Below are 225,488 nucleotides of genomic sequence, written 5' to 3'. Positions count from 1 at the left end.
CACCCACGACTCGGCCTCGGCCAGGTTGGCGCGCTCGAACTCGTCCTTGCTCCGGCCGAGCAGCTTCACCGCCTGCTCCTCGTTGCCCATCATCGCGTAGGCCCAGGCCTCGTTCGCGCAGAGCACGGAGACCGCCAGCTCGGAGCCGGATTCCTGCGCGGCGATCTGGCCCAGCTGGAACAGCTTCAGCGCGTCGTTCGGGGCGTCCTGGTGCAGGTAGACGCGGCCCATGCGGTACAGCACGTTGGCCACCAGCGGGTGGTTCTCGCCCTGCTTGGCCAGGTCCAGCGCGTTCGCGAAGTGGCCGCGGGCGGAGTCCATCAGACCGGTGTCGAAGGACGTCCAGCCGGCCAGCGAGTGCAGGTCGGCGAGCGCCACGTACAGCCGGTTCTTGACGATGTCCGTGCCGTGCGCCTCGAGCATCTGCTGTCCCCAGGACAGCTGCGCCACCACGGCGTCACGGCAGAAACCGCCGCCGTACTGGTAGTCGAGCGCCCGGAGGGCGCGCGTCGCGGCCTCCACCTGGCGCACGTCGGTCATGCCGATGCGCCCGGGCGCCGGTGTCCTGGCCGGCCCCGCCGACCACGTGCCGGATTCCGGACCGAACACCGCCGCACCCATCGTGACCTGGGCGGCGTGCGCGAGGAACCTCCGTCGCTTCACGGACTCGTCCTCCTCAGCCTGCTGGCCGTCGGCGGAGCCGACGACGCGTATCGCCGTGGCCTCGTCGTAGGCGAGGCCCATGTATCCACGGGGGACACCCAGGCCGTCGGCGATCCGCGTGAGGACGTCGTAGGCCATGACCTGGCGACCCTTGAGGATCTCCGACACCTCGGACTGGGACTGGCCGGTCATCGCGGCGATCTGGCGCTGCGAGACACCGTGCTTGCGCAGGAGCCGGTAGACGGCGCTGATCTCGCGGGACGCGAGAGCCGCTCTCATCTCCGGCTGCTCCCACGCGTCAGCGGGAACTGCGTGGCTCTGCCGGGCTTCGGCACTGCCACCGTTACTGGCGTCCATCGCGCCCCCTCCACTGTCCGGTCGGGCGTCTGTGAAACAGCGTAAGCAAACTGGCGAAACCGTGTGAACAGCCGAACTGGTGCCCTGATCGGTCCGGGCGAAGTCCGTTGACCGCTTACCGTGGAACCCGGTCCGGTCACCGCTATGACGCCATTTCGACCTTCTATCGCAGCCGGTTGCACCTCACTGTAGTTGTCAGATCTCCGTCACCGCCCGGACACCGGTAGCGATCACGGAGAGCTACGAAAACCGCAGGGTTATGACAAGGCGATGTTGCAGAAGGCATCTTCGGAGCCCGAGGGTTCCGAAGGAGGCACGACAGAGCGGAGAAGGGCGTGGAGTTCGTGGACTCGTTCGCAGGGGGACATGCCGGCACGGCGACCCGCGCCGTTCGGCCGGTGGTCTCTCCTCTCTCCGCCGTCCGCCCGGTCACCCCCGCTGCCGCGGTGGACCCCCGCACCGCGAACGTCCGGCACTACGAAGGCGGTCAGCTGGTGTGGCGCGTGCAGTGCGGCGACCTCATCAGCCGCGAGCGCGCGGTGACGGTGTTCGTCGAGGACAACCAGGTGGTACTGGTCTCGCCCCCCGGCGAGACCGCGCGGTTGACGTCCGGCCAGCTCGGACAGCTGCGCGCCGCGCTCAACGAAGCCGCCAAGATGGCGGAAAGGTAACGGTGAGCTGATCATGGATCAGGTACTCGGGCAGGTCCTCCGCAATGCGGTCTGGGAGCGCCTCGACATGCTGACCGACCTGGCGAACCGCGCCGACGCCCAGTCGCTCGTCTCGGTCGCGCGCTCCGAACTCCCCCGCTTGACGGAGGCGTGGCGCGCGATGCTGAAGATGCACGAGCCCGATGAGCGCGGCGACTGCCCGACCTGCTCGACCCGGTGGCACCGCTGCAAGGCGCCGTGCTCGGTCTGGCAGGTCGCGCACGAACACCTGGTGGCGGGCGGCCTGGCGCCGCAGCCGTCCTCGGCGGACAGCCGCCGCCAGAGCAGCCCGGTCCCGGCGCAGGGCCGTCCGGCCCCGGCACCCACCGCGGCCGAGACCACCGGGCGCCACGCGCTGGTGAACCCGCGCCGAGCGGTCACGGCCTGACGGACCCGGGCCGTCGCCACCTCCCGCGGTGGCGGACCCGGACGCCGTTGTGCCACCCCTGATCCGGCGAGCGCGGCCGACCGATCGCCCCATCGGACCCGCGCCTGCTCTCGCCCCGGCCGGGGACTGTTTCGCCCGCACCCCCGAGCAGCGCGAACCAGTCCTCGGCCACCCCACCCGGTCCCCACCGCGATTAATCGAAAAAAATACGCGTTAGGCCTAGCCCAGGCGGTAATCCCCCGCTAGATTGATCATCGAAGAGGCCTGGACCACTGGTTCGCCTCGACGTGACCCGCCTGTGAGCGGCCCCTGAATTCCGCGGGCCGGTGCCGTTGCACTCCCCTCCCCCGACCGGCACCGGCCCGCGGTTCCACTTCTTTTCAGCGAACGGCCTTCACCCGCAAGACGAGCACCGCGGCCAAGAGCGTCGCGACGGCCGAAGCGGCGAAGAGCCCCGAATACCCGCCTAGGTAGGCCAGCACCAGCGGCGTCAGCAGCGGAGCGACCACCTGCGGCAGCGAGTTCGCGATGTTGATGACGCCCAGGTCCTTCGCCCGGTCCTGCGCCGTCGGGAGCACCTGCGTCAGCATCGCCAGCGCGACGGCCATGTACGCACCGAAACCGACCCCGAGCAGCGGGGACGCCGCGAGCGCGACCGGCCAGCTCTGCCAGATCACCAGCAGCAAAGCGGCCAACGCCATCACACCGGACGCCGCAAGGACGTATGGCTTACGCCGTCCGGACTTGTCCGAGAAGTGGCCGGCGAGCACGGCGCCGATGACGAGCGCGACGCCGTAGAGCCCCATCATGATGAGCAGGCCCGTGTCGGGGTCCTCGTAGTGCACCGCGTCCTTGAGGAAGAACAGCAGGTAGAGCGTCCCGAACGCGTTGCCGAGGTTGATCATGAAGTGGCACGACCACGCCCACGCGAAGTCCGGGTGCCGCCGCGGGGAGACCCACAGGTTGCGCAGGACCTCGCCGGCCTGGGACGACGGCCGGTACTCGACCGGCAGGCGCGCGTCCGGGGTCCGCAGCACGAAGAACGCGGCGCCCACGACGACGATCACCGCGCAGACCGCGTACGCCAGCGGAATCCCGGCGATGCCGAGCATCACGACGACCACGACCGCGCCCAGCACCGTGCCGAGCATCTGCGCGATGCCGACGAGCCCGCCGACCTGCGCGCGCTGGCCGACCGGGACGCGGTCGGCGATGGCGGACATGAGCGTGGCGAGCATGCCGTTGAGCCCGGCCTGCACGAGGCACCAGCCGACGATCAGGAGCGCGACGTCCGGCGCGAACGCCAGCACCAGCAGCCCGACGGCCGCGACGGCGGCACCGATGACCGTCCACGGGTGGCGGCGGCCGAAGCGCGAGCACGTCCGGTCGGACAGCAGCCCGACGGCCGGGTTGACGATCAGCGCCACGATCGCGCCGACGCCCATCACCAGCCCGAGCACGAACTCCTTGTTCACCTGGTCGAGCAGCTCGGCCTGCTGCGGCAGCAGCACCTGGATCGGTGCGTAGATCCCCAGCCAGAGCGCGATGTTCGCGAAGAACAGCAAGCTCATCCAGCCGGGCCGCACCCGCACCACGGGTTCGGCGAGGGCTTCCGGCAGACCGGTCGTCTCGGTCGTTTCACTGCTCATCCCGCACCAGCTTCCGGTACCAGTGGAACGAGTCCTTCGGCGTGCGCCGCAGGGTTTCGTAGTCGACGTGCACCAGGCCGAAACGTGGCGCGTAGCCCTTGGACCACTCGAAATTGTCCATCAGGGACCAGCAGAAGTAACCCCGGACGTCGACACCGGCGTCCATCGCCTCGCGCAGCGCGACGAGGTGGCTGTGCAGGAAGTCGATGCGCTCGGGGTCGTGGACGCCGCCGTCCTCGGCGACGACGTCGGCGAAGCTGCAGCCGTTTTCGGTGATCTGGATGGGCGGCAGCTTGTCGCGGTAGCGGCGGTGGAAGTCGAGCAGCAGCTCGCGCAGGGCGTGCGGGACGATCGGCGAGTCGTTGGTCGTCATCGGATACCCCTCGACCGGGCGAAGGTCGAAGGGCAGCGGGTTGCCCGGACTGGGCTTCGCGACCCCCTGCGGCTCGTAGTAGTTGACGCCGTAGAAGTCGAGCGGCTGCGCGATGGTCGGCAGGTCGTCGGCGAACCCGGCGGGCAGGTGCTCGTGGAGCTGTTCGGGATAAGTGCCGAGCAGCACGGGGTCGGCGTAGAGCCGGTTGAGCAGCGCGTCGAGCCACTCCGCGGCTGCTTCGTCTTCGGGAGAGTCGTCGGACGGCCAGATCGGAGAGTGGTTGTTGGCGGTGCCGACCTCGGTCGCGCCGGCCGCGCGGAGGGCCTGGACGGCGAGGCCGTGCGCGAGGTTCTGGTGGTGCGCGGTCGGGATGGCGTCGAGCAGGAGCGTCTGGCCGGGCGCGTACTCGCCGATGCCGTAGCCGAAGATGGACATCACCATCGGCTCGTTGAGCGGAATCCACAGCTTCACCCGGTCGGCGAAGCGATCTCCGAGGATGTGAGCGTATTCGGCGAAGCGCTCAGCGGTCGTGCGGGAGAGCCAGCCGCCGTCGTCTTCGATCGCCTGGGGGGTGTCCCAGTGGTAAAGCGTGACGGCGGGGGCGATCCCGGCTTCGCAGACGGCGTCGATGAGCTTGTCGTAGAAGCCGAGTCCTTCGGGGTTGGGCGCGCCTTTGCCCTCGGGCTGGATGCGGGGCCAGGCGATGGACATCCGGTAGGCGCCGACCCCGAGTTCCGCCATCAGCGCGATGTCTTCGGGGTAGCGGTGGTAGTGGTCGGCGGCTACGTTTGCTTGTTCACCGCGGGCGATCTTGCCCTCGGTCGCGGTGAACGTGTCCCAGATGGACGGTCCGCGCCCACCTTCGCTGGTGGCGCCCTCGATCTGGAACGCCGAAGTCGAGACACCCCAGAGGAAGCCGGGCGGGAAGATCGGGTTCTGCACTGGTGCTGACCCCTTCGTCAGGCCACCCGTCCGGGTGAACATGAAAAGTTCTCATATACTAGGTCTTCACTCGTCCGTGGGGAAGCCCGTCGGCACGATAAAGTCCCAGATCAGACGAGGAGGAGTGCCGTGTCCGACATCCAGGCCGCGAAGGTGCCGGCAGAAGCCACCCCCTTGCGCCGTCAGCCGGTCCAGCAGCGAAGCGCGAAGCGGGTCGAGCAGATGCTCGACGCGAGCGCGGCGCTGATCGACGAGCTCGGCTACGACGCACTGACGACGACCCTGATCGCCAAACGAGCTGGCGTGGCGGTCGGTTCGCTGTACCAGTTCTTCCCGGACAAGCGCGCGGTCGTGCAAGCGCTTACCGCCCGCAACCTGGAGAGGTTCGTCGGCGCGGTGAACGAGCGGCTCAAGCAGCTCGGACCCGAGCACTGGTGGGACGTCGTGGACTCGATCCTCGACATCTACCTGGAGATGCACCGGTCGGTGCCGGGCTTCTCGAAGGTCCACTTCGGCGACATCATCGACCGCCAGCTGCTGGACGAGACGCGCGACAACAACGCGGTGATCGTCGACTCCCTGACGGACCTGGTGTCCACGCAGGTGGACAGGCCGGTGGAGGACCTGCGCTTCGCGATCGGGATCGCCAACGAGGTGGCCGACGCGCTGCTGAAGCTGGCGTTCCGGAAGGAGCCGAGCGGGGACGAGAAGATCGTCGCCGAGGCGAAGTACGTGGTGAAGGGGTATTTGGCGGCCCGGTTCGGGGAGCAGTCGTAGCTGTCCACAGGAGTTGTCCACAGGTATGCACAGCTGTGGACAACTGGGGAGTTTCGGCCGGTTCCGTCAGTGGGCGCCGATAGACTGGAAGCGGGGGTTCCCCCGGGGAGGGTGGGCTGCGTGTGGGCGCCGGGTGGTGGGCGGCCCGCATGGCCTTGACCCCGTGAAGGTGACCCGCTTGGTGCGGCCGGATGCTCGCGAAGCGGATGGTGATGCGCCGGGCTTTGGCTCAGTCGAAGTTCTGGTGCTCGCTGCGGTGGTCGGGACGAACCGCGGCTGGAGCAGGCTGCGGGCGGAGCGGATTGTGCCTGGAGCGGGCCGAGCAGGCTGGGCTGACTGCGACCCGCGACGGAGTGCGGTGCGAGCCCGTTGTGGCTCGAACAGAATGCGGGCGAGGCGGACTGTGCCCGGTGCAGGCCGAGCGGGCTGGGGCTGACTGCGACCCCGGATGGGGGCTGCTGCCGGAGCAAGCTGCGGCCGGAACGGACTGCCCGACCGCCGGCTGCCGCCGGGTGGGCTGGGGCTGAAACAGCCTGTGGCTGGAGCAGGTGGCGTTGCCGCCGGCCGCCGGGGTTCGCCCGTCCGGGGCTGGGACAACGACGAACTTCGCTCAAGGTTCGCCGACGAAGCCGGTGTTCTGCCGCACGGACGCGGTACCCAGGTGCGTGCGGCAGCCAGCGGGGCCGAGGGACGTCAGCCGAAGTTCTGGTGCTCGCCTCGGTACGTCGGGACCGTGCGCTCCACTCGGTCGCCCATCACCAGGTGGTAGTGGGTGAAACGCTCGGCCAGCTCGCCCGCCTTGGCGTGCCGGAGCCATACCCGGTCGCCCAGGCTCAGGGTGCGGGCCGCTCGGCCGGTCACCGGGGTCTGGACCTCGCCCGCTCCCTCGAAGCCGAGGAACTTCAGGCCCGTCGGGAGGTACGGCGTCGGCTGGCGTGATGGACCTGTTGGCCCCGAAGCGATGTAGCCGCCCGAATACAGCGTGGCGATCTTGCGCGTCGGGCGCCGGACCACCGGCAACGCGAACAGCGCTGCCGGGCGGGGCGTGAACTTCGTGTAGCCGTCGAACAACGTCGGGCCGATCAGGCCTGAGCCCGCCGCGATCTCCGTGACCACCGCGTCCGCGCCCGTCGACTCGATGCTGCCCGTGCCTCCGCCGTTCACGAACTCCAGCGGGGTCACCGCCTCGACCGCGCGGACCACTTCGCCACGACGCCGGTTCAGCTCCGCCGCCGACCGGCGCTGCATCCAGCCGATCACCAGCTGGTTCAGGCGCGCGCCCGCCTTGTCGCCGAGGCCGGCGATCTGGCCTTCGTACGCCATGACGCCGACGAGGCGGAATCCCGGTCGCGCCACGATCTGGCGGGCGAACGCCGTTGCCTGCTTCGGCGTGAAAATCGGGGAACGGCGGGTGCCCACGTGGACTCCCGGCAGCGGGCGCCACGACGCGTCCAGCTCCAGGCACACCCGGATCTCCGGGTGACCGTGGCCGAGCGCCGCGTCCACCAGGTCCAGGTGCGCGGCCGAGTCGACCATGATCGTGATCGACGCGCGAGCTCGGTCGGACGCGGCCAGGCGGCGCAGCGCCTCGTGGTCGGCCGTCGGGTAGGCGACGACGACGTCGTCCGTCGTGCCCTGCTCGACGTGCCAGATCGCTTCCGCCAGCGAGTAGCACATCAGGCCCTCGAAGCCCGGCATCGCGAGCACGCGCTCCAGCAACGCCCGGCAGCGCACCGACTTCGAGACGACGCGGATCGGCTTGCCCGCGGCGCGGCGGTGGAGGTCGCCGGCGTTCGCGTCGAAGGCTGCCAAGTCGACCACGGCCAAGGGTGGATCGAGGTCCTTGGTCGCCAAGTCGTACTCCGTCGCACTGGTCACGAGGTCTAAAGTACGACACGAAGGCTTGAAACGCGAATACTGTTCACATACTGTTTCGGGCACTCGAACGATGGAGGGTGCGCGCATGACCCGGTGGACCAACTGGGCGGGCACGGCGTCCGCCTCGCCGCAGCACGTTCACCAGCCGCGCAGTGCGGCGGAGATCGCGGCGACCGTCGCGAGCATCGCCGCGGCCGGCCGGACCGTGCGCCCCTGGGGTAGCGGACACTCGTTCACGGCCATCGCCGTCGCCGACTCCGACGCCCTCGACCTGCGCCACTGGACCGGCATCGAGCGCGTCGACCTCGAAACGCGGCAGGTCACCGTCCGCTCGGGCACCACGATCAAGCAGCTCAACGCCGACCTCGACGTGCTCGGGCTGGCCATGACCAACCTCGGCGACATCGACGCACAGACGATCGCCGGCGCGATCTCCACCGGCACCCACGGCACCGGCGCGCGCCTCGGCGGCATCGCCACCCAGATCGCCGCGCTCGAACTCGTCCTCGCGGACGGCTCGGTCGTCACCTGTTCGGCGGAAGATAAGCCCGACCTCTTCGCCGCCGCCCGCGTCGGCCTCGGCGCGCTCGGAGTGATCACCACGGTGACGCTCAACTGCGAGCCGTCCTTCGTCCTGCGCGCGCAGGAACGGCCCGAGCCGCTGGAGCAGGTCCTCGAGGGCTTCCACGACTTCGCCGACCAGAACGAGCACTTCGAGTTCTACTGGTTCCCCTACGGCAAGAACGCGCTGGTCAAGCGCAACAACCGCTGCGAGACCGCGGAGCCGCTGAGCAAGGTCCGCGAGTTCGTCGACTACCAGATCATGGAGAACGTCGCGTTCGGCGGCCTCTGCCGGACGGGCCGGCTGATGCCGCGGCTCGTGCGCTCGCTGAACAGCTTCGCGTCGAACATGCTCTCGGCGCGCGAGTACAGCGATCTCTCCCACCGCGTCTTCGTCACCGCGCGCAACGTCCGCTTCACCGAAACGGAATACGCTGTTCCACGTGAATCAGTGCTCGACGTGCTCGCCGAGCTACGGGCGGTAGTGCCGACGCTGAAGGATCCGGTGATGTTCCCGGTCGAGGTCCGGGTCGCCGCCGCCGACGACATCTGGCTGTCGACGGCGCAGGGCCGCGACTCCGCCTACATCGCCATCCACCAGTTCACCGGCATGCCGTACCGCGAGTACTTCAGCGCGTTCGAGAAGATCGCCGGCGCGGTCGGCGGCCGCCCGCACTGGGGCAAGATGCACGACCTCGACGCCGGCGTCCTCCGCTCGCGCTACCCGCACTTCGACGACTTCCTGCGCGTGCGCAAGGAAACCGACCCGAACGGCGTCTTCACGAACACCTATCTGGACCGGGTGCTCGGGCCGGCTTAGAAGAGCGCCGACACCGATTCGCCGTTGTGGATCCGGCGGATCGCCTCGGCCATGGCCGGCGCGATCGAGAGGATCTTCAGCTTCTCGGTGCGCTCCTCTTCGGGCACCGGGACCGTGTTGGTGCAGACGATCTCCAGCACCTCCGGCCGGTCGCCGATGCGCTCGATGGCCTTCGACGCGAAGAGACCGTGCGTGCACGCGACGCGGATCGAGCGCGGCTTCAGCTCGGCGAGCCGGTCGAGCAGTTCGAGGACCGTGCTGCCCTTGGCGATCTCGTCGTCGAGGACGATCACGTCGCGGCCGGTGATCTCGCCGATCACCGACGTGATCTGGACGCGGTCGTCCGGGAAGCGCTCCTTCGCCCCGGCCGCGACCTGGACGCCGAGGAGCCGGGCGAAGTGCGAAGCCTCCTTCGCGTTGCCCAGGTCGGGCGAGACGACGGTGGTGCGGGAGAGGTCGTACTGGCGGAAGTGCTTGGCCAGCTCCTGCAGCGCGTGCAGGTGGTCGACCGGAACGCTGAAGAAGCCGTGGACCTGCGGCGAATGCAGGGTCATCGCGAGTACGCGGTTCGCGCCGGCCGCCACCAGCAGGTCGGCGACCAGCCTGCCGCCGATCGAGATCCGCGGCGCGTCCTTCTTGTCCGAGCGCGCGTACGAGTAGTGCGGCATCACGGCGGTGATCCGCGACGCCGACGCGCCGCGCGCCGCGTCGAGCATCAGCAGCAGCTCGACGAGGTGCTCCTGCACCGGGCGCACCAGCGGCTGGATGATGAAGACGTCCCGCTCGCGGCAGTTCGCCTGCAGCTGGACGCCGAGGCAGTCGTTCGCGAACCGCTCGATCTCGACGGGCCGCAGCGGGACTCCGAGGTGCTCGCAGATCTCTTCGGCCAGCTCGGGGTGCGCGCTGCCGCTGAAGACGGCGATCTCTCTGGATTCCTCGTTCACAGTGCGGAAATCGCCTCGTCGATCGTGGTTTCGCCCGAAATCAGCTCCAAAGTGCGTCGCACGCTCGCGGGAGCGTCGAGCAATGCGACGACCACCGCGGCGACGTCGTCACGCGGGACCGAGCCGCGGCCGGTCTTGTCGGCCAGCAGGACCAGGCCGGTGCCGGGGTCGTTGGTCAGCGCGCCCGGCCGGAGGATGGTCCAGTCGAGGTCGCGGGCCTTCAGGTCGTCTTCGGCCGCGCGCTTGGCGCGCAGGTAGACCCGGAAGTCCTCGGTGACGTCGGGGTTCTCCGGGTTGTCGGCGCCCATGGAGCCGATCTGGATGTGCCGCCGCACGCCGGCCTGCACGGCCGCGTCGGCGAACAGGGCCGCGGCGCCGTGGTCCACAGTGGCCTTGCGCGCGGGCCCGCTGCCCGGGCCGGCGCCCGCGGCGAACACCGCGGCGTCGGCACCCTTCAGCACCTCGGCGACGGTGTCCACATCGGATTTCTCCAGGTCGAGCACGACGGCCTGGGCACCGGCGGCTTCGAGGTCCGCCGTGTGGGCGGGATTCCGGATGATCCCGACCCCTTCGTCACCGCGCGCGGCGAGCAGCCGCTCGAGACGCAACGCGATCTGACCGTGTCCACCAGCTATGACGACTCGCATGAGTCCGACCCTAGTGCGGATCGATCGCGACCGTCAGTCGAGCGAAGCGGGGGCTTCGGCGGTGCGCAGCAGGTGGTCGTAGACGAGCTCGTTCACCAGGCGGGAGACCGGGTCCTCGGCCAGCACGACGCGCTCGGTGCGGCCCTCGAGGTCGAGGTCGACGACCGAGTTCGGGTCGGCGGTGACGATCCCGAGGCCGTACGCGCGAGCCCGCGGCAGGCAGTTGCCGACGTAGTCCTCGGTGAGGACGGCCGGCGACGGGAGCACCATCGCGGCCTCGCCGTAGCGGGCGAACGGAACCGCGGAGGCCATCGCGGTGCGCCAGTGGCGCGCGACGGCCAGGACGCCGACGATCTCGGCGGCCGGGGCGGGGGCGGTTCCGGCCAGCTCCGGCCAGGTCCAGGTGTCGACGGTGGCACGGTCGGCCACCGGGCCGGCACCCATCGCGATGCGTTCGGCGTGCACGTCGGTGCGAAGCTTGGCGACCACGCAGACCTTGCGGCCGAGGATCGTGGTCTCGGGGAGGACGATGCCGTTCCAGCCCAGCTGGGCGGCGGCGGCGCGGGCGAGTTCGTCGACGCTCGAGGGGAGCTCGATCGGCGGCACCACCCGGCTCGGCATCGACCGGCTGCGCTTCGCGCCACCGGCGACCGTCGAGCGCTCGGTGTTCTGAGGTGTAGCCGCCACGAGTCCGCCTCCTTCTAACCTGCACCGCTTCGTGACCGGTGAAAACCGGCACTCAATCTGTCTAACAGCGTGGCGGCGCGGCGTCGCCGGGTAGTGCGAGTGGCTGCGATCGGCGGCGCCCAGCGGTCGATGACCGGTCGGTAGGCGGTCATCCGACTTCGGTCGAACGGTGCGGCCAACCGAGTGATCGCGAGGTGAGTGGCACTACCGTCCGCCCGCGCCCGACTACCGGCGGCAGGATTCGCCCACCCCGCCCGACTAGCCCGTTCGGCGCAAACCCGGGAAAATCCACAGTGGACGCAGGCGCCTGAGCTGCGGTTGTCAGGTGTCACCCACACGGCGGTGACTTGCGCCGCAGCGCTGTCGCGCGCCCGCGACTAAAGTTACCCGCCAGTTACTTAGTCGTCGCTGTGGAGGACCGATGCGCTCCCCGAAGGACTTCTTCGCCCCGCTCGCCCTGGGCGCACCCGCCCCCGTGCGGGAGATCCCGGTGACGCCGTCCCGGATGATCCACTTCTTCGACCCGGGCAACGAGAAGATGGCGGCGAAGGTGCCGGACATCGCGAAGAAGGTCGACGTCCTGCTCGGGAACCTCGAGGACGCCGTGCGCGCCGACCGCAAGGAGGCCGCGCGCGCCGGGCTCGTCGCCATCGCCAAGGCGAACGACTTCGGCAAGACGCAGCTGTGGACCCGCGTCAACAGCCTGGATTCGCCGTGGGTGCTCGACGACCTGGTGACGCTCGTCACCGAGATCGGCGACAAGCTCGACGTGATCATGGTGCCGAAGGTCGAGGGCGCGCAGGACATCCACTACGTCGACCGCCTGCTGGCCCAGCTCGAAGCGCGCGCCGGCCTGACGAAGCCGTTGCTGGTGCACGCGATCCTCGAGACGGCGAGCGGGGTGGCCAACGTCGAGGAGATCGCCGGCGCCAGCCCGCGCATGCAGGGCATCTCGCTCGGCCCGGCCGACCTGGCCGCGAGCCGGCGGATGAAGACGACGCGCGTCGGCGGCGGCCACCCCGGCTACCTGGTGCGCACCGACCCGACCGGCGAAGACCTGACCGAAGGCCGGACGACCTACCAGCAGGACCTCTGGCACTACACGGTCGCGCGGATGGTGGACGCCTGCGCGATGCACGGGATCCTGCCGTACTACGGGCCGTTCGGGGACATCCGCGACGTCGTCGCGTGCGAGGACCAGTTCCGCAACGCGTTCCTGCTCGGCTGCGTCGGCGCGTGGAGCCTGCACCCGGTGCAGATCGACATCGCGAAGAAGGTGTTCTCGCCCGCACCGTCCGATGTGGCCTGGGCGCGCAAGGTGATCGCCGAGATGGGCGACGGCACCGGCGCGGTGATGATCGACGGGAAGATGCAGGACGACGCGTCGGTGAAGCAGTGCCGCGTGGTCGCCGAACTGGCCGACGCCCTCGCGGCGGACGACCCCGAACTCGCGGCGGCCTACGACGCCGCCACCAAGGAGGCCCTCGGATGACCGAGCTGAAGCCGAGACGCTCTGTTCTCTACATGCCCGGCGCGAACGAACGCGCGCTGGAGAAGGCCAAGACGATCCCGGCCGACGCGCTGATCCTCGACCTCGAGGACGCCGTCGCGCCGGACGCGAAGGAAGCCGCGCGCGAACGCGTGTGCGCCGCGGTGGGCAACTACGGTTCGCGCGAGGTGACGATCCGCGTCAACGGGCTCGACACCGAGTGGCACGACGCCGACCTGCGCGCGGCCGCGTCGGCCGGACCCGCCGCGGTGGTCGTGCCGAAGGTGAACTCGGCGGCCGAGGTGCACAACATCGAGCGGGCGCTGGAGCTGGGCGGAGCGCCGGCACACACGAAGATCTGGGCGATGGTCGAGACGCCGGTCGCGATGCTGCACGCGGAGGAGATCGCGGCGGCGTCGGAGCGGCTGACCGTGCTGGTGATGGGCACGAACGACCTGGCCAAGGAGCTGCACGCGGAGTTCGTCCCGGGCCGCGGGCCGCTGCTGGGCGGGCTTTCGCTGTGCCTGCTCGCCGCACGCGCGACCGGCAAGGTGATCCTCGACGGCGTCTACAACGACGTGAAGGACCTCGAAGGGTTCGAGGCGGAGTGCCAGCAGGGCCGCCAGTACGGCTTCGACGGCAAGACGCTCATCCACCCCGGCCAGGTCGAGCCGTGCAACCGGGTCTTCGCGCCGTCCGAAGAGGAGATCGACCGGTCGCGGCGGATCATCGAGGCCTTCGAAGCGGCGCAGAAGGAAGGCCGTGGCGTGGTCACTGTGGACGGCCGGATGATCGAAAACCTGCACGTCGACAACGCGCGGCGGGTGCTGGCGCTGGCCGAGGCCGTCAAGAGCTGACGGCCCCGGCCACGCTCACTTCGGCAGGTCGTCCGTCCATTCGCCACTGACCGCGAAGGTGTCGCCGTTCCCGTTCGTGACCGGTTTGCCGTCCGGGCCGATGAACACCGACGACCCGTCCACCTGGCCGGTCTTCGGGTCGACGACGAGGCGGCCGCCACCCGGCAGCCGCACGCTCCGGTCGTCCAGCGGGCGCACGCCCGGGTACGCGGCGATCGCGCGGAAGGCCGCCGCCCGGACCGCCGGGGGCGACGGCACGACGGAGACCAGGTCGATCAGGGACTGGAGCACCGCCATGTCCAGCTGGCCCGCCGGGTAGTGGTTCCGCGTGAGCCCGTCCACGAGCCAGTTCCGCAGGGCCGCCGGGTCCGGGGGCAGCGTCAAGATCGTGCTGAGGGTGACGTCGTCGTCGCCGTTGATCCGGATGGGCCGGGCTTGGGGCAGGAGCCTGAGTTTGCCGTTGTGGTTCTCATCGCGGTACCACTCCTGCCCGTCGGTGGTGGTCCAGTACTCCCACGTCTGCTTGCCCACCTTCGTGGTCGTGTGCCAGTACTTGCCGGTGCCGACCTGGGTTCGCTCGGCGACCGTGGCCGCCGCCAGCAGGACCTGCGGCCCCAGGTAGACCGGTGCCACCGCCTGGGGAGGCGGCGCCTGGGGAGGCGGGCTGCCGGGCAGGGTCGCCACGACGACCGCGACCGCCGCCGCCGCGGCGACGAGCCCGGTGCCGATCACCAGCGGACGCACGCGCTTGCGGCGGCCGCCGAGCAGGTGGTTCTGCAGCCGGTGCCGGCTGCGGTCGACGACGTCCTGAGTGGGTTCGTCCGGCAGGAGGGTCGTGCGCAGGGTTTCGAGGTCATTCATCGGTGGCCTCCGGGGCGAGGACGGGGGCGAGCTTCTTGCGGGCGCGCGTCAGCCGGGAGCCGACCGTGCCCGGGGAGATGCCGAGGGCCTCGGCGACTTCCGCGTAACCGAGGTCGGCGAGGGCCACGAGCAGCAGGACGTCACGTTCGCCCGACGTCAGCCGGGACAACGCTTTTCCCAGCTGCCCGCTCATGACGACGCGGTTTTCGTGCCCCTCGACGGGCCGGGGCACCTCGATCCGCGCGAGCGCGCGGTAGTGGCGGGCTTCCTTGCGGCGGTGGCGCGACACGAGGTTCGTCGCGATGCCGAACAGCCACGCCCGCACCTCGCCGCGGCCGGCGTCGAACGTCTTCCGCCGGTCGTAGGCGACGAGGAACGTCTCGGCGGCGACGTCCTCCGCGGTCTGGGCGCCGAGCCGCCCCGCCACGTACCGGTAGACGGCCGGGAAGTACCGGTCGTGCACCTCGGTGAACGGCTCGACGCCGGTCACCGGGGTTGCCTCTGTCATGCGGTTCCTTCCCTTCGGCGACAGCTTCACCACCACTTCGCCGCAGGACCGGAACTTCTTCCCTATCCGATCGGCCAGGGCCGCTGCGGCTCACGAAGGCCTTCGTACGCGGCGGCCGCGCGCAGGACGCCGACGTCGTCGAAGCGGCGGCCGGTGAGCTGGAGGCCGATCGGACGGCCGTCGTCGGTGTAGCCGCAGTTCACCGACACCGAGGGCTGGCCGGACATGTTGTACGGCACCGTGAACGCGATGTGCTCGAACGGCCTCGCCGGGTCGTTCGTCGGGGACGCCCACTCCGCGGGCGGGGCCGCGACCGGGCACGTCGGCGACAGGACGATGTCGTACGCCGACGTCGCGCGCAGGGCGGCCACGCTGATCGCGTCGATCTGGGCGAAGCCGCGGTAGACGTCCACCCCGGACACTTCCGCGCCGCCCGCGGCCCAGTCGGCGATGTACGGCAGGACCTTCGCGCGCCGCTCCGGCGACAGCGCCGCCATGTCCGACCAAGCGCGCGTGCGCCAGAAGACGTCGAGGCCGCTGAGCATCTCGCGCGTGAGGAACGGCCCGACCGGCTCGACGACCGCGCCCGCGGCTTCGAACGCCCGGGCCGCGGCGGTGACGGCGTCGCGGGTCGACGGGTCGACGGGGAGGCCGACGCCGGGGTCGAGGTGCAGGCCGACGCGCAGGCCCGCCACCGAGGAGTCCAGCGAGGACCAGTCGAAGTCGTGCGGCGGCAGGCTGAGGTGGTCCCGCGCGTCAGGGGCGGACAGCACGCTCATCAGCAACGCCGTGTCGGCGACCGTGCGGGTCATCGGGCCGGCGACACGCCCGAGGAACGGCGGGTCGACCGGCACGCGGCCGAAGCTCGGCTTCAGCCCGACGAGCCCGCACCAGCCCGCGGGCAGCCGGATCGAGCCGCCGATGTCGGTACCGACGTGCAGCGGTCCGTAGCCCGCGGCGCCCGCCGCGCCCGCACCCGCGCTCGACCCGCCCGGCGACGCCGACGTCCGCCACGGGTTCCGCGCCGTCTCGTGGAAGCTCGACAAGCCGGACGTCAGCATCCCGTAGTCCGGCATGGTCGTCTTGGCCAGCAGGACACCGCCGGACTCGCGGACGCGCGCGGCCGCCGGCGCGTCCTCGGCGGCCGGGACCAGCGAGGTGGCCGCCGTGCCCAGCGGTACCGGCGTGCCGCGGGTCGCGATGTTCTCCTTGAGCGTCAGCGGGACGCCGTCGATCGGGCCCAGCGGCTCGTCGGACGCCCAGCGCGCTTCGGACGCCTTCGCGTCTTCGAGAGCGCCCGAAGGGTCGTACGCGTACAACGCGTGCAACTCAGGCTCTCGCGCCTCGATGCGCGCGATGACGGCTTCGGTCACCTCTACCGGCGAGAGCGTCTTCGCGCGGTACTGCGCGACGAGCTCGACGGCGGTCAGGTCGGGCAACTCGGGCATGAACGCTCCTCAGGAGGCGGGCGGTTCGAAGCGGCCGTCGACGGCGGTCCACCCGCCGTCGACCGCGAGCACGGAGCCGGTCACGAACGACGAAGCGTCCGAAGCGAGGTACACGACGGCGCCGGCCAGCTCGTCCGGACGCGCCCAGCGCCCCAGCGCGCCCTTCGTCGCGTACGCGTCGTACCACTCGGGGTTCGCCTTGATCTGCGCGGTCAGCGGGGTTTCGACGACGCCGGGGGCGATCGCGTTGACCCGCACCCCGGCCGGGCCGAACTCCGCCGCGGCCGTCCGGAACAGCTGGACGAGCCCGGCTTTCGTCGCCGCGTACGGGCCCTGACCGGGCTCGACGGTCGTTCCGCGGATCGACGAGAAGCCGATGATGCTCCCTCGCCCCCGCGCGACCATGTCGGCGCCGAAGACGCGGACGACCTCGAAGCTGACGCCGAGGTTCAGCGCGATGACGCGGTCGAACTCTTCCCGCGTGTAGTCCAGCAAACGTTTGCGGACGTTGGTCGCGGCGGTCAGCACGACGATGTCCTGCGGGCCGAGGTCCGTCGCCGCGCGGTCGATCGCGCCGGGCGCCAGGAGGTCGATCTCGTACGCCTCGCCGACGCCGGCCTCGCGCGCGGCCTCGACGTCCCGGTCCGCGCACACGACGTCGGCGCCGTGCGCGGCCAGGGCTCGCGCGGCTTCGCGGCCGATGCCGCCGGCGCCCAGCACGACGGCCCGCCGGCCGTCCAGGCGGAACAGGTTTTCGTAGCTCACGGGCGCAGCACCGCCATCCTCGTCACGGTCAGCTCCTCGACGGCGAACCGCGGCCCCTCCCGGCCGATGCCGGAGTCCTTCACGCCGCCGTACGGCATGGTGTCCGAGCGGAAGCCGGGCACCTCGTTGACGATGACGCCGCCGACCTCCAGCTCGTCCAAAGCGCGGAACGCCGTGTTCAGGGACTTGCTGTAGACGCTGGCGTGGAGGCCGTAGCGGGAGGCGTTCACCGCGGCGAACGCTTCGTCCACATCGGACACCGTGCGCACGCAGACGACCGGGCCGAAGATCTCCTCGTCCCAGGCCTCGACACCGTCCGGGACGTCGAGCAGGACGGTCGGCCGCAGCACGGTGCCGTCGACGCCACCGCCGACCTGGCGAGCGCCGGACTTCTCGATCCACGCCGCGACGCGGTCGGTGGACGCGGGGTCGATCAGCGCGGACACCCGCGTCTTCTCGTCGCGGGGATCGCCGACGACGACCTCGTCGAGGCGGGCCAGCAGCCGTTCGGTGAACGCCGAAGCGACCGATGCGACGACCAGCACCCGCTGCACCGATATGCACGCCTGGCCGGACGCGTAGAAGCCGCCGCGCAGCACGGCGTCGGCCGCGGCGTCCAGGTCGGCATCGTCCGCGACGACCAAAGCCGCGTTCGAACCCAGCTCCAGCAGCGTTTTCGTCGGGGCGGCGTCCCGCGCGATGCGGTGGCCGACCGCGGCCGAGCCGGTGAAGGACACCGCGCCGATCCGGCGGTCGGTCGTCAGCGCCGCGCCGACGGACGCGTCGCCGGTGACCAGCTGGACCATCGCCGGAAGCGGCGCGAGCTGCCGGACCAGGTGCACCAGCCAGAGCGTGGCCAGCGGGGTCTGCGGCGCCGGCTTGACGATCACCGGGCAGCCCGCGGCGATGGCGGGCGCGATCTTGTGCGATGCCAGCAGCAGCGGGTAGTTGAAGCCCGCGATGCCGACGACCACCCCGATCGGCTTGCGCTTCCAGAACCCGACCAGGCCGTCGCCGGAAGGCAGCAGGTCCAGCGGCACGGTCTCGCCGTGCAGCCGGGAGACCTCTTCGGCGGCGGCTTCCCACGTGACGATCGTGCGCGCGACCTCGACGCGGCAGTCGACCAGCGGCTTGCCGGTCTCGAGGACGAGCAGGTTCTCGAACTCCTCACGGCGCTCAGCCAAAGCCGCAGCGACGTCGTTGAGCAGCGTGCGACGAGTCCGCGAAGGCAGCGAAGCCACTTCGCGCGCGACGGCGACAGCCTCGTCGACAGCGCGTCGAGCCAGCTCCGGCGTCCCGACGGGCGCGGTGCCGACGACGCTCCCGTCGTAGGGGAAAACGATTTCTTCGACGTCCACAGTGGACATCCAGCCCGCGCCGACCGGCAGGCCGTCCGGGTACTCAGTCATCTTCACCTCCGCTCAGCCGGGCCAGTTCCGCGCGCAGGTTCGGCGCGGCGGCCAGCAGTTCCCGGGTGTACTCGTGCTGCGGCGCGTCGTAGACCTGCGCCACGTCACCCAGCTCGACGATCTCGCCGCGGCGCATCACCGCGACCCGGTCGCACACGTGCCGGACGACGCCGAGGTCGTGCGACACGAAGATCAGTGTCAGCGCGAACTGCTCCACCAGCGACGCGAGCAGGTCGAGGATCTGGCCGCGCACGGAGACGTCGAGCGCGCTGACCGGCTCGTCGGCGATCAGCACGCTCGGGTTCGGCGCCAGCGCGCGGGCGATCGAAATCCGCTGCCGCTGCCCGCCGGAGAACTGGTGCGGGTAGCGCTGGGCGGCGTCGGCGGGCAGGCCGACCGCCGCGAGCAGCTCGGCCACCCGATCCGGCTCCCGGTGTCCCAGTGGCTCGGAGATGATGTCCCGCACGCGCATCCGCGGGTCGAGCGAACCCATCGGGTCCTGGAAGACGATCTGCAGCTCCGACCGCAGGAAGCCCAGGCGGCGTTCCGCCAGGTTGTCGATCCGGCGACCTTGGAAGGACACCGTGCCGGCGGTCGGCTTGTCGAGCGCGGCCAGCAGCCGGACCAGCGTCGACTTGCCCGAGCCGGACTCGCCGACGATGCCGAACCGCTGCCCGGCTTCGACGTCGAAACTGATTCCCCGCAGCGCGTGGACGTCCCGCCGGGCGTACCGGCGTTCGAGGTCGCGGACTTCGATGATCGTCATCGCCGGGCCTCCAGGTCCGAGGCGTCCAGGAGCTTGCGCGTGTACTCGTGCTTCGGCGATGTCAGTACTTCGCGCGTCGAGCCCGCTTCGACGATCTCGCCGTCCAGCATCACGAGCACGCGCTCGCACACCGACGCGACCACCGCGAGGTCGTGCGTGATGAACAGCAACGCGCTCTCGGCGGGCAACGACGTCTTGATGAGCGACAGGATCTGAGCCTGCACGGTGACGTCGAGAGCGGTCGTCGGCTCGTCGCAGATCAGCAGCGACGGCTCGTTGGCCAGCGCCATCGCGAGGACGACCCGCTGCCGCTGGCCGCCGGACAGCTGGTGCGGGTACGCGCGGGCCGTGCCGGCCAGGCCCACCGAGGCGAGCAGGTCTTCGGCGCGGTGGCGACGGCCGTGGATCCGGCCGGGCTCGGTGACCTGGCGGCCGACGCGCATGGCCGGGTTCAACGCCGTCATCGGCTCCTGGAACACCATGGCCAGCTCGTCGCCGCGCAGCCGGGACAGGTCCTTTTCGGACATTCCGAGCAGCTCGCGGTCGCCGAGCCGGATCGAGCCCGACGGGAGCAGCTCCTCGGGCAGCAAGCCCATGATCGACAACGCCGTCAACGACTTCCCCGACCCGGACTCCCCGATCAGGCCGACACGCTCACCGGCGCCGATCTCGAAGGAGACGTCGCGAACGAGCGAAGAAACGGTGAGACCCGACACCGAGAGCGTCATACCTTCGCCGCCAATCGGGGGTCCAGGCGGTCGCGCAGGCCGTCGCCGAGGAGGTTGAAGCCGAGCACGGCCACCGCGATCGCGATGCCCGGCACCAGGGCCAGCCGCGGCTGGATCGTGAGAAGTTCTTGGGACTCCTGCAGCATCCGGCCCCACGACGGCGTCGGCGGCCGGGTGCCGAAGCCGAGAAACGACAACGCCGCTTCGGCGAGCACGGCGATCGCGAACGACACCGACGCCTGCACGATCAGCAGTCCCGAGATGTTCGGCAGCACGTGCCGCGCGGCGATCGTCAGCCGGGACCGGCCGCCGGCGCGCGCGGCGAGCACGAACTCGGTGCTCATCACCTGCAGCGTCCCGGACCGGGCGATCCGCGCGAACGACGGGATGGTCGCGATGCCGATCGCGACCATCGCGGTCAGCGTGTCCGCCCCGAACACCGCACCGAACATGATCGCCAGCAGCAGCGCCGGAAACGCCAGCACGAGGTCGTTGACGCGCATGACGAACTCGCCGAGCCACCGCGGGGACATTCCCGCGAGGATCCCCAGTGGCGTACCGATGACCGCCGCGATTCCGACGGCGACCACACCGACGTACAACGTGGTCCGCGCGCCGACCATGATCTGGCTGAGCAGGTCCCGCCCGAACTTGTCCGTGCCGAAGAGGTTCGAGCCGCCGAAGCCCAGCAGCCGGTGCGCCGCGTCGACCTTCACCGGGTCGAACGGTGTCCAGAAGAACGACAGCACCGCGGCCAGCACCACCAGGCCGACGAGCACCCCGCCGATGACCAGATTGCGCATCACGAACCTCGCAATCGCGGGTCGAGCACGGTGTAGAGGACGTCGACGAGGAAGTTGACCAGCAGCACGCCGACGACCAGCACGAGCACGATCCCCTGCACGGTCAGCAAGTCACGCGACGAGACGGCGTCCAGCAGCATCGAGCCCAGACCGGGCAGCACGAACACGCGCTCGACGACGACCGCGCCGATCAGCAGCGTCGCCAGCTGGAGGCCGAGCACGGTCACCACGGGCACCGACGCGTTCCGCAAGCCGTGGCGCACCAGCGCCTGCCCGGGCCGGAGCCCCTTCGACCGCGCGGTGCGCAGGTAGTCCTGGCCCAGCGTGTCCAGCACCGCCGACCGCACGTACCGCGTGAGCACCGCGCCCTGCACCAGGCCCAGCGACAACGCCGGGAGGACCAGCCCGCGGAAGAACTCGCCGAAGTCCTGGTTCGGCGGCGTCCACCCGCCCGACGGCAGCCAGCGCAGCTGCACGGCGAAGATCTGCACGAGGATGATCCCGGCCAGGAACGCGGGGATCGCGACGCCGATCTGCGACAGCCCGGAAACGCCCGCGCCGGCCGCTTTCCGGTGCTTCACCGCGGCGAACGTGCCCGCCGGGATCGCGATCACCAGCGCCACCAGCATCCCCGCGCCGACCAGCCAGAGCGTGACGCCGAGACGGTCGAGCAGCTGCGGGCCGATGGAGTCACGGGTGACGTACGAACGGCCGAAGTCGCCGTGCAGCACCCCACCGATCCAGTCGAAGTACTGCGTGACCAGCGGGCGGTCGATGCCGAACTCGGCGCGGGTCTTGGCCAGCAGCTCCGGCGTCGCGTTGACGCCGAGCGCGACCTGCGCCGGATCGCCCGGCAGGACGGCCATGAACAGGAACACGATGATCGACGCGACCAGTACGCTGACCACGAAGATCGCCACCCGGCGCAGTACCCTGGCCGTCATCGCGGTGCCAGTCCGGTGAGGTCGAAGGACTCGCTGACCTGGTTCTGGACGAACCCGCCGACCTTGGCCTTCGCGACGATGACGTTGGGGAAGAGGAACAGCCAGTCCGCGGCGGCGTCGGTGTTGAGCTGCCGCGCCACCTGCTTCATGTCCGCGACCTGCTGCTCCGGCGTCCCGCTGTCGGCCTCGGCGAGCAGCTGCTGGACGCGCTTGCTGTCGTAACCCCAGTAGTACTTCGGCTTCCCGAACGTCGTGATGTCACGGGCCTCGACGTGCTGGATGATCGACAGGTCGTAGTCGTGATCGGTGAACACCTGCTTCAGCCACACCGCCGGGAAGTCGAGCGGCTCGATCGACGTCCGCACGCCGACGTCGGCCAGCTGCGACTGGACGACCTGCGCGGCCGACACCGCGTACGGCAGGTTCGGGATCCGCAGCCGCAGGTTCAGGTTCGTCGCCCCCGCCTCGGTCAGCAGCGCCTTCGCCTTCGCCGGATCGAACGGATAGACCCCGGAAAGGTCCTCGTACCAGGGATCGGTCGGCGGGACCATGCTGCCGATCAACGTCCCGCGGCCCGCCCACGCCGTGTCCAGCAACGCCTTCCGGTCGATCGCGTACGTCAGCGCCTGGCGCACGCGGACATCGTTCAGCGGCGCCCGCGCGTTGTTCATCGCCAGCGTGACCTCGCTGTTCGACGTGCCCTGGACGACCTGGAACCGGTCGTCCGCCTGGAACTGCGGGATCGAGTCCGGCGCGGTGATCGCGGAGATGACGTCGATGCCGTTGCTGTAGAGCGCGTTGTTGAGCGCGGTCGGGTCCTTGATGTACTTGAGGACGACCGTCTTGTACGCCGGTTCCCGGCCCCAGTACGCGGGATTCGCCTTCAGCACCACGGAGTCGCCGCGCTTGCGAGCGGCCACGACGTACGGCCCGGTCCCGACCGGCTTGTTCGCCAGGTCCGCCACGCCCGTCGGGCTGAACATCGCGCCGAGCCGGCTGGTGAGGCTGAACAGCCAGCCGTTGGACGGCTTCGACAGCACGACCCGCGCGTGGTCCGGCGCGACGACGTCGACGTGGTCGACGACGTCCATCGTGGACTTGATCGAGATCGTCCAGGCGGTCTTCACGCGCAGCAGCGAGAACTTGACGTCCTCGGCGGTGAACGGCGCGCCGTTGCTGAATTTCACGCCCGGCTGCAGCTGGAAGTCGTAGGTCTTCCGGTCCGGGCTGATCGTCCACGACTTCGCGAGCAGCGGCACGACCTTGCCCTGCGCGTCGAGCTTCACCAGGCCTTCGTAGACGTTGTAGAGCAACGCCTGCGGGATCGCGGCACCGTCGGTCTTGGTGAAGTCGAAGTTCGCCGGTTCCGCCGTGAAGCCGACGGAAAGTGTGTCCGGACCAGCGGAAACGCTGGCCGACGAGCCGGCCGAGCAGCCGGACACCACGAGCAGCAGCGCCGCTGCCAGCACGTGAAGTCGGGCTTTCATCTGGCCTCCAGGGCTGTAACAACCGGGACTTCGCCCCGGGCCGGGGGCTCCGCCACCCGGACCCCCGAAAAAGTTAGTACACTGGTCTGACCAGTAGCCTGCACGCGACGGACGTCGAGGTCAAGGGATGCGGTTCGAACCGGTGGCTCCGGTCCGCGCGTACGAGCGGGTCGTCGAGCAGATCGAGCAGGCCGTGGTCAGCGGCGCGCTCAAGCCGGGGGAACGCCTGCCGAGCGAGCGCGAGTTGATGATCCAGTTCGGCGTCGGCCGCTCGACGGTCCGGGAAGCCCTGCGCGTTCTGCAGGCCGCCGAAATGATCCGGTCGCGACCCGGCGACCCGCGCGGGCCCGAGGTGCTGGCCGCGTCCCCCGCCGCGTTGCACCGCTCGATGCACCGGCTCGCGCGCGCCGAGCACGTCGGGCTCGCCGAGCTGCTGCAGTTCCGGATGATCCTCGACGGCTCGGCCCACCTGCTCGCCGCCGAGTTGCGCACCGACGACGACCTGGCCGGCCTCGACACGGCGCTGGAAGCGATGCGCGAAGGCGTCTCGCACGGCTATGCCGAGTTCAGCCGCGCCGACGTCGCGTTCCACGAAGTCATCGCGCGGATCTCGCGCAATCCCCTGCTGGTGGTCAGCGAAGAAGTCGTGCGCGGAGTCGTGCTGGAGCTGATCGAGGACAAGCTGGAGCACGCCAGCAACCGGACGTCGCTGATGCGTGCCTGGCTCGCCCACCACGCCGAGGTGCTCGACGCGATCCGCGCGGCCGACGGCGCCGGCGCGGCCCACCTGGCCAAACAGGCGTTGTACGACAACTACGCCGAACACGTGCCTGCCGCACAACGGCCGCTGCTCGCGCCGTTGCTGCGGTCCTAGACTGCGCGGGATGGACACGGCGAAACGAGACGGGGTCGGGCTCGCGCTGTCCGGCGGCGGTTATCGCGCGATGCTCTTCCACGCCGGCGCGCTCTGGCGGCTCAACGAACTCGGCTGGCTGCCCAAGCTGACCACCGTCTCCAGCGTTTCCGGCGGTTCGATCGCGGCCGGGGTGCTCGCGCACGCGTGGCACAAGCTGTACTTCGGCGACGACGGCATCGCGGAGAACTTCGGCAAGGAAGTCGTGCAGCCACTGCGGAAACTGGCGCGCACCAACCTCGACGTCCCGGTGACGCTGAAGGCCATGGTGATGCCGTGGCGCAGTGCCGGCGAAGAACTGGCCCGCCGCTACGCGAAGCACCTCTTCGGCGACTGCTGCCTGGCGGACCTCGACCCGGCCGGCCCGAACTTCGTGTTCACCGCGACCAGCCTGCAGGACGGCTCGCTCTGGTGGTTCTTCCGCCAGCCCGGCCCGCACGGGCAGGTGCCGCTGGCGACGGCGGTGGCCGCGTCGTCGGCCTTCCCGCCGCTGCTTTCGCCGGTCGTGATCCCGGATCCGCACCGGCCGGACCGCAAGATCGTGCTCAGCGACGCCGGCGTGTACGACAACCTCGGCCTCGACCCGATCGAGAACCAGCGCGCGACCGTGCTCGTCAGCGACGCCGGCAAGAAGATGAAGCACGAGGAGCGGCCGAAGCACAACTGGCCGATGCAGCTGTTCCGCGTGCTGACCGTGATGGACAACCAGGTCCGCGAGCTGCGCACCGGGTCGCTGCTGAAGTCCTACGAGGACAAGCAGTTCGCCGGCACGTACTGGGCGACCTACAGCGACATCACGCACTTCGAGCTGCCGGACGCGCTGCCGGCGCCCATCGGACGGACCCGCGAGCTGGCCGAGACGAAGACGCGGCTGACCAGGATGTCCGAGCGGACGCAGGACAACCTGATCAACTGGGGCTACGCCGTCTGCGACGCCGGCATGCGGCGCTGGGTGTGCCCGGACTCGACGTCGGAGCCGGAGTTCCCGTACCCCGGCTCAGGCGTTGGCTAGGTTCGCGTAGACGACGATGTTGTCCTGGTAACTGTGCTCGGCGTGGTCGAACGCGCCACCGCAGGTGATCAGGCGCAGCTCGGGCTTGTCGCTGTTGCCGTAGACGGCGTCCTTCGGGAACGTGTCCTTCGGAACCTGCGTGACGCGGTCGACGACGAACTTCAGCTTCTTGCCGTCGCTGCGGTCGATGTCGACCTCGTCGCCGGGCACGAGGTCCTTGAGCTTGTAGAAGATGCCGGGCTTCTTGTCGCCGTCGACGTGCCCGAGCACGATCGCCGGGCCGACGTCCCCGGGCACCGGCGACAGCTTGTACCAGGCGGCCTGCATCGGCTGGTGCACCGACGGGACGGAGATCGAGCCGTCGGTCTTGACCGCGACCGCGAGCAGGCTGGACTCGGCGCCGATCTTGGGGATCTTCACCGAGGTCGGCCGGAGTCCCTTGAACGGCGCGGTCACCGGCACCGAGGCGGGAACGGGCGCCGGCGCCGCTCGGGGAGGCGCCGGGGTGCTGCACGCGGCCAGTGTCAGGACGAGCGCGACGGCCGCGCCCGCCCGGCGAAGCGTCACCTGGCTGTTCCGCCGAAGCCCGTCTCGACCCCGCCCTTGGGCGCGACCTTGACCTGGGCCTTCGGAGCGGCGTTGCCGGCCGCGGTGGTGGTCGTCGAAGTCGCCGTGGTCACCGGCGCGGTGCTCGAAGCCGGCGCGCTGGTGCTGGTCGGCGCGCTGCTGGTGCTCGTGGCGGTGGTCGTGCTGGTGACCGGCGGCTGCTCCTGCTCGAACTCGACGACGCCGGTGCCTTCGACGCCCGCGCAGGTCCAGCTGAACTTGCCGGTGGTCGTGCCCGCGGGCAGCTCGGTGACGCGGACGGTGTAGTTCCAGGTCCGGCCGTCGGACTCGTCCTGGTCCGGGCCGCCGGTGACGGTCAGGTACTGGGTGGCGAGGTTGCCGGGCGCACCCGCCGCGCAGTTGATGACCAGGACGCCTTCGCCGCCGACGCCGACGAAGCCCGCGCCGGTGTTGTCCTGGAAGGGGTCGTCCTTCGGCGGTTCGCTCGTCGCGGACGTCGAGGTCGTGGTGTCCGGCCTGGTGCCGGTCGTGGTGACGCCGGTCGTCGGGTCCGCCGACGTGGTCGACGTGGTGACCGGGGTCGTGGTCTCGGTCGTGGCCGGGGCCGTGGTGGTCGTCGTCTCCGAAGTGGACACAGTGGACGTCGTGGTCGTCGTGTCGGGAGCCGTCGTGTCGGTCTCCTGCGCCAGCGCGACCGGCGCGGCGGCGAAGGTGGCCAGCGCCGCCGCCGAAACGACACCCGCGACCCGGTTCAGCGTTCTACCCACGATGACTCCCAACGGCGGTTGACCTGCGATGCCGCGACTATCGACGATTTGTCGACCCGCGTTACTCCGCTAACGCGCTGTTCAGGTCCCGCCACAGGTCGTCAGGGTCTTCCAGGCCGACGCTGAACCGGATCAACCCGCCCGGCACGCGCTCCTCGCCCGGGAGCCACGCCCGCCGTTCGACCAGGCTTTCGACGCCACCGAGGCTCGTCGCCGGGACGATCAGCCGGGTCGACGCGCAGAAGCGGTCGGCGGCCTCGGCGCCGTCCAGCTCGAAGGCGACCATCATCCCGAAGCCCGGGTAGCGCACCCGCGTCACCGCGGGGTGCTCATCGAGGCGCGACGCCAGCAGCGCGGCGGTGCGGGACTGCTCGGCCAGCCGGACCGGCATGGTCCGCAGGCCGCGCAGCGCGAGCCAGGCTTCGAGCGCGCCCGGCGTCGAGCCGACGCGGGTCCGCGCGCCCTTCAGCTCGGCAGCGACCTCGGGATCCTTGGCGACGGTGATGCCCAGCAGCAGGTCGCTGTGCCCGCCGATCAGCTTGGTCGCGCTGTGCACCACGACGTCGGCGCCGAGCTCGAGGGGCCGCTGCTGCAACGGCGTCGCGAAGGTGTTGTCCACGACGACCCGGCCGCGCGCGGCGGCGGCGATGGTCTCGATGTCCATCACGTCGAGCGTCGGGTTGGTCGGCGACTCGAGCCAGACCAGGTCGGACGTCGCGGCCTCGGCGACCCAGGCCGCGGTGTCGGTCGGCTCGAGCTCGGTGACGGCGAGCTTGCCGAGCTTCTGCGCGTGCGCGAGCACCCCGCGCGTCACGGCGTAGCTGAACGTCGGCACGACCACCCGCGACCCGACCGGCAGCAGGTCCAGCACGGCGGACAGCGTCGCGACGCCGGACGCGAACGCCGTCGCGTGGCCGCCTTCCAGCGCCCCGATGGTCTCCTCGAGCGCGTGCCAGGTCGGCGTCCCGTCACCGCGCGCGTAGACGGCATCGCCACCGGCCCGGTAGGTGCTCGTGGCGACGAGCGGGGTGTTCAGCGGCTCGCCGGGGCCGTGCGGCCGGCCGGCGGCGATGGCCTTGGTGCGGGGCGTCCAGTCGTCCATGCGATCACGGTAACCGCAGGTCATGCCCCGGTCACTGTGACGAAGACGGCCGGCCCGCCCCCGCGTCCAGGGGCGAGCCGGCCTGGCTCCTTCAGTGGGCGAAGACCTCGAACTCGTAGAGCGAGTACCCGTACTTCGTCCCGCGTTGGACGCCTTGCAGCTTCACGAACCTGGCCTGGGCCGGCGCGAAGGACAAGTTGTCCTGGCCGCCGTCCCCGTCCGTGACGACCGCCGCGTCCGTCCAGTTCACCGCATCCGGTGAGGTCTGGATCTTGTAGCTCTTGCCGTAGGCGGATTCCCAGCTGAGCCCGACCCGAGAGACCTGCTGCACCGAACCGAGGTCGACGGTGATCGCCTGGTCGTCGCTCCAGTCGCTGGCCCAGCGGGTCGAGGCGTTCCCGTCGATCGCGTTCGCCGCCGGCGACGGGTAGAAGCCGGTCTCGGCGCTGGTGGCGCTGACCGTCTTGCCCGGTGCGAGGTTCGCGATGTTGTCGCCGCGGTGCGCGGTGTACTCGACGACCTGCTGGAACGTCGGGCGGTTTTGCCAGCTGATCTTGTCCTGCGTGATGCCGCCCAGCGGGTTGTGCACGATCGTGTCGGCACACCACTGGTCGCCCGCGGAGCAGTTCGCGTCACCGGGGTAGACGGTGTTCGCGGCCTGGCCCGCGGCGGTGGTCAGCGAGTCGACGAGCGCCTGGCGGCACGTCGTGACGTTGCCGCCGCCGCAGAACGTGCTGGCCAGCGGGCCGGCCACCGGCTGGCCGAGCACCTGCCGGATGTCCTTGCTGACGTAACCCCACCAGCCGAACTGGAACGACGAGCCCTTGTGCGGCTGGCCGGTGTGCTGGCCGTTGCCGTTCTGGAAGCCGGACGGGCTTTCGTTGATGCCCAGCACGCCCGTCATCGCGTTGTAGGCGTTGTCGCCCATGCCCGGCTTGAACTCCGCCTGGACCAGCAGCGGCCACCACGCGTCGAAGATCCGGATCGCGTCGGCGTCGGTGTAGGCCTTGCTGCCCGCCGAAGTCTCCTTGCGCTGCTGACCGTGCGTGAGCCACGTCTTGAGCTTCGCCTCGGCGTCGGCCGCCGCACCGGTGGTCGGCGTCTTGTCGAGCACCTGCAGCAGCAGCGGCAGGACGCGCTCGGCACGCAGGTCGGACAGCGCGGCGTCCTCCATCGCCTGGGTCAGGTTGACCCGGGTGACCTTGGTGCCGCTGGAGATCAGCTTCTTGACGCGCGAGTCGAGCAGGTCGACGCGGTGTACGGCGGACTTGTCCGCGCCCGCCGCCGCGTAGCCGTTGGCCTGCGCGTTGTTCCAGCTGACGTAGTAGTCCTGGTTGACCGACTGCGGGTGCTGCGACGCCGGGGTGTAGGTCGCGACGTTGCCGTTCGGGTTCCAGCCGGTCCAGTCGTGCCCCTGGTCACCCCACACCGGCATGTTCGGATCCACATTGGACTGCCGGGCCGGGTTCGCGCCGGAGTTGAAGTACGCGATGTCCTTCGAGTCGGCGTAGAACCAGTTGAACGTGAAGTTGATGTCGGCCGCGGCCTTCTGGAAGTCCGCCGCGGACTTGACGAAGCCCGGGTCGTTCAGCTCCTGGAAGCCGATCAGCGAGTCGGCCTCGTGGAAGAGCGAGGACCGCAGCTGCGCGTACGCCACGGGCTTGCCGCCGACCGTCGCCCGGCTGGCCACCGGGCCGTACTTCGTGCGGTAGGCACGCAGGGTGTACGAGCCGGCCGCGGTGCCGTCGGCCACCGTCGGGCTCCAGGAGTCCTTGACCTCCACGGTGTCCATCGGCACGCACTGGCCCTGGTAGGTGTAGTAGTTCGAGTCCTTCGTCGGTGCCTTGCCGCTCGGGTCGCACAGGGTGAGCGCGTAGGTGTCGATGATGTCCTGCGCCGACGTCGTCGCGCTCCACGAGTAGTCCTGGCCGCGGCCCAGCAGCACGTACATGCTCAGCCCGGCGAAGGCCGCGCCGCGGGCGCTGATGCCCGGGCCCTGCAGCTCCTGCAGCAGGAGCAGCTGCGGGGCGAAGTACCCGGTCTGCGGGCCGAAGACGGCGACCGGGTGGCCGCTGGCGGTCTTCGAGCCGGACACGACCAGCGCGTTCGACATGCCGTGCTTGTCGGTCAGCATGTCGCCCGGCAGCACGCCGTTGTCGAACATGCCGCGGGCGGGCTCCTGCGCGGCCGGGGCCGGGACGTCCACAGTGGACGGCGTCGCGGTCGACGCCGAACCGGTCTGGTCGAACACCAGCTGCTGCGGGGTCACCGACCCCTTGTCCGGCAGGGCCTGCCCGACCGGGTTGGCCGGGGTCTTGCCGTACGGGAACGTCTGCCCGTCGTGCAGCGTCTTGACGGCCTCGGGGTCGTCCTCGGACCGCAGGCTCTGCCAGACCTTCTCGCCCTGCACGGCGCCGTACTGCTCCTGCAGCGCCAGCTTCGCGACGGCGTTCTGCACCTCGCCACCGCCGCCGGCGCCGAACTCGGCCCCGACCAGCGAGGCGAGCGCGACCAGGTCGGTCAGCTTGAACGGGTCGATGGTGCCGGCGTTGGTGATCGCGTCGACGTGCCCGGTGAGGACGTACTCGCCCGGGAAGTAGCGGCCGTTGTGGGAGTCGGTGATGTACTTGTTGATCCCGTCGACGTACGCCTGCGCGTCGGCGAGGCCCTGTGCGCCACGCGGGCCGCTCGCGGCGACGTTGTCGATCTGCTTCTGCAGTTCGGCTTCGGTGTAGGGCGCGTTCGCGAAGAAGCTCTGCTCCAGCTCGCGGTTGGCCTGGGCGCCGCCGGCGAACGACGTCACCTGGCCGCGGGCGGCGTGGCGCAGGACGTCCATCAGCCACAGCCGGTCCTGCCCGGCCGCGTAGCCGGCGCCGAACTCGGTGCCGGCGCGCGTGGTGCCGGTGATGTGCGGGACGCCGAGGGACTTGTCGCGCACGATCGTCACGTCGGAGCGCGGCTGGATCGTGCTGGCGACCTGGTCGGCGGCGACGCCGAACGACGAGTCGTTGAAGTACTGGTTGATCGCCCCGGTGGTCAGCGTCTGGTAGCCGCCGGCCAGCGAGGAGTACTTGCCGAGCTGGTCGGCCGCGTGCGCCGGCCGGGTGCCGAGCACCTTGTGCGCCAGGATCTCGGCGAGGGTGGCACTGCCGTTTTCGCCGGGCGGCAGGATGTCGCTGCACTGCCCGCCGCAGTAGTCGTTGGGCGCGGCGGCCGCTTCGGCGGCCGGAGCGGTGACAGCGACCTGGGTGAGCCCGGCGACCAGGCCCGCCAAAGCCGTCAAGGTCAAGGTGCGGATGCCGCGTCGCATCAGGGCTCCCTCGGTCAAGGAGAGTGACGAAGCGCACGCTACCCACCAGTAGGACAAGTGTGAAGACTTTTCGCGTTTTTCAGCCCTTGGACGTAGTCCGTTCGGCGCAGCCTCGCGCGCGTGGGTACGGTGAGTGCCATGACCTTGGAAAAGCCCCAGATCGACCGCCCCGAGGGCAACCCTCCGGCCGACCTCGAGATCACCGACATCACGGTCGGTGACGGCGCGGAGGCCACGCCCGGCAAGGCCGTCACCGTGCACTACGTCGGCGTCTCGCACTCGACCGGCGAAGAGTTCGACGCGTCCTGGAACCGCGGCGAGCCGCTGCGCTTCGGCCTCGGCGCCGGCCAGGTCATCTCCGGCTGGGACCAGGGCGTCGCGGGCATGAAGATCGGCGGCCGCCGCAAGCTCGTCATCCCGCCCCACCTGGGCTACGGCGACCGCGGCGCGGGCGGCGTCATCAAGCCGGGCGAGACCCTCATCTTCGTCGTCGACCTGGTCGGCGTTAACTGACGCATACCCGGCAAACCGGTCTCGGCGCACCGCGCTGGGGCCGGTTTTTTGCTCCAAGCAGCGCCTTTCCGGCTCGCAGACCGCGGCTACGCTCGAAAGTGATCACCGGCCTTCGACCGCCGGTGCAGGACAAGGGGGATCCACCGATGCGCGTCCGCGCTGTGTTCTCTGCTGCCCTTTTGACGCTGGCCGCCGGTCTCGCCACCGCGGGACCGGCGGCGGCCGTGGCCAACGGCTCCGACGTCCCGGCCGGGACGTTCCAGTTCGCCGCGAAGCTGACGATGACGAACATCCCGAAGCCCGACGGCACGAAGTACAACAGCGCGTGCTCCGGTGCGCTGATCGCCGCGAAGTGGATCATCACCGCGGGCCACTGCTTCCACGACGCCAACCGCAACCGCGTCTCCGGGCCGGTGCCGTACCCGACTTCGGTGCTGCTCGGCACGGTCGACCAGAGCACGCCGGGCGTGACGCGCAACGTCGTCACGGTGTACCAGGCGAGTGCCAACGACATCGCGATCGCGACGCTCGACGCGGACGTCACCGGCATCACGCCGCTGACGGTCAACCGGGTCACGCCGTCGGTGGGCCAGTCGCTGACGCTCGCCGGCTGGGGCAGTCTCACCGCGACCAACCCGACGCCGTCGACGAAGCTGCAGCAGGGCACCGTCACGGTCGGGCAGGTCGCCGCCTCGACGCTCGGCGTGCGGGGCGTCGCCCCGACGACGACCACCAGCGCCTGCGTGTACGACTCGGGTGCGCCGTACTTCGTCGCGGGCGGGTCCGGCGGGCAGCTGGTGTCCGTCGAGTCGACCGGGCCGGACTGCCCGCACAACCAGCTCGAAACCACTTCCCGGGTGGACGTCGTCGCGGACTGGATCGCTTCGCACGTCGGCTGACCTCCGTTCGGGCGTCACCCGGCCGCGCTGTCGGGTGACGCCCGGCCAGGGAATTCCCCGGGCCCGGCGGCGGCCCTAACGTCGAACGTCGATCACCGACTCGACGAAGGGGAAAGATGCGCCTGCGCGCTCTGCTCGCCGCTGTTGTCCTGACCATCACCGCCACCCCTGCCGCCTTGGCCGCGCCAGGGGTCGCCCACGGCTCGGACGTCCCCGCGGGCCGGTTCGGGTTCGTCGCGAAGCTCGCGATGACGAAGATCCCGCGCCCCGACGGCTCGACGTACGGCAGCTACTGCACGGGCGCCCTGATCGCCCCGGCCTGGATCCTGACGACCGGCCACTGCTTCCACGACGCGAACCGCAACCGCGTCTCCGGCAAGACCCCGTACCCCACGACGGCGGCGCTGGGCCTGGTCGACGAAGCCACGGAATCCGGGGTGGCCCGCAAGGTGACCGAGGTGGTCCAGGCCAAAGAGAGCGACGTGGCCCTGATCAAGCTCGACACCCCGGTGACCACGGTCCAGCCCCTGACCGTGAACCACGCCGTCCCGACGGTCGGGCAGCAGCTGACCCTGGCGGGCTGGGGCAGCCTGACGGGCACGAACCCCAAGCCGGCGACCCGCATGCAGCAGGGCACGGTGGCGGTGGCGAAGGTGGACCCGACCACCCTGGGCGTCCGCGGCGCGGCCCCGGAGATCACCACGAGCGCTTGCACGTACGACTCAGGAGCCCCGTACTTCACCGGAACCGAACTGGTCGCGGTGGAGGCGACCGGCCCGGGCTGCCCCCACGCGGGCATCGAAACAACGAGCCGAGCCGACATCCTGGCACCCTGGATCGCCAAAACGACGTCCTGATACACCCCGAACTCCGCCGTGAGCGAACACCACGCGCAGCCAAACGGGTGATATTCCCCACCAGACCCGACCACGCTGGAAGGTGAGACGAGGCACCGTGGGGGTCCGGGGGCTCGGCCCCCGGGAGAAACAAGGACAACGGGAAAGGCCCCGGTCGCGCTAGCGACCGGGGCCTTGAACAGCGTGGGCGAGGAGGGAGTTGAACCCTCACGTCCTTTCGGACACACGGACCTGAACCGTGCGCGTCTGCCATTCCGCCACTCGCCCGAGTGCTTCTCTCTGACAGCGAAGAGAAGACTAGCAGGTCGTTTGAACGGGTTTCACCGGGGGCCGTGTCGAGGCGGGCTCACCCGGATAGGATCGATAGCGGAAGCACACGTGTGAGGAGGTTTTCCCCGGTGAGCCGCGTCGAGCGTTTTGACAGACGCCTCGAGAACCTGGTGGGGAACACTTTCGCGCGCATGTTCGGTGGCAACGTCGTCACGCAGGAAGTGGCGATCGCCCTGGAACGGGAGAGTGAGGAGAACGTTCGTGAGCTGGCAGGCGGTCGACAGCTCGCCCCCAATCACTACATCGTGTCCCTGGGGGCAGCTGACCACGAGCGCATGGCCGGTGACGAGCAACGGGTCACCCAGGTGCTGGCCAAGGCGGTGGCGGAACACCTCGCCGCCGAGGGCCTGGACACCTATGGTGACGTCGTCGTATCACTCGAGCGCAACGAGGCGCTGCATACTGGACAGTTCAAGACCCGTTCGTCCGTCGATCCCGACGCCCGCCCCTCAGGCGCCGGTTCACCGCGGTCGGCACGACCCAGCAACGCAGGAGACCCAGCAATGAGCCAGCCCCCCGGCTACGGCCAATACGACCAGGGTGACCCGTACGGCCAGCAGGGCCAATACGGCTACGGACAGCAGGGTGGCCAGCAGCCCGGGTACGACCAGGGTTATGGCCAGCAGCAGCAGGGCGGCTACGACCAGTACGGCCAGCCGCAGCAGGGTGGGGCCTACGACCAGGGTTACGCCCAGCAGCAGGGTGGTTACGACCAGGGTGGTTACGCCCAGCCCCAGCAGGGCGGCTACGAACAAGGCGGCTACGCCCAGCCCCAGGGCGGTGGTTACGACCAGGGCGGCTACGCCCAGCCCCAGCAAGGTGGCTACGACCAGGGCGGCTACCAGCAGGGCGGGTACGACCAGTACGCCGGCCAGCAGCAGCCCGGGTACGACCAGTACGGCGGCCAGCAGCAGGGCGGCTACGACCAGTACGGCCAGCAGCAGGCGTACGGCCAGCCCGCCGGCGACCCGTACGGCCAGCAGCAGGGCGGCTACGCCCCGCCCGCGGCCGGCCGGCAGCTCGCGGCGAGCCTGCAGCTCGACGACGGCTCGAACCGGACGTACTCGCTCAAGCAGGGCGGGAACGTCGTGGGTCGCGGCCAGGACGCCGACTTCCGCCTCCCGGACACCGGCGTCTCGCGCCGGCACCTGGAGATCACCTGGGACGGCCAGAGCGCGACGCTCGCCGACATCGGCTCGACCAACGGAACGACCGTGAACGGCACTCCGGTCCAGACCTGGCAGCTCGCGGACGGCGACGTCATCCGGGTGGGGCACTCCTCACTCGTGTTCCGTACGCAGGGCTGACTGGGGGCACGGAATACTGTTCCCGCAGAATTGACGTGCGGGGGGACCGCGGCGTACCCGCGTCGCGGCTGCACGGACGAGTCGGGAGCGGACACACCAAGTGCCAGAGCTGGTCGTACAACTCACCAGGGTGGGCTTCCTCGTGCTGCTCTGGCTCTTCGTGCTCGCCGCGCTCAGAGTCGTCCGCTCGGACCTCTACGCGGCTTCGGGTATGCGCGTCCAGGTGCCGACCTTCGGACGCAAGAAAGAGAAGAAGCCGCGCAACAGCAAGTCGCCGCAGCAGCTGCTGGTGACCCACGGCGCGCTGGCCGGAACCCGCATCGCGCTCGACGGGCGGCCGATCCTCATCGGCCGTGCCGACGACTCCACGTTGGTGCTCGACGACGACTACGCGTCGACCCGGCACGCCCGGATCGCCCAACGCGGTGAGGACTGGTACGTGGAAGATCTGGGCTCGACGAACGGGACGTATCTCGACCGGGCTAAGGTCACTGCACCCCTCCGGGTCCCGCTCGGAGTCCCCATCCGGATCGGCAAGACGGTGATCGAGCTTCGCCCATGACTCTCGTCCTCCGCTACGCAGCCCGCAGCGACCGGGGCCTGGTGCGTTCGAGCAACCAGGACTCCGTGTACGCCGGCCCTCGCCTGCTCGCGCTCGCCGACGGTATGGGTGGCCATGCGGCGGGTGAGGTGGCCAGCAAGGTCGTCATCGCCTCGCTCGCCCCCCTCGACGACGACGAACCCCGCGACGACCTGCTCGCCCAGCTGCGAGAGGCGGTGGCGAACGGCAATGCCGCCATCGCCGAGCTCGTCTCGCAGGACCCCGACCTGGACGGCATGGGCACCACGCTCACCGCCGTCCTGTTCGCCGGGACCCGGCTGGGCCTGGTGCACGTCGGCGACTCGCGCGCCTACCTGTTGCGAGGTGGTCAGTTCGCGCAGATCACGCGCGACGACAGCTTCGTCAACGAACTGCTCGAACAAGGCCGGATCACGCCCGAAGAGGCGGCGGTGCACCCTCAGCGGTCGCTGCTGCTGAAGGCGCTCACCGGGCACGAGGTCGAGCCGAGCTTGACCGTGCGCGAAGCGCGCTCCGGCGACCGGTACCTGATCTGCTCGGACGGCCTGTCCGGCATGGTCAGCGACGAGACGCTGACCGAAGCCGTGCAGATCCCGGACCCGCAGCAGTGCGCGGACCGGATGATCGAGCTGGCGCTCAAGGGCGGCGGCACCGACAACGTCACGGTGATCATCGCCGACGTCGTCGACGTCGACTTCGGCGAGGACGCGCCCATCGTGGGCGGCGCCGCCGGGGACGGCAGCGACGAGCTGCACCAGGGCGATTCGCCCGCGGCCCGGGCCAGGGCGCTGACGCAGCCGTCGCCGCAGCCGCGGCCCGAGCTGCCGCAGCCGAGCGTGGATCCGAAGGCCAAGCGCCGGAAGCGGTTCCGCTGGCTCGCCGGTGCGCTGGTGGTCCTCATCGTGCTCGCCGCGGCCGCCATCGCGACCCGGTACTTCGTCCTGAGTCAGTACTATGTCGGCGAAGGTGCGGACCAGGAGGTCGTGATCTACCGCGGCGTTCCGGGCAGCATCCTCGGCATCGACCTGCACACCTACGAGCAGGGCTCGTGCCCGCCCAACCAGGTGTGCACGGACAAGCTGCGCATCGACCAGCTCCAGGAAGACGCGCGGAAGTACATCGACGACTTCCTGCAGCTCCACAAGCGCCTGAACAACTGCGCGCCGGCGGGCGGTCAGCCGTCCTCGACGCCGACCCCCACGGTCACGCCGACGTCCACCCCGTCGGCACCGGCCGGCTCGACTGCTCCGTCGTCGGCGAACCAGCCAGCGGGGAGGGACTGCTCGACGCCGAGTTCGACGGCACCGACGACGGGAGGCGGTAACTGATGAGCCAGCCCGCCGCGCGCGCCGCCGAGCCGCTCGCCGCGCAGTTCCAGACGAACCCACCGCGCGACGTCCCGACCCGCCGCAACACCGAGCTGGTGCTGCTGGGGTTCGCCGCGTTCATCGTCACCATCGCGCTGGTGCTGGTCGAGGCGAACCAGGAGCAGCAGCTCACCTGGTCGATCGTCTGGCTGGGCCTCGCCTACCTCGCGATCTTCGCCGCGGCGCACCTGGCGGTGCGCAAGTGGGCGCCGTACGCGGATCCGGTGCTGCTCCCCTGCGTCGCGCTGCTGAACGGCATCGGCCTGGTGATGATCCACCGGATCGACCTGGCGCTGGCGGAACGGGCCGCGCAGAACGGCAAGGACTACACCCCCGCCGTCACCGCGCAGGTGCTGTTCACGGTCATCTCGCTGGCGTTCTTCGTCGCCGTGCTGGTCTTCGTGACCGACCACCGCACGCTGACCCGCTACGGCTACACCGCGGGCCTGGTCGGGATCGTGGCGCTGGCCCTGCCGGCGCTGCTGCCGTCGAGCCTGTCGGAGGTCAACGGCGCCAAGGTCTGGCTGAAGCTGCCCGGGTTCTCGATCCAGCCGGGCGAGTTCGCGAAGATCCTGCTGATGATCTTCTTCGCCTCGTTCCTGGTGTCGAAGCGCGACCTGTTCATGGTGGCGGGCAAGAAGTTCCTCGGCGTCGAGCTGCCGCGCGCCCGTGACCTGGGCCCGATCCTCATCGCCGCGGTCGCCTGCATCGGCATCCTGGTGTTCGAGAAGGACCTCGGCACGTCGCTGCTGTTCTTCAGCGTCATCCTGATGATGCTGTACGTCGCGACCGAGCGGATCATCTGGGTCGTCCTCGGCCTCAGCTTCTTCGTCGGCGGCTGCCTGATCGCCTACAACCTCTTCACGCACGTCCAGCAGCGCGTCGCCAACTGGCTGGACCCGCTGGCCACCTACGACAAGCTCGGCGGCGGCTACCAGATCGCGCAGGGCCTGTTCGGGCTCGGCACCGGCGGCATCGGCGGCACCGGGCTCGGCGCCGGCCGCCCGGACATGGTCCCGGAGGCCAACACCGACTTCATCACCGCCGCGATCGGCGAAGAGCTCGGCTTCATCGGCCTCGCCGCCGTCCTGATGCTGTACCTGCTGGTCGCGATGCGCGGCATGCGGAGCGCGCTCGCGGTGCGGGACACGTTCGGCAAGCTGCTCGGCGGCGGGCTGGCGTTCACCATGGTCATGCAGATCTTCGTCGTCGTCGGCGGGGTCACGAAACTCATCCCGGAGACCGGTATCACCGCTCCCTTCCTGTCGAAGGGTGGTTCGTCGCTGCTGGCGAACTACATCCTCGTCGCGCTGCTGCTCCGGGTCTCCGATGCCGCCCGGCGGCCCGCGTCCCGTCCGAAGCCACAGGCCCAGCCGCAGGCGCCGATCGCCGAGGCGCACACTGTGCTCGTCCAGCGACCGCCGGCGGACGGGGGCCAGCAGGCATGAACACCCCACTGCGCAAGGTCGGCATGGCGATGCTCGTCATGGTCGTCCTGTTGCTGGCCAACGCCACCTACATCCAGGTCGTGAAGGCCGACGACTACCGCACCGACTCCCGCAACGCACGCGTGCTCTACGACGAGTTCGCCCGCCGCCGCGGCCAGATCGTGTCGCAGGCGAACGGCGAGGTGCTGGCGAAGGTCGACCCGTCGAACGACAAGTACAAGTACACCCGGTCCTACGTCGACGGCCCGATGTACGCACCGGTCACCGGCTACTACTCGATCAACTACGGCTCCGGCGGCCTCGAGCGCTCCGAGGACGACGTGCTGAACGGTTCGGACCCGCGGCTGTTCGTGCGCCGGCTGTCGGACATGGTCACCGGCCGCGACCCCAGCGGCGGCAACGTCCGGCTGACCATCGACCCGGCCGTGCAGAAAGCCGCCTACGACCTGATGACGCAGAAGGGCTACACCGGCGCCGTCGTCGCGATGGAGCCCAAGACCGGCCGGATCCTGGCGATGGTCTCGACGCCGTCGTACGACCCGAACAAGCTGGCTTCGCACACGTCGAAGGCGCAGACCGACGCCTGGAACTCCTACGTCAAGGACCCGGACAACCCGATGCTGAACCGGGCGATCTCGGAGACCTACCCGCCGGGTTCGACGATGAAGCTCGTCACCGCGGCGGCCGTGCTCGAAGACGGCAAGGGCCCGGACACCCCGGTCAACCCGGCGCCGAACACGAAGCTGCCCGGCACGAGCGTGACGCTGGAGAACTACGCGGGCGCGGCCTGCCCGGGCAGCACGTTCAAGGACGCTCTCGCGCACTCCTGCAACGTCCCGTTCGCGGAGTTCGCCGGTCAGCTCGGCGCGGACAAGCTGAAGAAGACGGCGGCGAACTTCGGCATCGGGCAGACCGACCTGACCGTGCCGATGAAGGTCGCCGCGTCGACGGTCGGCCCGCTCGACTCGCAGGGCGCGCTCTACCAGAGCGGCATCGGCCAGCGCGACGTCCGGCTGACCCCGTTGCAGGACTGTCTGCTCGCGGCCACCGTGGCCAACGGCGGGATGGCGATGAAGCCGCAGCTGGTGCAGTCGGTACTCGCGCCGGACCTGTCGACCATCGAGGACTACAGTCCCACCGAGCTCACCGGCACGGCGGCACTCTCGTCGTCGAACGCCGCGATCCTCAAGGACATGATGATCGCTTCCGAGGGCTTCACCGGGGGCGGCGGCAAGCGCCCGGACATCCAGATCGCGTCGAAGACCGGCACCGCCGAGCACGGCACGGACTCGAAGAACACCGCCCCGCACGCGTGGTACACCGCCTTCGCCCCGGCGAACGACCCGCAGATCGCGGTCGCCGTGATCGTCGAGAACGGCGGCGACCGCGGACTGGCCGCGACGGGCGGCAAGGTCGCCTCGGAAATCGGCCGCGCGGCCATCAACGCGAAGCTCGGGGGTGGATAGCGCATGCTGTCCTCCGGTCAGCTCCTGGCCGACCGCTACAAGCTGACGAGCCGGATCGCCGTCGGCGGGATGGGCGAGGTCTGGCAGGCCAGCGACACCCGGCTGGATCGGACCGTGGCCGTCAAGATCCTCAAGGCCGAACTCTCCGGCGACGCCGAGTTCCTCCACCGCTTCCGCACCGAAGCGCGGATGACGGCGTCCCTGAACCACCCCGGCATCGCCGCGGTGCACGACTACGGCGAGACCATCTTCGACGGTGACCTCTCGATCGCGTACCTGGTGATGGAGCTCGTCGATGGCGACCCGCTGGCCGGGTTGCTGGCCAAGCACGGGCGGCTGTCGGCGGAGTTCACGCTCGACATGCTCGAGCAGGCGGGCAACGCGCTGCAGGCCGCGCACGAGCAGGGCCTCGTCCACCGCGACGTCAAGCCGGGCAACATCCTGGTGACGTCGGCGGGCCAGGTGAAGATCACCGACTTCGGCGTCGCCAAGGCCGCCGACGCCGCCCCGGTCACCCGCTCCGGCATGGTCATGGGCACCGCGCACTACATCGCGCCGGAGCAGGCGCTCGGGCACCCGGCCGAGCCGGCGTCCGACGTCTACTCGCTGGCGGTGTGCGGCTACGAATGCCTCGCCGGGCACCGGCCGTTCCTGTCCGAAAACGCTGTGACGGTCGCGATGATGCACATCCGCGACATCGCGCCGCCGCTGCCGCCGGACGTCCCGCCCGCCGCGCGCGCGGTGATCGAGGCGACGCTGGTCAAGGACCCGCGGCAGCGCTACAACAACGGCGGCGAGTTCGCGGCCGCCGTCGCCGCGGTCCGCGCCGGGCTGCCGCTGCCGACGCCGTCCGGGCTGGTCAACGCCGCGTACGCGACCGGCCAGCAGCCGGTGCAGCAACCGCCGCAGCAGCAACAGCCGGTCCAGCAACCGCAGCAGCCGATTTCCCAGCCGGTTCCGCCGCAGCAGCAGCACATGCCGGTCGGTCCGCCGTCGCCGGCGGTGAACCCGATGGTCGCCATCGGCCCGCCGTCACGGCCCGTCATGCGTCCGGCAATGGTGCCGGTGCCCCGGAAGAAGACCCAGTGGGGCTGGTGGGCGCTCCTCGCCGCCATCCTGCTCGTTGTCCTGGTGGCGGGCATCGTCCTGGTGGCCAAGATGATCGGCAGCTCGGGCTCGCCACCGCACACCGGCCAGACGTCGAGCCAGGTGGTCCCGGGCAGACAGCCGCCCGCGGAGGCGCCGCCCGCTTCGAGCGCTTACCCGGCGGACACTTCCGGAACGACCGACGATGGCCAGCAAGGCATCATGACCGCACCTTGGACGGAATGGAACGGCACCCAGAGATGAGCACACCCAGACTGCTCTCCAACCGGTACGAGCTGGGCGAAACGCTCGGCTACGGAGGCATGTCCGAGGTCCATCACGGCCACGACGTGCGACTGGGCCGCGAAGTCGCGATCAAGATCCTCCGTGCCGACCTCGCCAGGGATCCGCAGTTCCTGGAGCGTTTCCGCCGTGAGGCGCAGAACGCCGCCGCGCTGAACCACCCGGCGATCGTCGCGGTCTACGACACGGGTGAGGCGAACGCCGAGTTCGGCCCGCTGCCGTACATCGTCATGGAGTACGTCGAAGGCCGGACGCTGCGCGACATCGTCAAGACCGAGGGCCCGATGTCGCAGAAGCGGGCCATGGAGGTCATGGCCGACGTCTGCGCGGCGCTCGACTTCTCGCACCGCCACGGCATCGTGCACCGCGACGTCAAGCCGGCCAACGTGATGATCACGAAGAACGGCGCGGTCAAGGTGATGGACTTCGGCATCGCGCGCGCGATGCACGACGGCCAGTCCGCCATGACCCAGACCGCCGCGGTGATCGGCACGGCGCAGTACCTGTCGCCGGAGCAGGCCCGCGGTGAGTCGGTCGACGCCCGTTCCGACGTCTACGCCGCCGGGTGCGTGTTGTACGAGCTCATCACCGGCGAGCCGCCGTTCACCGGGGACTCCCCGGTCGCGGTCGCCTACCAGCACGTCCGGGAAGACCCGAGCCCGCCGTCGTCGGTGAACCCTGCGGTGGCGCCCGAGCTGGACGCGGTCGTGCTGAAGGCACTGGCCAAGGGCCCGGCGAACCGCTACCAGTCGGCGGCGGAGATGCGCTCGGACCTGGTGCGCACGCTCTCGGGTCAGCGCCCCGCGGCGCCGATGGTGATGTCCGAGGACGAGCGCACGCAGGTGATGAACTCCGACCGGCGGCAGCCGCAGCGCTACGAGGAGTACGACGCCCCGGACGACGAAGACCCGAAGGCCAAGCGCCGTCGCCGGACGATCCTCGGTGTGCTGGCCGCGGTGTTCGTCCTGGGCGCGGTGCTGCTGATCATGTGGCTGTCGGGCTCCTTCAAGGGCGGCGGCGAGGAAGCCACCACGGTGGCGATCCCGGACGTCAAGGGACAGTCGGAAGTGGCGGCCAAGAACACCCTGCGCGAGAAGGGCCTCAACAACTTCGCGCCGAACAAGTTGGTGCCCTGCGGGATCCCGGACGCGAGCGGCAACGTGCCCTGCACCGCCGACCAGATCAACCAGGTCATCGACATCGCCCCCGGCGTGGGCACGCCGGTCGCCACGGCGGCGCAGATCACGCTCACGATCGGCCAGAAGCCGGGCACGACGAAGGTGCCGGAGCTCAAGGGACTCTCCCATGACGAGGCCGAAGCGAAGCTGAAGGAAGCCGGCCTGACGCTGAGCCCGTCAGTGCAGGAAGTCAACGTCGACGACCCGAACGACGTGAACAAGGTCGTCAGCCAGACCCCCCAGGCGGACAGCGATGTCCAGCAGGGCTCGAGCGTGTCCATCTCCGTCGGCAAGGGCAAGCAGCAGAAGCAGGTCCCGAGCGTGATCGGCAAGTCCTTCAACGACGCCAACTCCACGCTCACCGGTCTCGGGTTCACCGTGAAGCGGGTGGACCAGCAGTCCGACCAGCCGAAGGACCAGGTCATCCAGCAGATCCCGGTCGGTGGTTCGGTGCCGGTCGGCAGCCAGATCACGCTGACCGTGTCGTCGGGCCAGCCGGACAACAAGATCGAGATGCCGAGCCTGATCGGCATGACGGTCGACGACGCGCAGGCGAAGCTGGAAAGCATGGGCTGGACCCAAACCCTGAAGCAGCAGTCCGACCGGACCAGCACCAAGCCCGAGGGCACGATCACCAAGCAGAGCCCCTCGCCGGGTACGCAGATCGACAAGGACCAGAACGTGACGGTCGGGGTTTCGAACGGCCCGCTGTTCCCGACGTCGACGGCCGGCAGCCCCTGATCCGACGCACGCGAAGAAGGCCCGCACGGTTCGCCGTGCGGGCCTTCTTCGTCGTTCAGGCTTTGTCGAGAAATCCCCGGACGGCGCCGAGAACCTGCTCCGCGTCGCTCGCGGGACCGCAGTCGAGCTCCAGTTCCTCGGCCGCGCCGGAGCGCTTGACCTTCAGGGAGACGGGGGCTTCGCGGCGGCGCCGCAGCCAGGCGAACAGCGACCGGCAGAAGACGCCGGCGGAGTTGCTGGTCACGCCGACCACGACGGCGTCGAACAGCTGGACACGGCCGCGCAGCTCGTCTTCCCCGCGGAGCCAGGCGGCGAGGTCCCGGAGCTCACCGTCGGAGTCCGGCCCGGTGATCGCGACGATCCCAGCCGTCACCCGGTCTCCCTTCGCCCAGATTCGGAGAGAACCCGAACCTTAGTCGTGTTCGAGCACCCGCCGGAACCCTGGCCCGGAAATTGAAGATGGCAAATTGCACTCAGGAACGCCGCTGCACGAGCTTCGAAACGCCGAGGAAGCTCGCGGCCAGCACCACCACCGACGTCACCACCGCCAGGACGAGCGGACCGGCGACCGGTTCCTCGTCGGTCAGGGCGTGCAGCAACGGGTGGACCAGCGGAATCTTCGCCAGCAGCACGACGATCAGCGTGACCACGGCGGCGAGCACCGTCCAGCCGACCCGCTGCACGAGCAGCCGCGAGCACGGCAGCGCGATCGCGATGCCCAGCAGCGCGCACGCGAGGTGCGCGAGCAGCCCGATGCCCAGCGCCGACGGCTGGACCTTCAGCGACTTGAGCGCCGACCACGCCTCGGTGATCACGGTGAGGACCACCGAAAAGATCAGCACGGTGAAGATCGCGCCGGTGATCATCCGCCGCCACTGCCGCGCGTGGCTCAGGGTCACCAGCCGCTGCACCGGATCCTCGATGTCGAGCAGCGCGATCGTCAGCCAGCACGCGACGACGAGCAGCCCGCCGGCGCTCACGCCGAACAGCGGCAACGGCGGCGAGTGCGGGTCGGCGTAGAGGATCACGCACAGCGCGAGGTAGGCCAGCAGCGCCGGCAGGTAGCGCTGGGAATGGCCGAGCAGGGCCAGGTAGTAACGGGTCACGGCGAGCACGGCGCCACCTCCCGCACCGACCAGCCGTCCTTCAACGCCCGCAGCAGCACGGCGTCGACCGACGCGACCTCGACCGTCAGCACGAGTTGCGCCCCCTCGACGACCGCGTGGCGCACGCCGGGCTCGTCCGCCCACTCGGTCCCGTGGCCGCGCAGCACGATCCGCGTCGTCGGCTCGGCGCTCTCCGCCGTGAGGCGGCCGTCGTTCATGAGGTGGACGACGTCGGCGTGGTCGTGCACCACCTGCGGCCGGTGGTCGGTGAACACGACGCTCGCGCCGCGCGCCCGCGTCTCGGCGACGACCTCGCCGAGGATGGCGTGCGTCCCGACGTCGAGCCCGGACCACGGCTCGTCGAGGATCAGCAGGTCCGGCCGCACCATCACGGCCTGCGCGAGCCCGACCTTCTGCGCGTTGCCCTTGGACAGCGTGCGCAGCGGCGCGGTCGGGCCGCCGACCAGCGCGAGCCGTTCGAGCAGCGGGTCGATCACCGAGAGGTCGGCGAGCCCGTGGATGCGCGCCATGTGCCGCAGGTACGCCCGCGCGCCCATGCGCTGGCCGGCCGGGAAGCGGTCCGGCAGGTAGCCGATCCGCGGGCTCCCCGTCACCACGCCGGTGCTCGGGTGCGAGACGCCGGCCATGATCCGCAGCAGGGTCGACTTGCCGGAACCGTTGCTGCCGAGAACGCCGACCACGTGCCCGGGCTCGACGCTCAGGTCGACGTCGTGGAGGACGAAGTCACCGCGCCCGTACCGCTTGCCGACTCCCTCGAGCCGGATCACGCAACAGCGGCCTTCTGGAGCGCCTTGGTCGCCCGCTCGAGCTCGTCGACGCGGGCCGGGTCGACGGGGTGGCCCGCCGCGGCCATCCAGTTGGCCAGCATCCGGTGACCGCCCTCGGTGAGCACCGACTCGGGGTGGAACTGGACGCCTTCCAGCGGCAGCTCGCGGTGGCGCATGCCCATCACGATGCCGGACTCCGTGCGGCCGGTCACCTCGAAGACGTCGGCCGGGATGGTGTCGGGCACCACGGTCAAGGAGTGGTACCGGGTGGCCGTGAACTCCTCGGGCAGGTCCTTGAGGACGCCGACGCCGGTGTGGCGGACCTGGCTCGTCTTGCCGTGGAGCAGCTCGGGCGCGCGGTCGACGGTCGCGCCGTAGACGACGCCGAGCGCCTGGTGGCCGAGGCAGACCCCGAGCATCGGGGTGCGGGTCTCGGCGCACTTGCGGATGACGTCCATGCTCTGACCAGCGCGTTCGGGTGTTCCCGGGCCGGGCGAGACGAGCACGGCGTCGAACTCGGGCACGCGATCGAGGTCCACGACGTCGTTGCGCCAGACCGTGCAGTCGGCGCCGAGCTGGGCCAGGTACTGGACCAGGTTGTAGACGAAGCTGTCGTAGTTGTCGACGACGAGAACGCGCATGCCGCGAGCCTACCGGCTCCCAACCAGTGGATCGTACGGTAAATCACATTTCTAGTTAGGTGACCCTAACTTACCGTGGAGGGTGTGAGCCGAACTCTTCGTGTAGCCGTGGTGGGCGCTGGTCCTGCCGGCATCTACGCCGCCGACATCCTGGACAAGTCCGACGCCGACGTCACGATCGACCTGTTCGAACGCATGCCCGCGCCGTTCGGGCTGATCCGCTACGGCGTCGCCCCCGACCACCCGCGCATCAAGGGCATCGTGACGGCGCTGCACAAGGTGCTCGACAAGCCGAACATCCGCCTGCTGGGCAACATCGACTACGGCACCGACATCAAGCTCGACGAGCTGCGCGAGTTCTACGACGCGGTGATCTTCTCGACCGGCGCGTCCGCCGACCGGGAGCTCGACATCCCGGGCATCGACCTGGACGGCAGCCACGGCGCCGCGGACTTCGTGTCCTGGTACGACGGCCACCCGGACGTGCCGCGCACCTGGCCGCTGACCGCTTCTTCGGTCGCGGTCCTCGGCGTCGGCAACGTCGCGCTGGACGTCGCCCGGATCCTGGCGAAGACGGCCGACGAGCTGCTGACCACGGACATCCCGGAGAACGTCTACCAGGGACTGCGCACCAGCCCGATCACCGACGTGCACGTCTTCGGCCGCCGCGGCCCGGCGCAGGCGAAGTTCACGCCGCTGGAGCTGCGCGAGCTGGACCACTCGCCGAACGTCGAGGTCATCGTGGCCCCGGAGGACATCGAGTTCGACGACGGCAGCATCGCGGCGCTGCGGGCGTCGAAGCAGATCGACATGGTCGTGAAGACGTTGCAGGAGTGGGCGATCCGCGAGCCGGGCACCCGGCAGCGGCGGCTGCACCTGCACTTCTTCCACTCGCCGTCGGAGGTGCTCGGCGAGGACGGCCGGGTCGTGGGCCTGCGGACCGAGCGCACCGAGCTGACCGGCGACGGGACCGTGCGCGGCACCGGCGAGTTCCACGACTGGGACGTCCAGGCGGTGTACCGCGCGGTCGGGTACCTGTCGTCGCACCTGCCGGAACTGCCGTTCGACCACGCGGCCGGCGTCGTGCCGAACCAGGCGGGCCGCGTGCTGGACCTGGACGAGAACCAGCTCCCGGGCGTGTATGTGACCGGCTGGATCAAGCGCGGCCCAGTGGGCCTCATCGGCCACACGAAGGGCGACGCGGCGGAGACGATCGCGAGCCTGCTGTCGGACGCGGACACCCTCGCCGCCCCGAAGTACGCCTCCCCGGACGCGATCCTCGACTTCCTGGCGGCCCGCGGAATCCCGTTCACGACGTGGGAAGGCTGGGGCAAGCTCGACGCGCACGAGAAGTCGCTCGGCCTGGCGGCGGGCCGCGAGCGGATCAAGGTCGTGGAGCGTGCAGAGATGACGCGGGTTTCGCGCGGCTAACCGGCACCGAGGTACGCCAGTACGGCGAGCACGCGGCGGTTCGTGTCGTCCGAGGCCGAGATGCCGAGCTTCTGGAAGATGTTGGCCGTGTGCTTGCCGACCGCGCCTTCGCTGAAGTGCAGCCGTCCGGCGATCGCCGCGTTCGAACAGCCCTCCGCCATCAGCTCCAGCACCTCGCGCTCCCGGGGCGTCAACGCCGCCAGTGGGTCGGAAGCGTTGCCCGCCACCAGTTTCGCGATCACCTCGGGGTCCATCACCGTGCCGCCGGCGGCCACGCGGCGGACGGCGTCGATGAACTGGTCCGCGTTGAACACCCGGTCCTTCAGCAGGTAGCCGATCGCGCCCGTACCGTCGGCCAGGAGTTCGCGGGCGTACAGCTGCTCGACGTGCTGGGAGAGCACCAGGATCGGCAGCCCCGGGAACTCCCGGCGGGCCGCCAAAGACACCTGCAGGCCTTCGTCCGTGTTCGTCGGCGGCATCCGAACGTCCACAATGGACACATCAGGTTTGTGCGTCCGCAGGGCCGCCGCCAGTTCCGGACCACTGCCGACCGCCGCGACGACGTCGAAGCCGTGTGCCGCCAAGAGATGCGTCAAGCCGTCTCGGAGGAGGTACTGGTCTTCGGCGACAACGGTGCGGGGTCGATCTGGCACGGGATCTCCACGGTCGCCCTGGTCGGCCCGCCGATCGGGCTGGTCAGGGTCAACCTACCGTCGAAGCCGCCGAGCCGACGCTCGATTCCGCGGAGTCCCGAACCGCGGGCCGGAACAGCGCCGCCCGGGCCGTCGTCGGTCACCACGACCGTCAGCTCGTCGTCGGCGAACCCGACGTCGATCGTCACGCGTCCAGCGCCGTGCTTCGCCGCGTTGCCCAGCAGCTCCGACACCGCGAAGTACGTGCACGCCTCCACCGGCTCCTCGATGCGCCCCGGCAGCGAGCCCGTGACCTGCGCCTTCAGCGGGCTGTCCAAGGCCAGCGCGCGCACGGCGTCCAGGAGCCCGCGCTCGGACAGCACCGGCGGGTGGATGCCGCGGATCAGCACCCGCAGCTCGGTGAGCGCCTCCGACGACGACGCGCGCAGCTCGGCCGCGAGCCGCTTCGCCGCCGCCGGGTCGGTGTCCACCAGCGCCTCGACCGCGCCGAGCTTCATCCCCATCGCCACCAGCCGCGACTGGATGCCGTCGTGCAGGTCGCGTTCGATCCGCCGCAGCTCCGCCGCCTGCGTGACCGTGACGTCCGTGCGCGTCTGCTTCAGCCGTTCGACGCGGTGGGCGAGCCGGGACGCCTCGGTCGGCCCCAGCCAGACCCGCGCGAACCGGGCCTGCTGCCGGGCCAGCCACGTCGTCGGGGCCAGGCCGAGGGCGAGCAGCACCAGCGCGAGCGGCGTCTGCGCGGCCGCGCCGAGGTGCGTCGACACCTCGGGCAGCGGGAACCACCGGACCGGCGACGTCACGAACGGCCGCCACACCCACAGCGTCAGCAGGCCGAAGGCCCCCCAGCCGAGCAGTGCCACCACCGGCAGGGTCAGCGCCAGCGACACCAGCGGGATCAGGCCGCTCCCGATGAAGTCGCGCCAGGTGGCGCGATCGCCGAGGACCCACCGCCGCCGCGCGTGCTGAACCGGCCAGAACGGCTCCTCGTACAGCTGCTTGCCGACCTGGTAGAGGCCGTCCGGGCGGGGCACCGGCAGGCCGGGCGGCGGCAGGTACGGCTTTCCGATCCGCACGCCGGTCCAGTTTCCGGCCTCGCGACGCAGGGTGTCCGTGATGGTCCGGCCCCACAGCACGACGGGCGTCGCCAGCGGCAGGACACCGGCGATGACGATCAGCTGCCACACCGAGAAGACCAGCTGCACCAGGGAAAGCGCGAGGATGCCGCACTGGTGCCCCAGCGATTCGAGGTGCTGGTGCAGCCAGGCGCGGTGCGGTTTCGCGGGCGGGCGGGCGCCGATCCACCAGCGCGTCCACCGGCCGTAGCCGCGCAGCGCGGCCGGTCCACCGAGCAGCACGGCGACCGGCAGCGCCAGCGTGCACAGCGGGTTCAGCAGCTGCCACGTGAACTCGCGCCCCGCCGCCGGGTCCTCGAGCGCCCACGTGAGCCGGTGCTGCCAGCGGACCCAGAACGCCCGCTTGTAGAGCGTGTTGCCGTCGCGGTACCAGCCGTCGCGTTCCCGCGCCGGTTCCGGCGGCTCGGGCTGGTACGGCGCCGCGATCTCGACGTCGCACCAGCGCGCGGCCAGTGTCCGCGCGGTCGCCGACCGGTGCCGCGTCCATTCGACCGCCGGGCCGAGGAAGAAGACCAGCCCGACGCACAGCAGTGCGAACGCGATCAGCTCGACCAGCACGTCGAACCAGCTGAGGAAGGCGAACGCGGCCAGCGCGCAGGCCCGGCCCAGTGCACGCAAGTACGTCATCCGGCACCTCCTTCCCCCGCGATCCTCGCCGAACCGCTCGCTCCCGCGCAGTGCCCGAAGCCCCACGAAGGGGGTGGGCCCAGCCCCACCCCGGCGTCAGCAAAACCCTACTTGAGCTGGGGATTCAGCGTCATTCTGCGCGGCGCCGAACCTTCGTAGCTTGGTCACCATGCCCCTCATCGAAGTCACCGATCTCCGCAAGAGCTACGGCTCCCGGGTCGCGGTCGACGGCGTTTCCTTCACCGTCGAGCGCGGCGAAATCTTCGGCATCCTCGGCACGAACGGCGCCGGGAAGACCACCACGGTCGAATGCCTGCAGGGCCTCCGCCAGGCCGACGGCGGAACGATCTCCGTGCTCGGCCTCGACCCCGCGGCCGACCGCGCCGCGCTGACCCGCCGGGTCGGCGTCCAGCTGCAGGAGAGCCGGCTGCCGGCGAAACTGCGGGTGCGGGAAGCGCTGGAGCTGTTCGCGTCGTTCTACCCGGACCCGGCCGACGTCGACGTCCTGCTCGACCGGCTCGACCTGCGCGACCACCAGCGCAGCTGCTTCGGGAAGCTCTCCGGCGGCCAGAAGCAACGGGTGTCGATCGCGCTCGCGCTGGTGGGCAACCCCGAGCTGGCCATCCTCGACGAGCTGACCACCGGGCTCGACCCGCACGCCCGCCGCGAAACGTGGCGGCTGGTCGAGGGTGTGCGCGCCGCCGGCGTCACCGTCCTGCTGGTCACGCACTTCATGGACGAGGCCGAGCGGCTCTGCGACCGCGTCGCGATCTTCGACGCCGGGCGCGTGGTCGCGACCGGCACCCCGACCGAGCTCCGCGCCGCGGCCGGAGCCTCCACTTTGGACGACGCGTTCGTCTCGCTCACGAGGAGCACCCGGTGACCACCTTCGCCAAGATCACCACCACCGAAGCGAAACTCTTCCTCCGCACGCCGTTCATGGGCATGGCGGGCATCCTGCTGCCGGCCGCGGTGCTGCTGGCGGTCGGCGCCATCCCCGGGATGACGGAGCCCAGCCCGGCGGCGGGCGGCTTCCGGTTCATCGACGCCTGGGTGCCGTCGGTGATCGTCATCAGTCTCGCGATGCTGGCGCTGCAGTCGATCCCGGGCGCCGTCGCCACCTACCGCGAGCAGGGCGTGCTGCGCCGGCTGGCGACGACGCCGGTGCACCCGGCGAACCTGCTGGGCGCGCAGCTGCTGATCCACGTCGTGATCGCACTGGTGGGCATCGGCCTGACGCTGGGCGTGGCGCACGCGGCCTACGACGTCCCGATGCCGAAGCACCCGCTGCTGTTCCTGGTGACGCTGTTGCTCGGCACGGTCTCGATGTTTTCGTTCGGCCTGCTGGCGGCGGCGGTCGCCCGGACGGCCAAGGCCGCGGGCGGGTTCGCGCTGATCGCGTTCATCCCGACGATGTTCTTCGGCGGCGTCTACCTGCCGCGGGCGCTGCTGCCGGAGGTCCTGCGGCGGATCGGCGACTACGTCCCGCCGGGCACGCAGCCGCTGCAGGACGCCTGGGTCGGCGCGGGCGTGCAGCCGCTGCAGCTGGTCGTGCTCGCCGGCTTCGCGGTGATCGGAACGGCGTTGGCGGCGAAGCTCTTCCGCTGGGAGTGACCCGCCTTCCGCCATATTGGTGATGATCATCGTTTTCTCTTGTGGCGGGGCCACACGGCCGGTAGCCAGGGAAGTGGCCCTGCTCAAACTGGAGGTTCGATGTCCCTGGACGTGTCACCCGCGCTGCTGGAGAAGGCCGAGCGCGGGGAGGTCTCCGACGCCGAGTTCGTCACGTGCGTCAAGGAATCCCTGCCGTACGCCTGGGAGGTCATCACCGGCGTCATCGCCGACGCCGAGGGCGCGGCGGACGGTTTCGCCGACAACGAGACGCCGCCACCGAGCGAAGCCGCCCGCGGCCAGCTGCTGCGAGCCCTGGCCTCGGACGCGATCCGCAGCGGCCTCGAGCGCCACTTCGGCGTCAAGCTGGCCTTCCAGAACTGCCACCGGGTCGCGGTGTTCAAGAACTCCGAGCTGGACGGCGACCGCTACCGCGCGTTCGTCTCGCCGCGCGGCCAGCTGCTCAACCAGAGCCCGGAGCTGCGGGACTGCTAGCCCGCAGCGCGGGCAGCACCTCGGTGCCGATCCGCGCGATGTTCGCGTACGTGCCCTCCGGCGTGCCCGACGCCTCCACGAGCATCAGCACGTGGGAGACGCCGGTGCGCCGGAGGCTCGTTTCCAGCGTCCGGACGCAGTGGGCCGCGTCGCCGACGGGGTGGATCGCGCAGAGCCGTTCGGTGTACTCCCCCGGATCCCGTGCCGGCCCCGGCCGCCCGTCGAGCGTGACGTGCGCGCCGAGCCCGTCCTTCAGCCAGGCCGGGAGTGCTCGACGCACGACGTCGGCGTCGCCCACCTGGCAGAGCACGGTCGAGACGTGGTCCGCCGGCTTTCCGTAAGCCTTGACGGTTTTCGCTTTGTCCTCGTCGTCGGCGTGCAGGCCGAGCAGCATCGGCAGGTTCCGCTCGGCGGCCAGCCGCACGGCATCCGACGCGGGCCCGCCACAAGCCACGACGACGTCCGGCCGTCGTTCCGGAGTGGGCACGACGGGCACCTCCCGGAAGGCGAAGTGGCGGCCCCGGGCGTGCACCCGCCCGGTGGTGGCGTTCAGGAAGACGTCGAGGGTTTCCTCGAAGCCGGTCTCGTAGCGGTCCAGGCCGGTGCCGAAGACCTCGAGGTCCTGCCACGGCCCACCACGCCCGACACCGAGCCGCAGCCGCCCCCCGGAGACGGCGTCGAGCATCGCCCACTGTTCGGCCAGGGCAACGGGGTGCGCGGTCGACAGGACGCTGACGGCGGTCCCGACCCGGATCCGCGACGTCCGGCCGAGCAGGTGCGCGGCGAGCGTGATGGCGGACGGGCACACGCCGTACGGCACGAAGTGGTGTTCGGCGAACCAGACGTCATCGAAGCCGGCTTCTTCGGCCAGCTCGGCGGCGCGGACGGACCGGCGGAGGACGTCGCCGTCCGATTGCCCGGGGAAGCGGCCGCTGACCAGGAAAGCCCCGAACCTCAAGGCCCGAGCCCGACCAACAGGCGCGCGGTCGGCAGCCCGCTCTCGAGGTACTGCACGAACAGCTCGTTGTGCAGCGCCCACGGCGACCGCCGCAGCCGGACCAGCGCGATGGCCTCCGGCACGGTGAGTCCGAGCCCGACGAGGGTCTGCGCGACCACGAGACCGGACCGGTTGAGCCCGGCGTGGCAGCGCACGAGCGTCGAGCGTCCCGCGCGCACCGCCTCCGCGGCGAGCACCGCGAACCGCTCGACCTCGGCTATCTGCGCCTCGTTCAACGGCCCGTCCGGCATCTCGGCGAAGTGGTGCTCGACGCCGGGCGGCGGGCCGTGCCCCTCGCGCTGGTACAGGCTCAGCACGAGGTCGAACTCGCGCCCGACGACGACCGGTTCCTCGCCCGCGCGGACGTGCCCGCCCATCCACAGGCCCGGCCGGATCTCGTTCCACGGGTCTTCCGGCGGCCGGTTGTCCCGGTCCTTCTGGCGTGTCTTCACGGCGGCCCCTCTCCCGAGAGGGGAAACGGACCCGGCTCCCGGTGGGTTCCGGCTCAGTTGACCGCGACCTCGTTGAACCACAGGCGCGGCTCCAGCCACGGGAACACCACGAACATCAGCAGCGCCACGACGCCGAGGGCGAGGACCACCGCGATCGTCAACTTCACCGCGAACGGGCCGGGGAACTTCCGCCAGAGCCAGGCGTACATCAGGCCTCCCCGATCTTCGAGAGCAGGTCGCCGTAGTCCTTGACCTGGTTCTTCGGCACCTGCTGGGTCAGCACCGACGTGATGATGAGCCGCTGCTGGGCGGAGAACTGGGGGTGGCACGTGGTGAGCGTGAGCAGCGCGGCCTGCTGGGCCTTCGGCAGCGTCTCGGCGCTCTTGTACGGGACCGGGTTCACCGCGGTGCCCTGGCTGGGCAGCACGACCTTGCGGCCGAACGTCTCGTCGTACGCGCCGCCGTCTTCGGCGCCCGGGTCGCGCAGGGTCGAGACGCCCTTGCACTTCGGGTCGGCGCCCTTGCCGCCCGCCCAGTTCTCGATCTCGTCGTCGTAGGGCAGGACCTTGTAGATGTAGAAGTCGGTCGAGGTTTCGATCACGATCTGGTCACAGGACGACAGGTTGTCCAGGTCGTTGAACGGCGCGCCCTTGCCGACGCGGTGGCCGGCGACGGCGAAGTTGCCGGGCTCGCCGGGCAGCGAAGTGCCCTTGTAGTGACCGGGCCCGACCTCCAGGGAGGCGTCGTCGGTGCCCTCCTGGATCGTGAAGTTGTAGTCGACGCCGAACGTCGGGATGTGGATGCGGGCGAACGCCTTGCCGTCGATCAGCTCGGGGTGCAGCGTGCGGTCGTGCGCCCACTCGCCGTCGAGCTGGTCGCTCGCCTCGGACTGCTTGCCCGCCGAGAACAGGTCGGTCACGTACAGCTCGTAGACCATGAACAGCAGCACGACCAGGCCCAGCGTGATGAGGACTTCGCCGGCGGTCCGGATCGCGACGCCTCCCTTGCCCAGCGGCGCGGGGGGCGGCTTCTCGGCGGTCGCGGTGCCACCCTTGCCGACCGGGGCGAACACGACCGTCTCCTCGGCCGAGCCCGGCGGCGGCGCGGGGCTGGTGTAGCGGCGGGGCGGCGGCCCCTGCGGGCGCCGCGGAGGCTGCCCGGGGGGCTGGCGGGGCGGCATCTGGCCGCGTGGGGGCGTGGCGGGACGGCGCTGGGGAACCGGCCGTTGCCCGGGGTGTCTGCGCCGGTCGTCATCCGGTCCTTCGCGCGTAGTCACGCAAGCTCCTCTCAAGCCGCGTCCGACACTTGGTGACCCCGACGTCACGGTACGGGAAATCCAACCACTCCCGGCCGCTGCTTTCCTGCGGTCGTTTACGTTAACGTGTGCACGTGGCGCTGGTTGCGCACCCCGAGCGGGTCATCGCCACCGACCAGCCCGAACAGCACCGCGAGGAACACGATGCCCAAGTCCAAGGTCCGCAAGAAGACGGCTTACACCCCGCCTGCCGACCGGCGCACGCCGGTGAAGGTGCGGGCAGCCGGTCCCACCGGTCTCGCCTGGAAGATCCCGATGTTCGGGCTGATGCTCGTGGGCCTGATCTGGCTGCTGGTGAACTACATCGCCGGGGACAAGATCTCGTGGATGGCCGACCTGGGCAACTGGAACTTCGCCGGCGGGTTCGCGCTGATGATCGCCGGTCTCCTCATGACTATGCGCTGGCGCTGATTATTACTCCGAATGGCGGCTTGACGCCGAATTACACCGGTGTGACTCATCCCCAGTGTGGATAACCCCTGTGGATAACTACCCCACCTCGTGGGCACCGCGGCAGGCGCTTGTGGTATCGGCCTGGGCGGTCACCGCGCTGCTGCTGGTCGGTGTCGTGGCCGACGTGGTGACCGGCGACCGCGGCGGGTTGGTGCTGTTCGCACTGGCCACGCTGGCCGCCGGCGCGTTCGCCGCCCACTCGACGCTCGTCCGGCCCCGGCTGGCCGCCGACGCCGAGGGCCTGGTGGCCAGGACGCTGAGTGGCGCGCACCGGCTGCCCTGGGCGCAGACCCGGACGCGGCTGCGCACCACCCGCCGGCTGGGCCGCGACGGCGTCACGCTCGAGATCGAGCACGAAGACGAGCTGTACGTCTTCGGGTGGCTCGACCTCGGCGAGGACCCCCGCGACGTCCTGGACGTGCTCAGCACGCTGCGGGCGCGCGGCTAACCGCAGGTGTAGTACGGGCCCTGCCGGTACTGGATGAACTGGCAGGTTTCGGGCGGGAACTGCGAGCCCTTGTAGATGATCAGGCCGATGATCGCGACGGCGATGATCGCGATGCCGATCGCTTGGTAGCGCGCCTGGTTGACCTGCGGCGCGTAGAGCAGCGCCACGGTGAGCAGCGCCCCCGTCACCAGGCCGCCGGCGTGCGCCCAGATCGAGATGCCCGGGATGCCGAAGGTGATGAAGGCGTTCAGCGCGAGCGTGATGATCAGGCCAGTGGGGTTCAGGCGCAGCTTCAGCACGGTGACCGCGTAGGCGCCCATCAGGCCGAACAGCGCGCCGGACGCGCCGGCCGTGCCCGGGAACCCGGCGGGGTCGCCGAACAGCAGCACCGCCGCCGACGCGCCGAGCATGGAGACGAAGTAGAGCGCGAGGTACCGGCCGCGGCCGGTGACCTGCTCCAGCGACCGGCCCATCATCCACAGCGAGAACATGTTGACCGCGATGTGGATGGGTCCGAAGTGCAGGAACCCGCTGGTCAAGACGCGCCACCACTCGTTGTGGCCGAGCGTCGCGTCGCCGTAGAGGGTGCCGTACTGGAAGAGCGATGACAGTTCGTTGTCGTTGAGGCTGCCCGCCTGGACGACCGTGATCAGGAAGACCAGGACGTTCACGGCGAGGATGGCCTGGGTGACGAGCACCGACTGGGACAGCCGCGCACCGAAGACGGTGCGCTGGCCGAACCCGGCTTCCTGGTAGCCGCGTTGCTGGCGGCGCTGCTGCTGCGCGCCGCTGTGGACGCAGTCGGTGCAGTGGAAGCCGACGGGGGCTTCGCGGAGGCAGTCCGGGCACGCCGGACGCCCGCACCGGGAACAGCTCAGCCCGGTCGGGCGGTTCGGGTGCCACCAGCACCCGGGAAGGGCGGCCTGGGGTTGCGCGGCGGGGTTCGGCGGTTGGTTCACGATGAGAACCAACCTACCGAAACCTGACCGGTTCAGCCCTCGTGGTCGATCGTGACCTTCTCGATGACGACGTCGGTCAGCGGACGGTCCGCCGGGCCGGTCGAGGTGCGGCCGATCGCGTCGACGACGTTGCGCGACTCCTGGTCGGCCACCTCGCCGAAGATCGTGTGCTTGAAGTTCAGGTGGGTCGTCGGCGCGACGGTGATGAAGAACTGCGAGCCGTTCGTGCCGGGCCCGGCGTTGGCCATGGCCAGCAGGTACGGCTTGCTGAACTGCAGCTCCGGGTGGAACTCGTCGCCGAACTTGTAGCCGGGACCGCCGCGCCCCGTGCCGGTCGGGTCGCCGCCCTGCAGCATGAAGCCGTCGATGACCCGGTGGAAGATCGAACCGTCGTAGAAGGGGCCGGAGTTCGTGCCCGCCGCGTTCGGCTGGGTGTACTCCTTGGTGCCTTCCGCGAGCCCGACGAAGTTCGCGACCGTCTTCGGCGCGTGGTCGGGGAGGAGGTTCAGGTTGATGTCACCCTGGTTGGTGTGCAGCGTCGCTTTCACAGGTTCATCGTGCCATCTGCAGCGGGCGGCGGCGAAAAGGGGCACGATAGGTTACGGGTAACAGAGCAGTGTCAAAACGAATGATGAGGTGAAGTCCATGTCCCGGGCGACAGCCCAGGCCGCCGAGACCGCCGACAAACTCGTCTCCGAGGGCGTCAAGCACGGCCGGCGCGCGCAGAAGCAGCTCGCGAAGAAGACCGAGCTCACCCGCAAGGAGCTCAAGAAGAGCTCGAAGGCCGCTCGCCAGGAGGCTCTCTCCCGCCTGTCCGAGCTGCGCAAGCCGGGTCGCAAGGCCAAGAAGGCCGCCATCAAGGCCGCGAAGGCGGCCGGCGAGTCGAAGCGCCGCGGCAAGAAGGACTTCAAGTCCGCCAAGAAGGACTTCGCCGCTGCCGTGGTCGAGGCGAAGGCTGCTGCCAAGGGCACCCGCAGCCGTCGTCGCTGGCCGTGGCTGCTCGGCCTGGTCGTGGTCGGCGCCGGTGCCGCCTACGTGCTCCGGTCGAAGCAGGAGCCGCCGGTCGCGCCCGCGCCGCCGAAGGCCACCCCGCCCGCGCCGAAGCCCGCCGAAGCGGCGAAGCCGAGCCCGCAGGCGAACGGCAAGGCGCCGTCCCCGGCGCCCGCCGAGAAGAAGAACTGAGCGGCACACGAAGAGGCCCCCGGGCGTGCACCCGGGGGCCTCTTCAGTGGTGCCTGGAGTCCGATCAGACGGCAGCGGCGTGCTTGTCGATCAGCTGGCCGAGGCGGGGCAGCGCCTCCTCGACGTTCTTCTTGCCGTTCGGGCGCAGCTTGCCGTAGACCTTCTTGATGCTGTCGCGGCTGCTGCGCTCGGCGCGCGAGTCGGTGACGCTCAGCAGCGCGTCGGAAGCCTCGTCCGAGCGGCTGGTCAGGTAGGCGCCGAAGTCGTTGCCACCCTTGGCGCGGTAGTCGCCGTAGAACGGCTCGAGCGCGCTGGCGAAGTCCGGCAGCAGGGTGTCGACGGCCGAGGGGATGATGCCCGGCTTGATCTTCTTGACCGCGGCGAAGCCGGTCTTGACGACGGCACCCGAAACGCCGCCCTTGTCCGAGACCTCGGCGTCGACGAGGGTTTCGAAGTCGCTCACGACGGCCGGACGACGGCCGGAGTCGAGCAGGATGTCCTTGAGGGTGTCAGCCACGAATCTAGTCCTTTGTCGTTGCAGATTTTGTGCCCGGCCCCCGGGGGTGGGGATCCCCCGATGGCTGCGGTGCGCGAGTCCACGAAGCCTGCGCGTGACGCACAGGGTAATACAAGATCAACATCACTCACCCGTGTGGAGCCCGCTACCTAGAGCTTCAGAGCGGCGATAGCCTTCTTGACCACTGTGCGTGCCTTTACGCTTTGCTTCTGGTTGGTGGTCGCGATGACCGCCGCGGACCCCTTCGAGACCGCGTAGACGGCCCCGTCGTCGGTCGATTCGTAGCCGCCCTTCCAGCCGGTCGGATCGCTCGCCGGGTTGGACGAATCGACCGGCGCCACCTTGTTGACCAGCGCGGTCGCCGTCTTCGCGTCCCCGACGTACACCCGGACGGTGAGCTGGATCTTCCCGTCCGGGCGGTAGAAGAAGCACGCCGGGTGCGGCTTGTCCGCGGACACCCGCACCTTCGACACGTGCTGTCCGTTCGAGTCGGCCACGAACTCGCTGTCGAGGTACGGACAGTCACCGGTCTCGGCCGGCTCGGGATCCGGTGGCAGCTCCGACCCCGCGGCCGTGCCGGCGGACACCGACGGCGGGCTGGGGGTCGCGGTACCGGACACGATGGAGGGGCCGCAGCCGGCCAGCAGCACCACGGCGGGCGCGAGAAGTACGAGTCGTCGCATAGCGCGCACAGTCAACCATGAAGCATGTGTGAAAACCGCTGGCTGAACTCGGCGTGACAGCCGGGCGTGCGACGATGGCCTCGTGCTTACCCCCGAGCAGTACCTCGGCGTGGTGGCCGAGCGCATCCAGCGGTCCGGCGGCAACTTCGGGTCCGTGCAGATCGGGCCCGCGCTCTGCCCCGTCGGGTTGTTCGCCGAGTCGGTGATGCTCTCGACGATGAACTACTGCGTCATCGCGGCGGCCGTCCCCGAGGTCAGCGCCGCCGCGTTGTACGACTTCACCGGCCGTGCCACGCAGTACGCGCGCGCCAACATGGTCGGCACCATGGGCTGGACCGCGGGTTCGGTCGTCATCGCCGGGCTCGTCGCGCCGCACGTGTATCCGGACGCCGCGCAGGCCGCGTCGGCGAAGTCGGGCAACCAGTTCGGCGGCGAGACGCGGATGGTCGCCGTGGACCTCACGGCCGGGCAGACGTACGCGTTCACCGGCGGGAAGATGTGGGGCGCGGCGATGCACGGCGCGATCCGCGCCAAGCTGACGTTCTGCTTCCCGCCACCCGCCGAGGCCTATCAGCAGGTGCAGTGGCAGCAGGCGCAGGTCCAGCCACCGATGGCCGCGCCGCCGGTGCCGCCCCCGCCGGCCGCCGGACCGCAGGCGCCCGGCTACCCGCCGCCGGGGCAGCAGCCGTACGGTTACTGACATGGTCGCGTTGCGCGGATGGCCCTCGTTCCCTGAAGAACTTCCCGTGTTCACACCGGAAACGGCGGCGGCGGCCCCGCAGACGCTCTTCGTCGAGTGGCTGACCGAAGCCGGCGAGCACGTGCTGGCCCCGCACGCCGTCACACTGTCCACAGTGGACGCCGATGGCGCGCCGGACGCGCGGGTGGTGATCCTCAAGGACGTCGGCCCGGCCGGCTGGGCGGTCGCGACCAGCTCGGAAAGCCCGAAGGGGTCGCAGCTGCGCAAGGACCCCCGCGCCGCGCTGACGTTCTTCTGGCCCGGGCGCGGCCGTCAGGTCCGGCTGCGCGGCCCGGTCTCCCCCGCGGCGCCCGAGGTGTCCGCGGCGGACTTCCTGGCCCGGCCGCCGGCTTCGCGCGTCGAGGCGTTCATCGGGCACCAGTCCCAGGTGCTGCACGACCCGGCGGACCTCGACGCGGCGGCCGCGGAAGCGGAGCGCTGGGTCTCGGAAAACCCGGACACGGCCCCGGAAACGTGGACGCGCTACCTCGTCGACCCGGACGAGGTCGAGTTCTGGCAAGCGAGCCACGACCGCAGGCACGTGCGGCTGCGGTACCGCAAGACCGAGGGTGACTGGGTCCGCGAGCGTCTCTGGCCTTGACCGCCCGGACGTCACGGCGTAGGCAGGAAATCCGACAAAACGGAGGCCCGCATGCGCCGAACCGTCGTCCTCGCTCTGACCGCCGTGCTGTCCGCGGGGCTGTTGTCCGGCGCTTCCGCCGGTGAAGTCCCGCCGTCGCGGCACCCCGCCGTGTTCGAGACGGTGTTCGCGTCACCGCTCGGCCTCGAAGGCTTGACCACCGACGGCCGCGGCAACCTCTACACCCCGGCGCGCGGCGCCGATCCCTGCCCGGTCTACCGGGTCGCGGCCGGCGGCGGACCGGCCGCCGTCGTCGGCACGATCCCGGCGCCGTGCAACCCCACCGGACTCACGTTCGACCGCCGCGGCCGGCTGTACGTCGCGAACGCCGACACCGTGGTGTCGTTCGTGCCGGACGCGGCGAACCCGCCGGCGGCGACGGTGTTCGCGAGCGGCGTCCCGGGCGCGAACGGCCTGGCGTTCGACCGGTCGGGCGCGCTGTGGATCTCCGACGGCGGCACCGGCCAGGGCCGCGTCTGGCGGGCGGGCGCGGATGGCGTCGCGCTCGAACAGTTCCGCGTGCAGCCCATGGTCAGCGACGTCATCCCCGGTGGAATCGGCCGGGACGTGCGCGGGCTGCCGCCCGGCTCGGTCACGATCACGCCGAGCGGAAGGACCGCGGCGGACACGGCGGGCTCGCAGCACATCGTCGCGAACGGCCTGGCCTTCACCGCGGACGGCACGCTGCTGATCGCGGACACGGCCCGAGGCGCGCTGTGGCGTGTGCCGATGGACCGCGGCGGCCGCCCCCGCGCGTCGACCGGCTGCGACAGCGCGTTCCCGGCCGACACGCTGTGCCTGGACGACGTCGACGTGCAGCACCCGTACCTGGAGGGCGCCGACGGAATCGTCCTCGACCGCGCGGGCAACGTCTGGACGGCGGCGAACGAGCGCAACGCGATCGTGCTGACCCGCCGCGACGGCCGGGTCGTCGAGTACTTCCGCAACCCGGCCGACGCGACGTCGAAGCTGCGCAACGGCGGGCCACTGGAGTTCCCGACCAGCCCGGTGCTGCTCCCGGACGGCCGCCTGTGCGTCACCAACTCCGACGGCAACCGTCGCGACAACGCGCCGAACACCGCGGGCGAAGCGAATCCGGCGGGCCCGGTGCGGGCCAAGATCTCTTGCGTCAAGCCCTGAGCGCGGCGCTCGGCCGCACCGTCGTCAGGCGAGCAAGTATCGCCGTTCGGGGGTATGCCGCGCCCGGGTGCAGGGGGCAATGATGGATCATGCGTTCGAAACTGCTGACCGCCGGGCTGGTCCTGGCGATGACTGCCGCACTCGGGGGTGTGGCCGCGGCCGACACGCGTCCTGGGGGACGACCGAAGCTGACGGACCCGCACCCGTGCCCGGAACAGCCGGGCTTCACCTGCTCGACGCTGACCGTGCCCTTCGACCACACAGGTCGCCGGCCCGGCACCCTCACCCTGCCGGTCGCGACCTCCGACAACGTGTCCGCGCCGAAGGGCGTGCTGCTGTTCCTCACCGGCGGGCCCGGGCAGGGCGGCGTCCGCACCATCACGCGGATCGCCACGCAACGGCTGCCGGAAGTGGCCAAGGACTACCGGTTCGTCATGCTCGACCAGCGCGGTACCGGCGCCGGCGCGCTGAACTGCCCGGGCCTGCAGGCGCAGATGGGCAGCTCGGACATCGCGACGCCGACGCGCGACGCGGTCACCGAGTGCGCGCGCATCCTCGGCGACACGGCGCCGCTGTATTCGACCGACCAGACCGTCGCGGACTTCGACCAGCTCCGGCAGGCGCTGGGCGTGCCGAAGATGGTGGTCGACGGCGTCTCGTACGGCTCGTTCACGGCGGCGCGGTACGCGATCGCGCACCCGGGCAACGTCAGCAAGGTCGTGCTGGATTCGGTCCTGCCGCACCACGCTTCCGCGTCGGCTTCCCTCTACCTGACCGGGTTGACGGCCGAAGCGCGCGTGCTGCGCGCGGCGTGTTCGGCGGCCCCGGCCTGCGGTTACGACCCGGCGGACGACCTCGCGTGGGTGGTGCGGCACCGCGGCACGGCCGACGGCGTGAAGATCTTCGACTTGATCGTGACGTACGAGTTCGTCGACCCGACGTACCGCGACCCGGCCGCGGGTGACGTCATCGGAGCGCTCCACGCCGCTCGCGCGGGGTCGCCGGAGCAACTGGACCAGCTGCTGGAGGCGTACAAGTCGGGTGGCGACGACCCGGCGTCGTTCAGCTCGGGCCTGCACGCGGCGACGTTGTGCGCGGACCAGCGCTTCCCGTGGGGCACGTCGGCGACACCGGTGGGCGTGCGGCAGCCGTTGCTGTCGTTGACCGCGCGTGCGCTGCCGGCGTCGGCGACCTGGCCGTATACGACGGAAGTGGCCACACAGCAGGGATTCATCCAGGGTTGCCTGCCGTGGCCGGCGGAGCGACCCGGCTCGAACCCGGCGTCCCGGCTGCCGAACGTGCCGGTGCTGCGGCTGAACGGCGACCGCGACCTGTCGACGCCGTTGGAGTGGGCGCGGGAGGAAGCGGCGCAGGCACCGCGGGGCGAGCTGGTGATCGTGCCGGGCGAATCGCATTCGATCCAGAACCGCGAGCGCGGCCACGCGGGCCGCGACGCGGTGCTCAGTTTCCTGCGGTAAGGCTTTCGAAGACGGCGTCGCGCACTTCGGCGTCAGTCGGTGTCCCTCGTCCTTGCTCGGCGGCGAGCTCGGCGAGGGACACCATGGTGACGTCGGCGAGGCCGCAGACGGTGAAGTGGTGGAAGGCCGCCATGTCCGGGTCGACGTTGAGCGCGAAGCCGTGGCTCGTGACACCGCCGCGGATCCGCATCCCGATGGAGGCGACCTTACGGTGGTCGGGTGTCCAGACGCCGGCGAGGCTCGAGTGCCCCGTCGGCGTTTCCCTTCTGACGGCGGGAAAGCCGAGTCTCGCCAGCGCGCCGACGAGCCCGGTTTCGAGCCACCGCACGATGTCGACGGGCCCGTGCGCCTTGACGTCGACAACGAGGTAGCCGACGAGCTGCCCGGGCCCGTGGTAGGTGGCGAACCCCCCGCGATCGACCTGGACGGCGGGGAGATCGACGGGCAGGTCGGCGGGGTCGGTGCGTGCGCCGTAGGTGACGATCGGCGGATGGCTGAGCAGGAACAGGCGGTCCTCGGCGAGGTTCTGCTGCCGTTCCTCGACCCAGGTCCGCATATCGGCCAGGGCTTGGTGATAGTCGACCTCACCGAGGTCGACGCGCTTGATCGGCCATCCCACGAATTCAGGCTACGCCGGGTTTTCTGTGGAGCTGAGGGGAATCGAACCCCTGACCCCCGCCTTGCAAAGGCGGTGCTCTACCAATTGAGCTACAGCCCCGGGTGCGGGCTGACGCCCGCGGGAAACTCAGTTGTGGGACGCACCCGCCGGCTTGGCCGGGGTGGTGCCGTTGTTCGAGGGGACCGGCGCGGTCGCCTCACGCCAGAGGTCGGCTTCGGCCTTGGCCGCCTTGTTGCGCTTCACGACGAACAGGACGCCGCCCGCGATGACCGCGAGTGCCAGCAGCTTCTTCACCGAAGCCCCCTTCTCAGCTTGCTTCCCTTACCCCGCGATGCTACTGCACCGGCACCGGACGCCGTCGGGGGCGGTGGTTCCACGTGGAACCATGATCGCGCGGGTAACGCACGTCACACGCCGCGGGAAATACCGGGGCGGGGTGTTCCGTTGTACCCACTGGTCGATGTGCCCACCGTGTCCCCCGGGCCTCACCTAACTGCCTTCGCGGAGTTCCGTCCGGCTGGAGCCGCGAAGCGCCACTCGCCGAGAGGCGACCGTGGTGCGCATCGACCGTGACCGCTCAGCCCTGCCGGCACCTTCTCTTCCCGGCAGGGCTGACCTGTATCCGGATCTTCCCGAAAAGACGTCCCTGAGCATGTCGAGAACGTGGCGCCGGCTCCGTCCCCGGGGCACGATCGGCCACGAGGGCCGGGTGACCAGGGGAGAAATCATGACGATCCAGCGGCTGGACAACATCGGCGTCGTCGTCGAGGACATGGCGGCGGTCGTCGCGTTCTTCCTCGACCTCGGCTTGGAGCTCGAGGGCGAGGCCGAGGTCGGCGGCCCGGACGTGGACCGGCTCGTCGCACTGGAAGGCGTTCGGTGCGACCTGACCGTGGTGCGTACCCCGGACGGTCACGGCCGGCTCGAGCTGATGAAGTTCCACTCGCCGGCGGCCACCACCGCCGCCGAGCCGAACGCGCAGGTCAACGCGTTCGGCTTCCGTCGCATCATGTTCGCCGTGGAGGACATCGAGGGGATGCTCTCCCGCCTGCGCGCCCGCGGCGCCGAGCTGATGGGCGACCTGGTGAAGTACGAAAACGGGTACAAGCTCGCCTACGTCCGCGGCCCCGAAGGCATCATCGTCGCCCTGGCCGAGAAGCTCGCCTGAACGACCGGAAGGACCACGACCATGGCTATCGCCGACGACCTCGACCGCGCCACCGACTCGCAGTGGGACTGGGTGGCCGAGCAGACCCGGACGTACCTGAACTCGGGCGGCACCGAGGGCCACGAATCGAACGGCGTGTACACGCTGATCCTGGCGACGACCGGCCGCAAGACGGGCCTGCCGCGCCGCACGTGCCTGATCTACGGAACCGCCGGCGACGACCTGGTGGTCGTGGCCTCGAAGGCCGGCGCCGACGACGATCCGGCGTGGTTCAAGAACCTCCAGGCGAACCCGAGCGTCGGAGTCCAGGTGGGAACCCGCCGCCTGACGGCCCAGGCCCGGGTCGCGACCCCGGCCGAGCGCGGCACTCTCTGGCCCCTGATGGCGAAGATCTTCCCGCTGTACGACGAATACGCGCAGAAGACGGACCGCGAGATCCCGATCGTCCTGCTGACCCCGCAGGACTGACATCGCCAGCGCAGACAACGGTGGCCTTCGCAGTACCTGTATCAGCAGGATCTCCCCGACGTCCAGGAAGCCTGTCAACGTGTCTCAGTCGGTTCCCGGCTACTCGAAGGAAGACACGAAAACCCATGGCGGACAACCAGTTCACCGCTCACGCAGACCTTTTCGATCTGAGCGGGAAGTACGCACTTGTCACTGGCGGCACCAAGGGCATCGGGATGATGATCGCGCGCGGCCTCCTGCAGGCGGGCGCTCGCGTCGTCATCAGCTCGCGCAACGCGGACACGTGCGCGGAGGCACAGCAGCTGCTGTCCGAATTCGGCGACGTTCGGGCAATCCCCGCCGACCTGTCCCGGCACGACGAGTGTCAGCGCCTCGCTGATCTCGTCGAGGCCGAGTCGGAACGTCTGGACATCCTCGTCAACAACGCGGGAGCGATGTGGCGCGAGCCGCTGGAGACGTTCCCGGACGAGGCCTGGGACACCGTGCTCGACCTCAACCTCAAGTCACCGTTCTGGCTGGCGCAGGCGCTGCTCCCCGCACTTCGCAGGGCGGGCACCGCCGATGATCCCGCGCGGATCGTCAACATCGGCAGTATCGCCGCCATCCACGTCGCAGCGTCACCCAACTACTCGTACGCCAGCAGCAAAGCGGGGCTGCACCAACTCACCAGAGTGCTGGCCAGGGAACTGGGCCCACAGCACGTCACGGTGAACGCGGTGGCCCCAGGACCGTTCCCGTCGCAGATGATGGCGTCCACGCTCGATGCCATCGGCGACACGATCGCGGCGAAGGCGCCTCTGCGCCGGCTCGGCCGTGACGACGACATGGCGGGTATCGCCGTGTTCCTCGCCAGCCGGGCCGCGTCCTACCTCACGGGCACCGTCATCCCGGTCGACGGCGGCATCGCCACGACCGCGACAGGCACGTAGGCGTGGGGTACTCGGAGTACCTCCCTTCGCCCGCGGACAGGGCCTACGGTGACGAGGTGGCCACGATCGATCCGCGCACCGAGATCAAGGAATTCCTCACCTCCCGTCGCGCGCGGATCACGCCCGAGCGGGCCGGACTGCCCGCGTACGGCGGCAACCGCCGGGTCAAAGGTCTGCGTCGCGAAGAGGTGGCTCTCCTGGCAGGAGTCTCGGTCGACTACTACGTGCGCATGGAGCGCGGCAGCCTCGCCGGCGCCTCCGACGGCGTGCTCGACGCGTTGGCCTCCGCCTTGCAGCTCGACGAGGCCGAGCGCGATCACCTGTTCCACCTCGCGCGGCAGTCGAGGGCGCCCGGCGGTCCACGCCGCCGGCGCCCCGCCGTGACTTTGCGTCCGGCGCTCCAGCAGGTGCTCGACGCCGTCACCGAAGCACCGGCGTGGATTTGCAACGGCCGTTATGACGTGCTGGCCGTGAACCACCTCGCCCGCGCGCTGTATTCACCGGTGCTGGCCGACACGCGACGGCCGGCGAACACCGCGCGGTTCGTGTATCTGAATCCCGAAGCGGCAAGAACGTTCTTCGTCGACTACGACCGGATCGCCGGCGATATGGCCGCGAAGCTACGCATGGAAGCCGGCCGCAATTCGCACGACGAGGAGCTGATCGCCCTGGTCGGCGAGTTGTCGACACGCAGTGAACTGTTCCGTCAGCGGTGGGCGTCCCAGGACGTTCGGCTCCACCGATCCGGACGCAAGCGTCTGCACCATCCGGTGGTGGGCCGGCTCGACCTGGACGTCGAGTCGATGGAGCTGCCCGCCGAACCCGGCTTGCGCCTGAACGTCTACACCGCCCCCGCCGGCACGGCGACCGCGGACGGTCTGGCCCTGTTGGCGTCGTGGGCGGCCAGCCAGGAGAACGTGGTGCGGTGATCACCGGGTTGGTTACCCAGGTCATGCAAAAGCCCGGTTCGCATCTCGCGAACCGGGCTTTTGCTTGTGGGCCTACCAGGACTTGAACCTGGGACCTCTTCGTTATCAGCGAAGCGCTCTAACCGCCTGAGCTATAGGCCCTTGAACGAGGAGAACTTTACAGGACCCCCGAAGGGGCCCTGCAACCGGGTTACTCCCGTTCCGACAGCGTGACTTCGAGGCCGCCGGCGAGGTCGGCTGACACGTTGTAGATGAACGCGCTGACCGTGGCCAGGGCCGACACCAGCACGATGTTGATCGCGCCGAGGATGGCGGCGATGCCGAATACGCGGCCCGCGCTGATCAGGGGTTCCGAGGACGCGTTCGCTCCCTCGCCGCCCACCAGGGACGAGTACGTTCCGTTCAGCTTGTCCCAGACGCCCATGCCGTCGAGGACGGTGTACAGGACGCCGACCGCCACCAGCCAGACGAAGAACATCGCGACGCCCAGGACCAGGGACAGCTTCAGCACCGACCACGGGTCGAACCGCTTCACCTGCAGCGACGCCCGGCGCGGGCCGCGGCCCGGGCGCCGGAGGGCGCTCGGGCGGGCTCGCTGGGACGACGCCGACGGGACGGCGGCCGCGGACGGCTCGCCGCTCGGCGGGGTGTCGCCGAACAGCCTGGGGGCCGCGCTCCCGGTCACCACCGAGGCCGGCTCCGGGGAGACGGGCTGCGTCTCCCCGGCCGGTGCCTCGGGCTTGTACAACGCTTCGTCGGTGGCCAGCTTGACCGTCGCCTCGGAGTCGCCGTCCTTGCCGACCCGCTGCCAGGGCGGGCTGGCCGGAGTCCCGTTCGAACCCGGTGCCTCGGGATTCTCGGATGGTGTCACGAAGAGTCAGTCCTTACCCGTGCCGTGGGGCCGCCGTCGGAGAGCACATTTCACTGCTCCGGCGTGGCCGTCGTCTCTTCACCCGCGTCAGGTGCTTCCGGAGCCGGCGCATCCTCGGGGGTGTCACCGTTGGCGACGTCCGAGGGCTCGTCCGCGTTGCGTGCGACCGCGAGAAGAGTGGTGCCTTCGCCGAGATTCATCAGCCGGACCCCCTTCGTCTGCCGCCCTGCCTTGCGCACGTCGCCCGCCGGCGTGCGGATCACGCCGCCGCTCGAGGTGATCGCGTACAGCTCGTCCTCGGCGTCGACGATGAGCGCACCCACCAGCCTGCCACGTTTGCTGTCGTGCTGGATGGTGAGCACACCCTTGCCGCCGCGGCCCTGGACCGGGTAGTCCTCGATCGGCGTCCGCTTGGAGTACCCGCCGTCCGTCGCGACCAGCAGGAACTTGTCCTCCTTGACCACGCTGATGCCGAGCAGCTCGTCACCGTCGTTGAACCGCATGCCGAGCACGCCGGACGTCGGACGGCCCATCGGCCGCAGCGCCTCGTCGGTCGCGTGGAAGCGGATCGACTGGCCGGCGGCGGACACCAGCAGCAGGTCGTCCTCGGCCGACGCCAGCACCGCACCGACCAGCTCGTCGCCGTCGCGCAGGTTGATGGCGATGAGGCCGCCGGAGCGGTTCGAGTCGAAGTCGGTGAGCTTGGTCTTCTTCACCAGGCCGCGCTTGGTGGCGAGCACCAGGTACGGCGCGGCCTCGTAGTTCTTGATCTGGATGACCTGGGCGATCTGCTCGTCCGGCTGGAACGCCATGAGGTTCGCCACGTGCTGGCCGCGCGCGTTGCGGTTGGCCTCGGGCAGCTCGTACGCCTTGGTCCGGTAGACGCGGCCCTTGTTCGTGAAGAACAGCATCCAGTCGTGCGTCGAGCAGACGAAGAAGTGCTGGACGATGTCGTCCTGCTTCAGCGTCGCGCCCTGCACGCCCTTGCCGCCGCGCTTCTGCGAGCGGTACAGGTCGGTTTTCGTTCGCTTGGCGTACCCCGTGCGGGTGATGGTGACGACGACGTCCTCGACGGCGATGAGCTCTTCGTCGGTGACGTCGCCGCTGAAGCCGATGATCTTCGTGCGCCGGTCGTCGCCGTACTTCTCGACGATCGCCATCAGCTCGTCGCGGATGATCGCGCGCTGCCGCTCGGGCTTCTCGAGGATGTCCTTGAGGTCGGCGATCTCCAGCTCGATCTCGGCCAGCTGGTCGATGATCCGCTGGCGCTCCAGAGCGGCGAGGCGCCGCAGCTGCATGTCGAGGATCGCGGTGGCCTGGATCTCGTCGACGTCCAGCAGCTCCATCAGGGCCGGCCGGGCTTCGTCGGCGGACGGCGACCGCCGGATCAGCGCGATGACCTCGTCGAGCGCGTCGAGCGCCTTGACGTACCCACGCAGGATGTGGGCCCGCTCTTCGGCCTTCTTCAGGCGGAACTTCGTCCGCCGGACGATGACCTCGACCTGGTGCTTCACGTAGTGCCGGATGATCTGGTCGAGCCGCAGCGTGCGCGGCACGCCGTCGACCAGGGCCAGCATGTTGACGCCGAAGTTCTGCTGCAGCTGGGTGTGCTTGTAGAGGTTGTTCAGCACGACCTTCGCGACGGCGTCGCGCTTGATCGTGACGACGATCCGCATGCCCGAACGGCTGTTGGACTCGTCGGCGATGTCGGCGATGCCGGTGAGCTTGCCGTCGCGGACCAGGTTCGCGATGTTCTCGACCAGGTTGTCCGGGTTGACCTGGTACGGCAGCTCGGACACGACCAGGATCGTGCGGCCCTTCGCGTCCTCTTCGACCTCGACGACCGCGCGCATCCGGATCGAGCCGCGGCCGGTGCGGTAGGCGTCCTCGATGCCGGACGTGCCGAGGATCATCGCCCTGGTCGGGAAGTCCGGGCCCTTGACCCGCACCAGCAGCGCGGCCAGCAGCTCGTCGTCGGTCGCCTCCGGGTTCTCCAGCGCCCAGACGACGCCTTCGGAAACCTCGCGCAGGTTGTGCGGCGGGATGTTGGTCGCCATCCCGACCGCGATCCCGGAACCGCCGTTGACCAGCAGGTTCGGGAACCGCGACGGCAGGACGTCGGGCTCCTGCGTGCGGCCGTCGTAGTTGTCGGAGAAGTCGACGGTGTCTTCTTCGATGTCGGCCAGCATCTGCATGGCCAGCGGCGCGAGGCGGGACTCCGTGTACCGCATGGCGGCCGCGGGGTCGTTGCCCGAGGAGCCGAAGTTGCCCTGGCCGTCGATCAGCGGGTACCGCAGCGACCACGGCTGGGCGAGCCGGACGAGCGCGTCGTAGATCGCCGAGTCGCCGTGCGGGTGGTAGTTGCCCATGACGTCGCCGACGACGCGGGAGCACTTGTTGTACCCGCGGTCCGGCCGGAACCCGGAGTCGAACATCGAGTACAGGATCCGGCGGGCGACCGGCTTGAGGCCGTCCCGCACGTCCGGCAGTGCCCGCGACACGATGACGCTCATCGCGTAGTCGATGTAGGAGCGCTGCATCTCCTGCTGGATGTCGACCGGCTCGATCCGGTCGTGTTCCGGAGCCGGCGGCAGAGTTTCCGTCATGAGGTCCTTCTCGAGTGGAGAGTCCTAGCGGGACAAAGAGCGGGGGAACGCCTACACGTCCAGGAAGCGCACGTCCTTGGCGTTGCGCGTGATGAACGACCGGCGGGCCTCGACGTCCTCGCCCATCAGGACCGAGAACAGCTCGTCCGCCTGGGCGGCGTCGTCCATCGTGACCTGGCCCAGCAGCCGGTTCGCCGGGTCCATCGTGGTCTCCCACAGCTCTTCGGCGTTCATCTCGCCGAGACCCTTGTAGCGCTGGATCGCGTCGTCCTTCGGGAGCCGCTTGCCGGCCTCGACACCCGCCTGGATGACGGCGTCGCGCTCGCGGTCGGAGTACGCGTACTCCGGCTCCGCCCGCGGCCACTTGATCTTGTACAGCGGCGGCCGCGACAGGAAGACGTGGCCGTGCTCGATCAGCGGCGCCATGAAGCGGAACAGCAGGGTGAGCAGCAGCGTGGTGATGTGCTGGCCGTCGACGTCGGCGTCGGCCATCAGCACGATCTTGTGGTACCGCAGCTTCGACAGGTCGAACTCGTCGTGGATGCCGGTGCCCAGCGCGGTGATCAGCGACTGGACCTCGGTGTTCTTGAGGACGCGGTCGATGCGGGCCTTCTCGACGTTGATGATCTTGCCGCGGATCGGCAGGATCGCCTGGTACATCGAGTCGCGGCCTTCCTTGGCCGAGCCGCCGGCCGAGTCGCCCTCCACGATGTAGAGCTCGCACTCCGCCGGATTGGTCGAGCGGCAGTCCTTGAGCTTGCCGGGCAGGCCGCCGATCTCCAGCGCGCCCTTGCGGCGGACCAGGTCACGCGCCTTGCGCGCGGCCATCCGCGCCTGGGCCGACGAGATCGACTTGTTGATGATCGTCTTGGCCTCGTTGGGGTTGCGCTCGAACCAGTCCGCCAGCCATTCGTTCGACTGCTGCTGCACGAACGTCTTGGCCTCGCTGTTGCCCAGCTTGGTCTTGGTCTGGCCTTCGAACTGCGGCTCGCCCAGCTTGATCGAGACGATGGCGGCGAGTCCCTCGCGCACGTCGTCCCCGGTCAGGTTGGTGTCCTTCTCCTTGAGCAGCTTCTTGTCGCGCGCGTAGGTGTTGACGACACGGGTCAGCGCGGCGCGGAAGCCCTCTTCGTGGGTGCCGCCCTCGTGGGTGTTGATCGTGTTGGCGAACGTGTAGACCGACGGCGTGAAGCCGTTGTTCCACTGCATCGCGACCTCGACCTCGAGGCCGGTGCCCTTGGCGTCGAAGGAGATCACGCTGGGGTGGATCGGGTCCTTGCTGCCGTTGATGTGCTTGACGAAGTCCTCGAGCCCGCCCGGGTAGCAGTAGACCTTCTCCTTGACGCGGGCGACCTTGCCTTCGGCGTCCGCTTCGGTCTCCTCGTCGGCGACGCGCTCGTCGCGCAGGGACAGCGTCAGCCCCTTGTTGAGGAACGCCATCTCCTGGAGGCGGCGCGAGATCGTCTCGAAGTTGTACGTCGTGGTCTCGAAGATGCCGCCGTCCGCCCAGAACGTCATCGTCGTCCCGGTCTCGGTCGCCGGGCCGAGGTCCTCGAGGGGCCCCGGGATCTGGTCGGTGTAGAGCTGGCGCCAGCTGCGGCCGCCGTACTTGACCTCGGCGAGCAGCTTCGTCGACAGCGCGTTCACCACGGAGATGCCGACGCCGTGCAGACCGCCGGACACCGCGTAGGAGTCGCTGTCGAACTTGCCGCCCGCGTGCAGCTGGGTGAGCACGACCTCGATGGTCGGCTTGTTCTCCTTGGGGTGCATGTCGACGGGGATGCCGCGGCCGTCGTCGACGACGCGCACCCCGCCGTCGGCGAGGAGGGTAACCTCGACCTTGGTGGCGTACCCGGCCATCGCCTCGTCGACGGAGTTGTCCACGACTTCCTGGACGAGGTGGTGCAGCCCGCGTTCACCGGTGGAACCGATGTACATGCCGGGGCGCTTGCGGACCGCTTCGAGGCCTTCGAGCACCGTGATCGACGACGCGTTGTACTCGCTCTTGTTCTCGGTCACCGGCGTTGTTTCTCCTCGTCTCGCCCGAGCGGACACTCGCTCCCTTCCAGTGTACTTGGCCGTGTCCGCTGGCATGCGGCAAGGACACCCCTGAGCGCGTCACAGACGGACGAAATCGGTTCGAGCCGAGTCTTGACGTATCTCGGGAGGTCTGGATGCGTTCTCGGGGCATTCAACCGAGCATCACGCAAGCCGGGTCAGCCGTACGTGTCACGCGGGCCGCGACCCGGCACGTGACGGGGCCCTTTCCGCCAGCTCGGAGCGGTCGGGCCCTGGATCCGCATGCGCTTGACGACGCCGTTGCCGACCCCCGCCGCGATCTTGGCCAGCAGCTTTCCCTGCAGCAACCGGAGCTGGGTGGCCCACGCCGTGGAGCTGGCGCGGACGGTGAGCTCGCCGTCCTTGAGCGCGACCGGCTGCGCGTGTTCGGCGACGTCTTCGCCGACCAGGCGGCCCCACTGGGCGAAGACGCGGGCGGTCGTGACGCTCTCGTTCCAGCCGCGCTCGGCGACCATCCGCGAGACGAGCCGGCCGAGCGGCTGCGGGTCGCGCGGGTCCGCACCCGGCCCCGACCAGCGGCGACGCCGCGGGTTCTGGCCCCCGCCGCCGACCGCGCGACGCCGATAGCCCGGCGAGGTGCCTCGCTCCTTGGCCTTCGCCTTGGCCGCTTCGAGCGCGGCGTGGGCGAGGTCCCGACCGGTGGTCCCGTTCGGAGCAGCGCTGTCTTCACTCTGCGTGCCCGAAGCGGGGTTCCCGCGTGGGTTACCCCCCGCGCGGGGGGTGTCAAGCGGCCGATCCGGCGTTTTGGTCACGCGCGGCGATAACCCGGGCACGGGTTTATCCACACTGTCCACAGGTTTGTCCCCAGATCGGTGGGTAACTGGTGTGTCGGCAGTCACACGGGGTGCTCGATTCGATCTTGCCGACCCTGCTCTGCCCTGTTCAGCCACGCGAAATCTCACCATCCGCCACCACGAACCGGGATCCGGCCAGCTCGCCGGGCACGTCTTCGTCGACCGCGGCGGTCACCAGCACCTGTTCGGCGCTCGCGGCCACCTCGGCCAGCTGGGCCCGGCGCTTGCGGTCCAGCTCGGCGAACACGTCGTCGAGCAGCAGCACCGGCTCACCCGCCTCCGCGCGCAGCAGCTCGTAGCTGCCCAAGCGGAGGGCGAGCGCGAACGACCACGACTCGCCGTGGCTCGCGTAGCCCTTGGCCGGCGCCTGGCCCAGGATCAGGTCCAGCTCGTCCCGGTGCGGGCCGACCAGGCTGATCCCGCGCTCGAGCTCGGCCTTGCGAGCCTCGCCGAGCGCCTTGAGTAAGACGTCCTTCAGGACTTCGGGTTGCGCCCGCTCCCCATCCGGTGCGCCGTACGTCTCCGGCAGCGCCTCGCCCAGCGAAGACTTGTACGAGATCTTCGCCGGACGCGAGTCCGGAGCGACACCCATGTACGCCGCGGCCGCGTACGGCCCGAGGTCCGCGACGAGGTTCAGGCGCGCGGCCAGCAGCTCCGCGCCGGCCACCGCGAGGTGGTCGTCCCAGACTTCCAGCGTCGACAGCGCGTACGGGTCTTCGCGACCCGTACGCCGCTTCCCGGCCGTCTTGAGCAGGGCGTTTCGCTGCTTCAGCACCTTCTCGTAGTCGGCCCGGACCCCCGCGTACCGCGGCGCGCGCAGCACCAGGAGCTCGTCGAGGAACCGGCGTCGCTCACCCGGGTCGCCCCGGACGAGCGCCAGGTCCTCCGGCGAGAACAGGACCGTGCGCAGGATCCCGAGCACGTCGCGCGGCCGCCCGACCGCACCGCGGTTGACCCGGGCGCGGTTCGCGCGGCCGGCGGTGATCTCGAGCTCCACCGTCAGCTCGCGGTCGTCGTTGACCACCGCGACCCGCACCAACGCGCGCTCACAGCCGTGCCGGATCAGCGGCGCGTCCGTCGCGACGCGGTGCGAGCCCAGCGTCGCGACGTACCCGATCGCTTCGAGCAGGTTGGTCTTGCCGCGACCGTTCTGGCCGACCAGCACGGTCGGCCCCGGTTCCAGCGCGAGATCGGCCTGGGGCCAGGAGCGGAAGTCGGTGACCTGCAGGTGACGCAGATACACCAGGAACTCCTTATCCGCCGACCTTCTTCACGGCGTGCCCGCCGAACTGGTTGCGCAGTGCGGCGACCGCGCGCATCGCGGCCGAGTGCTCCTGGCGCGAAGCGAAGCGCGCGAAGAGCGCGGCCGAGATGACCGGCGCCGGCACCGCGTTGTTGATCGCTTCTTCCAGCGTCCAGCGGCCTTCGCCGGAATCCTCGACGTAGCCCTCGAGGTCGTCCAGCTCCGGGTCTTCGTCGAGCGCGCGCACGAGCAGGTCGAGCAGCCAGGACCGGACGACCGTGCCGCGCTGCCAGCCCTTGATCACCGCGGGCACGTCCTTGACGACCTTCGCGGCCTCGAGCAGCTCGAAGCCTTCCGCGAAGGCCTGCATCATGCCGTACTCGATGCCGTTGTGGATCATCTTCGCGTAGTGACCCGCGCCGACGTCGCCCGCGTGCGAGAAGCCCTCTTCGCGCGGGCCTTCCGGACGCAGCGCGTCGAAGATCGGCATGGCCTTCTCGACGTCGGCCGCGGTACCGCCGACCATCAGGCCGTAGCCGTTGTCCTTGCCCCACACGCCACCGGACACACCGCAGTCGGCGTAGCCGATGTTCTTCGCGGCCAGCAGGTCGGCGTTCAGCTTGTCGTCGGTGTACTTCGAGTTGCCGCCGTCGATCACCATGTCGCCCGCGGAAAGCAGGTTGCTCAGCTCGGTGACGGTCTGGCGCGTCGGGTCGCCGGCCGGGACCATGATCCAGACGATCCGCGGAGCGTCCAGTTTGGACACCAGGTCCTCGAGCGACGTCGTGTCGCTGACGTCCGGGTTGCGGTCGTAGCCGACCACCTCGTGACCGGCCGCGCGCAGCCGTTCACGCATGTTGAAGCCCATCTTGCCCAGGCCGATCAGACCGAGCTGAACCATCGGATCCCCTTACGTGCTCAGGAAAATGTGCGGGTCAGCCGGGAAGGCGGACCGGCATCAGGAGGTAGAGGTAGCCGGGGACGACGTTGCCCTCGGGGTCGGCGGGCTTGATGAGCGCGGGCCGGTTCGGCGTGGTGAACGTCAGCTCCGCGCGGTCGCTGTGGAGCGCGCCGAGGCCGTCGACGAGGTAACCCGGGTTGAACGCGATCGTCACCGGCTCACCTTCGTACTCGACCTGGAGCTCTTCTTCGGCGCTTCCCTCGTCGTCGCCGCCCGCGGACAACCGCAGCGTGTTGTCCCCGAACTCCAGTCGTACCTGAGTCCCCCGCTCCGCCACCAGTGAAACGCGCTTGATGCTCTCGGTGAGAGCGGACACGTCGATGACCGCGCGTGAGGTGTGCGACGCGGGCAGCAACTGGCGGTACGGCGGGAACTCCGCGTCGAGCAGGCGGGTCGTCGTGTAGCGCCCGGAGCCGGACAGGCCGAGCAGGCCCTCACCGCTGGCGAGCGCGAGGCGGATCGTGGCACCGCTCGCGCCGAGCGTCTTGGCGGCTTCGGCGAGGGTGCGCGCCGGGACGAGCACCGCGGCGTCGGCGAGGCCCTCGGCCGGCTGCCACGTGAACTCGCGCATGGCGAGCCGGAACCGGTCGGTCGCGACCAGGGTCAGCGAGCTGCCGGAGATCTCGAGCCGCATGCCGGTCAGCATCGGCAGCGTGTCGTCCTTGCCCGAAGCGACGACGACCTGGGTGACGGCCTGGCCGAACGCGTCGCCGGCGAGCTCGCCCGCGAAGGCGGGCTGGGACGGCAGCTGCGGGTAGTCCTCGACCGGCATGGTCGGCAGGGAGAACCGCGCGGTGCCGCACGTGATGGTGGCGCGCGCGCCGTCGACGGAGATCTCGACCGGCTGCGCGGGCAGCGCCTTGGTGATGTCGGCGAGGAGGCGCCCGGAGACCAGCAGGCGGCCGCCGTCGGCGATCGTCGCCGGCACGCCGACCGTGGCGGAAACCTCGTAGTCGAAGCCCGAGACCGTCAGGGCGTCGGTGTCGCCGTCGGAACCGGCGTCGAGGAGCACACCGCCCAGCACCGGCACGGGAGGCCGGGAGGGGAGGCTTCTCGCCACCCACGCGACGGCGTCGGCGAGCCCGTCACGCTCGACGCGGATCTTCATGCGCGCATCCTTTCGACGACCGAGCCCCTGTCGGCTCGGGCCAGGCCTCGCTCTGGCAGGGCAGTGACCGGCTGCCCCCTCCGGCCGGTCCGCCCTCCGCTTGAACTCGCCGGAGCACGGACCAGGTGCAGGCGTCCACGTTAGGCCGTCGCGGCGGCCCGCGTCACCTCGGGCCGGTCTTCGGTTTGTCGACATGACGACACGTTCTCGCGGCTGTCCCCAACTTCGTCCTCCGCCTGTTTTTATCTTTTCTCTCTTAGAAGAGATCTAAAAGGCAGTAGCAGTAGTAAGCGTTGTGGATTGTGTGGATTGAGGTCGTTTACGCAGGTCGGAGCACTCGCGGGCGTGTGGAGAACCGTGGTGGTGGATCTGTGGGCAACTCGGGCCACCCGTGGATGGTTTCGGGCGACCCCCGATCCGTCCACAGATCGGCCCGGTTGTCCCCATGGTTGTCCCCAGGTTCGGGGCTGTATCTGGGGGTGGACAGCACGGTCCGAATCGCCCTTCCGAGTGATCGGGCCCTGCTGTGCACAGAATGTGGGCAACCTGTGGAATCAGCGTGGACAAGGGTGTGGATTCACTGTGGATCACCTGTGGGCGGGGTGTGGACGGATTCCGCGTCGTCGCTGATCAGAGATCCGTTGACGCTGTGGGCAATCCGCCCACACCATGGGGAAACTTCCTTGTGTACAAACAATTTTCGCGAGTTTGCGAAGCGCGCGTAGGTGGCTTCGCTGCTTCGCGCGCGTACGTGTGCTTCGGACAGTCCAAAGACGACAAAGGGGCGTCCACAGTGCGTGGACGCCCCAAAGTCGTTGCGGTAAAAGGAATGTGCTACTGGCGAGCGCGCTGCTTGATGCGCGAGGTCAGCTCCTGCACCTGGTCGTAGATGCGCCGGCGCTCGGCCATCTCCTTGCGGATCTTCTTGTCCGCGTGCATGACGGTCGTGTGGTCGCGGCCGCCGAACGTCTGCCCGATCTTCGGCAGCGACATGTCGGTCAGTTCGCGGCAGAGGTACATCGCGATCTGGCGGGCCGTGGCGAGCGCCTTCGTCTTGCCGGGGCCGCACAGGTCGTCGAGCGTCACATCGAAGAACTCGGAGATGACGCCCATGATGGTCGGCGCCGTGATCTCCGGGGCGTGCGAGTCGGGGATGAGGTCCCGCAGCACGATCTCCGCCAGGCCGGCGTCCACCGGCTGCTGGTTCAGCGACGCGAACGCGGTGACGCGGATGAGCGCGCCTTCGAGCTCTCGGATGTTCGCTTCGACGCGCGAGGCGATGAACTCCAGGACGTCGCCCGGCACCGCCAGCCTGTCCTGCGCCGCCTTCTTGCGGAGGATCGCGATGCGCGTCTCGAGCTCGGGCGGCTGGATGTCGGTGATCAGGCCCCACTCGAACCGCGTCCGCAGCCGGTCTTCCAGCGTCTCGAGGCGCTTGGGCGGGCGGTCGGAGCTGACGACGATCTGCTTGTTCGCGTTGTGGAGGGTGTTGAAGGTGTGGAAGAACTCTTCCTGCGTACCTTCTTTGCCTTCCAGGAACTGGATGTCGTCGACGAGCAGGATGTCGATGTCGCGGTAGCGCCGCTGGAACGCGACCTTGCGGTCGTCTCGCAGCGAGTTGATGAAGTCGTTCGTGAACTCTTCGGTCGAGACGTACCGGACGCGCATGCCCGGGAAGAGCCGCTGGGCGTAGTGCCCGACCGCGTGCAGCAGGTGCGTCTTGCCGAGCCCGGACTCACCCCAGATGAACAGTGGGTTGTACGCGCGGGCCGGTGCTTCGGCGACGGCGACCGCGGCCGCGTGCGCGAAGCGGTTGGACGCACCGATGACGAACGTGTCGAACGTGTACTTCTCGTTCAGCTTCGTCTTCGACGTCTGCGGCTGCGCCGGCGCGGTGTAGGGCTGGCCGGCGATCGGCTGGCCGGAGAACGTCGGCCAGATCTCGTGGACGGCGGCGAGCGCTTCGCCCTCTTCGTCGACCTCTTCATCGGTGTCGTCGCCGTCGTCGTGCTTCGGCGCGAGGGACTGGTGCGGGGGCAGCGGCGGCGTCGGTTCGGGACGCGGCGGCGGCAGCATCGGACCGGGGCCCGGCCGAGGCACGGGCGCCGGCTCCGGGACGGCACCGTTTTCCACCCGGCCGGGTGACGGCACGTAGTGGGGGGCGGGCACCGGGGCGACCGTCTCGGTGCTGTCGACCTTCACCGCGAGCGAGATGGCGCGGCCGAGCCGCCGGGAAAGCGCGTCGGTGATCGCGCCGCGCAGACCGCGTTCGATCGCTTCCTTCGCGAAGTCACTGGGGGCGGCGAGGAGCGCGGTGCCGTCGAGCAGGCCGATCGGGCGGGTGACGCGCATCCACGCGCGCTGCTGGGGGGACAGGGTCCCGTCGGACAGTTCGCGTACCACCTGTTCCCAGATGACGCCCAGATTGTGCTGGTGCTCCGACACCTGTTCGGCTCCCCTCCCCTCGTCGGCGTGGACGGCCGACGCCCCTGGTCACACGGTCCGGCGCCCCTCGCGGACCAGCGTGTGCATCGGCACAGCGAATATCCACATAGTTGTCCACAGCTGTGCACTAATGTACGGCGACCCGCGGCGACGCCACCTGCGGGCTCGTCGTACGCAGGTGGGCACTCCACCACCCGGCTACTCGTGCACCTCGACCGGTGACCCGAGAGAGGCACGCTAACAAGCCCCGCCCGCTGCCACAAGGCATCCTGGGTCGCAAGCATTTCACGGTGTACGGCGTGTTGCCATTCGGTGCCGCGGCGTCGATGATCTCGACTTCGCGGACCTCGTCGCAGACCGTGGCCGAGGGGGTGCTTACCGGCCGCCCGACGGGGGTGCGTACCCTCGTAAGGTCTCCCGTATGCGACGGGTGCTATTCGCGTGCCCACGTTGTCGTCGCTCGTCGTGACGAGGCCACACGTTGGTAGGAGACACCAGAGACTGCCGTGCGCCCGCACGACACGCCAGACGACGGGGCGGAAACCCCGGCGTCCGACGCGACACACAGGAGAAGCAGTGAGCAAGGGTAAGCGCACCTTCCAGCCGAACAACCGCCGCCGCGCGAAGACCCACGGGTTCCGCCTGCGCATGCGGACCCGCGCCGGCCGGGCCATCCTCGCGGGCCGCCGTCGCAAGGGCCGCGCCGCGCTGTCGGCCTGATCCGGCTCGTCGGGGCGCGCCGTGCTGCCGGCTGCCGCACGTCTGCGGCGGAGTGAGGACTTCCGCGTGGTTCTGCGTCGCGGGTCCAGGGCAGGCAGGCGTCGCCTCGTCGTCCACGCACTGACCACGGACCCGTCCGAGGCCGCCGACGCTGTGCAGTTCGATGGCACAGTGTCGGCGGCCAGGGCGGGTTTTGTGGTGAGCAAGGCCGTCGGGAACTCGGTGGTCCGCCACCGTGTCACCCGCCGGTTGCGTCATCTCGTTTCCGCCCGGCTCGGAACCCTGCCCGCCGGCAGTGCGTTGGTCGTACGGGCATTGCCGCCGTCCGCGACTGCGTCCAGCGCGGAACTCGGAGCCGATCTCGACGCCGCACTGCGTCGTCTCGGACTGGTGTCAGGTCGGCTGGGACTATCGCCGTCTCACCGTCCGGCCGGGGATGCCCCGCGCCCGACGCGTCCTGAAGACGCGGCCCCCGACCACGGATCAGCGGTGTGACCGGCATGCAAGCCACTCCCGAGCACGACCACGACGTGGAGACCGCGCCCCCGCGGCCCGGTCCCGTCGCCTGGGTCTTGTTGCTCCCCATCAAGCTCTACCGCAAGGCGATCTCGCCCTTCCTCCCGCCGGCTTGCCGGTTCTACCCGAGCTGCAGCGCGTACGCAGTCGAAGCCCTGACCCGGCACGGTGCCGCCGGCGGCTCCTACCTCGCGCTGCGCCGGCTCCTGCGCTGCGGTCCGTGGACACCTCCCGGCCGCGACCCGGTACCCGAGAAGTTCTCGTGGCGCTACCGCAGACCTGAAACACCGATCGAGGAGTAGCAGCAGTGCTCGATTTCATCTACTACCCCGTGTCCTTCATCCTCTGGTGTTGGCACAAGGTCTTCGGGTTCGTCTTCGGGGAAGCCACGGCGATCTCCTGGATCCTCGGCATCATCTTCCTGACGTTCACGGTCCGCGGCATCATGTTCAAGCCGTTCGTGAACCAGGTCCGGTCGATGAAGAAGATGCAGGACTTCGCGCCGGAGATGAAGAAGGTCCAGAAGAAGTACGCCAACGACCGGCAGCGCCAAGCGCAGGAGATGCAGAAGCTCCAGCGCGAGCACGGCGTTAACCCGCTCGGCAGCTGCTTGCCGATGCTGCTGCAGATCCCGGTGTTCATCGGCCTGAACCACGTGCTTCGCGCCTTCACGATGCCGCCTCCCGGTGGCGGCCCGAAGACCGAGAACTACTTCTTCTCCCAGGCCGACGTCCACTCGTACGTCAGCGCGAAGCTCTTCGGCGTCAACCTCGGCGAGGCCGTCTACAACGGTGTCGGCGTCGTCAGCGGCGGTGCCGCGAACGTCGGCTTCCAGTGGGGCGTCCTCCCGGTCGCGCTGCCCCTGATGATCATCGCGTCGATCGCCACGCACCTCACCGCGCGGCACTCGGTGGCCCGCCAGAACGCCGCGTCGGCCACCCCGCAGACCGCGATCATGAACAAGCTGACGATGTACGTCTTCCCGCTCGGTGTGCTCGTCTTCGGTGCGCTGTTCCCGCTCGGCCTCCTCTTCTACTGGCTGGCGAACAACGGCTGGACCCTGATGCAGCAGCGTCTCGTCTACACGAAGATCGACAAGGAAGAGGCGGCCCGCAAGGCGGAGGCCGCTGAGAAGCGTGCGTCGCTCGGCCCGAAGCCGGGACAGAAGCCGACCGCGCCGAAGGTCGGCCAGAAGCCGGTCCAGCAGAAGAAGAACCAGCCCGCCCAGGGCGGCTCGCAGAAGAAGGTCACGAAGGCGGGCTCGGCTCACGGCTTCGCCCAGACCTCGCCCGCGGAGGCCGCCGCCCAGGCCGCGGAGGCAGCTGCTCCGGCACCGGCCGACACGAGCGGCCAGAACGGCTCGAACGGCTCGAAGGACAACGGCACGGGGGTGCCGGGCCTTCTCAAAGACTCGACCAGGAAGTCGGGCCGGAAGCGCCGCTGAGGCGCGACCGGTTCGGAGAGGAGACGAATGATGTCGGAGACGATCGACACGATCGACGCCGATCAGGACGACGTGACCCCGGAGCCCGCCTCCGACGAGGCCGGCGAGCAGAAGGCGGGAGGTGGCGACGACGTCCTCGTGCAGGAGGGTGACATCGCCGGCGACTACCTCGAGCGCCTGCTCGACCTGCTCGACTACGACGGCGACATCGACTTGGACGTCGAGGCGGGCCGCGCGATCGTGAGCATCGACGGCGGCGAGGACCTCGAGAAGCTCGTCGGTCCCCGCGGCACGGTGCTCGAGGCGCTGCAGGAGCTGACCCGGCTGGCGGTCCAGCAGGAGACGGGATCGCGGAGCCGGCTGATGCTGGACATCGCGGGCTGGCGCGCGGACCGCCGCGAGGAGCTGCGCGAGCTCGGCCGCTCGACGGCGGAGTCGGTCCTGCAGAACGGCGAGCGGGTGCGGCTGCAGCCGATGAGCCCGTTCGAGCGCAAGGTCGTTCACGACGCGGTGGCGACGGTCGCCGGAGTCACGAGCGAGAGCGAGGGCGAGGACCCGAAGCGCCGCGTGGTGATCTTCCCGGAGTCCTGAGTACCCGGTTTGTCGAAGCGGCCCCACTTGACTCGGTCAGGTGGGGCCGCTTCTTTGTGTGCATGCGTCCGGCACCGGATGAGGTTCTCCACTTCTCGGAGGACCCGACGATCACGCGCTTCGTCCCCCACGTCGCCGCAACGGCCCGGCAACCGGAGGCGTACGTCTGGGCGGTCGACGACGCGAGAGCGCCGGACTACTGGTTCCCGCGGCAGTGCCCCCGCGCGCTGGCTTGGGTGACGCCGTCGACGACCGCTCCGGATCGGGCGTCGCTCGGCGGTCCCCGGGTACACGCGATCGAGTACGGCTGGCTCCCGGCGGTGCAGTCGGTGCGGTTGTATGCGTACCGGTTCGCGGCTTCGTCGTTCCGGTCGTTCGGCTCGCACGCGCATGCGATGGTGGCGACGTCTCCGGTCTCGCCGCTGGGTCCGCCGGAGCCGGTCGGCGATCTGCTGGCGCTCCACGAGGCGGCGGGGATCGAGCTTCGCGTGATGCGGAACTTGTGGGGGTTCGTCGATGCGGTGTCGGCGAGTTCTCTCGGCTTCAGCGGGATCCGGTTGAGGAACGCTCGGCCGCGGCCGAGCGAATTACAGCGGTGATGTTTCACGTGGAACTCGGTCGCGGTTGCTGATGGCTGCGCCGCCCGGGTGAGCCGTCGTGTTTCACGTGGAACCGTCCCCGCGGGCGGCCGGGCGAGTGGAGTTCTCCACATCTGCGGACTGTCGGCTCGTTTTCGGTCCGACATCGGGGACAATCACAGGAGCGCGGTTTCACGTGAAACGCGCGGACGAGGAGTAGACGGAGTGAGCTTGGATCAGGCCGCCGTGGCGGTGCGAGCCGCGGCGGAGCGGGTGTTCGGTGAACGCGTGGACCAAGCCGCCGGGTACGTCGAGCTCTTGGAACTGCACGGGGTCGAGCGTGGGCTGATCGGGCCGCGGGAGGTCGAGCGGCTGTGGGAGCGGCACGTTCTCAACTCGGCCGTCATCGGTGAGCAGATGCCGGAAGGCGCCCGCGTCGTCGATGTCGGGTCGGGTGCGGGGCTTCCGGGAGTGCCGCTCGCGATCGCGCGGCCGGACCTCGATATTGTCTTGCTCGAACCGATGGCCCGCCGGGTGGACTGGCTGGCCGAGGTGGCCGAGAAGCTGGAACTCCCGATCACCGTCGTCCGTGGACGCGCGGAGGAGCGGCCTGTGCGTGAGCAGCTCGGTGGCGCTGACATCGTCACCGCTCGCGCGGTCGCCCCGCTCGCCCGGCTCGCGGACTGGTGTCTGCCGCTCGTCCGGTCCGATGGCTTCCTGGTCGCCCTCAAGGGCGCCAGTGCGGCGGAGGAGATCGAGCGGGACGGCGCCGCCATCCGCAAGGCCGGCGGGGCCGACCCACTGATTGTCGAATGCGGTGCCGCAGTACTAGAGGTCCCCAGCACGGTCGTGAAGATCCGTCGCCTCCCGACGGCGAGCAAGCCGAGGGCGCGGAGCAGGAAGCGTTAACGGGCCGCGGTGTTCCACGTGAAACGACGCGACTCGACCACCGACCAGACGTCTATATGGAGGAGGTGTCGAGACCGGTGAATCCCCCGCCGTCCGACTCCACGGAGACCACGCCCGACGTGGGCTGGACCCCGATCGCCGAAGAAGCCGCCCGCGCCGCCCGCCTGCTGAACCCCGAGAGGACGCTTCCCCGCCCCGGCCGTCGCCGGGTGATGACCGTCGCCAACCAGAAGGGCGGCGTCGGCAAGACCACGAGCACGGTCAACCTCGCCGCCGCGCTCGCCGTCCACGGGCTCAAGACGCTCGTCGTCGACCTCGACCCGCAGGGCAACGCGAGCACCGCGCTCGACGTCGACCACCGGTCCGGGACGCCGTCCATCTACGAGGTGCTCATCGGCGAGGTGACGCTCGCGGACGCCGCCCAGCCGACCGAGCAGTCCCCCAACCTCTTCTGCGTCCCCGCGACGATCGACCTCGCCGGCGCCGAGATCGAGCTCGTCTCGATGGCGTCCCGCGAGTCCCGGCTCAAGGAGGCCATCTCTTCGGAGATCCTCGACGAGATCGGCGTCGACTACGTCTTCATCGACTGCCCGCCGTCGCTCGGCCTGCTGACGGTCAACGCGATGGTCGCCGCGCAGGAGGTGCTCATCCCGATCCAGTGCGAGTACTACGCGCTGGAAGGGCTCGGGCAGCTGCTGAGCAACATCGAGCTGGTGCAGCAGCACCTCAACCGCGAGCTCCGCGTCTCGACGATCCTCCTCACCATGTACGACGGCCGGACCAAGCTGGCCGACCAGGTGACGAACGAGGTGCGGAACCACTTCGGCGACACGGTCCTCAAGACGGTCATCCCCCGCAGCGTGAAGGTCTCCGAGGCGCCCGGGTACGGCCAGACCGTCCTCGCTTACGATCCTGGTTCGCGCGGTGCGTTGAGCTACGTCGACGCGGCGAAGGAGATCGCCGCGCGCGGTGCACAGATGGACGAGCACGGCGCACAGTTGGAGAAGGGTAGTTCCACATGACCGAACGCAGAGGAGGATTGGGGCGCGGCCTCGCCGCCCTCATCCCGACGGGGCCCGCCGGTGGTGGGCCCCTGCCCGCGCCCGGTGAGACGGCGTCGGCGGCCGAGAAGAAGGCGGCCGAGGACAAGGGCTGGTTCGCGGCGAACGGTCAGGCGAAGACCCACGGCGGCGAGGTCGCCGGTGCGGTCTACCGCGAGATCCCGGTCAGCTCCATCAAGCCGAACCCGAAGCAGCCGCGGCAGGTCTTCGACGAGGACGCGCTCTCCGAACTCGAGCACTCGATCCGCGAGTTCGGGCTCATGCAGCCCATCGTCGTCCGCGAGCTCGGGGAAAACGAGTACGAGCTCGTCATGGGCGAGCGGCGGCTGCGCGCGTCGCAGCAGGCGGAGCTCGAAGCGATCCCGGCGATCGTCCGGCAGACCGCCGACGAGTCGATGCTGCGCGACGCGCTCCTGGAGAACATCCACCGCGTCCAGCTGAACCCGCTCGAAGAGGCGGCGGCGTACCAGCAGCTGCTCGACGAGTTCGCCGTCACGCACGAGGAGCTGGCGAGCCGCATCGGCCGCAGCCGGCCGGTCATCACCAACACGATCCGGCTCCTCAAGCTCCCCCTGCCGGTGCAGCGCCGGGTGGCCGCGGGCGTCCTGTCCGCCGGCCACGCCCGCGCATTGCTGTCGCTGGAGGACGCCGACAGTCAGGAAGAGCTCGCCGCGCGCATCATCGCGGAGGGCATGTCGGTCCGGGCGACCGAGGAAGCCGTCACGCTCAAGAAGAGCGAGAAGCCGGCCAAGCCGAAGCCCGTGGCGCGCAAGCCGATCCAGGCGCCGGGGTTGCAGGAGCTCGCGAACCGCCTCTCGGACCGGTTCGACACCCGGGTGAAGGTCGACCTCGGCCGCCGCAAGGGCCGGATCACGCTTGAGTTCGGCTCGGTCGACGACCTCGAACGCATCGTCTCGATCATCGACGCGAATGGGGCGAATCAGACACCGAAAACCGATTAGGGATCACCCCAGGGTGTTTCGTCACGGTGATGATTGCTCCACGCGGTCGCGACGTTCACATCCAGTGATGATCAGTCGCGACACGAAAAAGGCCGCCACGGAAGCTCCGAGGCGGCCTTTCGCGTGAGACGAGTCAGCGAGAAATCGCGCGTCCGATCAGTTCGCCGAACACCGTGCCGAGTGACTTGCCCGCCGCTTCGATCGCCATCGGAACCGTCGACGTCTCGGTGAGTCCCGGCGACGGGTTCACTTCGAGGAAGTGCACCGTGCCGTCCGCCGTGACGACCGCGTCGGTGCGCGAGATGTCCCGCAGCCCGAGCACGCGGTGCGCGGCGACCGCGAGCTCGGCCACCGCCTTGGCCGCGGCGTCGTCGAGCCGGGCCGGGGTGAAGAAGTCGGTCAGGCCGGCGGTGTAGCGGGCCGTGTAGTCGTACACGCCGCTCTCCGGGACGATCTCGACCGCGGGGAGGGCCTCGGGACCGTCCTCGCCCTCGATGACCGTCACGGCCACCTCGACGCCGTCGACGAACCGCTCGGCGAGCACTGTGTCGCCGTACGCGAAGCAGCCGACCATCGCGGCCGGCAGTTCCGCCGCCTCGCGGACCACCTGGGTGCCGAGCGCCGAGCCGCCCTGGTCGGGCTTGAGGATCAGCGGCAGGCCGAGCTGCTCGACCATCGCGTCGAGCACCGCCTGGGCGCCCAGCTCGCGGAACGTGCTGTGCGGCAGCACCACCCAGCCCGGCGTCACGAAGCCGGCGTTTTCGATGAGCGCCTTGGCCGTCGGCTTGTCCCACGCGCGGCGGCAGCCCTGGGAGCCGGTGCCGACGAACGGCACCTCCAGCATCTCCAGCACCGTCTGCACCGAGCCGTTCTCGCCCTCACCGCCGTGCAGGGCGACGACCACCGCGTCCGGCCGCTGGGTGCGCAGGCGCTCCAGCAGCCCCGCGTCGGTGTCCCACTCCTCGATGCCGAGGCCCTCGGACTTCAGCGCCGCGGAGAGCCGTCGCCCGGACCTCAGCGAGACGTCGCGTTCGTGCGAAAGCCCGCCGGCGAGCACGGCAACGGTACGGTCGACCACCGTGGAAACTCCTTAAATAAGAAGAACTAGACCGTGTCCGGGGACGGGTTCTGCGGCCCCTGGATCTGGCGCGCGCTCACGTTACCGAAGGTGCGGGCCAGGTCCATTTCAGACTCCAGCACCGCGGCCAGCCGCCGGACGCCCTCACGGATCCGCTCCGGCGTCGGGTAGCAGTAGGACAGCCGCATCTGGCGGCTGCCGAACCCGTCGGCGTAGAAGCCGGTTCCGGACGCGTACGCCACCCTCGCGGTCACCGCGCGCGGCAGCATCGCCTTGGTGTCGACGCCTTCCGGCACCGTCACCCAGACGTAGAACCCGCCGTCCGGTTTGGTCCACGAGCAGCCCGGGGGCAGGTACTGGTCGAGCGCCGACAAGATCGCGTCACGCCGCTCGCGGTAGTTCTCGCGGAACTTCTTGATCTGGCCCTTCCAGTCGTGCGTGGCCAGGTAGCGCGACACGATCATCTGGTTGAACGTCGGCGGGCACAGCGTCGCCGACTCCGCGGCCAGCACGAGCTTCTCGCGCACGGCGTGCGGCGCGAGCACCCAGCCGACGCGCAGGCCCGAGGCGAACGTCTTCGAGAACGAGCCGAGGTACACGACGTTGTCGGGGTCGGTCGAGCGCAGCGCCGGGTAGGTCTGGCCGTCGAAGCCGAGCAACCCGTACGGGTTGTCTTCGACGACCAGCACGCCGTGGTCGCGGCAGATCTCCAGGATCTCCGCGCGGCGCTCGACGGCCAGCGTGACGCCGGCGGGGTTGTGGAAGTTCGGGATCGTGTAGAGGAACTTGACCCGGCGGCCGGCCTTCTCCGTCTGCGCGAGCGCCTCGCGCAGCAGCTCGGGCACCAGGCCGTTCTCATCCATCGCCACGTGCACGACCTGCGCCTGGTACGCGGCGAACGAGCCCAGCGCACCGACGTACGACGGCCCTTCGGCGATCACGACGTCACCCGGGTCGCAGAACAGCCGCGTGACCATGTCCAGGCCCATCTGGGAGCCGACGGTCACCACGACGTCGTCCGGGTGCGCCTTGATGCCCTCCAGGGCCATGATTTCGCAGATCTGCTCGCGCAGCACCGGGATGCCGTGCGCCGAGCCGTACTGCAGGGCGACGAGCCCGTCTTCGGCGATGATCTCCGCCACCTGCGTCGACAGCGTGTCGAGCGGGAGCGCGGCCAGGTTCGGCATGCCGCCGGCCAGCGAGACCACCTCGGGCCGGCTGGCGACCGCGAACAGCGCCCGGATCTCCGAGGCGGTCATCCCGGCGGTGCGCGCGGCATACCGCTCGAGGTGCGGGTCGAGGTTCTGGCGGCCGCTGTGCGGCTTGCTGGGGCGGTTCTCGGTCATCGACGATTCACCCGGGGCTCGGTTGACAGGCAGCTTGTAAAGGCACGGCAGATCCTGTCGAGTGTAACCGGGCACCCATCCGGTACCCCTGGCCTTTCGGTGCTCGTCACATCGGCCTATCCTCGACCATGGCTCCCGTGATCGTGCTGTTCTACCGCGCGGCTTGACGACCGGGCAGCCGGTCGGGAGCAGCAGGTCAGGGGAGGTCGCGGGTGTCACGTCGCGTCGTGGGCGTCACACTGGACAACCTGGAGCACCTGCCGAAGAGCTGCCGCAGGTGCGTGTACTGGGAGCTGGCCCCGCACCTGAAGAACCAGGCCGAGGAGTTCGGCGCCACCGAGGTCGAGAAGGAAGCCTGGGTCTCCAGCGTCCTGCTCGAGTGGGGTTCCTGCGGCCGCATCGTCTACAGCGACACGCTGCCGGTCGGGTTCGTGCTGTACGCCCCGCCGAACGCCGTCCCGCGGTCGCTGGCCTTCCCGACGTCCCCGCCGAGCGCGGACGCCGTCCTGCTGACGGCGTTCCAGGTGCTCCCGGAGTTCCGCGGCGGCGGCCTCGGCCGGATGCTCGTCCAGGCGGTCGCGAAGGACCTGACGAAGCGTGGTGTGCGCGCGATCGAGGCGTTCGGCGACGCGCGCCCCGAGGAGCCCGACCCCGACGGCGGGCACAGCTGCGTGCTGCCGGCCGCGTTCCTGCAGAGCGTCGGCTTCAAGACCGTCCGCCCGCACCAGAAGTGGCCGCGCCTGCGCCTGGAACTGCGCTCGGCGATCACCTGGAAGGAAGACGTCGAGGCGGCGCTGGAACGGCTACTCGGCCAGGTGACGATCACCACCGCCGAGCCGAGTCTCGGCCGCGCCTGAGCTGCTCCCCCGAACGAGACCGCAAACGTTTGCGCCGTCGCTCTCCGTGGCCCGGAACGACGGATTCCGCCGTGTGCGCACATCTGTGGAAGAAGTGCCGAGTTATCCACAGAGCGCTGATAGGAGCGGTGGACAAGCTGTGGAGAACTGCCCGAAAACCTGGGGACGCAGAGGCTGCGTCCCCAGGTGTGGTGGGACAGGTGAAGAGGAGCCGCTAGGGGTTGTGGTCAGCCCTATTCGGCCTTGGCCAGCTCGTGCGCGAGGACGTCGGCGAACGTGAACGTTCCCGTCGGCTGGTCGCCTTCGCCGAGCAGGTACAGGCGCTTGACGGCGATCAGGATGCCCTCGGCGACGATGTCGCGGAACGCCGGGTCGCCGAGCTTGCGGGCGTCGTCCGGGTTCGTCAGGTAGCCGATCTCGACCCGGACCGCCGGGCAGCGGGTGCGGGTGAAGATGTCCCACGACTTGTAGTGCGTGCGGTTGTCCTGCAGGCCCGTGCGGGCCGCGACCTCGCGCTGGATGAAGCCGGCCAGCAGCTCGCCCACGGTCGACGTGGTGCCGTTGCCGTTGCCGAAGTGGAAACTCGCGACACCCTGCGCGCGCGGCGAGGGGTTCTTGTCGCTGTGCAGCGAGAGGAACAGGTCCGCGCCCGCGTCGTTGGCGAACTTCGCGCGCTCCAGCTCGGTGGGGCTGTGGTTCGGGCCGCGGGAGATCAGCGCCTCCATGCCGGTGGCCTTCATCCGGCCTTCCAGGCGGCGCGCGAGGTCCCACGCGATGTCGGCCTCGCGGAGACCGCCGGCGACCGCGCCGAGGTCGTCGCCGCCGTGGCCGGGGTCGATCACGATGCGCTTGCCGCGCAGCCGGGGACCGGCCTGGCGCACCTGCTCCTGCTCGCGCAGGAACACGGGGCGCCCGCCCCGGGCCCGCGGCGAGGAGAGGCGGTGCAGCTCACGGATGGTCGCGGGGCCGCACATGCCGTCCGGCGTCAGGCGCATGTCGCGCTGGAACGTCTTGAGCGCGCGCTCGGTCGCCGCGCCGAAGTAGCCGTCCGGGCGGCCGGCGTCGAAGCCCAGCTCCGTGAGCCGCTCCTGCAGGGTGAAGACGTCGTCGCCGTGCACCGGGGACGCGATCATGTACGACAGCGGGCGGCTGCCCAGGTGGTAGCTGGCGCCCTTGAGCGCCTGGAAGGTCGCCGGACCCACGATGCCGTCGGTCATCAGCCCACGGCGCTGCTGGAAGGCACGGACGGCGTGCTCGACGGAGACGTCGAACGTGTCGTAGTCGTCGGTACCGGTGACCGGCGGGAGCAGGTCCATCCCGGCCAGGATGGACCTGATCTCGGCGACGTCCGGACCGGCGTCACCGCGGCGGAGTACCCGCATGCACTCCTCGCTCTTCCTAAGGCACCGACAGAGGCTCGGTGCGTGGCAAGAAAACCTTCGCTGGGACGGGCCCAGGTCCTCTATTGTGCCTTGCCAACTCTCGGTGACAGCGCAGGCCCGGTAGGTACGTCAAGAGCCCGATCGTGGCGCACCCTCGGTGGCTCTCGTCACGCTCGATTCACCCACACGGGCGGCATTCCCCCGAACGACGACGGACCCGGGGCCGCGAGAGGGTTCCCGCAGGCCCCGGGTCCGCCGGGCTTGTTCGGTTCAGAGGACGTCGGCGAGATCCGACAGCAGCGCGGCCTTCGGCTTGGCGCCGACGATCTGCTTCACCGGCTTGCCGCCCTGGAACAGGATCAGCGTCGGGATGGACATCACCTGGTAGTCACGCGGCGTGTTCGGGTTCTCGTCGATGTCGATCTTGGCGATGGTCAGCTTCTCGCCGTTCTCGGCCGCGATCTCCTCGAGCACCGGGGCGACCATCTTGCACGGCCCGCACCAGGTGGCCCAGAAGTCGACCAGAACCGGCTTTTCGCTGGTCAGGACCTCGTCGACGAACGTCGCGTCGGTCACCTTCACGGTGTTGGACATGGTTTCTCCTTCAGGTTGGTCGAAAGCCGGAAAGTCAGTTGGTGCTCGCGCCGTAGCCGCCGCCGACCAGCTCGGGCGCTTCGTGGGCGTCCGGGTCGCCGTGCTCCGCCAGCCAGCGTTCCGCGTCGATCGCCGCGCTGCACCCGGAACCCGAGGCGGTGATCGCCTGCCGGTAGGTGCGGTCCACCAGGTCGCCGGCCGCGAAGACGCCGTCGAGGCTCGTGTACGACGTCCGGCCCTGGGTGACGACGTAGCCGTCCTCGTCCAGGTCGACCTGCCCGCGCACCAGCTCGCTGCGGGGATCGTGCCCGATCGCGACGAAGAAGCCCGACACGTCCAGCGTCGACTCCGAACCGTCCTTGGTGTCCTTGAGCTGCAGGCCCTCGACCTTGCCGTCGCCGACCACGCCGGTGATCTGCGTGTTCAGCTTCCACTTGATCTTCTCGTTCGCGCGGGCGCGCTCGAGCATGATCTTGGACGCGCGGAACTCGTCGCGCCGGTGGACGACCGTGACGGACTTCGCGAACTTCGTCAGGAAGGTCGCCTCCTCCATCGCCGAGTCGCCACCGCCGGCGACCACGATGTCGTGGTCGCGGAAGAAGAAGCCGTCACAGGTCGCACACGCCGAGACACCGCGCCCGAGCAGCTCCTGCTCGCCCGGCACGTTCAGGTACCGCGCAGCGGCACCCATCGCGAGGATGACCGCGCGGGCGGCGTAGCGCTTGCCGTTCGCGGTGACGTACTTGACGTCCCCGCTCAGCTCCAGCGACTCGACGTCCTCCGCGCGCAGCTCCGCGCCGAAGCGCTCGGCCTGCTTGCGCATCTCCTCCATCAGGTCCGGACCCATGATGCCGTCGCGGAACCCGGGGAAGTTCTCGACCTCGGTCGTCGTCATCAGCGCGCCACCGAACTGCGTCCCCTCGAACACCAGCGGTTCGAGCTGCGCCCGCGCCGCGTAAACGGCTGCGGTGTATCCGGCAGGACCCGATCCGACGATGATCAGGTTCCTGATGTCTTCGGCAGCCACCGTGACCTCCGCTCGTAGTGACCCGTGTACCAGGCTCAACACGATCGTAGGTGGCGGTGTTCCCGGGGTGACAGCCGCTACTTCTCCCCGACGACCTTGTCGAACAGGACGGCCGGATTACCCGGTCCGCAGTCCGCGCCGAAGGCCACGAGCCGGAACTGGGCGAGCTTGCCGGTGGTCAGGATGATCATGACGCCGGCCTTGCCGCCGACGTTCACCGGGCGGATGCCCTCCGGCCGCACCTTCGGGTCGAGCCCGGCGGCCGCGATGCACGCGTCCAGCTTGTCTTCGGTCTGCAGCGGGCCGAAGTCGCGGACGCCGACCGCCTTGCCGATCAGGGCCTGCGCGCCACTGCCGTCGCTGCCGACCGACGGGCCGGACGGCGGCGGGGCCGCGACGTTCGGGGTGCCGGTCTGCTGCGACGTGCCGGGGATCGCGATCGTCACGGCGATGACCGCCGCCGCGGCCGCGGTCAGGACACCGGCGGCCCAGCCGAGCCGCTTGTTCCGGCGTCGCCGCGCGGCCGCGAGGTCCACCACCTGGGCGTCCCCGGGCCCGGCCTGCTCCGGTGCCGTGCGCGGCTTCGGAAAGGCGGCCGCTGCTTCGGCTGCCAGCGCCGCGTCGAGCCGGGCCGCGAACTCGGCGGGCATCGGCGGGGCGGGTGCGTCGGCGAGCGTGGCCAGGTCGGCCTGCGTCGCGTCGAGGGCGTCGAGGATCGCCCGGGCTTCGGGATCGGCGTTGACCAGCGGCCACAGCCGCGTGGTCTCGGTGTCGTCCAGGACGCCGGCGTGGAGATCGGCGAGCACGTCGACAGACCAGGGCGGACCGACGGTCCCCCCGATCCCCCGGCTTTCGTCCGTCATCGTCCCTCCCCGCTACCCGGCTGACGCCCGGCCCGTTTGCTTTCGTGAGTTGGGACGTTCGCAATCGCATCGGGGTTCCGCAGGTGTCCGAGAACCTTCGCGAGTTTTCCGCGGCCCCGGGCGCACCGGCTCTTCACCGTGCCTTCGGCGATACCCAGCATCTTCGCCGTCTCGGCCACGGAGTAACCCTCGACGTCGACGAGCAGGATCGGGGCCCGCTGGTCTTCGGGCAGCTGGTCCAGCGCCTCGCGGACCAGCAGGCTGGTCTCGCGCTCGGCCATCGAGTCGCGCGGGGTGGCGGGCTCGTTGAAGCCGGTTTCCGGCAGCGGCACGGTCGGGCGCGCCTGGCGGCGGCGGATCCGGTCGAGGCAGGCGTTCACCACGATCCGGTGCAGCCAGGTCGTGACCTGCGACTCCGCGCGGAACTTGCCGGCGGCGCGGAAAGCCGAGATGAACGCGTCCTGCAACGCGTCGGCGGCCTCTTCCGGGTCGCGGACCGTGCGCAGCGCGACCGCCCACATGCGGTCGCGATGGCGCTGGACGAGTTCGCTGAACGCATGAGGGTCCCCCGCGGCGTGAGCCGCTATCAGATCCGCATCCGTGGGAGCTGCAGCTGTCACCCGCAAGAGCCTACTGACCCTGTCGGGTGCGTCACCCCGCAGGCAGGAAGGCCAGGTCCGCGATTTCCGTCTGGAACTTCCCGTCCTCGCCACCCAGGGAGGTGATCCAGACGATGAAGTACTCGCCCTGGGTGGGCTGAGCCAGCGGGATCGTCGTGTCGCCGTCCTTCAGGTCGCCGTTGCCGACCACCTTCGTGTCGGCGAAGTCCGGGTTCTTCTCGGTCGCCGAGCGGATCTCGACCTTCGTTCCCGGCGTGCCGCCCACGACCTTCACCTGGCTCAGGGTGATCGGGTCCTTGAAGGTGACGACCAGCCCGACGCCCGGCTTGATGGCCGGGAACTGCTGCTTGTACTGCTCGGTGCGCCACTGCGTCTCGGGCTTGTCGTCGATCGCGTACTTCGCCCGCGCGGTGTTGTCGCCCTTGCCCTCGGGGTTGTAGACCGCGACGGCCTGCGGCTTCACCGCGGCGCCTACGGCCGGCGACGGCGGCGGCGCGGGCTGGCTCGGCGCGGGCGGCTGCCCGGCCGGCTGGCTCGACGCCGGCGGCGCGGCGACGTTGATCGTCGGCCCGCTCGCCTTCGAGTCGCCCTGGAAGACGTTGATCAGCATCAGCCCGCCCCAGGCGAGGATGACGACGGTCGCGACCACCAGCACGGTGACGCCGAGCGCGAGCTTGCGCCGCCGCGCGACGTCCTTGACCGGCTTCTTCGTCGTCCAGACCGTGCCCTCGCCCTCGGCGGCCTCGCCGCCGACGGCCTTGATCAGCTGGGTGCGTTCCTCTTCCTCGGCCACCTGGTCGAGCATCCGGAGGATGGCCGCGCTGGTGCGGATGCCGCCGTTGCCGCCGTCCTCGATCGTGCGGACGGCCAGCGACGACAGGTCGGCGGGCACCATCGGCATGAGCTGCCGCGGCGGGACGATCCGCCCCTGCGGCGTGGTCGGGGCCGGCTGGATCGCGGGCGGACCGCCGGGCAGCGCCCAGCGGCCGGTCAGCAGCAGGTAGAGGACCGCGCCGAGCGCCTTGACGTCGTCGCGCAGCGTCGCCTCCGGCAGCGGGCCGGGGAACGCGAGCTTCAGCGCGCCGTTCGGCGTCAGCCGCAGCCGCTGCGGGTGGTCGAGCCCGAGGACGAGCCCGTTCTGGTGGGCCTGCTCGACGGCTTCGGCCAGCGCCTGCACCATCCGCGCGGCCGCGGCGGGCGCCACCGGCCGCTGCGCGACGAGGTCGACCAGGTCGCTGCCCTTGGTCCACTCCGCGACGACGACGCCGAGCAGGCCTTCGCTGGAGGTGATGCCGCTGCCGAGAGCGAGCACGTCGAGCACGCGGGCGACGCCGCCGTGGCCGAACTTGGACGCGTGGGTCGCGCGTTCGAGGGTGCGCCGCGCGAGCCGCGCGGCTTCCGGGTCGGCCGGGTCGCCGACCAGCAGGGTCAGTGCGACGTCCCGCTTCAGCTGCCCGTCGCGGGCACGCCAAAGGTGCGCGTCACCCCGCTCGTCCACGCCGAACTGCGCGAGGAGGCGGTAGCGGCCGTCGCCGACCACGCGCCCGGGGGCCAGCGATCCGACCTGGGCCTTGCCCACGTGGTTCGCACCCCCCGCCTGTTCGCTCCGCCTCGTGTCCACCCGCACTCTCCCGTTAGCTCCCCGCACCAAGGTTACCCAGAATACGACGCGGGAGTCGTCGCCATCCGTACCGGAATCGTTACCCCCGCTTGATCAACCGGGTGAACCTCGACGTCGCCGGTTTCAGCTCCTCGACCTTCAGCGCCATGAGCACGCCGAACGAGACGACGATCCCCACGATGCCCTGCAGCAACAGCTTGACCCATGCGCCGAGGGTCGGCCCGAACGAGTCCGGCACGATCTGCCCGGCCACCCAGGCCGCGCCGACGCCGAGCCCGCTGGCGACGACCGTGAACAGGATCACGCCGATCACCCGCTTGCTCCGCAGGTTGCCCAAAGTCACCCAAAGCCACACCTGGCCGAGGATCGCCCCGACGACGAACGTCAGCGCGTTGACCATCATGACGCCGAGCACGACGTTGTCCGGCGACAGCAGCACCGGGCACAGGTACAGCAGCGGCACCTTGACCAGCGTCATCACGATCATGATCAGCGTCGGCGTGCGGGCGTCCTTCATGGCGTAGAAGACGCGCATCTGGAGCATGACCAGTGCGTACGGCAGCAGCGCGAACGCCGAGATCGCGAGCGCGTCGCCGAGCCGCTCGGCGGTCTCGATCGTGCCCTTGCCGAAGGTGAACAGCGCGATGCCGATCGAGCCGCCGACCACGGTCATCACGGCGGAGATCGGGACGAGCATCACCGTCGACATCCGGGACGCGTACGACAGGTCGCCGATCAGCTTCTTGTGGTCGCCGTCGGCGGCCGCGCGGCTCATCCGCGGCATGATCGCCGTCAGCAGCGAGACGCCGATGACGCCGTACGGCAGCTGGAAGAGCAGCCAGGCGTTGCTGTACGCGGTCACACCACCGGGTGAACCGCTGGTCAGCACGCGCGTGTTGATCGTGTACCCCACCTGGCTGACCGCGACGTAGCCGAGGATCCACAGCGCGAGCCCGCCGAACTCCTTCATCTGCTTGTCGATGCCCCAGCGCCACTTGAACCGGAAGCCCGAGCGCAGCAGCGGCGGCACCAGCAGGAAGGCCTGGGCGATGATGCCGCCCGTGACGCCGATGCCGAGCGTCAGCACCTTCGGGTCGGTGATCGACGGGTGGGCGGTGTCGATGTCCCCCGGCATGACCCAGACGACCATGATCGTGAAGATGACGACCAGGTTGTTGATCACCGGTGCCCACGCCGTCGGGCCGAAGATCTGCTTGGCGTTGAGCACCGCCGAGAGCAGCGCGAACACGCCGTAGAAGAAGATCTCCGGCAGCAGGAGGTAGGCGAACGCCGTGGTCAGCGACGAGCTGGCCTGGCCGGAGCCGTCGACGTAGAGGCTGGTGAACGCCGGGGCCGCGAGCACCGCGACCACCGTGCCGACCAGCAGCAGCGAGAACGCCACCGTGATCAGCCGCTGGGTGTAGGCCGCGCCGCCGTCGGGCTCGTCCTGGGAGCGCACCAGCAGCGGCACCACCACGCTGGCGAGGACGCCACCCATCAGCAGCTCGAAGATGATGTTCGGCATCGTGTTGGCGACGTTGAACGAGTCGTTCGCGATGCCCTGGCCGATCGCGGCGACCAGCAGCAGCTTCCACAGGAAGCCGGTGATCCGGCTGATCAGCGACGCGATCGCCATCCGGCCCGACGCCTTCGCCAGCGACGGCGCCTTGGCCGGGGCTTCCGCGCCCGGCTCGACCGGCTTGACGAGCGGCGTCTTGAGCGCCGGCATGACCTGGGTGGCCAGCGCGTCGTACGGGCGCATGACGTCCGGGTCGGCGACCGGCCAGCGCGAGTTCATCGGGACGCCGGCGGTGCGCGGGATGAACCGCGTGGCCTCCGGGTCGGGCGGGCGCTGGGCCTCCTCCTGCCACGGCCGGACCGGCGCGGGACGCCGCGACCCGCGGCCGCGCGGAGGCACCGGGATGCCGGGCGGCGGTGTGCCGGGAGCCGGGTTGCCCTGGGCCGGGGTCGACGGCGGGACCGGCTGCGGCAGCCGTCCCTGGGCCGACGGCGGTCCCGGCGGACCCGGCGGCGGCACGGGCTGGACGCGCGTGGGCGCCGGACCACCGGCGGCGCGGGGAGGCTGCCCGCCACGCGGCGGCGGGCCCTGCGGGGGTTGCTGCGGAGGCGCGCCCGGGGGGCCCGGCGGGACGCGTCGCGGCGGACGGGGCTCGCGGGGCGGGGCCTCGTCGTGGACCGGCCAGGCGTCGTGCGGGGGGACGTCGTCGCGGACCGGCTGGCCGTCGCGGACGGGACGCGGGTCGCGGATCAGCCCGTCGTCGCGCACGGGCCGGCCGTCGCGTGGGGGCACGTCGTCGCGGACGGGCCGGCCGTCGCGGACGGGGGCGTCGTCACGGGCCGGGCGGCGCGGCGGCCCGTCTTCGCGGGCCGGCCGCCTCGGCGGGGCATCGTCGCGAGCGGGCCGCCGGGGCGGGGCGTCGTCCCGGGCGGGCCGGGGTCCGTCCTCACGGGCCGGGCGGCGGGGCGGGGCGTCCTCGCGGGGCGGGCGCGGGTCACGGACCGTCGCGTCTTCGGGCGGTGGCATCTGGCGCGTGTGGCCGTTGCGGGGCGGCTGGCGGCGGCCGCGCTCCGAGGGAGGCGGCTGCTGGGGTGGCGGCTGGCGGCGGACCGGCTGCCCCGCTCGCGGGGGCCCGTCACCCCGTTGCGGGGGCGGAGCGCCTTCGCGCCGAGGACGACTCGCACGCTCGGGTGGTAAACCCGGCTCTCTCTCCAACGCGTGCCCAATCCTCGGTGCTCGGTCCGGTGCCCGCGGCCCGGTGCCGCGTACGTGCGGACCAAGGGTAATCGGGAACCGTCCGGAACACTCGAAGGCCGAGGGATCAGTCCACCAAGTCGCGACCCGCGCGGGCGTCCTTGACCCGCCGGTAGATGCGCCGGGAGGCCAGCAGAAGTAGGGCCACACCTGCGGCGACGGTCGCGATGATGGTGATCGCGCCGTACTCCGTCGACGTCAGCTCGAAGCGCGCGGATGACCCGAGCGGGGTACCGGTGGGCGTGCTCAACGACACATCGACGCTGAACCGGCCGGCCCGCAGCGCCTCCACGGGGAGGAAGTACTGCCGGCCGCCGCCCGCGGGGAACGCGACCTCCTTGCGGTCGTCCGAGCGCAGCCCGGTGTTGTTGCTGAGCGCGAACCGCGCGGTGATCCCGACCGGCAGGTCGTTCACCACATACACCGGCAGCGGCGAGTTGCCGGACGCCAGCGCGATGGTCTGCTGCGGCTGCCGGACGCTCACCTGGTCGCTGATGGCCCCGATCTCGGCCTGCGCGTTCGCGGTCGCCGCGTCGGCGGGCAGGCCCCGCCAGCCGGTGGACGCGCCCCGCAGCTCGGCCAGCCGGACCGGCGCGACGACGTCCTCCGGCTTCACCCGCTTGGTCGGGTCCAGCTGCATCGCGGACGCCATCCCGGTGGCCTGGTCGTCGAGCTTCGCCAGCGTCGAGACGACGGTGGGGTCGATGGCCGCGTCCGGGTTCTGGCCGCCGTCGCCGACCGCGCCGGAGGCCTGCGGGTCGGCGTTCAGCAGCGACGGGAGCGACTGCGCCGTGACCAGCCCGGCGTTGAGGAAGTCGCCGACCTGCTGGAGGTACGCCGTGAGCTCGGCGGCCGGGGCGTCCCACCGCCGCGGCGGGGCGACCAGGAGGTGGTTCGGACGCTCCTGCCCGGCCGGCAGGCCGAGGCCGGCCCGGAAGGCGAGCGCGCCGAGGCCGTTCTGGCTGGAGATCGCCGGTTCGGTGTTCGCGGCGACGGTGACCGAGTCGGGCACGCTCGGCACGCCGGTCATGGCCGCGGAGATCAGCGAGTCGGTCGGCTGGGCCCGGACCGTGCCGCCCTGCACGGTGACCCCGCCGCCCGCGCCGGCGGGCGCGATCTTCGCCGCGTCCGTCAGGACGGTCTTGACGCCGGCCTGGGTCAGCGCGGTCAGCACCGCCTCGTTGAGGGTGCCGTCCGGCCAGAGCACGCCGGTCTGCGGCGCGATGCCGGCCAGCTGCTGGATCGTGGCGGCGGCCGCGGCCGCCTGGGCCACCAGGATCGGGTCGCCGGGGCGGATCCGCGAGACGGTGTTGAGGTCGGCGTCGGCGAAGGGCAGCGCCACCGCGCACCGGCCGGTCAGCAGGGAGCGCAACGAGGCAAGCCACGTGTTCGCGGTCTGGACGCCCTTGCCGTCGACGTTCCCGTTGCCGGTGTGCACCTGGTAGCCGCGGCCCATCGCGGCGACGGTCGCCAGCAGGTCCGGGTCGAGCGCGAAGCACATCGACTTCGCGAGGTTCGAGTCGCTGCGCACGGCCGTGGTCGCCGCGGTGACCAGCGCGTTCAGCCGGCCTTCGGGGCCGATCTCGTCGGCCAGCTTGTCGTCGCGCAGCACCAGCGGTCGGCCGTACGGCGCCGCGTAGACCTGCGGGACGCTGCCGGTCAGCGGCCAGAGCAGGGTCATGCTCGGCGCGCCCACCGACGAGTGCCCGGCCGGCTTGCCCGGCCCGGCCAGCACCGGCATCAGCATGCTGACCGCGCCCAGCCGGGCGGGCCCGCCGAACTCCGGCGTGCCGTTGACGTTCACCAGCAGCGGGTAGACGCCGGGACGGCTGAACAGCGCCTTCGACCCGGTCAGGTTCACCGTGATGTTCAGCGGCGCGCTCTGCCCGGGCTCCAGCGCGTCCGCGACCGAGGCGAAGTCGGTCAGCGGGGAGTCCTTGATGACGGCACCCGACAGCACGTCGTTGACCCCGCGCGAGGTCGCGACCCGGTCGCCGACCTGCAGGCGCACCTGCGGCCGGTTGACCTTGCGGTCGCCGGTGTTGGTCACCGTGCCGGACACGGTCAGCGTCGTCGTCGAGCTGGTGACCACGCGCGGGTTGAGCTCGTTCAGCTCGACGCGCAGGCGTGCGCCCTCCTCCGCCTGGGCCACCGTGGCTCCGGCGAGGGCGGGGACGGCCAGGAAGAGGACGGAAAGGAAGGCTGCGGCGAACCGCTTCACTCGGGGGCTCCCTCAGGGGCGTGCTCGTCTCGTCCGTGGACGTCCGGGCGCGCGAAAAGTTCCTTCAGCATCTGACTGGCCTTCCGGACGAGCTTCCGCTCGTCGGAGTAGGCGAGTTTGGTCTCCAGCTCGGCCAGCGGGACCCAGGCCACCTCGGTGACCTCGACGTCTTCGTCGGAGAGCTCGCCGCCGAGCGCTTCGAGCAGGAAGTGGTGGACGGTCTTGTGGATGCGCCGCCGCTCGGCCACGAACCAGTAGTCGATGGTGCCCAGTGGCCGGAGCACGCGCGCGGAGATGCCGGTTTCCTCCTTGACCTCGCGCACGGCCGTCTGTTCCACCGTCTCACCGTCCTCGATGTGGCCCTTGGGCAGCGACCACAGCAGTCTGCCGTGCCGGTCGAGCCGGCCGATCAGCACCGCCTGTTCGCGCTCGGCGTCCACCACGAGGCCACCGGCCGACGTCTCGTCGACCGTGGTCAGGCGCCTGCCGCGTTGACGCCTCCGCCGCCTCCGCGGCTTCGAGGCGCCGGGGCGGCCGGCTGATCCAGACATGCTGCGATGCTAGAGCAAACGGTTGCCCCGGTAGGCTGGCTCTCCGTGTCCTGTCCGGTGGTGCCTGTAGTAATCGCACCCGAACCCAGTGGGATTTTCGTGAACGACGTGGTCGCCAAGGAGAACGCGGTGGTCGAGCTGATGCGGCTCTCCCCCCTGGCGGACGAGCTGGCCGAGAGGTTCGCCCGGGCCGGGCACCGCCTGTACCTCGTGGGCGGGAGCGTGCGCGACGCGCTGCTCGGCCGGCGCTCCGGCGATCTCGACTTCACCACCGACGCGCGCCCCGACCGGGTGCTGAAGATCGTCAGCGACTGGGGCGACGCGGTCTGGGACGTCGGCATCGCGTTCGGCACGGTCGGCGTGACGAAGAAGGGCATGCAGCTCGAGATCACGACGTTCCGCGCGGACAGCTACGACCGCGTCGGCCGCAACCCCGAGGTCACCTTCGGCGACAGCATCGAGGGCGACCTGCTCCGCCGCGACTTCACGGTCAACGCGATGGCCGTCGAGCTGGCGACGAAGACGTTCATCGACCCGCACGACGGCCTGGGCGCGCTGCGGGAGAAGGTGCTCGACACGCCGGCGACGCCGCAGGAGTCGTTCGCCGACGACCCGCTGCGGATGCTGCGGGCCGCCCGCTTCGCCGCTCAGCTCGGCTTCACCGCCGCGCCGCGGGTCGTCGACGCGATGGCGTCGATGGCGGGCGAGATCGACCGGATCACCGCCGAGCGCGTCCAGGCCGAGCTCTCGAAGCTGCTGCTCGCGGACGACCCCCGGCCCGGGCTGGAGCTGCTGGTCGAGACCGGCCTCGGCGACCGCGTGCTGCCCGAGGTGCCCGGGATGCGGCTGGCGATCGACGAGCACCACCAGCACAAGGACGTCTACGAGCACTCGCTGACCGTGCTCGCCCAGGCGATCGACCTGGAGAAGTCGCACGAGCCGACGTCCGAGCCGGACCTGATCCTGCGGCTGGCGGCGCTGCTGCACGACGTCGGCAAGCCGGCGACGCGCGAGTTCCAGCCGGGCGGCGGCGTGAGCTTCCACCACCACGAAGTCGTCGGGGCGCGGATGGCCCGCAAACGTTTGCGGGCGCTGAAGTTCTCCAAGGAGATCATCGACGACGTCTCCCAGCTCGTGTTCCTCCACCTGCGGTTCCACGGCTACGGCAAGGGCGAGTGGACGGACTCGGCGGTCCGCCGGTACGTCACCGACGCCGGCCCGCTGCTGACCCGGCTGCACAAGCTCGTCCGCGCCGACTGCACCACGCGCAACCGCCGGAAGGCGGCGGCGCTGCAGGCGACCTACGACGACCTCGAGGCCCGCATCGCCACGCTCAAGGCCAAGGAGGACCTCGACCGCGTGCGGCCGGACCTCAACGGCGAGCAGATCATGGAGCTGCTCGGCATCAAGCCGGGGCCGGACGTCGGCAAGGCGTGGAAGTTCCTCAAGGAGCTGCGCCTGGACCGCGGCCCGCTGGAGCACGACGACGCCGTGGCGGAGCTGAAGAAGTGGGCTGCCGAGCAGGGAATCGGAAACTCCTGACCAACTGACGGCGAATTTCGTGGAAAGCTGGACCTGACCCGCGCGGATCGGTGATACTCCCTAACCTCGGTTCACCGATGTGACCAGGGAGTTGTCTGCGCGATGTCCACCGAAGCGCCCGACTCGCCGAAAGCGGCGCGTGGGGGCAGCTTCTTCGTGGCGCTGCTGCGGCAGGGCGCGCCGGCGATCGCCACGGCCACCAGCGAACTCTCGGACGAGGTCGGCGACCCGACCCCGATCCACGCGCTGAAGCGGATCTCGAAGATGGCCGGGCCGATCGACCCGAGCCGGCGCGACGGCCTGCTGCTGCGCGCCACCCGGTACGTCGTGCTCATCCCGCTGGCCTTCCGGCTGCTCGCCGTGCCGGGCCAGTTCGGCGTCTACGCGTTCCAGCACGGGGCGACCGGGCTGCTGCCGGTCGGGGTGTTCACCCTGCTCTCGGTCGCGGTGAACCTGATCGGCTTCCGCTGGATGTTCCGCTCGGCGCCGTACCGCGGCCGGGACGCGGGCAAGCTGCTGGCCGTCGACCTGGTCTTCACCGTGCTTTCGCCGCTGGTCCTCGCGCTGACCGTGCCGGCGCAGGGGTACTTCGACGCGCTGGCGGTCAGCAGCGTCCACCTCCTCGGCGAGGCCGGCCTGCTGACGCTCGCGCTCGGGGTCCCCAGCGGGCTCGTGTTCGGCCTCGCGAGCTTCCCGCTGCGGATGCTCGCGAACTGGATCAACACCGGCGGGTTCCACGTCGGAGCCGCGTTCTCGACCTCGACGGCGCTGCTCGCCGAGCTCTTCCTGGCCGCCGCCGCGCTGGTGCTGACCGGGCTCGGCACCCGGCTGGCGCTGGCCTACGGCACCCGCAACGGCCGGCTGGCCGAGCGTGCCCAGCAGCACCGGATGCTGCACGACACCGTGCTGCAGACCCTCGAGGCGATGGCGCTGTCCGGGACATCGAACGCCGAAGAGCGGCTGGTCGAGATCCAGCGGCTCGCCCGCGCCCAGGCGATGGAGATCCGGCACACGATCGAGACGGCGAAGTCCGAACGGGCCGAGGCCGGCGCGCGGCCGCTGGGCGAGAAGCTCGCCGCGCTCGCCGCCGAGATGGCCCGCGACGGGCTGCGCGCCCAGCTCGTGGTGGCCGAGCTGGACGACGACACGCTGTCGGAGGTCCGGCAGATCGCCATCCGCGACGCCGTGCGCGAGGCCCTGCGGAACACGATGAAGCACTCCGGCACCGACCGGGTCGTGGTGCGCGTCGAGGAGCGCGAAGGCGGGATCGCGGTGATCACCCGCGACCACGGTTCCGGCTTCAGCGCGGCCGATCACCCGGCCGGGTTCGGCATCAGCGAGTCCATCACCGCGCGGCTGGCCGAGGTCGGCGGGACTTCGCTGGTCGAATCGGGACTCGCCGGTGGGGGCACGCGGGTGACGTTGTGGGTCCCGTTCTGATATCTCCTGAACTCATGACCTCGATCGAGCTGCTCGCCGACGCCCTCGCCGCCTACCGCGCCGGTGACCGCGACCAAGCCGCCGAACTCGCTGCCCAGGCCGGTCTCGCCGGCTCGTCGCTGGCCGGAGAACTGCGCACCTACCTCGCCGGCGACGGCTCGGCCTCGGTGTACGACCAGCCGAGCGCGTTCACGGCGTTCATCCGCGGCGGCGGCAACGTCGGGCTGTACCGGGCGCTGAGCACCGCCCTCGCCACCCGCTACGACGACGCGAAGCCGGAGTCGCTGCTCGACCTGGGCTGCGGCGACGGCCTGGCGGTCGTGCCCGCGCTGGAGCAGGCCTCGCACACGCCCCCGCGGATCGACCTCGTCGAACCGTCGGCCGCCCTGCTCGAGGGCGTCCACGAACGGGTGCCGTCGGCGACCTGCTGGCAGTCGACCGCGCAGGAGTTCCTGGCCCGGGACGACCTCGGCTGGGACTTCGTCCAGTCGACGTTCGCCCTGCAGTCCATCGAGCCGGAGCAGCGGGCCGAGGTGCTGCGCGCGCTGCAGCCGCGCACCGGGACGCTGGTCCTCGCCGAGTTCGACGTCCCGGAGTACGCCGAAGGCTCGCCGGAGCACCTTCGCTCGCTGGTCGAGCGTTACGAGCGCGGAGTCGCCGAGTACGGCGATGACGCCTCGCTCGTCGCGCAGGGCTTCCTGCTGCCGGTCCTGCTCGGTCTCGTCGCCGGGCAGGAGCGGACGAACTGGGAGCAGCCGGCCGCCGCGTGGGCCGAGCAGCTGAAGACGGCGGGCTTCACCGAGGTCGTCGTCGAACCGCTCGCCGACTACTGGTGGTCGCCCGCCGTCCTGATCACTGCCTGCTGAACGAGCCCGTTTCGACGTGCTGGGCGAGCGGCCGCGGCAGCAGGTAGGCGACCGCGCCGCCCGGCATCCCGCTCCACGGCGCCGTCACCCCGGTCAGCACCCGCACCGAACGCTGCACCCGGTAGAGCCGCTTCTCCCGCTCGCGTTCGAACGCCAGGGACGTCTCGACGAACCGCGAGCCGTCCGCGTGGACCAGGTTGCCGGTCTCGGGACCGAACCGGACGACCGCCGTGCCCGGCGGGAGCACGATCAGGCGCTTGCCGCGGTAGAAGTTCAACGGCGGCTCGCCGCGCATCGGCAGGATCGGCCAGTCGGCGGGCAGGTCGGACTCCTCCGCCGGCCGCGGCGGCAGCATCAGCAGCACGCCGAGGAGGAACCGGGCCGCGTCGCCGAGCGAGCCGAACGCCACCGGCTCGTCGGACGGCGGCCGCGAGACCTCCCAGCCGTTCTCGGCCCGCCGCAGCGTCCAGACGCCCTCGGCGGGGATTTCCTTGGCACCGATCCGGTAGGCCGCCGACGGCACGCCGTGCTCGGCCAGCCGCTGCTGGAGCAGTTCCAGCGTCTCGGCGCCGCGCAGGTCCCGCACCTCTTCACCGCGCGCGACGCGGACGAGCGCGCGCTCGTCCGGCAGATCGGCGCTCGTCTGCGGCGGCCGCGGCTGGCCGAGGACCTCCGCTTCCGCCGTCGCGCGGACGAGGTCGCCGACGAACGGCGGGCGGAACCCGGCCGCCCGGATGTGCTCGACCAGATCCGGCTCCGGCGGCACCCCGTACTTGCGCAGGTAGTGCGGCACGGCGGCGGGCCAGATCCAGGTGCCGTCGGTGTGGAACGCGTTCGGCACGTCCGGCTTCGCGCCCGGCGCTCCGAAGATGTCCGGCAGCGGCGCGGGCCGGTGCAGCGCGACCGGCGCCCGGAACAGGTAGTCGAGCACGCCGCGGACCTGGTCCGGCGGCACCGGTGGCCGGTTGACCACCGGCCGCTCGCCCTCGGCGTGCGAGTCGGCGGCCCTGGCGAGCCGGAAGGTGACGTCCAGCGGCAGGCCGGCCTTCGCCGTCAACCAGGTCGGGACGTGCTTCGGGGCCCGCGGGAAGTTCGCCAGCTCCAGCTCGTAGGCGGCGGTCGACGGGCGGCCGCCCTCGTTGGGCGGCACCCGCCAGTCCGGCTCGCGGTCGGCGTCGAAGTCGAAGTCGAACTGCGACTCCGCGTCGAGCGTGAACGTGCCTTGATACCAGGTGCCCACCTCGGGCTGGAACATCGCGGCCCGCAGCCGGGCGAAGAGCCCGCCGAGCCGCGGCGCCGCGGGCAGCGAGACCGACACCGGGCCGTCCTCGTCGCCGACCGCGCGGACCTCGATCTCGGAGTAGTCGCCGACCTGCCGGAACTGTGCGCCGACGCGGGCCCAGCCTCCGGGCACCGTGTGCAGCAGCGTCCGGCCGATGGCGCGCAGCAGCGCGTTCTGGTCGCCGGCGCCCGGCTGTGGCCGCGCCTCCGGCGTCTCGGTGAAGTCGAGCCGCGTCTGCCACAGCGCCGTGACCTGCTTCGCCGGCACCGTGACCGAGAAGTCGGTCAGGCCCAGCTGTGCCGCGCGGGCGGCGTCGTCCCGGACCCAGCGCAGGGTCAGCTCCGGCCGCGCGCCCGGCGCGACCTCGAAGACTTCGCCGTCGTACTCGCCGAAGGTGCGCAACGTGAACGTCGCCGGCACCTCGCTCGCCGGCACGACCCGCGCCGGCCGGTCCTCGAACTCCTTGTCGAAGCCCTCGGGCGCCTCTTCCTCCGGCAGCACGGACAGCAGCACGGTGCCGTCGGTCGTCGAACGTTGCGCGCGGAACGTCCCCTCGCCCCACGTCGCGTACAGGCCGTCCGGGCGTTCGGCCACCTCAACCCGGTAACGCACGTTTTGTCCTCCCCTGACCCCAGTTACACCGAAAACCTAGTCGACCGGGTACCGAGCGAACCACCGGTCGTCACCCGGCGCATCCGGGCCGAACTCGGTGATCGCGTCGTCCACCAGGCCGACGATGACGTCGCGGAGCTCCAGCTGCTCCAGCCAGCTCTGCCGCAGCGTCTGTTCGCCGTACATCGCGCCGACGAGATTGCCGCAGACCGAACCGGTCGAGTCGCTGTCCCCGCTGTGGTTGACCGCCGCGAGCAACGCCGTGTCGGCGTCGGTCGTGGTCAGCGCGACGTACACGGACATCGACAACGCGGTCTCGCCGACGTTGCCCTGCCCGAGCGACTCCAGCTTCTCCGGCGTCGGCGGTCCTTGCTCCGCCAGCGCCAAGGCCGCGTCGAGCGCCGCGCTCTGCTCTTCGTGACCCGGGTGCTTCACGAGCTCGTCCCGCGCGGCCGCGAGGGCGTCGAGCAGCGGTTTCCCGTGCAGCAGCCCGTGGACGAGCACCGCGAAGCAGCCCGAGGACAAATACCCGCTCGGGTGACCGTGGGTCAGCGCCGCGCTTTCGGCGCCGAGCCGGAACACCTCGGCAAGGTCGTCGGACCACACCGCGATGGGCGCCGCGCGCATCACGCCGCCGCAGCCCTTCGAGTTGTTCACCGGGCGTTCGATGGTGCCCCGGACGCCCGAGCGGCCGTACGCCTCCAGCTCGCCGAAGCAGGTCAGCCCCGGCGCGCGCCGGCTGAACAGCTCCTGGTGGGTGACCAGCCAGCCGTCGGGCGCTTCGACGCGGGACTGCGGCCCACGCGCCCGGTCCCACGCGACGCCCTGCGTGTGCAGCCAGCGCTGGTAGGCCAGCTGCAGTGAGTGCACGACGTCCGCGGAGCCGGTCCGCCGCTGCTGGGCGTGCGCCCGGATGAGCGCTTCGAGCGTGAAGAGCGTCATCTGGGTGTCGTCGGTGATCCGGCCGACGCCGCCGTACGCCGGGATGAAGTCGGTGATGCCGTCCGGTCCGGCGATCTCGCGGATCCGGTCGATCGAGTCGAACTCGGTCTTCGCGCCCAGCGCGTCGCCGATCGCGCCGGCCAGCAGGCTCCCCCGCAGTCGTGAGCGCAAGTCCGGTCCCTCCGGTTTCGGCGTGAAGCGGCCACTGGGATAGCGGCGTTCCCAGCGCGGGTGTTCCGCGGTCTCCGTCTGGAGGCCGTTGCGGTTGAAGTACCAGAAGACGTCGCTGGCGACGTCGTCGAGCAGGCCGAGGTCGGGCAGCGCCGCGACCCACGCGGCGGGCAGGCCGGGCACGCCGAGCCGGGCGCCGACGAGAGCGCCGGCGATCGCGCCCGCGACCGGGCCGGACCGCGCGGCGAGCGTGATCGCCGCTTCGGGATCGTGGCCGCGCTTGGCCGCGGCGAACAGCGCCCGGCCGAGCACCGACCGGACGCTCCGGCCGTCGCCGATGCTTTCGAGCTGCGTGACGTCGTCGGTGTCGCGGTCTTCGCGCAGCGCGAGCGTCTCCTGGGCGAGTTCGCCGCCGATCTCCCGCAGCCGCAGGTGGACGGGCAGCGCGAAGGTGTCCCGCGTGAGCAACGCCTGGAACAGCGCGACCAGCAGGTCGACGCCCTCGGCCACCTCCGGGTCGCCACCGGTCAGCGCGTGGGCAACGTCCTTCGCGTACTGCTCGCCGTCGACGCCGTCGATGGCCACCGCTCCCGCCGGGGTCGCGGCCAGCGCCGTCACCAGCAACGTCGAGACGTCGTCCGGGGCGAGACCCGCACGCCGCGTCGCGACCGCGAGCCAGCCGACCGGGTCCGGGAACGGCAGGTTCGCCGGCACCTCGCCGGTCGGCACCGGCGGCAGGCCGCGCAGCACGATGTCGGTGTGGAAGAGCAGGTGGCGCGTCAGCCCGCCCAGCGTGCCGGGGGCACCACTTCCCAGCGCGTCTCCGATCGCGAAGCCGACGTACGCGCCGACGATCCGGTGCCACGCGAAGCGCGCGGCCGGCGTGCCGAAGGCGGAGAACTTCCCGAACGTCCACGGCACCGGCCGCGGGCGCGCCTCCTCGTCCACGTGCGCGATCAGGCCGTTCGCGCCCAGGTCGGCGGGCCACTGCGGGTCCTGGCCCGCCCGCCGCCGGACGCCGTTGCGGTACTGCCAGGCGAACCCGCGCAGGTACCGGACGCAGTCTTCGGGCGAGAGTTCGAAGTGGTGGTCGCGGGCGTGGTCGACGGCGTACCGCAGGTGCCGTTCCAGCAGGTCGGGCGGCTCGACGCCGAACTCCGCGACCAGCGCGGGCAGCGCCTCGGCCACCTCGGGCCCGGCTTCCGGCGCGGGCTCGTCGAGCCCGTGCCGACGCTCGCCGGCTTCGACGTCACCCAGCTCGGCGGCGGTCAGGCTGCGGACGAGCCCGGTGCCGGGGTCGAGCGTCAGCCCGGTCGACGGCCGCCCGGCCAGCAGCTCGCGGACCGTCACGCGCCACCGGCGTGGGTAGCGCCCCGGCACCTTCGCCGACGAGCTGTAGGCGATGACTTCGTGGCCGTCCGGCACCGCGCGGACGACCGGTTCTCCGTCCGGCGTCGGCGCCAGGACTTCACAGTCCAGCAGCGCCGTCACGAACTCGGTGCGGCTGATCCAGTTCGCGCCGAGGTAGCCCAGCAGCTTCTCGGCGTCGGTCGCCGGCACCGGGAAACCGCGCCAGACCGGGCCCGGCCGGTACTGCTCGTTCGCGCGGCGTGGGCCGGTCGGCTCCCCGAACAGCGTGTACTGCGCCCACCCGCGGATGGCGCGCACCGGGATGCCGAGTTCGGGAAACGCCTTTTCGTCGAACTCCGGATCGACGTCCGGCCGCCACTCGACGAAGCCGTCGTCGCTTTCAGCCATGCTCCCCATCCTCGCGTCAGCGCCGCGGGTACCGCTCGATCCACTCGTCGCCGAGCGCGCTCAACGCCGAGTGCCGGTCGAAGTGCCAGTAGGCGTCCGAAGCGACGTTCTCGACCAGGTAGCGCAGCTCCAGCTGGTCGACCCACTTCTGCGGCAGCCCGGGGATACCGGTGCGCGCGCCGAGCAGGGCGCCGGCGATCGCGCCGGTGAGCGCGCTCCGGCCGGAGTGGTTGACGGCCCGCAGCAGCGCCTGCTCCGGGTAGTTCTCGAAGCCGGACAACGCGGCGAAGGCGCGTCCGAGGACCGAGAGCGTCGACTTGCCGTCGCCGATCAGCTCGGGCATCCGCAGGTCGGGCAGCCCGTGCTCGCCGAAGAACGGCACCGACTCGGCGACCATGTCCTTGATTTCCGTCCACTCCGGACCCTGCTGGTACTGGTTGTCCGGGTTGAGCACCTCGCGGCTGAGGTTCCAGATCGGGAAGCTGAACGCCTCCTTGGTCAGCGCGTGCTCGAACAGCCAGGTCAGGTAGGTCGCGGCGGCCAGGTCGGGCTCGGTCGGGTGGGTGACGCCGGCCAGTTCGCGCACCGCCTGGCGCGCACCGCCGCTCAGCCCGCTGCCCGGACCGGCCATGGTCAGCGCCGCGGGCAGGGCCGGGATCAGCGCGGCCGGGCCGGTCATGGGCGGCGCGCTCCCGGCTTCGGTCGCGAGCTGGTGGTAGGAGTTCAGCTCGGCGTCGTCGGCGTCCCGGCGGGCGTGCAGGTCCGCGACCTGCACGAGCCAGCCGTCCGCGTCCTCCAGCGGCGCGCCCTGCGTGCGCAGCCAGCGCTGCAGCGCGCCGCGGACGACGCCGGGGAAGAGCTGCTCGGCGTCGCGGGACTCCGGCTGCTCGCGGTGCGGGCTGCGGATCGCGGCCTCGGTGTAGAACAGCAGCCGCTGCGTCAGCGAGCCGATCCGGCCCGGCTGGTCGAACGCCGGGACCAGGTCGGTGACGCCCTCGATGCCGAACTTCGCGTGGATGTCGTGGAGCGGCATCCGGTCGACCGCGGCGCCGAGCGCTTCGCCGAGGGCGAAGCCGACGTACGCGCCCGTGACGCGCTGCCAGCCGTAGCGGAAGCCGTCGAGATCCCGCTCGAAGTACTTGCCGAAGGTGTCGAGCCGCGGGATCGCGCGGCCGGCGTTGTCGTACGTCGGCGCCAGGCCGTTCGCGCGCAGGTCGTTGGGCTTGCTGCGCGGCGGCTCCGGCATCTGCAGCCGCTTCAGCCACGACTCGCCGAGCACGGTCTTCGCGCACTCCTCGGCGGTCAGCTCGTACCCGCGCCGCCGCGCCTTCTCGGCCGCGGCGAGCGGCGGCTTGACCGGGTCCGGCAGCCCCATCCGCGATGCCGTGTCGACGGCGACGCGGATCAGGTCCTCCTCGGCCTCCGGGCAGCGGCCGTGCACGTCGATGCGCGGCTCGTGCCGCGGGAAGCGCTGGACGATGCCGGCGAGCTCGCCGCTGGAGACGTCCTCGATGGTCGTCGGGCCGCCGTTGATCACCAGGTTCGGCGGGTGCTCGAACTCGGCGAGCGTCGCGACGTCGACCTTCCACCAGCCGTGCTCGCGCGAGGGCAGGTTCCGGGTCGAGCTGAAGACCTTGAGCTCGTTGCGCTCCTCGGCGAAGTAGAACCGGTCGGTCTTGCCGGTCTCCAGGTCGAGCGGGATGAACACCTCGCACCGGATCAGGCCGATGAGCAGCAGTTCCCGCGTCAGCCAGCCGACGCTGGCGAACGACAGCAGCGTCTCGAGCGTGTTCTCGGGCTTCGGGTAGCCGCGGCGGATCGGGCCCGCCTTGTACTCGGGGTTCTCGCGCTCTTCGCCGGTCTGGTTGCCCTCGGCGTCGACCTTCACCCAGCCCGCGACCGCCTGCAGCGGCACGCCGAGCTCACCGAGCCCGGCCTTCACGTACTCGGGGTCGACGACCTCGCGCCAGTTCTCCTGGCCGGGGAACGCCACCGGCACGGACAGGCCGCCGGGGTGCGGGTGTGCCTGCCGCAGCTCGCCGTCCGGCTCCCGGACCACGACCGACGGCGGCGGGAAGATCTCCTTCTCCGGCCGACCCTCGTCGAGGAACGCGATGGTGTTGTAGGGCACCGACCAGCCCTCGGGGATGCGCAGCACCTTCTCGGTGTCCACCCGGAGCCCGGCGGGACCGGAGACGTCCGGACCGTGCACCGCGCGCAGCCACTGGCCGACCTTGGCAATCGCTTCCGCCGCTTCCACCTACTCGATCCTCTCCAGGCTTCCGTCGGACTCGTGCTCGGCGATCGTCTTCGGCAGCACGAAGGCCACCGCGCCACCCGGCAGGTTCGCCCACGGAACCGTGATGCCGGTGATCACGTGCAGAGGGCGTCTCAGCCGGTAGCTCCGCCGTTCCCGCTCACGTTCCAGCGGCAGCGACGTCGTGGCGAACCGTACCTCCCCGTGGTGAACGAGATTGCCGGGTTCCTCGCCGAAGCGCAGAACGACCGTACCCGCCACCAGCCGGGTGATGCGCTTGTTGCGGAGCAGGGTGAGGGGAGGCTCACCCGGAGCCGGGTGGACCGGCCAGTCGTCGAGCTCCTTGGCGGTTTCCAAGGGGGTTTCGTGGCCGGCGGTCATCCGGGCGGGGTGCAGCAGCAACGCGCCGAGCAGCTGCTGGGCGGCGTCTTCGAGCCGTTCGAAGTACTGGGGCTCGCGGGGCTCCCCGCCGGCGTACGCGGCGACCTCCCAGCCTTCGGGAGTGAAGTTGAGGCACCACGTGCCGTCGGCCCGCTCGCCGACGCGGTACGCCTCCGGCCAGACGCCGTGCTCGCCGAGCCGCTGGACCAGGACGATCAGCAGTTCCTCGTCGCCCAGCTTCGGGTCCGGCGTGGTCTCCAGCTCCGCGGCGACGTCACCGCTCGTCTTCTTGACGTCCGCGCGGCTCGGCTTCGGCCTCGGCCGGCCCAGCAGGTCGGCCTCCGCGGTCCGGCGCACCAGCGGCTCGACGTACGGCGGCTGGAAGTGGTGACGGCGGATGTGCGCGACCAGGTCCGGTTCGGGCGGGATGCCCTGGTCAGCCAGCTGGTCGGCCACCGACGACGGCCAGATCCAGGCACCGTCGGTGTGGAAGCGCTCGTCGCCGTCTTCGTGGACGACGGCCTCCCGCTCGAGGTACTGCAGCACGAGCGGTACCTCCGTGTCGGTCAGCGGCGGCCGTTCGACGTCCGGGCCGCCGACCTCGGCGTGCCGGAACACCACGCCGAGCGGCAGCTGCGCGCGCAGCCGCCACCAGTCGGGGATGTGCTCCTCGGCGCGCGGGAACGCGGCCAGCTCCTCCGGGTAGGCGGCCGACGGCGGCGCGTCCGTCCACACCGGATCGTCGTCGAGCGCGAAGTCGAAGTCGAAGGTGCCGTCCGGGGCGAGCGTGAACCGCGCCTGCAGCCAGGTGCCGCGGTCCTCGGCGTACATCCCCTTGCGCAGCTCGGTGAACAGCTCGGCGACGGCGTCGGACGTCGTCGCGTTGTGGCCCTGCAGCTCGGTGTGCGCCCCGACCTGCCGGAAGTCGACGGCGGCCGGCCCGGCGGCGTCGGTCCGGAGCTCGCGGACGAGCTTTCCCAGCTGCACCAGGACAGTGCGCTGCTCTTCGGGCGAAAGTCGTTGTTCCACGTGAATCATCGCGCCAACGTCGAAGTGAAGGTGAAGGTCGGGGCCTCGCCGGCGTCGCGGCGGGCGAACTCGTCCTCCCACATCGTGAAGGTGCGCCGGTACAGCGAGTCGATCAAGGCGCGCTCCTCCTTGGTGATCTTGCGGCTTTCCTCTTCCATGGCGGCCCAGATCGCGTCGATGGTCTGGTAGAGCGCGAAGATCGGCCCGTCACCGCGGAGGTAGTGGTGCCGCGCTTCCTCGGTCCGGCGCACGAACCGGTCGCGGTCGAGGCTCCGGATGTCCGGTCCGTGGTCGAAGAGCACGTCGGTGACGTGCTCGTTGTCTTCGTCGAACCGGCCGGTCTTCCAGTTGAGGATCCGGCCGGTGAGCCCGCCGTCGGGCGTGCCGTCGACCACGTAGGGGTGGTCGTAGTACTCGAAGTAGGACGGCGTCTGAACCATCAGAGACTCCCCTGCAGCGCGTCCCAGAACAGCTCTCGTTCGCGCTTGATCAGCCCGTCGATCAGGGCTCGTTCGTCGGCGGTGTAGGTCCGGCCCTCGGCCTTCGCGAGCGCCTTCAGATCGCGCCGGACCTCGTAGAGCGAGTGCTCGTACGCCGAAACGTCGTCCAGCGCCTTGAGGTGCAGGCGCAGCTCGGCGACGTGCCCGTCGATGCGCACGCTCATCTGCAGGTCGCGGTAACCGGCCGGAGCGGGGTTCGCGAAGCGGTCGTCGAAGTCGACGATCTCCAGGTCCGGGTGGTCCGCGATCCGCGCCAACGCGGCGTAGGCGTCCTGCACGCGTTCGAACTGGATCATCGCGCCCGCGAGGTCGACCAGCCGCGACGCGTCACCGTCGTAGTTGGTGTTGATCTTGTCCATCGCCCGGCCTTCGGACTTCGGTCCTGGCCGGAACCCGGCGTGGCCACCGGTTTCCGCTGCCAGCGGCGGCAGGATCTCCTTCAGCTTCGCGTCGGCCCGCGCCGCTTCCGCGTAGCGCTCGGCGAGGTACTGCCGCGTGTAAGCCTCGTCCCCGGCCTTGCTCAAGTCGAATTCGGCCTGCCGGCGGTGCTGCTGAGGGTGCCCATCAGCCTGGTCGATCACCTCGTGGGACGTCTCGGCCTGGTCCGGGGTGAGCGGGGTCGGCTCCGCGTCCGGACCCACCGGTTCCGCGTCCGGGGCCGGGTGGTGCACCTCGCGCACGGCGTCGGCCAGGATCGGGAGGGCCTCGTCGTGCACCAGCAGGCTGGCGATCGTCTCCGGCTTGCGCAGCAGCGACCGCGTCAGGAACTCGTTGGCCGGGTCGTGGAGCAGGTCGACCAGCTCCGGGTGCTCGGCCAGCCGCGTCCGGACGAACTCACCGACCGGCCCGAGGTTCTGCGGGTTCCCCTCGTGGTCCTTGACGACGAGGTCGGTGGTCGCGCCGGCGAGCGCTTCGGCGACCGGCGGCTGCGCGAGCAGCTCGTCGAGCCGGGACTGCGGGGCGCTGCCGTAGCCGCCGTGGTCCGTCGTCCCGGCGTGCACGGGTTGGATGTGCACCTCGTCCGGCGTGCCGACGTGCATCAGCTTGATGCCCTTCGGCGGCTGCGGCAGGTGCATGAGGTCGCCGGACTGCGGGTCGATGAACGCGACGCCGTCGCGGGTGTGCACGACCATCGCGACGTGCCCGTACTCGACGCCGTTCGGGCCTTCGTACTTCACCGCGACGACGGCGTGGTGGTCGAGCGGCATGTCCCGCATCTCGCGGATGACGTCGTCGTAGCTGCCGCGCTCGGAGAACGTCTCGCCGAACCGGCCCTCCAGGTGCTCGAGCGTGCCGCGGGTGCCCATCTCGTGGAAGAGGACCGGCTCGGCCGTCGTGTCACCGCCGCGCAGCCGGTCCAGGTAGGCCTCGGGCGCGCGGGTGCAGTTCGACAGGTACCCGTTTTCCAGCGCGCCCGGCTGGTGGAAGCCCGGGTTGACCTCGCGCAGGTGCGGGTGGCGGTCCTGGACGTAGGCCGCGCGCTCCGCCGGCGTCGCGGCGCCGGCGTGGATGGCCGGCTCGGACGGCGGGTTCGTCGCCCGCGCCAGGTGTCCGTAATCGGGCTGGGGCTCTGGCGTCGGCCGAAGTTCGTGGGTGTCGAGGACGTCGCTGACCTGCGGGTGCTCCGGTTGCGTGACGTGCTCGGGTTCGCCGAAGCCGCCGAGGCGTTCCACCAGCGCGACCTGCTTGCGCCGTTCGAACTCGGCCGCGTTGTGGTCGTTCTCGGCACGGCGCTCGGCCATCCTCTGCTGCGCGGTCTCGGGGTCGAGGTAGCGCGGGTGGCCGGGGCCGATCTCCTCGGCCTTGATGACCCACTTGCGGCGGCCCTCGGGCGTGAGCTCCAGCCGTCGCTCGTGCACCAGCAGCTGGGTGCCGGGCGGCGACAGCGACTCGCGCTCGGACGGGTTCTCGGCGAGCTTCGAGATGTCGCGGAGGTTGTCCGACCGGACGTGCAGCTCGACGTCGTCGCCGAACTTGCTGGTCGAGAACTCGCCGGTCTTGATGGACGCGCTGGAGAACGACGGCTCGACGACCACGTCACCGGGGTTGTACGGCCCGGAGACGAGCTCGGCCAGCCGTGGGTCGCCGCTGACGTCGAAGGCGCGGATGGTCTCGCCGGACGTGCGCGGGACCTGGTTGAGGCCGTCGGTGATGGCGCGGGCGTTCGCCTGCGCGAGGTCGAAGCCGGGGTGGCCGGGGCCACGGCGCAGGGCCTCGTTGACGTCGTAGGCGTACTCGCCGCGGGTGTAGCCGTGCACCGCGACGGCGCCCTCGTCGGTCAGGGGCAGCCCGGCGGCGTCGCGCCGGGCGAGCGCGCGGTCGTGGATGTCCTGGTAGATGCGCTCGTCGCCGACCGCGCGGCGGATGCTCTCGTGGTCGGCCGGCGTCCCGCGGTGGTCGTCGTCGAAGAGGAAGCCCTCGTCGTGCGGCAGCCGTTCGGGCGCCGGGCCGAGGCGGTCGGCGATGGACGGCGTCTCGTGCGGGCCGAGCGGCAGTTCTCGGATCGACGTGGCATCGTGCGGCAGCTCGGCGAGCCGCCCGGTGACGGGATCGGCGAACAGGACCCCGTGCTCGGTCCGCACGGCGGCGACCAGGTGCTCGGTGCCGGCGTGCTCGAAGGAGACGGCCGTCCGCGCGCCGACGGGACGTTCCCCCAGGTCGCGCGCGACGTCGTCGAAGCTGCCGCGGTCGCGCCAGTTCCCGCCGAGGCTCTCGCCCCGGGCCGGCCCGGCGACGACGTCCTCGCCGTTCATGCGCCGGTCGAAGGCGGTCATCGACTCGGCGGCGTTGGTCCGGAAGCCGTGTTCGCCCGGGCTGTAGTGGTTGCGGGTGTTGACGGCGGCGAGTTCGGGAACGGCGTCGCGGACGAGCCGCGCGTGCTGCTGCGGAGTCTCGACGGACCCGGCGTGGAGCACGGGCGGCCCACCCGGCGTCAGCGGTTCGGCGAGCCGCGACCAGCCCCCCTCGGGCTCGGTGGTGGCGGGCACCCGCTTTTCGGGCGGCGGCGGCGCGTCGTCGTCCCCACCGAGCAGCTTGAACAGATCCCCGGACGGCTTGAGGTGCGGGTACTCGGCATAGAACTGCGCGTCCTTCTCGGCCGCTTCCCGCTCGAAGCGCTCTTCGTCGGTGCGTTCGGCGGCACGGCGTTCGTCGACAGCGTCCCAAGTGTCACTACGGAACCGCGGATCCCCAGGCGCGATCTCTTCGGCATGCACGATCCACTGCGGCTGGTCCCGGGCGCCGGGGCGGTTCTCGAAATCGGGGTGCTGGGGATGCCCCGGCCCCATCTCGACCCCGGTGATCTCGAACTGCGACCCGGCTTTGAAGAGCACCTCGCGCTCGCGCCCGATGCTGGCCATGGACTCGACGTCGCGGCCGGTCCTGGACTCGATCCGCATCTCGACCTCACCGGCGAAGGTGCTGCGCGGATGCGCCGAATCGACCTTCGACGAGCTGAGGAAGGAGGGCTCGGTGATGTGCGCGCCCTCGTGGAAGCGCCCGAGGAAAGCCTGGAGCCGCGAAGGATCCCCGTGGAAGTCGACCCGCCGGGAGACGGTGCCGACGTGCGGAGGCAGTTCGTTGAGCCCGGAGACGAGCGCCCCGGCCTGAGGGGCGAGGCCGAGGAGCTCGGGGCCGCCGAGCCGAAGGGCCCGGTTGAGCGGCCCGACCAGCTCGTGCCGCGTGTAGGCGTGCACGGCGAAGGCGCCATCGTCGGACATGCCGGGGTGGAACTGGTCCCGCCGGGCGAGCGCCTCGCGGCGGACCTGCTCGTGGCGCCACTCGCCGGTCTCCGGGCTTTGCCGCCCGGAGTCCATGAAGGTGTCCTCGATCCGCGCGATCCCGCCGGGGTCCTGGGTGCGGAAGCCGGGATCGTCGAGGTAGGGCTCGTCGATGAACCGATCCGGCTGCCCGTACTGGTCGTTGTCGGTGTGCGGCGCGCTGCCGTCTGGTTCTCGACCGGGGTCGGTACCGGGTTCCTGCTCCGCCGGCAGTTCCTGCTCACCCGCGCGCTGGTGCGCCGCATCGCTAGCGGGCTGCTGATCGTGCTCAGGTGCTTGCTCGAAACCACCGCGCTGGTGCGGAGGAGCGTGCTCGGCAGCAGAAACATCCCGCCCGCCCGACTGCTCGGCCGCAGGTGGCTGTCCAACCGTGGGCGCGTCCTGCCCGCCCGCCCGTTCCGCAGTGGGCGCCGGTTGCCGGGTTGTGCGTGCGTCTTGCCCGGCGGGCTGCTGCGCCGCGGTCGGCGCTTGCCTGCTTGGCTGTTCCGCAGCGGGCGCAGGCTGTTGGGTTGCGTGTGCGTCTTGCCCGGCGGGCTGCTCGGCTGCGGTCGGCGCTTGCCTACTTGGCTGTTCCGCAGTGGGCGCAGGCTGTTGGGTTGTGTGTGCGTCTTGGCCGCCGGACTGCTGGGCTGCGGTCGGCGCTTGCTCACTCGGCCGTGCCGTAGCGGGTGTCTGCTGGGTTGCGTGCGCGTCTTGCTCGCTGGGCTGCCGGGCGGCGGGTGCTTGCCGCTCGATCGGCTGGTCCGCGGCGTTCCCGACCGGCCGCTCGTCCGGGGTTCGCCCCTGCTCGCCGGCTGGATCCGTCGGCCGATGCCGGTCCGGGTTCTGCCCAGTCGCGGGTGGCTGCTGCTCGACCGGCCGCTCCTGAACCGGGGCGTGCTCGGCCACGGGCACGTTCGGCTCCGCCGGCCTCGCGACAGGCTGCTCGAACGGCCCCTGCGGACCACGAGGCAGACGCTCCTGCGGCGGACCGAACCGCGCCGGCGGAACCTGCGGCGGCCCCACCGGGCGCGGCGGACCCAGCCGCGGATCGTGCGGCGGCATCGGCGGCCGGCCACCCGGCGGTGGCGGCATCGGCGGCCGTCCCCCCGGATGCGGACCCGGCCCCTGCGGCCCGCGCGGCTGGTTCGGGTACCCCGCGGGACGCTGCCCACCAGGCACCCCCTGGTGCGGCGGCCCACCCTGCGGCCACGGCGGCATCCGCCGCGGATCGTTAGAAGGCAACCCACCCTGCGGCGACTGCCCCCGGTGAGAGGAAGCCCCACCCACCGGCGGCTGCCCACCGTGCGGCGCCTGCCCAGCCGACGGCCCCTGCCCTCCCGGCGGCCTTTGCCCACCGTGAACCGCCTGCCCACCCTGCGCCTGCCCACCCTGCGGCGGCTGCGCACTGTGCGGGGGCTGCGCACCGTGCGACGGTTGGCCACTTTGAGGGGGCTGCCCACCATGCGACGGTTGGCCACCCTGCGTCGGCTTGGCACCGTGCGACGATTGGCCACCCTGCGGCGGCTGCGCACCGTGCGACGGCTGGGCACCGTGCGACAGCTGGCCGCCCTGCGGCGGCTGGCCACCCTGCGGCGGCTGGCCACCCTGCAACGGTTGCCCACCGCGCGGCTGCCCGCCCAGTACTTGCCCAACCCCCGGTTGTCCGCCGTGCGATTGGCCGTTCTGTGGCTGGCCGCCCTGTGCCTGCCCACCGTGCGGTTGATTGCCGTGTGGCTGCCCACCGAACGGCTGTCCACCTTGTGCTTGGCCGCCGTGTGGCTGTCCACCCTGCGGGTGTCCGGTCTGCGGCTGTCCGCCGTGTGCTTGGCCGCCTTGCGCGTGCCCGCCATGCGGCTGTCCCCCGTGCGATTGCCCGCCCAGCGCCTGCCCGCCCGGTGCCTGACCGCCCTGCGGTTGTCCGCCTTGCGGGGGCCGTCCGCTCGGCTGCCCCGGCGGTTGCCCGCGCATCGGCTGACCACCCGGCGGCATCCGGCGCGGGTCCTGCGGTGGCATCCGTCGCGGCTGCTCGTGCGGTGGCTGACCGCCGCGCGGGGGCGTCGGGGCCGGGCCATTCGTACGTCCGGGACCGCCGCCGCCGTTCGGCATTCCGGCTGGTGGGGGTGGTGTGAATCCGCCCTGGGGCGGGCCCTGCTGCGGCGATGGCCCGCTCTGGAACGGTGCCGTCCCCCCATCGGCTGCCGCGAACGGCTGGTTCGCACCGCCGGTGAAGCCGGCCGCTCCGACGTTGTCCTGCGGGCGTCCGCCGGTCTGGCGGCCTGGTTCCGGGCCGGCTCCCGGTGGGGCCATGCCGTAGCCGCCGTTCGACGGTGCGCCGGCCGGACTCGGCGGCGCGCCGTGCGACGAGACCGCCGGCGGTGCCGAACTACCCGATGATGGCGCCGGCTGGCCAGGTGCCGGGGGCTGTTGCTGAGGTGCGGGACCGTCCGACGCCTGCTGAGGCACCGGACTGTCTGCAGCCGCCCTCACTTCAGGCTGCGGACGTTCTGCCTGTACGTGGTCGGCACTCGGCCGCTGCCCCTCAGCTTCGGCCACGTGCTGCGGCTCGGCGGACTGGAGTTCCGGCTCTCGAGCAGGCGCAGTCTCCGCACGTTGCTCGGGTTCGCGACGGGCCTCCGGCTCGGACGACGTCTCGCGCCGCGGCTCGGCCCCACGCGACTCCGGTTCGGACGACGGCCCTCGCGAAGGTTCTTCCCCACGCGACTCAGGCTCCCGCGAAGAGTTCTCCCCTCGCGATTCGGGCCCGGACGGCGGTTCTTCCCCACGTGACTCGGGCTCCGACGAACGCCGAGCCTCCTCACCCCGCGACTCCGGCTCACCGCCAGCCTCTCGCGAAGAATCCCCCCGCGACTCAGACTCCGAAGACGCCCCCGGCTCCCGATCCGAACCACCCCCGGACCGCGACTCCCCAGACCCCCCACCCGGCTCCCGAGGAATGTTCGCCTCGTGAACCGAGTGCATCTGCTCCTTGGCGCCCCCGACCGCCCCGCCCACAGCCCCACTGGAAGCCCCGGTCAGCAACTGCTCAGGCGTCAAAGACCCCAGATCCCCGGTAACCGCCGCCTGCCCGACGGTCTGCGCAACCCCCTCGACCGCCCCCCGCGCCCCGGCCCGCACCGCCGCGTCGGCAACCTGACCCCCGGCCGAGTGCGAAAGCCCCTCGGTGGCCCCCCGCCCAATCGACCCCGAAGCCGCCCCGACCACGCCACCGACAGCGCCGGAGATCGCCGCGTCCGAAGTCTTCGACCAGTCCCAGTCCTTGCGGTCGCCCTTCGCCATCTGCAGGCCCTGGATGCCGGCGTCCATCCCCAGGTTGATGGCCTCGTTCTTGAGGACCTCCATGCCGATCTTCTTGAGACCCTGCTTGAGCAGCTTCTCCAGCAGCTCCTTCGCGACCTGCTTGAACCCCTGCTGCGCCAGCTTCTCGAGCAGCTGCCGGAACAGCATCTGCACCGTCATCCGGGTCGCGACCTGGGCCGGCGCGATGCCCGCCGTCGAGCCGCCGAACGTCACCGCCGCCGCCGCGATCATCGCCGCGATCTGGGCCGCCAGCACGATCAGCGAGATGATGATCATGTACTTCGTGTACTCGACGTCCAGCGCCGTCTGGTCGCACGAGTCCCCGAGGGCCTTCGTCGCGTCGGCCAGCTGCTTGAAGTACGCCTCGTCGCCCTCGACGAACTTCTTCCACTGCTCCACGAACGCGTCGGCGCCGTCGCCGGTCCAGTTGTCGCGGATGCCGGACGCCGCCTGGTTACCCGCTTCCGATGCCGGGCCGATCGCCGAAGACGCCGTGTGCCACGCGTCGCGCAGGGCGCGCAGCTTGGTCTCGTCGCCCTCGGGCCAGCTCTCCCCGACGACGATCGGCAGCAGCCACTTGACCGCGTCGGGCATCTCCATACCCACGGGTCATTGCCCCTTGCCGAGCTGCGAAGTCACGTCTTCGTCGGCGCCCGACAGCGCCTTCATCGACTTGGCGACGTTCTGCTGCATCCCGCGCAACCCCTGCACGAGGTTGGCGAAGCCTTCGACGGCACCCTGCGAACCGGGCACGTAGTCCTTGGCGAACTCCTTGCCGGAGTCGTCGTCGCCCCAGCACGCGCCCTGCGCGTCGAGCGCGCCCCGCAACGCCTTCAGCGCGCTGTCGAGCCCGTCCGCCGCCGTGGTCAGGCCGCTCGACGCGCCCAGGACGGCGTCGGGTTCCGCGGTGAACCCGGAGCCCCCTCCGGGCATCAATCGCCCCTCGTCATCCAGGACGACGGCGGCTCCTCGTCCTCGTCACGCGGCGGGCGGACGCGCTTCGGCGCCGGCTTGGGAGCGAGCATCGGCGGCGGCACGGCCTCGTTGCGCAGGATCGAGCCACCTTCTTCGAAGGACGCGGGCCGCGGCGCCGGAGCCTCTTCCTCGACGAACTCGGGGATCCGCGGCACCAGCCCCGCCAGCGACGGCGCGCCCTCGACGAGGTCGGCGAGGTCGGGTAGTCCCTCGGTGATCGGCGCCATGAGGTCGGCGATCTTCTGCTTGACCTGCAGCGATCCTTGCCGCACCACCGTCTGGACGGTGTTCGCGAGCTGCGCGGGCGTTGTGCGTTCGAACGCGTTCGGTGCGAACTCGAGCTTCGCGAGGCTGCCGCCGGCGTCGATCGTCGCGCGGACCAGGCCGTCGGGGGAACTGACCTGCGCGGTGGTCTCGGCCGCCGCGGTCTGGGCGTCGCGCAGCTGCGCGGTCTGCCGCTCGAAGTTCTCCAGGAGGGTGTCCATCTGGTCCTTCATCGCGGCATTGCGTGCTTCGAGCCGTGCACGGTCGTCGCCCGCGGTGGTCACAGGTCCCCCCGGTGTCCCTCGAACCTACTAATGACTTGCCGTCACCCTAATGCCAATGGAGCAGTGACCGTGACCGGTTCGTGGTTTTCGCTCACCGGACCGTCCGGCGCCGCGCCACGGCGTACCCCGCGCCGCCGACGAGGTAGCAGACGGTCGCCGCGATGAGCAGGCCCGGCGAGCGGCCGTCGTCCGGCACGACGAGCGCGCCCAGCGAAACCGCCGCCACCTGCGTGATGTTGAAGAGTGTGTCGTACAGGGCGAACACCCGGCCGCGGGCTTCGTCGGCGACGTCGAGCTGGATCGACGAATCGACGCAGAGCTTCAGCACCTGCCCGGCCCCGGTGATGACGAACGACGCGAGCAGCGCCAGCGGCAGCACCATCGGCAGGCCCAGCGCGGACTGCGCGATCGCGGCGAGCAGCAGCGAACCGAGCACCGCGCGCAGGCGGCCGAACTTCCGGAGCAGCCGCGCCGTCAGCAGCCCGGCGATCAGGATGCCGGCTCCGGCGAGCGCGGCCATCTGCCCGAGCCCGGGCAGGCCGGCGCGGAAGATCCCGTGGTCGGTGAAGTAGTTCCGCATCATCAGCACGGTGACCAGCAGCGACACCCCGAACGACGCGCGGTGCGCGAACAGCGCGATGAAGCCGGCGGTGACACTCGGGGCGCGCCATGCGTGCTTCGCGCCGTCGGCCAGCCCACGCGCGACGGCCAGCACGGGGTTCGGCGGCTCGTCGACCACCGTCGGCCCGAGCACGCCGCGCGTGAAGCCGCGCGCGATGAACGCCGAGACCAGCGTGCCGAGCACCGCGAACGCCGTCGTCTCGGCCGAGCCGAGGTCGTTGCTGCCGAACAGCGCCCGCAACCCGATCGCACACCCGCCGCCGATGACGGCGACGACGGAGCCGAGCGTCGTGGCGAAGGCGTTCGCCGTCACGACGCTCTCTTCCTCCACGACGTGCGGCAGCGACGCCGAAAGCCCGGAGCCGATGAAGCGCGAGATGCCTTCCGCGGCCAGGGCCAGCGAAAACAGGCCGATCCCGCCGAACCCGAACCCGACGGCGATGGCCGCGCAGGCGATCGCCAACCCACGAAGGAGGTTCGCGAAGATGAGGACCTTGCGCCGGTCCCAGCGGTCCAGCAGGGCACCGGCGAACGGCCCGACGACCGAGTAAGGCAGCAGCAGCACGGCGAACCCACCGGCGATGGCCAGCGGATCGGCGCCACGCTCGGGGTTGAACAGCACGGCCCCGGCAAGACCGGCGCGAAAGACGCCGTCACCCCAGCTGGCGGCGAAGCGCGTGAAGAGCAGACGCCGGAAGTCAGGATCCTTGAGCAGCTCACGGGGGCCTCTTCGTGCGGTGGCCGCACCGGTGCTGATCGTCACGGAACCAGACTAAGGCCCGATAGTGGGGCACGGGTCAAGAGACTGGCGGCCGGCGCACACGGGGGTCCGGGGGGCTTGCCCCCTGGAAAACAAGCTGAGGGCGCCAGGGGCGAAGATGGCGAAGCCATCAAGCAAGGGTGGCCGACGCACTCAGCCTCGCCTCTCGGCGGCTATGCGCAGTGTGGCTCCTGCCGGACGGTATTCCACAAAGGCGGTTCTTCAGTGAGCCCGGGGGACACGGAGTGCGCCGACCACTGTTTCAAACGAGGCTGCTGAGGCGATTGTTCCCGAGCCGAAGTAATTCGCCGGGCCAGAGGTGAGATCATGGGTCGCGTGCCAGCGGACGCCGAGGTTGAGCCGGGAACGCTCCTGGTCGCCGCCCCCACGATGGTCGACCCCAACTTCAAGCGGACCGTGGTGTTCGTCATCGATCACCGTGACGAAGGCACGCTCGGCGTGGTCTTGAACCGGCCGAGCGACGTCGCCGTGCACGACGTGCTGCCCAACTGGGGCGGGCACGTCGCCGAGCCGCAGGCGGTGTTCGTCGGCGGGCCGGTCGAGAAGAAGACCGCGTTGTGCCTGGCCGCACTGCGCACCGGTGAGACGGCGGCGAGCGTGCCGGGCGTCATCGCGGTTCGCGGGCCGGTCGCGCTGGTCGACCTGGACACCGACCCCGAAGTGCTCGTGCCGAAGGTGCGCGGGGTGCGCGTCTTCGCCGGGTACGCGGGCTGGGACTCCGGTCAGCTCGCCGGCGAGATCGAGCGCGACGACTGGGTCATCGTGCCCGCGCTCCCGAGCGACATCCTGGCCTCACCGAGCGGCGACCTGTGGAGCCAGGTGCTGCGCCGCCAGGGCATCCCGCTGGCCCTGCTGGCCACCCATCCGGGCGACCTCCAGCGGAATTAGGCCTCGGCCTTCTTGAAGACCCCGCAGCCACCGGAGCCGCACGCGCAGCCGGTGCAGCCCGCGGGCGCGGCCGGAGCCGGCGGCGGCACGGTCAGCGCGGCCCGGTTGCCGAGCACGCCGCCGCCCATGACCAGCACGAGCATGGCGAGCACGCCGGCGAGCGCGGCGGAGACCAGCCCGGCGGTCGTCGGCATCGCGAGCCCGGCCAGCCCGGTGAGCACGGAGATCGCGCCACCGGCCATGGTCGGCAGCCCCGCGATGCGGTTGGCCAGCCTGAACGCTTCTTCGCTGCGCAACGCGGCCTGCGTGCGCACGCCGGTCCCGCCTTCGCGCGTCAAGCGCTCGCGGAAACCGAGGAACCCACCAAAGCCGACAAGCAGACCCAGCACGACCGGAACCAGCGCGATAGCGAACACGAGGTCAAGGATAAGCGTGACGTCCTGGCAACCTGGCGGATACCCTGACCGACTGTGCTACAGGCCATGTCACCACGCGTACTGCCCACAGTGCTGACCGCTGCCCTGATCGGGGGACTCGTCGCTGCGGCACCGGCGAGCGCCACCGAGAGTCACCAGCGGCCGATCCGCCTGCTCGGCGAACAGATCGTCCCCAACTCCCTGCTGTTCCAGGGCACGGTGGTCGGCGGCCTCTCCAGCATCGACTACGACCCCCGGACCGGCGGATACGCCCTGATCTGCGACGACCGGTCCGCGATCAACCCCGCCCGCTTCTACACCGCGAACTTCCCGGTGTCGGCCGACGGCGTCGGCCCGGTCACCTTCACCGGCACGAAGCCTCTGCTGCGCCCGGACGGCACGCCGTACCCGCCGCTCACGCAGAACGACCCGTCGAAGCCGCAGAACGAGCAGACCATCGACCCCGAAGAGCTGCGCGTCGACCCGTGGACCGGCGACTACTACTGGTCGCAGGAGGGCGAGCGGACGGCGACGACGTTGATCGACCCGTCGATCCGCGAGGCGCGCCGCGACGGAAAATACGTCCGCGACCTGCCGATCCCCGCGAACGAGAAGATGACGCCGACGGCGGGTCCGCGGCAGAACCTCGTGCTCGAGGGCATCACGTTCACCGGCTTCGGCTCGCTGCTGGCCAGCGAGGTCGAAGGCCCGCTCCTGCAAGACGGTCCCGCGCCGACGACGACCGCGGGCGCGCTCTCGCGGATCACCCTGCAGTCGCGGTTCGGCCCGGTCCTGGCGCAGTACGCGTACCCGCAGGAGCCGATTTTCGCGTCACCGGTCCCCGACGGCGCGTTCGCGACCACCGGCGTCTCCTCGATGCTGGCCGTCGACCAGGCCGACCCGACGAAGTTCCTGATGATGGAGCGCTCGTTCGTCACGGGCGTCGGCAACAAGGTGCGCGTCTACGAGATCGACACGAAGGGCGCGACGAACGTCCTGAACGTCAAGTCCCTGGCTGACGCGAAGCACGTCAAGCCGGTCAAGAAACGGTTCCTCTTCGACGCCGCCGACCTCGGCCTGTCCACTGTGGACAACCTGGAGGGCATGACCTGGGGCCCGAAGCTGCCGAACGGCGACCGCAGCTTGATCATCGTCAGCGACAACAACTTCTCCGCCACGCAGGTCACCCAGTTCGCCGCACTGGCGGTCCCCTCGGAACGGCTTTGACCAGCAAGTTACGATGAACGTATGAACACGGCTCGGCTGCTCCTTAGCCTGCCGCGCTGACCGGGTCCGGCCCGGCCGGCGCGGCGACCCCTCATGCCCTGGTGGCTGAGGGGTCGAGTTGTTTCTGGAGTAGGTCGAAACGCGAAGGAAGACGGCGATGACTGAGGCGACCGGGACCGACGTCCCCGCGCACCGCTACACGGCCGCGCTGGCGGGTCAGATCGAGCAGCGCTGGCAGGACCACTGGGCCGACCAGGGCACCTTCCACGCGCCCAACCCCGTCGGGCCGCTCGCCGTCGAGGGGCAGCAGGTGCCCAGCGACAAGCTGTTCGTCCAGGACATGTTCCCGTACCCGTCGGGCTCCGGCCTGCACGTCGGGCACCCGCTGGGCTTCATCAGCACCGACGTCTTCGCCCGGTACCACCGGATGATCGGGCGCAACGTGCTGCACACGATGGGCTTCGACGCGTTCGGCCTGCCGGCCGAGCAGTACGCGGTCCAGACCGGGCAGCACCCGCGCAAGACCACCGAGGAGAACATCCGGACCTACCTGCGCCAGATCCGGCGCCTGGGCCTGGGCCACGACGAACGCCGTCGCATCTCCACGATCGACCCCGAGTACTACCGCTGGACGCAGTGGATCTTCCTGCGGATCTTCAACTCCTGGTACGACACCGAAGCCGGCAAGGCCCGGCCGATCGCCGAGCTGGAAGCCGCGTTCGCGGACGGCTCGCGTCCGACGCCGGACGGCCGTGACTGGGCGGCGCTGTCCGCCGTCGAACGGAAGCAGGTGATCGACGACCACCGGCTGGTGTACATCTCCGAAGCGCCGGTCAACTGGTGCCCGGGCCTGGGCACCGTGCTGTCGAACGAAGAGGTCACCGCCGACGGCCGCAGCGAACGCGGCAACTTCCCCGTCTTCCGCCGCAACCTGCGGCAGTGGATGATGCGGATCACCGCGTACGCCGATCGCCTGGTCGACGACCTGGACCTGCTGGACTGGCCCGAGAAGGTCAAGTCCATGCAGCGGAACTGGATCGGCCGCTCGCACGGCGCCCGCGTCACGTTCAAGTCCGGCGAAGACGCGATCGAGGTCTTCACGACCCGGCCGGACACGCTGTTCGGCGCCACCTACATGGTGCTGGCACCGGAGCACCCGCTGGTCGACAAGCTGGTCACTTCGGCCTGGCCTGAGGACGTCGATCCTCGCTGGACCGGTGGTGCCGCGACGCCCGCCGAGGCCATCAAGGAGTACCGCGTCGCCGCGTCGCGGAAGTCCGAGCTGGACCGGCAGGAGAACAAGGAGAAGACGGGCGTCTTCACCGGCGCGTACGCGACGAACCCGGTGAACGACAAGCAGATCCCGATCTTCGTCGCCGACTACGTGCTGATGGGTTACGGCACCGGTGCGATCATGGCCGTGCCCGGCCAGGACGTCCGCGACTGGGAGTTCGCCGAGAAGTTCGGGCTGGACATCGTCCGGACCGTGCAGCCGTCGGAAGGCTTCGACGGCAAGGCGTTCACCGGTGACGGGCCCGCGATCAACTCGGGCTTCCTGGACGGCATGGACGTCGCCGAGGCCAAGAAGACGATCATCGACTGGCTGACCGAAAAGGGCGCCGGCATCGGCACCGTGCAGTTCAAGCTGCGCGACTGGCTGTTCTCGCGCCAGCGCTACTGGGGCGAGCCGTTCCCGGTGGTCTACGACGAGGCCGGCGAAGTGCACGCCGTCCCCGAGTCGATGCTGCCGATCGAGCTGCCCGAGGTCGCCGACTACTCGCCGGTGACGTTCGACCCGGAGGACCGCGACTCGATGCCGTCGTCCCCGCTGGCCCGCGCGACCGACTGGGTAGAGGTCGAGCTGGACCTGGGCGACGGCCCGAAGAAGTACCGCCGCGACATCAACACGATGCCGAACTGGGCGGGTTCCTGCTGGTACCAGCTGCGCTACGTGGACCCGACGAACAGCGAGACGTTCTGCGCGCCGGAAAACGAGGCGTACTGGATGGGCCCGCGGCCGGGCGAGCACGGCGCGGACGACACCGGCGGCGTCGACCTGTACGTCGGCGGCGTCGAGCACGCGGTGCTGCACCTGCTGTACTCGCGGTTCTGGCACAAGGTGCTGTTCGACCTGGGCCACGTGACGTCCAAGGAGCCGTACCGGAAGCTGTTCAACCAGGGCTACATCGAGGCGTACGCGTACACGGACTCGCGCGGTGTCTACGTCCCGGCCGAGCAGGTCGAGGAGCGCGACGGGAAGTACTTCTTCAACGGCGAAGAGGTCACCCAGGAGTACGGCAAGATGGGCAAGAGCCTGAAGAACGTCGTCACGCCGGACGAGATGGCCGAGAACTACGGCGCCGACACGTTCCGGTTCTACGAGATGGCGATGGGCCCGCTGGCCATGTCGCGCCCGTGGGCGACCAAGGACGTCGTGGGCGCGCACCGGTTCCTGCAGCGGCTGTGGCGCCTGGTCGTCGACGAGAACACCGGCGAGCTGCGAGTGTCCACTGAGGACGCTTCGGAGGCGGACCGCAAGGTGCTGCACAAGACCATCGCGGGCGTCCGCGAGGACTACGCGGAGATGCGGTTCAACACGGCCGGCGCGAAGCTGATCGAGCTGAACAACCACGTCACCAAGGTCTACGGCGGTGCCGTGTCGACGCCGCGCGAGCTGGCCGAGCCGCTGGTGCTGATGCTGGCCCCGCTGGCCCCGCACCTGGCGGAGGAGCTGTGGCACCGGCTGGGCCACGCGGACTCGCTGGTGCAGGGCCCGTTCCCGGTGGTGGACGAGAAGTACCTGGTGGAGGACTCGGTCGAGTACCCGATCCAGGTCAACGGCAAGGTCCGCTCCCGCGTGACGGTGCCGGCCGACGCCGCTCCGGACGCGGTCCAGGCGGCGGCGCTGGCGGACGAAAAGGTCGCGGCACTGGTCGGCGGCGGCACCCCGCGCAAGGTGATCGTGGTGCCGGGCAAGCTGGTCAACATCGTCCTGTGACATCCGGGGCTTCGCCCCGGGCCGGGGGCTTCGCCACCCGGACCCCCGAAAGCCGGTGGTAGCGCGCTGTCGGAAAGCCGCCGGTGGTTTCCCCGAGTTCTCGATTTGATTGAGCAGTCAACGAAAACGGCTCGATCGAAGGAGAACCGGGGATGACCCTCGACGGCAAGGTGGCACTGGTGACGGGCGGCAGCCGTGGCATCGGCGCGGCCACGGCATTGCGGCTCGCCGAGGACGGCGCCCACGTCGCGCTGACGTACGTGAACAACGCCGCGCGGGCGGCCGAGGTGGTCGAGCAGATCAAGAACCTCGGCCGCCGCGCGCTGGCGATCCAGGCGGACTCGGCGGACGCTTCCGCGGTTTCGGCCGCCGTTTCGGCTGTGGTGGCGGAATTCGGCCGGCTCGACGTGCTGGTGAACAACGCGGGCGTCGGCTTCGTCGGCGCTTTCACCGAAACCTCTTTGGAAGACGTCGACCGCGTGCTGGCGGTGAACGTCCGCGGCGTGTTCGCCGCAACCCAGGCGGCCGCGGGAGTCCTGGGCGAAGGCGGCCGCGTGATCACGATCGGCAGTTGCGTCACCGATCGCGTGCCCGGCCCGGGCATGGCCCTGTACGCAACGAGCAAGGCGGCGATGGTCGGCCTGACCAAAGCGCTGGCGCGGGAACTCGGCCCGCGCGGCATCACGGTCAACCTGGTCCACCCGGGCCCGACGGACACGGACATGAACCCGGCCGACGGTCCCTACGCGGCAGACCAGCGCGCGTTGACGACGTTCGACCGCTACGGCTCGCCGTCGGAGGTGGCGGCCGCGGTGTCTTACCTGGCTTCGCCGGCCAGCGCCTACGTGACGGCGTCGACCCTCTCGGTCGACGGCGGTCACGCGGCTTAGCCGGAGTAGAGCCCGATCTCCCGGGCGAGGTCGATGAGCATCGCCTCGAACAGGACGTCCGGTTTGGACATCGGGATCGGGTAGTTGCCGAAGACCTCGAGCGTGACGTGCCCGTAGAGCCGGGCCCAGAACTGGATCATCAGGTACGTCACGCCGAGGTCGATCTTCTCCACCGGCACCTGCCGGTCGGATTCGGCGAGCACGGTGACCAGCGATTCCTGGAACTTCTGGAGGTCGTCGCGCAGCTCGTCGGGCACCCCGCTGGCGGACGGCAGCACGATGTCGGTCCGCGCGAGCACCCGCCCGGCGGCGGCCAGGAAGATCCGTCCGAACGGCTCGTCGACCCGGCTCAGCGCACTCCCGGTCGTCGACCCCACGCCGCCCGTCGGCGACGCGAAGACGAGCGTGAATTCCTTCGTGTGGGTGAGCGCCCACCGCCGGAAGCCCTTGCAGATGGCGAACAGCTGCATGATCCCGTCGTCCGGCAGCTCGGCGATGTCCTCCGCGAGCTCGTCCGCCAGATCGGCGCAGACGTCCAGCCGCAGGGTCCCGACGAGGTCGTCCCGCGACTCGTAGTACCGGTAGAGCGCGGGCGCGGTGATCCCCAGCTCCCGCGCGATGGCGCGCAGGGTGACCGCCTCGGGTCCCTGCTCGACGAGCAGCTTCCGAGCGGTCCGCCGAATGTCCTGTTCGGTAGCCGCACGCGCGCGACCCCTCCGGGTGGGGTGGCTCATCCGAACAGTCTAGGTGCTTACTACGACAAGTCTTGCATTAACGCGATCTCCGTCGTAACGAAAAGGTGCAGCTCAGGACCGCGCCTTGAGGTTGGTCAGCACGGTGTCGGCGACCCCGCGCCCGAGTTCGCACGCGTCCTTGCCCGCCTGGACCGCCGAGTCACCGATGCTCAGCGAGACGGAGTACGCCAGCTCATCGGAGATGCCGACGACGATCACACACGTTCGATTGTCGGTCGACCCCACATCCACGTAGCCGACCGCGGGGTAACCCTGGACCGGGGCGAGGTCGTCGACCCAGCGTTTGGCCTTGGGCTTCTCGTTTTTGTAGGCGAGGCTGATGCCTTCGTCGTTCTTGGTCTCGTAGATGACCAGGATGCCGGCACTGCTTCCCGAGGTACTGCCCCAGTCGCACATGGGACCCAGCTCCGAGTCCTTCGGTTTCGGCGAACCTGGTTGTCCGAGATAGCCGGTCAGCTGGTCGGCGGTGAAAGCCGAATCGCAGGGACTGCCTTCCAGCACTTTGGCGGGCAATGGGTCCGTCACCTTGGGAGCACCGCTGTTCGGCAGTTCCGCGCTACTGGTCGGCGCCGCCGACGCGGTGCCGGGTGTGCGCCGTTCACTCGTGCATGAAGTGAGCAACGCCGTGCCGACGACCACCGCGGTGGCACCGACGAGAACTCGTCGAATCATTCGAGCGACCCCTTGATCGTTTTCGTCGAATCCGCAGCTTGCCGGTCAGCCGCTTCGGTGATGCCGAGAGCTTGACTCAATCGCCGGATCAGTTCTTTGTAGTAGTCGAGCTGGTATTGCAGATGGCCCTGGTAGTAGCGCCCGGCTTCGTTGACCCCGTTCGGGCCGAGCACCGCCTGCCGGCTGACCGGCTCGTCCGCCGGCGGTTTCGCTTGGCTCAACCCTTCGGCGGCTCGCATCTGTTCGACGATGGTGTCCTTTTGGACCTCGGCTTTTTTGAGCATCGCCCGCATCTCCGAGCTGCTCATCGCGAACCCCTGCCCACCGGCCGGCCGCGACGCGCCACTCGGCATATCCGTCGCCCAAAAGCCGATCCCGCTGAAGATCGAGCCCGTCATCGTCCTCCCCCTAACCCGTTCAGCGTCGCGTACAGCACATCCGTCAGCGCACCCCGGGTCCCCGGCTGAAAGCTGACCATCCGCTCACGCCCCGGGTACACGTACGTCAGCACCCGTCCGACCCCGCCGACGTCCACCGCCGTGATCGGCGCGCTGCGCGAGCCGCGGTTGACCGCGTAGCACTGATGCACGCCCGTCCGCTCGGCCGCCATCAGACGGCGCGCCCAAACCAGCGGGTCGCCGCCGCGATCTGCCGTCGGGTCGTCGAGGTCGTACGACTCCTCGCCCGAAAACCGCGTCTCCGGGATCGACACCGGGGAAATCCGCGCCGGCGGGACCGGTGGCAGCACGTCCACCAGCGACTCCGCGATCCGCGACGGCTCCACGACGTCGATCCGGACGGTGTCGCCCTTCCGAACCAAACGGAGCGCGTCCGGGCCGTCGGACGCGACCAGGACCGTGCCCGACTCGTCGGCCGCGATGTCACCCAGCCACGCCGTGAACTGATGGGCGCCCTTCGCCAGGACGCGCAGGACGTCACGGAATTCGCGCGTCAACGTGCCGCCCGACGCGAGCCGGAGCGACGCGAGGACGTCCAATACCTTCTCGTCGAGCCGCTTGCGGGTCTCGTCGCCGAGCCAGAGGTTGTCCGCGCCGAGGACCGCGGGCGGTGGGCCGTGCCGCTCCCACTCCCACGCCGTGAGCAGGGCAGCCTTGGGCAGAAAGATCACAGCCCGATCACCGGGGGCACGGTCCGCTCGTCCGAGCCCCCGAAGATGCTCTCCGGATCGGCTTCCACCAGGTACGACGCGCGCTGGTGCTCCGCGTCCTCCTCGCCCTTGCCACCCTTGGCGCCCTGGCCCATGCCACCCATTCCCGGTGAGCCCGGCTTGCCCGCCGCGCCGCCGCGGATCCCGCCGGCCGCGCCCGGACGTCCTTCGCCCGTCAAGCCGGCTCCGGTCGACGCGCCGGGGCCGCGGGCACCTGTCCCGCCGCCCGCACCGGACGAAGAGCCCGGTCCGAATCCGCCACCACCCGGGCCGAAGCCACCGCCGGGACCGAAGCCACCCGGTCCGAAGCCGCCGCCTGAACCCGGCCCGAACCCGCCGCCGGGACCCGAGCCAGGGCCGAACCCGCCGCCCGATCCCGTCCCCGGTGGCTGCAAGCCCGGCGGGAACGACGTCGACGGCGGCACGTAACCCTGCGCGCGAACGCTGTCATCCACTCCCGGCGTGGGTACGCCCGGCGGCGTGACCTGCCCCGGCGGCGGCTGGACGACCGGCGGGTGGACCGCCGGCGGCGGCTGCACCTGCGCACCGATCGACCGGTCGTCGTCGCCTCCGGTCGTCCGCTTCCGAGGTGGCGGCTCGACGGGCTTCTTCGGATCCTGCACCGTGAAGTCGCCGCCGGTGTACTCGCGGAGCTGGCCGTAGTCGATCGTCCGCGCCGCGGTGTTCGAGCTGGACTGCTGCGAGTACGCCGTGTACCGCTCGACGTTCTCCGCGGCCTTCCGGTTGTACTGGTTGATCTTGTCTTCGGTGTCGGTGTCCCACGGCGTCGCGACGTCCCAGGCGCTGCGCGTCGGCGGCTGGTCGGTGACGTCCGGGTGCAGCGAGTTCTTCATCTGGTGGAACTGGTCGATCTGCGCCTGGGACAGCGTCGAGTTGCGGTCCAGGGTCGTGGACGCCGACACGGCCGACGCGGTCAGCGGCTGGAGACGTTCCCGGGCCGCGTCCGAGGCCCCGCCGGTCCACGCGGACTCGAGGCCGGAGGTCAGTTCACGCGTGCCCTGTTCGAGCTGACGCTGGTAGGTCGACTGGTCGACGCCCGCCTGGTGCACCTTCTGCAATGACTCGGTGCCCGGCCCGCGCAGCACGGCCTGGACCAGCTGCCCCGGCGACAACCCGGCGGCCTGCGGGTTCTCGGCTCCGGTGCCGGTCTGCGACCCGACGTACGCCCCCGCGACGGCGCCGATCGGCCCGCCCGCGAGCAGGCCGACACCCGCGCCGCTCAGGACCTTGCCGAGCCCCTCGCCGCCCGACTGGACGGCGTGCGCGATTTCGGACCCGACGTGCTTGGCAGCGTCGAGCATGTCGCCGAACAACCCCACCGAACCACGCTCCCCACGCGTTCGATCACCCCTCGTGCGTGACGGACGATACCGCACCGGTTACTCGCCGTGCCAAGAATCGACCCAGGTCACGCGCGGTCGGGTGAGAAATCGGCAGGGGCCTTCGTCACAATGCGCTGAACCGCCCACGACTGTCGGTGCCTTGTGCCACACTCGGTCGCCGTACGGCTACTGACGTGAACGGGGAGGTTCGCGTGACGAACCCTGAGCAGATGATCGCGGACTTCGAGGCCAGGATGGCCGAATCCCAGCGCAAGGCCGAGCGGATGGTCGGCGAGATCGAGGCGGTCTCGGTTTCCGCGCGCAGCAAGGACGGCCAGATCGGGGTGAAGGTCGACCACGCCGGCAATCTCATCGGCCTGGAGATCGGCCTGGGTGTGCGTGACAAACCCGACCTCGCCGAAGAGATCCTCGGCACCGTCAAGACCGCCCAAAGCAAGCTCGCCGCGGCGATGCAGGCCGGCGTCACCGACCCGGTCGGTCCCGAAGTGATGCACCAGCTGGTCAGCCGGCTCGAGCAGGCGTTCCCGCCACCCGAACCGGAAGGCTTCACCGCGCCGCCTTCGCCACGCGATGAGGGCGACCGGTTCGTGCCGGAAGAGGAGCGGCAGCTGCCCCCGGCGCCGAAACCGCCGAAGCCACCGGAGCCGCCGCGCGCGCCGCGCCCGTCGTCCGACGACGGTCGCGATGACGACTACTTCAGCGACGGCGACTACCTGCGCTGAAGCGCGGGCGAGGGAGGGGAACCATGAGCGGACCAGGCGGCCCGGGCTTCGCGGTCGACCCGCAGGAGCTGCAGAAGCACCGCGAGAACATCGAGGCGATCACCGACCGGATCGACAAGTGCAAGGAAGCCGCCCACGCGACCGAGCACCCCGAAGCGTTCGGCCTGCTCGGCATTCCGCTCGCGGCGATCTGCGCCATCGCCCAGCAGGTGGCGGAGATCGCGATCGAATCGGCGTCGACGTCGTCGTACGACCACTCGACCCGCATCCAGCTCTGGCAGCAGATGAAAGAAGCCGACGAGTCGGAGTTCAAGGACCTGTTCAAGGTGGAGGACTGAGGCGTGGCCGACAACCCGTTGATCAAGACGGACGCGGCGGACGACCGCAGCGCGCTCGAAGGCGCCGGCCTCTTCCAGGACTTCTGGGACGCGGGCACCGCCGTCGCGGACGGCAACTGGACCGAGGGCTTGGTGAACGCCGCGTTCGGCGCCGGCGGCATCGCGGAATTCGTCGCGGACCCGATCGGCACCTTCGCCTCGGCCGCGGTGGGGTGGGCGATGGAGTTCTTCCCGTGGCTGCGAGAACCGCTCGACTGGCTGACCGGTGACCAGGTCGCCCTGGAGAACATGGTCGGGACCTGGGAGAACGTCGGCAAGGAGCTGGAGAAGATCAGCACCGACCTCCAGGACACCGTCAAGAAGGACAGTGCGGCTTGGGAAGGCGCCTCGGCGGACGCCTACCGCGCCTTCGCCGAAGACCGCGCGGCGACGTACGCCGGCGTGGCGACCGGGGCCAACGCGATTTCGAAGCTGGTCGACATCTGCAAAACGATCTTGAGCGTGGTGCGCTCGATCGTGCGTGACCTGATCTCCGAGTGCGTCGGCAAGCTCATCAGCATCGCTTGCCGGTACCCGGGCCCGGCGCTGCCGGCGGGCATGGCCACCGAGGGCACCGCCGAAGCCGTCAAGACCGGCAGCAAGTGCATGGAGTGGATCAAGAAGCTGCTGAAGGCCTTCAAGAAGGCGCAGGAGCTGTTCCACCGCATCGGCGACATCTTCCGGCGGGTCAAGGGTGCGCTGAAGCGCGGCGCGGAAAACCTGCCCGGCCCGCTGAAGAAGGTCGGCGGCCTGATCAAGAACGAGCCGCGCGACACCCGGACGTTCCTCGAGAAGGTTCGCGAGGAACGTCCGGTTCGGAAGAAGGTGAAGGACACCGTCTCGTCGGACCGGTCGCTCGGCGAGAACCTCAAGGAGCTCGGCAAGGAGATCCGGAACGACACCCGGAAGGAGTTCGGCGAGAAGTTCGGGGAGAACTTCCGCAAGGACCTCTGGGACGACGCCAAGAAGGAGTGGGGCAAGGAGTCCCGGAAGAAGAAGGCCGAAGGGGTCGACGACTGGGTGAACGGCGACGACGAGCCGGCGGAGAAACAGACGACCGTCCAGCCGCCGGTGTTCGAACAGCCGGGTTCGCAGCGGATTTCGGGTTCGATCGAATGACCGCGCCGGAGAGCGACCGCGTCGTCGTGTCGCGGACGGACGGACGCCACTGGATCCAGGCGGGGATCCTCCTCGCCATCGGCGCCGGCATCGTCTGGCTGGGCTGGTCGTCGACCCAGGAGGGCCCGCGACTCGCCGGCAGCGTTTTCGGCGGAGGTTTCGCGCTGCTCGGGCTGATCCTGGTCTTTCGCTCGCTGCCCGAACCCGTCGTCAACGAACTGGTTTTCGACGCCTCGGGGATCTCGCGCATCGTCCGCGGAGTCGTCTGGGCGGCGCGCTGGGACGAACTGGCGGCCGTCGCCCTTCCGGCCGAGCCGGGCCGGGACGACTCCTTCCGGGTCGTTCTCGAGCCGGTCGACGACCGGTTCGTGGAGCGCCATCGAGGACTCACCCCGGTGGCGGGAGGTGCTTTCCTGGTAACGGGGATCACGCTGTCGGTCACCGAAGCCGGTCGGGTCCGCGAGATCGCCGGGAAGTACATCGGAATCGCCGAACGGCCGGTCACCCCGGCGGTGCCCGAACCCGCGCCCCGGCCGGCGCCGGCCGCCGGGTTCGTTCCCGGGCCGGCAACCGTGCCCGAGCTGGACCACGTGAGCATCCACGTCAACGCCTGGGACCGCCGGAAAGTGTGGTTCTTCGACTTCGCCATGGCCATGCTCGGTATCGGGGCGTACGTGGCAGGCGAGTTCGGGCCGTCCGGCTTCCTGCACACCGTCTGCCGGATTCTGCTGGGCGCGGTCATCGTGCTCGGCGGCGTCGTCCACGCCTTCGAGTTCAACAGCCGCAAGCGAGAGCTCCGAGCCGACCTGCGGTTTTCGAACGTGGGTTTCCGGTGGAAGACGTACCACCGGAAATACGAACTCGGCTGGCGCGAAGTCGCCGAACTGCGCCTGCTGACCGACGGTCACCTGGAATTCCGGCCGGTCGACCTCGACTTCCCGCTGCGCCACGGCGACGTCGAGAACCTCGCCCTGAGCGATGGCTGGTACCGCCTGCCGCGGCCGTTGAGCCCCGCGGCGATGCGGAAGTTCACCAGGTGCGTGCCCATCCTGCTGCCCCGCGAAGTCGTGCTGACCGTCGGGGGCGGGGCGCCGCCGACGCCGATCACTCGGGGGGCTACGTGATCGGCGCCGGCGACCTGATGCCCTGTCCGGCTCTCGCCGGTCGGGACAACGTCACCGCGTCTCGCGTGGTGACGCACCTGGAGAGCGGGACCGGTCCGCGTAGTGACGGCCGGGGGAATGACATCCCCCGATCGAGTGACGGTCATCCGCTGCTCGCATGATTGTCGCACCCGACGCCGGATAAGTTACAAAAACCTTCACTTTCCTCTTCCTCGCCCTTCCCGACCTGGTCGGACGGCTTTCGTGGCACAGTGCGGGGATGAACTCCGACGTCCTCGTGGTGGGATCCGCCAATGCCGACCTCGTCGTCGCGGTGGACCGGCGGCCGGCCGGTGGCGAGACGGTACTGGGCGGCGACACCGTGCTTTCGCCGGGGGGCAAGGGCGCCAACACCGCCGTCGCGGCGGGCCGGCTCGGGGCGGATGTCGCGCTGCTCGGAGCCGTCGGTGACGATCCCTACGGCCGGTTGCTGCTCGACTCGTTGCGCGCCGCCGGCGTCGACACGGGATTGGTCCGGACCAGCGATCGGCCGACCGGCATCGCCTACATCACGGTCACCCCGGACGGCGAGAACGCCATCCTCGTGTCGCCCGGCGCCAACTCGAGCCTCGAACCCGGCGACGTCGACGCCGTCTTCGACGGGGTCGAGATCATGGTCGCCTCGCTGGAAGTGCCGCTGCCGACCGTCGAGCACGCCGTCGCGCGGGCCGCCGAAAAGGGCGTCAAGGTGCTGCTGAACCTTTCGCCCGCGGCGAAGCTGTCGCCGGAGACGCTGGCCAAGCTCGACGTCCTGCTCGTCAACGAACACGAAGCCGCCTGGCTGACCGGGCCCGGCGCCGACTTCCGGAAGCTCTTGGAGCTCGGGCCGCGGGCGGCCGTCGTCACGCTCGGCGCCGCCGGTGCGGTCGTCGTGGAAAACGACAGCACGACCGAGGTCGGGTCGCCGGAAGTCGAGGCCGTCGACACCACCGGTGCCGGGGACGCCTTCGCGGGCGCGCTCGCGGCGTCGCTCGCCGATGGCTCCGACCTCGTCGCCGCGGCGAAGCGCGCGGTGCGCGTCGCGGCCTTCAGCGTGACACGGCACGGCGCGCAGCCGTCCTACCCGACTGACGCTGACCTGGGGGAATGATCATCCCGGCGACCGTGTTGTAGCGCACATGGGCGATTCGTTCGGCTCGGCCTGGTGGCGCGGCTACGCCGCTCAGCTGAAGGCGATCGCGGAAGCGCGCCGCCCCGACCACCTCGCGATCATGCCGCTCGGGGAAACGCTGAAGGCGCTCGGCAAGCAGACCGAGGTCGACGAGGGCGTCTACGACGTCCCGCTGGCGGGCATCGTCGGTACGGTCGCCCGCGCCGGCGACTTCGACCGAGAGTTCCGGCCGCGCAACCGGGCGCTGCGCGACCGCTGGGACCGCCTGACGCGCACTTCCGCCGACCTCCCGCCGGTACGGCTCGTGCGGCTGTCCGAAATGTTCTTCGTCGACGACGGTCACCACCGCGTCGCCATCGCCCGCGCCCGCGGCGCCACGACCATCCGCGCGCGGGTCCGCTGGATCAGCACGGTCGCCTGCGCGCTGCGCTGCCTGACGCTCGCCGACCTGCCGTCGAAGACCGCCGAGCGGATGTTCCTCGAGCGCGTCCCGCTGCCGGACGACGTCCGCCTCGGGCTGTGGCTCGACGACCCGGCCGACTGGTTCCGGCTCGCCGACTCGGCCGAGGCCTGGGGTTTCCGCCGTATGCTGGCCGGACGGCCGGTGCGCAGCCGCGGCGAGCTGGCCGAAGCCTGGTGGCACGAGGAGGTCCGGCCGGTGCTCGAACAGGTCCGTGAGCGAGGCTTGTGCCCGCCACCACGAGATATCCAGACCTACTTGAGCTATGGTCTAGACCATGTCTGAGCTTGGTGCCGCCTCCGCGGAAAAGCGCCCGTCGGCGGAGTCTCTGTCCGGGGTTGCCGTCAGCCCGGGCCGCGCGAGTGGTCCCGTCGTCCGGGTCGCCGAGCCGCTCGGCGAGCCCGCCGCCACCCCCGCCCCGGCCGACCCCGCCGCCGAAGCCGCCCGGATCACGCCGGCGGCCGCGATCGTCGCCGGCCGGCTCGAGAAGCAGGCCGAGACCGCCACCGGCGAGGCCGCGACGATCCTCATCACCACCGCCGCCATGGCGGCCGATCCGGCGCTCGCGGCCCAGGCCGAACAGCTGGTCAAGACGCAGGGTCTGCCCGCCGCGCGAGCCGTCCACCAAGCTGCCGAAGGCTTCGCCGAAGCGCTGGCCGCCGCGGGCGGGTACATGGCCGAGCGCGTCCGCGACGTGCGCGACGTGCGCGACCGCCTGGTCGCCGAGCTGCTCGGCATCGCGCCGCCGGGGGTGCCGGAGCTGGCGTCGCCGAGCGTGCTGGTCGCGCGCGACCTCGCCCCGGCCGACACGGCGGGCCTGGACCCGGCGAAGGTGCTCGCCCTCGTCACCGAAGAAGGCGGCCCGACCAGTCACACCGCGATCCTCGCGCGGGCGTTGGGCATCCCGGCCGTCGTCGCTGTGCGCGGCCTGCTGAGCTTGGACGCGCAAGCGCTTGCGGTCGACGGCGACGCGGGCACCGTCGAGGTCGCGGACCCGTCCGCGCCGGTCGTGACGGCGACGAAGGCGCAGCTGGCCGAGTGGAACGGCACGGGCGCGACGTCCGACGGCCACCGCGTGAAGGTCTACGGCAACGTCGGCTCCCCGACCGACGCGCAGGCCGCGGCCGACGCGGGCGCGGAAGGCGTCGGCCTGTTCCGCACCGAGTTCTGCTACCTGGACGCCTCGGACGAACCGTCGGTGGCCGAGCAGCGCGCGGCGTACACGGCGGTGCTTTCGCCGTTCCGCGGCAAGCCGGTGATCGTGCGGACCCTGGACGCGGGCGCCGACAAACCGCTGGCGTTCCTCTCCCCGGAAGCCGAGCCGAACCCGGCGCTCGGCGTCCGCGGGCTGCGCGTGGCGTTCGACCGTCCCGAGGTGCTGGACCGCCAGCTCGAGGCGATCGCCGGCGCGGCGGAGGACTCCGGCGCCGAGGTCTCGGTGATGGCCCCCATGGTCGCGACGGTCGAGGAAGCCGCCTGGTTCGCCGAGCGCGTCCGCGCGGCGGGCATCGCCCGGGCGGGCGTGATGATCGAGATCCCGGCGGCGGCGCTGAGCGCCCGCGAGATCCTCGAAGCGGTCGACTTCGTATCGGTGGGCACGAACGACCTGGCGCAGTACACGTTCGCGGCGGACCGCCAGCTGGGTGCGGTGGCGCAGCTCAACGACCCGTGGCAGCCGGGCCTGTTGCGCCTGCTGAAGCTGATCGGCGACGCGGCGAAGGCCACGGGCAAGCCGGCCGGCGTGTGCGGCGAAGCGGCGGCGGACCCGAGGCTGGCGCTGGTCCTGGCGGGCCTGGGCCTGACGAGCCTGTCGATGAACGCCCCGGCGATCCGCACGGTGGGCGCAAGCCTGGCGACGGCAACCCTCGCGGACTGCGAGCGCCTGGCGGAGGCGGCACTGGCGACATCGAACCCGGCGGACGCGCGAGCAGCGGCTCGCCCCTGACCGCGGCGGGCACCAGCGAGACGCTTCGAAGCACCGGCCGTTCCGGCGGCGAACGTACGGGGAGCAGAAGCTGTTCGGCGGAGGCCACCAGCCGGGCGGCGGCTGATCACCTCGGGCGGGCCGCGTGTGGAAGCCGAAGTCGTCCGACACCTCACGGTCTCCCCGCGAGCGCCGGATTTCGGCTCGATCCGCCGCCTCCAGGGGCGCCCCCCCACTTTCAGTCTATCGGCCATCACCGACAGTGGTGATCTGTGCGAACCTGAATCCGCGGAGTTGTCCCCGACGCACGAGGGGTGTGGACAACCTGACGCAACACCGTGAAGGCCGCCTCACAAGGGCGGCCTTCACGGCTTCCCGAACAAAATCGAAGCGACCTGTCGATTCCGGCCGCCCCCGCTCGACGAAGTGGTGAGAGCACCACTGAGCCGAGAGGAAGCAGCCATGACCATCACCGCTGGAGCGCCGGTCGAAGCGCCGGTCGAGACGGCGAGGGCCGGGCGCCGGGAGTGGGTCGGGCTGGCCGTGCTGGCCCTGCCGACCCTGCTCGTCTCGCTCGATGTCTTCGTCCTCGTCCTCGCGCTGCCGAAGCTCGCCGCCGGTTTGCACGCCGATGGCACCCAGCAGCTGTGGATCATGGACACCTACGGCTTCATGGTCGCCGGGTTCATGGTCACCATGGGGACCCTCGGCGACCGGATCGGGCGGCGGAAGCTGCTGCTCATCGGGGCCGCCGCCTTCGGGATCGCCTCCGTCGCCGCGGCCTTCTCGACCACCGCCGGCATGCTCATCGCCGCGCGGGCCGTGCTCGGGATCGCCGGGGCGACGCTCGCTCCGTCGACCCTCTCCCTCATCGGGACGCTCTTCAAGAACCCGCAGCAACGCGCCCAGGCCATCGGGATCTGGGCCGGCTGCTTCACCGTCGGCGCCATCATCGGCCCGATGGTCGGCGGCTTCCTGCTCGAGCACTTCTGGTGGGGCTCGGTCTTCCTCCTCGGCGTTCCCGCCATGGTCCTCTTGCTCGTCATCGGCCCGAAGCTGCTGCCCGAATACCGCGACGAGCAGGCCGGCCGCCTCGACCTGCCCAGCGTCGGCCTCTCGCTCGCCGCCATCCTGCCCGCCGTCTACGGCGTCAAGGAGCTGGCTCGCGACGGCGTCCACCCGCTTCCAGCCGTCTCCCTCATCACCGGCCTGGCCGTCGGGTACGTCTTCTACAAGCGGCAACGCGCCCTGAAGGACCCGCTGGTCGACTTCAGCCTCTTCGCCGCGAAGGCCTTCCGCACCACGCTCGGCGGGATGCTCCTGTTCAGCATGCTCGGCGGCACCACGATGCTGTTCACGGCGCAGTTCCTGCAGGTCGCGCAGCACCTCTCGCCGGTCGGGGCCGCGCTGGGGCTGCTGCCCGGGATGGCCGCCTCCACCGTCAGCTTCCTCGCCGCGCCCCACCTCGCGCGCCGGGTGAAGGCGAACGTCCTGATCGCCGGCGGCGTTGCCCTCGCCGCGGCCGGCATGGCGATCCTCGCCGTCGTCGACCCCGCGGCCGGGGCGGGGTGGCCCGCGCTCGGGTTCGCCGTGACGTCGCTGGGGGTCGGGCCGATGGTCGCGCTCGGCACCGATCTGGTCGTCGGCTCCGTTCCGCAGCGCAAGGCCGGGGCCGCCGCGTCGCTCGCCCAGACCGTCAACGAGTTCGGCTACGCCCTCGGCATCGCGACCGTCGGGACCCTGGGCAACGCCGTCGCCGGTGCGCACGGCCTGCCCAGCGGGCTGCACGTCGTCGCCGGGCTCGCCGCCGTCGCGTTCGCCGTGCTCGTCGGCTTCGTCGCGAGGAACCTCCGGGCCGCCTGACGGACGACGAAGGCCTCCCCACCCGATGCCTGGGTGGGGAGGCCTTCTTTGTCGCCGGGGGCAGAGGGACCCCGGCTAGCCGAACAACCCGCGCCGCGGGTGCCGGATGACCAGCGAGCCGCCGTGGACCCGGCCGCTCAGCACGAAGCGCGGGTTCCCCATGTGCCCGTTGCTGCGCGTCTTGTCCTCCAGCGAGCCGAACTTGACGTCGGTGATCGAGTTGACGTCGACCGCCGCGTGCTCCGGGATGATCACCTCGACCGAGCCCCACTTGGCGTCCAGCTCGATGTGCACCACCGGCGACTGCACCTGGGCCTCGGTGAAGTCGAGCTTCGTCGACCCGTACTTGTTGCGCACGACCATCTCGGGCGGCACCACCCACGGCCCGCTGCGGACCAGCGACGAGTACTTCGCGTTGAGTTCGAAGCGCCGTCCGGGCGTGTAGCTGCCGCCGTAGCCGACCGGCGGCGCCGCGTACGACGGCGCGGCGGCGGCCGCGGCCGCCGGGTGGTAGAGCCCGGCGAGGTCCGCCAGCACCGCGTTCAGCTCGCCGCGGGTCCGCGACGCCAGTGCGCGGTCGGTGCGCTCGGTGAACTCGTCGAGGTCGATCATCCCGCGGCCGATCGCCTTCTGCAGGACCCCGACGACGTGCTCGCGCTCGTCGTCGGACACCCGAAGATCGCGCTCGCCCAACGGCTTGGTTTCGGTCACCGGTTCCGCCGCCGTGGTCTCTTCCTCGCCCATGCCCACGATGGTAGAACCGGATTTCACCAGGGAGATCGGGGGAAAACCCTGAACGGACCCGGATTCCGCGGCGCCGCCGTGTGCGCGGCGCTGGTTCTGCTGTCCGGGTGCACCGGCGAAACACCGCCGCCGCCCCCGGGCCCGAGCGCCACGAGCGCTCCGCCGACCACGCCGTCCGCCCTCCCGGAGGGCCTCACCGGCGTGCCGGCGACCGGCGGCATCGGCATCACCGCCGTCCTCCCGACCACCGGCCCGACCCTCTTCGACGCCGACCGCGGACCCGTCGCCACGCCGCCCGGCTACCCCGGCGGCGACCTGGGGATCAGCGTCGTCCGGGTCGGGAAGTCCGCCGTCCTGACCGCCTATCCGGCCGGGACCGGCAGCGACGACCCCTTCGAGGTCTTCGTCTACACCGGGCCCGCGAGCCCGCCGCGATCCCTCGGCCGTGCCTGGTCGGTGGCCCCGGCCGTCGACGGCGGGAGCGTGTGGGTCATCCGGCCGGACGCCCCCGACGCCTGCCGGCTGCAGCACGTCTCCCTCTCCGGCGACGAGCTCGGCCACGGCCAGTCCGCCAGCTGCCACACCCAGGTACGGGCCGGGACCTCGCACGGCCTGCTGATCACCATCAACTCCGGCGCCGCCGAGTCGACCGACGCCCTGATCGACCCGGAGAGCGGCCGCACGGTCCAGCAGGCGCCGCGCATCCTCGGCGTCGCCGGTGACCGGATGCTCCTCGACGGCCTGACCGAGCTCACCCTCGTCGACCTGCGGGACAACCGCCACCAGCAGCTCAGCCGGCCGGTCATCGCGAGGACGCCCACCGTCGTGCCCTCGCGGGACGGCAGCGTCTGGGCCGTCGACTTCGCCAACCCCGCCTACCGCGGCACCAGCACGCAGACCCGGGACCTCTGGCTGCTGCGCCCGGACGCGCTGAGCTGGGAACACGTCGCCGCGATGCCGTTCATCACCGAGCACCTCAAGCGCGGCGGCGGCTTCGACTGGTCCGACGCCGGTGACCTCGTGCTGGCCGACGGCGTCCTCGCCGCCTGGCACCCGGGCGAACCGCGGTGGCGGCTGGGCAAGGCGGCGCTGCCGGCGAGCGTCTGGTCGGGCTTCGCCGTGCTGCCGTAGCGGCTACTCCTCGTCGAGGCCGTGCTCGATCGCGTACCGGGCCAGCTCGACGCGGTTGTGCAGCTGCAGCTTCCGCAGCGTCGACTGCACGTGGTTCTCGACCGTGCGGTGCGACAGCACGAGCCGCTCGGCGATCTGCCGCGCGGTCAGCCCCTTCGCGACCAGGCGCAGGACGTCCGTTTCGCGCTCGGTCAGCCGGGGCGGCTCGGCGCCCGCGGTGTCCTCGATCGACGCGTCGGCCATCCGCCGGTACTCGCCGAGCACCAGCCCGGCCAGGCCCGCGGTGAACACGGGGTCGCCGGCCGCGGTCCGGCGCACCGCGTCCACCAGCTCCGCCGCGGACGCCGACTTGACCAGGTAGCCGGACGCGCCGGCCTTCACCGCCTCGAGGACGTCCTTGTGCTCGCCGCTCGCGGACAGCACCAGTACCTTCGTCGACGGCAGCGCCGCCGTGATCTCGCGGGTGGCGTCCACGCCGGAGGTCGTGCCGAGGTTGAGGTCCATCAGCACGACGTCCGGCAGCACGGTCTTCGCGATCCGCAGCGCCGCCCCGGCGTCCGGGGCGGTCGCCCGCACGTCGAAGCCGTGCTCGGTCAGGTCGCGGGCCACCCCGTCACGCCAGATCGGGTGGTCGTCGACCACCATCACGGAGATCCGCGGCTCGTCGCTCATCTCGCACCCCTCGTGCTCGGCACCCTGACCTCCCACTCCGTGCCCCGGCCGGGCCCGGTGTCGAGGGTCGCGCTCCCACCGAGGTCGCGCACCCTCCCCCGGATGGATTCCACCACGCCGAGGTGCCCGGCCGCGGCCGCTCGCTCGAGAACGCCGTCCGGAATGCCCGGTCCGTCGTCGCGGACGCTGACCACGACCTCGCCACCGAGGTCTTCCAGAAGCACCCAGGCCCGCGCGTCGGGGCCCGCGTGCTTCTCCACGTTCGAGAGCGCTTCGCGCGTCACGGCGACCAGTTCGTCGGTGACGTGCGCGGGCAGCTCGACGTCGTCCGCCGGGGTCGAGACCTGCACCGACGACGTCGCGAGCAGTTGCAGCGCGGCCCGCAGGCTCGCGGTTTCGCCGTCGTTCGACCTCAGCGGCTCGGTCGTCACCAGCGACCGCAGCGCGATCTCCTGCTCACCGGCCAGCTTCGCCAGCTCGGCCGCTTCCCCGCCGACCTCGTTGCCGCGCTTGCGGACCCGGGCCAGCACCTGCAGCACGCTGTCGTGGATCGACCGGGCCAGCCGTTCCCGCTCGGCCGTCGCCGCTTCCTTCCGCAGCGCCTGCTCCAGCCGTGCCGCGGACCGCCGTCCCATCGTCGCCGCCATGCCGACCAGCAGCCCGGCTGCGGCGAGCAGGACGCCGTCGCGGGCGACGTCGAGGTCGAACTTCTCCCGCGCCAGCCCGGTCGCGACGCCGAGGACCAGCCCGGCCAGCACCCCGCCGCTCGCACCGAAGCGCGCGCCCGCGGCGACGGCCGGCACCGCCGCCCACACCGTCGTGATGAGCGGGACGTTCAACGCGAACTGCGCGTCGCTGAGCACCCAGGGCGAGGTCAGCAGCAACGCGGTCGTGAACACGAGGTCGAAGACGACCAGTGCCGGCGGCCGCGTGCGCTCGCGCAGGTAGAAGAAGCTGCTGACCACCGACCACAGGGCCATCACGCCGAGGATCGTCCAGGCGAGCCATTCCCGCTGGTAGTGCCCGCTTTGGACGATCACGGTGCCGCAGGCGAACGCCCAGGTGAGCAGGCGGAACGCCAGCACGCCACGCCACATGGGCGTGATCGGGTCCGGTGACCGCCGGGTGGTCACGACTTGTCGCGCTTCGGCGGCTCGGCCGGTGACGCGGCGGCCTCCTCCTCGCCGACCGTCGCGATCTCGGCCTTCGGGCCCCCGGGTTCGGCGTCGTTCGGCTGCGCGGCCTGGTCCTTCAGGACGTTCACCTCGGCCGGGTCCGGGTTGGTCTCGTGCAGCAGCGACCGGACGCCGGCGTTCAGCACGGCCAGCAGCGGCACGGCCAGCAGCGCGCCGGCGATCCCGCCCGCGACCAGGCCGGCGGTGATGGCCAGGACCACGGCCAGCGGGTGCAGCTTCACGGCTCGCCCGAGCAGCAGCGGCTGCAGGATGTGGCTCTCCAGCTGCATCACGCCGATCACGATGGCCAGCACGATCACGGCGCCGATGAACCCGTTCGTCACCAGGGCGATCAGCACGGCGACACCGCCGGTGATGACGGCGCCGATGATGGGGATGAAGGCGCCGATGAAGACCAGCGTCGCCAGCGGGATCACCAGGGGCACGCCCATGATCCACAGGCCGACGCCGATGCCGACCGCGTCGACGATCGCGACCGCGGCCGTCGCCCGCACGTAGCTGACCAGCGACGCGAACCCGCGGCGCCCGGCGACGTCGACCCGGTTGCGGACCGGGCGGGGCACCGCGCGGACGAGGAACGACCAGATGCCTTCGCCGCCGCTGAGGAAGAAGATCGTGATGAACAGCGTCAGCAGGAAGCCGGTGAGGATCTCGCCGACCGTGCTCGCCGTCGTCAGCGCGGTCGTCGTGATGGACGCCTGGTTGTTCTGGATGAAGCCGATCGCCTGGTTGATGAAGTCCTGGATCTGCTCCTGGCGCAGGTGCGGCGGGCCGTTGAGCAGCCAGTTCTTGATCTGGTCGAGGCTCGCGTTCACCTGCTGCTGCAGCTGCGGCAGACCGGAGGAGAACTGGGTGACGACGAACGTCAGCAGCCCGCCCAGCACGGCCAGCCCGGCGATGAGGACGATCGCGGTCGCCAGCCCGCGCGGGAACTTCACCGCCACCAGCTTCTGCACCGCCGGCGCGAGGAGCGCCGAAACCAGGAGGGCGATGGACAGCGGGATGACGACGACCGAGAGGTAGCCGATCACCCACACCACCGCGTACAGCGCCGCGACCACCACGATGAACCGCCACGCGAGCGCGGCGCTGATGCGCAGCCCGCGGGGGATCAGTCCCGTGATGTCCTCGTGCTCCGGCAGGAACGGGTCTTCGCGTCGCGCGTGGCTCACCGCCACACCGTACTGGCTGGACCGCCCGATTCGGCCGCTTTCCCGCGGCCGCGTCCGGCACCGATCGCTGCCAGGGGTGATCACCCGCCGTCAGACCGGGCTACACAGTGTGTCGTTCACACGATGGGGGCATCAAGTCGCGTCAAAGGTGCGCGGCGCGTCCCGGATTTGGTTAGGTCGCTTCCGCAACGCAATGTTGCCGATCGATCACGAACCCAGCACGAGGAGACGACGAGTGGCGAACACCGCGACGAACGAGGGGCAGGGTGCCAAGCGCGCTCGCCGTCTCGTGTCGCGTGCGCTGCTCGTCCTCGGCGGCGCCGTCGCCGGCACCGCCGCCGCGTGGCTCGTCTCCGGTGCGACCGCCTCCGCGGACACCGTCGACACCGCCCCGATCACCGAGGCCGCCACCGGCAGCCTCGGCGACGTGGACAACGGCGCGTCGAGCGCGGCGACCGATGTCGCCGACTCGAGCTGCCACCAGGACGCCACGGCGTGGAGCGAGCCGTGCGCCCGCACCCTCGGCCACGAGGTGTCCGACCGCGTCGGCGACTCGGTTTCGGACCTCGCCGGCGACGCCGTCGTGAGCCCGGCGAAGCGCACCCTCGGTGCGGTCGAGCACATCGTCCGCCAGCCGCAGGACACCCGCCAGGTCCTCGAGCAGACCTTCACCCCCGAGCCGGCGCACGACGTGCTGCAGCTGCTCGACCCGGCCGCCCACGGTGACCTGGTTCCGCTCCCGGGGCTCGCCCCGGTCGAGCAGGAGCCGGTGACCACGGGTGTCGGCCAGGCCGCGGACACGGTCGCCGTCTCGACCGTCCAGCTCCCCGCCGCGCTGCGAGCCGTGCTCGCGATGCCGACGGGTTTCCAGCACGACGACGTCACCAGTGCCGCGGGCGAGTCCCGCACCGGGCACCGTGATCTGCCGTCGCCGCTGGCCCCGGTGCAGCTTCCGGTTGCGCCGTCCGTCCCCACCGCCCCGGGTGGCAGCACTGCCCCCGGTGGTCACCTCGACGGCCTCAACTTCGGCGTCCCCTTCTGGACGACCGAAGCCGTCGACTCCGCCGTCGCGGCCATGAGCCGCGCCGGCCTGCGCACCGCGATGCGCACCCCGGGCGAGCAGCCCGGCGTCACTCCTGACTGAACACCTCCCTTCACGGGTCGCTGACGCGCCCGGACCCGTCTTCCTCTGACGGCTCCTGCGTCCGCGGATTTCCCGTGACACGGCGGTGCGCTTTGTTGCGCCCGCACGCAGTTCCTTCCCCCCTCGGTGCGGCTCGGACCCCATTTCGAATTCGACGAGCGCACCCCCATAAGCCCGCAAGGGAACCCGAAATAAAGGAGAAAAACCCCATGCAGACGTGGGCAAAGCGCGGACTCCAGACCGCACTTGTCACCGGTGGGTTGCTGATGCTGGGTACCGGCATCGCTTCGGCCGACGAGAACGTCAACCCGGACGCCCCGGCGTCCCCGCTCGACCTGAACGTCACGGCTCCCATCCAGGAAGCCAACAACGCGGTCGGCACCCCCTTCGGCCAGCTGGACCTGCCCGCCGGGCAGACGGAGCTGAGCACCAAGCCGGTCACCAACGCGGCGAACGAAGCGGCTAAGCAGCTCGACGAAGCCAGCCCGATCAGCCAGAGCACCCTCGGCGGTGCCACCAAGGCCGACGGCGCGGGCGCGTTCACCCCGGGGCACAACAACCTCAAGGGCAACAAGGTCACCGGCGACGTCGTCGTCCCGATCCAGATCGTGGACAACGCGGTCGGCGTGATCGGCGACGCGAACGTCCAGGGCGGCGACCACACGCAGACCTGGGACCACAACCAGGACATCGCGACGACGGGCCAGGACTCCAGCCTCGCGGGCAACGCGGTCGCCCTCGACTGGGCCCTCCCCGTGCAGATCGCCGGGAACGGCGGCGGCGTCGCCGGCGGCACCGGCCGCGTGACCGGTGGGTCGGCCAGCCAGAGCACCAACGAGACCGGGAACGTCGACACCAACGGCGACGGCTCCTCGCTCTCCGGCAACGTGGTCGCGGGCCAGCTCGCCACCCCGGTGCAGGTGACCGGCAACGCCGCGTCGTACCTGCTCGGCAACGGCCAGAGCCACGGCTACTCGGCCGACACCGTCGCGACCTCCGGCGGCTCGCTGTTCAGCTCCGGCGACAACAGCGCGGGATCGGGCAACGTGGTCGGCGCGCCGATCGCCCTGCCGGTCAAGTTCAACTGCAACTCGGGCGCCGTGTGGGGCTCGCTGTCGAACTCCGACGGCTGCAACACCTCCGCCGACGCCACGGCCGGGGACACGCGCGAGGGCAGCCTCGGCATCCCGACCTACCTCGAGACGAGCGGCAACGACTCGTTCCTGTCCGGCAACGGCGGGGCGGCCTCGCTGTCCCCGATCGCGAACGTCGCGGGTGTCGCGGGCTCGTGGATCGGCAACGCCTCGGCGGGCATCCCCGAGACCGGCAGCTCCTCCAGCACGGTCGACTCGGGCGGCTTCGTCAAGACCGCCGGTGACAACGCGAGCGGCTCGGGCAACGTCCTGAACCCGTCGGTCGCGCTGCCGGTCGAGGCCTTCGGCATCGGTGGCACCTACATCGGCCAGGCCAACGCCGCGCACGACAACACCACCGACGCCAACGCGGGCAACGGCAGCTACACCAAGGGCAACGACTCCGTCCTCGGCGGCAACATCGTCAACACCCAGACCGCGGGCGCGCCCGAGGTCTTCGGTATCGGCGGCAGCCACATCGGCAACGCGTCCGGCACGGCGACCGAGGACAAGACGGTCACCGCCGGGGCGTACGACGGCACGCAGGGCAACGACTCGTCCGGCTCGGGCAACGTCGTCCAGGTGCCGGTCGGCCTGCCCGCCGAGGTCTTCGGCGTGGGCGGCTCGTTCATCGGCCAGGGCTCCGGCTCGGCCGACGAGACCAAGGTCGTCTCCGGCGGCGGCGGTGGCAGCACCCACGACGACAACGGCTTCCTGAGCTCGAACCTGGGCACCGTGCCGGCTTCGCTGCCGGTGCAGGTCGCCAACATCGGCGGCGCGTTCGTCGGCCAGGGCCACGGCAAGGGCTCGACCGACACGACGTCCAACGCGGGCGGCGACGTCACGGCGAACGGCCCCGCGGGCGCCGGCGCCGGCAACATCATCGAGGCCCCGGTCTCGCTCCCGGTGCTGGCCGCCGGCAGCGGTGCCGCCCTCGCGGGCATCGGCACCGGTGAGAACGACAACATCACCGACTCCTCGGCGGGCGGCGACGCCCTCACCGACGGGCAGGACGGTGCGCTGGCCGGCAACATCGTGAAGGCCCCGATCGCGGGTGCCGCGCAGCTGTTCAGCGACGGTGTCGCGGGTGCGGCCCTGGGCCACGGCCTGGGCACGAGCGACACGATGTCGCAGGCCGGTGGCGACGCCACCACCAACGGTGACCGCGGCAGCGTGGCCGGCAACATCATCGGCGCCGACGCGCTGCCGGTGGCGCAGGTCTTCGGTGACGCCGTCAGCGCGGCGGGTGTCGCCAGCGGCACCGGGATCAACACGACGTCCGTGCAGAACGCGGGCGACGACACCACCTCGGGTGTCGAGGGCGCCATCTCCGGCAACATCCTCGACATCCCGGCCACGGCGATCGCGCAGCTGTTCGGCGACGCGGTGACCGTGGGCGGCGTCGCGCACGCTGTCGGCGACAACTCGCTGACCACGCAGAACGGCGGCGAGCCGGTCACCGAGGGTGACGGATCCAGCCTGTCGGGGTACAACTTCTACCACGACATCGTGGCGCCGGTGCAGATCTTCGGGGTCCCCCTCGAGCTGCTCGGTGTCGCCACCGCGGACGCGACCGACATGACCAGCATCAACGGTGAGGCCACGGACGCGGCCGACACGATCGCGAACCCGGTCGAAGGTTCGGAGCTGGGTGCCGGCGAGCTGCCCTCGCTGACCGGGCTGGCCAGTGGCCTGCCGACGGCGGGGCTGCCCACCGCGGGCCTGCCCGCGCTGCCGACGGCCGTTCCGGCCGAGCGTGCCGACGTGCCGGTGAGCCCGATGGCCGGGCTGCCCCACCTGCCGACCGCGGGTGGCCTGCCGGGCCTGAACGGGCTTTCGGGCCTGGGCGGTTCCCTGGCCGGCGGCGGCGAGCGCGCCGACCTGCCGACCGGTGGCCTGCCGGTGCACATCCCCGCCCTGAGCGGCGGCCTGCTGCCGTCGCTGCCGGCGCTGGGTGGCACCGAGCGTGCGGACCTGCCGACCGGTGGCCTGCCCGTCGCGCTGCCGGCGCTGCCCGCCCTGGGTGGCGGCGTCCCGACCCTGCCGGTCGCCCTCCCGGTGACCCCGGCGCTGCCGGCCGCCCCGGCCGCGCTGCCCGCCGCCCCGGCCCTGCCGGTGAACGCGAAGCTGCCGGTGCTGGACAGCGCGGCCCCGGCCGCGCAGGTTCCGGCGATGTCGGGCCTCGACTCGACCGGCTTCCTCGCGAAGCTGCTGGGTCTGGTCAAGCGCAAGTAGTTCGGTACTGCCGGGCGGGTTCAGCCAGACCCCGTCCGGCCCGCCAACCCCGGCAGGCGCTCCACGCGCCGCGAGGTCTCCTCGCACGGAGTGCCTGACGACCGATGAAGCTCTCCTTCCCTGGAGAGGACGAGCCCCAAGAGCCGAATCCGGCTCTTGGGGCTCGTTCGTGTGTCCGGGAAGGTCAGGAGAACTGCAGCGAGCGCTTCGCCAGGCCGTGCCAGAACCCGTCGATCACCGTGCGGCCGGACTTCTCCTCCGCGGTCGCGCCGAGGGAGACGAACAGCGGCGCGAAGTGCTCGATCCGCGGGTGCGCGAGCGCCGCCGCCGGCGCCTTGTGCCGGAAGTCGAGCAGCGCGTCGACGTCGCCGCCGCGCACCACCTCGTCGCCCCAGTGGTCGAACTCGGCCGACCACGCGGGCGGTGTCCCGTCGGTGGCGCGGGCCATGCCGCTCAGGTTGTGGGTGAAGAAACCGCTGCCGATGATCAGCACGCCTTCGTCGCGCAGCGGCGCGAGCTTGCGGCCGAGGTCGAACAGCTCCTGCGGGTCGAGCGAAGGCATCGAAACCTGCAGCACCGGGATGTCGGCGTCCGGGTACATCTCGACGAGCGGCACGTAGGCGCCGTGGTCGAGGCCGCGCTCCGGCGCGTCGTGCACCGGCGTCTCCGTCGAGCGGAGCAGCTTCCGCACCTTCGCGGCCAGCTCGGGCGCGCCCGGCGCCGCGTATTTGACCTGGTAGTAGCGGTCCGGGAAGCCCCAGAAGTCGTACACGAGCGGCACGGTCGTCGTGGCCGCGATGGTCAGCGGCGCCTCCTCCCAGTGCGCCGACACGACCAGGATCGCGCGGGGCCGGGGCAGGTCGGCCGACCAGGCGGCGAGCTGGCGGGTCCACGTGGTGTCGTCGGCGAGCGGCGGCGCTCCGTGGCTGAGGTAGAGGACCGGGGTGCGGGTCATCGACGGCTCCAGTGCTTGAAAGTTCAACTACTAGGATACCTGACGCCCGTGCTCCCCGGGATATTCCTTCAGTCGCTCTCGAGGTTCGCCGCGCAACGCTCCAGGGTGCGGACCGTCGTGCGGTAGTCGTCGTCGCTGATCCCGCGGGTCACCGTGGCGCGGAAGGCTTCGACGCGCTCCTCGACCCGGGCGTGGGCTTCGCGGCCCGCCTCGGTGAGTTCGCCGTCTTCGGCGACCCAGCCGCGAGCCCGGAGGTCGGCCACCTTGGCGGCCATCGGGCCGTCGGCGGCGACGAACGGCGCCAGTGCCGCGTCGACCTCCTCCGGCGTGCGGGCGCCGAGGGCGATCGTGTTGAGTACCTGCCAGTGCCGGCGGCTCAGCGACTCGGCGTCGAGGGCCTGGGCCATGGAGGATTCGAGAAGCTCGTGGACGTGGCGAAGCCACCAGCCGAGGGGTTTCATGGGAACTCCGGTGATGTCGAGGAACAATTACATGTAAAAGTACATGCAGTTGGGAGGGTGGAGCAACCATGACGGACGCGGTGGCCGACGTCGAGCGCGCGATGATCGCGATCCGCCGCAGCCAGCAGCGGCGGGCGCTGAGCCGGATCGGCAAGGCCCGCGGCCAGGGCGCACACGACCCGGTGCACGAGCTGCTCGACGTCGTCGAAGAGCTCGCCGAACGCGGCGAGCCCAGCACGGTGACGGCCTTGAGCACGGCGATGGGCGTGGACCAGCCGCGCGCCAGCCGGCTCGTCGCGCGCGCCGTCGAGCAGGGACTCTTGCGCCGCGAAGCCGATCAGCGCGACGGACGGCGTGCGGTGCTCGTGCCGACCGAGGCCGGCCAGGCGCACCTCGGCGAGCTGCACGCCTTCCGGCGCTCGGTGTTCGCCGAGGTCATGGCGGACTGGCCGGACGAGGACCGCGAGAACTTCGGCAGGCTCCTCACGGCGTTCATCCGCGGGTACAGCGCCCTCGGTTAGTCGTGGGAGAGGTCCACGAAGCGGCTGTAGTGCAGCTGGTGGGCCACGACGATCGTGGCGGTCGGGCCGGCACGGTGCTTCGCGATGATCAGGTCCGCCTCGCCCGCGCGCGGGTCGTCGCGCTCCCACGCGTCGGGGCGGTTGACCAGGATGACGAGGTCGGCGTCCTGCTCCAGCGAGCCGGACTCACGCAGGTCGGACAGCATCGGGCGCTTGTCCGTCCGCTGCTCGGGACCACGGTTCAGCTGGCTGATCGCGATCACCGGGACCTCGATCTCCTTGGCCAGCAGCTTCATCTGCCGCGAGAACTCCGAGACTTCCTGCTGCCGCGATTCGACGCGCTTGCCGGACGTCATCAGCTGGAGGTAGTCGAGGACGACGAGCTTCAGGTCGTTGCGCTGCTTCAGCCGGCGCGCCTTCGCCCGGATCTCCATCATCGTCATGTTCGGTGAGTCGTCGACGAACAGCGGTGCCTCGGACACCTCGCTCATCCGGCGGGCCAGCCGCGTCCAGTCGTCGTCGGACATCTTGCCACCGCGCATGTCGGCGAGGCGGATCTTCGCCTCGGCCGACAGCATGCGCATGACGATCTCGGTCCGGCTCATTTCCAGGGAGAAGATGACGCTGGTCAGGCCGTGCCGGATCGACGCGGACCGCGCGAAGTCGAGGCCCAGGGTCGACTTGCCGACACCGGGGCGGGCCGCGACGATGATCATCTGCCCGGGGTGCAGGCCGTTGGTCAGCTCGTCGAAGTCGGTGAACCCGGTCGGGATGCCCTGGGACTGGCCGCCGCGCGAGGCGATCGCGTCGATCTCGTCCATCGTCGGCTGCAGCAGCTCTTCCAGCGCGACGTAGTCCTCGCTGGTCCGGCGCTCGGTGACGTCGTAGATCGCGGCCTGCGCGCGGTCGACCACCTCGTCGATGTTCGCACCGTCCGCCGCGGCCGCGCCGTAGCCGTACTGCACGATCCGGGTGCCCGCCTCGACGAGCCGGCGCAGCACCGCCTTCTCCGCGACGATCTCGGCGTAGAAGCCGGCGTTCGCCGCGGTCGGCACCGTCGCGATCAGCGTGTGCAGGTACGGCGCGCCGCCGATGCGGCCCAGCTCGCCCCGGCGCTCCAGCTCCGCGGAGATGGTGATCGGGTCGGCCGGCTCGCCGCGGCCGTAGAGGTCGAGGATGCAGTCGTAGATCGCCTGGTGCGCCGGGCGGTAGAAGTCGTCGGGGCCGAGCGCCTCGATGACGTCGGCGACCGCGTCCTTGGACAGCAGCATGCCGCCGAGCACGGACTGCTCGGCTGTGATGTCCTGCGGCGGCTGGCGGTCGAAACCGCCGCCGGAGCCGGGGTCGCTCGGACCCGGGTCGGACTCCGCGTACATCGGACCGCGGTCGTCGGTCAGCGCCACCGCTCCGGACACCTCCTCATCGTGTCGAACACTCGTTCGAGTATGCCGGATCTTCGCTCTCGAAGCACGCGGCCAGGTCGGTGCCTGACTGTTCCGGACGTGTCCCCCCGATGATCGGTGAGAACGTCGTCCGGCTCTCGGAGGCACGCCGGGCGCCACCGTGAGTACAGGCCCGAGCGGGCACGCTAGATCCCCCGTTAGGCCGAAGGCAATTCCGGATGGGGACCCTTCTGTGGACAACCTGTGGATGAATGGGGGTAACCAGTCACAGGTGCCGCGAGAGCTGTGGACAAGGTGGGGACAAGCGTGATCGGCTTCGACGAATCCCCAGGTCAACTGCTGTGAACAAGATGTGGAGAACTTCCCGGAAACTCGTCCGGCGTGTCGCGCGAAGTCCGTTGTTCGGCGTGTCGTGGACCAGCCGGAGACCATTGACCGGCGCGACCTGTGGATGAATATCACGGAGGGTAGAGCCGTCACCTGGTGGGCTGAACGGCCGGCACTCAGGCCGCGGTGAGCCGGCCCTGTGCGCTGCGTAACCGCTCAGCGAGAACGCGCTGGTCGGCCGGGGTGAAGGCGATCCGGTTCTCCCCACGTCCCGGCACCTCTTCGGTCAGCCACCGGCCTTCCGACGTATCGATGTAGTTCACCGGGCGTTCGATGCGGTGCCAGGCCCCGCTGCGACTGCGGGTCGCGACGTAGAGGCTGCCGCTCCCCATTCGGCGTAGCGAGAGGATCCGCCGGAGCTCGTCGACCTCCTGCGCGCCCTCGGCCGGACGGTCGCTGCGGAGCACCGCGTACCCGCCTTCGTCGCCGCGAGCGGTGCCCTCGATCTGGCTCTTCGGCACGGCGAGCGGTGTCCCGCGTCCGGGTGCCAGCTTCGGGATCTGGCCGAGGAAACCGTCGAGCAGCTCGTGCGGCTGAGTCGACTCCAGCACGACGACGTCGAGTTCCTCGTGCTTGGCCAGCACGAACGCCTCGCCGCCGGCGCTGCCCGCGAGCAGCCGGTAGCTGACCGGCTTGCCCTGGAACCCGCCGTCGATCCAGCCGTAGTACTCCAGCTGCGGCCGGGCGATGGCTTCGACCGTCGCGACGAACCCGGGGTGCATGCCGCGCGGGCCGAACAGCCCGGCCTTGGTGAGCTCGGCGTTGACCCGCTCGTCCTCGGCGCGCTGGGCCTCGTCGCTGTACCAGGTCGGCGTCTCGGCCAGCACGGTGTGCGGCTCGCCGCCCCGGCGCCGGATCAGGTTGACCAGGGTGCCGGTCGTGATGGTGACCTGCCTGTCCAGCACCGCTCTTCCCCCAGTGAAGATCGAAATCGGCTCGGTGGTCCCGGGAAAGCCGGGCGCGCCCATCTTGGCACGCACCCGGCGGTCTCGCGTGCGCTACTCGCCGATGACCGGCGGTGCGGTGAGCTCGTCGCTCCCGAAGATCTCGTTCGGGTCGTCGCCGAGCAGGTACTTCGACGTGCGTTCTTCGTCGCCGCCGCCCTGGCCCTTGGCGCCGTGGCCCATGCCGCCCATGCCACCCATGCCGGTGGAACCGGCGCGCCCGGCCCCCGCGCCGCCCGCGCCCATCGCGCCGCCGCCGGCACCCATGCCGCCCCGGCCCGCGCCCGTCCCGCCGGCGCCGCCCGGCAGGGACGCACCGGACGAGCCACCGGGCCCGAAGCCGGCGCTGCCGCCCGGGCCGAAGCCCGCCGTCGGGTCGCCGATGCCGCCCGAGCCGCCGGGGCCGAACCCGCCGCCACCCCCGCCACCGGAGAAGCTCGGCGTGCTGCCCGGGCCGAAGCTCGGCACACCCGGCAGGTCGGACGGCGAGAAGCCGGACGCGCTGGTGCCGTCGTTGAAGTTCGGCGGGGTGTAGCTGCCCGCGCCCGGGATCTTCGACGGGTCATAACTACCGCTCGGCACCTTCGACGGATCGAAGCCCGGCACCTTGGACGGGTCGAAGCTCCCGCCGGGCACCTTCGACGGGTCGAAGCTGCCGCCCGGGGTGTTCGGCGGCTGGGCGTTGAACGACGGGACGCCGCCCGGCCCCGGCATGTTCACGCCGCCGGGTCCAACGCCCGGGGCACCCCCGCGCTCACCTTCCCCGTTCCCGTTGCCCTCGCCCTTTCCGTTGCCCGGCTTCTTCTTGCCGTCGTCGATGTTGACGTTCTCCTGCTGCCCCTTGAGCGCGGAGTACGTCGGCATCTTCTGGCCGTTGTCGTTGCTCGCCTTGTAGTAGGTGTTGAAGGCGTCGACGTTGGCCTGGCCCTTGGCGTTGTAGTCGCGGATCGCCCGGTCGGTGTCGGTCGTCCACGGCGTCACCGCGTTGAGCAGGTTGTTCTTCGGCGGGTCCTTCGGGACCTCCTGCACCTGCGCGTGCACCGTGGTGAACGCGGTGTTCTGCTCGCCGAGGTACTTGTCGGAGTCGGTCAGCTTCGTGCCCGAGTCCTCCATCCACACCCGCAGCGGGTGCGCGCCCGCGTTCTGCGCCGCGTCCGAGCCGCCGCCGGTCCAGGCGGCGTCCATCTCCTTGGCCAGTGCGTCGATGGTGCTGAGCCGGTCCGCGTAGGCGCCCTTCAGCCGGCCGGCCGCCGACTGCCCGTTCTGGATCGAGCCGGTGCCGGGGCCGGTGGTGATCTGGTGCCAGATGTCGTAGCAGTCGATCTTGCGATCGCCCTGCTGCGAAGCGTGGTCGTCGGAGTGCGTGGTCGCCATGTTGTACGCGGCGAACCCGCCGAGCAGCACCAGTTCCAGCATCTCAGCCCACCTTCAAGGTCTGGATCATCGCCTCGCCGAACTTCTGCGCCACCGAGCACGGGTCGGAGGCGCCGGCCCCGTTGTCGTACTGGACCAGGACGTTGACCGCCAGCTCGTCGGTGACGCCGACGAACAGGCCGCACTTGCCCTTCTTGCGGTCGTCCAGCGCGGCGGCGTACACGACCGGGTACCCGCCGGCCTGCGTCTCTTCGAAGTAGGCGTCGTTCGCCTTGGTGTCGTAGACGTCCTGGAGCCCGTTCTTGTTCGCCGTCACCGTGGTCACGTCGATCTGGTTGCCCGGGTCGGCGGCTTCCTGGAACGTGCAGCTCGGGCCGTTCGCGGTGCTGCGCGGGGAGCCGTCGCCGAGGCCCAGCGCCGAGCGTCCGTCGGCGTTGATCGTGGCGCAGGCGTCCGACGTGATGTTCGCGGTCTTCAGCGGCTCCGGCACCCGCGGCGCGGAGTCGGCCGCGGACCGGGACGTCTCGCTGCCGCCGGACGCCGCGGTCGGCTCCGGGTTGGCGGTGCCCCGCGTCTTGCCGGAGCAGCCCGCGACGGCGAGCACGGCGAAGACCAGGGCCGGGACGGCGAGAAGTCGTCGGTTCACGTGGCCTGGTTCCCCGTCTTCGAGAGGTCGGCCTGGGTGTCCGACTCCTTGGTGGTGATCTTCTGCTTCGCGGCGGTCAGTGCGTCGATGTAGTTCTTGACGTACTCCTGCATCTTGGAGTTCTGCTCGAGGAACGCCTTGCCGGACGGGTTCGCGAGCTTCTCCCAGTCGCCGCTGGCGAACTCCTTGCCGGGCGCCTTGACGTTCGCCATCAGGTTGGCGTCGTCGTAGTCGCGCTTGAGGTCGGCTTGGAGGTCCTGCCACTTCTTGATGACGGCGTCGATCTTGTCGGCGTCGAACGTGAAGCCGCCACCGCCACCGGCCGGCGCGGACATGTTGACCTCGTTACCCATCCGGTTCCATCCCCTTCGCGTCCCCGCCCATTCTCCTACGACGGCGCCGTCGTGTCCGGGGTTCCCCCGAAACGCGTGAAGGCGGGCCGCCCCGACCAGGGAGCGACCCGCCTTCCACGACGTACTGCGTTACTGCGCCGGACTACGCCTGCGAGGCCTTGACCTCGAGCCGCACCTCGACCTTCACGTCCGGGTGAAGCCGGGCGCCGACCGAGTGCTTGCCCACGGTCTTGATGTGGTCGCGCAGCTCGATGACGCGCTTGTCGAGCAGCGGGCCACCGGCCGCCTTGATCGCGTCGACGATCTCGCCGGCGGTGATCGAACCGAAGAGCTTCTTCGAGCCCTCGGCCGCCTTGCCGTTGAGCTGGATGGCGCCGAGGCCCTCCAGCGTCGCCTTGATCTCCTTGGCGTGGTCGAGGTCGCGGATGCGACGGCTCTCCTGCGCCCGCTGGATGGTGCGCACGTTCTTCTCGGCACCCTTGGAGGCCGCGATCGCGTAGCCCCGCGGGAGCAGGTAGTTGCGCGCGTAGCCGTCCTTGACCTCGACGATGTCGCCGGGGCCGCCGAGGTTGGCCACGTCCGTGGTGAGGATGATCTTCGCCATTTCAGTGCCCTCCCTTAGCGCGCGGTCGAGGTGTAGGGCAGCAGCGCCATCTCGCGGGAGTTCTTGACCGCGATGGCGATGTCACGCTGGTGCTGGCTGCAGTTGCCGGTGACGCGACGGGCACGGATCTTGCCGCGGTCGGAGATGTACTTCCGCAGCAGGTTGGTGTCCTTGTAGTCGATCAGTTCCGGACGGCCCTTTTTCTCGGCCTTGCAGAACACGCAGACCTTCTTCTTGGGCTTGCGAATGGGTGGCTTGGCCACTGTCTACTCCTGGAAATTCAAATCTGTGGATGTGTACGAGATCAGAAGGGAGGCTCGTCGGAGAAGCCGCCGCCGCCACCGCTGCTGGCGGCCGGGGCGGAGCCCCACGGGTCGTCGGCCGGCATTCCGCCGCCACCGCCGCCGCCGCGGTTTCCACCGCCACCGCCGCCGCCGAAGTCACCACCGCCGCCGCCACCGCGGCTGACCTTGTTGACCTTGGCCGTGGCGTAGCGCAGCGAGGGGCCGATTTCGTCGACCTCGAGCTCGACGACGGTGCGCTTCTCGCCTTCCTTCGTCTCGAACGACCGCTGCTTCAGGCGGCCCTGCACGACGACGCGAGCGCCGCGGGTCAGGGACTCGGCGACGTTCTCCGCCGCCTGGCGCCAGATGTTGCAGCGCAGGAACAGCGCCTCGCCGTCCTTCCACTCGCCCGACTGCTTGTCGAGCGTGCGGGGCGTGGACGCGACGGTGAAGTTCGCGACCGCCGCACCGGACGGGGTGAAGCGCAGCTCCGGGTCGGACGTCAGGTTGCCGATCACCGTGATGACGGTGTCTCCAGCCATCGGGAATACCCTTCGGCTCAGGCCTTGACGGCGGCGGGCTTGGCCGCGGCGCGCTTGATCTCGCGACGCATGACCTTGGTGCGGAGCACGGTCTCCTGCAGCGACAGCTGGCGGTCCAGCTCCTTCACCGCGTCCGAAGACGAGTTCAGGTCGAGGAGGGCGTAGATCCCCTCGGCGTGCTTCTTGATCTCGTACGAAAGCCGGCGCCGGCCCCAGACGTCGACCTTCTCGACGCTTCCGCCCGAAGTGCGGATCACGTTGAGGAAGGTGTCCAGCGTCGGAGCGACAGTGCGCTCGTCGAGCGTGGGGTCCAGGATGACCATTACCTCGTAATGGCGTGACACAACCACTCACCTCCTATGGGCTCGCGGCCACGGACTGTCCGTGACAGGAGGGTTTGTCCAGGTAAGGCTACCTGGGGGTGCCTTCGGGACCGGACGGCGGGGTGCCGTCCGGGTCAGCTCGCGCGGCGCAGGACCCAGGTGCGGACGAGCCCGGCCGTGACGCCGGCGAGCACGATCACCGCGAGCAGCATCGGCAGCTGGACGTCGTTCGCCGAGCCGGGCGAGGCCACCGACTGGGCGTTGCCCGCGTCGCGGATGTCGGCACCCTGGCCGCTCTGGGCACCCGTGTCACCCTGCGGCGCGGAGGCGTCGCCGGGGAGCGTGCCGTTCGCCGGGTAGCGCACCCCCGGGGCGACGGCCGTGCCGGCGGTCGCGGTGGGGATGCCGCCGTAGTCACGCATCGGCGCGCTGCCGCCCGTGCCGCCGGCGGTGCCCGGGTTCAGGTTCGAGAGGTTGCCGGAGGCGCCGCCGGGGGTGCCGCCCTGAGGGGTACCGGTGCCGCCCGCGCCCGGCTGACCCGGCGTGCTCGGGGCGACGTAGTTGCCGGCGAGCAGCGTGAGGTTGCAGCCCTTCGCGACCGTGCTCTCGACGCTGTTCAAGGTCTTGTTCCAGTCGAGCCCGAGACCCCAGGTGCCGGAGTTGGAGAGCGCGGTGCGGACCGCTTTGCCGATCGCGGCGCCGGTCACCTCGCCGCCCGCGGCGTTCGGCACCTGGCCCACCGGGATCGCGTGGTTCTTGGCGATGGAGTCGCCGGCCCAGCTGCCGACCGCGAGGGTGCCTGCGTTGTTCGCGCCGTTGGTGACGAGGGTCTTGACCGAAGCCCCATCGATCGCCACCTGGTCGCCCATCTGGCCGGTGACCGTGCCGGTGCAGCTGGCGCTCACGATCTGCTGGCTCGCCGAGGCACTGCCCGCGGAAAGGAACGCGCTACCGGTGACGAAGGCGGCCAGGGCGGTCACGGTCAAGAACTTCCGCACGAGCACTGTCCTCCGTGGGGTCATCGAGGCGTCGTTGTCCTGAACACCAGGGTCAACGAAGAAGATACGTGAAAGATACTCGGCAGTCGGGTCAATTCGCAGCGGCCATTCGGCGGAGCACCCAGGTCCGCACAAGACCCGCGCTGACTCCGGAGAGTGCCAGCACCGCGATCAGCAGCGGCAGGTTCGACCCGTCCGTGAAGCCGTCGGACCCGGACGGCAGCGCTTCGGCGCGGCCCGCCGTCTGGATGCCGGAGTTGCCGGCCGCCGCGTTCTGGTCGGGCCCGGTGAGGCCGTACTGCGGCGCGTAACCCGGGATCTGGCTGCCGTACCGGATGGCGGGCGACGGCGTGAACAGCCCGGCCGTCGCGAACGGGATGCCGCTGTAGTCCCGCATCGGCGCGTAGCCCGTGCCGATGCTGAACGGGAAGCCGCCGAACACCGGGCTGCTCGAGAAGCCGGGCAGCAGCGGGCTGTTCGCGTCGGGGATCGGCGTGGTGCCCTGCGGGGTACCGCCCTGCGGTGCGCCGCCGGTGCCGCCCTGAGCCGGAGGCTGCTGCGGGTTGCCGCCAGTGCCCGGCTGCGGCGATCCCTGCTTGCTCCCGCCGTTGATCGTGTTGAGGCCGCCGGTCGCGGCCGAGTTCAGGCCGTCGGCGCCCTGGTTGACCGCGCTCGCCAGCGGCGCGCCGACCACCGGGACCGGCGACACCACGGTGTTGACGACGTTGACCGTGACCTTGCAGACCGTGTTGAGCAGGCCGCCGACCACGCTCGTGAGCACGGTGGTCGCCTGGCCGACGATGCCCAGGTCGATGGCGGGGAGGCCGAGGATCGAACCCTGGATGTGGTCTCCCGGCTTCGCCGTGACGGTGCTGCCGCACGGGACCGTCTTCGTCTCGGCCGCGGAGGCGGTGCCGGGCATGCCGAGCACAGCCGAACCAGCGAGGACGAACGCCGTCGCGCCGACCGCCGTTGCCCTCCGTGTCCGATCCTGCATGCTCGCCGCCCCTTGCCTCGTCGCCTCTTCCCAGGACAACGACGTTAAGGCAGCGCGGTGACGCCCGCTCGTTCAGAAATGTCCGGCATTCGAGTGGAAGCCGGCGTCACCGTCGGTGAAATCAGGCCGGATTGCGGCGGATCCAGGCCCGGACGAGGGCCGCGGCCACGATCGCCAGCGCCAGCACCGCGAGCAGCATCGGCAGCTTCGCCGGCGGCGTGACGCCCGGCAGCGCCTCGGCCGTGCCGGACTTCTGCTCGTCGACCGTCGGGACCTGCTGACCGGGGATGATCTGCGCGATCACCGGCGCCTGGATCAGGCTGCCGGGCAGCAGCGAGGCGTTGCTGAAGATGCCCGAAATCGCGTCGCCCGGCAGGCCGGCGCCACCGGGACCGGTGGTCACCGGGCCGGTGCTGTCGCCGGGCGGGGTCTGCCCCGGCGGCGGCGTCTGACCGGGCGGGGCCGGCGGCGCGGGCGGCGCCGGGGCCGGCGGGAGCGGCAGCGGGGGCAGTTCGCTCGCCACGCCCTGAGTCACGCCGCCGACGGTGTTCACGACGCTCTGCGCGGTCGGGCAGACGGCCTTCGCCGCCGCGTCGCCGACCAACGGCACGTCGCCGATGCCGAGCGCCCGCACGGTGTCGCCCACCGGGAGGGTGAGCAGGGGTGCCGAGCCGTTCGTGTTCCTGGCGCTGGAGTCGAGTCCGACGGTCAGCCGGTCCGGGGCGTTCAGCGGGGCGCCGGCATCCAGCAGGAGGCCGGTCTTCGCGTCGCGGGCCTGGCCGTTCTGCAGCGTGGCCGAGCAGTCGCCGCCGAGGGTCGGGCTGGGATCGGCGCTCGCCACTCCAGGCATCGCCAAAGCGGCCGATGCGGCGAAGGTGAGGGTTATTCCGGTCAGGCCGGCGCACCACGCCCGCCCAACGCGGGGTGGCCGCGAAGTCATGCGCGGGCCGACGGCGGAATAATCTTCATTGAACCCCAGTGCGGTGATCCGGGCGAGCTGCTTCCCCATCGATGCCCTCCGGCAGTCGGACCAATCTGGATCACGGAACGCGCTCACGGTACTCCACGAGCGTCACCAACCGGTCCCACAGGGGAAAGAAGCACCCGGAGTAGCGTGCTCGGCATGCTGATTGGCGCCCATGTCCGTGACGACGACCCGTTGACCGCGGTCGCCGAGCGCAAAGCCGACGTCGTCCAGTTCTTCCTCTCGGACCCGCAGGGCTGGAAGGCCCCGAAGCCGCACCCGCACGGCGAGGCCATCGCGGCCGACCCCGTCGAGGTGTTCATCCACTCGCCCTACCTCATCAACGTGGCTTCGCTGAACAACCGGATCCGGATCCCGTCCCGCAAGAACGTCACGCAGCACGCCGACGGCGCGGCGGCGGTCGGTGCGAAGGGCCTGATCGTGCATGGCGGGCACGTCGGCGCGAACGACGACGTCGAGGCCGGCCTCGACAACTGGCGCAAGCTCTTCGAGCGCGAGCAGGAGAAGGGCGGCTTCAAGGTCCCGATCCTGATCGAGAACACCGCCGGCGGCGAGAACGCGATCACCCGCGACCTCGACGTCATCGCCCGGCTGTGGGACAAGGTCGGCGAGTTCGGCGCCGGGTTCTGCCTGGACACCTGCCACGCCTACGCCGCAGGCTGGGACCTGGCGACCGCCGTCGGACGAGTCAAGGCCATCACCGGCCGGATCGACCTGGTGCACCTCAACAACTCCCGCGACGAGTTCGGCTCGACCCGCGACCGGCACGCCAGCGTCGTCGAGGGCGAAGGCACGATCGACCCCGAGGTGCTGGTCGCCGTCGCCCGCGAGGCCGGCGCGCCGGTCATCGTCGAGACCCCGCCCGACGGCCAGGCGGCCGACATCGCCTACCTGCGCGAACAGCTGGGCTAGGTCTTACGGGCTAGGCAGCCACGGCTTTCCGGCGGCGCCGGACGGCGTTCGGGACGATCACGTCCCGGGCGCCGTCGAGGAAGCCGCCGGCCGGGTCGTCGTCGCCGCCGGCCCGGACCAGGTCGGTGCCCGGGTGGTAGATCTCGCGCACCACCAGCACGCACAGCGCGGCGACGGCGAGGTCGCGGACCACGACCGTGCCGAGGAACCAGCCTTCGGGCAGGCCCTTGTGGTCGACGCCGAGGTAGTAGAACATCCGCGGCACCCAGACCAGCGCGTCGATCAGCATCCAGCCGAGCAGCAGCCGCCAGCGCGGGATCGCCAGCACCGCCAGCGGCACCAGCCACAGCGAGTACTGCGGGCTCCACACCTTGTTCGTCAGCAGGAACGCGGCCACGACGAGGAACGCGAGCTGGCCGACGCGCGGCCGTCGCGGCGCCGCGAGCGCGATGTAGGCGATGCCCGCGCAGCAGGCCAGGAACAGCACGGCCACGGTGAGGTTCAGGTACGCCGGGTTCTGGTTCTTCTGCAGCACGCCGTCGAACCCGGTCCAGCCGGTGGCGTAGGAGACGACGTTGTAGAGCGAGTCCGGGTCCATCGGCCGCAGCGTGCTCATCCGGAAGAACTCCCACCAGCCGCGGGTCGCGGTGAGGATGAACGGCGCGTTCACCGCCAGCCACGTCACGACGGTGGCGGCCGCGGTCTTCCAGAACGGCGTCAGCTTCCCCGCGCGCAGGCACAGCACGAACAGCACGCCGAGCAGGAACAGCGGGTAGAGCTTCGCCGTCGCGCCCAGGCCGAGCAGGAGCCCGGCGAGCAGGGGACGCTTGCGCCCCCAGGCCAGCAGGCCGGTCGCGGTGAACGCGGTCGCGATCGCGTCGAAGTTGGTGAACGCGTGCACGAGCACCAGCGGCGAGGCGGCCACCAGCACCACGTCCCACGGACGGCGTTTCATCGTCCGGCCGGTCGCCCAGACGGTGACCAGCCAGGCCATCCCCAGGAACAATGCCGTCAAGTCGAAGTAGACCGCGACGGGCAGCGCGCCGGGCAGCCAGCCGCTCTCGGCGACGTTCAGCCAACCCGCCGCGAGCTTCGCGTTCGCCCACTGGAAGAGGCCGGTGAACACCGGGTACTCCATGTACCGGGTGTCGTTCTCCGCCGTCTGCGAGCTCTCCTTCCACGACGTGTAGTACGGGAAGGTGCTCGGGCGGTCGAGCCGCTCGGAGCTGTACAGCGGCACGATGTCGGAGTAGCACATCGCGACGAACGGGCGGCCCGCGCGCCAGTCGAGCTGGGTGGCGCCGCTGGAGTCCTGGTACTGCTGGATGCAGGAGCCCTTGCCGAACCAGCAGAGCATCAGCGCGAGCGTGGCCAGCAGCAGGCCGACGCGCTGCGGCGACCAGAACCAGTGCCTGCCCACCGCCGCGTGCTCGCCGAGCGGGCCGCCGATGGGTCTGGTGACCGCGGCCGCGAGCGGCTCGGTCCAGCTCGGGATGACCCGGTCGGCCGGGCTCAGCGTCACGGGGCCGGGGTCCGGCTCGCGCGTGGTCTCCTCTGGCACGAGTGCGGATGTTAGCGGTCGGCGGCCGCCACCGAGGTGAAGGCGGTGATCATGCCGGATTCGCGTAGTACGAGGCCAGGACCTCCGCGGCGGCTCCGCGGGCGATGATCTCCTCGCCGAGGGCGTCCTCGACGATCTCGATCCGCTGCCAGTGCGGCAGCGGCAGCAGCTCCTCGAGCCGCTCCGAAACGGCGTCACGGTACGTGCCCGGTTCGTCCCGCACAGCGCGTCCGGCCAGCACGATCCGCTCCAGGTCGAGCACCTGCACGAGATCAGCGAGGCCGATCCCGAGGAATCCCGCGGCGGTCCGCGTGTCCGCAGCCTGCTTCGCCATGATCTCGACGCAGCCGCGCCGCCCGCAGGCGCAGACGGGCCCGTCGTAGGCGATCGTGGTGTGCCCGAACTCACCCGCGTTGGTCCGCGGGCCGCGGTAGAGCCGTCCGTCGATCAGCAGGCCGACGCCGATGCCGGTGCCGACGAGCACCACCGCGGTCGCCGTCGGCTCGCCGTGCGGCCAGAGCTGGGCGAACGCGGCGGAGTTGGTGTTCTTGTCGAGCGTCACGGGCAGGCCGGTGCGCTTCTCGAGCAGGTCGCGCAGGGGGACGTCGTGCCAGCCCGGCATGTTCGTCGCGTCCCGGACCAGGCCGGCGAGGTGGTCCAGCGGGCCGACCGCGCCGAGGCCGAGGCCGAGCACGTCGAAGCCGTCGGCGAGCTCGAGCGCGGTCGTGCCGATGGCCTCGACGGCCTGCTCGGGGGTGAAGCCCGTCGGGAGCGGGCCGCCGGCCGTCTCCTCGACCTCGCCGATGAGGTTGGTGCGCAGCACGCGGTATTCGTCGCGGTCGAGGCGCGCGCCGAGCGCGTGGCGGGCGCCGGCGCGGATGGTCAGCTGCGTTCGGGGCTTGCCGACCCCCGTGGACGGCTGGCGCTGCTCGTCCAGCAGGCCGGCGTCGAGGAGTTCGGGCACGATCTTGGAGACGGCCTGCTGGGTGAGCCCGGTGCGTTCGGCGAGCTCGACGCGGCTGAGGCCGCCGGCGCGCAGGATGTGCGTGAGCAGCAGGGCGCGGTTGTGTTCGCGCACGTTGCGCAGGTTCACCCCGGTGTCCGCCATGGTCCGGATCTTCCCATGTCTGGCCAATTACGCAACAGTGTTGTTTAATGGCGGGCATGAGTGACTTGCGCGTGGGCATCCTCGGGTACGGCATCGGCGGGCGCGTGTTCCACGCACCGCTGGTGGCGGCGACGCCCGGGCTCACCCCCGCGGTCATCACGACGTCGGGCAACGCCGTCCAGGCGCGCACCGACCACCCCGGCGCGGAGGTCGTGCCGGACGCCGACGCGCTGTTCGAGCGGGCCGGCGACCTCGACCTCGTCGTGGTCAGCACGCCCAACCGCACGCACGTGCCGCTCGCGCTGCGGGCGATCGAGGCCGGCCTGCCGGTGGTCGTCGACAAGCCGTTCGCGCCGACCGCGCTGGAGGCCGAGCAGGTCGTCGCCGCGGCGAAGGCGGCGGGCGTCGGCCTGACGGTCTTCCAGAACCGCCGCCTCGACTCCGACTTCCTCACCGTCCGGAAGGTCCTCGATTCCGGGAAGCTCGGCGAGGTGTTCCGCTTCGAGTCCCGCTACGACCGCTGGGTGCCCAAGCCCAAGGACAACTGGCGCGAGTTCGGCGACCCGGCCGAGGCCGGCGGCCTGCTCTACGACCTGGGCGCGCACATCGTCGACCAGGCGCTGCAGCTGTTCGGCCCGGTCACGCAGGTCTACGCGGAGACCGACCGCCGCCGCGCCGGCGTCCAGGTCGACGACGACGTGTTCGTCGCGTTGAAGCACGCCAACGGCGTCCGCTCGCACCTGTGGGCGTCGGCGCTCGCGGGCACGCTGAACCCGCGCTTCCGCGTGCTCGGCGACCAGGCGACGTTCACCAAGTACGGCCTCGACGTGCAGGAACCCCAGATCAAGTCGGGCATGCGCCCGGGCGACGGCGGCTGGGGTGTGGAGCCGGCGTCGGACGCGGGCAAGATCGGCATCGGCACCGACGTCAAGACGGTGCCCACCGAAACCGGCCGCTACGAGCAGTTCTACGCCGAGGTGCGGGACGCACTGCGCGGCGAAGGCGATTTCCCGGTCGACCCGGAGTCGTCGGTCGAAGCCCTGCGCGTGATCGAGGCGGCCCACCGCTCGGGCGTCGAAGGCACGGTCATCAAGCTCTGACCCCCAGTCTGGCCGTGACGCCGGTGTCCCCCAGCGCCGACGTCACGGCCTCCTTCGGCCCCGCTGCTGGTCCTGCAGCTCCTGCAACCGCTGCTGGAACTGGCGGAACTGGTCGAGCTGATCGGCCTGCTGCCGGTTCCCGTTCCCGGGCTGCCGCTGGTCGCGCCGGTCCTGCTGGTCCTGGTCCGGTTGCTGCGGCTGCTGGACCTGCACCTGGACCCGGTCCTGCGGCGAGCTGATCGCCGCCACGCGGTCGAAGCGCTCGCCCGGCCGTCCCGACAGGTACAGCTGCATGAACCGGTCCCAGATCGGGCCGGCCAGCGTCGAGCCGAAGATCGGTGCGCCGTTCGGGCCGTGCAACGCCTTGTCGCCGTCGCTCCCGACCCAGACCGCCGCGGACACCGAGGGCGTGTAGCCCACCATCCACGTCTGCGAGTTCGCGTTCGCCGCCGACGCGGGTTCGTCGTTCTGCGGGGTGTGTTGCTGCGTACCGGTTTTCCCGGCGCACTCGTGGCCGGCCGGGCAGCTCAGCTTCGAGAACTGGATCACCGGGGCCAATGCGGCCGTCACGTTCCCCGCGATCTGGGCGCTCTTCTGGGGGTCGTTGTCGGCGAAGGCGTCGGCCGAGCGGTCTTTGGCCTCGTACGCGGTTTCGCCGTTCGCGTTGGTCACCTTCTGCACGAAGTGCCGGTCGCGCTGGACGCCGTTCGCCGCGAACGTCGCGTAGCCCGACGCCATGTCCGCCGCGGTCACCTGGGTGCCACCGCCGCCGATGGAGATGTTGTTGTCGCCGGTGAACAGCTTGCTGCGGCCGCCGTTGTCGGACGTCCGGATCCCCGCCTCCTGCGCGGCTTCCGCCACCCCGGACGGCTTCGTGACGTTCAGGACCATGTCGTAGAACACCGTGTTCGTGGACCGCTGCATCGCCTCCGCGACCGTGCACTGCTGTGAGCAGCTGCTGCTGTCGCCGGCGTTGCGGATCGGCAGGTCGACGCCCGGGAACGTCCGCGGCGAGGTGCCGTCGAACCGCGCGTCGAGGCCGCGGCCGAGCTTGAGGAACGCCGCGAGGTCGAACGGCTTCATCGACGAACCCGGGTTGTGCGGCTCGTCGGCCCAGTCGCGGCCGGCCTGGTCCTCGCCGTTCGGGCCCTTCACGATCGCGTCGCCGCCGTAGTAGGCGAGCACGCCGCCGCTCTTCGGCTCGACGGCCACGAGGGCGTTGAGGATCCGGTCGTCGGTCTGATCGGCCATGCCCTCGGCCACGGCTTTCTCGGCCGACTGCTGAGCCACCGGGTCGATGGTCGTGAAGACCTGGAAGCCGCCCGAGTAGTACTGCTTCTCGTCGATGCCCTGGGCGGCCAGCTCGGCCTTGACCTGCTTCTTGATGAACGGGTTCAGCGCGCCGGCTTCGCGGCTCTCCCGCAGCGGGATCGGCGCCGGGAACTTCGCCGCGGCGCGCTGGGCCGGCGTCAGGTAGCCGTTCTTCAGCATCCGGTCGAGCGCGGTGTTCCACCGGCTCGTCGCGACGGCGGTGTTCTCCGAGCGTCCGGGTTGCTGGATCAGCCCGGCCAGCAGCGCGGACTGCGAGTAGTCGAGCTGCCCGACGTCCTTGCCGAAGTAGGCCTGCGCGGCGGCCTGGATCCCGTACGCGCCACGGCCGAAGTAGATGATGTTGAGGTAGGCGGTGATGATGTCCGCCTTCTCGTAGGTCTGGTTCATCTTGAACGACTTCGCGAGCTCGACCCACTTGCGCGCCAGGGTCGGGTCGTCGTCGCCGGAGGAGTTCTTGATGTACTGCTGGGAAATCGTCGACCCGCCCCCGGACCCGCCGGTGACCTGGTTGTACGCCGCCCGCAGGGTGCCGCCGACGTCGAAGCCCGAGTTGGTTTCGAACGACGCGTCCTCGGTCGCGATCACGGCCTTCTTCACGACGTCCGGGATCTGGTTCGGCGCCAGGATCTGCCGGTTGCCGCCGGCCGGCACGTCCTTGCCCATCTCGGTGCCGTCGCGGTAGAGGTAGGTCACGGCCTGGCCCTGCGCCTGCGCGACCGTCTCCGGCGAGGGGACGTCGACGGACAGGTACGTGATCAGGAACGCGACCGCGGGGACGGCGAAGGACAGCCCGGCGACGACGTACGCGATCCGCCGGACCCGCCGCCAGCGCCGTTTCCGCAGGTCCCCGTCGGTGAGCGGACGCGGCCGGCGCGGCGGCTGCCCGGGGCGGGGCCGCAGGATCGGCACGGTCGGCGGATCGACGTCCTGCTCGGTCCCGTTGTGCGCGTGGTGGGTGATCAGCTCCGGCTCGGCACCCAGCAGCCCGGCGCGGGGCACCGGTCGCCGGGTGCGACGACGACGTGGGTCGGGCCGCCGGCCGGGTGACGTGCGGTCGTTGTTCACGGGCCGTCCTCCACGGTGGGCTGCGGACGCAGTCCTCTCGAAGGCACACGGACCGCGGCCCACCGTGGTTCAGTCCCGGGGCTAGTTCCCCGGCTCGTCCGTCTTCGTCGGCGTATCGGTCTTCGTCGGCGTCTTCGTGTGCTTCGGCGTGGTCGTCGGGCTCGACGACGGGTTGCCGTGGTTGCCGCCCTGGTCGCCGTCGTTGCCGTTGCCGTTGCCGTTGCCGTTGTTGTCGCCGTCGCCCTGGTTCTCGTCCGTCGGGGTCGCGTCGGTGGTCGTGGCGACGTCGGACGACGGCGGCGGGGGCACCTCGCCGCCGATGCGGTCGACCTTGTCGAACTTCTCGCCCGGCTTGCCGGTCAGGTACAGCGAGAGGAACTTCTGCCACATCGGGCCGGCGATGGTCGAGCCGTAGATCGGCGAGTTGTTCTTGCCGTGCAGCGGCTTGTTGCCGTCGCCGCCGACCCACGCCGCCACCGACACCGACGGCGTGTACCCGACCATCCACGTCTGCGAGTTCGCGTTCGCCGCCCACGCCGGTTCGCCCGCGACCTTCGTGTGCTGCTGCGTCCCGGTCTTGCCGGCGCACTCGTGGCCGTTCGGGCACTTCAGCTTCGAGAAGTCGATGACCGGCTTCAGCGCCTCGGTGACGTTCCCGGCGATCTGGCGGCTCTTGTCGGCGTCGCTGTCGAACGCCGACTTCGCGTCGGTCGACGCTTCGTAGGCGACCTCGCTCTGCCCGTTGGTCACCTTCTGCACGAAGTGCCGGGCCCGTTGCTGGCCGTTGGCCGCGAACGTCGCGTACGCCGAGGCCATGTCCAGCGGCGTGATCTGGGTTTCGCCACCGCCGAGGGAGATGTTGTTGTCCTTGGTCGAGATGATCGACTGGCCGCCGTCGTCGTTCTTGGTCTTCACGCCGGCTTCCCGCGCCGCGTCCTTGACCGGGCCCTGCTTCGTCTGGTTGAGGACCATGTCGTAGAACACGGTGTTCGCCGACCGCATCATCGCTTCCGAGACCGTGCACTGCTGCGAGCAGCTGCTGCCCGGGCCTGCGTTGCGCACGACGCGGCCGTCGAAGGTGCGGTTGTTGGAGCCGTCGAACTTCGCGTCGAGGCCCTTGCCCATCTTGAGGAACGCCGTGAGGTCGAACGGCTTCATCGACGAGCCCGGGTTCTGCGGCGTGTCCGCCCAGTCGCGCCCGGCCTGGTCCTGCCCGTTGACCTGCACGATCGGCTTGCCGCCGTAGTAGGCGAGCACCCCGCCGGTCTTCGGGTCGACGGCGACGAGCGCGTTGAGCAGGTTGTCGTCGACCTGGTTCTTCATCGCGTCCGTGGCGGCCTGTTCCGCGGCCTGCTGCGCCTTCGGGTCGATCGTCGTCTGCACCACGAAACCGCCGGAGTAGTAGCGGTCCTCGGGGATGTCGTGCGCGGCCAGCTCGTCCTTCACCTGCTGGACGACGAACGCGGGCGGCGCGCCGGCCTGCTGCTTGCTGTCCTCGAGCGGGATCGGCGTCGGGAACTGCGCCGCCGCGCGGTCGGCCGCGGAGATGTAGTTGTTCTTCACCATCCGGTCCAGCGCGGTGTTCCAGCGGTCCTGGGCGACCTTGGGGTTCTCCGACCGGCCCGGCTGCTGGATCAACCCCGCCAGCAACGCGGCCTCCGAGAAGCTGAGGTCCTTGGCTTCCTTGTGGAAGAAGGCCTGCGACGCCGCGCCGACCCCGTACGCCCCGCGCCCGAAGTAGATGATGTTCAGGTACGCGGTGATGATGTCCTTCTTCTCGTACGTCTGGTTCATCTTGAAGGACTTGGCCAGCTCGGTCCACTTGCGCGTCAGCGTGGGCGCGTCGTTGTCGGTGGCCTTCTTGATGTATTGCTGCGAGATCGTCGAACCGCCGCCGGTGCCGCCGGTGGCCTGGTTGTAGACCGCGCGCAGCAGGCCGCCGACGTCGAAGCCCGAGTTGGTCTCGAAGGAGTCGTCCTCGGTCGCGATCGCCGCGTGCTTCATGACGTCCGGGATCTGCTCCGGGGTCAGCAGCACCCGGTTGCCGCCGCGCGGGACGTCCTTGCCCATCGGCGAGCCGTCGGCGAAGAGGTAGGTCACCGCCTGGCTCTGGTTCTGCGCGACCTCGGTCGGCGACGGCACGTCGACCAGGAAGTACGTGATGACGAACGCGATCGCGGGCAGCACGAGGAACACGCCGACGAACCCGTAGCCGACCCGCCGGATGATCTTCCAGCGCCGCTTCTTGCGCTGCTCCGGCGTGAGGACCGGCTTGCCGTCTTCGTCGAGGACGTCGTCGTCGTGGCCGTCCGGCTCCTCGTACGCGTGGTGCGTCATCAGCTCGGGGCCACCGCTCATCGGCGGCGGCTCGGGCCGGTACCCGCGCGGCGGCGTCTGCGGCGGGCGGCCGGGCGGCGGGGGCACGGGCCGGCGCGGGCCCTGGCCTGGGCCCTGACCTTGGCCGTACGGATCCTGAGGTGCGCGACGGCGCGGATCGGGACCCTGGCCGGGCCAGGAGCGGGATCGATCGTCGGGCACGGGTCAGTCCTCCAGTTGTCCGTGGGGCTCACCGCCCCTCTTGGAAGGGACGCGCGTGACGCATCGGGGTTGCCGAAACGATCTTCCTGAAACGCTTCAGGGCCCTCCGCACTCGTGCGGAGGGCCCTGAAGGAGGACGTTCTAGCCGGGCCCGGCGCCCGGTGGCTGGGCGACCCCACCACCACCCGTGTTGCCGAGCGGGAACGTCGGTGTCTCACCCGGGCCGGGCCGCGTGGGCCGCCCGGACCGCGACGTGCTCGTCTCGGTCTCCGACGGCTCGGTGCTCTCGGACGACTCCGGGGTGGTCGGCGTCGTGGTGACGCTCGGCGTCTCCGACGGCTTCGACTGGGTCGTCGTCACGTCGTTGACGTCCTTGCCGATCGCCTGGACCTTGTCGAACTTCTCCGCCGGCTTGCCCTTGAGGTAGAGGTTCATGAAGTTCTGCCACGTCGGACCGGCGATGGTCGCACCGAAGATCGGCTTGTTCTTCGGGTCGTGCAGCGGCTTGTTGCCGTCGCCGCCGACCCAGACCGCGGCCGACACCGACGGGGTGTAGCCCACCATCCACGTCTGCGCGTTCCGGTCGTTGTACGACGAGGGGTCGCCGGCCTTCGCCGTGTACTGCTGCGTACCCGTCTTGCCGGCGCACTCGTGGCCGCTCGGGCACTTCAGCTTCGAGTGGTCGATGACCGGCACCAGCGCCTCGGTGACGTTGCCCGCGATCTGCTGGCTCTTCGACGCGTCGTCGGCGAACGCCGGGTTGGTCTTGATGTTGTTCTGGTCGAACTCGACCTCGTCCTGGTTGTTCGTCAGCTTCGCGACGAAGTGCTGCTCGTGGTACGTGCCACCGCTGGCGAACGACGCGTACGCGGCCGCCATGTCCTCCGGCGTCACGGCCGTGCCACCACCACCGAGCGAGATGTTGTTGTCGTCGGTGTAGAGGACGCTCTTGCCCTCCGGCGCGACCTTGACGCCGGCCTCCTTCGCCGCTTCCGCGACCCGGGACGGTTTCGTCACGTTCAGGACCATGTCGTAGAACACGGTGTTCGCCGAGATCTCCATCGCCTTCGCGACGGTGCAGTCCTTGCCGCAGCTGGCGCTGTCACCCGCGTTCCGGACCGTGCGGCCGCCGAGCACCCGGTTGTTCGAGCCGTCGAACGTCTCGCCGAGGCCCTTGCCCATCTTGAGGAACGCCGTGAGGTCGAACGCCTTCACCGACGAACCCGGGTTTCGCGCCTGGTTGGCGCGGTCCTGGCCGATCTGGTCCTTGCCGTTGGCGTCCTTCACGAGCTCCGGCCCACCGTAGTAGGCGAGCACCCCGCCGGTCTTCGGGTCGACCGCGACCAGCGCGTTGAGCAGGTTCTCGTCGGTCTGGCCCTTCATGCCGTCCGCGGTGGCCTTCTCCGCGGCGTCCTGGGCCGCCGGGTCGATCGTCGTGTAGATCTTGGCGCCGCTGGAGAACAGCTTGTTCTCGTCGTAGCCCTTCGCCGCCAGCTCGTCCTTGATCCGCTGCTGGACCTGGTAGGTGAGCTTGCCCGAGTTCTGTTCCTTGTTGGCGTTCTTCGCGATCGGCGTCGGGTACTGGAAGGTGGCGCGCTCGTCCGCGCGGAGCCACTTGTTGGCCACCATCTGGTCCATCACGTACGCCCAGCGCTTCTGGGCGTAGGGCTGGTTTTCCGAGCGGCCGGGACCCTGGATCAGGCCCGCGAGCAGCGACGCCTCGGACGCGTTGAGGTCCTTGGCGTCCTTGTTGAAGTAGGCCTTGGCGGCCGCCTGGATGCCGTTCGCCCCGCGTCCGAAGTAGACGATGTTCAGGTAGGAAGTGATGATCTCTTCCTTGGACTGCTGGTTGTTCATCTTGAACGACTTGGCCAGCTCGGTCCACTTGCGGGTCAGCGTCGGGGCGTCGTTCTGCGTCGCCTGCTTGATGTACTGCTGGGAGATGGTCGAACCACCGCCCTGCCCGCCGGTGACCTGGTTGAACACCGCGCGCAGGATGCCGGTGACGTCGAAGCCCGAGTTGGTCTCGAACGTCGCGTCCTCCGCCGAGTACACCGCGTGCTTGACGACCTCGGGCACCTCGCCCGGCTTGAGCAGCTGGCGGTCACCGCCCGGCGGCAGCTCCCGGCCCATCACCTGGTTGCTGGCGTCGTAGTAGGTGATCGGCTGGTTCTGCAGCGACTTGATGCTCTCCGGCGTCGGCACGTCGACCAGGAAGTACGTGATGACGAACGCGATCGCGGGCACGACGAAGAACAGCCCGACGAAGGCGTACGCCACCCGCCGGATGATTTTCCAGCGGCGCTTCTTGCGCTGCGCGGGGGTGAGGACCTTCTTGCCGTCTTCGTCGAGCTCGTCCTGGGGCTCGACGTCGTCGGCGAACTCGTTGAAGGCAGCGTCGTCGTAGCCGTCGTCGTACGGGTCGCGGCCGAAGTCGTCGGTGCCGTTGTGCGCGTGGTGGGTGATCAGGTCCGGCTCGCGCCCGGGCGGCGGCACCGGCCGGTTGCCGGGCTGGCGGAAGCCCTGCGGCGGCGACCCGGGCGGACCCTGCCGGTCACGCTGGCCGGGCGGCGGGACGGCGCGGCGCGGCGGCATGCCCTGCTGGCCTTGCTGACGCGGGCGCTGCGGACGGCGCGCCGGCTCTTCGCCGGGCCACTGGGGGCCGCCTTCGTCGCCGGACGGCCACTCGGGCGATCCACCGCCGCGCGGGTTGCCCCGGGGCGGTGTGCCACGTTGTGCCGAATCACCGCGGGGTCGGCGAGGAGCCTCTTCTCCGGGCCAGGCGGGGCCGGGGTCTTCTCCCGGCCACGGGCCCGACTGGGCACGGCGAGGTGCATCTGGCTCCTGGCCGGGCCAGGAGCGGTTGCGGTCGTCGTTCACGAATGGGCCTCCCAGACCGGCGCCCGGTAGTGCGCCGTTCTGCGCTCTTCAGCGGTTGTGATCCAGCTCACCGGCCTGCGGTCCTTCGCGGACCGTCGGCCGGTTCCCCCGTACCGAGGACGTACGACCGGACCAGGTGGTTCCAGTGGCACGCCCGGCACACTTCGACGTCGTACACGGTGAACTCGGCGAACCGGCCGGCCATCCTGGCCAGCTCTTCGGGGGTCCTCGCCGAGCCCGCGACGTGCTTGAGTTCGTCACCGTAGACCCAGGACACCAGGGTCAGCGGTTCCTGGCGGCAGATCGGGCAGGGCCGGTCACCGGCCCTGCCGTGGAACTTGGCCGCCCGCAGCAGGTACGGGCTCGCGTCGCAGGCTTCGTAGCTGCCGACGCGCCCGGAGCGGACTTCGGCGAGCAGCGCACGGCGCTGCAACGCGAAGTCCACGACCTGCCGCTGGTTAATCACCAGGACAGAGTACGGGCTCTTCCTGTGTCGTCCACGCCCCCTAGCGCGGCCGGTGGCTCGCCCGGTGGGGACACGCCGGACGTTCGATAACTCTCCGGTGAATTTCGCCCACTCCAGAGTGAGCAAGCTCGTTAGCTTCGCCACTTCGATGTATCGGCGCGATATAGTGGCTGAGTAGGTTGGATCGAGGCGATCATTCGGAGCAACGCCGGTCGCCACGGTTTGTTCCCGGAAGGGGGGCGGTGTGCTGGAGTTCGCGATCCTCGGTCTTCTGCACGAAGCCCCCATGCACGGGTACGTGCTGCGCAAGCGGCTGAACGAGACGCTCGGCACGTTCCGGACGTTCTCGTACGGCTCGCTCTATCCGACCCTGCGGAAGCTCCTGCGGGCCGGGTACCTGGTCGAGGAGCTGGACGAGGCCGACGACCGGGCGTGGTCGCGGCGCGGGCGGCGGGTCTACAAGCTGACCGCGGAGGGCAAGGAGCGCTTCGGTGAGCTGCTCGGCGACGCCGGGCCGCAGACCTGGGACGACGAAGGCTTCGGCGTTCACCTGGCCTTCTTCTCGCGGACCCCGGCCGACGTGCGGATGCGGATCCTCGAGGGCCGCCGCCGTCGCGTCGAAGAGCGCCGTGAGGGTATGCGGGCGGCGCTGGCCAGGGCCGAGCAGAAGATCGATCGCTACACCCGCGAGCTGCACCGGCTGGGGCTGGAGACCAGTGAGCGGGAGGTGCGCTGGCTCAACGAGCTGATCGCGCACGAACAAGCCGAACGGCAGGGTCCGGAGACCTGAGCCGCGCGGCCGGGCCGCAGCGTCGCGGCACCAGACCTACTGAACAGACACGGATTGAAGGAGAAACCCCCATGGGCGAGAACCGCCGCGTACGGGTGGCCATCGTGGGCGTCGGCAACTGCGCGGCGTCGCTGGTCCAGGGAGTCCAGTACTACCGCGACGCGGACCCGGCCACCCGCGTTCCCGGTCTGATGCACGTCGACTTCGGCGGCTACCACGTCCGCGACATCGAGTTCGTCGCCGCGTTCGACGTGGACGCCAAGAAGGTCAGCCGCGACCTCTCCGAGGCGATCTTCGCCTCCGAGAACAACACCATCAAGATCGCCGACGTGCCGCCGCTCGGCGTCACCGTCCAGCGCGGCCACACCCACGACGGGCTCGGCCGCTTCTACCGCGAGACGATCGAGGAGTCCGACGAGACCCCGGTCGACATGGTCGCCGCGCTGCGCGAAGCGAAGGCCGACGTGCTCGTGTCGTACCTGCCCGTGGGCTCCGAGGTGGCGGACAAGTTCTACGCCCAGGCCGCGATCGACGCCGGTGTGGCGTTCGTCAACGCGCTGCCGGTGTTCATCGCCTCCGACCCGGAGTGGGCGCAGAAGTTCACCGACGCCGGCGTCCCGATCGTCGGCGACGACATCAAGTCCCAGGTCGGCGCCACCATCACGCACCGCGTGCTGGCGAAGCTGTTCGAGGACCGCGGCGTCCAGCTCGACCGGACGATGCAGCTCAACGTGGGCGGGAACATGGACTTCCTGAACATGAAGGAGCTCGAGCGGCTCGAGTCGAAGAAGATCTCGAAGACCCAGTCCGTCACGTCGCAGGTCGACCGCGACCTCGGCAAGGGCAACGTCCACATCGGACCGTCGGACTACGTGCAGTGGCTCGACGACCGCAAGTGGGCCTACGTCCGGCTCGAGGGCCGCGCCTTCGGTGACGTGCCGCTGAACCTGGAGTACAAGCTCGAGGTGTGGGACTCGCCGAACTCGGCGGGCATCATCATCGACGCGGTCCGCGCGGCGAAGATCGCCCTCGACCGCGGCATCGGCGGCCCGATCCTGTCGGCGTCGTCGTACTTCATGAAGTCGCCGCCGGAGCAGTACGACGACTCGACCGCGCGCGACGCCGTCGACAAGTTCATCCGCGGCGAGGTCGAGCGGTAGAAGCAGTCCCCGTTGAAGGCCGTCACCGCTGGTGGCGGCCTTCTTCGCATGGTGGACTAAACCGGTGGGGCGGGGTGCGCGTTGGCGGGGTGTGAGTGCGAGCGTGGGCGAGAGCGCGCCGGGGGATCTGGGCGCGCCGACGTTCCACGACCTGTTCCGGGAGTACTTCGCCCAGATGACACGGCTGGCGCACCTGCTCGGCGCGGACGACGCAGAGAACGTCGCGCAGGAGGCCTTCGTCAAGCTCCACCAGCGCTGGGACTCGCTCAGCGACCACACGCGGGTGGCGGGCTACCTCCGCACGACCGTGGTGAACATGTCCCGGTCGCGCACGCGGCACCTGCGGGTCGTCCGGCGCACGCCGCAGGACCGTCCGCCGGACGAGCTGTCGGCCGAGGTCAGGGCGGTGGCCAACTGGGAGCACGAGCAGCTGCGCGGGGTCCTCGGGAAGCTTTCCCGGCGACAACGCGAGGTGCTGGTGCTTCGCTATTGGCTGGACTTGAGCACGGCGGGCATCGCGGAGACGCTGGGTATCTCACCGGGCACGGTCAAAGCGACCACGCACCACGCGATGGAGAATCTGCGGAAACACCTGGGGGACGAGCCAGGAGGTGAGCGATGACCGACCTCGAACGCAAGCTGGCCGAAGCACTGCGTGGACAGGCGGAGGAGGTCACGCCCAACCTCGACGCGGCCTGGGCCGAGCAGATGCGGCGCCAGCGAAAGCCCCTCCGCCGCCGGTTGACGGTGTTGATCGCGCCCTTGGCCGCGGTCTTGGTGGTGCTGACCAGCGTGCTGCTGGCCACCCAGCTGAACAACGATCCGGCGCCGGCCCAGCCCGCCGACCGGATCGAGGCGCTGAGCCTGGCGAAGTTCGTCCCGATAATCCCGATGAAATCCTTGCAGGTGGAGAACGGGCCGGTCGCTCTGACCGACTTCGTCGGCCAGAGCGACACGTGGACCGCCTACGCTTTCAGCGCGTTCCAGCCCGGCGTGCCCGGCGGATTTTTCTGCGTGGCTGCGGTGCCCGTCGGGCAACCGCTCACCGTCAACACCCCGCTGTACGGCACCAAAACGCCGCAGTGCGTCTCGACCGACAACCTGCCGTCTCACGGGGTGCGTGCCGGATATGTCGGCGAGTTCGGCGGGCCGCTGCCGCCGGGCAAGGCGGTTTACTTCATGGATCCCACCGTGCGGGCCCTGCAGCTCTTCGCGCCGAACGGTGACATGACCGAAGCTCACTCCACCGGGAAGCGGATCTCGGAGTCCATGGTCTTCGTGGCCGATGTCGTACCCGGAGCCGAGCCGGTCCGGTGCCGGGTGATCTGGGGTCCGCTCAGCTCACCCCTAACGAACCCGGCAAGTCGGTGATCTTCTCCACCACCGCCGTGGCCTGTTTCAGCACCTCCGGGTCCGGCGGGAAGTGCGGGTTCGGTACCGCGTAAACCGCCATCCCCGCCGCCAAGGCCGACCGAAGCCCGTTGGTCGTGTCCTCCACCGCCGCACACCGCTCGGGCGCCACTCCCAACAGCTCGGCCGCCCTCAAGTACACATCCGGCGCCGGCTTCCCCGCCCCGACCTGCTCGGACGACACCGCCGCCCCCACCGGCAACCCCGTCACGTCCAAGAATCCCTTGATCAGGATCACCGGCGACGAGCTGGCGATGGCCACCGGCCACCGCGCCGACACCTGCCGCACGACCTCCACCGCGCCCGGGATCAGCGGTGGCTCCTCGGCGTACCGCGCGGCCATCCGCTTGACCACCACGGTCGCGATCTCCGGCGGCGAGAGCTTCGCTCCCAGCTCCTCCACCAGGTAGCGCGCCCATTCCGGGGTGCTCATCCCCTGCTGTGCCCGGGTCGCCTCGGGACGCCATGTGCCGCCGTGCTCGGCGACCACCGCGCGGCGCACCTCGTCCCAGATGCGCTCCGAGTCCACCAGTACGCCGTCGAGGTCGAAGATCACCGCGTCCATCCCCCGAGCGTAGCTTGTGAGCCGAGTTACTTAGCCACCCTTACTAATTTTTGTTAGCATAGCTAAGTGACTTCCGCGATCACCGATCTCGCCCACCGGCTGCGGCCGCTGGTCTTCCGGCTGTACCACCAGGTGCGCCGCCAGACCCCGCAGCTGACGCTGACCCTCACGCAGGGCTCGGTGCTGAGCGAGCTCGTCAACGGCGGACCGCGGCGGATGAGTGCGCTGGCGGAGTTCGAGCGGGTGAAGCTGCCGTCGATGACCGACGTCGTCAGCCGCCTCGAACGCCTGGGCCTGGCCACCCGCACGCCGGACCCCGCCGACCGGCGCGCGGTGCTCGTGGACGTCACCGACGAGGGTCGTCGCTTCTACGCCGAGATGGTCGCCGCCCGCGAGGAGTTCCTCCGCGAGCGACTGATCGCGATGGACGACGCCGACCGCGCTGCGATCGAAGCCGCCCTGCCGGCTCTCGCCAAGTTGCTCGTTGACACCAAGAAGGAGGAACTGATCAGCGATGAGCGCTGAACACCACTCGAGCCTGCTGGACGCCGTCAAGGGCCAGCCCAAGCAGGTGTGGATCACCGCGTTCGCCGCGGTCATCGCCTTCATGGGGATCGGCCTGGTCGACCCGATCCTGCTGTCCATCGCCAAGGGTCTGGACGCGACGCCGTCCCAGGTCACGCTGCTCTTCTCGTCGTACCTCGGCGTCCAGGTCATCGCGATGCTGGTCACCGGCGCGGCGAGCGCCAAGTTCGGGCCGAAGCGCACGGTCCTCGTCGGGCTGACGCTGATCGTCGCGGCCACCGCCCTGTGTTCGGCCGCCGGGTCGATCGAGCAGCTCGTCGGGCTGCGCGCGGTCTGGGGTCTCGGCAACGCGTTCTTCATCGCGACGGCGCTTTCGGTGATCGTCGGCGCCGCGACCGGCGGGCAGTCCGGCGCGATCCTGCTCTACGAGGCCGCCCTCGGCGTCGGCCTGTCGGTCGGCCCGCTGCTGGGCGCGCTGCTCGGCAGCATCTCGTGGCGCGGCCCGTTCCTCGGCACCGCCGTCCTGATGGCCGGTGCGCTCGTGCTGTGCGCGGTGTTCCTGAAGAGCGACAAGCACGAGAAGCGCGATCCGATCAAGCTGCTCGACCCGATCCGCGCGCTCAAGCACACCGGTCTGCTGCGCACCTCCGTCGCGTCCGCGCTGTACACCGCCGCGTTCTTCGCGGTACTGGCCTGGTCGCCGTTCGTGCTCGGCTGGAGCGCCATCGCCGTCGGCCTGATCTTCTGCGGCTGGGGCCTGTGCGTCGCGGTCGCCGGGGTCGCCCTCGCGCCGCGGCTGGCCGCGAAGCTCGGTGAGCGGCACGCCGCCGCGGCCGCCGTCTTCGGGTACGCCGTGCTGATGCTGGTGCTGGCCGTGCCGAGCAAGCCGGTCCTCGTCGCCGGCATCATCGTGTCCGGGCTGGTCTCCGGCCTGCTGAACACGCTGTTCACCGGCACCGCGATGTCGATCAGCGACGCGCCGCGCCCGGTCGCCAGCGCGGGCTACAACTTCTGCCGCTGGCTCGGGGGCGCCGTCGCCGCGACGCTCGTCGGGCACGTGGCCGAGTGGTTCGGTTCGCCGCAGGCGCCGTTCGTCGCCTCGGCCGTCCTGTGCGTGATCGCCGGTGTCCTGCTCTCGCTGCGGGAGCGGGTGACCGACCCGCACACGGTCCCGAAGGAAGCGGCGCTCGTCGGCGAAGAGTTCTGACAGCGCCGTTCGGAGCAGCAGTACACCCGCCGTTCACCTGTATGTCGGGAATGGCTGGTTTGGGAGGCTTACGGTCGGTTCGTTCCCGAACTCCCACCATGGAGGCCTTCGTGCCCGACCTGCTCCCGCTGTTCCCCGCCCATCCCGGCGGCCGCTCCCCGATCACCTGCGAATACCGCTGCGGCAACGCCTGTGCCCACCCCGAGCCGAACGAGTCCGGGAACGAGTACTTCGGCGACGTCGTGAAGGACATCTCCCGCCGCGGGGCCTTCAAGGCCGGAGCCGTGATGGCCGCCGCGGCGGGCGGCTTCGCGGCGCTGTCCGGGACCGCGGCCGCCGCGCCGGCCGACCGGCCACACCCGCGCCCGGTGCCCGGCACCGACTTCGACCCGGTCCCGCCGAACAAGCTCGACGCCGTCGTCGTCCCGGACGGCTACGCGCAGCGTGTGGTCATCCGCTGGGGTGACCCGGTCGTCGCGGGCGCGCCGAAGTTCGACTACACCAAGCAAACGGCGGCCGCGCAGGCGAAGCAGTTCGGCTACAACAACGACTTCGTCGGGCTCATCCCCCAGGACCCGTTGGGGCTGACCAACCTGCTCGTGGTCAACCACGAGTACACGACCGAGGTCCACCTGTTCCCGGCCGACCAGTACGACCCGGCGAACCCGACCGAGGAGCAGGTGAAGATCGCCTGGGCGGCGCACGGCCTGTCGGTGCTCCTGACCCGCCGCGACCCGATCCACGGCGGCCTCTCGGTCGTGCCGAGCCGCTACGGCCGCCGGATCACGCTCGACACGGTCTTCGAGGTCCGCGGCCCGGCCGCCGGCTCGAAGTACCTGAAGACGTCGGCCGACCCGAGTGGGCGCAAGGTCCGCGGGACGCAGAACAACTGCTCCGGCGGCGTGACGCCGTGGGGCACGGTGCTGTCCGGCGAGGAGAACTTCGACCAGTACTTCGCCAACTCCGACAAGGTCACCGACCCGGTCGAGGCCGCGCGGCTCAAGCGCTACTCCGTCGGTGCCGGCACGAGCACCCGCAAGTGGGAGCGGTTCGACAAGCGCTGGGACGTCGCGCAGGAGCCGAACGAGCCGAACCGCTTCGGCTGGGTCGTCGAGATCGACCCCAACGACCCGACGTCGACGCCGGTGAAGCACACCGCGCTCGGCCGGTTCAAGCACGAGGCCGCGAACATCAAGATCACCGCCGACGGCCGGGTCGCCGTCTACTCCGGGGACGACAGCCGCTTCGAGTACATCTACAAGTTCGTCTCGAAGGGCAAGTACAAGCCCGGCAACAGTGCCCACGCGCGGCGGCACAACTCGGCGCTGCTCGACGAGGGCACGCTGTACGTCGGCCGCTTCACCGGCGACAGCCCGGCCGCCGAGATCGACGGCACCGGCAAGCTCCCGGCGGACCACGAGTTCGACGGCACCGGCGAGTGGATCCCGCTGGCGAGCGGCACCAAGTCCTTTGTGGACGGATTCACCGCCGAAGAGGTCTACGTCTTCACCCGCCAGGCCGCGGACAAGGTCGCGGCGACGAAGATGGACCGCCCGGAGGACATCGAGCCGAACCCGGTCAACGGCCGGATCTACGCGGCGCTGACCAACAACACCGACCGCGGCGCGGCGGGCAAGGCCGGCGTCGACGAGGTGAACCCGCGCAACGGCAACAAGAACGGCCACGTCCTGGAGTGGGAGGAGAACCGCGGCGACGCGGCCTCGACCCGGTTCTCCTGGCGGCTGCTGCTGGTCTGCGGTGACCCGGCCGCGGCGGACACCTACTTCGGCGGCTTCGACAAGAGCCAGGTCAGCCCGATCTCCTGCCCGGACAACGTCGCCTTCGACCGCCACGGCAACCTGTGGATCTCCACCGACGGCAACACGCTCGGGGCGAACGACGGCCTGTTCTCGGTGCCGGTCACCGGGCCGGAACGCGGGCACGTCAAGCAGTTCCTCTCGGTGCCGGTCGGCGCCGAGACGTGCGGCCCGGTCGTGACCGACCACCTGGTGCTCGTCGCGGTCCAGCACCCCGGCGAGAACGCGGCGAGCTCGGCGAACCCGACGTCACACTGGCCGGACGGCGGCACCGCGCAGCCGCGCCCGTCGATCGTCTCGGTGTGGAAGAAGGGCCGCTTCGGCCTGCCCGGCCGCATCGGCGAACGCTGACGCACCGGGCCGCACCGGCCGAGGTTCACTCTTAAGTGGACGGTTCTCGACCGGTGCGGGCCCGGGCGCCGCGCCATAGTCGAGGCATGATCCGTTCGGCGCGCGTGGTGGCAGTGACGGTGGTGGCGCTTTCGGGGACGGTCGTACCCGCGGCCGCCGCGGATCCGCCCCCGGCGTGCGGGGGGATCGCGGGGAACCCGAGCGTCGAGAAGACCGCGGCCAACGGCGCGCCGGACGGCTACGTCTTCTCCCCGGCCGCACCCGTCCCGCCCGGCACCCCGGCCGCGAAGGCGCCGAGGCTGCTCACCGAGCAGGCGTTCGCCGTCGACGGGCAGCGGTCGGCGGTGATCCAGACCCCGGACGGCAAGACCAGCACCGCCACCCAGACCGAGAGGTTCGTCCCCGGCGGGGTGTACACGCTCAGCGTGTCGACCGGCTCGTACCTGCCGGCCGGCGGGCCGGCCACGGGCCTGCGCTTCTACGACGTCAACGGCGCCCAGGTCCAGGAGACCAAGCTGGTGGCGGACCACAACGCCGGCGACGGCACCCTGGCGAAGCAGGACTTCCCGGCGGCGACCGCCCCGGCGAAGGCGGCGGCGGTGAAGTTCTTCGCCGCGACGAGTGCCGAGCGCCTGCGCTGGGACTGCGTCGGCCTGCAGCTCGCGGCGTACTCGGTGAAGAAGGAAGTGCGGAACCCGGCGACCGGCGCGTGGGGCCCGTTCGCGACGGTCACCGCGGGCGAGACCGCGCACTACCGCGTCACCGTGACGAACGAAGGCACGCAGGACCTCACCGGGATCACCGTGCAGGACCCGTGGTGCGGCGGCCCGTTCGAGCCGTTCGCGCTGGCCGGGGGCGCGAACGAGCAGCTGACCTGCGACCACCCGAACCTGACGGTCGCCGACACCGGCCACGTCAACACGGCGAAGGTGACCGGCGTGCACTACCCGGGCGGCACACTGGGCGACAAGACGGCGTCCGCGACGATCACCGTCCTGCCCCCGCCGTCGATCGCGAAGATCGGCGACTTCGTGTGGAACGATCGCAACCGCGACGGGATCCAGGACCCGGACGAGCCGGGCGTCGCGGGCGTGAAGGTGACGCTGAAGGACGGCGCGGGCGGCACGGTCGGCACCGCGACCACCGACGCCGGCGGGAAGTACGGCTTCGAGAAGCTGAAGGACGGCACGTACCAGGTGTGCTTCGCCGTCCCGGCGGACTTCACGGTGACCCGCAAGGACGCGGCGCCGGACGATCGCGACTCCGACGCGGACCCGGACGGCTGCACCGCACCGCGCACCCTGGGCGGCTCGGCGCGCGAGGACTTCACGGTCGACCTCGGGCTGGCCCCGCCGACGAACCGGATCGGCGACTTCGCCTGGTCGGACACGAACGGCAACGGCCTGCAGGACGCGGGCGAGCCGGGGCTGGGCGGGGTGAAGGTGACGCTGGACAACGGCACGAGCGTCGTCACCGGCCCGGACGGCGCCTACGCGTTCACCGGCCTGGAGGACGGCACGTACCATCTGTGCTTCACGGCCGAGGGCAAGCACCCGACCGGCAAGGACGCGGGCGACGACGCGAAGGACTCGGACGCCGATCCGGCGACAGGCTGCGCGGACCCGCGTCAGCTGGGCAAGGACAAGCGCGACGACCAGACGGTCGACGCGGGGTTCGCGCCGGCGTAGCGGAAGGCCGAGCCCGTGTGCGGCGGCCGGGCGCCCGCCGCCCGGCCGTTACGGTGGGGGCATGACGGATCTTCCCCTCGCCCTCGTCACCGGTGCTTCCCGCGGCATCGGCAAGGCGGTCGCCCACCAGCTGGCCCCGACCCACCGCGTTCTCCTCGGCGGCCGGGACGCGGCCGCCCTCGAGGCGCTGGCGAAGGAGCTTCCCGGCGCGAAGCCGTGGCCCGTCGAGCTGACCAACGCGGACTCGCTGGCCTCGGCGGTCGCGGACATCGCGTCGTTGGACGTCCTGGTCCACTCGGCCGGCGTCGCTCGCATCGGCCGCATCGAGGAGGCATCGGCTCAGGCGTGGCGGGACAACTTCGAGGTCAACACCCTCGCCGTCGTCGAGCTGACCCGCCTGCTGCTCCCCGCCCTCCGCGCGGCCCGCGGGCACGTCGTCGTGGTCAACTCCGGCGCCGGCCGCAACGCACGTCCGGGCTGGTCGCCGTACGCGGCGAGCAAGTTCGCCGTCCGCGCCTTCGCCGATGCCCTGCGCGAGGAGGAGCCCGAGATCCGCGTGACCTCGGTCTACCCCGGCCGCACGGACACGGAGATGCAGCAGGAGATCTTCAAGGGCGAAGGCCGCGACTACGACACGTCGCACCTGCTGAAGGCGGACTCGGTGGCGACCGCGGTGGTGACAGCGGTGTCGGCCACCCCGGACGCCCACCAGACAGAGGTCATCCTCCGACCGCGCTGACCAGGCCGGCCCCCGCCCTTCCCTGGGGGGCGTGCCCATGCCCAGTTTACCGGCGCAGGCGGACAAAACCGGCTCGCCGAGGCCGGCGGCCCGGAGTTGTCCACATCCGTGCGAGCCTGTGGATCAAGCCCGCAGCCGGGTGGCGGTCTCGGCCACCCCGGCCTGCACCTTCGCCCGATCCACGCGAAGCGACTCGCCGTCGGCGACGACCTGCTCGCCCGCGACCCACACGTCCCGGACCCGTCGCGACCCCGCCGCCCAGACGAGGTTCGACAGCAGCTGCACGTCCGGGACGTCCACGCCACAAGCGAAAGCCGGGTCGTCCAGGTCGATGTGCACCAGGTCGGCCCACCGGCCCGGCTCCAGCGCCCCGATGTCGTCGCGGCCCAGCGCCGACGCGCCGCCGCGGGTGGCCAGCAGGAAGACGTCGGCCGCGGTCAGTACCGTCGAGTCGCCGGTCGCCAGGCGGGCGAACATCGCCGAGAGCTGCAGCTCCTCCCACAGGTCGATGTCGTCGTTGGACGCCGGGCCGTCGGTGCCGAGGCCGACCGCGACGCCCGCCGCCCGCAGGTCCGCGATGCGCGCGATCCCCGAAGCCAGCTTCGCGTTCGAGCCGGGGCAGTGCGCCATGCCGACGCCGTACTGGGCGAACAGCGCGATGTCCGAGTCCGACAGGTGGATCGCGTGCGCCGCCAGCACCCGGCCGTCCAGCATGCCGAGCTTCTGCAGCAAAGCGGGCACCGAGCCGTGGACTTCGCGGACCGAAAGATCCTCGGCAGCCGCCTCGGCGACGTGGATCTGCACCAGTGCACCGCGTGAGGCCGCCGACTCCGCCGTCGCGCGCAACCCCTCCGAAGAGAGCATGTACGCCGAGTGCGGGCCGTAGCCCAGCTCGATCCGGTCGCCCGGGCCGAAGCGGAGGCCGTCGGTGTCGATCCAGCGCTCGATCGCGGCCAGCTGGGCCCGCCAGTCGAGCCCGGGCAGCTCCATCACCGGCGGCGCGACGAGCACGCGCCCGCCCGTCGTGAGGACGGCGTCGACCAGCTGCTCGCCTTCGAAGTACATCTCGGCGCTGGTCGTGACGCCGTGGCGCAGCATCTCGACCGAGCCGAGCAGCATGCCGGTGCGGACGTCCTCCGGCCGCAGCTTTGCTTCGGCGGGCCAGATGATCTCGTTGAGCCAGGGCAGCAGCGGCAGGTCGCCGCCCATGCCGCGCAGCAGCGTCATCGGGCTGTGCGCGTGCGTGTTGACCAGGCCGGGCAGCAGGATGCCGGTCAGGGTGGTGACCGGTGCGGCGGACTCGGGGGCGGTGGCCGCCGGTCCGCAGTGGGAGATGCGCCCGTCGGCGTCCACATCGACGACCGCGTCACGCAGGAGCGAACAGGACGCGTCGGCGGGGAGAACGACAGGGGCGTGGAAACGGCGTTGCATCTCTGGATACTACGCACCCTCGATTACGAGACGACTCCACTCCGCCACGCCCACGCCGCGATCTCCACGCGGTTGCGGGCGCCGATCTTGCCCTGCACCGAAGCCAGGTGCGTCTTCACCGTGGACAGCGACAGGAACAGCTCGGCGCCGATCTCGGTGTTCGTCAGCCCGCTCGCCGCCGCCTTGACGACGTCCATCTCCCGTGCGGTCAACGGCTCCGACGGCGGTGCCGCCTTCGGGCGGGCCGAGCCGCCGTCGAAGTGCTTGAGCAGGCGGATGGTGATCTGGGGCGAGACCAGCGCGTCGCCGCGGTCGGCCGCGCGGACCGCTTCGATCAGCAGCGCCGGGCCCGCGTCCTTCAGCAAGAACCCGTGAGCGCCGTTGCGCAACGCCGTGTGCACGTACTCGTCGAGGTCGAACGTCGTGACCACGACCACCTTCAGCGGGTCGATCACGTCCGGGCCGGCCAGCTGCCGGGTGACCTCGAGCCCGTCGAGGCCGGGCATGCGGATGTCGAGCAGGCAGACGTCCGGGCGCAGCTCGCGGGCCTTCGACACCGCCGAGACGCCGTCCGCGACGTCGGCGACGACCTCGATGTCCTCCTGCGCGTCCAGGATCATGCGGAAGCCCATCCGCACCATCTCCTGGTCGTCGGCGATCAGTACCCGGATCACTCGTCCCCTTCCCCGGCGGCCAGCGGCAGCCAAGCTTCGACCCGCCAGCCACCGTCCGGGCCGCGCCCGGCCGACAGCCGTCCTTTGAGCAGTGCGACGCGCTCGCGCATCCCGACCAGACCGTAGCCGCCCGATCCGCCGGCGGGCCGTCGCGCCGTCAGGTGCCCGTTGTCCGTCACCCGCAGGTGCAGTTCGGAGCCGCCCGCCGACGCACTCCCTCCCGCGGAGGCGGCATTGGACACGACTTCGGCCAGGACGAACGCGTCCGTCGCGTCCGAGGCGTGCTTGCCGACGTTCGTCAGCGACTCCTGGACCAGCCGCAGCGCCGAGCGGCCGACCTCGTGCGGCAGGTCCGGCGGCAGGTCGAGGTGCATCGACGTCGGCACGCCGTGGTTGGCGGTCTCGACCAGCTTCCGCAGGTCGGCGCCCAGATCCGTGGTGGCCTGCTCGCTGAACTCGCTCGACCCCGCCGGCGCGTCACCGCGCATCGAGCGGACCAGCCGCCGCATCGCCGCGAGCGCCTCGACCCCGGCGTTCTCGATCCGGCCCATCGCCTCGACCGCGATCTGCGGGTTCTTCTCGGCCATCATCCGCGCGGCCTGGGCCTGCACGACGATCCCGGTGACGTGGTGGGCGACGACGTCGTGCAGCTCGCGGGCCAGCGCCATCCGCTCGGCGGTCTGCGCGTCGGCCACCGCCGACTGGACGACCGTGGTGCGCTCGGAGTCCCGCGACCGCAGCATCAGGCCGACGGCGATCGAGATGCCGAGCAGCAGCGCCGCGGCGAAGGCCAGGATCGACAGCGTTTGCGGGTCGGCCTGGATGCCCCGGGGCTGGTTCGAGTTGAGGATCGCGCCGAGGGCGACGACGGCCGACAGGATGCCGATCCGCGGCCACGACTGGCTCAGCCCGCGCGCGCGAGTCAGGTTCACGATCACGCCCATCGCGGCGATGACCTGCACGAACGGAACCCCGCCCGGCATCGGGTAGTCGTAACGCAGGTGCAGGAACGGCGTGACGACCGCGGACACCAGCAGGATTCCGCCGATGCCGAGGAGCGCGTCCGCCGGCCGTCGCGGGGACAGCACCGCGATGACGGCCGCGACGAGCGAGCAGAACAGGATCGGGAACCCGCGGGCGTTGCTCGAATACGTGTAGCCGAACTCGAACAGCAGCGCGAACCCGAGCAGGCCGATCAGCGGCCACTGCCCCATGGCCAGCTCGTTCACCCGCTGCAGCTTCCGCGTCCGCGGATCGCCCTTCGGGCCGCGGTCCCGCAGCGTGATGGCCGGCACCACCGCCCCGGCGAGCAGCAGCAGGCCGAACAGCAATCCCTGGGAAGCCGTGCCCGCGTCGATGTCCCGGACGCCCCGGTACCGGCCGAAGACCGCGACGAGACCGCCGACGACCAGCGAGCCGAGCACGCAGAACGCCACGCCGGCCCGCGCGCGGCGGGTCACGTAGTAGGCCATCTGCACCCCGGCCACGACCTCGGTGATGGTCACCTTCGGCAGCACGCTGGAGTACGCGGGCACGCGGAACGCGTAGATGAAAAGGGTGGAGAACACCAGGACCACGGCGCCGGCCACCCCGGCGACGGCGGCCCGCTTCTGGGCCCACAGCGCACAACCGACCATCGCGAGGATGCCGGGGATCAACCCGAAGTCGACGAACTTGGGGCCGTTGTCGTCGAGCGCGGCCTGCGTGGTGAAGACGACGTCGAAGAGCAGGGCGGCGAACAGGACGGCCGAGGGGACGCCGATGCGCCGCACCAGTGCGGCGGTGCGTGCGTAGAGCGTGTTCGGCGGGGGCGCGGCGGTCACAACGTGACGTTAGAGGATCTGTCCGCGTTCGCACCTTGGCCGAGTGGTCCGCACTCCCTCGGCCGATCGGCCGATGCGGCACCCCGCGTGACTGGCCGTCTGCCCGAAGTGGACACCCCCGGATCTCCGCGAAGCTCATCGGCATCAAGATCCGAACCGACAGGGAGAACCTCGTGGACCCGAACACTCCACAGTGGACGAATGGGCCGGTGCTGTCCGGCCGTGGGCTGGTGAAGCGCTACGGCGCGCAGTACGCCCTGGCCGGCATCGACATCGACATCCAGCCGGGCGACGCCGTCGCGATCGTCGGGCCGTCCGGCTCCGGCAAGACGTCGCTGCTGCACGTCCTGGCCGGCATCCTCCGGGCCGACGACGGGCAGATCCTCCTGGCCGGGCAACGGATCGACCACCTCGGCGAGAAGAAGCGCAGCGAGCTGCGCCGCACCGAGTTCGGCTTCGTCTTCCAGTCGGGGATGCTGGTCGCGGAGCTGTCGGCCGAAGAGAACGTCGCGCTGCCTTCGCTGCTGGCCGGGCTCGGCCGCAAGGAGGCCATCGACGCCGGCCGCCTGTGGCTTTCGCGCCTCGGCCTGGCCGGCAAGGAGCGCCGCCGCCCGGGCGAGCTGTCCGGCGGCGAGGCCCAGCGCGTCGCGATCGCGCGGGCGCTGACCCACCGGCCGAAGGTGATCTTCGCCGACGAGCCGACCGGCGCGCTCGACACGCGCACCGGCCGCGACACGATGGACGCCCTGCTCGGCGCCGCCCACGAGACGGGTGCCGCGGTGCTCGTGGTGACCCATGACCGCGAGCTGGCCGAGTCGATGCCGAAGACCGTCGCGATCCGCGACGGCCTGATCGCGACGAGGCAGGCGGCGTGAACTCGCTCCAGATCGCCCTGCGGGTGCTGAAAGTCGACCGGCGGACCCGGACGTCGGCGATCCTCACCGCGATCGGGGTGGCCGTCGCGACCGGGCTGGTGCTGCTGCTGGCGACGCTGCCGTTCGCCACGCAGCACCGCGAGCAGCGCGCCCTCTGGCAGGGCGAACACCACTCCGGCTACCAGCTCGACGGCCCGCAGAAGATCCTCTTCAACTCGTCGAAGGACTACTTCGACGGCCAGCAGATCATGCGCGTCGACGTCGCACTGACCGGCGGCGCGACACCCGGGTCCATCCAGCTGCCCGCGGGGGTGCCGCAGCTGCCGGGGCCGGGCGAGACCGTCGTGTCGCCCGCGCTCGGCCGGCTGCTGCAGGCCCACTCGGCCGACCAGCTCGGCGACCGGTTCGGCAAGCCGGTGGGCGCGCTGGGCGAGGACGGGCTCCGCTTCCCGGAGCAGCTCGTCGCGCTCGTCGGGCACACGCCCGACGCGATGCCGGAGAACGCCTACCCGATCGCGGGCTTCCCCGCCGGGAAGGCGAGCGCGGACGGCCTGCTGACGCTGCTGTCCTGGGTCGGGATCATCGTGCTGCTGGTGCCGAGCCTGGTGCTGGTCGCGTCGTCGGCGCGGCTGACCGCGGCCCGGCGTGAGCGACGGCTCGCCGCGATCCGGCTGGCCGGCGCGACGCCGGGGCAGGTCACGAACATGGTGGCCGCCGAGACGACGTTGTCCGCGGGCATCGGCGCCGTGCTCGGCCTGCTGATCAGCCCGGCCCTGCACGGCCTCGCGTCGTTCGTGCCGTGGGCCGGTGGCACCTGGCTCGCGTCCGACTTCGCGCTGCCGGTCGGCCTGACGGTGTTCATCGCCGTGGCCATCCCGGTGCTCGTGGTGCTGGCCGGGATCCTCGGCCTGCGCCGCGTGCTCAAGAACCCGCTGTTCGCGACCGGCGGCCACACGAAGAAGCCGTTGCACTGGTGGCGGCTGCTGGCCCTGCCCGCGGCCGGGCTGTTCTTCCTCGTCGCGGTGACGACGGCGAAGGACTCCGGCGGCATCACGATGGTCATGGCGGGCCTGTTCCTGCTGGTCGGCTCGGCCGCGATCGTCGGGCCGTGGGTGACGTCGGCGGTGGGCGGCACGTTCGTCCGGATCTGGCGGCGGCCGTCCTCGCTCCTCGCCGGTCGCCGCCTGCGTGACGACCCGAAGAGCGCCTACCGGGCCTCCGCCGGGATCGTGCTCGCGGTGTTCGCCGGGTCGATGGCGCTGACACTGCTGCCGACGTTCGAGTCGATGGCCGGCGGCGGGCGGTCCTTCCAGGACTCCGTCCTCTACGTCGACACCGACGCCCAGCACGCCGGCAAGATCGTCGACCAGGCCAACGTCTCCCTGGCGAAGTACGGCCAGTCCGAGAAGGCGGTCGCCGTGGGCGAGATCTACCTGGTCCAGGGCGAGAGCTCGCACCGCAGCGGCCACCGAGCACTGGTCATGACCTGCGCCGACGCCGTCAAGCTGACCCGGTTCGGGCTCACCGCCGAGAACTGCACCGGCGGTCCGGCCGTCTTCGGCGAGTCGGCGCTCGACCTGGCGCAGTACAAGATCGCCGACAACTGGGAAGGGCCGGCCTCGCCCGTCAAGTCGGGGACGCGGGCGGAAGCGGTCCACCTGCCCGACCCGGACCTGGCCGGCACGTCGATCATCGAACCGGCCGCGCTGCCGGACGGCTTCACGCCCCAGTACGTCACCGTCGTCGCGCCGACCACCGACGCGAACCGCGAGGTCGTCCGGACGGCGCTGGCCGCGCCGGCCGCCGGCGAGGAGGTCGGCAGCCGCGACCAGTACCTGTTCAACCAGCAGACCGAGCTCGGCGACCTGCGCCGCGTCACGGTGATCGGGCTGGTCGCGGCGGGGATCCTGGCCGGTTGCAGTGCCGCGGTCGCGACCGCGGGTTCGGTGATGGACCGCCGCCGGACGTTCGGGGCGCTGATGGCCGCCGGCACGCCGGTGCGGGTGCTCGCGAGGGCGCTGCGGATGGAGGCCGCGCTGCCCGCGCTGGTCGCCACCATCGGGGCGGGAATCGTCGGGGTACTCGTCGGTGTTGGGCTCTACAGCATGGTCGACCCACGCGGCATCGTGCTGAGCCCGTGGCTCCTGGCACCGGTGGTGCTCGGGGTCGGGGTGGCCCTGCTCGGCGCGTCGGTCTGCACGCCCGCTCTCAAGCGGGTCCAGGCCGAGCCGCTGGCCGAGGAATAGGACGTTCGCCCCTCTGTCGGGGGAGGGGCGAGCACCGGGGGTGGTGAGCTGAAGGGGACCTTTCTCCGCGGGGATCCGGGGAGGGTCCCCTTCAGCGTTTCTAGCGCTTCTCGAAGATGAGGTCGTGCGAGACGCGGCCTTCGACGTCCGCGCGCTGCTCGAACTTCGTCACCGGCCGCCACTCCGGCCGCGGCGCCCAGCCGTCGTACCGGTTCTTCAACGCGGGTTCGGCGGAGCAGACCTCGAGCATCTGCTCGGCGTAGTTCTCCCAGTCGGTCGCCATGTGGAAGGTGCCGCCGGGCGCGAGCCGCGACGCCACGAGCGCGGCGAACGACGGCGACACGATCCGCCGCTTGTGGTGCTTCTTCTTCGGCCACGGGTCCGGGAAGAACAGCCGGACACCGTGCAGCGTCCCCGGCTCGACGTGCTCGGTCAGCAGGACGACGGCGTCGCCGTGCAGCAGCCGCAGGTTCTCGACGCCCAGCTTTTCGGCGCGCAGCATCAGCTGCCCCAAGCCGGGGTCGTAGACCTCGACCGCGACGTAGTTCAGCTCCGGTGCCGCCGCGGCCAGCTGCGACGTCGTCTCGCCCATGCCGGAGCCGATCTCGATCAGCACCGGCGCCTCGCGGCCGAACCACGCGGCGAAGTCCAGTTTCCCGTCGGGCAGCTCACCGACGGTGCGGCCCACTGCCGGCCACAGCTCGTCCCACGCGCGTTGCTGCCCGACGGTCATCCGGCCGCCGCGCTTCACGTAGCTGACGACGCTGCGCAGCCGGGGTTGGTCCTCGTTCTCCACCCATGGAATGTAGCCGGGCGCGCCGCGCCTCCGTTGAGGGTGGTGGCGGGGGCATGGATGGATTAACGAACGGCTTCGATCTCCCCGAGACGAGACCGCAGCCCGGCCAGCCCGGCGATCGCGATCGGGTCCGGCGTCGCCCCGGTGTGGGCGGGCAGGACGTCTATCCAGCCGGTGTGCCGGTCGGTGTTCATCACCGTCGTGGGAATCGCGTGTCCCGATTTCCCGCGTTCGGACGGCATGAACTCCCAGTAGCCGGATTCGCCGTCCGCGGCCCACGGGACGAATTCCCAGCCCGGCCGCCTGCCGAGCAGCTGCGCGATGCGGTCCTCGACGCGGAAACCCTGTTCCCGCGAATCGAGGGTGCCGTCGGCCACCGCCCGCAGCCACCACGGCGCGGGAATCTGCCCCGCCATCCCGGCCGAGGCGCGGAACAGGGCCAGGACGCGGTCTTCGGGCGCGCGGTGCACCCACGCCCGGCGGAGTTCGGCGGGCGTCGCCGCCGCCAGTGCGGTCTGCGGGAGGTCGATCGCCCGCGACCATTCGAGGTCCAGCATGGGTTCGAGCCGGGGCGCGTCGTCTTCGACGCGGGCTCGGGGAATCGTGCCACCCAATTCTTGCCCGGTGTCCACCGTCAAGATTCACCTCCAGGGGGGAGTTCAGACGGTTCCGGTGCGCTCTCTTACGAATATTGCCTGGTCATAGCATTATGTCCGGTGCCTGTGAGAGAAGCCACAGGCTCTTCATCTTCTCTTAACGCAGTTTTTTGCAGTAATGAGATGCCGGTCACGCTCAGGCGTCGCGCTTCGCCGTGACGAGCACCCCGGCCACGAACAGTGCAACGCAGATCGCCGCGAAGTAACCGAGGTAGCCCCACGGCCCGAGCGGGGCCGCCGGCAGCTGCAACGCGCCCGCGCCCAGCCCGCCGGCGCCGACGAACTGGTCGGCCGCGTGGAACGGCATCCACTGGTAGATGTGCTTGCCGGCGCCGGGGATGAAGACCACCACGGCTTCGAGCACCTGCGTCCACACGAGCACCGCGGTCAGCGCGAAGGCGACGCTGCGCAGCAGCAGGGCGACGCCGACGCCGGCCACCGCGGCGAGCAGGAAGACCAGGCTCTGCCCGAGCACCGAGCGCCACTCCGCGCCGGAGTGCAGCGCGAGGTCGGCGTCCGGGTTCACCAGCGTCGCCAGGCCCCACGAGCCGAAGCCGACGAGCAGCCCGAGCCCGGCGCCGACCGCGCCGACGACCACGACCTTCGCCAGCAGCGCGGGCACCCGGCTCGGCACGGCCTGGAACGTCAGCCGCATCGTGCCCCAGTTGAACTCCGCCGCCGTCGCGAGGATCGCGAGGACGACCAGCACGGTCCGGCCGTTGCCGCTCGCGAGCTGGGTGTTGCCGACGGTCGGCGGGATCTCCGGCCCGGCCAGCGCGAAGAACAGCGCGGTGAAGCCGAGCGGCGCGGCGAGTGCGAGCGCCAGGCACCACCACGGCGCCCGGGTGCTGAACAGCTTGATGCGCTCGGCGCGCAGCAGGTTCGTGGCGGTGGTCATCGGGCGGCCTCCGAGGGAGACGTGGCAGGCATCGCGAACTCGACGGCTTCGCGGGTGAGGTCGAGGTAGGCCTGCTCGAGCGAGCCGGTGATCGGGCTCAGCTCGTGCAGCGTCGCCCCGGCTTCGAAGGCGAGCTGCCCGATCCGGTCACTGTCCAACCCGGACACGACGAAGGTGCCGTCGGTCTCGGTGAACTCCGCCTGCCCGGTCAGCGCGGCCCGCAGCTCGTCCGGGTGTGGGGTGCGCACGCGGACCCCGTGTTCACTCGTCTGCGCGATGAAGTCGTCCATGGTGCCCTGGTAGATCAGCCGGCCCCGGCCGATCACGACCAGGTCCTGCGCGGTCTGCGCCATCTCGGGCAGCAGGTGGCTGGAGACGAACACCGTCCGGCCCTCGGCGGCCAGCGCGTGCAGCAGCCGCCGGATCCAGGCCATGCCCTCGGGGTCGAGGCCGTTCACCGGCTCGTCGAACAGGAGCACGCGCGGGTCGCCGAGCAGCGTGCAGGCGATCCCGAGCCGCTGCAGCATGCCGAGGGAGTACTGCCCGGCGCGGCGGCCGGCGGCGCTCGTCAGCCCGACCAGGGCGAGCACCTCGTCGACGCGCTTCTCGGGGAGGCCGTTGGTCGCGGCCAGCCAGCGGAGGTGGTCACGCCCGCTGCGGCCGGGGTGGCGCCAGGTGGCGTCCAGCATCGCGCCGACCGTCCTGAGTGGATCTTCCAGCTGCCGGTACGGGACGCCGTCGATGAGCGCCGTGCCCGCGTCGGGCGAGTCGAGGCCGAGGATCAGCCGCATGGTGGTGGACTTGCCGGCGCCGTTCGGGCCGAGGAAGCCGGTGACGCGCCCCGACCGCGCGGTGAACGTCAGCTCGTTGACCGCGGTGGTGGGGCCGTACCGCTTGGTCAGGGCGTTCGCTTCGATCACCCGGGGAGCCTATCGGCAAACGGGAACCCGGGTCGCCCCCCGACAGTGCGACCCGGATTCCCGTTTTCCCCTTTATCCCCCTAGGCGTCCCGCTTCTTCGCAACCCCGAGTGCGACGAGCAGGAACACGATCGCGATGCCGGCGAAGTACGCCAGCGCCCAGCCCGGGCTCAGCGGCGAGTCCGACGGCGGCGGGCCGTCGACGACCGCCGAGCCGCGCAGGAACTTGTTCGCCACGTTGAACGGCAGCCACTCGTGGATGGTGTGCCCGATCTTCGGGATCAGCTGCACCAGCTCTTCCACGGCCAAGTAGTAGATGAGCAGCAGTGCGATGGCCCCGGCGCTGTGCCGGATGAGGATCCCGAGCGCCACGGCGAGCACGGCGCTGATGGCGAACACCGGGCCGAGGCCCGCGACGTTCATCCAGTCCTGCGACGTGTGCAGGCCGAGGTTGTCGTTCGGCCGCATCAGGATGCCGAGGCCCAGTGCGCCGAACGCGGCGAGCTCGCCGATGACCAGCGCGACCAGCGCCACGACGATCGCCTTGGCGACCAGCGCCGGCGAGCGGTGCGGCACGGCCTGGAACGTCGTGCGGATGGTGTTGAAGCGGTATTCGGTGGTCACCGCGAGCGCGGCGAGCACCATGACGACGGCGATGCCGAACTGGGTGCCGCCGAACAGCGTGGCGGACGTCGTGAGCTGGGAGTCGGCCGACGTCGCGCCGGCGATGATGGCGGCGAAGCCGATGGCCAGCACGAGCGTGATGAGGGCGCACCACCACGGCGAGCGGGTGGAGAACAGCTTGATGCGTTCTACCGCGAGCAGGTTCATGATCTTGGTTTCCCCGTTTACTTGGCGGACTCGAGCACGTGGTGCGCCTCGGCGTCGAGACCGGTGTGGTACTCGACGGAGTCGCCGGTGATCTGCATGAAGGCCTGTTCGAGCGAACCGGTCTGCGGGCTCAGCTCGTGCAGCACGATCCGGTTGGCAGCGGCGATCTCCCCGATCTTGTCGCTGTCCATCCCGGAGACCACGAGCGCGTTCGCTTCCTCCGCGATCCCGGCGCTGGCGCGCTGCAGGACCTCGCGCAGCTCGGCCAGCTGCGGCGAGCGCACCTTGACGGTGTTCTCCGCGGCGCGGGAGACGAATTCCTCGGTGGTGGACTGCGAGATCAGCTGCCCGCGGCCGATCACCACGAGGTTGCTCGCGGTCAGCGCCATCTCCGAAAGCAGGTGGCTCGACACGAAGACCGTGCGGCCTTCCTCGGCCAGCCGGTGCATGAACTTCCGGATCCAGAGGATGCCCTCCGGGTCGAGGCCGTTCACCGGCTCGTCGAACAACAGCACCTCGGGATCGCCCAGCAGGGCGGCCGCGATGCCGAGCCGCTGCGACATGCCGAGTGAGAACCCGCCGGCGCGCTTGCCGGCGACGCTCGTCAGGCCGACGGTGTCGAGCACCTCGTCGACGCGGCTGTTCGGGATGCGGTTGGACTTCGCCATCCACTGCAGGTGGGCGCGCGCCGAGCGGTTGGGGTGCACCCACTTCGCGTCGAGCAGCGCGCCGACCGTGCGCAGCGGTTCCTTGAGCTGGTGGTACTTCTTGCCCCCGATGGTGACCTGGCCCCCCGTGGGGTTGTCCAGGCCCAGGATCATGCGCATGGTGGTGGACTTGCCCGCCCCGTTCGGGCCGAGGAAGCCGGTGACCTGACCCGCGGCCACGGAGAACGACAGGTTGTTCACCGCCAGTGTCTTTCCGTACCGCTTGGTGAGGCCGGTTGCCTCGATCATGACTGCTCCTCTTCCGCCCCTCGCTTACGACGCGTTCATCGTCGCGGGTCGGAGCCGGTTCGCGCGTCACCCTGGAGACCGAACCGGGCCCCCTACCTGAGTAGTACCTTGCTGGCTCTTCGGCCGATGCGCGATCCGTGATGACCCTGAGACGACCCTGATTCGACGGCATTAATGAACTATGGTTCAATAACTGGGTGGCCCGGCCGAGGAGCATCACCGACGAGCGCTTGCTGAGTGCGGCGGAGACCGTGATCGGCCGCTGCGGCCCCGGTTTCACGCTCGCGCAGGTCGCTTCGGAGGCGGGGGTTTCGGTCGGCACGGTCGCGCAGCGGTTCGGCTCGAAGAGCGGCCTGCTGCAGGCGGTCAGCCGGCGCAACACCCAGCGGGCGGTCGAGCTGATGCGCGAGCGCGCCGAGCGGGCGGACGACCCGGTCGACGGCCTGCGCGCCGCCGCGGTGTCGGTCTACGAGGTGCTGGGTGACGCCGAAGAAGCGGCGAACCACCTGGGCCAGCTCGGCGTGGACATCGGCGACCCGGTGCTGCGGTCGCTGCTGGGCGAGCACTTCACGGCGGTCGAAGAAGAACTGCGACGGCTCGTGCGGGCGGCGGCCTCGTCGTTGCCGCACGCGCCGAGCGTGCCGCGCGCGGCACGGGTCGTGCTGGACGTGATCAACGGGGTGTCGATCGACTGGTCGATCCGGCCGCACGGGCGGCTGGCCGACCGGCTGGCGGAGGACGTCGACGCGGTGCTGTCCGCGTGGCGGGGACGGGAGGATTCATGAGCTTGCAGGGCAAGGTAGCCGTGGTCACGGGGGCGACCCGGGGCTGCGGACGCGCGATCGCTGTGGAGCTGGGCCGCGCGGGCGCGACGGTGTACGTCACCGGCCGCACGACGCGCGAAACGGCGTCACCGCTGAAGCGCCCGGAGACGATCGAAGAGACGGGCGAACTCGTCGAGGCAGCGGGTGGCGAGGCCGTGGTCGTCCGCTGCGACTTCACGTCGGTGTCCGATGTGGACGCCCTGAAGGCGCGCATCGAGTCCGAAGTGGACGGAATCGACATCCTGGTCGATGACGTCTGGGGCGGCGACATGTACTTCCACTTCGACGCGCCGTTCTGGGAGACGCCGCTGGAAGACGCGCTGAACCTGACGCACAACGCGCTCGACACGCACCTCATCGCGTTGCACAAGCTGCTGCCGCTGGTGGTCGCGCGTCGCGGCCTGGTGCTCGAGGTGACCGACGGCGACAACGACGACTACGTCGGCGCGGGTCTCCCCTACTACCTGGCCAAGTGCGGCATCCGCGCGCTCGGCCGGGCGCTGGGCGTGGAGCTGAAGAAGAACGACTGCGTCGGCCTCGCGGTGACGCCGGGCTTCCTGCGTTCGGAGTCGATGCTCGACCACTTCGAGGTGACCGAGGACGACTGGCGCGACGCCGTCGGCAAGCTCGCGCCGGTGGACTTCAAGATCTCCGAGACGCCGTACCTGCTCGCGCGCGGTGTCGCGGCGCTGGCGCAGGACCCGGACGTCGCGCGCTTCGCCGGGCAGACGCTGGCGTCGTGGACGCTGATGAAGGAGTACGGCTACACCGACGTCGACGGCGACCGCCCGGACTTCGGCCGCTGGCTCACCGAAGTCCGCAACGCGGGCAAGGACCCGCTGACGACCCCACCGGACGACTTCCGCTGAAGCTCAAGCCAAGCCGGGGCGCGCGAGACCGGTTTCGTAGGCCAGGACCACGGCCTGCACCCGGTCCCGCAGCTCCAGCTTCGCCAGGATCCGCCCGACGTGCGTCTTCACCGTCGCCTCCGACAGGAACAGCGTCTCGGCGATCTCCAGGTTCGACATGCCCTTGGCGATCAGCACGAGCACCTCGCGCTCGCGGTCGGTGAGCACGTCCAGCTCGGCGGTGTCCCGCATCGGCGCGCCGCCGGTGCCGACGAAGCGGTCGAGGAGACGGCGGGTCACCGAGGGCGACACCACCGCGTCGCCCGAAGCGACCGCTCGCAGGGCCGACACCAGGTGGCCGGGCTGGGTGTCCTTGAGCAGGAACCCGCTCGCCCCGCCCTGCAGCGCCGAATAGACGTACTCGTCGAGGTCGAACGTCGTCATCACCAGCACGCGCGCGGTGCCGGCGGCGACGATGCGCTTGGTCGCCTCGACGCCGTCGAGCACCGGCATGCGGACGTCCATCAGCACGACGTCGGGGCGCAGCTCCTCGGCCATCCGGATGGCCTGCGCGCCGTCGCCGGCCTCGCCGACCACGTCGATGTCGGCCTGCGCGCCCAGCACCATCCGGAACCCGACGCGCATCAGTTCCTGGTCGTCGACGACCACGACACGGATCACTTGTCCAACCTAACCGGCAGGGCCGCACGGACCTGCCACCCACCGCCCGGAGCCGGGCCCACGTCCAATGTCCCGCCGTACACGTGCGCGCGTTCGCGCATGCCGATCAAGCCGTTGCCGCCCGGCAGCCGTTGCGAAGAGCCGGCCGGCGTCAGCTGCGGGATGCGGCCCGCGCCGTCGTCGGACACCTGGACCTCCACCAGGTCGCCGGTGCGGTGCACCCGCACCGACGCGGTCGCGCCGCGGCCGGCGTGCTTGAGCGTGTTGGTCAGCGACTCCTGGACGATCCGGTAGATCCCCAGCGAGACGCCGGCGGGCAGGTCGCCGAGCTCGTTCGTCTCCAGCTCCACCGGCACCCCGGCGGTGCGCATCCGGTCGGCCAGCTCGGCGAGGGCGTGCGCGTCCGGCTGCGGGACGCGCGGCTCGCCGTCGGCGTCGTCGCTGCGGAGGACGTCGAGCAGGCGCCGCAGCTCGCCGAGCGCGCCGCGGCCGGTCTCGGAAATCGTTTGCAGGGCCCGTCGCGCGAGCTCGGGGTTGCTCTCGATCGCGTACGACGCGCCGTCGGCCTGCACCACCATGACGCTCACCGCGTGCGCGACGACGTCGTGCAGCTCGCGCGCGATCCGCCCGCGCTCCTCGGCCACCGCGATCCGGGTGGCCTGGTCCCGTTCGGTTTCGAGCAGGTGCAACCGGGCCTCCACTTCCACGTCGTAGGCGCGCCGGGCGCCGACGAACTCGCCGAGCGTCCAGCACAGGGCGATGCCGAACGCGAGGAACAGGATCGCGATGACGAGCTCGTCGTCGAGCGGCTCCAGTGCCAGCTGCACGGCCGACGAGACGATCACCGCCCCGACGAAGATCAGCCCCTGCCGGCGCCCGGCGTAGACGACGACCGAGTAGATGCTCATCGCCAGCCCGGCGGCGCTGCCGATGCCGAGCATCAGCGTCGCGTGCACGATGCTGATGACCAGCACGACGTAGGCCGACCACAGCGGCGACCGCCGCCGGAACACCAGCGGCGCGACCATCGCGATGTTGATCGGCACCGCCACGAACCAGGGCGGCAGCTCCGGCAGCTCGGCGAACTGGTCGGCGACGAACAGCAGAATGTCGACCAGGCCGAGCAGGACGGCCAGCACCGTGTCGCCCGCCATGGGGTGGGCACGCATCCAGAGGCTCAGCCGTCGCACCAGGCAACCCTAGGTCGCGGGGCGGAGAACGCGCGTCGGTCGCCGGTACCACCTTCGGTGCGACCTGCGGATGAGGTGCATGGCACGATTCAGGGGATGTCCGTACGACGGGAGGGCTGGGGGCCGTGACGTCACCGGAGCAGAGCCGGCTCGCCGGACCGCTGTCGATGTCGGTGGCCAACCTGTGCCACCGCCTGCAGTCGCAGGTCTCCGCGCGCACCGCGGCCGGCTTCGCCGAAGTGCTTCGCCGGCTCGGCGCGCCGCTGCAGGTGGCCGTGGCCGGGCGGATCAAGTCGGGCAAGTCGACGCTGGTCAACGCGCTGATCGGGCGCCGGGTCGCGCCCACCGACATCGGTGAGTGCACGCGGCTGGTGACCCGGTTCCAGTACGGCACGGTCGACCGCGTCGAGATCGTCTTCACCGACGGCCGCAAGCAGGTGCTCCCCTTCGCCGCCGACGGGATGATCCCGGCCGAGCTGGGCGTCGACATCGAGCAGGTGTCGCACATCGAGGCGTACCTGACCAACGCCGTCCTCCAGGGCATGACGGTGATCGACACCCCCGGCCTCGGTTCGCTCGACGCCGCTTCGGTGTCGCGGACCGAGCAGCTGCTGGGCGCCGCGAAGCACGCCAAGGACGACGAAGGCTCGGACGAGCTGGACGACACCTCGCGCAACGCCGTCGCCGGCGCCGAAGCCGTGCTCTACGTCGTCACCCAGGGCGTCCGCGCGGACGACCAGCAGGCCCTCGCCGCCTTCACCGCGGCCACCGCGAGCCGCGAGGCCGGGCCGGTCAACGCCATCGCCGTGCTGAACAAGGCCGACACCATCGCGCCGGAGTCCGTCGAAGGCGCCGACGGCGACATCTGGAAGGCCGCGACGATCCTCTCGGAGAAGCAGGCGTCGACGTTGAAGCCGCGCGTCGCCGACGTGCTGCCGGTGATCGGGCTGATCGCCGAGTCCGCGGAGTCGGGTGGGTTCACCTCCGCCGACGCCGAGGCGCTGCGGCAGCTCGCCGACCTCGACGACGACGTCCTGCAGACCATGCTGATCTCGGCCGACATCTTCACCAGCTGGGAGTGCGACGTCCCGTCCGGGACCCGGCTGCGGCTGCTGGAGAAGCTCGACCTGTTCGGCGTCTCGCACGCCGTCGAGGCCATCCGCAAGGAACCGGAGATCACGGCGGGCGCGCTGCGGCGCTCGCTGCTCGACGCGTCCGGGCTGGAAGCGGTGCGGCAGCGGCTGTCGATCGTGTTCGCCGCCCGCGCCGACGGCATCAAGGCGGCCGCGGCCCTGGCGTCGGTCACCGCGCTCGCGCACGCTTCCGGCGACCCGGGCGAACGCCAGCGCGTCCACGACGCCATCGAGGTGCTGCTCGCCAAGCCCGAAGCCCACCAGCTGCGGCTGCTCGAAGCGCTGACGCTGGTCGCGTCCGGCGCGGTCGACATGCCGGAGGACCTGTCCGAGGAGGTGCTGCGGGTGGGCAGCAACGCCGACATCGGGGCCCAGCTGGGCAAGCCGGGGGCGCCACGTCCGGAGCTGGCCGCGCACGCCCTCGAACGCGCGGGCTGGTGGCGGTCCTTCGCGTCCTTCGGTGCGACGCCCGCGCAGAGCCGCGTCGCGCACGTCGTGCACCGCGCGTACTTCTTGATGTGGCAGCAGGTCCGGGAAGCCTGAGGCTTGTTTCTGCTTGCCGACTTCCGCAGGTAGGCGCGGTTTTCCGCGTACTGTTGAACCGTGCGCCTAGAAAACACGACATCCTGGCGAGCCGGCTGGAGCAGCGAGAACGAGATCGACGTCGCGCTGTACATCCGTGACGCCCTGGCCCTGTCCGTTTCCGAAGGACAGGTGCTGCCGCCCGTGGAGCCGCAGGTCCCGGTGCACGTCCCGGCCGGAATCGACCGCGCGGCCGTCCAGGCGCAGTGGGCCGACTGGTGGGTCGACCTCCTCGCCTTCCTCCGCAACCGCGAAGACCCGGACCCGCGCAGCCCGCGTTCCCGCTACGGCAGGCCCGCGCTCGCGCAGGGTTCGGCGATGCGGCAGGCGCTCGACATCTTCGGCCCGGCCGCGGCCCGGCACTTCGCCAACGCGCGCGGGCCCGCCCTGCGCGGCGCGGGCGAGCCGTCGGGCGGCACGCCGTGGGCGCCCGGCTTCTACCGGCGCCAGATCGTGGCCGGCGAGCGGCTCGGCCAGCTGGTGCGCGAGGCCGAGGTGCGGCTGGGGCGCCGCGCGTACCCGTTCCGGCTGAACGTCATCGAGATCTCCGTCGCCGGGTCGATCTGGCTGCGCACGGCCGACGACCAGCTGCTCGTTTCGTCCCGGCTCGCCGAGGACGGCCCGGGCCTCGAGGCCGTGCTCCGCGGGGTCATCGACGAGCTGGTCTGAGCCTCGGCTTTCGTAAACCGAGCACGCGGTCTAATAATAGGTGGCATGGAGACGACCGTCGACGAGCCGTCGTGGCTGCGCACCGCGTCCTGGGTCGGCTGCCCGCTGGCCGGCGGCGCGCTCGGGGTCGGCGTGTGGGCCATCGCCGCGTGGGTCAGCGGCCTCGACGCCTTCCCGTTCCAGGGCGTGTTCAAGGTGCTCACGAAGCTGCCGCAGCCGTGGGCGACGCTCGCCGCGGTCGCCGGCGGGCTGGTGCTCGGCCTGGTCTTCGCCGTGGTCTGGGCGGTCGAGCGCCTGGTCGTCACGGTGTCGCCGACCCGCGTCACGCTGGTGCGCGGCGACAAGACCCGACGCATCGAGGCCGACCTCGAAGCCGTCTACCTCGACGGCAAGGAGCTCGTCCTGCGCACGACCGACGGCCGGGAGATCGTCCGCGAGAAGACCGACCTGCGCAACCACGAGCTGGCGCCCGCCTTCGCCGAGCACGGCTACCCCTGGCGCGACGAGCCGCCGGTCGAGCGATGAGGACGGTCGACCCGGCCAAGCACGCGGCCAAGCGCGCGTCGATCGTCGACGCGGCCGCCGGCTGCTTCGCCGAGAAGGGCTTCGAGCGGACGACGACGGCGGACATCTGCCGGGCCGCGGGCATCAGCTCCGGCAGCCTCTTCCACTACTTCCCCACCAAGCGCGCGATCTTCACGGCGATCTTCACCGACGACGCCGCCGCGACGGCTGCACGCCTCGAAACCGCGGCGAAGGCCGAAGACCCGTGGGCCGCGCTGCTCGACGTCGTCACCGACCTGGCCGGCCAGGTCGCGCACCCCGCCGTCGTCCGGCTGGTCCTGGAAGCCGCGGCGCAGGCCGCCCGTGACGACGAGTTCGCCGAACTGGTCCGGCGCAACGACGGCGCCCTCCGCGACGGCTTGGCCGTGCTGGTCGGGCGGGCCGCCGAGGCCGGGCTGATCGACCCCGGCGTCGCCCCGCGCGCGGCCGCCGGCTGGGTCGCCGGGCTGATCGACGCGATGATTTCACGGGCCAGTCTGGACCCGGACCTCGATCTGCCCGCGGAACAGGCGGTCCTCCGGACGATCCTGGTCCGGTTCCTTCGTCCCGTTTCGCCCCCGGATGGCGCTTGAGTGCTCCAAACTGGTGGAATCTGGCGGGACCGGGACGGGGTGGTGCGCATGGCGTGGTTTCGCAAGGACGGATCCGTCGATCCCGACGACACCCCCACCGGCCAGATCGCCGCGGTGAGCATCGCCCGGATCGTCGAAGAGGCCGACGCGGAGAAGGGAACCGACGCTGCCGCGACAGCGTCGGAAACCGATGTGCACCCCTTGCAGCAGGTCGCCGTGACCGACCTCGAGCGTGCCCTCGCCGACCGGCACGCGCTGATCCAGATGTGCCTGTACGCGCTGGACCGCGCCCGCAGCGGCGGCGTCGTCGAACGCCTCGAAGAAGGCCTCGCCGCCATCGGCGTCCAGGCCCTGCGGCCCGACGGCGAGCGGTTCGACCCGGCCCGTCACGAAGCCGGCGGCGCGATCCCCACCGAAGACCCGGCGCTCGACGGCGTCGTCGCCGAAACCGAGGTCACCGGGTTCGCCGACCACGATCGCCTGCTGCGCGCCCCGATCGTCACCGTCTACGCGAAGAAGACCCCGTGAGCGCACCCACCGCGCCGAGCCTGCCCGCGCAGGTCGCGGCGGCGCGAGACCAGCTGATGACCGTCGTGCGTGACGCCGACCCGGCCGCCGCCAAGTGGGTCGACGCCGTCCGGCGGGCGCGGCCGAAGAAGCCGGCCGTCGTGGTCGTCGGCGAGACGAACCGCGGGAAGAGCTCCCTGGTCAACGCGCTGCTCGCGATGCCGGGACTGTCCCCTGTGGACGCCGATGTCGCCACCGCGACCTACCTCGTGTTCGACCACGCCGACGCGTGGGGCGCCCAGGCCTGCTACCCCGGCCAGCTCGCGTCCGTCCCGATCGACCTCGGCCAGCTGATCAACTGGGTCTCCGCCGCGCACGAGCTGCCGCCCGGCCAGATCCCGCCGCGGTACGTCGAGGTCACCGGTCCCGTGCCGCTGCTCGAACGGCTTTCGCTGGTCGACACCCCGGGGGTCGGCGGCCTCGACTCGATGCACGGCGAGCTGGCCAAGGAAGCCGCCGCGGGCGCGACCGCGCTGCTGTTCGTCGTCGACGCGTCGGCGCCGTTCACCTCCACCGAGCTGCAGTTCCTGCGCGACGTCGGCGAGCGCGTCGAGACCGTGGTGTTCGCACTGACCAAGGTGGACATGTTCCGCGGCTGGCGCGAGGTCATGGAGGCCGACCGGCAGCTGCTGCGCGAGCACGCGCCGCGCTTCGCCGACTCGGTGTTCCACCCGGTGTCGGCGCGGATGTTCGAGACCGCGTCGAAGGCGCCCAACGAGCAGATGGCCGCGATGCTGCGGGAGAAGTCCGGCGTCGCCGCGGTGCAGACGGCGCTGCAGGAGCTGCTCGTCGGCCGCTCGGCGATGCTCGGCGAAGCGAACACGCTGCGTGCCCTCTCCAGCGCACTCGGCGAGCTGAAGGCGAAACTGCAGGCCGAGAGCCGGGCGCTGTCCGCGGGCGAGGCCGAAGCCGAAGTCCTCCGCGAACGCCGTGACCAGCTGCAGGCCGAACGCCGGACGTCGACCCGCGGCTGGCAGCTGAAGCTGCGCGGCGAGGTGCAGCGCACACGCGTCGAGGTCCTGCACGAAAGCAGCAGGCAGATGCGGGACGCGCAGACCCACTTCCGCCAGCTGATCGACGCGGCGAAGCGTGACGAGCTGGCCGCGTTGCCGCAGCAGGTCGACATCGCGCTGCAGACGACGTCGCAGCGGATCTCGATGCTGCTCTCCCAACGCCTGAACCAGGTCACCAACGTCTCGCTGTCGGAGCTGTTCTCCGCCGAGGAGCTCGACGTCATCCGCGCGCAGTTCGCCCGAGCGGGCGGGCCGCCGGTGGTGCTGCGGCCGCCGGACAAGAAGCCGCCGACGGCCGAGGACAAGCTGCTCGTCTTCATGGGCATCTCCGGCGGCGTCGGCGCCGGCAAGGTGGCCGCGCTGCCGCTGGCCGGCGTCGCGATCCTCAACCCCGTCGTGCTGCCCGCGACGATCATCATCGGCCTCGGTGCCGGCTGGTGGATGGCCCGCACGCGCAAGCACGCCGCCGACAAGCAGCACATGAAGCAGTGGCTGGTCGAGGCCATCGCGGACGCCCGCTCGACGCTCGACCAGCTCGTCGCGGAGCAGCTCATCGAGGCCGAGCAGCAGCTGTCGATGGCCCTGGACGAAGCCTTGGGCCGGCGCATCGACGCGATCGAGGCCGAGCTTAAGGAAGTCGACAAGACGATCAAGATGGGCGCCCAGGAACGCGCCAAGAAGATCGCGATCGTCTCGAAGCGGCTCAAAGAGGTCAGCGACGGCCGTGAGCGGGCCGAAGCCTTCCTGACGCGGATCCGGGCACTGCGGGACAAGACGGCCTGACCACCCGTCCGGTTGTGGAGCGGAACCGAACGGGCCTACGGTGAGTCATACCCTCCGACAGCAGGTCAGAGACGGCGTTACCCGGTTCAAAGGGGGCAGTTCCCATGTGGGTCGACGAGAGCGGCGGCAGCGACACCGGTGCCAGCGGCAGCGAGGCGATGACCGTCCACGTCGACGGCCAGGAGTACCAGGCCGAGGTCAACTACGACGTGAACGACGACGGCGTCAACGACACCGCGATCGTCGAGCACGACGACGGCACCGCCCAGGCCTTCATCGACACGAACCACGATGGTGAAGCCGACCAGTACGCCGTGCTGGACGAGAACGGGAAGGTCGTCGAGCAGGCCGTCTACGACGAGGCCAGCGGCGAATGGGTCGAGGCCTCCGGGGGCGGCCACGACGACTCCGGCACGAGCGGCCACGACGACAGCTCCGGCGGCCACATCCACGCGGACATGCCGGACGGCGAGGTCGACGCGGGCGCCGCGACGATCGACACCGACCACGACGGACACAACGACACCGCCATCGTCGAGACGAAGAGCGGCGGCACGATCGCCTTCACCGACAAGGACGGCGACGGCGAAGCCGACATCGCGGTGCAGACCGACGCGGACGGCACGACCACGACGTTCGAGCACAGCGGACCCGGCCAGTGGACCGAGGTCAACAGTGGACTGATGGACTCGGGCAGCGGCGAGCAGCTCGGCGACCCGGCCGACGACGCGGCGTGGGGCGCGGCCGGCACGCAGACCCTGGAAGGCGTCGCGCGCATCGACTCCGGCACCGGGCAGTGGATCTCGCCCAACTGAAAAGTAACCCAGGTCACAGTTTGAAAGCCCGAGGCTCCGGCCTCGGGCTTTCTTCATGTCGCAAATGAAAACGAGCAGGTCACGGGTGTGATCGCGCCCACCGCAAGATTTACTGCGAATGCACCGATCCGGTGACGTCTGAATCGATTCCCTTATCGTTCTTGTGAGAGAACGTACACGTCAGCTATCGGTTACCTGCCGGTCATGCGGCTACTCTCGAAGAATCCCAAATCACCGCACACCGGTTCGCCAGCCGGTGTGCGAAGCCATTCGGTCGCCGGCAACGAAGCCCGCATCGGAACACCGACGTTCCGAGCGGGCTCATTTGTCGTCGGAAGTCAGGAGTAGAGATGACCGCAGTCGCCATCCCCGGACTGGACACCGCGCCGACGACGCACAGTGGCGTGCTGTCCTTCGTCCGGGAGGTCGCCGAGCTGACCACCCCGGACCGCGTGGTGTGGGTCGACGGGTCTGACGAAGAAGCCGCCCGGATCAACCAGGAGCTGGTCGAGGCTGGCACGTTCGTGCAGCTCAAGTCGAAGCCCAACTCCTTCTGGGCCACTTCCGACCCCAACGACGTCGCCCGCGTCGAAGACCGCACCTTCATCTGCTCGGAGCGTCCCGAGGACGCCGGTCCCACCAACAACTGGATGGACCCGGCCGAGATGAAGGCCACCATGACCGAGCTCTTCCGGGGCTCGATGCGCGGCCGCACGATGTACGTCATCCCCTTCTGCATGGGTCCCCTCGCCGACGAGAATCCCAAGCTGGGTATCGAAATCACCGATTTCGCCTACGTTGTCGCCTCGATGCGCGTGATGACCCGCGCGGGCAAGGCGGCCCTCGACAAGTTCGTCGCGCCGGATGGCAGCGAGCGTGAATTCGTGCCCGCGCTCCACTCCGTGGGTGCGCCGCTCGAGCCGGGCCAGAAGGACAGTTCCTGGCCCTGCAACACGACGAAGTACATTTCGCACTTCCCGGAGGAGCGCGCGATCTGGAGCTACGGCTCGGGTTACGGCGGCAACTCCCTGCTGGGCAAGAAGTGCTACTCGCTGCGCATCGCTTCGGTGATGGCCCGCGACGAGGGCTGGCTCGCCGAGCACATGCTGATCCTCAAGCTGATCTCGCCCGAGGACAAGGTCCACTACGTCGCGGCCGCGTTCCCGAGCGCCTGCGGCAAGACGAACCTCGCGATGCTGCAGCCGACCATCCCGGGCTGGCGCGCCGAGACCCTCGGTGACGACATCGCCTGGATGCGCTTCGGCGAGGACGGCCGCCTGTACGCGGTCAACCCCGAGTTCGGCTTCTTCGGCGTCGCGCCGGGCACCGACTGGCACACCAACCCGAACGCGATGCGCACGATCGAGAAGGGCAACACGGTCTTCACGAACGTCGCCCTGACCGACGACGGCGACATCTGGTGGGAGGGCATGGAGAACAAGCCCGCCCACGCGACGTCGTGGAAGGGGCAGGACTGGACGCCGGACTCCGACGAGAAGGCCGCCCACCCGAACTCGCGCTACTGCACGCCGATGTCGCAGTGCCCGATCCTCGCCGACGAGTGGGACGACCCGAAGGGCGTGCCGATCTCGGCGATCCTGTTCGGTGGCCGCCGCAAGACGACGGTGCCGCTGGTGAACGAGGCCCGCGACTGGCAGCACGGCGTGTTCATGGGCGCCACCATGTCGTCGGAGACCACGGCGGCCGCGGCCGGCGCGGTCGGCAACGTGCGCCGCGACCCGATGGCGATGCTGCCGTTCCTCGGCTACCACGCCGGTGACTACTTCAAGCACTGGCTGAACCTGGGCAAGAACGCCGACGCGAACAAGCTGCCGAAGATCTTCTACGTCAACTGGTTCCGCCGTGGCGACGACGGCCGGTTCCTGTGGCCGGGCTTCGGCGAGAACTCGCGGATCCTCAAGTGGGTCGTCGAGCGCGTCGAGGGCAAGGGCAACGCCGTCGAGACGCCGGTCGGCTTCGTGCCGCGGGCCGAGGACCTCGACACCGAGGGCCTGACCGAGCCGATCGAGGACATCCAGGCCGCCCTGGACGTCAAGCCCGAGGAGTGGCGCGAGGAGCTGCCGCTCATCGAGGAGTGGTTCCAGAAGATCGGCGAGGTCCCGACCTCGCTGCGTGACGAGCTCGACGCGCTGGCCCAGCGCCTGAGCTGAGCTTCGTGACCGAGAAGGGGACGTCCGTCGGGACGTCCCCTTCTCCGCGTCCGCGGGTAGGTTCGCGACCATGAGACCGTTCCGCTTCGGGGTGGCGTTGTACGTGCCCGGCTCGCGAGCCGAGTGGGTGGAGAAGTGCCGCAAGGCCGAGGACCTCGGCTACGACGTCGTCGGCGTGGTCGACCACCTCGGACGGGTCGCGCCGGTGCCCGCCCTGCTCCTCGCCGCCGAGGCGACCGAGCGGATCCGGCTGAACACCTACGTCCTCAACGCGAGCTTCCACAACCCGGTGCTGCTGGCCCGCGACCTCGCCGGGCTCGACGACTTCACCGGCGGTCGCCTCGAGATCGGGATCGGCGCCGGGTACGTCCGCGCGGAGTTCGAAGCCGCCGGGATCGACTGGGGCACGCCCGGCCGCCGGTTCACCCGGGTCGTCGACGTGGTCACCGAAATCGAGCGCGCGTTCACCGGCCGCCCGCGGCCGCCGCTGCTGCTCGGCGGCCGGGGCGACCGGATGCTGACCTTCGCCGCCGCGCACGCCGACACCATCGCCCTCACCGGTACGGCGCCCGGCGCGTCCGAGGGGAGGCTCGCCCTCGCTGGTGCCGCCGCGCTGGCCGAGCGCGCCGGCTTCGTCAAGCGGGTGCTCGGCGGCCGGGACGCCGAGCTGAACCTGATGGTCCACTTCGTCCGGATCACCGACGACCGGCGGGCGGCCCTGGAGACGGCACACCGGCTCGTGCCGCACCTCGGCGTCGATGAGCTCGGCGCGCTGGCCACGGTCCTCGCCGGCTCGGCGGAAGCCGTGGCCGAGCAGGTGCTGCGCACCCGCGAGACCCTCGGCGTCAGCTACTTCACGGTGCTCGAAGACGACCTGACCAGGCTCGCCCCGGTGATCGAAAAGCTCCGGTGAGTACGTTGTCGGTATGACTGGGGAATTCCGCTTCGGCGTCAACATGGTCGTGCCGGACAGCCGTGCCGCGTGGGTCGAGAAGTGCCGGAAGGTCGAGGATCTCGGCTACGACGTGCTGTCCGCGGCCGACCACCTCGGGATGGCGCCGCCGTTTCCGGCGCTCGTGCTCGCCGGTGAGGTCACTTCGCGCGTCAAGCTGAACACCTTCGTGCTCAACGCGCCCTTCTACAACCCGGTGCTGCTCGCGCGCGACGTCACCGGCACCGACCAGTTCACCGAAGGCCGGCTGGAGCTGGGGCTGGGCGCCGGGTACGTCAAGGAGGAGTTCGAAGCGGCCGGGATGCCGTTCCCGTCCGCGCGCGAGCGCGTCGACCACCTCGAGCGGACGATCCTCGAACTCAAGCGGCTGTACGCCGATCCCGAGCACAAGCCGGCGCCGGTGCGCCCGGAAGGGCCGCCGTTGCTGCTGGCCGGGCGCGGCGACCGGATCCTGACCCTCGCGGCCGAGCACGCCGACATCATCGGTTTCACCGGCACCGCGAAGTTCCCGGACGGCGGTGCCCCGATCCCGGCGAGCGCCGAAGACATCGAGGAGCGCGTCGAGTTCGTCCGGTCGAAGCTCGGTGGTCGCGAAGCCGAGTTCAACCTGCTCTGCCACTTCGTGAACATCACCGACGATCGCGCGGGGGCGCTAGAAGAGCTGGCGAAGCTGACGCAGGGCGTGCTGAGCGTCGAGCAGCTCGCCGAGCTGCCGACCGCGCTGATCGGCTCGCCCACGGAGGTCGCCGAGCAGCTCCACGCGCACCGCGAGCGGCTCGGCCTGACCTACTACACCGTCCTGGAGCCGAACATGGAGCAGTTCGCCCCGGTGCTCGAAGCACTCCGATGATCGACGCGAAGGGCATCGGCGTCCGGGCCGGCGACCTGTGGCTGTTCGACGACCTCGACTTCTCCGTCGACCCCGGCGAGTGCGCCGCGATCGTCGGGCCCAACGGCGTCGGCAAGTCGACCCTGATGCGCTGCTTCTACGGCATGCAGAAGCCGCAGCGGGGCCGCGTGCTCGTGGCCGGCAAGGTGCCGGACGAGCGGGACGTCGAGTTCCGCCGCAAGGTGTCCGTGCTGTTCGACGACTCCGACTTCTTCGCCGAGCTGACGCCGTTGCAGCACCTCGAACTCTTGTCCGGCTCCTTCGGGGCGGACCTCGGTGACCACGAGGAGCTGCTGCGCGACGCGGGCCTGGGCGAGCGCATGCGTGTGACGTCCGGGCACTTCTCCGCGGGCCAGCGGCGCCGGCTGCTGCTCCTCGGCGTCACCGCCCGCCCGCACCGGGTGCTGCTGCTCGACGAGCCGGAGCGCGCGCTCGACACCGCGGGCAAGGAGTGGCTGGTCGAGGTGATCGCCCGGTCGACGGCGGCCGGCGCGGCGGTCGTGGTGGCCACGCACCACCCGCCGCTGCTCGAAGCCGCGGACAGCGTCCTAGAACTGTGGTGACGCTGGCGCCGCGACGGATGCGGATCCCGGGTCGCAAGCGGTTCGGCGGGATCTTCAGCGGCGACACCGCGTCGTTCGTCTTCCTGTTCGGCTTCGGGTTCCTCTTCACCGCGTTCTTCCACGTCGACGCCTGGCGCCAGGCCGTCTACGGCTCGTCCCACGTGGACTTCCCGGCCGTGCTCGGCCTCCTCACGCTCTGCTGCGCGGTCGGCTGGCGCGGCCTGCTGCGCCGCGGGTTCGTGTGGGTCGAGCCGGCGGAGCTGACCTGGCTCGACTTCGCGCCGGTGGACCGCGGCCGCGTCGTCACGCTGCGGCTGCTCGGCGCCTGGACCGGCGCGGTGGCGGTGACCGGCTACCTGGCCGCGCTGATGCTCGCCGTCGGCGGGGCCGGGCTCGACCAGTGGCGTGCGGGTATCGCCGTCGTCGCCGCGACCGCGGTGGTCGCGTTCGCGTCGGCGCGGCGGACGGCGCTGCAGTTCGACGCGTTCGGCCCGCTGGCGCTCGCGGTGCTCGGCCTGGCGATCGCCGCGCTCGGCCTCGGTCCGGTGACCGTCCAGTTCGTCGCGGCCGGCGTGCTGGTCGCGGCGCTGCCGCTGGCGTTCGGCGGCGAGCCGGTGCCGCGCGCGGGCCGGTCCGCGCTGCTCGCCGGGTGGGACGGCCGGGTGCTGCGCTCGGTCGCCGTCACCTTCCTCGACCCGATGATGCTGCTCCCGCCGTCCGCGCCGAGCGGGCGGATCTCCGTGCGCCGGCCGACGCCGCTGCGGCTGGCCTGGGCGGGCACGCTCGGCCGGTCGCGCTACGCGGGCGCGGCGGTGCTGGTCGGCTTCGCGGTGGTCGTCGCGCACATCGCGCTGCCGACGATGCCGGGCGCGGTCCTGGCCGGCCTCGGCGCGTACGTGGCGCTGACGCCGTTCGGCGCCGGGCTCGGCGAACTGTGGCGCAACCCGGGCCGCCGCCGCTGGCTGGGGTCGTCGAACCGCGAGCTGGTGCTCGCGCACGGCCTGGTGCTCGCCGGCCCCGGCCTGGTCTGGGCGGGTGTGCTGGCCGTCGTGTCGTTCGCGGCCGGGACGTCGTTCGCGTTGCCGGCGTGGCTGGCCGTGCCGCTGGCGGTGCTGTCGATCCTGCGCACGGTCACGCGGACGGCCGTCGACTACGCCAACCCGGGCTTCGTCGACACCCCGATGGGGCCGATGCCCGCCAACCTGACCCGGCAGCTCTTCCGGGGTCCGGACCTGCTCGTCATCGGGATCGTGGTGCTGTCGGCCGCCATTTGACCTACGCTCGTTGCGACGAAGGGAGCACCCGTGGGTGGCGGACACGCACCGGGCGTCGGGCGGAGGGCGACCAGCGAGTTCCCGCCCGGCTGGAGCAACGAGCACATCATCTCGGTGGTCAAGGACGTCGCGAACGACCCGAGCGAAGCCCGGTGGCAGCAGCTGAACGGCCGCTGGCGCTGCGCGGGCGAGCGGTTCAACGTCCACGTGATCGTGCTGGTCGAGGAGAACGGACACGTCCACACGGCGTACCCGGTGGCGGGCCCGGGAGTGATCCGCAACCCCGACGCGGCCCGCGACCCGGCGAACCCGACCGTGGCGGACCTGGCGGAAAACCGGATCAGCTTCTTCGCCGACAGCGTGCTGACCAGCGTCGCGGATCGCCTGTCCCCGGAGCAGTACACGCACTACCGGACGCTGCTGTGGTCCGGCGAGTGGGAGGAGCTGGCCGACGTCCTGGCGGCCCACGCGGTCAAGGTCGGGTTCGGGTTTTCGGCGGACGAGTTCTCCGACTTCGAAAAGCTGCTCAACAGCTACGACCTCCCGGTCGCGGGGTGCGCGTTCCTCAACGACCGCGAGCACATCCTGAACCGGCTGCGCCCGGTCTAGGCGAAGTCGTACCCGCTGAAGCCGGCGATCGGGACGTAGCCGATGCGCCGGTACAGGGCGTTGCTGGTGACGTTGGCGGGGTCGGTGTAGAGCACCACGTCCGTCGCGCCCGCGGCCAGCGCGGCCCGGCTCACCGCGACCGTCACGGCGCCCGCGTACCCGCGTCCGCGGAACCGGTCGGGGGTGTAGACGGGGTCGACCCGGACCATCCCCGCCAGCATCGGCGTCGAGCCCGCCATGGCGACGGGGGTCTCGGTCGCCCAGAAGGTGAAGTCCTTGCCGGCGAAGTTCGAGGCGGCCCAGGCGCGCTCGTCCGCGACGGGTGCCTGCCCGACCGCGGCGGCGAACTCGCCGCACCAGCGGACGACCTCCGCGTGGTCCCGCCCGGCCACGGCGTGCCCTTCGGGCATCGGGTCCGGCGGGATGAGCGTGCCGAGCCGGTGGAGCCGGACCCGCACGCCGGGCACCGCCGCCGCGCCGGTGTGCCGTCCCCACGCCTCGGCGAAAGCGGCGGCGGTGTCGTCTTCCGCGGTCACGCCGCACAACGGGTGGTCGAGCTCGGTCAGCTGCTCAGCGAGGGCGTCGGCCTGCTCGGCCGAGATCGCGGTGACGATCAGACGCTGCGACGGACGGCGGTAGAAGATCGCCGTGACCTCGCCCTCCTGCTCCAAGTGGCCGAAGAGGGTGCCCTTCTCCTCGTCCGTCCGCAGCTTCTCGAGCCGGGTCAGCTGGGAGGTGTGCAGGGCGGGGCGCGAGCGCAGGAAGTCCCCGGTCCGGGTGAGGAAGCCGTCGACGTCCTCGGTGAGGTGCCAGTGCATGCCCGGGAAGCTAGCTCGCCTGGGACAGCGGTGGCGACCCCGCCGGCGTGACCGCCGCCCGCAGCTCTTCCAGCGGCAGCCCGACGGCGTCCGCGATGGCGGCGACCGTGAAGAAAGCCGGCGTGGGGATCCGCCCGGTCTCGATCTTCCGGAGCGTCTCGACCGAGATCCCGGCCTCGCCCGCGACGTCGACCATGCTCCGGCCGGCCCGCGCCGTCCGCAGCGCCTGGCCGAGGCGTTCGCCCCGTTCGCGCTCTTCGTCCGTCAGCGGCACCCGCACCATGGGCGTGATTCTAGTACCACCCGAGTTGTCCACTGCCTGTGGACAACTCTGTGCACAGGTGTGGAAAAGGCCCCGCCGGACCGAAGTCCGACGGGGCCCCACTAGCCCTTGTGGTGTCAGGCGCCCGGAGGCACCGGAAGTGCCACACCCGGCAGGCTCTGGTCGTTCGGCACGACGCCGTCGACCAGGTAGGCCTCCACGACCTTGTCCACACCCGCGTTGCCGCCGGCGTAGATCCCGTGGTCACCCTCGCCGGTGATCGTCAGCATCCGCGAACCCGCGAAGGCCTTGTGCGCGCGCCGCGCGCCCTCGATCGGCGTCGCCGGGTCGTGCTCCGACTCGACGATCAGCACCGGCGGGACACCCTTGCCGTCCAGCACCGGGAGCGGCGCCGGGGTCTTCTTCCAGAACAGGCACGGCTGGATGAACCAGCCGGCACCCAGGAGCGGCAGCTGCTTGTCGATCAGCTTCTGCGAGTCCTTGATGGCGCTGTTCACCGTGCCGGTCCACGGACCCTCGTTGCAGGGGATGGTCCAGAACGACGCGTCGTAGGCGTCACCGTCGGTCGGCACCATCAGCGGCTGCGCGCCGGAGGTGTCGGTGCTCTTGTCGGCGGCCTTGACCTTCTGCGCGGCCGAGGACTTCGCCTGCGCCGACGCGGTGCCCTGGGTCAGCGTGCGGACGCTGACCAGGTAGTCCGCCAGGCCCGGGAAGGAGCGCTTCGAGTAGATCGAAGACGCGATGAAGGCGTCCAGGCCGTTGGCCGACACGCTCGAACCGTCGGGCAGGGTGACCGCGCCCTGGGTCAGGACGTAGCGGACCTGCTCGTAGGTCTGGCGGGCCGCCTCGCCGCTGGTGCCGAAGTGGTAGAGCTTGTCGTACTTCGCCATCCACGGGAGGAAGTCCTGCCGCCAGCGGCGCTCGAAGCCGAGCGGCTGCCAGTCGAACGACTTCTGCCAGGTCGTGGTGAACTCCGTCGAGGAGTCGAGCACGAACCGGCCGGTGCGCGTGGGGTAGGCCTGGGCGTAGTGCGCGCCCATCCAGGTGCCCGCCGAGTAGCCGACCCAGTTGATCTTGTCGCGGCCGAGCAGCACGCGCAGCAGGTCGATGTCCTTGACCGTCTGGTCGGTGTTGATCAGCGGGCCCAGCTCTCCGGACTTCTGCTGGCAGGACAGCGCCGCGTACTTCGTCGCCGCGACGACGAGGTTCAGGTTCTGGCGGTCGCGGTCACGCGGGTCCAGGTCCGAGCCGGTGCCGATGGCCCCGCCGCACGTGATGTTCGTGCTCTTGCCGGTACCGCGCGGGTCGAACCCGACGATCTCCTGGTGCTCCCGCAGCTTCGGCTGGTTGCGCAGCCGGGCCGGGAAGTTGCGGCCGGGCGCACCCGGGCCGCCCGGGTTGGTGACGACGCTGGCCGTCGCGTCCTTGGTCGCCTTCAGCCGGCTGACCGCGATGGTCAGGTCGATCTGGGCGTTCGCCTGGTACCAGTTGCGCGGCGTCTTGTAGGTCGCGCACTCCATGTCCTCGGCGCCCGCGGGCGGGGCCGTCGGCAGTTCGGCGGGGACGGCGCACTTGTGCCAGTCCAGCTTCTGGTTCGCGTACTGCTGCGGGATGTTCGTGGAGTTCAGCGGCTGCTTGCCGGCCGCGGCCTCCTGGCCTGCGAACGCCGGCGTGAACCCGGCCAGCAGGGTGCCGGCGATCGCCGGGATCACCACCGCGTAGCGGAGTCGTGTCATACGGTTGCCCCTTATCGGGTTTTCGCGTGCGGAGTCCGGCTATTGATATAGGCCGGGTGAGGGCGGGGCAACCGACGTTGGTCGGCAACGCGGACCGTGGCGATCAAATCGATATCGGACAGACGTGACTCCCTGTCACCCAGGTTCTAAGGTCAGGCGGTCGGTTACGGGAGTGTTAGGTGAGGTCGATGTCGACTGAAAAGCACGACGGAAAGGTGCGCGGGCTGCGGTTCAGCCCGTGGAACCTGCTCCTGATCGTCCCGCTGCTGGTCCTGGTCACGCCACTGTTCAACATGGACGGTCCGCGGCTGTTCGGGATGCCGTTCTTCTACTGGTTCCAGTTCCTCTTCGTCGCGGTCGGCGTCCTCAGCACCTGGATCGTCTACCTGATGACGCGGGACAAGCGGCCGGCCGGTGACGCCCCGGACAAGCTGAGCGTCGACGACCTGGACGAGGGGGACGCTCGATGAGCAACCTGCAGTGGCCCGAACTGATCATCTTCACGATCCTGTTCCTGCTGGTCACCGTGCTCGGGTTCATGGCGGCGCGCTGGCAGCGCGGCGGCGGGCTGGACCACCTGGACGAATGGGGTCTCGGTGGTCGCAAGTTCGGCTCGTGGATCACCTGGTTCCTGCTCGGCGGTGACCTCTACACGGCGTACACCTTCGTCGCGGTGCCCGCGCTGGTGTTCAGCGCCGGCGCCCTCGGCCTCTACGCGCTGCCGTACACGATCGTCGTCTACCCGATCGTGCTGCTCCCGGCGCTGCGGATGTGGTCGGTGTCGCGGGTGCGTGGCTACGTCACCCCGGCCGACTTCGTGCGCGGCCGCTTCGGCTCGCCGATCCTCGCGCTGCTGATCGCCATCACCGGCATCGTCGCGACCATGCCGTACATCGCGTTGCAGCTGGTCGGCCTCGAAGCCGTGCTGCGGACGATGGGCATCAACGGCTCCGGCATCGTCGGGCACCTGCCGCTGCTGATCGCCTTCATCATCCTGGCGGTCTACACCTACCAGTCCGGCCTGCGGGCGCCCGCGCTGATCGCGTTCGTCAAGGACATCCTGATCTACATCGTCATCCTCGTGGCGATCATCTACCTGCCCTCGAAGCTGGGCGGCTGGTCGCACATCTTCGACGCGGCGGCGAAGAAGCTCGGCACGCCGAACCCGGCCACCGGCAAGCCGGCCGGCTCGATCCTGCTGAACGCCAACAACCAGCTGCAGTACGCGACGCTGGCGCTGGGATCGGCGCTCGCGCTGTTCCTGTACCCGCACTCGCTGACCAGCGTGCTGGCCTCGCGCGGCCGCAGTGTCATCAAGAAGAACATGGTCGCGCTGCCGGCGTACTCGCTGGTGCTGGGCCTGCTGGCGCTGCTCGGGTACGTCGCGATCACGGCGGGCGTCAAGCCGCTGACGAACGCGGCCACCGGCAAGGCGGACGGCAACACGATCGTCCCGGTGCTGTTCGACAGCCAGTTCTCGTCGTGGTTCGCCGGCATCGCGTTCGCCGCGATCGGCATCGGTGCGCTGGTGCCGGCCGCGATCATGTCGATCGCCGCGGCCAACCTGTGGACCCGCAACATCTACAAGGAGTACATCCGCAAGAACGCGACACCGGCCGAAGAGGCGAAGCAGGCCAAGCTCGCTTCGCTGGTCGTGAAGCTCGGCGCGGTGGCCGTGATCATCCTGATCGACCCGCAGTTCTCGATCGACCTCCAGCTCATCGGCGGCGTGCTGATCCTCCAGACGCTGCCGGCCGTGGCGCTCGCGCTGTACACGCGCTGGTTCCACCGCTGGGGCCTGATCGCGGGCTGGGTCGTCGGCATCGGCTGGGGCCTGATCATGCTGTACGGCATCCCCAACCCGGCCAACGGCAAGCTCCACTTCGGCGGGTCGGCGCTGTCGCTCGGCAACCTGTCGATCTTCGGCTGGCACCCGTTCGCGGGTTCGGCGGTCCAGATCTACGTCGGCTTCGTGGCGTTGATCGCCAACTTGGTGGTCGCCGCGATCGTCACGGTGATCGCGCGGCGGATGAAGGTGTTCAACGGCACCGACGAAACCAACGCCGAGGACTACCACGCCGACGAGAACGACAAGGACCTGCGCCCCATCGGGGTCCACTAGTCCACAATGGACAGCTTGCGGACCATCGTCCGCGAGACGAGGTAGAGCACCACGCCGTTGAGCAGGTGCCAGAGGAAGTGCGTGCCGGCCGGGACGTAGTCGCAGACGTCCCGGTCGAGCGTGCGCAAGCTCAGCGACAGCGCGAAAACCGCACCGGCCACGGCGAAGTGCGTCCAGTACGCGTCACGGCGGAAAGCCAGCAGCGCGGCGAACGCGAACAGCCCGACCAGCGCGGACAGGTAGAGCCCACCGCCGAGCAACGCCGTCACAGCGGTCAAGGCGAGGAACGCGGGCGCGGCGAGCCACGCGAGTTTCGCGCGCACGCCGAAGAACACCCGCGCGAACAGCACGGCGTAGACCAGCACGAACACGAGGATGAACAGCGAGTCCCCGGCCGCGGCCCAGCGCGTCGCGACCAGGTGGAACACCGTGCTGGCGGCGAAGACCAGTCCGATCAGGACGGCGAGCAGCCGCCCGGTCCGGTTCCCGCCGGCCAGCCGCCAGACCAGCACGGCGGCGAGCAGAAAGGCGAGGTTGCTGAGACTGTTGAGCGGCTCACCCCAAAGCCCGGGCCCGACGCGTTCGCAGTACCCGTCGACGTAGTCCGTCACGAGCACAGCCAACCACGACTAGCGTGCGGGGTATGAGCGACGTGAGCCGGTTTCCGGTGGTGGAACTCGAAGACCTGCCCGACGACCTTCGCGAGCGCGTCGGCGCGATCGCGGAAAAGTCCGGGTTCGTCCCGAACATCTTCCGCGCCCTCGGTCACCGCCCGGCCGAGCTGCGCGCCTTCCTCGACTACCACGACGCCCTCATGGAACGCTCCGACGGCTTGAGCAAGGCCGAGCGAGAGCTCGTCGTCGTCGCGACGTCCGGCGCGAACCACTGCACCTACTGCGTCGTCGCGCACGGGGCCATCCTGCGCATCCGCGCCAAGGACCCCGAGCTGGCCGACCGCGTGTCGAGCAACCCGTGGCAGGTCGAGCTGGACGAGCGCGGCCGCGCGATCGTCGACCTCGCGCTCGTCCTCGCGCGGGACTCCGCGTCGTTCGGCGAAGGCGACCTCGAAGCCGCGCGCGCCGCCGGTCTCACCGACGACGAGATCTGGGACGTCGGCGCGATCACGGCGTTGTTCGCGATGTCGAACCGGCTCGCGCACCTGACCGCGTTGCGCCCGAACCCGGAGTTCCACCTGCTCGGCCGCGTGCCGCGCTAGAACTCGAGGCGCCAGGTCTCGTCGGTCAGCTTCGGGCCCCAGTCGTCGAAATCCTCTTCGTGGACCAGCTCGAACCCGGCCGCGCGGTAGATCGCCCGCGCGGCGGTCAGGATCGACACCGTCGACAGCTCCATCCCCCGGTAGCCGTGCGCCCGCGCGAACTCGACGCACTCGGTGACCAGCCGCTTGCCGACGCCGTGGCCGCGCGCCGACGGCTCGAGCAGCAACAGCCGCAGCTTCGCGGTGTCCGCGTCCGGCCCGCGGGTGCACGCGATGCCGCCGACGCGCTCGCCGTCGAGCTCGGCGATCCAGAACGCCTGCCGCGGGTCGTCGCGCCGCTCGACGAAGTCGGCGACGATGCGCGCGACGAGACCCTCGAACCGGTCGTCGAAGCCGTACTCGCGGCCGTAGAGCGCGCCATGCCGCTCGATCACCCAGCCCAGGTCACCCGGTCGTGGTGGACGCAGCACGAGCACCGGGTCGCGACGCCGCTCGCCGACGAGGTCGCCGATCGTGCGCATCGCGGCCAGGAGGCGCTGCTGGTCTTCGTCGGCGAAGCGGCGCAGCAGTCCGCCGATCTGCTCGGTGGACCGGCGGTTGAGGACGGCGAACGCGTCTCGGCCGGCCGCCGTCGGGCGCACGAGCTGGCGGCGGGCGTCCTCGTCGGACCGTTCGCGCGAGATCAGCCCGCGCGACTCGAGGCGGGCGAGGAGCCTGCTGGCGTAGCCGGCGTCGAGGTCGAGGCGCTTGCGCAGGTCGGTCACCGGCAGCGGGTCCTGGTGGGCGAGCTCGAAGAGCACGCGGGCTTCCGGCAGCGAGTACTCGGCGTCCGCGGGTCCTTCGTCGAGCACGCCGATGACCCCGGTGTAGAGCCGGTTGAAAGCACGGACCGCGGCCACGCGGTCGGCCGCCTGCGCGTTGTTCATTGACCACCTCAACCAACTTGTTGACGAAGTCAAAGAATACTGCGGGAGCCGGCGGCGGCAAGTGATTTCCGGACCCCGGACATGGGAAACCCCGCGATGCTGCCAGGTCGGGGGTCCGCCAGCATCACGGGGTCGTAGGGGGTATCGACGCCCCTTGGGGCGGCGTTACATCTTCAGCCCTTTGTGGCATAGGTCACTCGAATGGGTGACCGCCGAGGGGTGAAGAGGGGGTTCAGCGCATGTAGCCCGAGCGAGCCTGCGCGATCGCGATGAGCTCCTGACGGACCGTCGCGGTCGCGGCGGTGTCGATCGCGCGGTTCAGCGACCGGCGAGTGCGAGCCTCGGCGCGACGAGCACGGAGCTTGGCGGCGATGTTGTTCATCGGTTTCTGCATCCCCTTCGGAGGGTCTTGGTGGCTTGTGCCTCTAGTATGCACCTTTTTTCACAAGGATTCCAACGAATGTCCGGTGACTTGGCACACTAGCCGATGAATCATCGGCAAATCTGGGTATCGACCGGAGGGATCGGGGGTGGCCGCGGTCACCGTGAGGCAACCCGCTAGAACTCTCTAGGAAAATATAGTGATTTTCACATACTCACTTAGGGACGCTCATAGAGCGCGAGACAGCCGGAAAAGCCCAGGTCAGTCGCGGCCGAGCAGGTAGTGGCCGAAGTGCGGCACGGTGAAGGCGATCTGACCCCGCTCGGCGGAGTAGACGAGGCCCTTCTTCATCAGGCTGTCGCGGGCCGGCGACAGCGAGGACGGCTTCCGTCCGAGGAACACGGCGACGTCGGCGGTGCCGGCGGGCTCGTCGCGTCCCTGGGTCAGCTCGGCCATCGCCTGCAGGTACTCCCGCTCGGCGGGCGTCGCGCGTTCGTAGCGCGAACCGAAGAAGCCGACGGCCAGCTCGGACTCCGCCTCGGGCGCCGCGACCTGGACGTCCTTGACCGTGATCGGGTCGGACGGCGCCGCGTCCCAGGCCGCCTTGCCGTAGGCCTGGATGAAGTACGGGTAGCCGCCCGAGGCGTCGAAGAGGGCGTCGAGCGCTTCCGGCTCGATGCCGGCGTCCTCGCGTTCGATCGGCGCCATCACCGCGAAGTCGGCGTCTTCGCGGTCGAGCCGGTCGATGCGCGCGTAGCGGAAAAGACGTTCGGAGTAGGACTTGGACGCCGAGAGCACGGCGGGCACGTGCGGCAGCCCGGCACCGACGACGACGAGCGGCGCGCCGGACTGCGAGAGCTCGTGGCAGGCCGCGCACAACGCGGAGACGTCGTCGGGCTGCAGGTCCTGGATCTCGTCGATGAACACCGCGACGCCGGTCCCGACGTCCGCGGCCAGCTCGGCGACGTCGGTGAACAGCTCGACGAGGTCGATCTCGATGTCCCCGGAGTCCGCGCGGCCCTGCGCGGCGGGCACGTCGATGCCCGGCTGCCAGCGGTCTCGCAGCTTCGCGTCGGCTTTGTTGGCCCGCAGCGCGAACGCCTTGAGCACGCCGAGCACCTCCTCGACCCGGTCCGGCGCCCGGTGCCGCACGGCGAGGTCCCGGATGGCCCGGTGCAGCGCGGCGGACAGCGGCCGCCGCAGCTCGGCGTCCGGCCGCGCTTCGATCTTCCCGGCACCCCACTTGTGCCGCACGGCCATCGCCCGCAGCTCCCCGAGGAGCACGGTCTTCCCGACCCCACGCAGCCCGGTGAGCACGAGACTGCGTTCGGGTCTCCCCCGCGCAACCCGCTCCAGCACCACTTCGAACGCCTTGAGCTCACGCTCGCGCCCGGCCAGCTCAGGCGGCCGCTGCCCGGCGCCCGGCGCGAAGGGGTTGCGGATGGGGTCCACTCTGCCAAGTTATCGACGTATCTAGCGCGAGCCCGATATTCCGCCATAGACGCCTAGGCGTGTCGCCGAGGTTCGACCGGATGGCCGTACTGGCCCGCCCGTCTACAGTTCCAGCGTGAGCTGGATCACTCCGATAGTCGGACTGCTGGGCACGTTCCTCGGCGCGTTCATCACCTGGTGGACCGAGCGGCGGCGATGGCGGCGAGAGCAGCATGCCAAGCGAGTTGAGCTTCGCCGCGTCATTTACGGCGATTATCTGGCGGCGCTCCACGCTGCCAGTGAGGGCATCCGTGAGGTTTCAGAGACCGATGAGGCGGCGGAATCCCGATTGGTGGCCTCCCGCGAAGCGTTCCGTGTCGGCAAGATCTACGCCGTGCGGGAGCAGGTCGAGTTGCTTGCGCCAGACGAGGTGGTCAAGGTCGCGAAGCTGGCATTCAGGCAGCTCCGCGCGCTGCGAGACCTCGCTGGCGCCGAGGAGCCGCGAAAGAGCCGACACTACAACCCGGTGCTCGTCGAGTACGGGGTCATTCTGGAACGACTGCGTAATCGCATGCGCGAAGACCTCGACATGCCGGCCATCGTCGTCCGGAAGTCCGAAGCCGCTACATAGAGACGAACAGGTCTGCAGCCCTGCTCGTCCCTACCCCCAGCGCGCACTACGACGTCGCGCTAGTCGCTCAGGTTCCGTTCCGCGTAGATCTTCATCGCGTCGCGGACGAATTCCGCGCCCGCACCCTCGAACCCGTAACGCGGATCGTCGACGTACAGCCGGCCCAGGCCCGCGAAGTACCCCGCGGACAC

At 70.6% G+C, this 225,488-nt stretch carries 210 protein-coding genes, 3 tRNA genes and 1 pseudogene (2 of these 214 cut by a window edge); 95 read left to right on the top strand and 119 right to left on the bottom strand.

What is annotated here, in order from left to right; genetic code table 11:
* A protein-coding gene (locus AA23TX_RS41240; protein WP_155548370.1) for a helix-turn-helix transcriptional regulator crosses the window boundary here: on the bottom strand, positions 1-1,020 show its 5' portion. The gene continues 366 nt to the left of window position 1, outside the view; the window shows 1,020 of its 1,386 coding nt (coding positions 1-1,020); it begins with the start codon at positions 1,018-1,020; its stop codon lies off the left edge, out of view.
* Between the two features lie 335 nt (positions 1,021-1,355).
* Between AA23TX_RS41240 and AA23TX_RS41235 the strand changes: the two genes are divergently transcribed.
* Positions 1,356-1,691 carry a hypothetical protein gene (locus AA23TX_RS41235; protein WP_155548369.1) on the top strand — a complete coding sequence of 112 codons (336 nt, stop codon included), beginning with the start codon at positions 1,356-1,358 and terminating at the stop codon, positions 1,689-1,691.
* 13 nt (positions 1,692-1,704) lie between these two features.
* A complete protein-coding gene (locus AA23TX_RS41230; protein ID WP_155548368.1) occupies positions 1,705-2,118 on the top strand; it encodes a hypothetical protein in 414 nt (137 codons plus the stop codon).
* Between the two features lie 380 nt (positions 2,119-2,498).
* Here AA23TX_RS41230 and AA23TX_RS41225 read toward each other — a convergent pair whose 3' ends face one another.
* Both AA23TX_RS41225 and AA23TX_RS41220 read right to left on the bottom strand, forming a co-directional pair.
* Complete coding sequence (locus AA23TX_RS41225) at positions 2,499-3,767, bottom strand: MFS transporter (RefSeq protein WP_155548367.1); 1,269 nt, start codon at positions 3,765-3,767, stop codon at positions 2,499-2,501.
* The gene (locus AA23TX_RS41220; RefSeq protein WP_155548366.1) at positions 3,757-5,082 is read right to left on the bottom strand and encodes a GH1 family beta-glucosidase; all 1,326 of its coding nucleotides are present in this window, start codon (positions 5,080-5,082) and stop codon (positions 3,757-3,759) included. The genes AA23TX_RS41225 and AA23TX_RS41220 overlap by 11 nt, the downstream gene beginning before the upstream one ends.
* A gap of 129 nt (positions 5,083-5,211) precedes the next feature.
* Here AA23TX_RS41220 and AA23TX_RS41215 point away from each other — a divergent pair, with 129 nt between their 5' ends.
* Positions 5,212-5,859 carry a TetR/AcrR family transcriptional regulator gene (locus AA23TX_RS41215; RefSeq protein WP_155548365.1) on the top strand — a complete coding sequence of 216 codons (648 nt, stop codon included), beginning with the start codon at positions 5,212-5,214 and terminating at the stop codon, positions 5,857-5,859.
* A 693-nt stretch (positions 5,860-6,552) separates the two neighbouring features.
* On the opposite strand, the gene AA23TX_RS41210 is transcribed toward AA23TX_RS41215, so the two are convergent.
* Positions 6,553-7,737, bottom strand: a complete 1,185-nt coding sequence (locus AA23TX_RS41210) for an amino acid deaminase/aldolase (protein ID WP_155548364.1) — start codon at positions 7,735-7,737, stop codon at positions 6,553-6,555.
* An 85-nt stretch (positions 7,738-7,822) separates the two neighbouring features.
* On the opposite strand from AA23TX_RS41210, the gene AA23TX_RS41205 reads away from it, so the two are divergent.
* On the top strand, positions 7,823-9,118 hold the full coding sequence (locus AA23TX_RS41205) for a D-arabinono-1,4-lactone oxidase (RefSeq protein ID WP_155548363.1): 1,296 nt from the start codon (positions 7,823-7,825) through the stop codon (positions 9,116-9,118).
* Here the strand turns inward: AA23TX_RS41205 and AA23TX_RS41200 are convergent.
* From AA23TX_RS41200 to AA23TX_RS41190, 3 genes are read right to left on the bottom strand one after another with little or no spacing between them, the layout of a single operon-like run.
* Positions 9,115-10,062: a ribose-phosphate diphosphokinase gene (locus AA23TX_RS41200; RefSeq protein WP_155548362.1), complete on the bottom strand. Its 948-nt coding sequence runs from the start codon at positions 10,060-10,062 to the stop codon at positions 9,115-9,117. The two genes, AA23TX_RS41205 and AA23TX_RS41200, sit on opposite strands and share 4 nt — an antisense overlap.
* Positions 10,059-10,709 (bottom strand): NAD(P)H-binding protein, encoded by a 651-nt coding sequence (locus tag AA23TX_RS41195; RefSeq protein WP_155548361.1) that lies wholly within the window; start codon positions 10,707-10,709, stop codon positions 10,059-10,061. Before AA23TX_RS41195 ends, AA23TX_RS41200 begins: the two co-directional genes overlap by 4 nt.
* A gap of 33 nt (positions 10,710-10,742) precedes the next feature.
* Positions 10,743-11,396 carry a hypothetical protein gene (locus AA23TX_RS41190; protein WP_155548360.1) on the bottom strand — a complete coding sequence of 218 codons (654 nt, stop codon included), beginning with the start codon at positions 11,394-11,396 and terminating at the stop codon, positions 10,743-10,745.
* A 421-nt stretch (positions 11,397-11,817) separates the two neighbouring features.
* Between AA23TX_RS41190 and AA23TX_RS41185 the strand changes: the two genes are divergently transcribed.
* Both AA23TX_RS41185 and AA23TX_RS41180 read left to right on the top strand, forming a co-directional pair.
* Positions 11,818-12,888, top strand: coding sequence for an HpcH/HpaI aldolase/citrate lyase family protein (locus AA23TX_RS41185; RefSeq protein WP_155548359.1), 1,071 nt, complete (start codon positions 11,818-11,820; stop codon positions 12,886-12,888).
* Positions 12,885-13,742 (top strand): HpcH/HpaI aldolase/citrate lyase family protein, encoded by an 858-nt coding sequence (locus AA23TX_RS41180; RefSeq protein ID WP_155548358.1) that lies wholly within the window; start codon positions 12,885-12,887, stop codon positions 13,740-13,742. Before AA23TX_RS41185 ends, AA23TX_RS41180 begins: the two co-directional genes overlap by 4 nt.
* Before the next feature lie 15 nt (positions 13,743-13,757).
* Here AA23TX_RS41180 and AA23TX_RS41175 read toward each other — a convergent pair whose 3' ends face one another.
* The 10 genes from AA23TX_RS41175 to AA23TX_RS41130 all read right to left on the bottom strand — a co-directional run bounded on the left by AA23TX_RS41175 (position 13,758) and on the right by AA23TX_RS41130 (position 23,461).
* Positions 13,758-14,603, bottom strand: coding sequence for a CU044_5270 family protein (locus AA23TX_RS41175; RefSeq protein ID WP_155548357.1), 846 nt, complete (start codon positions 14,601-14,603; stop codon positions 13,758-13,760).
* The gene (locus tag AA23TX_RS41170; protein ID WP_155548356.1) at positions 14,596-15,111 is read right to left on the bottom strand and encodes an RNA polymerase sigma factor; all 516 of its coding nucleotides are present in this window, start codon (positions 15,109-15,111) and stop codon (positions 14,596-14,598) included. The genes AA23TX_RS41175 and AA23TX_RS41170 overlap by 8 nt, the downstream gene beginning before the upstream one ends.
* Before the next feature lie 62 nt (positions 15,112-15,173).
* Positions 15,174-16,559, bottom strand: coding sequence for an amidase (locus tag AA23TX_RS41165; RefSeq protein ID WP_155548355.1), 1,386 nt, complete (start codon positions 16,557-16,559; stop codon positions 15,174-15,176).
* A gap of 9 nt (positions 16,560-16,568) precedes the next feature.
* The gene (locus tag AA23TX_RS41160; RefSeq protein ID WP_155548354.1) at positions 16,569-17,324 is read right to left on the bottom strand and encodes an SDR family NAD(P)-dependent oxidoreductase; all 756 of its coding nucleotides are present in this window, start codon (positions 17,322-17,324) and stop codon (positions 16,569-16,571) included.
* Positions 17,321-18,733, bottom strand: coding sequence for an aldehyde dehydrogenase family protein (locus AA23TX_RS41155; RefSeq protein WP_196425819.1), 1,413 nt, complete (start codon positions 18,731-18,733; stop codon positions 17,321-17,323). The genes AA23TX_RS41160 and AA23TX_RS41155 overlap by 4 nt, the downstream gene beginning before the upstream one ends.
* Positions 18,726-19,499, bottom strand: a complete 774-nt coding sequence (locus tag AA23TX_RS41150; RefSeq protein ID WP_155548353.1) for an ABC transporter ATP-binding protein — start codon at positions 19,497-19,499, stop codon at positions 18,726-18,728. Before AA23TX_RS41150 ends, AA23TX_RS41155 begins: the two co-directional genes overlap by 8 nt.
* The gene (locus tag AA23TX_RS41145; protein WP_155548352.1) at positions 19,496-20,227 is read right to left on the bottom strand and encodes an ATP-binding cassette domain-containing protein; all 732 of its coding nucleotides are present in this window, start codon (positions 20,225-20,227) and stop codon (positions 19,496-19,498) included. Before AA23TX_RS41145 ends, AA23TX_RS41150 begins: the two co-directional genes overlap by 4 nt.
* Positions 20,224-21,030, bottom strand: coding sequence for an ABC transporter permease (locus AA23TX_RS41140; protein WP_196425818.1), 807 nt, complete (start codon positions 21,028-21,030; stop codon positions 20,224-20,226). The genes AA23TX_RS41145 and AA23TX_RS41140 overlap by 4 nt, the downstream gene beginning before the upstream one ends.
* The gene (locus tag AA23TX_RS41135) at positions 21,030-21,974 is read right to left on the bottom strand and encodes an ABC transporter permease (protein WP_155548350.1); all 945 of its coding nucleotides are present in this window, start codon (positions 21,972-21,974) and stop codon (positions 21,030-21,032) included. Before AA23TX_RS41135 ends, AA23TX_RS41140 begins: the two co-directional genes overlap by 1 nt.
* Positions 21,971-23,461, bottom strand: a complete 1,491-nt coding sequence (locus tag AA23TX_RS41130; RefSeq protein ID WP_196425817.1) for an ABC transporter substrate-binding protein — start codon at positions 23,459-23,461, stop codon at positions 21,971-21,973. The genes AA23TX_RS41135 and AA23TX_RS41130 overlap by 4 nt, the downstream gene beginning before the upstream one ends.
* Positions 23,462-23,588: 127 nt before the next feature.
* On the opposite strand from AA23TX_RS41130, the gene AA23TX_RS41120 reads away from it, so the two are divergent.
* Both AA23TX_RS41120 and AA23TX_RS41115 read left to right on the top strand, forming a co-directional pair.
* The gene (locus AA23TX_RS41120; protein ID WP_155548348.1) at positions 23,589-24,335 is read left to right on the top strand and encodes a FadR/GntR family transcriptional regulator; all 747 of its coding nucleotides are present in this window, start codon (positions 23,589-23,591) and stop codon (positions 24,333-24,335) included.
* A 10-nt stretch (positions 24,336-24,345) separates the two neighbouring features.
* Complete coding sequence (locus AA23TX_RS41115) at positions 24,346-25,386, top strand: patatin-like phospholipase family protein (protein WP_155548347.1); 1,041 nt, start codon at positions 24,346-24,348, stop codon at positions 25,384-25,386.
* On the opposite strand, the gene AA23TX_RS41110 is transcribed toward AA23TX_RS41115, so the two are convergent.
* The 4 genes from AA23TX_RS41110 to AA23TX_RS41095 form a co-directional block, all read right to left on the bottom strand.
* Positions 25,372-25,953: a class F sortase gene (locus tag AA23TX_RS41110; RefSeq protein ID WP_155548346.1), complete on the bottom strand. Its 582-nt coding sequence runs from the start codon at positions 25,951-25,953 to the stop codon at positions 25,372-25,374. The two genes, AA23TX_RS41115 and AA23TX_RS41110, sit on opposite strands and share 15 nt — an antisense overlap.
* Complete coding sequence (locus AA23TX_RS41105; protein WP_230863038.1) at positions 25,950-26,720, bottom strand: hypothetical protein; 771 nt, start codon at positions 26,718-26,720, stop codon at positions 25,950-25,952. Before AA23TX_RS41105 ends, AA23TX_RS41110 begins: the two co-directional genes overlap by 4 nt.
* Positions 26,721-26,781: 61 nt before the next feature.
* On the bottom strand, positions 26,782-27,822 hold the full coding sequence (locus AA23TX_RS41100) for a trans-sulfuration enzyme family protein (RefSeq protein ID WP_155548345.1): 1,041 nt from the start codon (positions 27,820-27,822) through the stop codon (positions 26,782-26,784).
* 91 nt (positions 27,823-27,913) lie between these two features.
* On the bottom strand, positions 27,914-31,132 hold the full coding sequence (locus AA23TX_RS41095; protein ID WP_155548344.1) for a penicillin acylase family protein: 3,219 nt from the start codon (positions 31,130-31,132) through the stop codon (positions 27,914-27,916).
* A gap of 138 nt (positions 31,133-31,270) precedes the next feature.
* On the opposite strand from AA23TX_RS41095, the gene AA23TX_RS41090 reads away from it, so the two are divergent.
* The 3 genes from AA23TX_RS41090 (at position 31,271) to AA23TX_RS41080 (ending at position 33,401) form a co-directional block, all read left to right on the top strand.
* Positions 31,271-31,645 carry an FKBP-type peptidyl-prolyl cis-trans isomerase gene (locus AA23TX_RS41090; protein WP_155548343.1) on the top strand — a complete coding sequence of 125 codons (375 nt, stop codon included), beginning with the start codon at positions 31,271-31,273 and terminating at the stop codon, positions 31,643-31,645.
* A 146-nt stretch (positions 31,646-31,791) separates the two neighbouring features.
* Positions 31,792-32,544: a S1 family peptidase gene (locus AA23TX_RS41085; protein WP_155548342.1), complete on the top strand. Its 753-nt coding sequence runs from the start codon at positions 31,792-31,794 to the stop codon at positions 32,542-32,544.
* A 116-nt stretch (positions 32,545-32,660) separates the two neighbouring features.
* On the top strand, positions 32,661-33,401 hold the full coding sequence (locus AA23TX_RS41080; RefSeq protein ID WP_155548341.1) for a S1 family peptidase: 741 nt from the start codon (positions 32,661-32,663) through the stop codon (positions 33,399-33,401).
* A gap of 184 nt (positions 33,402-33,585) precedes the next feature.
* On the opposite strand, the gene AA23TX_RS41075 is transcribed toward AA23TX_RS41080, so the two are convergent.
* Positions 33,586-33,668, bottom strand: a tRNA-Leu gene (locus AA23TX_RS41075).
* Between the two features lie 131 nt (positions 33,669-33,799).
* On the opposite strand from AA23TX_RS41075, the gene AA23TX_RS41070 reads away from it, so the two are divergent.
* From AA23TX_RS41070 to pknB, 7 genes are all read left to right on the top strand, one after another.
* Positions 33,800-35,038, top strand: a complete 1,239-nt coding sequence (locus AA23TX_RS41070) for an FHA domain-containing protein (RefSeq protein WP_155548340.1) — start codon at positions 33,800-33,802, stop codon at positions 35,036-35,038.
* A gap of 100 nt (positions 35,039-35,138) precedes the next feature.
* A complete protein-coding gene (locus AA23TX_RS41065; protein WP_155548339.1) occupies positions 35,139-35,600 on the top strand; it encodes an FHA domain-containing protein FhaB/FipA in 462 nt (153 codons plus the stop codon).
* Positions 35,597-36,946 (top strand): PP2C family protein-serine/threonine phosphatase, encoded by a 1,350-nt coding sequence (locus tag AA23TX_RS41060; RefSeq protein ID WP_155548338.1) that lies wholly within the window; start codon positions 35,597-35,599, stop codon positions 36,944-36,946. Before AA23TX_RS41065 ends, AA23TX_RS41060 begins: the two co-directional genes overlap by 4 nt.
* Complete coding sequence (locus tag AA23TX_RS41055) at positions 36,946-38,433, top strand: FtsW/RodA/SpoVE family cell cycle protein (RefSeq protein WP_155548337.1); 1,488 nt, start codon at positions 36,946-36,948, stop codon at positions 38,431-38,433. Before AA23TX_RS41060 ends, AA23TX_RS41055 begins: the two co-directional genes overlap by 1 nt.
* Positions 38,430-39,899, top strand: a complete 1,470-nt coding sequence (locus AA23TX_RS41050) for a peptidoglycan D,D-transpeptidase FtsI family protein (protein WP_155548336.1) — start codon at positions 38,430-38,432, stop codon at positions 39,897-39,899. The genes AA23TX_RS41055 and AA23TX_RS41050 overlap by 4 nt, the downstream gene beginning before the upstream one ends.
* A gap of 3 nt (positions 39,900-39,902) precedes the next feature.
* Positions 39,903-41,249 (top strand): serine/threonine-protein kinase, encoded by a 1,347-nt coding sequence (locus tag AA23TX_RS41045; protein ID WP_155548335.1) that lies wholly within the window; start codon positions 39,903-39,905, stop codon positions 41,247-41,249.
* Entirely contained in the window at positions 41,246-43,207 is a 1,962-nt protein-coding gene (gene pknB / locus AA23TX_RS41040; protein WP_155548334.1) for a Stk1 family PASTA domain-containing Ser/Thr kinase, read from the top strand. The genes AA23TX_RS41045 and pknB overlap by 4 nt, the downstream gene beginning before the upstream one ends.
* 55 nt (positions 43,208-43,262) lie before the next feature.
* On the opposite strand, the gene AA23TX_RS41035 is transcribed toward pknB, so the two are convergent.
* The 4 genes from AA23TX_RS41035 to AA23TX_RS41020 all read right to left on the bottom strand — a co-directional run bounded on the left by AA23TX_RS41035 (position 43,263) and on the right by AA23TX_RS41020 (position 45,742).
* On the bottom strand, positions 43,263-43,580 hold the full coding sequence (locus tag AA23TX_RS41035) for an effector-associated constant component EACC1 (RefSeq protein WP_155548333.1): 318 nt from the start codon (positions 43,578-43,580) through the stop codon (positions 43,263-43,265).
* A 100-nt stretch (positions 43,581-43,680) separates the two neighbouring features.
* On the bottom strand, positions 43,681-44,322 hold the full coding sequence (locus AA23TX_RS41030) for a hypothetical protein (protein WP_155548332.1): 642 nt from the start codon (positions 44,320-44,322) through the stop codon (positions 43,681-43,683).
* Positions 44,310-45,101, bottom strand: a complete 792-nt coding sequence (locus AA23TX_RS41025) for an ABC transporter ATP-binding protein (protein ID WP_155548331.1) — start codon at positions 45,099-45,101, stop codon at positions 44,310-44,312. Before AA23TX_RS41025 ends, AA23TX_RS41030 begins: the two co-directional genes overlap by 13 nt.
* Positions 45,098-45,742 carry an aminodeoxychorismate/anthranilate synthase component II gene (locus AA23TX_RS41020; RefSeq protein ID WP_155548330.1) on the bottom strand — a complete coding sequence of 215 codons (645 nt, stop codon included), beginning with the start codon at positions 45,740-45,742 and terminating at the stop codon, positions 45,098-45,100. Before AA23TX_RS41020 ends, AA23TX_RS41025 begins: the two co-directional genes overlap by 4 nt.
* 111 nt (positions 45,743-45,853) lie before the next feature.
* Here AA23TX_RS41020 and AA23TX_RS41015 point away from each other — a divergent pair, with 111 nt between their 5' ends.
* Entirely contained in the window at positions 45,854-47,173 is a 1,320-nt protein-coding gene (locus AA23TX_RS41015) for an FAD-dependent oxidoreductase (RefSeq protein ID WP_155549398.1), read from the top strand.
* On the opposite strand, the gene AA23TX_RS41010 is transcribed toward AA23TX_RS41015, so the two are convergent.
* Entirely contained in the window at positions 47,170-47,826 is a 657-nt protein-coding gene (locus AA23TX_RS41010) for a response regulator (protein ID WP_155548329.1), read from the bottom strand. The two genes, AA23TX_RS41015 and AA23TX_RS41010, sit on opposite strands and share 4 nt — an antisense overlap.
* Positions 47,766-49,586 carry a sensor histidine kinase gene (locus AA23TX_RS41005; protein ID WP_155548328.1) on the bottom strand — a complete coding sequence of 607 codons (1,821 nt, stop codon included), beginning with the start codon at positions 49,584-49,586 and terminating at the stop codon, positions 47,766-47,768. Before AA23TX_RS41005 ends, AA23TX_RS41010 begins: the two co-directional genes overlap by 61 nt.
* Before the next feature lie 169 nt (positions 49,587-49,755).
* Here AA23TX_RS41005 and AA23TX_RS41000 point away from each other — a divergent pair, with 169 nt between their 5' ends.
* The 3 genes from AA23TX_RS41000 (at position 49,756) to AA23TX_RS40990 (ending at position 51,692) form a co-directional block, all read left to right on the top strand.
* A complete protein-coding gene (locus AA23TX_RS41000; RefSeq protein WP_155548327.1) occupies positions 49,756-50,469 on the top strand; it encodes an ABC transporter ATP-binding protein in 714 nt (237 codons plus the stop codon).
* Complete coding sequence (locus AA23TX_RS40995) at positions 50,466-51,200, top strand: ABC transporter permease (RefSeq protein WP_155548326.1); 735 nt, start codon at positions 50,466-50,468, stop codon at positions 51,198-51,200. Before AA23TX_RS41000 ends, AA23TX_RS40995 begins: the two co-directional genes overlap by 4 nt.
* 99 nt (positions 51,201-51,299) lie before the next feature.
* Positions 51,300-51,692: an SCO5389 family protein gene (locus AA23TX_RS40990; protein WP_155548325.1), complete on the top strand. Its 393-nt coding sequence runs from the start codon at positions 51,300-51,302 to the stop codon at positions 51,690-51,692.
* On the opposite strand, the gene AA23TX_RS40985 is transcribed toward AA23TX_RS40990, so the two are convergent.
* From AA23TX_RS40985 to AA23TX_RS40970, 4 genes are read right to left on the bottom strand one after another with little or no spacing between them, the layout of a single operon-like run.
* The gene (locus AA23TX_RS40985; RefSeq protein WP_155548324.1) at positions 51,661-52,650 is read right to left on the bottom strand and encodes an LLM class flavin-dependent oxidoreductase; all 990 of its coding nucleotides are present in this window, start codon (positions 52,648-52,650) and stop codon (positions 51,661-51,663) included. The two genes, AA23TX_RS40990 and AA23TX_RS40985, sit on opposite strands and share 32 nt — an antisense overlap.
* Positions 52,647-53,141, bottom strand: coding sequence for a protein-tyrosine phosphatase family protein (locus tag AA23TX_RS40980; RefSeq protein WP_155548323.1), 495 nt, complete (start codon positions 53,139-53,141; stop codon positions 52,647-52,649). Before AA23TX_RS40980 ends, AA23TX_RS40985 begins: the two co-directional genes overlap by 4 nt.
* A gap of 53 nt (positions 53,142-53,194) precedes the next feature.
* On the bottom strand, positions 53,195-53,350 hold the full coding sequence (locus AA23TX_RS40975; RefSeq protein ID WP_086675995.1) for a hypothetical protein: 156 nt from the start codon (positions 53,348-53,350) through the stop codon (positions 53,195-53,197).
* Positions 53,350-54,321 carry a class E sortase gene (locus AA23TX_RS40970; protein ID WP_155549397.1) on the bottom strand — a complete coding sequence of 324 codons (972 nt, stop codon included), beginning with the start codon at positions 54,319-54,321 and terminating at the stop codon, positions 53,350-53,352. The genes AA23TX_RS40975 and AA23TX_RS40970 overlap by 1 nt, the downstream gene beginning before the upstream one ends.
* 279 nt (positions 54,322-54,600) lie before the next feature.
* Between AA23TX_RS40970 and crgA the strand changes: the two genes are divergently transcribed.
* Together crgA and AA23TX_RS40960 are read left to right on the top strand one after the other, a co-directional pair.
* A complete protein-coding gene (crgA, locus tag AA23TX_RS40965; protein ID WP_155548322.1) occupies positions 54,601-54,867 on the top strand; it encodes a cell division protein CrgA in 267 nt (88 codons plus the stop codon).
* A 70-nt stretch (positions 54,868-54,937) separates the two neighbouring features.
* Positions 54,938-55,357, top strand: coding sequence for a PH domain-containing protein (locus AA23TX_RS40960; protein ID WP_230863037.1), 420 nt, complete (start codon positions 54,938-54,940; stop codon positions 55,355-55,357).
* Here AA23TX_RS40960 and AA23TX_RS40955 read toward each other — a convergent pair.
* Positions 55,354-56,316, bottom strand: coding sequence for a rhomboid family intramembrane serine protease (locus AA23TX_RS40955; protein ID WP_196425815.1), 963 nt, complete (start codon positions 56,314-56,316; stop codon positions 55,354-55,356). The two genes, AA23TX_RS40960 and AA23TX_RS40955, sit on opposite strands and share 4 nt — an antisense overlap.
* Positions 56,317-56,348: 32 nt before the next feature.
* Entirely contained in the window at positions 56,349-56,864 is a 516-nt protein-coding gene (locus AA23TX_RS40950; protein WP_155548321.1) for a peptidylprolyl isomerase, read from the bottom strand.
* Positions 56,865-56,961: 97 nt separating this feature from the next.
* On the opposite strand from AA23TX_RS40950, the gene AA23TX_RS40945 reads away from it, so the two are divergent.
* Entirely contained in the window at positions 56,962-57,498 is a 537-nt protein-coding gene (locus AA23TX_RS40945) for a hypothetical protein (RefSeq protein WP_155548320.1), read from the top strand.
* 64 nt (positions 57,499-57,562) lie between these two features.
* Here AA23TX_RS40945 and AA23TX_RS40940 read toward each other — a convergent pair whose 3' ends face one another.
* Both AA23TX_RS40940 and AA23TX_RS40935 read right to left on the bottom strand, forming a co-directional pair.
* Positions 57,563-58,015, bottom strand: a complete 453-nt coding sequence (locus tag AA23TX_RS40940) for a DUF6918 family protein (protein ID WP_155548319.1) — start codon at positions 58,013-58,015, stop codon at positions 57,563-57,565.
* 149 nt (positions 58,016-58,164) lie between these two features.
* Complete coding sequence (locus AA23TX_RS40935) at positions 58,165-58,698, bottom strand: DUF2020 domain-containing protein (protein ID WP_196425814.1); 534 nt, start codon at positions 58,696-58,698, stop codon at positions 58,165-58,167.
* 82 nt (positions 58,699-58,780) lie between these two features.
* Between AA23TX_RS40935 and AA23TX_RS40930 the strand changes: the two genes are divergently transcribed.
* From AA23TX_RS40930 to AA23TX_RS40915, 4 genes are all read left to right on the top strand, one after another.
* Positions 58,781-59,398 carry a hypothetical protein gene (locus AA23TX_RS40930; protein WP_155548318.1) on the top strand — a complete coding sequence of 206 codons (618 nt, stop codon included), beginning with the start codon at positions 58,781-58,783 and terminating at the stop codon, positions 59,396-59,398.
* Position 59,399: 1 nt separating this feature from the next.
* Entirely contained in the window at positions 59,400-60,038 is a 639-nt protein-coding gene (locus AA23TX_RS40925; protein WP_155548317.1) for a pyridoxine/pyridoxamine 5'-phosphate oxidase, read from the top strand.
* Positions 60,039-60,089: 51 nt separating this feature from the next.
* A complete protein-coding gene (locus AA23TX_RS40920; RefSeq protein ID WP_155548316.1) occupies positions 60,090-61,217 on the top strand; it encodes an SMP-30/gluconolactonase/LRE family protein in 1,128 nt (375 codons plus the stop codon).
* Between the two features lie 89 nt (positions 61,218-61,306).
* On the top strand, positions 61,307-62,695 hold the full coding sequence (locus AA23TX_RS40915) for an alpha/beta fold hydrolase (RefSeq protein ID WP_155548315.1): 1,389 nt from the start codon (positions 61,307-61,309) through the stop codon (positions 62,693-62,695).
* Here AA23TX_RS40915 and lipB read toward each other — a convergent pair.
* The 3 genes from lipB to AA23TX_RS40900 form a co-directional block, all read right to left on the bottom strand.
* Positions 62,679-63,314, bottom strand: a complete 636-nt coding sequence (gene lipB, locus AA23TX_RS40910; protein WP_155548314.1) for a lipoyl(octanoyl) transferase LipB — start codon at positions 63,312-63,314, stop codon at positions 62,679-62,681. The genes AA23TX_RS40915 and lipB overlap by 17 nt on opposite strands.
* Before the next feature lie 26 nt (positions 63,315-63,340).
* Positions 63,341-63,413 (bottom strand) — tRNA-Ala (locus tag AA23TX_RS40905).
* Between the two features lie 27 nt (positions 63,414-63,440).
* Complete coding sequence (locus AA23TX_RS40900; RefSeq protein WP_086679331.1) at positions 63,441-63,608, bottom strand: DLW-39 family protein; 168 nt, start codon at positions 63,606-63,608, stop codon at positions 63,441-63,443.
* Between the two features lie 433 nt (positions 63,609-64,041).
* Here AA23TX_RS40900 and AA23TX_RS40895 point away from each other — a divergent pair, with 433 nt between their 5' ends.
* The 4 genes from AA23TX_RS40895 (at position 64,042) to AA23TX_RS40880 (ending at position 66,808) form a co-directional block, all read left to right on the top strand.
* The gene (locus AA23TX_RS40895) at positions 64,042-64,482 is read left to right on the top strand and encodes a VOC family protein (RefSeq protein ID WP_155548313.1); all 441 of its coding nucleotides are present in this window, start codon (positions 64,042-64,044) and stop codon (positions 64,480-64,482) included.
* Positions 64,483-64,503: 21 nt separating this feature from the next.
* Complete coding sequence (locus tag AA23TX_RS40890; protein WP_155548312.1) at positions 64,504-64,950, top strand: nitroreductase family deazaflavin-dependent oxidoreductase; 447 nt, start codon at positions 64,504-64,506, stop codon at positions 64,948-64,950.
* Between the two features lie 125 nt (positions 64,951-65,075).
* Entirely contained in the window at positions 65,076-65,879 is an 804-nt protein-coding gene (locus tag AA23TX_RS40885) for an SDR family oxidoreductase (protein WP_155548311.1), read from the top strand.
* A gap of 56 nt (positions 65,880-65,935) precedes the next feature.
* Entirely contained in the window at positions 65,936-66,808 is an 873-nt protein-coding gene (locus AA23TX_RS40880; RefSeq protein ID WP_155548310.1) for a helix-turn-helix transcriptional regulator, read from the top strand.
* A gap of 67 nt (positions 66,809-66,875) precedes the next feature.
* Here AA23TX_RS40880 and AA23TX_RS40875 read toward each other — a convergent pair.
* The 9 genes from AA23TX_RS40875 to dnaA all read right to left on the bottom strand — a co-directional run bounded on the left by AA23TX_RS40875 (position 66,876) and on the right by dnaA (position 78,915).
* A tRNA-Ile gene (locus AA23TX_RS40875) sits at positions 66,876-66,949 on the bottom strand.
* A 49-nt stretch (positions 66,950-66,998) separates the two neighbouring features.
* Positions 66,999-67,679, bottom strand: a complete 681-nt coding sequence (locus tag AA23TX_RS40870; RefSeq protein WP_155548309.1) for a DUF3566 domain-containing protein — start codon at positions 67,677-67,679, stop codon at positions 66,999-67,001.
* Positions 67,680-67,729: 50 nt separating this feature from the next.
* Complete coding sequence (gene gyrA / locus AA23TX_RS40865; protein ID WP_155548308.1) at positions 67,730-70,285, bottom strand: DNA gyrase subunit A; 2,556 nt, start codon at positions 70,283-70,285, stop codon at positions 67,730-67,732.
* Positions 70,286-70,336: 51 nt separating this feature from the next.
* Positions 70,337-72,304 (bottom strand): DNA topoisomerase (ATP-hydrolyzing) subunit B, encoded by a 1,968-nt coding sequence (gene gyrB, locus AA23TX_RS40860; protein ID WP_155548307.1) that lies wholly within the window; start codon positions 72,302-72,304, stop codon positions 70,337-70,339.
* Positions 72,305-72,501: 197 nt separating this feature from the next.
* Positions 72,502-73,116 (bottom strand): DciA family protein, encoded by a 615-nt coding sequence (locus AA23TX_RS40855; RefSeq protein ID WP_155548306.1) that lies wholly within the window; start codon positions 73,114-73,116, stop codon positions 72,502-72,504.
* A gap of 130 nt (positions 73,117-73,246) precedes the next feature.
* A complete protein-coding gene (gene recF / locus AA23TX_RS40850) occupies positions 73,247-74,401 on the bottom strand; it encodes a DNA replication/repair protein RecF (protein WP_155548305.1) in 1,155 nt (384 codons plus the stop codon).
* Positions 74,402-74,411: 10 nt separating this feature from the next.
* The gene (gnd, locus tag AA23TX_RS40845; protein WP_155548304.1) at positions 74,412-75,302 is read right to left on the bottom strand and encodes a phosphogluconate dehydrogenase (NAD(+)-dependent, decarboxylating); all 891 of its coding nucleotides are present in this window, start codon (positions 75,300-75,302) and stop codon (positions 74,412-74,414) included.
* Positions 75,303-75,336: 34 nt separating this feature from the next.
* Positions 75,337-76,470: a DNA polymerase III subunit beta gene (gene dnaN / locus AA23TX_RS40840; RefSeq protein ID WP_155548303.1), complete on the bottom strand. Its 1,134-nt coding sequence runs from the start codon at positions 76,468-76,470 to the stop codon at positions 75,337-75,339.
* Positions 76,471-77,304: 834 nt separating this feature from the next.
* Positions 77,305-78,915: a chromosomal replication initiator protein DnaA gene (gene dnaA / locus AA23TX_RS40835; RefSeq protein ID WP_155548302.1), complete on the bottom strand. Its 1,611-nt coding sequence runs from the start codon at positions 78,913-78,915 to the stop codon at positions 77,305-77,307.
* 576 nt (positions 78,916-79,491) lie between these two features.
* On the opposite strand from dnaA, the gene rpmH reads away from it, so the two are divergent.
* The 9 genes from rpmH (at position 79,492) to AA23TX_RS40790 (ending at position 85,696) form a co-directional block, all read left to right on the top strand.
* Positions 79,492-79,635, top strand: coding sequence for a 50S ribosomal protein L34 (gene rpmH, locus AA23TX_RS40830; RefSeq protein ID WP_003082934.1), 144 nt, complete (start codon positions 79,492-79,494; stop codon positions 79,633-79,635).
* 21 nt (positions 79,636-79,656) lie between these two features.
* On the top strand, positions 79,657-80,130 hold the full coding sequence (gene rnpA / locus AA23TX_RS40825; RefSeq protein ID WP_155548301.1) for a ribonuclease P protein component: 474 nt from the start codon (positions 79,657-79,659) through the stop codon (positions 80,128-80,130).
* Between the two features lie 5 nt (positions 80,131-80,135).
* The gene (gene yidD / locus AA23TX_RS40820; protein ID WP_155548300.1) at positions 80,136-80,453 is read left to right on the top strand and encodes a membrane protein insertion efficiency factor YidD; all 318 of its coding nucleotides are present in this window, start codon (positions 80,136-80,138) and stop codon (positions 80,451-80,453) included.
* Positions 80,454-80,458: 5 nt separating this feature from the next.
* On the top strand, positions 80,459-81,595 hold the full coding sequence (gene yidC, locus AA23TX_RS40815) for a membrane protein insertase YidC (RefSeq protein WP_155548299.1): 1,137 nt from the start codon (positions 80,459-80,461) through the stop codon (positions 81,593-81,595).
* Between the two features lie 30 nt (positions 81,596-81,625).
* Positions 81,626-82,186, top strand: a complete 561-nt coding sequence (locus AA23TX_RS40810) for a Jag family protein (RefSeq protein ID WP_196425813.1) — start codon at positions 81,626-81,628, stop codon at positions 82,184-82,186.
* A 62-nt stretch (positions 82,187-82,248) separates the two neighbouring features.
* Positions 82,249-82,785: a DUF6886 family protein gene (locus AA23TX_RS40805; RefSeq protein WP_155548297.1), complete on the top strand. Its 537-nt coding sequence runs from the start codon at positions 82,249-82,251 to the stop codon at positions 82,783-82,785.
* A 204-nt stretch (positions 82,786-82,989) separates the two neighbouring features.
* A complete protein-coding gene (gene rsmG / locus AA23TX_RS40800; protein WP_155548296.1) occupies positions 82,990-83,673 on the top strand; it encodes a 16S rRNA (guanine(527)-N(7))-methyltransferase RsmG in 684 nt (227 codons plus the stop codon).
* Between the two features lie 77 nt (positions 83,674-83,750).
* Positions 83,751-84,695 carry a ParA family protein gene (locus tag AA23TX_RS40795; protein WP_155548295.1) on the top strand — a complete coding sequence of 315 codons (945 nt, stop codon included), beginning with the start codon at positions 83,751-83,753 and terminating at the stop codon, positions 84,693-84,695.
* The gene (locus AA23TX_RS40790; RefSeq protein ID WP_155548294.1) at positions 84,692-85,696 is read left to right on the top strand and encodes a ParB/RepB/Spo0J family partition protein; all 1,005 of its coding nucleotides are present in this window, start codon (positions 84,692-84,694) and stop codon (positions 85,694-85,696) included. Before AA23TX_RS40795 ends, AA23TX_RS40790 begins: the two co-directional genes overlap by 4 nt.
* Positions 85,697-85,829: 133 nt before the next feature.
* Here the strand turns inward: AA23TX_RS40790 and AA23TX_RS40785 are convergent, their stop codons facing one another.
* Positions 85,830-86,774: a D-alanine--D-alanine ligase family protein gene (locus tag AA23TX_RS40785; protein ID WP_155548293.1), complete on the bottom strand. Its 945-nt coding sequence runs from the start codon at positions 86,772-86,774 to the stop codon at positions 85,830-85,832.
* A gap of 26 nt (positions 86,775-86,800) precedes the next feature.
* Entirely contained in the window at positions 86,801-88,120 is a 1,320-nt protein-coding gene (locus AA23TX_RS40780) for an aminotransferase-like domain-containing protein (RefSeq protein WP_155548292.1), read from the bottom strand.
* A 212-nt stretch (positions 88,121-88,332) separates the two neighbouring features.
* Here AA23TX_RS40780 and AA23TX_RS40775 point away from each other — a divergent pair, with 212 nt between their 5' ends.
* Complete coding sequence (locus AA23TX_RS40775; protein ID WP_155548291.1) at positions 88,333-88,977, top strand: GNAT family N-acetyltransferase; 645 nt, start codon at positions 88,333-88,335, stop codon at positions 88,975-88,977.
* Positions 88,978-89,210: 233 nt separating this feature from the next.
* Here AA23TX_RS40775 and AA23TX_RS40770 read toward each other — a convergent pair whose 3' ends face one another.
* From AA23TX_RS40770 to AA23TX_RS40730, 9 genes are all read right to left on the bottom strand, one after another.
* Complete coding sequence (locus AA23TX_RS40770) at positions 89,211-90,359, bottom strand: N-acetylmuramoyl-L-alanine amidase (protein WP_155548290.1); 1,149 nt, start codon at positions 90,357-90,359, stop codon at positions 89,211-89,213.
* A 270-nt stretch (positions 90,360-90,629) separates the two neighbouring features.
* On the bottom strand, positions 90,630-90,953 hold the full coding sequence (trxA, locus tag AA23TX_RS40765; protein WP_020642536.1) for a thioredoxin: 324 nt from the start codon (positions 90,951-90,953) through the stop codon (positions 90,630-90,632).
* 34 nt (positions 90,954-90,987) lie between these two features.
* Complete coding sequence (trxB, locus tag AA23TX_RS40760; protein ID WP_155548289.1) at positions 90,988-91,980, bottom strand: thioredoxin-disulfide reductase; 993 nt, start codon at positions 91,978-91,980, stop codon at positions 90,988-90,990.
* A gap of 77 nt (positions 91,981-92,057) precedes the next feature.
* Positions 92,058-92,843: an RsmA family anti-sigma factor gene (locus tag AA23TX_RS40755; protein ID WP_155548288.1), complete on the bottom strand. Its 786-nt coding sequence runs from the start codon at positions 92,841-92,843 to the stop codon at positions 92,058-92,060.
* Positions 92,840-93,463 carry an RNA polymerase sigma factor SigM gene (sigM, locus tag AA23TX_RS40750; RefSeq protein WP_155548287.1) on the bottom strand — a complete coding sequence of 208 codons (624 nt, stop codon included), beginning with the start codon at positions 93,461-93,463 and terminating at the stop codon, positions 92,840-92,842. The genes AA23TX_RS40755 and sigM overlap by 4 nt, the downstream gene beginning before the upstream one ends.
* Positions 93,464-93,494: 31 nt before the next feature.
* Positions 93,495-95,084: a protein kinase family protein gene (locus tag AA23TX_RS40745; RefSeq protein WP_155548286.1), complete on the bottom strand. Its 1,590-nt coding sequence runs from the start codon at positions 95,082-95,084 to the stop codon at positions 93,495-93,497.
* Positions 95,085-95,163: 79 nt separating this feature from the next.
* The gene (gene murJ, locus AA23TX_RS40740; RefSeq protein WP_230863106.1) at positions 95,164-97,122 is read right to left on the bottom strand and encodes a murein biosynthesis integral membrane protein MurJ; all 1,959 of its coding nucleotides are present in this window, start codon (positions 97,120-97,122) and stop codon (positions 95,164-95,166) included.
* Between the two features lie 802 nt (positions 97,123-97,924).
* Positions 97,925-100,078 carry a DUF6049 family protein gene (locus AA23TX_RS40735; protein WP_155548285.1) on the bottom strand — a complete coding sequence of 718 codons (2,154 nt, stop codon included), beginning with the start codon at positions 100,076-100,078 and terminating at the stop codon, positions 97,925-97,927.
* Complete coding sequence (locus AA23TX_RS40730; RefSeq protein ID WP_196425812.1) at positions 100,075-100,629, bottom strand: NUDIX hydrolase; 555 nt, start codon at positions 100,627-100,629, stop codon at positions 100,075-100,077. Before AA23TX_RS40730 ends, AA23TX_RS40735 begins: the two co-directional genes overlap by 4 nt.
* A gap of 99 nt (positions 100,630-100,728) precedes the next feature.
* On the opposite strand from AA23TX_RS40730, the gene AA23TX_RS40725 reads away from it, so the two are divergent.
* From AA23TX_RS40725 to AA23TX_RS40715, 3 genes are all read left to right on the top strand, one after another.
* Complete coding sequence (locus tag AA23TX_RS40725; protein ID WP_155548284.1) at positions 100,729-102,171, top strand: CCA tRNA nucleotidyltransferase; 1,443 nt, start codon at positions 100,729-100,731, stop codon at positions 102,169-102,171.
* 102 nt (positions 102,172-102,273) lie between these two features.
* Positions 102,274-103,611: a sensor histidine kinase gene (locus tag AA23TX_RS40720; protein WP_155548283.1), complete on the top strand. Its 1,338-nt coding sequence runs from the start codon at positions 102,274-102,276 to the stop codon at positions 103,609-103,611.
* 14 nt (positions 103,612-103,625) lie between these two features.
* Positions 103,626-104,477 (top strand): class I SAM-dependent methyltransferase, encoded by an 852-nt coding sequence (locus tag AA23TX_RS40715; RefSeq protein ID WP_155548282.1) that lies wholly within the window; start codon positions 103,626-103,628, stop codon positions 104,475-104,477.
* On the opposite strand, the gene AA23TX_RS40710 is transcribed toward AA23TX_RS40715, so the two are convergent.
* The 6 genes from AA23TX_RS40710 to AA23TX_RS40685 are packed head-to-tail and all read right to left on the bottom strand — an operon-like array spanning position 104,464 to position 117,224.
* Positions 104,464-106,371: a TNT domain-containing protein gene (locus tag AA23TX_RS40710; protein ID WP_155548281.1), complete on the bottom strand. Its 1,908-nt coding sequence runs from the start codon at positions 106,369-106,371 to the stop codon at positions 104,464-104,466. The genes AA23TX_RS40715 and AA23TX_RS40710 overlap by 14 nt on opposite strands.
* 36 nt (positions 106,372-106,407) lie before the next feature.
* Entirely contained in the window at positions 106,408-109,242 is a 2,835-nt protein-coding gene (locus tag AA23TX_RS40705; protein WP_155548280.1) for an ADP-ribosylglycohydrolase family protein, read from the bottom strand.
* Between the two features lie 16 nt (positions 109,243-109,258).
* Positions 109,259-111,502: an ADP-ribosylglycohydrolase family protein gene (locus tag AA23TX_RS40700; protein ID WP_155548279.1), complete on the bottom strand. Its 2,244-nt coding sequence runs from the start codon at positions 111,500-111,502 to the stop codon at positions 109,259-109,261.
* Positions 111,503-112,918, bottom strand: coding sequence for a glycohydrolase toxin TNT-related protein (locus tag AA23TX_RS40695; RefSeq protein WP_155548278.1), 1,416 nt, complete (start codon positions 112,916-112,918; stop codon positions 111,503-111,505).
* Positions 112,915-113,349, bottom strand: a complete 435-nt coding sequence (locus AA23TX_RS40690) for a hypothetical protein (RefSeq protein ID WP_155548277.1) — start codon at positions 113,347-113,349, stop codon at positions 112,915-112,917. The genes AA23TX_RS40695 and AA23TX_RS40690 overlap by 4 nt, the downstream gene beginning before the upstream one ends.
* A complete protein-coding gene (locus AA23TX_RS40685; RefSeq protein WP_155548276.1) occupies positions 113,349-117,224 on the bottom strand; it encodes a toxin glutamine deamidase domain-containing protein in 3,876 nt (1,291 codons plus the stop codon). Before AA23TX_RS40685 ends, AA23TX_RS40690 begins: the two co-directional genes overlap by 1 nt.
* Positions 117,225-118,676: 1,452 nt before the next feature.
* Between AA23TX_RS40685 and AA23TX_RS40680 the strand changes: the two genes are divergently transcribed.
* The gene (locus AA23TX_RS40680; RefSeq protein ID WP_155548275.1) at positions 118,677-119,564 is read left to right on the top strand and encodes a hypothetical protein; all 888 of its coding nucleotides are present in this window, start codon (positions 118,677-118,679) and stop codon (positions 119,562-119,564) included.
* A 1,092-nt stretch (positions 119,565-120,656) separates the two neighbouring features.
* Here AA23TX_RS40680 and AA23TX_RS51295 read toward each other — a convergent pair.
* The 4 genes and pseudogenes from AA23TX_RS51295 to AA23TX_RS40665 all read right to left on the bottom strand — a co-directional run.
* Positions 120,657-121,082 (bottom strand): annotated as a pseudogene (locus tag AA23TX_RS51295) (WXG100 family type VII secretion target); the annotation flags it as partial.
* Positions 121,083-121,097: 15 nt separating this feature from the next.
* Positions 121,098-121,421 (bottom strand): WXG100 family type VII secretion target, encoded by a 324-nt coding sequence (locus tag AA23TX_RS40675; RefSeq protein WP_155548274.1) that lies wholly within the window; start codon positions 121,419-121,421, stop codon positions 121,098-121,100.
* Entirely contained in the window at positions 121,421-121,960 is a 540-nt protein-coding gene (locus AA23TX_RS40670; RefSeq protein WP_155548273.1) for a YbaB/EbfC family nucleoid-associated protein, read from the bottom strand. Before AA23TX_RS40670 ends, AA23TX_RS40675 begins: the two co-directional genes overlap by 1 nt.
* Positions 121,961-122,102: 142 nt before the next feature.
* Positions 122,103-123,395, bottom strand: a complete 1,293-nt coding sequence (locus AA23TX_RS40665) for an MFS transporter (protein WP_196425810.1) — start codon at positions 123,393-123,395, stop codon at positions 122,103-122,105.
* Positions 123,396-123,719: 324 nt separating this feature from the next.
* On the opposite strand from AA23TX_RS40665, the gene AA23TX_RS40660 reads away from it, so the two are divergent.
* Positions 123,720-124,301 (top strand): YqgE/AlgH family protein, encoded by a 582-nt coding sequence (locus AA23TX_RS40660; protein ID WP_167379639.1) that lies wholly within the window; start codon positions 123,720-123,722, stop codon positions 124,299-124,301.
* Here AA23TX_RS40660 and AA23TX_RS40655 read toward each other — a convergent pair.
* Positions 124,298-124,717: an SdpI family protein gene (locus AA23TX_RS40655; RefSeq protein ID WP_155548272.1), complete on the bottom strand. Its 420-nt coding sequence runs from the start codon at positions 124,715-124,717 to the stop codon at positions 124,298-124,300. The two genes, AA23TX_RS40660 and AA23TX_RS40655, sit on opposite strands and share 4 nt — an antisense overlap.
* Before the next feature lie 66 nt (positions 124,718-124,783).
* Between AA23TX_RS40655 and AA23TX_RS40650 the strand changes: the two genes are divergently transcribed.
* From AA23TX_RS40650 to AA23TX_RS40640, 3 genes are all read left to right on the top strand, one after another.
* Complete coding sequence (locus tag AA23TX_RS40650; protein WP_155548271.1) at positions 124,784-125,944, top strand: esterase-like activity of phytase family protein; 1,161 nt, start codon at positions 124,784-124,786, stop codon at positions 125,942-125,944.
* A gap of 157 nt (positions 125,945-126,101) precedes the next feature.
* Positions 126,102-128,942, top strand: a complete 2,841-nt coding sequence (leuS, locus tag AA23TX_RS40645) for a leucine--tRNA ligase (protein ID WP_155548270.1) — start codon at positions 126,102-126,104, stop codon at positions 128,940-128,942.
* A 152-nt stretch (positions 128,943-129,094) separates the two neighbouring features.
* Positions 129,095-129,832, top strand: coding sequence for a 3-oxoacyl-ACP reductase family protein (locus tag AA23TX_RS40640; RefSeq protein WP_155548269.1), 738 nt, complete (start codon positions 129,095-129,097; stop codon positions 129,830-129,832).
* Here AA23TX_RS40640 and AA23TX_RS40635 read toward each other — a convergent pair.
* The 5 genes from AA23TX_RS40635 to AA23TX_RS40615 all read right to left on the bottom strand — a co-directional run bounded on the left by AA23TX_RS40635 (position 129,829) and on the right by AA23TX_RS40615 (position 133,767).
* Positions 129,829-130,566 carry a TetR/AcrR family transcriptional regulator gene (locus tag AA23TX_RS40635; RefSeq protein ID WP_155548268.1) on the bottom strand — a complete coding sequence of 246 codons (738 nt, stop codon included), beginning with the start codon at positions 130,564-130,566 and terminating at the stop codon, positions 129,829-129,831. The genes AA23TX_RS40640 and AA23TX_RS40635 overlap by 4 nt on opposite strands.
* A 72-nt stretch (positions 130,567-130,638) precedes the next feature.
* Positions 130,639-131,226, bottom strand: a complete 588-nt coding sequence (locus AA23TX_RS40630; RefSeq protein WP_230863034.1) for a DUF3558 domain-containing protein — start codon at positions 131,224-131,226, stop codon at positions 130,639-130,641.
* Positions 131,227-131,255: 29 nt separating this feature from the next.
* Complete coding sequence (locus AA23TX_RS40625; RefSeq protein WP_155548266.1) at positions 131,256-131,657, bottom strand: hypothetical protein; 402 nt, start codon at positions 131,655-131,657, stop codon at positions 131,256-131,258.
* Complete coding sequence (locus AA23TX_RS40620; protein ID WP_155548265.1) at positions 131,654-132,388, bottom strand: ESX secretion-associated protein EspG; 735 nt, start codon at positions 132,386-132,388, stop codon at positions 131,654-131,656. Before AA23TX_RS40620 ends, AA23TX_RS40625 begins: the two co-directional genes overlap by 4 nt.
* Positions 132,385-133,767, bottom strand: coding sequence for a hypothetical protein (locus tag AA23TX_RS40615; protein WP_155548264.1), 1,383 nt, complete (start codon positions 133,765-133,767; stop codon positions 132,385-132,387). The genes AA23TX_RS40620 and AA23TX_RS40615 overlap by 4 nt, the downstream gene beginning before the upstream one ends.
* A gap of 215 nt (positions 133,768-133,982) precedes the next feature.
* Between AA23TX_RS40615 and AA23TX_RS40610 the strand changes: the two genes are divergently transcribed.
* The 8 genes from AA23TX_RS40610 (at position 133,983) to AA23TX_RS40575 (ending at position 142,530) form a co-directional block, all read left to right on the top strand.
* The gene (locus AA23TX_RS40610) at positions 133,983-134,513 is read left to right on the top strand and encodes a YbaB/EbfC family nucleoid-associated protein (RefSeq protein WP_155548263.1); all 531 of its coding nucleotides are present in this window, start codon (positions 133,983-133,985) and stop codon (positions 134,511-134,513) included.
* Positions 134,514-134,536: 23 nt separating this feature from the next.
* Positions 134,537-134,851 (top strand): hypothetical protein, encoded by a 315-nt coding sequence (locus tag AA23TX_RS40605; RefSeq protein WP_155548262.1) that lies wholly within the window; start codon positions 134,537-134,539, stop codon positions 134,849-134,851.
* A 3-nt stretch (positions 134,852-134,854) separates the two neighbouring features.
* Positions 134,855-136,009, top strand: a complete 1,155-nt coding sequence (locus tag AA23TX_RS40600; RefSeq protein ID WP_155548261.1) for a WXG100 family type VII secretion target — start codon at positions 134,855-134,857, stop codon at positions 136,007-136,009.
* Positions 136,006-137,133: a hypothetical protein gene (locus tag AA23TX_RS40595; protein ID WP_155548260.1), complete on the top strand. Its 1,128-nt coding sequence runs from the start codon at positions 136,006-136,008 to the stop codon at positions 137,131-137,133. The genes AA23TX_RS40600 and AA23TX_RS40595 overlap by 4 nt, the downstream gene beginning before the upstream one ends.
* A 259-nt stretch (positions 137,134-137,392) precedes the next feature.
* Entirely contained in the window at positions 137,393-138,262 is an 870-nt protein-coding gene (locus AA23TX_RS40590; protein WP_155548259.1) for a ribokinase, read from the top strand.
* 28 nt (positions 138,263-138,290) lie between these two features.
* The gene (locus tag AA23TX_RS40585) at positions 138,291-139,028 is read left to right on the top strand and encodes a hypothetical protein (protein WP_155548258.1); all 738 of its coding nucleotides are present in this window, start codon (positions 138,291-138,293) and stop codon (positions 139,026-139,028) included.
* Entirely contained in the window at positions 139,021-140,688 is a 1,668-nt protein-coding gene (gene ptsP, locus AA23TX_RS40580; protein ID WP_155548257.1) for a phosphoenolpyruvate--protein phosphotransferase, read from the top strand. Before AA23TX_RS40585 ends, ptsP begins: the two co-directional genes overlap by 8 nt.
* Positions 140,689-141,129: 441 nt before the next feature.
* A complete protein-coding gene (locus AA23TX_RS40575; RefSeq protein ID WP_155548256.1) occupies positions 141,130-142,530 on the top strand; it encodes an MFS transporter in 1,401 nt (466 codons plus the stop codon).
* 75 nt (positions 142,531-142,605) lie between these two features.
* On the opposite strand, the gene AA23TX_RS40570 is transcribed toward AA23TX_RS40575, so the two are convergent.
* Positions 142,606-143,274 carry a DUF1707 SHOCT-like domain-containing protein gene (locus AA23TX_RS40570; RefSeq protein ID WP_196425809.1) on the bottom strand — a complete coding sequence of 223 codons (669 nt, stop codon included), beginning with the start codon at positions 143,272-143,274 and terminating at the stop codon, positions 142,606-142,608.
* Positions 143,275-143,352: 78 nt separating this feature from the next.
* Between AA23TX_RS40570 and AA23TX_RS40565 the strand changes: the two genes are divergently transcribed.
* Positions 143,353-144,405, top strand: coding sequence for a hypothetical protein (locus tag AA23TX_RS40565; RefSeq protein WP_155548255.1), 1,053 nt, complete (start codon positions 143,353-143,355; stop codon positions 144,403-144,405).
* 3 nt (positions 144,406-144,408) lie between these two features.
* On the opposite strand, the gene AA23TX_RS40560 is transcribed toward AA23TX_RS40565, so the two are convergent.
* From AA23TX_RS40560 to AA23TX_RS40550, 3 genes are read right to left on the bottom strand one after another with little or no spacing between them, the layout of a single operon-like run.
* Positions 144,409-145,077, bottom strand: coding sequence for a response regulator (locus AA23TX_RS40560; protein ID WP_155548254.1), 669 nt, complete (start codon positions 145,075-145,077; stop codon positions 144,409-144,411).
* Complete coding sequence (macS, locus tag AA23TX_RS40555; RefSeq protein ID WP_155548253.1) at positions 145,074-146,210, bottom strand: MacS family sensor histidine kinase; 1,137 nt, start codon at positions 146,208-146,210, stop codon at positions 145,074-145,076. Before macS ends, AA23TX_RS40560 begins: the two co-directional genes overlap by 4 nt.
* Positions 146,207-147,445, bottom strand: a complete 1,239-nt coding sequence (locus AA23TX_RS40550; RefSeq protein ID WP_155548252.1) for an AI-2E family transporter — start codon at positions 147,443-147,445, stop codon at positions 146,207-146,209. The genes macS and AA23TX_RS40550 overlap by 4 nt, the downstream gene beginning before the upstream one ends.
* 235 nt (positions 147,446-147,680) lie before the next feature.
* On the opposite strand from AA23TX_RS40550, the gene AA23TX_RS40545 reads away from it, so the two are divergent.
* Positions 147,681-148,589, top strand: coding sequence for a hypothetical protein (locus tag AA23TX_RS40545; RefSeq protein WP_155548251.1), 909 nt, complete (start codon positions 147,681-147,683; stop codon positions 148,587-148,589).
* Between the two features lie 209 nt (positions 148,590-148,798).
* A complete protein-coding gene (locus tag AA23TX_RS40540; protein ID WP_230863033.1) occupies positions 148,799-151,957 on the top strand; it encodes a beta strand repeat-containing protein in 3,159 nt (1,052 codons plus the stop codon).
* Between the two features lie 184 nt (positions 151,958-152,141).
* Here the strand turns inward: AA23TX_RS40540 and AA23TX_RS40535 are convergent, their stop codons facing one another.
* Positions 152,142-152,912 (bottom strand): dioxygenase family protein, encoded by a 771-nt coding sequence (locus tag AA23TX_RS40535; protein WP_155548250.1) that lies wholly within the window; start codon positions 152,910-152,912, stop codon positions 152,142-152,144.
* Positions 152,913-152,980: 68 nt separating this feature from the next.
* Positions 152,981-153,373: a MarR family winged helix-turn-helix transcriptional regulator gene (locus AA23TX_RS40530; RefSeq protein ID WP_155548249.1), complete on the bottom strand. Its 393-nt coding sequence runs from the start codon at positions 153,371-153,373 to the stop codon at positions 152,981-152,983.
* 68 nt (positions 153,374-153,441) lie between these two features.
* On the opposite strand from AA23TX_RS40530, the gene AA23TX_RS40525 reads away from it, so the two are divergent.
* Entirely contained in the window at positions 153,442-153,894 is a 453-nt protein-coding gene (locus tag AA23TX_RS40525; RefSeq protein WP_155548248.1) for a MarR family winged helix-turn-helix transcriptional regulator, read from the top strand.
* On the opposite strand, the gene dnaB is transcribed toward AA23TX_RS40525, so the two are convergent.
* The 12 genes from dnaB to AA23TX_RS40465 all read right to left on the bottom strand — a co-directional run bounded on the left by dnaB (position 153,891) and on the right by AA23TX_RS40465 (position 163,758).
* Entirely contained in the window at positions 153,891-155,297 is a 1,407-nt protein-coding gene (gene dnaB, locus AA23TX_RS40520) for a replicative DNA helicase (protein ID WP_155549388.1), read from the bottom strand. The two genes, AA23TX_RS40525 and dnaB, sit on opposite strands and share 4 nt — an antisense overlap.
* A 503-nt stretch (positions 155,298-155,800) precedes the next feature.
* Positions 155,801-156,589 (bottom strand): ESX secretion-associated protein EspG, encoded by a 789-nt coding sequence (locus AA23TX_RS40515; RefSeq protein ID WP_155548247.1) that lies wholly within the window; start codon positions 156,587-156,589, stop codon positions 155,801-155,803.
* 93 nt (positions 156,590-156,682) lie between these two features.
* The gene (locus AA23TX_RS40510) at positions 156,683-158,044 is read right to left on the bottom strand and encodes a hypothetical protein (protein ID WP_155548246.1); all 1,362 of its coding nucleotides are present in this window, start codon (positions 158,042-158,044) and stop codon (positions 156,683-156,685) included.
* 1 nt (position 158,045) lies between these two features.
* Positions 158,046-158,648 (bottom strand): DUF3558 domain-containing protein, encoded by a 603-nt coding sequence (locus AA23TX_RS40505; protein WP_155548245.1) that lies wholly within the window; start codon positions 158,646-158,648, stop codon positions 158,046-158,048.
* A complete protein-coding gene (locus tag AA23TX_RS40500; protein ID WP_155548244.1) occupies positions 158,645-159,001 on the bottom strand; it encodes a hypothetical protein in 357 nt (118 codons plus the stop codon). Before AA23TX_RS40500 ends, AA23TX_RS40505 begins: the two co-directional genes overlap by 4 nt.
* Positions 159,002-159,143: 142 nt before the next feature.
* Positions 159,144-159,605, bottom strand: coding sequence for a 50S ribosomal protein L9 (gene rplI / locus AA23TX_RS40495; protein WP_155548243.1), 462 nt, complete (start codon positions 159,603-159,605; stop codon positions 159,144-159,146).
* 14 nt (positions 159,606-159,619) lie between these two features.
* Entirely contained in the window at positions 159,620-159,868 is a 249-nt protein-coding gene (gene rpsR, locus AA23TX_RS40490) for a 30S ribosomal protein S18 (protein ID WP_003098744.1), read from the bottom strand.
* 41 nt (positions 159,869-159,909) lie between these two features.
* Positions 159,910-160,431: a single-stranded DNA-binding protein gene (locus tag AA23TX_RS40485; RefSeq protein ID WP_155548242.1), complete on the bottom strand. Its 522-nt coding sequence runs from the start codon at positions 160,429-160,431 to the stop codon at positions 159,910-159,912.
* A 17-nt stretch (positions 160,432-160,448) separates the two neighbouring features.
* Entirely contained in the window at positions 160,449-160,775 is a 327-nt protein-coding gene (gene rpsF / locus AA23TX_RS40480) for a 30S ribosomal protein S6 (RefSeq protein ID WP_196425808.1), read from the bottom strand.
* 113 nt (positions 160,776-160,888) lie between these two features.
* Positions 160,889-161,776 carry a hypothetical protein gene (locus AA23TX_RS40475; protein ID WP_155548240.1) on the bottom strand — a complete coding sequence of 296 codons (888 nt, stop codon included), beginning with the start codon at positions 161,774-161,776 and terminating at the stop codon, positions 160,889-160,891.
* A 67-nt stretch (positions 161,777-161,843) separates the two neighbouring features.
* Complete coding sequence (locus AA23TX_RS40470; protein ID WP_196425807.1) at positions 161,844-162,749, bottom strand: hypothetical protein; 906 nt, start codon at positions 162,747-162,749, stop codon at positions 161,844-161,846.
* Between the two features lie 121 nt (positions 162,750-162,870).
* Positions 162,871-163,758, bottom strand: a complete 888-nt coding sequence (locus AA23TX_RS40465) for a hypothetical protein (RefSeq protein ID WP_439328802.1) — start codon at positions 163,756-163,758, stop codon at positions 162,871-162,873.
* Between the two features lie 114 nt (positions 163,759-163,872).
* On the opposite strand from AA23TX_RS40465, the gene AA23TX_RS40460 reads away from it, so the two are divergent.
* Positions 163,873-164,646: a deoxyribonuclease IV gene (locus tag AA23TX_RS40460; RefSeq protein WP_196425806.1), complete on the top strand. Its 774-nt coding sequence runs from the start codon at positions 163,873-163,875 to the stop codon at positions 164,644-164,646.
* Positions 164,647-164,656: 10 nt separating this feature from the next.
* Here the strand turns inward: AA23TX_RS40460 and AA23TX_RS40455 are convergent, their stop codons facing one another.
* Together AA23TX_RS40455 and AA23TX_RS40450 are read right to left on the bottom strand one after the other, a co-directional pair.
* Positions 164,657-166,207: a glycosyltransferase family 87 protein gene (locus tag AA23TX_RS40455; RefSeq protein ID WP_155548237.1), complete on the bottom strand. Its 1,551-nt coding sequence runs from the start codon at positions 166,205-166,207 to the stop codon at positions 164,657-164,659.
* A 49-nt stretch (positions 166,208-166,256) separates the two neighbouring features.
* Positions 166,257-167,315, bottom strand: coding sequence for an ROK family transcriptional regulator (locus AA23TX_RS40450; protein WP_155548236.1), 1,059 nt, complete (start codon positions 167,313-167,315; stop codon positions 166,257-166,259).
* Between the two features lie 56 nt (positions 167,316-167,371).
* Between AA23TX_RS40450 and AA23TX_RS40445 the strand changes: the two genes are divergently transcribed.
* A complete protein-coding gene (locus AA23TX_RS40445) occupies positions 167,372-168,415 on the top strand; it encodes a Gfo/Idh/MocA family oxidoreductase (RefSeq protein WP_155548235.1) in 1,044 nt (347 codons plus the stop codon).
* 42 nt (positions 168,416-168,457) lie between these two features.
* Here the strand turns inward: AA23TX_RS40445 and AA23TX_RS40440 are convergent, their stop codons facing one another.
* The 4 genes from AA23TX_RS40440 to AA23TX_RS40425 form a co-directional block, all read right to left on the bottom strand.
* Positions 168,458-170,812: a transglycosylase domain-containing protein gene (locus tag AA23TX_RS40440; RefSeq protein ID WP_230863031.1), complete on the bottom strand. Its 2,355-nt coding sequence runs from the start codon at positions 170,810-170,812 to the stop codon at positions 168,458-168,460.
* Positions 170,813-170,893: 81 nt separating this feature from the next.
* Positions 170,894-173,170: a transglycosylase domain-containing protein gene (locus AA23TX_RS40435; protein WP_155548234.1), complete on the bottom strand. Its 2,277-nt coding sequence runs from the start codon at positions 173,168-173,170 to the stop codon at positions 170,894-170,896.
* Between the two features lie 321 nt (positions 173,171-173,491).
* Positions 173,492-175,945, bottom strand: coding sequence for a transglycosylase domain-containing protein (locus tag AA23TX_RS40430; protein ID WP_155548233.1), 2,454 nt, complete (start codon positions 175,943-175,945; stop codon positions 173,492-173,494).
* A 352-nt stretch (positions 175,946-176,297) separates the two neighbouring features.
* Entirely contained in the window at positions 176,298-176,696 is a 399-nt protein-coding gene (locus tag AA23TX_RS40425; RefSeq protein WP_155548232.1) for a DUF5318 domain-containing protein, read from the bottom strand.
* Between the two features lie 244 nt (positions 176,697-176,940).
* On the opposite strand from AA23TX_RS40425, the gene AA23TX_RS40420 reads away from it, so the two are divergent.
* From AA23TX_RS40420 to AA23TX_RS40405, 4 genes are all read left to right on the top strand, one after another.
* Positions 176,941-177,486 (top strand): PadR family transcriptional regulator, encoded by a 546-nt coding sequence (locus tag AA23TX_RS40420; protein WP_155548231.1) that lies wholly within the window; start codon positions 176,941-176,943, stop codon positions 177,484-177,486.
* A 71-nt stretch (positions 177,487-177,557) separates the two neighbouring features.
* A complete protein-coding gene (locus tag AA23TX_RS40415; RefSeq protein ID WP_155548230.1) occupies positions 177,558-178,646 on the top strand; it encodes an inositol-3-phosphate synthase in 1,089 nt (362 codons plus the stop codon).
* 103 nt (positions 178,647-178,749) lie between these two features.
* Entirely contained in the window at positions 178,750-179,268 is a 519-nt protein-coding gene (locus AA23TX_RS40410) for an RNA polymerase sigma factor (RefSeq protein WP_155548229.1), read from the top strand.
* On the top strand, positions 179,265-180,017 hold the full coding sequence (locus tag AA23TX_RS40405) for a hypothetical protein (RefSeq protein WP_155548228.1): 753 nt from the start codon (positions 179,265-179,267) through the stop codon (positions 180,015-180,017). Before AA23TX_RS40410 ends, AA23TX_RS40405 begins: the two co-directional genes overlap by 4 nt.
* Here the strand turns inward: AA23TX_RS40405 and AA23TX_RS40400 are convergent.
* Positions 179,983-180,621 carry an HAD family hydrolase gene (locus AA23TX_RS40400; RefSeq protein WP_155548227.1) on the bottom strand — a complete coding sequence of 213 codons (639 nt, stop codon included), beginning with the start codon at positions 180,619-180,621 and terminating at the stop codon, positions 179,983-179,985. The two genes, AA23TX_RS40405 and AA23TX_RS40400, sit on opposite strands and share 35 nt — an antisense overlap.
* 66 nt (positions 180,622-180,687) lie before the next feature.
* On the opposite strand from AA23TX_RS40400, the gene AA23TX_RS40395 reads away from it, so the two are divergent.
* From AA23TX_RS40395 to AA23TX_RS40375, 5 genes are all read left to right on the top strand, one after another.
* On the top strand, positions 180,688-181,146 hold the full coding sequence (locus tag AA23TX_RS40395; protein ID WP_155548226.1) for a MarR family winged helix-turn-helix transcriptional regulator: 459 nt from the start codon (positions 180,688-180,690) through the stop codon (positions 181,144-181,146).
* Entirely contained in the window at positions 181,136-182,353 is a 1,218-nt protein-coding gene (locus AA23TX_RS40390; RefSeq protein WP_155548225.1) for an MFS transporter, read from the top strand. The genes AA23TX_RS40395 and AA23TX_RS40390 overlap by 11 nt, the downstream gene beginning before the upstream one ends.
* A 98-nt stretch (positions 182,354-182,451) precedes the next feature.
* On the top strand, positions 182,452-184,521 hold the full coding sequence (locus AA23TX_RS40385; RefSeq protein WP_155548224.1) for a PhoX family protein: 2,070 nt from the start codon (positions 182,452-182,454) through the stop codon (positions 184,519-184,521).
* A gap of 86 nt (positions 184,522-184,607) precedes the next feature.
* Complete coding sequence (locus AA23TX_RS40380) at positions 184,608-186,209, top strand: DUF7850 domain-containing protein (RefSeq protein WP_155548223.1); 1,602 nt, start codon at positions 184,608-184,610, stop codon at positions 186,207-186,209.
* Positions 186,210-186,270: 61 nt separating this feature from the next.
* A complete protein-coding gene (locus AA23TX_RS40375) occupies positions 186,271-186,948 on the top strand; it encodes an SDR family oxidoreductase (protein ID WP_155548222.1) in 678 nt (225 codons plus the stop codon).
* Positions 186,949-187,071: 123 nt separating this feature from the next.
* Here AA23TX_RS40375 and AA23TX_RS40370 read toward each other — a convergent pair whose 3' ends face one another.
* Genes AA23TX_RS40370 through AA23TX_RS40360 form a run of 3 tightly spaced genes read right to left on the bottom strand, consistent with a single transcriptional unit; the run spans position 187,072 to position 190,876 of the window.
* A complete protein-coding gene (locus AA23TX_RS40370; RefSeq protein WP_155548221.1) occupies positions 187,072-188,379 on the bottom strand; it encodes an amidohydrolase family protein in 1,308 nt (435 codons plus the stop codon).
* A 23-nt stretch (positions 188,380-188,402) separates the two neighbouring features.
* Complete coding sequence (locus tag AA23TX_RS40365) at positions 188,403-189,053, bottom strand: response regulator transcription factor (protein WP_155548220.1); 651 nt, start codon at positions 189,051-189,053, stop codon at positions 188,403-188,405.
* The gene (locus tag AA23TX_RS40360; RefSeq protein ID WP_155548219.1) at positions 189,050-190,876 is read right to left on the bottom strand and encodes a sensor histidine kinase; all 1,827 of its coding nucleotides are present in this window, start codon (positions 190,874-190,876) and stop codon (positions 189,050-189,052) included. Before AA23TX_RS40360 ends, AA23TX_RS40365 begins: the two co-directional genes overlap by 4 nt.
* A 173-nt stretch (positions 190,877-191,049) precedes the next feature.
* On the opposite strand from AA23TX_RS40360, the gene AA23TX_RS40355 reads away from it, so the two are divergent.
* Together AA23TX_RS40355 and AA23TX_RS40350 are read left to right on the top strand one after the other, a co-directional pair.
* A complete protein-coding gene (locus AA23TX_RS40355; RefSeq protein WP_155548218.1) occupies positions 191,050-191,751 on the top strand; it encodes an ABC transporter ATP-binding protein in 702 nt (233 codons plus the stop codon).
* Complete coding sequence (locus AA23TX_RS40350; RefSeq protein WP_155548217.1) at positions 191,748-193,997, top strand: FtsX-like permease family protein; 2,250 nt, start codon at positions 191,748-191,750, stop codon at positions 193,995-193,997. The genes AA23TX_RS40355 and AA23TX_RS40350 overlap by 4 nt, the downstream gene beginning before the upstream one ends.
* A 100-nt stretch (positions 193,998-194,097) precedes the next feature.
* Here the strand turns inward: AA23TX_RS40350 and trmB are convergent, their stop codons facing one another.
* The 6 genes from trmB to AA23TX_RS40320 all read right to left on the bottom strand — a co-directional run bounded on the left by trmB (position 194,098) and on the right by AA23TX_RS40320 (position 199,053).
* Positions 194,098-194,793 (bottom strand): tRNA (guanosine(46)-N7)-methyltransferase TrmB, encoded by a 696-nt coding sequence (gene trmB / locus AA23TX_RS40345; protein ID WP_155548216.1) that lies wholly within the window; start codon positions 194,791-194,793, stop codon positions 194,098-194,100.
* Between the two features lie 62 nt (positions 194,794-194,855).
* On the bottom strand, positions 194,856-195,407 hold the full coding sequence (locus AA23TX_RS40340) for a hypothetical protein (RefSeq protein WP_196425919.1): 552 nt from the start codon (positions 195,405-195,407) through the stop codon (positions 194,856-194,858).
* 178 nt (positions 195,408-195,585) lie between these two features.
* Positions 195,586-196,347, bottom strand: a complete 762-nt coding sequence (locus AA23TX_RS40335) for a hypothetical protein (RefSeq protein WP_155548215.1) — start codon at positions 196,345-196,347, stop codon at positions 195,586-195,588.
* On the bottom strand, positions 196,344-197,267 hold the full coding sequence (locus AA23TX_RS40330; protein WP_155548214.1) for an ABC transporter ATP-binding protein: 924 nt from the start codon (positions 197,265-197,267) through the stop codon (positions 196,344-196,346). The genes AA23TX_RS40335 and AA23TX_RS40330 overlap by 4 nt, the downstream gene beginning before the upstream one ends.
* An 80-nt stretch (positions 197,268-197,347) precedes the next feature.
* Positions 197,348-198,097, bottom strand: a complete 750-nt coding sequence (locus AA23TX_RS40325) for an ABC transporter permease (protein WP_155548213.1) — start codon at positions 198,095-198,097, stop codon at positions 197,348-197,350.
* Positions 198,098-198,114: 17 nt separating this feature from the next.
* Complete coding sequence (locus AA23TX_RS40320; protein WP_155548212.1) at positions 198,115-199,053, bottom strand: ABC transporter ATP-binding protein; 939 nt, start codon at positions 199,051-199,053, stop codon at positions 198,115-198,117.
* A gap of 197 nt (positions 199,054-199,250) precedes the next feature.
* On the opposite strand from AA23TX_RS40320, the gene AA23TX_RS40315 reads away from it, so the two are divergent.
* Together AA23TX_RS40315 and AA23TX_RS40310 are read left to right on the top strand one after the other, a co-directional pair.
* The gene (locus AA23TX_RS40315) at positions 199,251-199,838 is read left to right on the top strand and encodes a TetR/AcrR family transcriptional regulator (protein WP_155548211.1); all 588 of its coding nucleotides are present in this window, start codon (positions 199,251-199,253) and stop codon (positions 199,836-199,838) included.
* The gene (locus AA23TX_RS40310) at positions 199,835-200,746 is read left to right on the top strand and encodes an SDR family NAD(P)-dependent oxidoreductase (protein ID WP_155548210.1); all 912 of its coding nucleotides are present in this window, start codon (positions 199,835-199,837) and stop codon (positions 200,744-200,746) included. Before AA23TX_RS40315 ends, AA23TX_RS40310 begins: the two co-directional genes overlap by 4 nt.
* A 3-nt stretch (positions 200,747-200,749) precedes the next feature.
* On the opposite strand, the gene AA23TX_RS40305 is transcribed toward AA23TX_RS40310, so the two are convergent.
* Entirely contained in the window at positions 200,750-201,406 is a 657-nt protein-coding gene (locus tag AA23TX_RS40305; protein ID WP_155548209.1) for a response regulator, read from the bottom strand.
* Complete coding sequence (locus tag AA23TX_RS40300; RefSeq protein WP_439328813.1) at positions 201,403-202,575, bottom strand: sensor histidine kinase; 1,173 nt, start codon at positions 202,573-202,575, stop codon at positions 201,403-201,405. The genes AA23TX_RS40305 and AA23TX_RS40300 overlap by 4 nt, the downstream gene beginning before the upstream one ends.
* A gap of 188 nt (positions 202,576-202,763) precedes the next feature.
* Between AA23TX_RS40300 and AA23TX_RS40295 the strand changes: the two genes are divergently transcribed.
* From AA23TX_RS40295 to AA23TX_RS40235, 13 genes are all read left to right on the top strand, one after another.
* Positions 202,764-204,272 (top strand): dynamin family protein, encoded by a 1,509-nt coding sequence (locus AA23TX_RS40295; protein ID WP_196425918.1) that lies wholly within the window; start codon positions 202,764-202,766, stop codon positions 204,270-204,272.
* Positions 204,273-204,332: 60 nt separating this feature from the next.
* A complete protein-coding gene (locus AA23TX_RS40290; protein WP_155548207.1) occupies positions 204,333-204,980 on the top strand; it encodes a hypothetical protein in 648 nt (215 codons plus the stop codon).
* A 45-nt stretch (positions 204,981-205,025) separates the two neighbouring features.
* Positions 205,026-205,505, top strand: coding sequence for a YqeB family protein (locus tag AA23TX_RS40285; protein WP_155548206.1), 480 nt, complete (start codon positions 205,026-205,028; stop codon positions 205,503-205,505).
* Positions 205,502-206,116, top strand: coding sequence for a TetR/AcrR family transcriptional regulator (locus tag AA23TX_RS40280; protein ID WP_155548205.1), 615 nt, complete (start codon positions 205,502-205,504; stop codon positions 206,114-206,116). Before AA23TX_RS40285 ends, AA23TX_RS40280 begins: the two co-directional genes overlap by 4 nt.
* A 48-nt stretch (positions 206,117-206,164) precedes the next feature.
* Entirely contained in the window at positions 206,165-206,644 is a 480-nt protein-coding gene (gene grpE / locus AA23TX_RS40275) for a nucleotide exchange factor GrpE (RefSeq protein ID WP_196425804.1), read from the top strand.
* Entirely contained in the window at positions 206,641-208,479 is a 1,839-nt protein-coding gene (locus AA23TX_RS40270; RefSeq protein ID WP_155548204.1) for a dynamin family protein, read from the top strand. Before grpE ends, AA23TX_RS40270 begins: the two co-directional genes overlap by 4 nt.
* Before the next feature lie 104 nt (positions 208,480-208,583).
* Positions 208,584-209,294, top strand: coding sequence for a hypothetical protein (locus tag AA23TX_RS40265; protein WP_155548203.1), 711 nt, complete (start codon positions 208,584-208,586; stop codon positions 209,292-209,294).
* A gap of 350 nt (positions 209,295-209,644) precedes the next feature.
* A complete protein-coding gene (locus tag AA23TX_RS40260) occupies positions 209,645-211,465 on the top strand; it encodes a phosphoenolpyruvate carboxykinase (GTP) (RefSeq protein ID WP_155548202.1) in 1,821 nt (606 codons plus the stop codon).
* A gap of 70 nt (positions 211,466-211,535) precedes the next feature.
* Positions 211,536-212,378: a TIGR03621 family F420-dependent LLM class oxidoreductase gene (locus AA23TX_RS40255; protein ID WP_155548201.1), complete on the top strand. Its 843-nt coding sequence runs from the start codon at positions 211,536-211,538 to the stop codon at positions 212,376-212,378.
* A 13-nt stretch (positions 212,379-212,391) separates the two neighbouring features.
* Entirely contained in the window at positions 212,392-213,267 is an 876-nt protein-coding gene (locus AA23TX_RS40250) for an LLM class F420-dependent oxidoreductase (protein ID WP_155548200.1), read from the top strand.
* Positions 213,264-213,869, top strand: a complete 606-nt coding sequence (locus tag AA23TX_RS40245; protein ID WP_155548199.1) for an ABC transporter ATP-binding protein — start codon at positions 213,264-213,266, stop codon at positions 213,867-213,869. The genes AA23TX_RS40250 and AA23TX_RS40245 overlap by 4 nt, the downstream gene beginning before the upstream one ends.
* Positions 213,863-215,143, top strand: coding sequence for a hypothetical protein (locus tag AA23TX_RS40240; protein WP_155548198.1), 1,281 nt, complete (start codon positions 213,863-213,865; stop codon positions 215,141-215,143). Before AA23TX_RS40245 ends, AA23TX_RS40240 begins: the two co-directional genes overlap by 7 nt.
* 30 nt (positions 215,144-215,173) lie before the next feature.
* Positions 215,174-215,752, top strand: a complete 579-nt coding sequence (locus AA23TX_RS40235) for an EndoU domain-containing protein (RefSeq protein ID WP_155548197.1) — start codon at positions 215,174-215,176, stop codon at positions 215,750-215,752.
* Here AA23TX_RS40235 and AA23TX_RS40230 read toward each other — a convergent pair.
* The 3 genes from AA23TX_RS40230 to AA23TX_RS40220 form a co-directional block, all read right to left on the bottom strand.
* Positions 215,749-216,570 carry a GNAT family N-acetyltransferase gene (locus AA23TX_RS40230; RefSeq protein WP_155548196.1) on the bottom strand — a complete coding sequence of 274 codons (822 nt, stop codon included), beginning with the start codon at positions 216,568-216,570 and terminating at the stop codon, positions 215,749-215,751. The two genes, AA23TX_RS40235 and AA23TX_RS40230, sit on opposite strands and share 4 nt — an antisense overlap.
* Positions 216,571-216,580: 10 nt before the next feature.
* Entirely contained in the window at positions 216,581-216,853 is a 273-nt protein-coding gene (locus AA23TX_RS40225; RefSeq protein ID WP_155548195.1) for a helix-turn-helix domain-containing protein, read from the bottom strand.
* 116 nt (positions 216,854-216,969) lie between these two features.
* Entirely contained in the window at positions 216,970-218,589 is a 1,620-nt protein-coding gene (locus AA23TX_RS40220) for an alpha/beta hydrolase (protein WP_155548194.1), read from the bottom strand.
* Positions 218,590-218,777: 188 nt separating this feature from the next.
* Between AA23TX_RS40220 and AA23TX_RS40215 the strand changes: the two genes are divergently transcribed.
* Positions 218,778-219,059: a DUF3311 domain-containing protein gene (locus AA23TX_RS40215; protein ID WP_155548193.1), complete on the top strand. Its 282-nt coding sequence runs from the start codon at positions 218,778-218,780 to the stop codon at positions 219,057-219,059.
* A complete protein-coding gene (gene mctP / locus AA23TX_RS40210) occupies positions 219,056-220,711 on the top strand; it encodes a monocarboxylate uptake permease MctP (RefSeq protein ID WP_155548192.1) in 1,656 nt (551 codons plus the stop codon). The genes AA23TX_RS40215 and mctP overlap by 4 nt, the downstream gene beginning before the upstream one ends.
* On the opposite strand, the gene AA23TX_RS40205 is transcribed toward mctP, so the two are convergent.
* Positions 220,708-221,322, bottom strand: coding sequence for a hypothetical protein (locus tag AA23TX_RS40205; RefSeq protein WP_155549383.1), 615 nt, complete (start codon positions 221,320-221,322; stop codon positions 220,708-220,710). The two genes, mctP and AA23TX_RS40205, sit on opposite strands and share 4 nt — an antisense overlap.
* A gap of 32 nt (positions 221,323-221,354) precedes the next feature.
* Between AA23TX_RS40205 and AA23TX_RS40200 the strand changes: the two genes are divergently transcribed.
* Positions 221,355-221,927, top strand: coding sequence for a peroxidase-related enzyme (locus tag AA23TX_RS40200; protein WP_155548191.1), 573 nt, complete (start codon positions 221,355-221,357; stop codon positions 221,925-221,927).
* On the opposite strand, the gene AA23TX_RS40195 is transcribed toward AA23TX_RS40200, so the two are convergent.
* From AA23TX_RS40195 to AA23TX_RS40190, 3 genes are all read right to left on the bottom strand, one after another.
* Positions 221,924-222,853: a bifunctional helix-turn-helix transcriptional regulator/GNAT family N-acetyltransferase gene (locus tag AA23TX_RS40195; protein WP_155548190.1), complete on the bottom strand. Its 930-nt coding sequence runs from the start codon at positions 222,851-222,853 to the stop codon at positions 221,924-221,926. The two genes, AA23TX_RS40200 and AA23TX_RS40195, sit on opposite strands and share 4 nt — an antisense overlap.
* A 232-nt stretch (positions 222,854-223,085) precedes the next feature.
* Complete coding sequence (locus tag AA23TX_RS49820; protein ID WP_196425803.1) at positions 223,086-223,235, bottom strand: hypothetical protein; 150 nt, start codon at positions 223,233-223,235, stop codon at positions 223,086-223,088.
* 261 nt (positions 223,236-223,496) lie between these two features.
* Complete coding sequence (locus tag AA23TX_RS40190; protein ID WP_155548189.1) at positions 223,497-224,687, bottom strand: ATP-binding protein; 1,191 nt, start codon at positions 224,685-224,687, stop codon at positions 223,497-223,499.
* A 115-nt stretch (positions 224,688-224,802) separates the two neighbouring features.
* Between AA23TX_RS40190 and AA23TX_RS40185 the strand changes: the two genes are divergently transcribed.
* A complete protein-coding gene (locus AA23TX_RS40185; RefSeq protein ID WP_155548188.1) occupies positions 224,803-225,297 on the top strand; it encodes a hypothetical protein in 495 nt (164 codons plus the stop codon).
* A 59-nt stretch (positions 225,298-225,356) separates the two neighbouring features.
* On the opposite strand, the gene AA23TX_RS40180 is transcribed toward AA23TX_RS40185, so the two are convergent.
* Positions 225,357-225,488 carry the end of a MerR family transcriptional regulator gene (locus tag AA23TX_RS40180; protein WP_155548187.1) on the bottom strand. It continues 603 nt past the right edge of the window, so 132 of the gene's 735 nt are visible here — the last part of the coding sequence; its start codon lies beyond the right edge, outside the window; it ends in the stop codon at positions 225,357-225,359.

The organism is Amycolatopsis camponoti, assembly GCF_902497555.1.
GTDB lineage: Bacteria > Actinomycetota > Actinomycetes > Mycobacteriales > Pseudonocardiaceae > Amycolatopsis > Amycolatopsis camponoti.
This window is presented reverse-complemented; position numbering and strand designations above follow the sequence as displayed.

Excerpts from the sequence above, each read along its gene's own strand:
- AA23TX_RS40525 (WP_155548248.1), top strand. The coding sequence starts at position 153,442 with ATGACGGACGCGGTGGCCGACGTCGAGCGCGCGATGATCGCGATCCGC.
- AA23TX_RS40695 (WP_155548278.1), bottom strand. The coding sequence starts at position 112,918 with ATGATTCACGTGGAACAACGACTTTCGCCCGAAGAGCAGCGCACTGTC.
- AA23TX_RS40320 (WP_155548212.1), bottom strand. The coding sequence starts at position 199,053 with ATGATCGAGGCAACCGGCCTCACCAAGCGGTACGGAAAGACACTGGCG.
- AA23TX_RS40250 (WP_155548200.1), top strand. The coding sequence starts at position 212,392 with ATGACTGGGGAATTCCGCTTCGGCGTCAACATGGTCGTGCCGGACAGC.
- dnaN (WP_155548303.1), bottom strand. The coding sequence starts at position 76,470 with ATGAAGATCCGCGTCGAGCGTGACGGGCTCGCCGACGCCGTCGCGTGG.
- AA23TX_RS40200 (WP_155548191.1), top strand. The coding sequence starts at position 221,355 with ATGAGCGACGTGAGCCGGTTTCCGGTGGTGGAACTCGAAGACCTGCCC.
- AA23TX_RS41080 (WP_155548341.1), top strand. The coding sequence starts at position 32,661 with ATGCGCCTGCGCGCTCTGCTCGCCGCTGTTGTCCTGACCATCACCGCC.
- AA23TX_RS40685 (WP_155548276.1), bottom strand. The coding sequence starts at position 117,224 with ATGGACTCCGGGCGGCAAAGCCCGGAGACCGGCGAGTGGCGCCACGAG.
- AA23TX_RS40430 (WP_155548233.1), bottom strand. The coding sequence starts at position 175,945 with ATGCCGCCGCGCCGCGCCGTCCCGCCGCCCGGCCAGCGTGACCGGCAG.
- AA23TX_RS41085 (WP_155548342.1), top strand. The coding sequence starts at position 31,792 with ATGCGCGTCCGCGCTGTGTTCTCTGCTGCCCTTTTGACGCTGGCCGCC.
- AA23TX_RS41205 (WP_155548363.1), top strand. The coding sequence starts at position 7,823 with ATGACCCGGTGGACCAACTGGGCGGGCACGGCGTCCGCCTCGCCGCAG.
- AA23TX_RS41120 (WP_155548348.1), top strand. The coding sequence starts at position 23,589 with ATGCGGTTCGAACCGGTGGCTCCGGTCCGCGCGTACGAGCGGGTCGTC.
- AA23TX_RS41170 (WP_155548356.1), bottom strand. The coding sequence starts at position 15,111 with ATGACAGAGGCAACCCCGGTGACCGGCGTCGAGCCGTTCACCGAGGTG.
- trxA (WP_020642536.1), bottom strand. The coding sequence starts at position 90,953 with ATGTCCAACACCGTGAAGGTGACCGACGCGACGTTCGTCGACGAGGTC.
- AA23TX_RS41180 (WP_155548358.1), top strand. The coding sequence starts at position 12,885 with ATGACCGAGCTGAAGCCGAGACGCTCTGTTCTCTACATGCCCGGCGCG.
- AA23TX_RS40560 (WP_155548254.1), bottom strand. The coding sequence starts at position 145,077 with ATGAGCGACGAGCCGCGGATCTCCGTGATGGTGGTCGACGACCACCCG.
- AA23TX_RS40585 (WP_155548258.1), top strand. The coding sequence starts at position 138,291 with ATGGGCGATTCGTTCGGCTCGGCCTGGTGGCGCGGCTACGCCGCTCAG.
- AA23TX_RS40690 (WP_155548277.1), bottom strand. The coding sequence starts at position 113,349 with ATGGTTCAGACGCCGTCCTACTTCGAGTACTACGACCACCCCTACGTG.
- AA23TX_RS40730 (WP_196425812.1), bottom strand. The coding sequence starts at position 100,629 with ATGTCTGGATCAGCCGGCCGCCCCGGCGCCTCGAAGCCGCGGAGGCGG.
- AA23TX_RS40255 (WP_155548201.1), top strand. The coding sequence starts at position 211,536 with ATGAGACCGTTCCGCTTCGGGGTGGCGTTGTACGTGCCCGGCTCGCGA.
- AA23TX_RS40640 (WP_155548269.1), top strand. The coding sequence starts at position 129,095 with ATGACCCTCGACGGCAAGGTGGCACTGGTGACGGGCGGCAGCCGTGGC.
- AA23TX_RS40470 (WP_196425807.1), bottom strand. The coding sequence starts at position 162,749 with ATGCAGGATCGGACACGGAGGGCAACGGCGGTCGGCGCGACGGCGTTC.
- AA23TX_RS40540 (WP_230863033.1), top strand. The coding sequence starts at position 148,799 with ATGCAGACGTGGGCAAAGCGCGGACTCCAGACCGCACTTGTCACCGGT.
- AA23TX_RS41145 (WP_155548352.1), bottom strand. The coding sequence starts at position 20,227 with ATGACGCTCTCGGTGTCGGGTCTCACCGTTTCTTCGCTCGTTCGCGAC.
- AA23TX_RS40475 (WP_155548240.1), bottom strand. The coding sequence starts at position 161,776 with ATGACCCCACGGAGGACAGTGCTCGTGCGGAAGTTCTTGACCGTGACC.
- AA23TX_RS40260 (WP_155548202.1), top strand. The coding sequence starts at position 209,645 with ATGACCGCAGTCGCCATCCCCGGACTGGACACCGCGCCGACGACGCAC.
- AA23TX_RS40770 (WP_155548290.1), bottom strand. The coding sequence starts at position 90,359 with ATGCGGGTACTCCGCCGCGGTGACGCCGGTCCGGACGTCGCCGAGATC.
- AA23TX_RS41165 (WP_155548355.1), bottom strand. The coding sequence starts at position 16,559 with ATGCCCGAGTTGCCCGACCTGACCGCCGTCGAGCTCGTCGCGCAGTAC.
- mctP (WP_155548192.1), top strand. The coding sequence starts at position 219,056 with ATGAGCAACCTGCAGTGGCCCGAACTGATCATCTTCACGATCCTGTTC.
- AA23TX_RS40575 (WP_155548256.1), top strand. The coding sequence starts at position 141,130 with ATGACCATCACCGCTGGAGCGCCGGTCGAAGCGCCGGTCGAGACGGCG.
- AA23TX_RS41175 (WP_155548357.1), bottom strand. The coding sequence starts at position 14,603 with ATGAATGACCTCGAAACCCTGCGCACGACCCTCCTGCCGGACGAACCC.
- AA23TX_RS40385 (WP_155548224.1), top strand. The coding sequence starts at position 182,452 with ATGGAGGCCTTCGTGCCCGACCTGCTCCCGCTGTTCCCCGCCCATCCC.
- AA23TX_RS41060 (WP_155548338.1), top strand. The coding sequence starts at position 35,597 with ATGACTCTCGTCCTCCGCTACGCAGCCCGCAGCGACCGGGGCCTGGTG.
- AA23TX_RS41115 (WP_155548347.1), top strand. The coding sequence starts at position 24,346 with ATGGACACGGCGAAACGAGACGGGGTCGGGCTCGCGCTGTCCGGCGGC.
- AA23TX_RS41195 (WP_155548361.1), bottom strand. The coding sequence starts at position 10,709 with ATGCGAGTCGTCATAGCTGGTGGACACGGTCAGATCGCGTTGCGTCTC.
- pknB (WP_155548334.1), top strand. The coding sequence starts at position 41,246 with ATGAGCACACCCAGACTGCTCTCCAACCGGTACGAGCTGGGCGAAACG.
- AA23TX_RS40245 (WP_155548199.1), top strand. The coding sequence starts at position 213,264 with ATGATCGACGCGAAGGGCATCGGCGTCCGGGCCGGCGACCTGTGGCTG.
- AA23TX_RS40970 (WP_155549397.1), bottom strand. The coding sequence starts at position 54,321 with ATGCCGCCCCGCCAGCCCCCCGGGCAGCCTCCGCGGCGCCCGCAGGGG.
- AA23TX_RS40220 (WP_155548194.1), bottom strand. The coding sequence starts at position 218,589 with ATGACACGACTCCGCTACGCGGTGGTGATCCCGGCGATCGCCGGCACC.
- rplI (WP_155548243.1), bottom strand. The coding sequence starts at position 159,605 with ATGGCGAAGATCATCCTCACCACGGACGTGGCCAACCTCGGCGGCCCC.
- AA23TX_RS40885 (WP_155548311.1), top strand. The coding sequence starts at position 65,076 with ATGGCGGACAACCAGTTCACCGCTCACGCAGACCTTTTCGATCTGAGC.
- AA23TX_RS40660 (WP_167379639.1), top strand. The coding sequence starts at position 123,720 with ATGGGTCGCGTGCCAGCGGACGCCGAGGTTGAGCCGGGAACGCTCCTG.
- AA23TX_RS40670 (WP_155548273.1), bottom strand. The coding sequence starts at position 121,960 with ATGAAGGACCAGATGGACACCCTCCTGGAGAACTTCGAGCGGCAGACC.
- AA23TX_RS40335 (WP_155548215.1), bottom strand. The coding sequence starts at position 196,347 with ATGACCACCGCCACGAACCTGCTGCGCGCCGAGCGCATCAAGCTGTTC.
- AA23TX_RS40780 (WP_155548292.1), bottom strand. The coding sequence starts at position 88,120 with ATGACCGAGAACCGCCCCAGCAAGCCGCACAGCGGCCGCCAGAACCTC.
- AA23TX_RS41020 (WP_155548330.1), bottom strand. The coding sequence starts at position 45,742 with ATGCGCGTTCTCGTCGTCGACAACTACGACAGCTTCGTCTACAACCTG.
- crgA (WP_155548322.1), top strand. The coding sequence starts at position 54,601 with ATGCCCAAGTCCAAGGTCCGCAAGAAGACGGCTTACACCCCGCCTGCC.
- AA23TX_RS40590 (WP_155548259.1), top strand. The coding sequence starts at position 137,393 with ATGAACTCCGACGTCCTCGTGGTGGGATCCGCCAATGCCGACCTCGTC.
- AA23TX_RS40935 (WP_196425814.1), bottom strand. The coding sequence starts at position 58,698 with ATGCGACGACTCGTACTTCTCGCGCCCGCCGTGGTGCTGCTGGCCGGC.
- gyrA (WP_155548308.1), bottom strand. The coding sequence starts at position 70,285 with ATGACGGAAACTCTGCCGCCGGCTCCGGAACACGACCGGATCGAGCCG.
- AA23TX_RS41000 (WP_155548327.1), top strand. The coding sequence starts at position 49,756 with ATGCCCCTCATCGAAGTCACCGATCTCCGCAAGAGCTACGGCTCCCGG.
- AA23TX_RS40375 (WP_155548222.1), top strand. The coding sequence starts at position 186,271 with ATGACGGATCTTCCCCTCGCCCTCGTCACCGGTGCTTCCCGCGGCATC.
- AA23TX_RS41050 (WP_155548336.1), top strand. The coding sequence starts at position 38,430 with ATGAACACCCCACTGCGCAAGGTCGGCATGGCGATGCTCGTCATGGTC.
- AA23TX_RS40325 (WP_155548213.1), bottom strand. The coding sequence starts at position 198,097 with ATGAACCTGCTCGCGGTAGAACGCATCAAGCTGTTCTCCACCCGCTCG.
- AA23TX_RS40675 (WP_155548274.1), bottom strand. The coding sequence starts at position 121,421 with ATGCCCGGAGGGGGCTCCGGGTTCACCGCGGAACCCGACGCCGTCCTG.
- AA23TX_RS40485 (WP_155548242.1), bottom strand. The coding sequence starts at position 160,431 with ATGGCTGGAGACACCGTCATCACGGTGATCGGCAACCTGACGTCCGAC.
- AA23TX_RS40225 (WP_155548195.1), bottom strand. The coding sequence starts at position 216,853 with ATGGTGCGGGTGCCGCTGACGGACGAAGAGCGCGAACGGGGCGAACGC.
- AA23TX_RS41095 (WP_155548344.1), bottom strand. The coding sequence starts at position 31,132 with ATGCGACGCGGCATCCGCACCTTGACCTTGACGGCTTTGGCGGGCCTG.
- AA23TX_RS49820 (WP_196425803.1), bottom strand. The coding sequence starts at position 223,235 with ATGAACAACATCGCCGCCAAGCTCCGTGCTCGTCGCGCCGAGGCTCGC.
- AA23TX_RS40595 (WP_155548260.1), top strand. The coding sequence starts at position 136,006 with ATGACCGCGCCGGAGAGCGACCGCGTCGTCGTGTCGCGGACGGACGGA.
- AA23TX_RS40195 (WP_155548190.1), bottom strand. The coding sequence starts at position 222,853 with ATGAACAACGCGCAGGCGGCCGACCGCGTGGCCGCGGTCCGTGCTTTC.
- AA23TX_RS40920 (WP_155548316.1), top strand. The coding sequence starts at position 60,090 with ATGCGCCGAACCGTCGTCCTCGCTCTGACCGCCGTGCTGTCCGCGGGG.
- AA23TX_RS40530 (WP_155548249.1), bottom strand. The coding sequence starts at position 153,373 with ATGAAACCCCTCGGCTGGTGGCTTCGCCACGTCCACGAGCTTCTCGAA.
- AA23TX_RS40310 (WP_155548210.1), top strand. The coding sequence starts at position 199,835 with ATGAGCTTGCAGGGCAAGGTAGCCGTGGTCACGGGGGCGACCCGGGGC.
- AA23TX_RS41150 (WP_155548353.1), bottom strand. The coding sequence starts at position 19,499 with ATGACGATCATCGAAGTCCGCGACCTCGAACGCCGGTACGCCCGGCGG.
- AA23TX_RS40215 (WP_155548193.1), top strand. The coding sequence starts at position 218,778 with ATGTCGACTGAAAAGCACGACGGAAAGGTGCGCGGGCTGCGGTTCAGC.
- AA23TX_RS40400 (WP_155548227.1), bottom strand. The coding sequence starts at position 180,621 with ATGGACGCGGTGATCTTCGACCTCGACGGCGTACTGGTGGACTCGGAG.
- AA23TX_RS40975 (WP_086675995.1), bottom strand. The coding sequence starts at position 53,350 with ATGTACGCCTGGCTCTGGCGGAAGTTCCCCGGCCCGTTCGCGGTGAAG.
- AA23TX_RS40945 (WP_155548320.1), top strand. The coding sequence starts at position 56,962 with ATGTCCCGGGCGACAGCCCAGGCCGCCGAGACCGCCGACAAACTCGTC.
- AA23TX_RS40405 (WP_155548228.1), top strand. The coding sequence starts at position 179,265 with ATGACCGACCTCGAACGCAAGCTGGCCGAAGCACTGCGTGGACAGGCG.
- AA23TX_RS40535 (WP_155548250.1), bottom strand. The coding sequence starts at position 152,912 with ATGACCCGCACCCCGGTCCTCTACCTCAGCCACGGAGCGCCGCCGCTC.
- AA23TX_RS40805 (WP_155548297.1), top strand. The coding sequence starts at position 82,249 with ATGCGTCCGGCACCGGATGAGGTTCTCCACTTCTCGGAGGACCCGACG.
- AA23TX_RS41100 (WP_155548345.1), bottom strand. The coding sequence starts at position 27,822 with ATGGACGACTGGACGCCCCGCACCAAGGCCATCGCCGCCGGCCGGCCG.
- AA23TX_RS40450 (WP_155548236.1), bottom strand. The coding sequence starts at position 167,315 with ATGGCGGACACCGGGGTGAACCTGCGCAACGTGCGCGAACACAACCGC.
- AA23TX_RS40570 (WP_196425809.1), bottom strand. The coding sequence starts at position 143,274 with ATGGGCGAGGAAGAGACCACGGCGGCGGAACCGGTGACCGAAACCAAG.
- AA23TX_RS41130 (WP_196425817.1), bottom strand. The coding sequence starts at position 23,461 with ATGAAAGCCCGACTTCACGTGCTGGCAGCGGCGCTGCTGCTCGTGGTG.
- AA23TX_RS40755 (WP_155548288.1), bottom strand. The coding sequence starts at position 92,843 with ATGACGGACGAAAGCCGGGGGATCGGGGGGACCGTCGGTCCGCCCTGG.
- ptsP (WP_155548257.1), top strand. The coding sequence starts at position 139,021 with ATGTCTGAGCTTGGTGCCGCCTCCGCGGAAAAGCGCCCGTCGGCGGAG.
- grpE (WP_196425804.1), top strand. The coding sequence starts at position 206,165 with ATGGCGTGGTTTCGCAAGGACGGATCCGTCGATCCCGACGACACCCCC.
- AA23TX_RS41225 (WP_155548367.1), bottom strand. The coding sequence starts at position 3,767 with ATGAGCAGTGAAACGACCGAGACGACCGGTCTGCCGGAAGCCCTCGCC.
- AA23TX_RS40895 (WP_155548313.1), top strand. The coding sequence starts at position 64,042 with ATGACGATCCAGCGGCTGGACAACATCGGCGTCGTCGTCGAGGACATG.
- AA23TX_RS40445 (WP_155548235.1), top strand. The coding sequence starts at position 167,372 with ATGAGTGACTTGCGCGTGGGCATCCTCGGGTACGGCATCGGCGGGCGC.
- AA23TX_RS40380 (WP_155548223.1), top strand. The coding sequence starts at position 184,608 with ATGATCCGTTCGGCGCGCGTGGTGGCAGTGACGGTGGTGGCGCTTTCG.
- AA23TX_RS40705 (WP_155548280.1), bottom strand. The coding sequence starts at position 109,242 with ATGGCTGAAAGCGACGACGGCTTCGTCGAGTGGCGGCCGGACGTCGAT.
- AA23TX_RS40650 (WP_155548271.1), top strand. The coding sequence starts at position 124,784 with ATGTCACCACGCGTACTGCCCACAGTGCTGACCGCTGCCCTGATCGGG.
- AA23TX_RS41140 (WP_196425818.1), bottom strand. The coding sequence starts at position 21,030 with ATGCGCAATCTGGTCATCGGCGGGGTGCTCGTCGGCCTGGTGGTGCTG.
- AA23TX_RS41005 (WP_155548328.1), bottom strand. The coding sequence starts at position 49,586 with ATGACGTACTTGCGTGCACTGGGCCGGGCCTGCGCGCTGGCCGCGTTC.
- AA23TX_RS40605 (WP_155548262.1), top strand. The coding sequence starts at position 134,537 with ATGAGCGGACCAGGCGGCCCGGGCTTCGCGGTCGACCCGCAGGAGCTG.
- AA23TX_RS40500 (WP_155548244.1), bottom strand. The coding sequence starts at position 159,001 with ATGGGTAACGAGGTCAACATGTCCGCGCCGGCCGGTGGCGGTGGCGGC.
- AA23TX_RS40280 (WP_155548205.1), top strand. The coding sequence starts at position 205,502 with ATGAGGACGGTCGACCCGGCCAAGCACGCGGCCAAGCGCGCGTCGATC.
- AA23TX_RS40635 (WP_155548268.1), bottom strand. The coding sequence starts at position 130,566 with ATGAGCCACCCCACCCGGAGGGGTCGCGCGCGTGCGGCTACCGAACAG.
- AA23TX_RS41155 (WP_196425819.1), bottom strand. The coding sequence starts at position 18,733 with ATGACTGAGTACCCGGACGGCCTGCCGGTCGGCGCGGGCTGGATGTCC.
- gnd (WP_155548304.1), bottom strand. The coding sequence starts at position 75,302 with ATGGTTCAGCTCGGTCTGATCGGCCTGGGCAAGATGGGCTTCAACATG.
- AA23TX_RS40435 (WP_155548234.1), bottom strand. The coding sequence starts at position 173,170 with ATGAGCGGTGGCCCCGAGCTGATGACGCACCACGCGTACGAGGAGCCG.
- AA23TX_RS40925 (WP_155548317.1), top strand. The coding sequence starts at position 59,400 with ATGGTCGCGTTGCGCGGATGGCCCTCGTTCCCTGAAGAACTTCCCGTG.
- AA23TX_RS41045 (WP_155548335.1), top strand. The coding sequence starts at position 39,903 with ATGCTGTCCTCCGGTCAGCTCCTGGCCGACCGCTACAAGCTGACGAGC.
- AA23TX_RS40460 (WP_196425806.1), top strand. The coding sequence starts at position 163,873 with ATGCTGATTGGCGCCCATGTCCGTGACGACGACCCGTTGACCGCGGTC.
- AA23TX_RS40265 (WP_155548203.1), top strand. The coding sequence starts at position 208,584 with ATGTGGGTCGACGAGAGCGGCGGCAGCGACACCGGTGCCAGCGGCAGC.
- AA23TX_RS40810 (WP_196425813.1), top strand. The coding sequence starts at position 81,626 with ATGTCGGAGACGATCGACACGATCGACGCCGATCAGGACGACGTGACC.
- AA23TX_RS40990 (WP_155548325.1), top strand. The coding sequence starts at position 51,300 with ATGTCCCTGGACGTGTCACCCGCGCTGCTGGAGAAGGCCGAGCGCGGG.
- AA23TX_RS40285 (WP_155548206.1), top strand. The coding sequence starts at position 205,026 with ATGGAGACGACCGTCGACGAGCCGTCGTGGCTGCGCACCGCGTCCTGG.
- AA23TX_RS41135 (WP_155548350.1), bottom strand. The coding sequence starts at position 21,974 with ATGACGGCCAGGGTACTGCGCCGGGTGGCGATCTTCGTGGTCAGCGTA.
- AA23TX_RS40915 (WP_155548315.1), top strand. The coding sequence starts at position 61,307 with ATGCGTTCGAAACTGCTGACCGCCGGGCTGGTCCTGGCGATGACTGCC.
- AA23TX_RS40370 (WP_155548221.1), bottom strand. The coding sequence starts at position 188,379 with ATGCAACGCCGTTTCCACGCCCCTGTCGTTCTCCCCGCCGACGCGTCC.
- AA23TX_RS40890 (WP_155548312.1), top strand. The coding sequence starts at position 64,504 with ATGGCTATCGCCGACGACCTCGACCGCGCCACCGACTCGCAGTGGGAC.
- AA23TX_RS40625 (WP_155548266.1), bottom strand. The coding sequence starts at position 131,657 with ATGACGGGCTCGATCTTCAGCGGGATCGGCTTTTGGGCGACGGATATG.
- AA23TX_RS41185 (WP_155548359.1), top strand. The coding sequence starts at position 11,818 with ATGCGCTCCCCGAAGGACTTCTTCGCCCCGCTCGCCCTGGGCGCACCC.
- yidD (WP_155548300.1), top strand. The coding sequence starts at position 80,136 with ATGCAAGCCACTCCCGAGCACGACCACGACGTGGAGACCGCGCCCCCG.
- AA23TX_RS40465 (WP_439328802.1), bottom strand. The coding sequence starts at position 163,758 with ATGGGGAAGCAGCTCGCCCGGATCACCGCACTGGGGTTCAATGAAGAT.
- AA23TX_RS40415 (WP_155548230.1), top strand. The coding sequence starts at position 177,558 with ATGGGCGAGAACCGCCGCGTACGGGTGGCCATCGTGGGCGTCGGCAAC.
- AA23TX_RS40390 (WP_155548225.1), top strand. The coding sequence starts at position 181,136 with ATGAGCGCTGAACACCACTCGAGCCTGCTGGACGCCGTCAAGGGCCAG.
- AA23TX_RS41230 (WP_155548368.1), top strand. The coding sequence starts at position 1,705 with ATGGATCAGGTACTCGGGCAGGTCCTCCGCAATGCGGTCTGGGAGCGC.
- AA23TX_RS40300 (WP_439328813.1), bottom strand. The coding sequence starts at position 202,575 with ATGCGTGCCCACCCCATGGCGGGCGACACGGTGCTGGCCGTCCTGCTC.
- AA23TX_RS40790 (WP_155548294.1), top strand. The coding sequence starts at position 84,692 with ATGACCGAACGCAGAGGAGGATTGGGGCGCGGCCTCGCCGCCCTCATC.
- leuS (WP_155548270.1), top strand. The coding sequence starts at position 126,102 with ATGACTGAGGCGACCGGGACCGACGTCCCCGCGCACCGCTACACGGCC.
- AA23TX_RS40715 (WP_155548282.1), top strand. The coding sequence starts at position 103,626 with ATGACCTCGATCGAGCTGCTCGCCGACGCCCTCGCCGCCTACCGCGCC.
- AA23TX_RS40720 (WP_155548283.1), top strand. The coding sequence starts at position 102,274 with ATGTCCACCGAAGCGCCCGACTCGCCGAAAGCGGCGCGTGGGGGCAGC.
- AA23TX_RS40230 (WP_155548196.1), bottom strand. The coding sequence starts at position 216,570 with ATGCACTGGCACCTCACCGAGGACGTCGACGGCTTCCTCACCCGGACC.
- AA23TX_RS41090 (WP_155548343.1), top strand. The coding sequence starts at position 31,271 with ATGACCTTGGAAAAGCCCCAGATCGACCGCCCCGAGGGCAACCCTCCG.
- AA23TX_RS40295 (WP_196425918.1), top strand. The coding sequence starts at position 202,764 with ATGTCGGTGGCCAACCTGTGCCACCGCCTGCAGTCGCAGGTCTCCGCG.
- AA23TX_RS40510 (WP_155548246.1), bottom strand. The coding sequence starts at position 158,044 with ATGCTGGAACTGGTGCTGCTCGGCGGGTTCGCCGCGTACAACATGGCG.
- AA23TX_RS41055 (WP_155548337.1), top strand. The coding sequence starts at position 36,946 with ATGAGCCAGCCCGCCGCGCGCGCCGCCGAGCCGCTCGCCGCGCAGTTC.